At 38.7% G+C, this 230,686-nt stretch carries 201 protein-coding genes, 2 tRNA genes, 1 other RNA gene and 1 pseudogene (2 of these 205 only partly in view); 108 read left to right on the forward strand and 97 right to left on the reverse strand.

Annotated features, from left to right (window positions below; all coding sequences use genetic code 11):
* The 3 genes in view from AY601_RS06395 to AY601_RS06405 are tightly spaced (at most 47 nt apart) and all read right to left on the reverse strand, a layout consistent with a single transcriptional unit that may run on beyond the window.
* Positions 1-76, reverse strand: partial view of a bifunctional nuclease family protein gene (locus tag AY601_RS06395; RefSeq protein WP_068398106.1) — the start only. The gene continues 542 nt to the left of window position 1, outside the view; only the first 76 of its 618 coding nucleotides appear in the window; its start codon is at positions 74-76; its stop codon lies beyond the left edge, outside the window.
* Positions 77-123: 47 nt separating this feature from the next.
* Complete coding sequence (locus AY601_RS06400; protein ID WP_068398109.1) at positions 124-1,095, reverse strand: electron transfer flavoprotein subunit alpha/FixB family protein; 972 nt, start codon at positions 1,093-1,095, stop codon at positions 124-126.
* Positions 1,096-1,139: 44 nt separating this feature from the next.
* Complete coding sequence (locus AY601_RS06405; RefSeq protein WP_068398112.1) at positions 1,140-1,877, reverse strand: electron transfer flavoprotein subunit beta/FixA family protein; 738 nt, start codon at positions 1,875-1,877, stop codon at positions 1,140-1,142.
* A 164-nt stretch (positions 1,878-2,041) separates the two neighbouring features.
* Here AY601_RS06405 and AY601_RS06410 point away from each other — a divergent pair, with 164 nt between their 5' ends.
* Positions 2,042-2,341, forward strand: coding sequence for a tetratricopeptide repeat protein (locus AY601_RS06410; RefSeq protein WP_335340590.1), 300 nt, complete (start codon positions 2,042-2,044; stop codon positions 2,339-2,341).
* A gap of 8 nt (positions 2,342-2,349) precedes the next feature.
* Complete coding sequence (gene chrA, locus AY601_RS06415) at positions 2,350-3,549, forward strand: chromate efflux transporter (protein ID WP_157287753.1); 1,200 nt, start codon at positions 2,350-2,352, stop codon at positions 3,547-3,549.
* A gap of 41 nt (positions 3,550-3,590) precedes the next feature.
* Here chrA and dnaB read toward each other — a convergent pair whose 3' ends face one another.
* The gene (gene dnaB, locus AY601_RS06420; protein ID WP_068398123.1) at positions 3,591-5,168 is read right to left on the reverse strand and encodes a replicative DNA helicase; all 1,578 of its coding nucleotides are present in this window, start codon (positions 5,166-5,168) and stop codon (positions 3,591-3,593) included.
* 263 nt (positions 5,169-5,431) lie between these two features.
* On the opposite strand from dnaB, the gene rlmB reads away from it, so the two are divergent.
* Positions 5,432-6,202 (forward strand): 23S rRNA (guanosine(2251)-2'-O)-methyltransferase RlmB, encoded by a 771-nt coding sequence (rlmB, locus tag AY601_RS06425; protein ID WP_068398125.1) that lies wholly within the window; start codon positions 5,432-5,434, stop codon positions 6,200-6,202.
* 20 nt (positions 6,203-6,222) lie between these two features.
* Here the strand turns inward: rlmB and AY601_RS06430 are convergent, their stop codons facing one another.
* Positions 6,223-7,314 (reverse strand): mannose-1-phosphate guanylyltransferase, encoded by a 1,092-nt coding sequence (locus AY601_RS06430; protein ID WP_068398128.1) that lies wholly within the window; start codon positions 7,312-7,314, stop codon positions 6,223-6,225.
* Between the two features lie 12 nt (positions 7,315-7,326).
* Entirely contained in the window at positions 7,327-8,292 is a 966-nt protein-coding gene (locus tag AY601_RS06435; RefSeq protein WP_068398132.1) for a KpsF/GutQ family sugar-phosphate isomerase, read from the reverse strand.
* 88 nt (positions 8,293-8,380) lie between these two features.
* Here AY601_RS06435 and recQ point away from each other — a divergent pair, with 88 nt between their 5' ends.
* Together recQ and kdsA are read left to right on the forward strand one after the other, a co-directional pair.
* Complete coding sequence (gene recQ, locus AY601_RS06440) at positions 8,381-10,570, forward strand: DNA helicase RecQ (RefSeq protein WP_068398135.1); 2,190 nt, start codon at positions 8,381-8,383, stop codon at positions 10,568-10,570.
* 9 nt (positions 10,571-10,579) lie between these two features.
* Complete coding sequence (kdsA, locus tag AY601_RS06445; RefSeq protein WP_068398138.1) at positions 10,580-11,395, forward strand: 3-deoxy-8-phosphooctulonate synthase; 816 nt, start codon at positions 10,580-10,582, stop codon at positions 11,393-11,395.
* 102 nt (positions 11,396-11,497) lie between these two features.
* On the opposite strand, the gene AY601_RS06450 is transcribed toward kdsA, so the two are convergent.
* Both AY601_RS06450 and AY601_RS06455 read right to left on the reverse strand, forming a co-directional pair.
* The gene (locus AY601_RS06450; RefSeq protein WP_068398141.1) at positions 11,498-13,399 is read right to left on the reverse strand and encodes an OmpA family protein; all 1,902 of its coding nucleotides are present in this window, start codon (positions 13,397-13,399) and stop codon (positions 11,498-11,500) included.
* A gap of 108 nt (positions 13,400-13,507) precedes the next feature.
* A complete protein-coding gene (locus AY601_RS06455; protein ID WP_068398144.1) occupies positions 13,508-14,131 on the reverse strand; it encodes a 7-carboxy-7-deazaguanine synthase QueE in 624 nt (207 codons plus the stop codon).
* A 98-nt stretch (positions 14,132-14,229) separates the two neighbouring features.
* Here AY601_RS06455 and AY601_RS06460 point away from each other — a divergent pair, with 98 nt between their 5' ends.
* A complete protein-coding gene (locus AY601_RS06460; protein ID WP_068398147.1) occupies positions 14,230-14,574 on the forward strand; it encodes a Rieske (2Fe-2S) protein in 345 nt (114 codons plus the stop codon).
* A gap of 67 nt (positions 14,575-14,641) precedes the next feature.
* Here AY601_RS06460 and AY601_RS06465 read toward each other — a convergent pair whose 3' ends face one another.
* From AY601_RS06465 to AY601_RS06490, 6 genes are all read right to left on the reverse strand, one after another.
* Positions 14,642-15,523, reverse strand: coding sequence for a bifunctional 5,10-methylenetetrahydrofolate dehydrogenase/5,10-methenyltetrahydrofolate cyclohydrolase (locus tag AY601_RS06465; RefSeq protein WP_068398150.1), 882 nt, complete (start codon positions 15,521-15,523; stop codon positions 14,642-14,644).
* A gap of 30 nt (positions 15,524-15,553) precedes the next feature.
* Entirely contained in the window at positions 15,554-17,341 is a 1,788-nt protein-coding gene (gene lepA, locus AY601_RS06470) for a translation elongation factor 4 (RefSeq protein ID WP_068398153.1), read from the reverse strand.
* Positions 17,342-17,371: 30 nt separating this feature from the next.
* Entirely contained in the window at positions 17,372-18,112 is a 741-nt protein-coding gene (locus tag AY601_RS06475) for a copper homeostasis protein CutC (RefSeq protein ID WP_068398156.1), read from the reverse strand.
* 11 nt (positions 18,113-18,123) lie between these two features.
* Entirely contained in the window at positions 18,124-19,158 is a 1,035-nt protein-coding gene (locus tag AY601_RS06480; RefSeq protein ID WP_068398159.1) for a N(4)-(beta-N-acetylglucosaminyl)-L-asparaginase, read from the reverse strand.
* A gap of 113 nt (positions 19,159-19,271) precedes the next feature.
* Positions 19,272-20,078, reverse strand: coding sequence for a nitrilase family protein (locus AY601_RS06485; protein WP_068398162.1), 807 nt, complete (start codon positions 20,076-20,078; stop codon positions 19,272-19,274).
* Between the two features lie 29 nt (positions 20,079-20,107).
* Entirely contained in the window at positions 20,108-21,253 is a 1,146-nt protein-coding gene (locus AY601_RS06490) for a methionine aminotransferase (protein ID WP_068398164.1), read from the reverse strand.
* A gap of 70 nt (positions 21,254-21,323) precedes the next feature.
* Here AY601_RS06490 and AY601_RS06495 point away from each other — a divergent pair, with 70 nt between their 5' ends.
* The 4 genes from AY601_RS06495 to AY601_RS06510 all read left to right on the forward strand — a co-directional run bounded on the left by AY601_RS06495 (position 21,324) and on the right by AY601_RS06510 (position 23,673).
* The gene (locus AY601_RS06495; RefSeq protein WP_068398166.1) at positions 21,324-22,091 is read left to right on the forward strand and encodes a queuosine precursor transporter; all 768 of its coding nucleotides are present in this window, start codon (positions 21,324-21,326) and stop codon (positions 22,089-22,091) included.
* Positions 22,092-22,191: 100 nt separating this feature from the next.
* Positions 22,192-22,431, forward strand: coding sequence for a hypothetical protein (locus AY601_RS06500; RefSeq protein WP_068398169.1), 240 nt, complete (start codon positions 22,192-22,194; stop codon positions 22,429-22,431).
* Between the two features lie 111 nt (positions 22,432-22,542).
* Entirely contained in the window at positions 22,543-22,857 is a 315-nt protein-coding gene (locus AY601_RS06505; protein ID WP_068398171.1) for an RNA recognition motif domain-containing protein, read from the forward strand.
* A 111-nt stretch (positions 22,858-22,968) separates the two neighbouring features.
* Positions 22,969-23,673, forward strand: a complete 705-nt coding sequence (locus AY601_RS06510) for a lysoplasmalogenase (protein ID WP_232324708.1) — start codon at positions 22,969-22,971, stop codon at positions 23,671-23,673.
* Here AY601_RS06510 and pbpC read toward each other — a convergent pair.
* The 4 genes from pbpC to topA are packed head-to-tail and all read right to left on the reverse strand — an operon-like array spanning position 23,670 to position 34,706.
* Positions 23,670-26,060: a penicillin-binding protein 1C gene (gene pbpC / locus AY601_RS06515; protein ID WP_068398174.1), complete on the reverse strand. Its 2,391-nt coding sequence runs from the start codon at positions 26,058-26,060 to the stop codon at positions 23,670-23,672. The two genes, AY601_RS06510 and pbpC, sit on opposite strands and share 4 nt — an antisense overlap.
* Before the next feature lie 2 nt (positions 26,061-26,062).
* Positions 26,063-31,642: an alpha-2-macroglobulin family protein gene (locus AY601_RS06520; protein ID WP_068398177.1), complete on the reverse strand. Its 5,580-nt coding sequence runs from the start codon at positions 31,640-31,642 to the stop codon at positions 26,063-26,065.
* Positions 31,643-31,699: 57 nt separating this feature from the next.
* Positions 31,700-32,104, reverse strand: coding sequence for a hypothetical protein (locus AY601_RS06525; protein WP_068398180.1), 405 nt, complete (start codon positions 32,102-32,104; stop codon positions 31,700-31,702).
* 4 nt (positions 32,105-32,108) lie between these two features.
* A complete protein-coding gene (topA, locus tag AY601_RS06530) occupies positions 32,109-34,706 on the reverse strand; it encodes a type I DNA topoisomerase (protein ID WP_068398184.1) in 2,598 nt (865 codons plus the stop codon).
* Between the two features lie 226 nt (positions 34,707-34,932).
* Between topA and AY601_RS06535 the strand changes: the two genes are divergently transcribed.
* The 3 genes from AY601_RS06535 (at position 34,933) to AY601_RS06545 (ending at position 37,252) form a co-directional block, all read left to right on the forward strand.
* Complete coding sequence (locus tag AY601_RS06535; RefSeq protein ID WP_068398187.1) at positions 34,933-35,442, forward strand: glutathione peroxidase; 510 nt, start codon at positions 34,933-34,935, stop codon at positions 35,440-35,442.
* A 126-nt stretch (positions 35,443-35,568) separates the two neighbouring features.
* Entirely contained in the window at positions 35,569-36,327 is a 759-nt protein-coding gene (locus AY601_RS06540; protein ID WP_068398190.1) for a 5'-nucleotidase C-terminal domain-containing protein, read from the forward strand.
* Positions 36,320-37,252: a bifunctional metallophosphatase/5'-nucleotidase gene (locus tag AY601_RS06545; RefSeq protein WP_084359135.1), complete on the forward strand. Its 933-nt coding sequence runs from the start codon at positions 36,320-36,322 to the stop codon at positions 37,250-37,252. Before AY601_RS06540 ends, AY601_RS06545 begins: the two co-directional genes overlap by 8 nt.
* A gap of 6 nt (positions 37,253-37,258) precedes the next feature.
* Here the strand turns inward: AY601_RS06545 and mnmA are convergent, their stop codons facing one another.
* Positions 37,259-38,350, reverse strand: a complete 1,092-nt coding sequence (gene mnmA, locus AY601_RS06550) for a tRNA 2-thiouridine(34) synthase MnmA (protein WP_068398193.1) — start codon at positions 38,348-38,350, stop codon at positions 37,259-37,261.
* Between the two features lie 185 nt (positions 38,351-38,535).
* On the opposite strand from mnmA, the gene AY601_RS06555 reads away from it, so the two are divergent.
* The 9 genes from AY601_RS06555 (at position 38,536) to AY601_RS06595 (ending at position 51,101) form a co-directional block, all read left to right on the forward strand.
* Positions 38,536-40,818: a GH92 family glycosyl hydrolase gene (locus AY601_RS06555; protein WP_068398195.1), complete on the forward strand. Its 2,283-nt coding sequence runs from the start codon at positions 38,536-38,538 to the stop codon at positions 40,816-40,818.
* 187 nt (positions 40,819-41,005) lie between these two features.
* Positions 41,006-41,078 (forward strand) — tRNA-Lys (locus tag AY601_RS06560).
* A gap of 248 nt (positions 41,079-41,326) precedes the next feature.
* Positions 41,327-42,346 (forward strand): site-specific integrase, encoded by a 1,020-nt coding sequence (locus tag AY601_RS06565; protein WP_084359516.1) that lies wholly within the window; start codon positions 41,327-41,329, stop codon positions 42,344-42,346.
* A 548-nt stretch (positions 42,347-42,894) separates the two neighbouring features.
* A complete protein-coding gene (locus AY601_RS06570; RefSeq protein ID WP_068395848.1) occupies positions 42,895-44,715 on the forward strand; it encodes a reverse transcriptase/maturase family protein in 1,821 nt (606 codons plus the stop codon).
* Between the two features lie 37 nt (positions 44,716-44,752).
* On the forward strand, positions 44,753-45,154 hold the full coding sequence (locus tag AY601_RS26310; RefSeq protein WP_420480557.1) for a hypothetical protein: 402 nt from the start codon (positions 44,753-44,755) through the stop codon (positions 45,152-45,154).
* A gap of 161 nt (positions 45,155-45,315) precedes the next feature.
* Positions 45,316-45,741, forward strand: a complete 426-nt coding sequence (locus AY601_RS06580; RefSeq protein WP_068398201.1) for a MarR family winged helix-turn-helix transcriptional regulator — start codon at positions 45,316-45,318, stop codon at positions 45,739-45,741.
* A gap of 9 nt (positions 45,742-45,750) precedes the next feature.
* A complete protein-coding gene (locus AY601_RS06585) occupies positions 45,751-46,098 on the forward strand; it encodes a GIY-YIG nuclease family protein (protein ID WP_068398203.1) in 348 nt (115 codons plus the stop codon).
* Positions 46,099-46,109: 11 nt separating this feature from the next.
* On the forward strand, positions 46,110-46,994 hold the full coding sequence (locus AY601_RS06590; RefSeq protein ID WP_068398206.1) for an alpha/beta fold hydrolase: 885 nt from the start codon (positions 46,110-46,112) through the stop codon (positions 46,992-46,994).
* Positions 46,995-47,939: 945 nt separating this feature from the next.
* Positions 47,940-51,101 (forward strand): SIR2 family protein, encoded by a 3,162-nt coding sequence (locus AY601_RS06595; protein WP_068398209.1) that lies wholly within the window; start codon positions 47,940-47,942, stop codon positions 51,099-51,101.
* Positions 51,102-51,258: 157 nt separating this feature from the next.
* Here AY601_RS06595 and AY601_RS26315 read toward each other — a convergent pair whose 3' ends face one another.
* The gene (locus AY601_RS26315) at positions 51,259-51,450 is read right to left on the reverse strand and encodes a GIY-YIG nuclease family protein (protein WP_068398212.1); all 192 of its coding nucleotides are present in this window, start codon (positions 51,448-51,450) and stop codon (positions 51,259-51,261) included.
* Between the two features lie 167 nt (positions 51,451-51,617).
* Between AY601_RS26315 and AY601_RS06605 the strand changes: the two genes are divergently transcribed.
* A complete protein-coding gene (locus AY601_RS06605; protein ID WP_068398215.1) occupies positions 51,618-52,199 on the forward strand; it encodes a hypothetical protein in 582 nt (193 codons plus the stop codon).
* Between the two features lie 7 nt (positions 52,200-52,206).
* Positions 52,207-53,250 carry a GmrSD restriction endonuclease domain-containing protein gene (locus AY601_RS06610; RefSeq protein ID WP_068398217.1) on the forward strand — a complete coding sequence of 348 codons (1,044 nt, stop codon included), beginning with the start codon at positions 52,207-52,209 and terminating at the stop codon, positions 53,248-53,250.
* A gap of 587 nt (positions 53,251-53,837) precedes the next feature.
* Here AY601_RS06610 and tnpC read toward each other — a convergent pair.
* From tnpC to AY601_RS06630, 5 genes are all read right to left on the reverse strand, one after another.
* Positions 53,838-55,382, reverse strand: a complete 1,545-nt coding sequence (gene tnpC, locus AY601_RS06615; protein ID WP_068398220.1) for an IS66 family transposase — start codon at positions 55,380-55,382, stop codon at positions 53,838-53,840.
* Between the two features lie 75 nt (positions 55,383-55,457).
* Complete coding sequence (tnpB, locus tag AY601_RS06620; protein WP_068398223.1) at positions 55,458-55,820, reverse strand: IS66 family insertion sequence element accessory protein TnpB; 363 nt, start codon at positions 55,818-55,820, stop codon at positions 55,458-55,460.
* Complete coding sequence (locus AY601_RS06625) at positions 55,817-56,176, reverse strand: hypothetical protein (protein WP_068398226.1); 360 nt, start codon at positions 56,174-56,176, stop codon at positions 55,817-55,819. Before AY601_RS06625 ends, tnpB begins: the two co-directional genes overlap by 4 nt.
* Positions 56,177-56,533: 357 nt before the next feature.
* A complete protein-coding gene (locus AY601_RS25590) occupies positions 56,534-56,710 on the reverse strand; it encodes a hypothetical protein (RefSeq protein WP_157287757.1) in 177 nt (58 codons plus the stop codon).
* Positions 56,711-57,663: 953 nt separating this feature from the next.
* Entirely contained in the window at positions 57,664-58,515 is an 852-nt protein-coding gene (locus tag AY601_RS06630) for an AraC family transcriptional regulator (RefSeq protein ID WP_198163634.1), read from the reverse strand.
* A gap of 107 nt (positions 58,516-58,622) precedes the next feature.
* Between AY601_RS06630 and AY601_RS06635 the strand changes: the two genes are divergently transcribed.
* From AY601_RS06635 to AY601_RS06650, 4 genes are all read left to right on the forward strand, one after another.
* Complete coding sequence (locus tag AY601_RS06635) at positions 58,623-59,588, forward strand: alpha/beta hydrolase (RefSeq protein WP_068398229.1); 966 nt, start codon at positions 58,623-58,625, stop codon at positions 59,586-59,588.
* Complete coding sequence (locus AY601_RS06640; RefSeq protein WP_068398232.1) at positions 59,585-60,166, forward strand: NAD(P)H-dependent oxidoreductase; 582 nt, start codon at positions 59,585-59,587, stop codon at positions 60,164-60,166. Before AY601_RS06635 ends, AY601_RS06640 begins: the two co-directional genes overlap by 4 nt.
* 105 nt (positions 60,167-60,271) lie before the next feature.
* Positions 60,272-61,408: a sialidase family protein gene (locus AY601_RS06645; RefSeq protein WP_068398235.1), complete on the forward strand. Its 1,137-nt coding sequence runs from the start codon at positions 60,272-60,274 to the stop codon at positions 61,406-61,408.
* Between the two features lie 72 nt (positions 61,409-61,480).
* Complete coding sequence (locus AY601_RS06650; protein WP_068398239.1) at positions 61,481-62,176, forward strand: flavin reductase family protein; 696 nt, start codon at positions 61,481-61,483, stop codon at positions 62,174-62,176.
* A 255-nt stretch (positions 62,177-62,431) separates the two neighbouring features.
* Here AY601_RS06650 and AY601_RS06655 read toward each other — a convergent pair whose 3' ends face one another.
* Positions 62,432-62,845: a DUF2007 domain-containing protein gene (locus AY601_RS06655; RefSeq protein ID WP_068398242.1), complete on the reverse strand. Its 414-nt coding sequence runs from the start codon at positions 62,843-62,845 to the stop codon at positions 62,432-62,434.
* A gap of 178 nt (positions 62,846-63,023) precedes the next feature.
* Here AY601_RS06655 and AY601_RS06660 point away from each other — a divergent pair, with 178 nt between their 5' ends.
* The 5 genes from AY601_RS06660 (at position 63,024) to AY601_RS06675 (ending at position 65,981) form a co-directional block, all read left to right on the forward strand.
* Positions 63,024-63,695: a hypothetical protein gene (locus AY601_RS06660; RefSeq protein ID WP_068398245.1), complete on the forward strand. Its 672-nt coding sequence runs from the start codon at positions 63,024-63,026 to the stop codon at positions 63,693-63,695.
* A 37-nt stretch (positions 63,696-63,732) separates the two neighbouring features.
* On the forward strand, positions 63,733-64,266 hold the full coding sequence (locus AY601_RS06665; protein ID WP_068398248.1) for an RBBP9/YdeN family alpha/beta hydrolase: 534 nt from the start codon (positions 63,733-63,735) through the stop codon (positions 64,264-64,266).
* A gap of 209 nt (positions 64,267-64,475) precedes the next feature.
* On the forward strand, positions 64,476-64,700 hold the full coding sequence (locus tag AY601_RS25595; RefSeq protein WP_157287759.1) for a hypothetical protein: 225 nt from the start codon (positions 64,476-64,478) through the stop codon (positions 64,698-64,700).
* Positions 64,640-65,014, forward strand: coding sequence for an outer membrane beta-barrel protein (locus AY601_RS06670; RefSeq protein WP_068398251.1), 375 nt, complete (start codon positions 64,640-64,642; stop codon positions 65,012-65,014). Before AY601_RS25595 ends, AY601_RS06670 begins: the two co-directional genes overlap by 61 nt.
* A gap of 58 nt (positions 65,015-65,072) precedes the next feature.
* Complete coding sequence (locus AY601_RS06675) at positions 65,073-65,981, forward strand: helix-turn-helix domain-containing protein (protein WP_068398254.1); 909 nt, start codon at positions 65,073-65,075, stop codon at positions 65,979-65,981.
* A gap of 464 nt (positions 65,982-66,445) precedes the next feature.
* On the opposite strand, the gene AY601_RS06680 is transcribed toward AY601_RS06675, so the two are convergent.
* The 3 genes from AY601_RS06680 to AY601_RS06690 all read right to left on the reverse strand — a co-directional run bounded on the left by AY601_RS06680 (position 66,446) and on the right by AY601_RS06690 (position 68,030).
* Positions 66,446-66,646 (reverse strand): hypothetical protein, encoded by a 201-nt coding sequence (locus AY601_RS06680; RefSeq protein WP_068398257.1) that lies wholly within the window; start codon positions 66,644-66,646, stop codon positions 66,446-66,448.
* A gap of 78 nt (positions 66,647-66,724) precedes the next feature.
* A complete protein-coding gene (aqpZ, locus tag AY601_RS06685) occupies positions 66,725-67,432 on the reverse strand; it encodes an aquaporin Z (protein WP_068398259.1) in 708 nt (235 codons plus the stop codon).
* Between the two features lie 139 nt (positions 67,433-67,571).
* Positions 67,572-68,030, reverse strand: a complete 459-nt coding sequence (locus AY601_RS06690; RefSeq protein ID WP_232324709.1) for a GNAT family N-acetyltransferase — start codon at positions 68,028-68,030, stop codon at positions 67,572-67,574.
* A gap of 351 nt (positions 68,031-68,381) precedes the next feature.
* Between AY601_RS06690 and map the strand changes: the two genes are divergently transcribed.
* The 7 genes from map (at position 68,382) to AY601_RS06725 (ending at position 78,792) form a co-directional block, all read left to right on the forward strand.
* Complete coding sequence (gene map, locus AY601_RS06695) at positions 68,382-69,182, forward strand: type I methionyl aminopeptidase (RefSeq protein ID WP_068398262.1); 801 nt, start codon at positions 68,382-68,384, stop codon at positions 69,180-69,182.
* Between the two features lie 16 nt (positions 69,183-69,198).
* Positions 69,199-70,428, forward strand: coding sequence for an MFS transporter (locus AY601_RS06700; protein WP_068398265.1), 1,230 nt, complete (start codon positions 69,199-69,201; stop codon positions 70,426-70,428).
* 91 nt (positions 70,429-70,519) lie between these two features.
* The gene (locus AY601_RS06705; RefSeq protein WP_068398268.1) at positions 70,520-73,114 is read left to right on the forward strand and encodes a phosphatidylglycerol lysyltransferase domain-containing protein; all 2,595 of its coding nucleotides are present in this window, start codon (positions 70,520-70,522) and stop codon (positions 73,112-73,114) included.
* A gap of 9 nt (positions 73,115-73,123) precedes the next feature.
* Complete coding sequence (locus AY601_RS06710; RefSeq protein WP_068398270.1) at positions 73,124-74,557, forward strand: AcvB/VirJ family lysyl-phosphatidylglycerol hydrolase; 1,434 nt, start codon at positions 73,124-73,126, stop codon at positions 74,555-74,557.
* 216 nt (positions 74,558-74,773) lie between these two features.
* Complete coding sequence (locus AY601_RS06715; RefSeq protein ID WP_068398273.1) at positions 74,774-75,967, forward strand: anhydro-N-acetylmuramic acid kinase; 1,194 nt, start codon at positions 74,774-74,776, stop codon at positions 75,965-75,967.
* Between the two features lie 107 nt (positions 75,968-76,074).
* A complete protein-coding gene (locus AY601_RS06720; protein ID WP_068398276.1) occupies positions 76,075-77,355 on the forward strand; it encodes an NAD(P)/FAD-dependent oxidoreductase in 1,281 nt (426 codons plus the stop codon).
* A 252-nt stretch (positions 77,356-77,607) separates the two neighbouring features.
* Complete coding sequence (locus AY601_RS06725; RefSeq protein WP_198163635.1) at positions 77,608-78,792, forward strand: aspartate aminotransferase family protein; 1,185 nt, start codon at positions 77,608-77,610, stop codon at positions 78,790-78,792.
* 1 nt (position 78,793) lies between these two features.
* Here the strand turns inward: AY601_RS06725 and AY601_RS06730 are convergent, their stop codons facing one another.
* Complete coding sequence (locus tag AY601_RS06730) at positions 78,794-79,159, reverse strand: response regulator (protein ID WP_068398279.1); 366 nt, start codon at positions 79,157-79,159, stop codon at positions 78,794-78,796.
* 327 nt (positions 79,160-79,486) lie between these two features.
* On the opposite strand from AY601_RS06730, the gene cls reads away from it, so the two are divergent.
* On the forward strand, positions 79,487-80,947 hold the full coding sequence (cls, locus tag AY601_RS06735) for a cardiolipin synthase (protein ID WP_068398282.1): 1,461 nt from the start codon (positions 79,487-79,489) through the stop codon (positions 80,945-80,947).
* 40 nt (positions 80,948-80,987) lie between these two features.
* Here cls and AY601_RS06740 read toward each other — a convergent pair whose 3' ends face one another.
* Complete coding sequence (locus AY601_RS06740) at positions 80,988-81,188, reverse strand: DUF3606 domain-containing protein (protein WP_068398285.1); 201 nt, start codon at positions 81,186-81,188, stop codon at positions 80,988-80,990.
* Between the two features lie 221 nt (positions 81,189-81,409).
* Here AY601_RS06740 and AY601_RS06745 point away from each other — a divergent pair, with 221 nt between their 5' ends.
* The 8 genes from AY601_RS06745 to AY601_RS06780 all read left to right on the forward strand — a co-directional run bounded on the left by AY601_RS06745 (position 81,410) and on the right by AY601_RS06780 (position 93,917).
* Entirely contained in the window at positions 81,410-83,005 is a 1,596-nt protein-coding gene (locus AY601_RS06745; protein ID WP_068398288.1) for a tetratricopeptide repeat protein, read from the forward strand.
* A gap of 283 nt (positions 83,006-83,288) precedes the next feature.
* Positions 83,289-86,051 (forward strand): TonB-dependent receptor, encoded by a 2,763-nt coding sequence (locus AY601_RS06750; protein WP_068398290.1) that lies wholly within the window; start codon positions 83,289-83,291, stop codon positions 86,049-86,051.
* Positions 86,052-86,171: 120 nt separating this feature from the next.
* Positions 86,172-87,434, forward strand: coding sequence for a right-handed parallel beta-helix repeat-containing protein (locus AY601_RS06755; RefSeq protein WP_068398293.1), 1,263 nt, complete (start codon positions 86,172-86,174; stop codon positions 87,432-87,434).
* A gap of 23 nt (positions 87,435-87,457) precedes the next feature.
* On the forward strand, positions 87,458-88,546 hold the full coding sequence (locus tag AY601_RS06760) for a phytase (protein ID WP_084359137.1): 1,089 nt from the start codon (positions 87,458-87,460) through the stop codon (positions 88,544-88,546).
* 1 nt (position 88,547) lies between these two features.
* A complete protein-coding gene (locus AY601_RS06765; protein WP_068398297.1) occupies positions 88,548-89,939 on the forward strand; it encodes a purple acid phosphatase family protein in 1,392 nt (463 codons plus the stop codon).
* On the forward strand, positions 89,926-91,749 hold the full coding sequence (locus AY601_RS06770; protein ID WP_198163636.1) for a cytochrome c peroxidase: 1,824 nt from the start codon (positions 89,926-89,928) through the stop codon (positions 91,747-91,749). Before AY601_RS06765 ends, AY601_RS06770 begins: the two co-directional genes overlap by 14 nt.
* Before the next feature lie 66 nt (positions 91,750-91,815).
* A complete protein-coding gene (locus tag AY601_RS06775; protein ID WP_068398300.1) occupies positions 91,816-92,607 on the forward strand; it encodes a M12 family metallopeptidase in 792 nt (263 codons plus the stop codon).
* A gap of 137 nt (positions 92,608-92,744) precedes the next feature.
* The gene (locus AY601_RS06780; protein WP_068398303.1) at positions 92,745-93,917 is read left to right on the forward strand and encodes an esterase-like activity of phytase family protein; all 1,173 of its coding nucleotides are present in this window, start codon (positions 92,745-92,747) and stop codon (positions 93,915-93,917) included.
* A 7-nt stretch (positions 93,918-93,924) separates the two neighbouring features.
* Here AY601_RS06780 and AY601_RS06785 read toward each other — a convergent pair whose 3' ends face one another.
* Positions 93,925-94,500: a pentapeptide repeat-containing protein gene (locus tag AY601_RS06785; protein WP_068398306.1), complete on the reverse strand. Its 576-nt coding sequence runs from the start codon at positions 94,498-94,500 to the stop codon at positions 93,925-93,927.
* 58 nt (positions 94,501-94,558) lie between these two features.
* Positions 94,559-95,692: a DNA polymerase IV gene (gene dinB, locus AY601_RS06790; RefSeq protein ID WP_232324710.1), complete on the reverse strand. Its 1,134-nt coding sequence runs from the start codon at positions 95,690-95,692 to the stop codon at positions 94,559-94,561.
* Between the two features lie 142 nt (positions 95,693-95,834).
* On the opposite strand from dinB, the gene AY601_RS06795 reads away from it, so the two are divergent.
* Both AY601_RS06795 and AY601_RS06800 read left to right on the forward strand, forming a co-directional pair.
* Entirely contained in the window at positions 95,835-99,236 is a 3,402-nt protein-coding gene (locus AY601_RS06795; RefSeq protein ID WP_068398309.1) for a glycosyltransferase, read from the forward strand.
* A 69-nt stretch (positions 99,237-99,305) separates the two neighbouring features.
* On the forward strand, positions 99,306-99,650 hold the full coding sequence (locus AY601_RS06800; RefSeq protein ID WP_068398313.1) for a hypothetical protein: 345 nt from the start codon (positions 99,306-99,308) through the stop codon (positions 99,648-99,650).
* A 69-nt stretch (positions 99,651-99,719) separates the two neighbouring features.
* On the opposite strand, the gene AY601_RS06805 is transcribed toward AY601_RS06800, so the two are convergent.
* The 7 genes and pseudogenes from AY601_RS06805 to AY601_RS06830 all read right to left on the reverse strand — a co-directional run bounded on the left by AY601_RS06805 (position 99,720) and on the right by AY601_RS06830 (position 105,568).
* Positions 99,720-100,907 carry a metallophosphoesterase gene (locus AY601_RS06805; RefSeq protein WP_068398316.1) on the reverse strand — a complete coding sequence of 396 codons (1,188 nt, stop codon included), beginning with the start codon at positions 100,905-100,907 and terminating at the stop codon, positions 99,720-99,722.
* Positions 100,908-101,177: 270 nt separating this feature from the next.
* Positions 101,178-102,536 carry a hypothetical protein gene (locus tag AY601_RS06810; RefSeq protein ID WP_068398319.1) on the reverse strand — a complete coding sequence of 453 codons (1,359 nt, stop codon included), beginning with the start codon at positions 102,534-102,536 and terminating at the stop codon, positions 101,178-101,180.
* 20 nt (positions 102,537-102,556) lie between these two features.
* The gene (locus tag AY601_RS06815) at positions 102,557-103,222 is read right to left on the reverse strand and encodes an SMI1/KNR4 family protein (protein ID WP_068398323.1); all 666 of its coding nucleotides are present in this window, start codon (positions 103,220-103,222) and stop codon (positions 102,557-102,559) included.
* Between the two features lie 40 nt (positions 103,223-103,262).
* Positions 103,263-103,391: pseudogene (locus tag AY601_RS26320) on the reverse strand (CatA-like O-acetyltransferase); the annotation flags it as partial.
* 113 nt (positions 103,392-103,504) lie between these two features.
* Positions 103,505-104,368, reverse strand: a complete 864-nt coding sequence (locus AY601_RS06820; RefSeq protein WP_068398326.1) for a WGR domain-containing protein — start codon at positions 104,366-104,368, stop codon at positions 103,505-103,507.
* Positions 104,369-104,410: 42 nt separating this feature from the next.
* Positions 104,411-104,887, reverse strand: coding sequence for a hypothetical protein (locus AY601_RS06825; protein WP_068398329.1), 477 nt, complete (start codon positions 104,885-104,887; stop codon positions 104,411-104,413).
* Positions 104,888-105,187: 300 nt separating this feature from the next.
* Entirely contained in the window at positions 105,188-105,568 is a 381-nt protein-coding gene (locus tag AY601_RS06830; RefSeq protein ID WP_068398332.1) for a hypothetical protein, read from the reverse strand.
* 457 nt (positions 105,569-106,025) lie between these two features.
* Here AY601_RS06830 and AY601_RS06835 point away from each other — a divergent pair, with 457 nt between their 5' ends.
* Complete coding sequence (locus tag AY601_RS06835) at positions 106,026-106,259, forward strand: hypothetical protein (RefSeq protein ID WP_068398335.1); 234 nt, start codon at positions 106,026-106,028, stop codon at positions 106,257-106,259.
* A 60-nt stretch (positions 106,260-106,319) separates the two neighbouring features.
* The gene (locus AY601_RS06840; protein ID WP_068398338.1) at positions 106,320-106,817 is read left to right on the forward strand and encodes a D-glycero-alpha-D-manno-heptose-1,7-bisphosphate 7-phosphatase; all 498 of its coding nucleotides are present in this window, start codon (positions 106,320-106,322) and stop codon (positions 106,815-106,817) included.
* Positions 106,818-106,967: 150 nt separating this feature from the next.
* Here the strand turns inward: AY601_RS06840 and fsa are convergent, their stop codons facing one another.
* Positions 106,968-107,633, reverse strand: coding sequence for a fructose-6-phosphate aldolase (gene fsa / locus AY601_RS06845; protein WP_068398341.1), 666 nt, complete (start codon positions 107,631-107,633; stop codon positions 106,968-106,970).
* A 103-nt stretch (positions 107,634-107,736) separates the two neighbouring features.
* Positions 107,737-107,836: signal recognition particle sRNA small type (gene ffs / locus AY601_RS06850), an RNA gene on the reverse strand.
* A gap of 438 nt (positions 107,837-108,274) precedes the next feature.
* On the opposite strand from ffs, the gene gltB reads away from it, so the two are divergent.
* From gltB to AY601_RS06865, 3 genes are all read left to right on the forward strand, one after another.
* Positions 108,275-112,786, forward strand: a complete 4,512-nt coding sequence (gene gltB, locus AY601_RS06855) for a glutamate synthase large subunit (protein WP_068398344.1) — start codon at positions 108,275-108,277, stop codon at positions 112,784-112,786.
* Between the two features lie 2 nt (positions 112,787-112,788).
* Positions 112,789-114,255, forward strand: coding sequence for a glutamate synthase subunit beta (locus tag AY601_RS06860; protein ID WP_068398347.1), 1,467 nt, complete (start codon positions 112,789-112,791; stop codon positions 114,253-114,255).
* Positions 114,256-114,455: 200 nt separating this feature from the next.
* Positions 114,456-114,983, forward strand: a complete 528-nt coding sequence (locus AY601_RS06865; RefSeq protein WP_068398350.1) for a hypothetical protein — start codon at positions 114,456-114,458, stop codon at positions 114,981-114,983.
* A 58-nt stretch (positions 114,984-115,041) separates the two neighbouring features.
* Here the strand turns inward: AY601_RS06865 and AY601_RS06870 are convergent, their stop codons facing one another.
* Positions 115,042-115,572: an RNA methyltransferase gene (locus AY601_RS06870; RefSeq protein WP_068398353.1), complete on the reverse strand. Its 531-nt coding sequence runs from the start codon at positions 115,570-115,572 to the stop codon at positions 115,042-115,044.
* A 15-nt stretch (positions 115,573-115,587) separates the two neighbouring features.
* The gene (locus AY601_RS06875) at positions 115,588-116,739 is read right to left on the reverse strand and encodes a galactokinase (RefSeq protein ID WP_068398356.1); all 1,152 of its coding nucleotides are present in this window, start codon (positions 116,737-116,739) and stop codon (positions 115,588-115,590) included.
* 145 nt (positions 116,740-116,884) lie between these two features.
* On the opposite strand from AY601_RS06875, the gene AY601_RS06880 reads away from it, so the two are divergent.
* From AY601_RS06880 to AY601_RS06910, 7 genes are all read left to right on the forward strand, one after another.
* Entirely contained in the window at positions 116,885-117,910 is a 1,026-nt protein-coding gene (locus tag AY601_RS06880) for an aldose epimerase family protein (RefSeq protein WP_068398359.1), read from the forward strand.
* 10 nt (positions 117,911-117,920) lie between these two features.
* Positions 117,921-118,490, forward strand: coding sequence for an NADPH-dependent FMN reductase (locus tag AY601_RS06885; RefSeq protein WP_068398362.1), 570 nt, complete (start codon positions 117,921-117,923; stop codon positions 118,488-118,490).
* A gap of 27 nt (positions 118,491-118,517) precedes the next feature.
* Entirely contained in the window at positions 118,518-119,174 is a 657-nt protein-coding gene (locus AY601_RS06890) for a DsbA family oxidoreductase (protein ID WP_068398365.1), read from the forward strand.
* A 3-nt stretch (positions 119,175-119,177) separates the two neighbouring features.
* Complete coding sequence (locus AY601_RS06895) at positions 119,178-119,804, forward strand: phosphatase PAP2 family protein (protein WP_068398368.1); 627 nt, start codon at positions 119,178-119,180, stop codon at positions 119,802-119,804.
* Between the two features lie 145 nt (positions 119,805-119,949).
* On the forward strand, positions 119,950-121,818 hold the full coding sequence (locus AY601_RS06900; protein WP_068398371.1) for a TonB-dependent receptor plug domain-containing protein: 1,869 nt from the start codon (positions 119,950-119,952) through the stop codon (positions 121,816-121,818).
* An 85-nt stretch (positions 121,819-121,903) separates the two neighbouring features.
* Positions 121,904-122,620, forward strand: a complete 717-nt coding sequence (locus AY601_RS06905; protein ID WP_068398374.1) for a pirin family protein — start codon at positions 121,904-121,906, stop codon at positions 122,618-122,620.
* Positions 122,621-122,622: 2 nt separating this feature from the next.
* Positions 122,623-122,934, forward strand: coding sequence for a hypothetical protein (locus tag AY601_RS06910; RefSeq protein ID WP_068398377.1), 312 nt, complete (start codon positions 122,623-122,625; stop codon positions 122,932-122,934).
* A 74-nt stretch (positions 122,935-123,008) separates the two neighbouring features.
* Here the strand turns inward: AY601_RS06910 and AY601_RS06915 are convergent, their stop codons facing one another.
* Positions 123,009-123,443 (reverse strand): YtxH domain-containing protein, encoded by a 435-nt coding sequence (locus tag AY601_RS06915; protein ID WP_068398380.1) that lies wholly within the window; start codon positions 123,441-123,443, stop codon positions 123,009-123,011.
* A gap of 221 nt (positions 123,444-123,664) precedes the next feature.
* Positions 123,665-124,117 (reverse strand): DoxX family protein, encoded by a 453-nt coding sequence (locus AY601_RS06920; protein WP_232324711.1) that lies wholly within the window; start codon positions 124,115-124,117, stop codon positions 123,665-123,667.
* A gap of 147 nt (positions 124,118-124,264) precedes the next feature.
* On the opposite strand from AY601_RS06920, the gene AY601_RS06925 reads away from it, so the two are divergent.
* From AY601_RS06925 to AY601_RS06945, 5 genes are all read left to right on the forward strand, one after another.
* Positions 124,265-124,612: a hypothetical protein gene (locus AY601_RS06925; RefSeq protein ID WP_068398386.1), complete on the forward strand. Its 348-nt coding sequence runs from the start codon at positions 124,265-124,267 to the stop codon at positions 124,610-124,612.
* 52 nt (positions 124,613-124,664) lie between these two features.
* Entirely contained in the window at positions 124,665-127,289 is a 2,625-nt protein-coding gene (locus tag AY601_RS06930) for an MGH1-like glycoside hydrolase domain-containing protein (RefSeq protein ID WP_068398389.1), read from the forward strand.
* Positions 127,290-127,322: 33 nt separating this feature from the next.
* Positions 127,323-128,399, forward strand: coding sequence for a glutamate 5-kinase (proB, locus tag AY601_RS06935; RefSeq protein ID WP_068398392.1), 1,077 nt, complete (start codon positions 127,323-127,325; stop codon positions 128,397-128,399).
* A 48-nt stretch (positions 128,400-128,447) separates the two neighbouring features.
* On the forward strand, positions 128,448-129,692 hold the full coding sequence (locus tag AY601_RS06940) for a glutamate-5-semialdehyde dehydrogenase (protein ID WP_068398395.1): 1,245 nt from the start codon (positions 128,448-128,450) through the stop codon (positions 129,690-129,692).
* 197 nt (positions 129,693-129,889) lie between these two features.
* Entirely contained in the window at positions 129,890-131,395 is a 1,506-nt protein-coding gene (locus tag AY601_RS06945; protein WP_068398398.1) for a malate:quinone oxidoreductase, read from the forward strand.
* Here AY601_RS06945 and AY601_RS06950 read toward each other — a convergent pair.
* Both AY601_RS06950 and AY601_RS06955 read right to left on the reverse strand, forming a co-directional pair.
* On the reverse strand, positions 131,385-132,260 hold the full coding sequence (locus tag AY601_RS06950) for a lysophospholipid acyltransferase family protein (protein ID WP_068398402.1): 876 nt from the start codon (positions 132,258-132,260) through the stop codon (positions 131,385-131,387). The genes AY601_RS06945 and AY601_RS06950 overlap by 11 nt on opposite strands.
* A 152-nt stretch (positions 132,261-132,412) precedes the next feature.
* Complete coding sequence (locus tag AY601_RS06955; RefSeq protein WP_068398405.1) at positions 132,413-132,874, reverse strand: Lrp/AsnC family transcriptional regulator; 462 nt, start codon at positions 132,872-132,874, stop codon at positions 132,413-132,415.
* A gap of 222 nt (positions 132,875-133,096) precedes the next feature.
* Between AY601_RS06955 and AY601_RS06960 the strand changes: the two genes are divergently transcribed.
* Positions 133,097-133,963, forward strand: a complete 867-nt coding sequence (locus tag AY601_RS06960) for a sigma-70 family RNA polymerase sigma factor (protein WP_068398408.1) — start codon at positions 133,097-133,099, stop codon at positions 133,961-133,963.
* Positions 133,964-133,982: 19 nt separating this feature from the next.
* Positions 133,983-134,366 carry a hypothetical protein gene (locus tag AY601_RS06965; protein ID WP_068398411.1) on the forward strand — a complete coding sequence of 128 codons (384 nt, stop codon included), beginning with the start codon at positions 133,983-133,985 and terminating at the stop codon, positions 134,364-134,366.
* Between the two features lie 93 nt (positions 134,367-134,459).
* On the opposite strand, the gene AY601_RS06970 is transcribed toward AY601_RS06965, so the two are convergent.
* The gene (locus tag AY601_RS06970) at positions 134,460-134,780 is read right to left on the reverse strand and encodes a hypothetical protein (RefSeq protein ID WP_068398414.1); all 321 of its coding nucleotides are present in this window, start codon (positions 134,778-134,780) and stop codon (positions 134,460-134,462) included.
* Positions 134,781-134,911: 131 nt separating this feature from the next.
* Here AY601_RS06970 and AY601_RS06975 point away from each other — a divergent pair, with 131 nt between their 5' ends.
* A complete protein-coding gene (locus AY601_RS06975; RefSeq protein ID WP_068398417.1) occupies positions 134,912-135,724 on the forward strand; it encodes a mechanosensitive ion channel family protein in 813 nt (270 codons plus the stop codon).
* A gap of 13 nt (positions 135,725-135,737) precedes the next feature.
* Here AY601_RS06975 and AY601_RS06980 read toward each other — a convergent pair whose 3' ends face one another.
* From AY601_RS06980 to ribD, 5 genes are all read right to left on the reverse strand, one after another.
* Positions 135,738-136,967: a multidrug effflux MFS transporter gene (locus tag AY601_RS06980; protein WP_068398420.1), complete on the reverse strand. Its 1,230-nt coding sequence runs from the start codon at positions 136,965-136,967 to the stop codon at positions 135,738-135,740.
* Between the two features lie 76 nt (positions 136,968-137,043).
* Positions 137,044-137,916, reverse strand: coding sequence for a nucleoside phosphorylase (locus tag AY601_RS06985; protein ID WP_068398423.1), 873 nt, complete (start codon positions 137,914-137,916; stop codon positions 137,044-137,046).
* Positions 137,917-137,950: 34 nt separating this feature from the next.
* Entirely contained in the window at positions 137,951-138,565 is a 615-nt protein-coding gene (locus AY601_RS06990; RefSeq protein WP_068398426.1) for an IMPACT family protein, read from the reverse strand.
* The gene (locus AY601_RS06995) at positions 138,555-139,418 is read right to left on the reverse strand and encodes a DMT family transporter (protein ID WP_068398429.1); all 864 of its coding nucleotides are present in this window, start codon (positions 139,416-139,418) and stop codon (positions 138,555-138,557) included. The genes AY601_RS06990 and AY601_RS06995 overlap by 11 nt, the downstream gene beginning before the upstream one ends.
* Positions 139,415-140,470 carry a bifunctional diaminohydroxyphosphoribosylaminopyrimidine deaminase/5-amino-6-(5-phosphoribosylamino)uracil reductase RibD gene (ribD, locus tag AY601_RS07000; RefSeq protein ID WP_068398432.1) on the reverse strand — a complete coding sequence of 352 codons (1,056 nt, stop codon included), beginning with the start codon at positions 140,468-140,470 and terminating at the stop codon, positions 139,415-139,417. The genes AY601_RS06995 and ribD overlap by 4 nt, the downstream gene beginning before the upstream one ends.
* A gap of 83 nt (positions 140,471-140,553) precedes the next feature.
* Here ribD and prmC point away from each other — a divergent pair, with 83 nt between their 5' ends.
* Positions 140,554-141,396, forward strand: a complete 843-nt coding sequence (gene prmC / locus AY601_RS07005; protein WP_084359139.1) for a peptide chain release factor N(5)-glutamine methyltransferase — start codon at positions 140,554-140,556, stop codon at positions 141,394-141,396.
* On the opposite strand, the gene xerD is transcribed toward prmC, so the two are convergent.
* Entirely contained in the window at positions 141,397-142,296 is a 900-nt protein-coding gene (gene xerD, locus AY601_RS07010) for a site-specific tyrosine recombinase XerD (protein ID WP_068398439.1), read from the reverse strand.
* Positions 142,297-142,338: 42 nt separating this feature from the next.
* Here xerD and aroQ point away from each other — a divergent pair, with 42 nt between their 5' ends.
* Positions 142,339-142,758, forward strand: a complete 420-nt coding sequence (aroQ, locus tag AY601_RS07015; protein ID WP_068407275.1) for a type II 3-dehydroquinate dehydratase — start codon at positions 142,339-142,341, stop codon at positions 142,756-142,758.
* Here aroQ and AY601_RS07020 read toward each other — a convergent pair.
* A complete protein-coding gene (locus AY601_RS07020) occupies positions 142,733-143,758 on the reverse strand; it encodes a glycosyltransferase family 2 protein (RefSeq protein ID WP_068398442.1) in 1,026 nt (341 codons plus the stop codon). The genes aroQ and AY601_RS07020 overlap by 26 nt on opposite strands.
* A gap of 106 nt (positions 143,759-143,864) precedes the next feature.
* Between AY601_RS07020 and AY601_RS07025 the strand changes: the two genes are divergently transcribed.
* Genes AY601_RS07025 through mgtE form a run of 3 tightly spaced genes read left to right on the forward strand, consistent with a single transcriptional unit; the run spans position 143,865 to position 146,998 of the window.
* Positions 143,865-144,476, forward strand: a complete 612-nt coding sequence (locus AY601_RS07025; RefSeq protein WP_068398445.1) for a WbqC family protein — start codon at positions 143,865-143,867, stop codon at positions 144,474-144,476.
* Positions 144,477-144,478: 2 nt separating this feature from the next.
* Positions 144,479-145,603: a magnesium/cobalt transporter CorA gene (corA, locus tag AY601_RS07030; RefSeq protein ID WP_068398448.1), complete on the forward strand. Its 1,125-nt coding sequence runs from the start codon at positions 144,479-144,481 to the stop codon at positions 145,601-145,603.
* Positions 145,604-145,648: 45 nt separating this feature from the next.
* Entirely contained in the window at positions 145,649-146,998 is a 1,350-nt protein-coding gene (gene mgtE / locus AY601_RS07035) for a magnesium transporter (protein WP_068398451.1), read from the forward strand.
* A 42-nt stretch (positions 146,999-147,040) separates the two neighbouring features.
* Here mgtE and AY601_RS07040 read toward each other — a convergent pair whose 3' ends face one another.
* The 11 genes from AY601_RS07040 to eat form a co-directional block, all read right to left on the reverse strand.
* The gene (locus AY601_RS07040) at positions 147,041-148,057 is read right to left on the reverse strand and encodes a hypothetical protein (RefSeq protein ID WP_068398454.1); all 1,017 of its coding nucleotides are present in this window, start codon (positions 148,055-148,057) and stop codon (positions 147,041-147,043) included.
* Between the two features lie 17 nt (positions 148,058-148,074).
* Positions 148,075-148,497 (reverse strand): hypothetical protein, encoded by a 423-nt coding sequence (locus tag AY601_RS07045; protein WP_068398457.1) that lies wholly within the window; start codon positions 148,495-148,497, stop codon positions 148,075-148,077.
* Positions 148,498-148,569: 72 nt separating this feature from the next.
* Positions 148,570-148,980: an organic hydroperoxide resistance protein gene (locus AY601_RS07050; protein WP_068398459.1), complete on the reverse strand. Its 411-nt coding sequence runs from the start codon at positions 148,978-148,980 to the stop codon at positions 148,570-148,572.
* A gap of 45 nt (positions 148,981-149,025) precedes the next feature.
* Positions 149,026-151,188, reverse strand: coding sequence for an FUSC family protein (locus AY601_RS07055; RefSeq protein WP_068398462.1), 2,163 nt, complete (start codon positions 151,186-151,188; stop codon positions 149,026-149,028).
* A 66-nt stretch (positions 151,189-151,254) separates the two neighbouring features.
* A complete protein-coding gene (locus AY601_RS07060; protein ID WP_068398465.1) occupies positions 151,255-152,469 on the reverse strand; it encodes a TCR/Tet family MFS transporter in 1,215 nt (404 codons plus the stop codon).
* A gap of 35 nt (positions 152,470-152,504) precedes the next feature.
* Positions 152,505-153,233 carry a ThuA domain-containing protein gene (locus AY601_RS07065; RefSeq protein ID WP_068398468.1) on the reverse strand — a complete coding sequence of 243 codons (729 nt, stop codon included), beginning with the start codon at positions 153,231-153,233 and terminating at the stop codon, positions 152,505-152,507.
* A gap of 115 nt (positions 153,234-153,348) precedes the next feature.
* Positions 153,349-154,716 carry an aldehyde dehydrogenase family protein gene (locus tag AY601_RS07070; RefSeq protein ID WP_068398470.1) on the reverse strand — a complete coding sequence of 456 codons (1,368 nt, stop codon included), beginning with the start codon at positions 154,714-154,716 and terminating at the stop codon, positions 153,349-153,351.
* On the reverse strand, positions 154,713-155,426 hold the full coding sequence (locus AY601_RS07075) for a gamma-glutamyl-gamma-aminobutyrate hydrolase family protein (protein ID WP_068398472.1): 714 nt from the start codon (positions 155,424-155,426) through the stop codon (positions 154,713-154,715). The genes AY601_RS07070 and AY601_RS07075 overlap by 4 nt, the downstream gene beginning before the upstream one ends.
* Positions 155,426-156,574, reverse strand: a complete 1,149-nt coding sequence (locus tag AY601_RS07080; RefSeq protein ID WP_068398475.1) for an iron-containing alcohol dehydrogenase — start codon at positions 156,572-156,574, stop codon at positions 155,426-155,428. Before AY601_RS07080 ends, AY601_RS07075 begins: the two co-directional genes overlap by 1 nt.
* Before the next feature lie 12 nt (positions 156,575-156,586).
* Positions 156,587-157,945 carry a glutamine synthetase family protein gene (locus tag AY601_RS07085; protein ID WP_068398478.1) on the reverse strand — a complete coding sequence of 453 codons (1,359 nt, stop codon included), beginning with the start codon at positions 157,943-157,945 and terminating at the stop codon, positions 156,587-156,589.
* Entirely contained in the window at positions 157,942-159,258 is a 1,317-nt protein-coding gene (gene eat, locus AY601_RS07090; protein WP_068398481.1) for an ethanolamine permease, read from the reverse strand. The genes AY601_RS07085 and eat overlap by 4 nt, the downstream gene beginning before the upstream one ends.
* A gap of 603 nt (positions 159,259-159,861) precedes the next feature.
* Here eat and AY601_RS07095 point away from each other — a divergent pair.
* From AY601_RS07095 to AY601_RS07120, 6 genes are all read left to right on the forward strand, one after another.
* Positions 159,862-161,091 carry an aspartate aminotransferase family protein gene (locus AY601_RS07095; RefSeq protein WP_068398484.1) on the forward strand — a complete coding sequence of 410 codons (1,230 nt, stop codon included), beginning with the start codon at positions 159,862-159,864 and terminating at the stop codon, positions 161,089-161,091.
* A gap of 1 nt (position 161,092) precedes the next feature.
* Positions 161,093-162,115: a zinc-dependent alcohol dehydrogenase gene (locus AY601_RS07100; RefSeq protein ID WP_068398487.1), complete on the forward strand. Its 1,023-nt coding sequence runs from the start codon at positions 161,093-161,095 to the stop codon at positions 162,113-162,115.
* A gap of 14 nt (positions 162,116-162,129) precedes the next feature.
* A complete protein-coding gene (locus AY601_RS07105; RefSeq protein ID WP_068398490.1) occupies positions 162,130-162,795 on the forward strand; it encodes an HAD family hydrolase in 666 nt (221 codons plus the stop codon).
* Between the two features lie 71 nt (positions 162,796-162,866).
* Positions 162,867-164,012, forward strand: a complete 1,146-nt coding sequence (locus AY601_RS07110; RefSeq protein ID WP_068398493.1) for an MFS transporter — start codon at positions 162,867-162,869, stop codon at positions 164,010-164,012.
* A 259-nt stretch (positions 164,013-164,271) separates the two neighbouring features.
* Positions 164,272-167,160 carry a TonB-dependent receptor gene (locus tag AY601_RS07115; protein WP_068398496.1) on the forward strand — a complete coding sequence of 963 codons (2,889 nt, stop codon included), beginning with the start codon at positions 164,272-164,274 and terminating at the stop codon, positions 167,158-167,160.
* A gap of 216 nt (positions 167,161-167,376) precedes the next feature.
* Positions 167,377-169,881, forward strand: coding sequence for a S9 family peptidase (locus AY601_RS07120; protein WP_068398499.1), 2,505 nt, complete (start codon positions 167,377-167,379; stop codon positions 169,879-169,881).
* Positions 169,882-170,136: 255 nt separating this feature from the next.
* Here AY601_RS07120 and AY601_RS07125 read toward each other — a convergent pair whose 3' ends face one another.
* A complete protein-coding gene (locus AY601_RS07125) occupies positions 170,137-171,054 on the reverse strand; it encodes a hypothetical protein (protein ID WP_068398502.1) in 918 nt (305 codons plus the stop codon).
* Between the two features lie 158 nt (positions 171,055-171,212).
* Between AY601_RS07125 and AY601_RS07130 the strand changes: the two genes are divergently transcribed.
* Both AY601_RS07130 and AY601_RS07135 read left to right on the forward strand, forming a co-directional pair.
* Complete coding sequence (locus tag AY601_RS07130; protein ID WP_068398505.1) at positions 171,213-171,503, forward strand: hypothetical protein; 291 nt, start codon at positions 171,213-171,215, stop codon at positions 171,501-171,503.
* 69 nt (positions 171,504-171,572) lie between these two features.
* Positions 171,573-174,296: a hypothetical protein gene (locus AY601_RS07135; RefSeq protein WP_157287763.1), complete on the forward strand. Its 2,724-nt coding sequence runs from the start codon at positions 171,573-171,575 to the stop codon at positions 174,294-174,296.
* A 2-nt stretch (positions 174,297-174,298) separates the two neighbouring features.
* On the opposite strand, the gene AY601_RS07140 is transcribed toward AY601_RS07135, so the two are convergent.
* From AY601_RS07140 to hemF, 4 genes are all read right to left on the reverse strand, one after another.
* Complete coding sequence (locus AY601_RS07140) at positions 174,299-175,444, reverse strand: tetratricopeptide repeat protein (protein ID WP_068407278.1); 1,146 nt, start codon at positions 175,442-175,444, stop codon at positions 174,299-174,301.
* A gap of 89 nt (positions 175,445-175,533) precedes the next feature.
* Positions 175,534-176,634 carry a tetratricopeptide repeat protein gene (locus tag AY601_RS07145; protein ID WP_068398512.1) on the reverse strand — a complete coding sequence of 367 codons (1,101 nt, stop codon included), beginning with the start codon at positions 176,632-176,634 and terminating at the stop codon, positions 175,534-175,536.
* A gap of 105 nt (positions 176,635-176,739) precedes the next feature.
* Positions 176,740-179,370, reverse strand: a complete 2,631-nt coding sequence (gyrA, locus tag AY601_RS07150) for a DNA gyrase subunit A (RefSeq protein ID WP_068398518.1) — start codon at positions 179,368-179,370, stop codon at positions 176,740-176,742.
* A 98-nt stretch (positions 179,371-179,468) separates the two neighbouring features.
* Positions 179,469-180,362: an oxygen-dependent coproporphyrinogen oxidase gene (gene hemF / locus AY601_RS07155; RefSeq protein WP_068398519.1), complete on the reverse strand. Its 894-nt coding sequence runs from the start codon at positions 180,360-180,362 to the stop codon at positions 179,469-179,471.
* Positions 180,363-180,624: 262 nt separating this feature from the next.
* Between hemF and AY601_RS07160 the strand changes: the two genes are divergently transcribed.
* A complete protein-coding gene (locus AY601_RS07160; protein ID WP_068398521.1) occupies positions 180,625-180,804 on the forward strand; it encodes a hypothetical protein in 180 nt (59 codons plus the stop codon).
* On the opposite strand, the gene AY601_RS07165 is transcribed toward AY601_RS07160, so the two are convergent.
* The 3 genes from AY601_RS07165 to AY601_RS07175 all read right to left on the reverse strand — a co-directional run bounded on the left by AY601_RS07165 (position 180,805) and on the right by AY601_RS07175 (position 185,792).
* Entirely contained in the window at positions 180,805-183,858 is a 3,054-nt protein-coding gene (locus AY601_RS07165; RefSeq protein WP_068398523.1) for a lantibiotic dehydratase, read from the reverse strand.
* A gap of 4 nt (positions 183,859-183,862) precedes the next feature.
* A complete protein-coding gene (locus AY601_RS07170; protein WP_068398526.1) occupies positions 183,863-185,011 on the reverse strand; it encodes a lanthionine synthetase LanC family protein in 1,149 nt (382 codons plus the stop codon).
* 163 nt (positions 185,012-185,174) lie between these two features.
* Complete coding sequence (locus tag AY601_RS07175; protein ID WP_068398529.1) at positions 185,175-185,792, reverse strand: fasciclin domain-containing protein; 618 nt, start codon at positions 185,790-185,792, stop codon at positions 185,175-185,177.
* A 160-nt stretch (positions 185,793-185,952) separates the two neighbouring features.
* On the opposite strand from AY601_RS07175, the gene AY601_RS07180 reads away from it, so the two are divergent.
* The 4 genes from AY601_RS07180 (at position 185,953) to AY601_RS07195 (ending at position 189,510) form a co-directional block, all read left to right on the forward strand.
* Positions 185,953-186,438 (forward strand): DUF4442 domain-containing protein, encoded by a 486-nt coding sequence (locus AY601_RS07180; protein WP_068398533.1) that lies wholly within the window; start codon positions 185,953-185,955, stop codon positions 186,436-186,438.
* Positions 186,439-186,466: 28 nt separating this feature from the next.
* Positions 186,467-187,099 (forward strand): helix-turn-helix domain-containing protein, encoded by a 633-nt coding sequence (locus AY601_RS07185; protein WP_068398536.1) that lies wholly within the window; start codon positions 186,467-186,469, stop codon positions 187,097-187,099.
* A gap of 30 nt (positions 187,100-187,129) precedes the next feature.
* Positions 187,130-188,494, forward strand: coding sequence for an MATE family efflux transporter (locus tag AY601_RS07190; RefSeq protein WP_068398539.1), 1,365 nt, complete (start codon positions 187,130-187,132; stop codon positions 188,492-188,494).
* 98 nt (positions 188,495-188,592) lie between these two features.
* Complete coding sequence (locus tag AY601_RS07195) at positions 188,593-189,510, forward strand: cation diffusion facilitator family transporter (protein WP_068398542.1); 918 nt, start codon at positions 188,593-188,595, stop codon at positions 189,508-189,510.
* Positions 189,511-189,671: 161 nt separating this feature from the next.
* Here the strand turns inward: AY601_RS07195 and AY601_RS07200 are convergent, their stop codons facing one another.
* Together AY601_RS07200 and AY601_RS07205 are read right to left on the reverse strand one after the other, a co-directional pair.
* The gene (locus AY601_RS07200; protein WP_068398544.1) at positions 189,672-191,936 is read right to left on the reverse strand and encodes a tetratricopeptide repeat protein; all 2,265 of its coding nucleotides are present in this window, start codon (positions 191,934-191,936) and stop codon (positions 189,672-189,674) included.
* Positions 191,937-192,131: 195 nt separating this feature from the next.
* Positions 192,132-192,656: a GNAT family N-acetyltransferase gene (locus AY601_RS07205; protein WP_198163637.1), complete on the reverse strand. Its 525-nt coding sequence runs from the start codon at positions 192,654-192,656 to the stop codon at positions 192,132-192,134.
* Positions 192,657-192,787: 131 nt separating this feature from the next.
* Between AY601_RS07205 and AY601_RS07210 the strand changes: the two genes are divergently transcribed.
* From AY601_RS07210 to AY601_RS07235, 7 genes are all read left to right on the forward strand, one after another.
* Positions 192,788-193,159: a hypothetical protein gene (locus AY601_RS07210; protein ID WP_068398551.1), complete on the forward strand. Its 372-nt coding sequence runs from the start codon at positions 192,788-192,790 to the stop codon at positions 193,157-193,159.
* Between the two features lie 158 nt (positions 193,160-193,317).
* Complete coding sequence (locus AY601_RS07215; protein ID WP_084359141.1) at positions 193,318-194,523, forward strand: DUF2252 domain-containing protein; 1,206 nt, start codon at positions 193,318-193,320, stop codon at positions 194,521-194,523.
* Positions 194,524-194,582: 59 nt separating this feature from the next.
* The gene (locus tag AY601_RS26020) at positions 194,583-194,750 is read left to right on the forward strand and encodes a hypothetical protein (protein ID WP_232324712.1); all 168 of its coding nucleotides are present in this window, start codon (positions 194,583-194,585) and stop codon (positions 194,748-194,750) included.
* Positions 194,725-194,934 carry a sensor histidine kinase gene (locus AY601_RS07220; protein ID WP_068398557.1) on the forward strand — a complete coding sequence of 70 codons (210 nt, stop codon included), beginning with the start codon at positions 194,725-194,727 and terminating at the stop codon, positions 194,932-194,934. The genes AY601_RS26020 and AY601_RS07220 overlap by 26 nt, the downstream gene beginning before the upstream one ends.
* Positions 194,935-195,404: 470 nt before the next feature.
* Positions 195,405-196,250 carry an AraC family transcriptional regulator gene (locus AY601_RS07225; RefSeq protein WP_232324713.1) on the forward strand — a complete coding sequence of 282 codons (846 nt, stop codon included), beginning with the start codon at positions 195,405-195,407 and terminating at the stop codon, positions 196,248-196,250.
* An 81-nt stretch (positions 196,251-196,331) separates the two neighbouring features.
* The gene (locus AY601_RS07230; RefSeq protein ID WP_068398562.1) at positions 196,332-197,456 is read left to right on the forward strand and encodes an FAD-dependent monooxygenase; all 1,125 of its coding nucleotides are present in this window, start codon (positions 196,332-196,334) and stop codon (positions 197,454-197,456) included.
* 303 nt (positions 197,457-197,759) lie between these two features.
* Complete coding sequence (locus AY601_RS07235) at positions 197,760-198,950, forward strand: hypothetical protein (RefSeq protein ID WP_068398565.1); 1,191 nt, start codon at positions 197,760-197,762, stop codon at positions 198,948-198,950.
* A 245-nt stretch (positions 198,951-199,195) separates the two neighbouring features.
* Here the strand turns inward: AY601_RS07235 and AY601_RS07240 are convergent, their stop codons facing one another.
* The 3 genes from AY601_RS07240 to AY601_RS07250 form a co-directional block, all read right to left on the reverse strand.
* Entirely contained in the window at positions 199,196-200,737 is a 1,542-nt protein-coding gene (locus AY601_RS07240; RefSeq protein ID WP_068398567.1) for a glycosyl hydrolase family 28-related protein, read from the reverse strand.
* Positions 200,738-200,805: 68 nt separating this feature from the next.
* The gene (locus AY601_RS07245) at positions 200,806-201,027 is read right to left on the reverse strand and encodes a hypothetical protein (RefSeq protein ID WP_157287765.1); all 222 of its coding nucleotides are present in this window, start codon (positions 201,025-201,027) and stop codon (positions 200,806-200,808) included.
* 857 nt (positions 201,028-201,884) lie between these two features.
* Positions 201,885-202,199, reverse strand: coding sequence for a winged helix-turn-helix transcriptional regulator (locus AY601_RS07250; RefSeq protein ID WP_068398573.1), 315 nt, complete (start codon positions 202,197-202,199; stop codon positions 201,885-201,887).
* Between the two features lie 120 nt (positions 202,200-202,319).
* On the opposite strand from AY601_RS07250, the gene AY601_RS07255 reads away from it, so the two are divergent.
* Positions 202,320-203,189: an SDR family oxidoreductase gene (locus AY601_RS07255; protein ID WP_068398576.1), complete on the forward strand. Its 870-nt coding sequence runs from the start codon at positions 202,320-202,322 to the stop codon at positions 203,187-203,189.
* 298 nt (positions 203,190-203,487) lie between these two features.
* Here AY601_RS07255 and AY601_RS07260 read toward each other — a convergent pair.
* Positions 203,488-203,564: transfer RNA gene (locus AY601_RS07260), tRNA-Arg, on the reverse strand.
* A gap of 182 nt (positions 203,565-203,746) precedes the next feature.
* A complete protein-coding gene (locus tag AY601_RS07265) occupies positions 203,747-204,115 on the reverse strand; it encodes a YccF domain-containing protein (protein WP_068398579.1) in 369 nt (122 codons plus the stop codon).
* Between the two features lie 135 nt (positions 204,116-204,250).
* On the opposite strand from AY601_RS07265, the gene AY601_RS07270 reads away from it, so the two are divergent.
* On the forward strand, positions 204,251-204,844 hold the full coding sequence (locus tag AY601_RS07270) for a phospholipid scramblase-related protein (protein WP_068398582.1): 594 nt from the start codon (positions 204,251-204,253) through the stop codon (positions 204,842-204,844).
* Positions 204,845-204,888: 44 nt separating this feature from the next.
* Here the strand turns inward: AY601_RS07270 and AY601_RS07275 are convergent, their stop codons facing one another.
* The 6 genes from AY601_RS07275 to AY601_RS07300 form a co-directional block, all read right to left on the reverse strand.
* Positions 204,889-206,769, reverse strand: coding sequence for a sensor histidine kinase (locus AY601_RS07275; protein ID WP_198163638.1), 1,881 nt, complete (start codon positions 206,767-206,769; stop codon positions 204,889-204,891).
* 98 nt (positions 206,770-206,867) lie between these two features.
* A complete protein-coding gene (locus AY601_RS07280) occupies positions 206,868-207,074 on the reverse strand; it encodes a YdeI/OmpD-associated family protein (protein ID WP_068398589.1) in 207 nt (68 codons plus the stop codon).
* Between the two features lie 38 nt (positions 207,075-207,112).
* Positions 207,113-207,337: a hypothetical protein gene (locus AY601_RS07285; protein WP_068398592.1), complete on the reverse strand. Its 225-nt coding sequence runs from the start codon at positions 207,335-207,337 to the stop codon at positions 207,113-207,115.
* A gap of 24 nt (positions 207,338-207,361) precedes the next feature.
* Positions 207,362-207,625 carry a hypothetical protein gene (locus AY601_RS07290; protein ID WP_157287767.1) on the reverse strand — a complete coding sequence of 88 codons (264 nt, stop codon included), beginning with the start codon at positions 207,623-207,625 and terminating at the stop codon, positions 207,362-207,364.
* Positions 207,601-210,168, reverse strand: coding sequence for an excinuclease ABC subunit UvrA (gene uvrA / locus AY601_RS07295; RefSeq protein ID WP_068407281.1), 2,568 nt, complete (start codon positions 210,166-210,168; stop codon positions 207,601-207,603). The genes AY601_RS07290 and uvrA overlap by 25 nt, the downstream gene beginning before the upstream one ends.
* A 55-nt stretch (positions 210,169-210,223) precedes the next feature.
* Positions 210,224-212,656, reverse strand: a complete 2,433-nt coding sequence (locus AY601_RS07300; RefSeq protein ID WP_068398597.1) for an outer membrane beta-barrel protein — start codon at positions 212,654-212,656, stop codon at positions 210,224-210,226.
* Positions 212,657-213,110: 454 nt separating this feature from the next.
* Between AY601_RS07300 and AY601_RS07305 the strand changes: the two genes are divergently transcribed.
* From AY601_RS07305 to AY601_RS07320, 4 genes are read left to right on the forward strand one after another with little or no spacing between them, the layout of a single operon-like run.
* Positions 213,111-214,958 carry a glycoside hydrolase family 30 beta sandwich domain-containing protein gene (locus tag AY601_RS07305; RefSeq protein WP_068398599.1) on the forward strand — a complete coding sequence of 616 codons (1,848 nt, stop codon included), beginning with the start codon at positions 213,111-213,113 and terminating at the stop codon, positions 214,956-214,958.
* A gap of 35 nt (positions 214,959-214,993) precedes the next feature.
* Positions 214,994-215,809: a glycoside hydrolase family 16 protein gene (locus AY601_RS07310; protein WP_068398602.1), complete on the forward strand. Its 816-nt coding sequence runs from the start codon at positions 214,994-214,996 to the stop codon at positions 215,807-215,809.
* 49 nt (positions 215,810-215,858) lie between these two features.
* On the forward strand, positions 215,859-216,770 hold the full coding sequence (locus AY601_RS07315; RefSeq protein ID WP_068398605.1) for an autotransporter domain-containing protein: 912 nt from the start codon (positions 215,859-215,861) through the stop codon (positions 216,768-216,770).
* A 31-nt stretch (positions 216,771-216,801) separates the two neighbouring features.
* Entirely contained in the window at positions 216,802-217,416 is a 615-nt protein-coding gene (locus AY601_RS07320) for a class I SAM-dependent methyltransferase (RefSeq protein WP_068398607.1), read from the forward strand.
* A gap of 51 nt (positions 217,417-217,467) precedes the next feature.
* Here AY601_RS07320 and AY601_RS07325 read toward each other — a convergent pair whose 3' ends face one another.
* The gene (locus AY601_RS07325; protein ID WP_068398610.1) at positions 217,468-218,049 is read right to left on the reverse strand and encodes a hypothetical protein; all 582 of its coding nucleotides are present in this window, start codon (positions 218,047-218,049) and stop codon (positions 217,468-217,470) included.
* A 525-nt stretch (positions 218,050-218,574) separates the two neighbouring features.
* Here AY601_RS07325 and AY601_RS07330 point away from each other — a divergent pair.
* Genes AY601_RS07330 through AY601_RS07345 form a run of 4 tightly spaced genes read left to right on the forward strand, consistent with a single transcriptional unit; the run spans position 218,575 to position 221,973 of the window.
* Complete coding sequence (locus AY601_RS07330) at positions 218,575-218,940, forward strand: hypothetical protein (RefSeq protein WP_068398614.1); 366 nt, start codon at positions 218,575-218,577, stop codon at positions 218,938-218,940.
* A 4-nt stretch (positions 218,941-218,944) separates the two neighbouring features.
* Complete coding sequence (locus AY601_RS07335) at positions 218,945-220,021, forward strand: hypothetical protein (protein ID WP_068398616.1); 1,077 nt, start codon at positions 218,945-218,947, stop codon at positions 220,019-220,021.
* Positions 220,022-220,052: 31 nt separating this feature from the next.
* Positions 220,053-220,424, forward strand: a complete 372-nt coding sequence (locus AY601_RS07340; protein WP_068398619.1) for a hypothetical protein — start codon at positions 220,053-220,055, stop codon at positions 220,422-220,424.
* Between the two features lie 37 nt (positions 220,425-220,461).
* Positions 220,462-221,973: a S8 family serine peptidase gene (locus AY601_RS07345; protein ID WP_068398621.1), complete on the forward strand. Its 1,512-nt coding sequence runs from the start codon at positions 220,462-220,464 to the stop codon at positions 221,971-221,973.
* A gap of 34 nt (positions 221,974-222,007) precedes the next feature.
* Here AY601_RS07345 and AY601_RS07350 read toward each other — a convergent pair whose 3' ends face one another.
* Positions 222,008-222,265: a hypothetical protein gene (locus AY601_RS07350; protein ID WP_068398624.1), complete on the reverse strand. Its 258-nt coding sequence runs from the start codon at positions 222,263-222,265 to the stop codon at positions 222,008-222,010.
* Positions 222,266-222,441: 176 nt separating this feature from the next.
* On the opposite strand from AY601_RS07350, the gene AY601_RS07355 reads away from it, so the two are divergent.
* Positions 222,442-222,681: a hypothetical protein gene (locus AY601_RS07355; protein WP_068398627.1), complete on the forward strand. Its 240-nt coding sequence runs from the start codon at positions 222,442-222,444 to the stop codon at positions 222,679-222,681.
* Between the two features lie 66 nt (positions 222,682-222,747).
* Positions 222,748-223,050, forward strand: coding sequence for a hypothetical protein (locus AY601_RS07360; RefSeq protein ID WP_068398630.1), 303 nt, complete (start codon positions 222,748-222,750; stop codon positions 223,048-223,050).
* On the opposite strand, the gene AY601_RS07365 is transcribed toward AY601_RS07360, so the two are convergent.
* The 7 genes from AY601_RS07365 to AY601_RS07395 all read right to left on the reverse strand — a co-directional run.
* On the reverse strand, positions 223,009-223,851 hold the full coding sequence (locus AY601_RS07365) for a TerC family protein (protein ID WP_084359145.1): 843 nt from the start codon (positions 223,849-223,851) through the stop codon (positions 223,009-223,011). The genes AY601_RS07360 and AY601_RS07365 overlap by 42 nt on opposite strands.
* A gap of 32 nt (positions 223,852-223,883) precedes the next feature.
* A complete protein-coding gene (locus AY601_RS07370; protein ID WP_068398633.1) occupies positions 223,884-224,810 on the reverse strand; it encodes a hydroxypyruvate isomerase family protein in 927 nt (308 codons plus the stop codon).
* A gap of 77 nt (positions 224,811-224,887) precedes the next feature.
* Entirely contained in the window at positions 224,888-225,874 is a 987-nt protein-coding gene (locus tag AY601_RS07375) for an FAD:protein FMN transferase (RefSeq protein WP_068398636.1), read from the reverse strand.
* Between the two features lie 33 nt (positions 225,875-225,907).
* Positions 225,908-227,227, reverse strand: a complete 1,320-nt coding sequence (locus tag AY601_RS07380) for a Gfo/Idh/MocA family protein (RefSeq protein ID WP_068398638.1) — start codon at positions 227,225-227,227, stop codon at positions 225,908-225,910.
* A gap of 40 nt (positions 227,228-227,267) precedes the next feature.
* Entirely contained in the window at positions 227,268-228,227 is a 960-nt protein-coding gene (locus AY601_RS07385) for a formylglycine-generating enzyme family protein (protein WP_068407284.1), read from the reverse strand.
* Positions 228,228-228,230: 3 nt separating this feature from the next.
* Positions 228,231-230,114, reverse strand: coding sequence for a RagB/SusD family nutrient uptake outer membrane protein (locus AY601_RS07390; protein WP_068398641.1), 1,884 nt, complete (start codon positions 230,112-230,114; stop codon positions 228,231-228,233).
* Positions 230,115-230,139: 25 nt separating this feature from the next.
* Positions 230,140-230,686, reverse strand: partial view of a TonB-dependent receptor gene (locus AY601_RS07395; RefSeq protein WP_232324714.1) — the end only. 2,900 nt of this gene lie beyond the right edge of the window; only the last 547 of its 3,447 coding nucleotides appear in the window; its start codon lies beyond the right edge, outside the window — the gene reads right to left on this strand; the stop codon is at positions 230,140-230,142.

The raw sequence follows: 230,686 nt of genomic DNA on the forward strand, positions 1-230,686 counted from the left end.
CAAGTACCAGTGCGTAGGCTCCGGATTGGGTTTGGCTATAGGATAAGCCAACAATATCTAGTTTTACTTTTTTCATATTTATGAATATCCGGCGGAAACTTTCATCTCCGCCTGATATTAATATTAAGCTTGATGTGCTTTTAGAGCCTCAATTAATTTAGGAACAACCTCAAAGGCATCTCCAACGATTCCATAATCAGCAACTTTAAAGAAAGGAGCTTCCGGATCTTTATTGATGACTACAATTACTTTAGAAGAACTTACTCCGGCTAAATGCTGGATAGCTCCTGATATACCTATAGCAATATACAAATTTGGACTGATTGCAATACCTGTCTGACCAACGTGTTCTGAGTGTGGTCTCCAGTCTGCATCCGAAACTGGTTTGGAGCAAGCCGTAGCCGCACCTAATAATCCAGCCAATTCTTCGATCATACCCCAGTTTTCAGGTCCTTTAAGGCCTCTTCCTGCAGAAACAACCAATTCAGCATCAGGTAAAGAAACTTTATCAGTAGCTCTCACGATTTCTTTAACTATTGCAGTAAGATCGGTAGGCTGAACAGCAGGAGAGAAGGCTTCGATTGATGCCGTAACTGCTGATTCCTTCACGCCAAAAGCGTTCGGGTTCAACGCGATTACTTTATTTGCTGAAACCAGCTCAGTAACAGCAAATGCTTTTCCGGAGAAAGCGCCTTTTTTAACCAGGAACTTACCGCCATCTAATTGTGGAAGCTCAATCGCACCATCAACTAAACCTGCTTTTAATTTAACAGCTACACGTGGAGCAAGGCCTTTTCCTGAAAAGGAGTTAGAAAGCACGACAATTTCAGCACCTTCTTTCTGAGCAGCTTCTGCGATTACTGCAGCATAAGCCTGGTTCACGAAATTCTTTAATTCTGCGCTGGCTACATTTAATACTTTGGCAGCACCATATTTACCTAATTCTTGTAATTCGTTATCTGCAACGTTACCGATAGATACAGCGGTAAGGCTAGTCCCTGTTTTATCTGCGATGGCTTTTGCATAAGAAACCGCTTCAAATACGGATTTCTTAAACTTACCTTCGACTTGTTCTACATATACTAAAACTGACATATTTTTTCGCTTAGATTTTTATAATTAATTTTTTAAAACAGACCTTAGATTACTTTAGCTTCGGTATGCAGCAGGCTGATCAGGTTAGCTGCTTCTTCTGCCGGGATTAATTTAACGGTTCCGCGTGCAGGAGGAGTTTCAAACTGTACTACTTTAATTACTTCTTCGATTGGCTGTGCCGCAACTACAACTAATGGTTTTGACCTTGCTGACATAATACCTCTCATGGTTGGGATCGTTGGGGCCGCTACGCCTTCAGCACAGCTGGCTACAAATTTACCCGTTACGGTTACGACCTCTTTACCACCTTCAATTTCTCTTTCAAGAGTTGCAGTAGTTCCATCGTAGTCTAATTTTTTGATAATAGAAACAGATGGGATATCTAAAAATCCACCAACCATCGCAGCTACCTGCGCGCCGTTATAATCAATTGATTCACGACCGGTAAGGATCATGTCAAAATTACCTTCTTTAGCATATTCAGCGATTTGAAAAGCGGTGAAATAAGCATCACGCGGAGCTGCATCAATTCTGACAGCGTCATCAGCACCAATGGCCAATGCTTTTCTGATAGTTGGTTCAGTAGCACTTTCGCCAACGTTAATTACGGTTACTGTTCCTTTTCCGCCAGCACAAAGTTCAATCGCTCTTGACAATGCAATTTCATCATACGGATTCACGATAAACGTAACTCCCGCAGTATTGAATTGGGTATTATCATTAGTAAAAGTTATTTTTGTCGTTGTGTCGGGCACGTTACTGATACAAACTAATATTTTCATATGAATAAGTTGTTTTTTAAATTGATGAAGCCATTATTTAACTGTTATTGGTTTTTATCAGTGTCTAAATATAACGATTTCAAAAAAATGTCTTTTTGCAAATCTAATTAAAAAAGCAGGGATTTAAAATGCAAAGTACCCGATTAAACAAGTTATTATCTTTTTTGGCAACAGAACCGAATGATCCATTTATTCTGTATGCACTGGCAACAGAGTATAACTCCTTAAATGATACTGAACAAGCCTTTTATTATTATCATAAATTAGTAGAAGAACATCCGTCTTATGTTGGAACTTATTATCATTTAGGTAAATTATATCAAAAACAAGAGCAGACCGATAAGGCAGTTGAGATCTATCAGCTTGGCATGAAAAGGGCCAGAGAAAAGGGCGATGGACATGCTTTTTCAGAATTACAAGGGGCTTATAATATGGCAGCAGGCCTGGATTATGAAGACGATTAATGAAAGGGATGGAAAAACGACAACTCCTGTTTGTTAAAGATGTCTTTCTTTTTACTTTTACAGCATTCGGTGGTGCTCAGGCACATATCTCGTTGCTGTTAAAGTATTTTGTTAAGCAAACTCATTATATCTCGGAAGAAGACTTACTGGAATTGAATGCGCTGGCCCAGATATTACCAGGACCTGCTTCTACACAAACGCTGGTTGGAATAGGGCATAAGGTTGGTGGGTTAAAACTAGCCCTCATCACCTTTCTGATCTGGATTATTCCCTCGGCAGCGGTAATGACTTTTGCAGCGATCAGTTTTGCGCAACTTGACCATAAAGTACAGTTTGTATTGATCTTAAAGTACATTCAGCCTATTGCGCTTGGGATAGTGGCCTTTGGCGCATACACACTCTCCAGGAAAGTCCTGATTACACAGACGGCTGTTTTTTTAGCTATTTCTGCTGTTATTGTGACATTGGTATTAAGAAATGCGTATGTTTTTCCGCTGGCTATCCTGGTTGGAGGAATGATTTCTTCTGCTTTGGAAACCCCAAAAGAAGAAAGTGAGATCAGGGTAAAGCTATTTGCAAACATTAACCCGAAAAAGTTAGCTTATTTTTTCGGTGTATTGCTTTTCCTTGCGGCTTTAGGCGCAATAATTAACCGGACCTCTCCGTTTAGTTTGCCAATCAGGCTGTTTGAAAATTTTTACCGTAACGGGATCTTTATTTTTGGTGGCGGACAAGTATTAGTTCCGCTGATGTTTACGGAATTTGTACAAATGAAGCATTATCTGGGCTCTTCTGAATTCCTGTCGGGTTTTGCTTTACAGCAAGCTTTGCCGGGCCCGACCTTCTCTTTTACGAGTTATCTGGGCGCAATCAGCATGAAGAATTTTGGTTACGGTATCTATGGACAAATGATGGGCGGAATAGTAGGGGTTCTGGGCATTAACCTTCCCGGATTGATTCTGGTGCTTTTTATCGTTCCATTTTGGGAAGATTTGAAAAAAATAACCAGGATCAAACATTCTTTGTCTGGCATCAATGCAGTAAGTGTAGGCTTTATTATTGCAGCATTTGTGTTACTCGTGAAGCCAGTTGGCTTTGATGTACTATCGATTGTCATTATTGCGGTTACTTTCCTGATCCTTAATTTTACCAGGATCAGTCCTCCGCTGATTGTATTGGCAGGAATATTACTGGGCTACTTTATGTAGCCCGGTAATCAATTATATTTTAGAGGTAATCAATTCTATGTTTAGAAAGGTGCGTCGTCATCATTGAAATCATCCATACGGGATGGCTTGATAATTACATTCCCCGCCGGGCGGTCGAAATCGGCTGAAGGCAGCATACCTGCAGCAGGACTATCCATAGAGAATGAGTTTGGTGGCATGAAGTCTTCTTCAAGATCAGTGAATTTCACGTACTTACCAATAAATCTCAACGGTACAATACCGGTTTCACCATTCCTGTGTTTCGCGATAATAACCTCACCAACACCAGCCTGCGATCTTCCGCTCTCATCTTCAGTGATTCCATAATACTCCGGACGATAAAGGAAAAGTACCATATCCGCATCCTGCTCAATAGAGCCCGATTCCCTCAAATCGGATAAGAGCGGACGTTTACCATTTACTCCCGGTCTGGTCTCCACCGCACGGCTTAACTGCGAAAGGGCAAGTACCGGAACGTTTAATTCTTTAGCAACCGATTTCAGGGCTCTGGATATACTACCAATTTCCTGCTCACGGTTACCACCACCACTTTGTCCTTCTCCTTTACCATGCATCAACTGTAAATAATCGATGATGATCATCTGGATATCGTATTGTGATTTTAGCCTTCTGCATTTTGCTCTGAATTCAAAAATATTCAGGGCAGGGGTATCATCAATTAAAAGCGGGGCTTCTGTCAGCGTACCAATTTTACTGTGGAGCTGCTGCCATTCCCATTCCGCTAAATTCCCCTTACGGATTTTTTCCTGTTCAATCTCTGTTTCTCCGGATATTAAACGATTCACTAACTGTACAGAGGACATCTCCAGGGAGAATACCACAACAGGACGTTTAAAGTCAACAGCTGCATTTCTCGCACAGGTAAGTACGAAAGCGGTTTTACCCATCGCCGGACGTGCCGCGATAATCACTAAATCTGAAGGCTGCCATCCGCCGGTAATTCTGTCCAGCGCAGTAAATCCCGAAGGAACACCAGTTAAACCGTCAGATTTTGTTCTTAATTCTTCCAGCGTAGCCAGAGATTGTTTAATAATCTCGTCCATTTTCTGGGTATCCCTGCGCAGGTTGTTCTGAGCGATATCAAACAGCCCTTTCTCTGCGTTATCCAGCAGGTCAAATATATCAGTGGTATCTTCGTAAGCGTTTTGGATAATCTCTGATGAAATCCTGATCAGTTCACGCTGAATGTATTTTTGTGAAATAATACGGGCGTGATATTCAATGTTTGCTGCTGAAGCAACACGGTTAGTCAGATTGGTAATATAATAAGCACCACCAACCATTTCCAGCGTACCCAATGTTCTGAGTTCGGAGGTTACAGTTAAAATATCTACTGGTTTGGATTTCTGAAATAAGATAGCGATCGCCTCAAAGATCTTTTTGTGCGCTTCTGCATAAAAAACATCAGGCTTAAGGATATCAATAACGGTAGAAAGGGCATCTTTTTCAAGCATCAGTGCACCAAGCACTGCTTCTTCTAAATCTATAGCTTGAGGGGGTATTTTACCCATATTACTCATTGGGGCACCGACTCTGTTTTTTCTGGAAGAGGTAAAGTTCTGCCTGTCCTGACCTTGTGTTCCGTTATCCGTATTCATAGCCCCAAAAATAGCGAAAAATTTAGTCCTGTAAAGATTTCTTTATGAACATTCTGACACCTGAATATCATAGAATTTTGCGCAAGGAATAAAAATTCTGCTATTTACTAACAGAATATTGTTGATAAGGAGCTGTGTATCAGGTGTAAAACCGATATGATGTTTCATACAAGTTTCCTGACTGCCGAAGCCGCTGTAACCGATGAACATTCGATTCCTCAATTCTCATTATTTCAGCTATTTTTGCAGGTAAAATATAATCAATGGAAAACTTTAGAAGGTCACCCAGGCCTAAAGAAAATAACGAGTTTGTTTTCGGTATACGTGCTGTAATTGAAGCAATTAAAGCTGGTAAAGATATAGAAAGCATTTACATGCAACGCGGTCTTACAGGAGAAATCATTCCTGAGCTTAAGGGCTTGCTGAGAGATACTGATATCCCTGTACACAATGTTCCTGTAGAAAAGTTAAACAGGATGACACAAAAAAACCACCAGGGAGTGGTTGCTGTAATTTCTGCCATTACTTTTCAGAAAATAGAAGATATCATTCCTTTAATCTATGAAAAAGGAGAAGTTCCTTTAATCCTGATCCTGGATGGGATTACTGACGTAAGAAACATGGGGGCTATTGCAAGGACAGCAGCCTGTACAGGTGTACATGCCATTGTTGTTCCGGCAAAAAACTCTGCACAAATTAATGCAGATGCAATTAAAACCTCTGCGGGTGCATTATTTACGATCCCGGTATGCCGTCAGCAAAATTTACACAAAACTGCCTTATTCCTGCAAGAATGTGGTTTACAGATTGTGGCTTGTACCGAAAAAACAAATGATTTGATTTATGCACCAGATTATACTGCCCCAACAGCAATTGTAATGGGAGCGGAGGACGAGGGGATATCAAATGATATTATGCGTATGGCAAACCATTTAGCGAAGATCCCTATGTTTGGAGAGATCGGTTCACTAAATGTTTCGGTTTCTACCGGCGTTATTCTGTACGAAGCGATCAGACAGCGCGGTACGAATTAAGAACCTGTTATTTACAGGTTCTAGATAAATTTCTGTCCAAAATTAGACTTTACATCTGCTACGATTTGTTTCACGCTCTGTTCTTCAGATCTGGGACAAATCAACAGTGTATTGTTCGATTCCACTACAATATAGTCATGTAAGCCCTGCAGGATAACCAGTTTGTCCTCAGGTACATTGACCATACAGTTTGACGAGTTGAACATCATCACCTGCTCAGAAGGGATCACTGCATTACCCACATAATCTTTCTCTGCCATCTCATAAATAGAAGCCCATGTCCCAAGGTCTGACCACCCGAAATCGGTAGGCAGCACATAAACATTATCAGCTTTTTCCATAATGGCGAAGTCAATCGAAATATTGGTGCATTGCAAATATGCATTGCCAATAAAGGCTTTCTCTTCTGGTGTATTGTATAAAGAGGCACCCAGGTGGAAAATATCATACATATCTGGCAGATGTTTACTGAAAGCGTCATTGATTGCTTTGGCCGACCAGATAAAAATACCTGCGTTCCATAAGAAATCACCACTTTGTAAAAATGACTTTGCCAGTTCCAGATTAGGTTTCTCTGTGAATATTTTTACTTTATTGATTTGCGGATCTGTAGGTAAGGTGGTTTCTACATATTGTATGTAACCATAACCTGTATCAGGGCGGCTCGGCTTGATCCCTAAAGTGATCAGGCAGTCGTTTTCCTTAGCAGCTTTTAAAGACTGCTCTATAGCTGCTATAAAGGCGTCAAGATTGGATATGGTGTGATCTGATGGAGCAACAACAATAGTCGCATCCGGATTAATCTCAGCAATCTTCATAGAGCCATAAGCAATACAAGGCGCTGTATTTCTCATAATAGGTTCTGCAAGGATTTGATTATCCGGAAGGTCAGGAAGCTGCGATTTTACCTTATCTATATAAATTTCATTGGTTACAATGAAAATGTTTTCGGGCGGACATATTTTTAAAAAGCGATCATATGTACTTTGAATAAGCGTTTTCCCTATACCAAAAAAATCGATAAACTGTTTCGGATGTTCGATTCTGCTTACAGGCCAAAAACGGCTGCCAACGCCACCGGCCATAATTAGGGCGTAATTATCTTTGTTCATATTAGGATTAAACTATAATAAACCTTCATGCAGAAGGTCGTGCAAATGTACAATACCAAAATAACCATTGGCATCGGTAATTAATAATTGTGTAATATTAGATTGTCTGATCAATTCGAACGCGGTTACTGCTAAAGTGTCTTTATCTATCATTTTAGGTTTGCTATTCATAATGTCTTTTGCTGTCAGGCCGGTAAGGTCTGCATATTTTTCCAGCATTCTTCTGATATCACCGTCTGTAATGATACCAATTATTTGGCTACCATCAACAACAACAACAGCACCTAAACGGTTTTTACTAATTGCAATTATGACATCTTTTACAGCTGCGTCAGCTAAAATACTCGGTTTAGCATTGCGTTCTGCCAGATCAGAGACTTTAAGGTACAGTTTTTTTCCTAAAGACCCTCCCGGATGGAAGCGGGCAAAATCCTGTGCACTGAATTCTCTGGCCAAAAGCAAGCTTACTGCAAGCGCATCTCCCATAGCCAGTTGTGCAGTTGTACTTGTAGTAGGCGCCAGATTATTAGGACAAGCTTCTTTTTCAACAGTGGTATTGAGAATCAGATCTGCTTGTCTGGCCAGCTCAGATTCGAGTTGTCCGACCATCCCGATCAGTAAAGCTCCGCACTGCTTTAGCAAGGGCGCGAGGACCTTGATTTCGGGGGTATTTCCGCTCTTGGAAATGCAGATTACAATGTCTGTTTTCTGTATCATCCCGAGGTCTCCATGCACCGCATCTGAAGCATGCATATAACTCGATGGCGTGCCTGTAGAATTTAAAGTAGCGACAATTTTCTGCGCAATAATGGCGCTTTTACCGATTCCTGTAACAATTACACGCCCGTTTCCGGCTATAATCCGCTCCACAATCGCTGCAAAATCGTCATTTATATGTTTTACGAGCCCAAGTATAGCCTGCGCTTCCGCTTGTAAAGTGTTGATCCCCGCTGTGATAATAGATTTTTTACTTTTCAAAGAGAAATATTTAGTATATTGATGCTTTAATTGGTGCAAAATTATGTTATTTTGAATCAAAAATAGCACTGAATATTTTATACACAAAATGGATGTGAAAAAGTCGTTGTTTGACAACTTACAAACCTTTTTTGGTTTCGACAATTTTAAGGGGGATCAGGAATCAATTATTACCAATGTTCTTGAGCGGAAAAATACCTTTGTAATTATGCCAACGGGTGGGGGGAAATCTATCTGTTACCAATTACCAGCTTTAATGTCAGAAGGTACTGCCATCGTGATATCGCCGCTTATTGCGCTGATGAAAAATCAGGTGGATCAGTTGAGGGCTTTTGGTGGAAGTGACAGTATTGCACACTTTCTGAATTCTTCTTTAAATAAATCGGAAATAGCCCAGGTAAAAAGCGATTTGTTAAGTGGTCAGACTAAATTATTATACGTAGCCCCGGAATCATTATCCAAGCCGGATAATATCGAATTTCTGAAGCTTATTACGATCTCTTTTGTTGCGGTTGATGAAGCCCATTGTATTTCAGAATGGGGACATGATTTTCGTCCGGAGTACCGGAGGATCCGCCAGGTGATCAGCGGCCTGGGACCAGACATCCCGATTATTGCATTAACTGCAACGGCAACACCGAAGGTGCAGCAGGATATTATTAAGAACTTGCAGATGGCCGACGCTACCTTGTTTAAGTCCTCGTTTAACAGACCCAACTTATTTTATGAAATACGCCCTAAAAGGGATGTAATCAAAGAAATCATCAGGTACATTAAATACAATACAGGTAAATCCGGTATTATTTACTGCCTGAGCAGAAAAAAGGTGGAAGAAGTTGCTGAAGCATTAAACCTGAATGGCATCAAGGCATTGCCTTACCATGCCGGATTAGAACCTAAAGTCAGAGCCGATACGCAAGACAAATTCCTGATGGAAGATGTGGAGGTTATTGTGGCTACCATCGCTTTCGGGATGGGAATTGACAAACCTGATGTTCGTTTCGTAATTCACCATGATATTCCTAAAAGTATGGAAGGTTATTACCAGGAAACTGGAAGAGCCGGACGTGATGGCGGAGAAGGTGTTTGTATTGCATTTTACGCACAGAAAGATGTAGACAAGCTGGCTAAATTCATGAAAGATAAGCCGGTGGCTGAGCGTGAAATTGGTACACAAATCTTAAAAGAGGTTATTGACTACGCGGAATCAGGTGTGTGCCGCAGAAAGCAGATCCTGCATTATTTCGGAGAAAACTTCAACGAGACAGGCTGTAACTGTATGTGTGATAACTGTAAAAAACCTAAAACGTATTTTGAAGCCGAAGAGCACTTAAAGGTTGCACTGACGCTGATTAAAAATATCGGGGAGAAGTTTGACGATGCACATATCCTTTGTGTTTTATTAGGAATGGAGACCGCGCAGACTATCGCTTATGAGCATAGTAAACTGCAGGAGTTTGGACTGGGTAAAGTAGAAGGTGAAAATCTTTGGAAATCTTTAATCAGACAGGCCGTATTGAATAACTTTTTATCAAAAGATATTGATAACTATGGTTTATTAAGACTGACCAATTCGGGAAATGACTTCATCAAAAACCCATACAGTCTTAAATTCATTCTGAATGTACCTATCGAAAGTTCGGCAGATGACGATGAAGATGATGTAAAACATGGTAGTGGAACGCTGGATACGCAATTGCTTCAATTGCTGAAAGATCTGAGAAAAAAGATCGCGAAACAGAAAAATGTTCCTCCTTTCGTCGTTTTCCAGGACCCTTCACTCGAAGAAATGTGTACGCATTATCCGATTGCTATGGATGAACTGAAACAGATTTCGGGTGTCGGAAATGGCAAGGCTATGAAGTTTGGTACGCCTTTCCTTGAACTGATCAAAAAATATGTGACAGACAATGACATTGAGCGTCCTATAGATTTAATTATTAAAACACAGGCAAATAAATCACAATTAAAGGTTTCCATTATACAAAATGTAGACAGACAGATTGGACTGGAAGATATTGCCAAATCTAAAGGGATCACTTATAGTGAAATCCTGAAAGAAATAGAAGCGATTGTGAACTCCGGAACTAAGCTGAACCTGAACTACTTTGTAGATGAAATGCTGGATGACGATCGCCAGGACGAAGTATTTGATTACTTCCGTGCGGCTGAGAATGATTCAATTGATGAAGCTTTGAAAGATTTGGGTGAAACGGATTATACGCGTGAAGAGATACAATTAATGAGAATCAAGTTCATGTCAGAACTTGGAAATTAAAGCTACAGCATGGTCAATTTTGAATTAGATAAATTAAAACATACGACTTCCGGTAATTTCTTTTTGATGGCCGGCCCTTGTGCAATTGAAGGGGAAGAAATCGCAATGAGAATTGCAGAAAGAATTGTAACCCTTACTGATCAGTTAGAAATCCCTTTTATTTTTAAAGGTTCTTACAGAAAAGCAAACCGTTCTAAAGGTGACTCTTTTACTGGTATTGGTGACGAAAAAGCATTAAAGATTTTAGAAAAGGTTGGAAAAACTTTTGGTGTACCAACAGTAACTGATATTCATGAGAGTGCTGAGGCTGCAATGGCCGCTGCATACGTGGATGTGTTACAGATCCCTGCATTTTTATGCAGACAAACGGATTTGCTGATTGCTGCTGCCAAAACTGGAAAAGTTGTTAACGTGAAGAAAGGGCAGTTCCTTTCTGCGGGTTCGATGAGATTTGCAGTTGATAAGGTTTACGAAGCTGGAAATAAACGTGTGATATTGACGGATAGGGGGAATACCTTCGGTTATCAGGACTTAATTGTAGATTACCGTGGTTTACCTGAAATGCAGTCTTTTGGAGTACCTGTAGTGATGGATGTAACGCACTCTTTACAGCAGCCAAATCAAAGTTCTGGTGTAACGGGTGGTAAACCTCAGTTAATTGAGACTATTGCGAAGGCAGCTATAGCTGTTGGAGCTGATGGATTATTCATTGAGACACATCCTGATCCTGCGCATGCAAAATCTGATGGTGCAAATATGCTTCATCTTGATTTATTAGAGCAGTTATTAGTGAAGTTAATTAAGATTAGAAAAGCGGTAGTTTAGTATTGGTGGTGGGTTTTACCCCTATTGGTGCGCTATTAAATAAGCTATGTGCTTCTATTACTGGTATATAAGAATAGGCCGTGTCATTGACACGGCCTATTCTTATATACCAGTAATGATGAATGAAGTTCTGCGGTTTTGCTGACGGCCAGCAGGGGTATCATTTGATGAAATTGGTTTAGTAGCACCGAATCCTTTGAATGTCAACCTTTCAGGCTTTACTTTATTTGCAGTCAAATAGTCATAAACTGCTTTGGAGCGCTGTAAAGATAATTTCTGATTCGCTTCTGCATTACCTTCATTGTCAGTGTGCCCCTGAATTTCAATGCTTACAGATGTGTTAGCCTGCAGCAATTGCAAAAGATTCGTTAACTCTGTAATTGATGGCGGAAGAAGTTCTGCTTTATTGGTATCAAAAAATATATTCTTTAAAACCACATTTGCACCAGGTTTAAGTTTTTCAAGATAAATTTCCAATAGATAAGGCTGACCCGATTTTGCCTGGTTCAATTCGAAATTCTCAGAATAAAACAGGTAACCATCAGCCACCGCATTAAAAGCATAAGTACTGCCCAGCGGCATCACTGCCAGAAATTCGCCATTATCTTTTGAGGTAAAGTCATTGAATTTAGTCTCTTTCGTTTTCAGGTTTACCACTTGTACTTTGGCTTCCAGATATCCACGGGTTTCTTTGTCTCTGACAATGCCTTTAACATAAGTAATGGGTAGCGGTCTTGCGGCGGCTGGTAATTTAAATCTGTAAATATCCATGTCACCTAAACCATCTTTAAGTATAGAAGAGAAGTACCCCTCGGTGCCATCCGGACTTACCATTAATCCACTTTCTTCATTGAAGGTATTAATAGGATAACCGAGGTTCACAGGTTTGCCCCATTTTCCATCTGCTTGTGCACGGCTGTAGAAGATATCCATACTGCCCATGCCCGGCCATCCATTAGAAGAGAAGTATAAAGTTTTTCCATCGGGGTGTATAAATGGGGTATTCTCATCATAAACCGTATTGATATCCGGTCCAAGGTTTTCTGGTTTACTCCATTCGCCTTCACCATTTAAAGTGGTTTTCCAAATGTCATATCCACCTATTCCTCCGGGGCGGTTACTCACAAAATAAAGTGTATTTCCATCCGGAGTTACTGCTGGCTGAGAATCCCAGGAAGAGGAGTTGACTACAGACCCAAGGTTAAAAGGGGCATCCCACTGGTTTCCGTTTTTATGACTTACATACAGATCACAACTTCCAAGTCCATCTGGTCGGTTACAGCCCGTAAAAAACAAGTACATTCCATCTGGTGAAATCGATTGCGCACCTTCATTAAATCTGGTATTAATTTTATCACTGAGCGGGATTGCTGTTTTCCATTCTTTATTTACTTTACGGGAGATATAAAAATCCTCATTCCCCTCAACTGTACGGCTAAAGATAAGTGTTGAGCCATCTGCGGTGAGTGTGGGTAAATATTCTCTGTCTTTGGTATTAATGAAAGGCCCTAAATTTATAGGGACATATTTTTCGGGTGCTTTGATTGCAACGGTTGCAAAATCACAATCCCGGATATATTTTTCCGCTTTTAAAACCATTTCGCGGTCTTTTCCCTGATAAGCCATCTTAAATAAGGAGAAGTGTTTCCCCGCATCAGCATATTGCCCGCTGTTCAATTCTGCTTCACCTAAAGAATAATAAACTCTCGCTGCCAATGGAACGGTTTGAATGTCAATCGCTTTTAAATAATTGACTTTGGCTTTTTCAAAAGATCTTTTCAGTTTGTAAATATCTGCCAATTGAACAAAAGCAAACTGAAAAGAAGGATCTGCTGCTACTGCATCTTCTAAAGATTTAGCAGCGCCGTCATAATCTTTGGTCAATAGTGACTTTTGTGCGTACTCGAAATTCTGTTGTGCTTTTTTTACAGCAGACTCCTGTGCCCGGACAAAACTACTAGTGATAAATAACAGATAAAAAAATGCTATTGTAATCTTCTTCATGTTTTTTCTATTAAATCGGGCATGGAGAGCCGTATAAATTAAAATTACAAATTTATAGGACTCTTTAGCAAGAGAGATGAACTTAATAAAAAAACAGGAATTAACCGCTTAAGGAATATTTAAGTATTTATGTGTTTGCAAGGAAATTTCCCACTTAGGATTGGCCATCACATAATCTATAATCATTGGCGTAATTTCTTTTGATTTAGACCATTCCGGCTGAAGATAAAGTTTGCAGGCAGGAGATACCGTTTCTGCATATTTCTCAGCCCATTCAAAATCACTCTTATTAAAGACAATAACTTTTAATTCATTGGCGAAAGGAGTAATGTCCGGACGCGGTGCTTTGAACTTTTTTGGAGATAAACAGATCCAGTCCCAACTGCCTGACAATGGATAAGCTCCCGAAGTTTCAATAAAAGTAAGGATGTTTTTTTCCTGCAGTTTTTTGGTCAGGTAATCCATGTTATAGATCAATGGCTCGCCACCGGTAATGACAACCGCTTTACCAGGAAATGTATCTGCTTTTTCAGCAATATCATCCGCTGAAGTTAAGGGGTGAAGTTCAGCGTCCCAGCTCTCCTTCACATCACACCAGTGACAACCCACATCGCAACCTCCAAGACGAATAAAATAGGCAGCTTTGCCTGTGTTAAAACCTTCACCCTGAATTGTGTAAAATTCTTCCATTAATGGAAGCAATGTGCCGTCTGCTGGAATATTATGTGCCATATATCAATTGGCAAAGTTAAATAAATATGCATGGAAAATAGGAATATATGTATATTGACCGCATTTAAATGACTAATCTATGAATAAGTACAGCAGTCATGGCTGATTTGCGCTGGTATAAAATTGAGGAAGAAATTCCAGCAGGGGATTTCATTCGTCAAATTAATCTGGCGGGTAAGAAATTGTGTCTGCTCAGGCATCAAAACGAAATTCACCTGGTGCAAAACTCTTGTCCGCATGCGGGTGGGATTCTTAGTGGTGGATGGTGCGAGCATGGGAAATTAATCTGTCCCATCCATCGGTACACTTATGATTTGTCAACCGGAAGAGGGGCAGAGGGGCAAGGGGACTACATAGATTTATATCCTGTAAAAGAAGAACCGGACGGTTTATATGCTGGATTTAAACAAAGCTTATTCAGCCGGTTTTTTGGCAAAAAATAAGTTTAAAAGAAAACGGCCTGTATTTCTACAAGCCGTTTTTATCAATAATAATGCTATTATCCCTCGCTTAAGAATAGATTTCTTTTTTAGCTGAGGCCAATGTGTTTTTCAATAACCCAACAATAGTCATCAAACCAACTCCACCCGGAACAGGTGTAATCCATGAAGCTAAAGGAGCTACGTTCTCAAAATCAACATCGCCATATAATTTATAGCCAGATTTGGTAGTCTCAGAAGTCTCTCTGTTAATACCAACATCAATAATGATTGCACCAGTTTTAACCATATCAGCAGTTACAAAGTTCTTTTTACCGATAGCAGCAATAATAATATCTGCCTGTAAAGCAATTTCTTTCAGATTGGTAGTCTTACTGTGTGTAAGCGTAACCGTACAATTTCCAGGATTTGCATTTCGCGCCATTAAAATACTCATTGGGCTACCTACAATATTGCTTCGTCCTACAACAACACAATGTTTTCCTGCGGTATCAATTCCATAAGCTTTCAGCAGCAATAAAATTCCATAAGGAGTAGCCGGAATAAAACAAGGCAGATTACGCATCATACGCCCTAAGTTTACCGGGTGAAATCCGTCTACATCTTTACGATGGTCTATAGCTTCAGTAACTTTCTCCGGATCAATGTGTTTTGGGAGAGGAAGCTGAACAATCAGTCCATCTACACCTGCATCACTATTGATCTCATGGATTTTTTGAAGTAATTCTTCTTCAGTTACGTCTGTATCATATCTGATCAGCGAAGATTGAAAGCCTACTTTTTCGCAATTTTTCATCTTGCTGGCCACGTAAGTCTCACTTCCACCGTCATTACCAACCAATATGGCTAATAAATGAGGTTTACGCCCACTTTGTGCTAAAAATTCTGCCGCTTCTGCTGCTATTTCTAATTTAATCTTTTCTGATGCGAATTTTCCGTCCAGTAACTGCATGTCAAGCGTTATGTTTTGTGTGTTAAACGATTAATCTAATTTAAGTACCGCCATAAATGCAGTTTGTGGAATTTCCACGTTACCTACCTGACGCATACGTTTTTTACCTTTTTTCTGTTTCTCCAACAGTTTACGCTTACGTGAAATATCACCACCGTAACATTTAGCGGTTACATCCTTACGTAAAGCTTTTACAGTTTCTCTGGCGATAATTTTAGCCCCAATAGAAGCCTGGATAATAATCTCGAACTGCTGACGCGGAATTAATTCTCTCAGTTTCTCACAGATCCTTTTTCCGAAATCGTAAGAATTACTGCGGTGGATTAACGAGGATAAAGCATCAACTGGTTCTGCATTTAACAGGATATCCAATCTAACCAGATCAGACTTGCGGTAACCAATCTGATGATAATCAAAAGAAGCATATCCCTTAGAGATAGTTTTCAAACGATCATAAAAATCAAATACAATTTCTCCCATAGGAATCTCAAAAACAAGTTCCACACGGTCAGAAGTCAGATAAGATTGATTCACGATAATTCCTCTTTTCTGAATACAAAGAGACATTACCGGGCCAACAAACTCAGATTTGGTAATGATGTTTGCTTTGATATAAGGTTCTTCTACATACTCCATTTTACTTGGATCAGGAAGATCTGATGGATTATTTACAATAATCAGCTCACCTTTGGTCGTCATCGCCTGATAAGATACATTGGGAACAGTAGTAATTACTGTCATGTCAAATTCACGCTCTAAACGCTCCTGGATAATCTCCATGTGTAACATGCCAAGGAATCCGCAACGGAAACCAAAGCCTAATGCTGCTGAAGATTCAGGCTCAAAGACAATTGAAGCATCATTCAGCTGCAATTTGTGCATGGCTTCTCTTAAGTCTTCAAACTCATCCGTGTCTACCGGATAAATACCGGCAAATACCATGGGCTTAACCTCTTCAAAACCTTTGATCGGCTCAGAACTTGGTCTGTCTTTATGTGTAATCGTATCGCCTACTTTTACCTCTCTGGCTTCTTTAATACCAGAAATAATATAACCTACATCACCAGTTTTGATGACATCTTTAGGAGATTGTTTTAATTTTAAAGTACCTACTTCCTCTGCAATATATTCCTTGCCGGTAGCTACAAATTTCACTTTGTCTTTTTTACGGATTTCTCCGTTTAATACTTTGAAATAAGCAACAATACCACGGAACGAATCAAAAACAGAGTCGAAGATCAGTGCCTGTAATTCACCTTCAGGATTTCCTTTAGGTGCAGGTACACGCTCAACGATAGCACGAAGTATATCGTGAACACCCTGACCAGTTTTACCTGAAGCCGGGATGATTTCTTCTCTCTTACAGCCAATCAGTTCAATAATCTGATCTTTGACCTCTTCTGGCATAGCACCAGGCAAGTCCATTTTATTTAAAATAGGGATGATTTCTAAATCATGCTCCAGTGCTAAATAAAGGTTGGAAATAGTTTGGGCCTGTATACCTTGTGAAGCATCTACGATCAATAAAGCACCTTCGCAGGCTGCAATTGAACGGGAAACTTCATAAGAAAAATCTACGTGTCCGGGAGTGTCAATTAAATTTAATATATAAGGTTGTCCATCCTGAACATAGTCCATTTGGATAGCATGGCTTTTAATGGTAATACCGCGTTCGCGCTCCAAATCCATATCATCCAATAACTGAGCCTGAGACTCTCTCTGGGTAATGGTATTTGTGTATTCAAGTAAACGGTCGGCCAAGGTACTCTTACCGTGGTCAATGTGTGCAATTATGCAAAAATTACGTATGTGCTTCATCAGTGCCGCAAATATAGAATATTAGCTTGATTATTCCGCACTGTTTGCCAGTTCCAGTAATTTTTTGACCAGTTCTGCGTCTGTAAACGAAGTACTATATTCATCTGCTTCATTTCCCATGCTTAATTCCCTGTTCCTGAACAGCATTTTACTCACGTGGTTTTTTCGGGCTGAAGCATGAAAAACTTTTGCGCTGGTTTTAAAAATCAATTCTTTGATATTTGAACTGCTGACACCAGCGCCGGGCATGATCGTAATCCGGTCAGCAGCCTGTTTAATGAGCGCAGTTAATTGCGCAGCACCCGCTATTGCAGTCGCTTTACCTCCTGAAGTCAGCACACGGACCACGCCAAGGGAAATCAAATCTTCCAGCGCTTCTTGCATATCAGTAACCATATCAAATGCCCGGTGGAAAGCAACCTGCATCGGCTTTGCCAGTTCGATCAGCTCAGCACAACGTTCTTTATCTATTTTGCCTGCTGCAGTCAGGATACCCGTTACGATGCCTTCACATTGCAACTCCTTACAGATTTTGATATCCTCTTTCATGAGTTCAAATTCCAGTGCCGAATACAGAAAGTCCCCGCCACGTGGCCTGATGATTGGAAAAACTTCTATTGCAAGCAATTGTTTGGCCAGCTTAATTTCCGCATAACTTGGCGTAGTACCACCCTCAGTCAGGCTGGCACATAACTCTACCCGTTTTGCCCCTCCAATTTGCGCCTCCAGTGCAGAACTTACCGAGTTGGCGCAAACTTCCATTTCAATCATAGCTGTCAATTTTAATAATAACTTTTTCCAGGAATTAACAGGTCTTTGTTTTCAGCATTACAAACCGCAAAACTGAATCCTTTTTGAATCGCATAGGCGCCGTATTGTCCTTTTTTATTCAAGGCTAAAAAGCCGACCTGGATTTCTTTAGCTTTTGCTGGTTTCTTTTTAATAATCCGCATCACCGCTTCTTTACAAGCTTCTTCTGGCGGATAGCCCTGACGCATCAATTCAACGACAAGGAAACTGCCCACGTTACGGATCACTTCTTCTCCGACACCAGTCGAAGTAGCTCCGCCAACTTCATTATCGACATATAAGCCCGCACCAATAATAGGGCTATCACCTACACGGCCATGTAATTTAAAGGCCATTCCACTAGTGGTACATGCGCCTGATAAATTGCCATTGGCATCAAGGGCAAGCATTCCTATGGTATCATGGTTATATTGGTTTCCTGGTAACCTGGTTGGTGATGCTTTATCGTATAGTTTGTTTTCAATGTTCATGATCGGCTCATACTTTGCAGTTTTAAGCCATTCTTTCCACGCTTTTTCACTTTCTGGTGTCAATAGGTTTATTTTTTTGAAACCATTTTCTAATGCAAATTGCAAAGCACCATCGCCAGCAAGCATCACATGCGGTGTTTTTTCCATCACCTGCCTGGCTACAGAGATAGGATGCATGATATGTTCCAGGGCAGCTACAGAACCGCAGTTACCCAACTCGTCCATAATACAGGCATCTAAAGTTACTTTTCCATCTCTGTCTGGTAAGCCACCATATCCTACACTTTGGTTTTTAGGGTCTGCTTCGGGAACTTGCACGCCTTTTTCTACAGCATCAAGTGCGCGGCCGCCAGTTGACAATACATCCCATGCTGCATGGTTAGCGGCAATCCCAAAATCCCAGGTGGAAATCACAATTGGTTTTCCTGCTGCAGCCACAGCGGAGGGGGGAAGAATGTTAGCCATCCCACTTTTATCAATAGCCAGGAGAGAGGCTGATAATGCGGAACATTTGATAAATTTTCTACGGTCAAACATAAAAACGGTTTAGGTGATTGAGTTACAAGATTACATTAAAAATATTATTTGTAAAAGGTCTGTAAACAGAAAAATCCGGCCCAGGCCGGATTTAAATAAGAAATTATAAGTTATTAATTGATCAGTTTAAATTGATCCGCATCCTTCAGGAAAGGGAAGTCTCTGCGTATTTTAATCAGATCGTCATAATTGATACTAAAAGTATAAAGATCTTCATCTTCCGGTTTATAATAGATCGTATTTCCAAAAGCATCAATGCACATGGAATGACCGCTATGGTAAACTTCTTTACCATCATGGCCTACCCGGTTAACAGCTACCACATAACTCTGGTTTTCTATTGCTCTTGCCGGGATCAGTGTTTTCCAGTGCGGAATACGTTTATCCGGCCAGCTTGCCACAATCAGCAAGACATCATACGAAGGGTCATTATTTCTTAACCAGACAGGGAATCTAAGGTCGTAACATACTGCAAGCCTAATCTTCCAGCCTTTTAATTCCACAACAATTTTATCTTTCCCTGAAGTATATGTTTTGTCTTCTTCACCCATACCAAACAGGTGTCTTTTATCGTAATGCTGATATTCGCCGGTTGGCAACATCCAGATCATCCTGTTGTAATAGTTGTTGTTTTCTTTGATAATGAGACTTCCTGTCACTACGCAATCGTATTTGGTTGCAGCAGCCGCCATCCAGGTCATTGTTTTGCCATCCATTTCTTCGGCAAGCGCTTTAGCATTCATGCTAAAGCCTGTATTGAACATTTCTGGTAATACAATAAGATCTGTTTTTTCCTTTACGCCTGAAGACAAACGCAGGGATATATTCTGCAGGTTTTTATCTATATTTTCCCAAAATAAATAAGCTTGAAAAATGGTGATTTTTAGATTATTTATTTTAAGATAGTTTGGGTTCTCCATATCTTGATCAAGTAATAGGCAGGTGAAAATTATAGTTTCATTAATCTTTCAACGGATTTTTCAAGTGTATCTTGCCTTTTAGCGAAACAAAAGCGCAGTACCTGGTGATCCGTGTTCCTGATATAAAATGCGGAAACGGGGATGGATGCCACACCAAAATCTGTAATTAACCTTTTTGCTAAAACAGTATCTTCCTCGTCACTAAAATGACCATAGCTCACGCATTGAAAGTAGGAACCTTTACAAGGTAGTAATTTAAACTTGGTTTGCTCCAGCAATGAACGGAAAAAATCACGCTTTTCCTGGAAAAAATCAGCTAATCCAAGGTAAACAGCCGGATCTTTTAAATAATTGGCAATTCCAACTTGCATCGGTGTGTTCACACTGAATACATTGAACTGATGTATTTTCCTGAATTCTTTCATTAATTGTTCAGGCGCAATACAATAGCCAGCTTTCCAGCCTGTTGTATGTAATAACTTGCCAAATGAGGCTGCAATAAAAGTCCGGTCACGCAACTCTGGGTAAGAAGCCAGAGAGTTGTGTTTTACGCCGTCATAAACCAGGTGCTCATAGACTTCATCGCTCATTATCAATACATCAGTACCTTTTGTCAGCTTAATCAGCGCGTTAATATCTTTAGCTGAGAGCACCGTTCCAGTTGGATTATGCGGGCTATTCAGAATAATCATTTTTGTGCTGGCAGTAAATAGTTTTTTAACCATTTCCCAATCAATTGTATAATCGGGAGGTGCCATTTCATAAGATTTGACCAGGCCACCCAACATCTTTATAGTAGGAGCATAGCAGTCATAAGCAGGTTCAAAAATAATAACCTCATCACCGGCCTGAATACAAGCAGTTAGTGCGGTGAAGATTGCTTGTGTGCCTCCAGCGGTAATCGTTACTTCAGAATCAGGGTGGTAGTTTGAGCCATACTGAAGGTTTACTTTGTCTGCAACCAGTTCTCTTAAAGATTGAATACCAGCCATTGGTGCATATTGATTGTGCCCGTTTTTCATGGCATCAGCAACAAATTCAATTAATTTAGGGTCGCAATCGTAATCAGGGAATCCCTGAGAAAGGTTAATGGCGTTGTGTTCAGCCGCTAACTGGGACATTACTGAAAAAATACTGTTGGATGTTCCCGGAAGTTTCGAGTATGTAGCTATCATGTGTTGGCAAAATTATAAAATAAATTAAGAGGCCGTTTAAAATTCATCTATATTTATAATTTTAGCAGGTATGACTTTTAAAACAAAAGAGAGCAGATTATTACTCGTATTAGGTAGTTTTTTTGTAGCTAACACTATTCTGTCAGAGTTTATTGGCGTTAAAATATTTAGTGTGGAAGCCACGCTTGGGATCAAACATTTTAATATCAATTTATTAGGTGTCCCGAATTTATCATTTCATATGTCCGCTGGTGTGCTCACCTGGCCATTGATATTTATCATGACCGATATTATCAATGAATATTTCGGAATGAAGCAGGTGCGGTTTCTTTCAATATTGACTGCGGTGCTTATCGGTTATGCTTTTTTTATTGTCTGGGGCGCGATGAACCTGAGCTCTTCAGATTTCTGGGTAAATCAGCAAATTAATGGGCAGCAGGTAAATATGGATAATGCCTTTGCAGGTATATTTGGCCAGGGGATGTGGATTATTGTCGGGTCTATTGTTGCTTTTCTGGTCGGTCAGTTTGCAGATGTGCTCATCTTTCATAAGATTAAGAAAATAACAGGAGAGCGTGCTTTATGGCTCAGGTCTACTGGTTCTACACTGGTTTCTCAATTGATAGATAGTTTTGTAGTTATATTTATTGCTTTTTATCTGAATCCTCAATATCACTGGAGCTGGCAAATGGTAGCGGCAATAGGATTAGTAAATTATACTTATAAGTTTTTGGTAGCCATACTGATGACACCCATACTTTACCTGGTTCATCATGTGATTGATAATTACCTGGGGAAAGACCTGGCACATAAACTAATCAAAATGGCCGGACGATAGGATTGGGGGAGCTGTTGTTTAAGTTTTTAAAACATTGCAGCTAAATTTGTTGTTGTTTAGGTGATATCAGGTATTGTGAATGATAGCTTAATGATAACAGATGAGAACGGTAACTTTTTCTTTCGATCATCCTGTGGCCGTAAAAGTGTTTTTCAATTGCATTTCGGACCCTCAGCTTAAACAAGACATTAAATTTTTGCGCAGTGATGAGTGGGGATTGCTGCATATCCCTATTGATGATATTCCGGAAGGCACTTGGAAGCTGATGCTGGAATGGAATTATGAAGGCAGGGATTTTTGCATGGAAAGAACAATTGAATCGACCGGCGCTGTTTTATAGCCGATGTTTACGGACTTTAAACAATTAAATAATTATTTTATCGATTACTTACAATCTGATTGCAAATAAAAGGTATGGTTTTTGTACCTTTGAGGAAATTTTTAGACATTAATGAAGATATTTATTACAGGCCTTCCGTTAGAAGTAGGGGAAGATGAATTAACAGCCGTATTTGGTGATTTCGGTCAGGTAAAATCACTTAGAATTATCAAAGATCGTGAAACTGGTCAGAGTCGTGGTTTTGGTTTCGTAGAGATGCCAGTAGACGAAGAGGCTAAAGAAGCGATCAAGAGAATGAACGGTGGCGATTACAATGGTAACCGTATCAAAGTTGCTGAAGCACAAGAAAAACCTAATACTGGCGGTGCTGGTGGTGGTGGCGGTGGTTTCAAACGCAACAACAACAACAGAGAAAGAAGCTATTAATTAGCTTTTTTCTATTGGATCGATTTTTTCTATCATCACATAGAGAACCAGGGTTGAGTACAATCATTCCTGGTTCTTATTTCGGGTGGTTCTTACAATTATCCTGAACAGATGTGGTTGATAAAAAAACACCTGCTATTTAACCTGGCTTATGCACTGCTATTTATATTAGTGCTGGCTTCCGGATACAAGCAATATACGCTTTTGAACTACGGTCTGATACCCTGTGTAACGCTGGTATTAATCGTGTTTTTCTGCTTGACTACCAAGCTGAGCGGCCGTTTCCATCAAAGGTTATTTACAGGTTTGGTTTTCGCCCTTACCGGCAGTACTTTGTTTCTGCTGAGGGGCTATGATCCTTCCTGGTTTTCTTATGGGCTCATCGCCTTTCTGACTTGCCATCTGTTTTATATTGGTGCTTTTTACCTTGACTTCCGCTCTGCACAAGAGCTGGATAAAAAAGGGGCAAGGATTGCCATATTTAGCAGTGCAATCACTTTTACTGCTTTCTATTTCTATCTCAGACCTCATCTGGGTACCTTAAGGTTGCCTGTATTAGCCTGTATTTTTATTGTTGCTTTACTCATTATGATGGCAGCTTTTAGAAATCAGCGTGTCAATCCCCTTAGCTTTAAGCTAATTCTTACAGGCGTCCTGTTTTTTATAGGGTCCGATGCACTTTTAGCCCATACTTACTTTATCAGTCCTTTTGAGTTTTCTGATTTGCTGATCAGCATTATTTATATGATTGCCCAATACCTGATCGTAATAGGTGGAGCAGAGCGGAAATTGATCAGGCCTTTAACAGCTGATTAGTGTTTTTCCCGGTCCAGAATCGTAAACTGCTGGACAAACCTTTCTCCTTGATTGTCAACTAGTGTTAAGGTATGTTTCCCCGGTGCCGGACTCAGACTGAGCTGATGTGTGTGTGCGGTTGTCGCTACATATTCGTCATCTATATGCCAGTAGATCTGTGCGTCAGCATTTTTATGAGTCGCTGTGAAAACAACTTTCCCTCTTTTTCCATCAAATTCCAGTGGAATATAAATAGCTGCATTGTTCTTCGGATAAATCATATCCATCACATAATTATTGCCAGTATCCCCGCATCCATTCCTAAATGGTGGGAGAGGTTTATAATCACTATGCTTAATCTTATAATAATATTCCATTGCCGGAGGTAAAATAAACCAGGGTTGGTGGACCATATTTGCAGGACTTATACATTGATCTGTTACCCTGAAAGTTTTGCTCTGGTCCAAATGTATAACCTTGTGGTAAGGACAAACTACAGTTTTCTCTCCTGCAAAAGGAACCAGTTCAGTGACACGATCAGGACAGTATTCGCTAGCTTTAAAACCACTTTGCCGGCATATACTCAGCTGTTTTAACTTGTTTTTCGGAGTTTCAAACCATTTACCTTTAGGGAGTTGCCTGAAAATATCAAATAACACTGGTGCTGCGACATCAATTCCTGTTAATCCGGGCCTGCCTTCACCATCCGCATTTCCTACCCACACACAAACTACATAGTCTGGCGTAAGGCCAATTGCCCAGGCATCTCTGAAACCAAAACTTGTCCCGGTCTTCCAGGCTAAACGTTGTGCAGAGGAAAATTGCTCCCATAATCCTTCATCACCGGGACGCATCAGTTCCTCCATCGCATTAAATGTATTCCAGATAGATCCATTGTCCAGCAAGGAATTACGCTGAAGTTCATTCTCTTCTAATTTTTCTATGTTTTTTTGCTGTACATAACCCGGAGCATCATAATCATGCGGATTATAATATCCTTTATATTCGTTATAATGGTTAAGTGACCTGGCCATTCCCATATAAGTTTTGGCGAGATCCCACATGGTCACTTCACTGCCCCCAAGGATGAGCGATAAGCCATAATGATCTGCTGGCTGATTGAGTGTTGAAAAACCTAATTTCTTTAATTGATCATAAAAGCGTGGATATTTATAAGTCTGTAATAAACGGACTGCTGGAATGTTTAAGGAACGGCTCAATGCACGGTCTGCAGCGATCGCTCCATCATAACCCAGATCATAATTTTGTGGTGAGTAATTGCCAATCTGAGTAGGAATATCAGGGATCAGGGTTTTTGGAAGTATCAACCCATCATTTAACATGCTGGCATATAACAGTGGTTTTAAGGTACTGCCTGGACTGCGCGGTGCTTTGATCATGTCTACATGACTTTCCAATGCTGCATTTTCTGGCTGATAAATGTTCCCTGCATAAGCCATCACTGTACCGTTTTTCACATTCAATACCAGCGCAGCAATGTTATCAATATCATTTGCACGGTACCGGTTGTTATATCTTTTTAATAAGGAATTGATCTTTAATTGCAGTGCTTCGTCTAAAGTCGACCTGATCCTTGTAGTGGGAATTTTTAAACTGGCTCTTTCTGTTTTAAATCTGTTCAGTAAATGTGGCGCATTTTGGGGTAATGGCCTCGGTTTTCCGGGTACGGGCTCGAGCTTTGACAGGTTGGCAGTAGCCTGGTCAATGATTTTTAATTTAGCAAGCTGGTCAAGCAGGTTATTTCTTTTGGTAATTAAACGGGTAATATTCCGGCCCGGATGTACCAGCCCCGGACTATTCGGTAAAACTGCCAGGGTTGCCATTTCTCCCCAGGAAAGTGATTGCGGACTTCTGCCAAAGTACCGCCATGCAGCTGCTTCCAATCCAACTACATTACTTCCAAATGGAGCATTAGCGGCATATAAACGTAGTATTTCTTGTTTTGAACTCCTGACTTCCAGACGGATCGCCAAAAGGATTTCTAAAAGTTTTTGAGCTACAGTACGGTCTTGCCTGCGGCTGAGCCGGATCGTTTGCATAGTCAAAGTACTGCCACCACTGACAATTCCTTTGGCGCGATAGTTTTGTCTCATCGCCCTGGCCATCGCTAAAATATCTACCCCGGGGTGTTTGTAAAACCGTTTGTCCTCAAAAGCGATAATACATTTTGCAAATTTGCCGGGAATAGAGTCAGCAGCAGGAAAGCGCCATTGCCCGTCTGAGGCAATAGCGGCATTCAATAGCGCTCCATTTGAAGCTTCTACTACATACGAAGTAGGAGAGACAAATAGTCTGGAAGGCAGACAGAGTAAAAACCAGCACCATAACAGGAATACGATACCATCACCAATCAGCAGTTTTGACACTTGCTTTATTTTTACGCTCATCTCTATTTAATCACCTGCACCCATTTTCCATCTTGCGTTGCACTAATTGTATTGTTGTACATCGCTTCACATTGTACTGCTGAAAGATAATATTTACCAATATAAGAGGCGTTCAGCAATACCTTATAAGTTACTGTTTCATTCTCTCTTAAATTGAAATAAGTAAATACGCGGTCATCTCTGATATCTCTGTAGGTATAAGGAGAAGAAGAAATGATACTTTCATTATCATTTACTCTTGTATTGATAATCTCCCAGCCAGAAGGGAATATCTGGGTCAATGCCATCTGTTCATACAGCCCCATTTTACCCGGATTTTTTACCACTACTTCCGCGTAAAAATCCAAACCTTGTTTTAATACTGAAGGATCAATTGGTTTTCCATTCAGTAATTTATAGCTGATCGACATATCCAGAATGTCAGCATTGTTAGGTTTGAAATTATTCTGACCTGCGGCTGGTTGTCCATCTAATATTAACCTTGCAAAAAGTACAGTTTGGCCATGATTGGTTACCGCTGCTGTTTTTCCTTTAAAGTTGATTGGCAGACTGCTTAAATACTGATTTCCATTAAATGTCCCTTTTTTACCATCCAGCTGATAGGTATAGTTCAATTTCGCAGAAGCTGAATTTTGTCCGCAGAATTTGGCTACTGCTAATAAACTGTAAGCTGTAGTTTGTGTGCTATACCAGTCATTTGTTCCTAATTTAGCGGCCAGAGTTTGTAATACCTGTGCTGCTTTCCCTCTTTGCCCCATCAGGGTTAGGGTCTCCAGGATCATAGCTTCATCACGACTGTCAGAACCATAAGTTCCACCTAGTTGTGCATAAGGCTTAACGGTTACCTCAAGTCCTTTAATCAATGCATTAGCTGCAGAAGCCTGTCCTGCAAGCTGATAAGCTGCTGCCAGTCTCCATTTAGCGCTGACCGACAAATATTCAAATGCACGTAACCTGTTCATGGCTGCCATCTCTGGTTTACGTGCCAGGGCCAGCACATATAAGCGATAGGCTTGTGAGAGATCGCCTCCGTAGAAATTGTTGCTATTGGGTACCCAGCTTCCTGCTTTTCCTTTCAGGTAACGTAAAACTTCATCCAGCATACCCACAGGGATATTATAGCCACCGTTTTGTGCTTCTACTAGGAAGTGTCCGGCATAATTTGTTCCCCATTCATCAGCCGCAGGTTCACCCGGCCAATAAGCCAGGCCTCCTTCTGTCGTTTGGAAGGAACGCAACCTGTTAATCCCAGCCTTGATATTCTTATCGGTTTGCGCTTTTTGCTGTTCGCTCAGTGGGCTTAATTTATTCAAAAATAATTGTGGGAATACGGCTGAAGTTGTCTGTTCCACACAACCATGAGGATACTGCATCAAATAACTTAGCCGCTTTTTAAGATTAACAGGAGGGATAGCTGATAATTCTACACTGCCAGAATTACTTCCTGCAATACCTAAAGGCAGATAATTTGTTGTCCAGCTTTGTCCGGGCTGTATAATGGCAGAAACTACATTCGTCACGTATGGATTTGGATTTCTGATATCCAGTTCGAGCTCATAAACCGCTTTTTCGGCGCCACTTTGTGCAACGATTTTTACTTTGGCAATTCCGGTCATCTGTGGTACAGTGACTTCAAAATAAGCCATTTGTTCACCCGGTTGTGCGTAAGTTAATTGCTTGGTTTTAAGACCCGCTACTTGTAAATTTTGAGTTTGCAGCTGTACATTAACATTTTTAAGATTCTTCTCGGTGGCGAATACAGTTACTGGCAAAGTAAAACTTTCACCCGGGCCGATAACCCTTGGTAAAGTAGCCAAGACCATGAGTGGTTTTTTTACCTGCACAGATTTCTCTGCAAATCCATAAGCACCATCTTGTCCGGCAACGACCATCGCCCGGACTGCGCCAATATATTGCGGCAACTTGAATTTATGCGTCTGACTGCCTCCTTTGCCTAAAGCAAAAGGCCCCAGGTATTTAACTACAGCGGTAAAGCGGTTTGCCTTTGCAGGGTTGAGGTTCCGGTTTGCACTACCATCACCTCCAATACTTAGAATACGTTCCAGATTACCGCCCCATGCGCCTAATACATAGTCAAAAAGGTCCCATGTTTTAACACCCAAACCTTCACGTGCATAAAATACAGCATGTGGATCGGGAGTTTTAAATCTTGTTAAATCCAATAAGCCTTCGTCTACAAGCGCAATGGTATAAGTCATGGCTTTTCCGTTCTGCTCAGATACGGTAATGGTGTTTTCTGTTTCAGGTTTAATTTTGTCAGCCATTTTAATGACTGGTTTTAATATCGTTTCCGGATCTTCAATGATTAATGGAATAGCTCCATACATCCGGATTGGAAGATCATTGACTGTTTGTGCGTGCGGTTGTAACAGCGTGATATTCGCAAAAACGTTTGGCGTCATGTTCTTTTCTGCCTTGAATTTAAACTGGGTCTGACCTTTTTTGGTATCGGTCCAATAAGTTTTTAAAACCCGGCTTCCATTTTCGATAGAGATTAAAGCTCTTCCGTTTTCGCCAGTAGGGATAGTCAAAACGACCTCTTCACCAACTTTAAATTTAGTTTTATTTGCAGTAAAAGAAAGCATAGAAGCCTCGGTAGGATTTGCTGACTGTTCACGTTGTGCCCATCCCGGCCAGTCCACATAAACAGCTTTGCCGGTTACATGACCGCCATTCAAATCACGAACTAAGACCAGATAACGTCCCCATTCAGGTTCATTAATGTGTAAAGTCCAGTTTCCTTTTCCATTTTGTAAGGTTACATTTTCTTTTTGAATCAGTTTATTGTATTCATTCTGCGTGAAATTAGCGAAGGAGTTTTGAGTATCCTGTTCCCACCACCAGCGCCATTGTACTTTGTATAATTCTACCTGCACATTTTTAGGGCCGGCAATTAGTTTACCATCCCGGTTTACATTCACGATACTAAAGTTATGATCTTTACCGGTCACCAGCATTCCACTTAGTTTTTCTCCCTCTGGTGCTTTGATCCCATAATAATTGGTAAAAACATGGTAGGGGATAGAGAAATTATCAATACTGAAATTTCCACCTGCTTCAAATACTTTGGTCGTAAAATTAGCCTTTAATACGCCTGGAGCGGTTGCGTTATCGTTCAGATTTGTATTGACAGCAGCCATTCCGTTTTCATTCAGTCTGCCTTCAAATATGGTTTTGACCTGCGAGACAAAGTTTACGGTCGGATTGTCAAAGTTATAACCACCAAAGCCAGGGAACGTAGTTTCCATGGTATTCAGATTCACATCTACTTTAGCTTTCAGGTTTTTCCCAACTGCTCCAAATAACCAGTTGGCAGAAAGGGCAGCAGTTGCAGTTGTTCCGGTACCTAAATATTTACGGTTACCAATGTCAAAACCGATCTTTAATCGGTTAGGCATAACGGTCTCTATTTTTAATGTTTTCTGAAAAGAAGCTCCACCGGCTTTTACTTTGGCTACCCAGTTTCCAGTAGGTGCGGTACTTTCAGTAGCTGTGCGGAAAGCATAAAATCCATTTAATGATGCACCGCTAATCGCCTTTTTGACCAGCTGACCTTGTGGGTTATACAATTCAAAAGTAACCGGATAAGCCGCAGGAAGTTTCTTTAGTTTATCTTCCAGAATGAAAGACAAGAAGAGTGAATCTCCTGGTCTCCAGACGCCACGTTCTCCATAGATCAATCCTTTTAAGCCATTCTGCACTACATCACCACCAACATCAAAACGGCTCAGCGGAAGTGAATTTCCATCATCGAGCTTTAAGTATCCACGTTCATCTCCATTTTTGGCAACCAAAAGGAAAGGCTTTCTTTTTAAATCAAAAGAAGCCATTCCATCGCCATCAGTTTTCACAGTATGAATAACCTGACGCTGATAATCCAGTAATTCAAGCGTAACCCCACTCAAGCCTTTTGTGGTCAGCAGGTCGGTCGCAACAATCAGCATGCTGTTGTCATTTCCTCTTTTAGCCACTAATCCGATATTGGATACTAATAAATTCCGGCTTGCAAATTTATCACTGGTATAATAAGATGGCGTACAAGGATTGTCTTTATCACTCCAGTTATAGCCCGGACTGTAATAATTATTATAGGTGCGCCAAAAATCATCGTCCTCATCTATCTTTTCACCGTAATATTCATTGTCATCATCTTGTGAAACCTCTTTTGCACCAGTACCTTCCGCACAGTCCAGAATATTATAGATTTGGCGGAAACTGAAAGTTACCCGGTACATTGCGCCAGGTTCTGCTTTAATAATTTTATCGAGATCCAGCACAAACCGGTTCTTTTTATGAAGATTCAAGGTTTTATCTTCATCCAGGCGGATCTTCTTTTGTAACAGCGGTTTACCAACCCGTCTTAATTCGTTCGCTTCTTTATAGTTGTTGTTCTGGAAAAACTGCGGGATATTATTCTCATATACTTTGATAATGGTTACATCGACAGCTTTCAGGTTAACGGCTTCAAAAGGAAGTACTAATTTGCCTGAGTTGGGAAGAATCGTTCCGCTGCCGGCAATGGTTACCGAAGGAAGTTTATTTTCAAATACAATATTGGCTGTGGTACTTGCATTGAGTACGCGCTCATTACTGTTGACAACTCCCTTGTTGACGGTTAGCGTATAATTCCCCAGGAGTGGTTCTGGCGTATAAATTTTTACCTGGCTACCGTCAATGGTATATCTTAAATCTGAGCCTGTTCCCAGTGTAATCAAACCTGTTAAATCCTGTCCGATACCTACTGGTTCTGAAAATTGTACCAATGCATAATCTTCAAGATTCTGTACTGCTTTTGTTGCAAGTACTTTGAATACACCATTTGCGGGTACTGCTAAATTTTCTTCGCCTTTATTTTTTGCATCTATAGCATCGCCAGACCATTTAAGGACTAGTTTTTCTTCTTTTGATGTTTTTTTGATACTATCAATCAGAAAAGTTGAAGAGTTTTTCTGCGGATTATGCTGCCATTTTATCTTTAACTGCTGATCGGATTCAAGCTCCAGACATTTTTCCAATAGTTTAGGATCTTCTTCATCAGCGGTGCTGATTTCTCCGGTCAGCTTCATGTAAGCTAAGGAAGTATTATTCTGGGATATCAAACCATTCTGGCTGAGGACTAACCCAGGTTTGATGACACTGAATTCGAAATCGAACTCTTCCAGATCTTTCTCTGTTTCGGTTACTTTACCAAGATCAAAAGTGGCCGTATATGTTTTTCCCGATTCTAACTTTTCATCCGGTCTGAATTCTACGGTTTGCGCATCTATCCAGTAAGTTTTACCTTTTACAGCAGGGGAGAAGCTGAACAAATTACGCGTATCCGGTTTACCCAGTTCACCCATTGTTTTCACCTGGCTGGCCAGCTGGATTCTGATAAAACTCTTTTTAGAGACTGTACCAGAAGTATAGCCTTCAATGTATTTTGCATAAGCCTGCTGCATTTCTGCCGGCTTGTGTTTTCTGAAAATGAAAATAGCAGCTATTCCTATCAGAATAACTGCTATTGAACCAATTAAGATTGGTTTTTTATTTTTGAAGAAGGCGTTGTTCTCAGTAGTCATATTTTTCCTTGCACTAGATATCTCAGGGAAAATACGAAAAATTATCGAACTGAAAATTTATTTAATCATCACTCCTGGTTTATTCATCAGGGGGATTTTGATCAGGTTATCATCCACTATACTTTCTGGTAAAAAGATAAATTTCTTATCATAAATAGTACCGTCAATATAGTAACTCAACCAATATTCATTCGTCAGTCCGAAAACTTCTGTATCTATCGCTTCAACTCCTTTAAAGGAATTAGCTGGTACATCACCTAAAAAGTGACGCAATATAGAAGTCTTTACGAGTCTGCCATCCTTTTCGCCATATCCTTTGGAGCTGATCAGTACATTATCAATTTGTACATTTTTCAGATTGACCAGGTAAACGGTCCAGTTTTTTACTTCTGGCGTTTCACTGATCAATACGACTGCCATGGCAAGGTCTTGCACAATATTTTCCGGCAGATCTTTCTTCATATTTTTATTTCTTTTTAACTGGGGCTTTTTTCTTTGCAGGTGCTTTTGCTGCTGCACTTTTTGTAGCAGCAACTTTAGTACCAGCTGCTTTCTTTTTCGTTGCTTTTGGTTCAAAAGCATTCGGAACTTGCTCCACAATCAGTTTTTTAACCTCTTCCAGAGAAAGTACAGCCAGTTCTTCAGGTGTATACTTTTCGTTAGTGGCTGGGTTCTTACCCAGTTTGAGCATGTCTTTTCCAAAACGGATGAAAGGTCCCCATCTGCCGTTTTCGATCGCAATTTTATCAGCAGTCCATTGTTGAATAAATCTGTTGGCTTCTTTCTCTACTTTTTTACCAATCAGTTCCTTGATATCACTATCAGATAATTCATCAAAGTTATAAGCTTTAGGTACGTTGATAAATAAATCATTCCATTTGATAAACGGCCCGAAACGTCCGGTACCTTTAGTCACAGGCAATCCTTCATAATGTGCAACAGGTGCATCAGCAGTAATTTTCTCTTCAATAATTGCAATTGCGCGGCTCTGATCAACAGTTAACGGATCTTCATTCTTAGGAATAGAGATATATGTTTCGCCCCATTTCACATAAGGTCCAAAACGGCCAACGCCTACAGCAACCTCTTTATCTTTATAGTTTTCCAATTGGAAAGGTAACCTGAACTGCTCTAAAGCGTCTTCAAGAGTCACCGTACCCACTGACTGCGATTTCATCAGACTTGCATACTTTGGTTTCTCTTCGTCATCATTCTGACCGATTTGTACCAGAGGGCCGAATTTACCAACCTTTGCGTAAACATTTTTACCACTCACAGGATCAACACCCAATAAGCGCTCACCATTTGCTCTGTCGGCAGTTTCAGTAGTCACTTCAACTTCCTTATGAAAAGGCGTATAAAAAGCATGGAGCATTTTTGTCCAGTTCTGTAAGCCCTGGGCAATCTCATCAAATTCCTTTTCTACTTTAGCCGTAAAGTTAAAATCAACTATACCTTTAAAATGTTCTACTAAAAAGTCATTGACAACTTCACCTATATCAGTTGGGAATAATTTAGATTTTTCCGCACCGGTAATTTCAGTTTTAATGGCTTTGGTGACTTCGCCATTTTCAAGAATAATCGAACCAAATGAACGGCTGCGACCATCACGATCTTCTTTCACTACATAACCACGATTCTGGATCGTAGAAATGGTTGGTGCATAAGTAGAAGGACGGCCAATACCAAGCTCTTCCAGTTTCTTAACCAGGCTTGCCTCTGTATATCTTGCAGGCGGACGGGAGAAACGTTCGGTTGCATTCATCACATTCAGTGACAGCTCCTGACCTTTAGCTAAAGGAGGAAGGATATTTTCGTTGTCTTTGTCTTCTGCGTCTTCATCATCACTGGATTCCAGGTAAACTTTCAGGAAACCATCAAATTTCATGACTTCACCTTCAGCAACCAGGCTTTCACTGCGTGTACTCACTGCAATTTGTGCAGTTGTTTTTTCAAACAAGGCTTCACTCATTTGAGAAGCAATGGCACGTTTCCAAATCAGCTCATACAGGCGTTGTTCAGAACTATCACCAGTTACGGTATGCTGATCAAAGTAAGTAGGGCGGATGGCCTCATGCGCTTCCTGAGCCCCCGCGGATTTAGTTTTATAAGTTCTCAACTGATGATACTTCTGTCCATAGGCAGAATTGATTTCATTTGCTGCAGCTGTTAAAGCTGTTTCAGATAAGTTTACCGAATCCGTTCTCATGTAAGTGATCTTTCCACTTTCATATAAACGTTGTGCAACCTGCATGGTACGTGATACCGGGAAGCCCAGTTTCCGGGAAGCTTCTTGTTGCAGTGTAGAGGTCGTAAAAGGTGCTGCAGGATTACGTTTAGCTGGTTTAGTTTCCAGGCTGCTGATTTTAAAACCGGCATTGACACAGTCGCGGACAAATTTCTCTGCTTCGGCTTCCTGTTCAAATCGCTGAGGTAATTCTGCTTTCACAAATTCCCTTGCTTTTCCTGTGCTGAACCGCGCTGTAATTTTATAGGCAGCGGCCGCGTTAAACTTATTTACTTCACGTTCTCTGTCTACAATAAGACGTACTGCTACTGATTGTACACGGCCGGCCGATAAAGAAGGTTTCACTTTTTTCCATAAAACGGGAGAAAGTTCGAAACCTACCAGGCGGTCTAACACGCGTCTTGCTTGTTGTGCATTAACCAGGTTATAATCAATTGTTCTTGGAGATTCAATCGCTTTTAAAATTGCAGGCTTGGTGATTTCGTGGAAAACAATACGTTTGGTCTTGTTTTCTTTCAATCCCAGCGTCTCAAACAGGTGCCAGGAAATCGCTTCCCCTTCGCGGTCCTCATCGGATGCGAGCCATACCATCTCGGCTTCCTTTGCTAATTTCTTAAGTTCAGCTACCACTTGCTTTTTATCGGCGGGTACTTCATAGGTTTGGGCGAAATCATTGTTCGTATCAATTCCCATATCTCCTTTAATTAAATCGCGGATGTGTCCGTAGCTCGATTTAACAATAAAATCTTTACCCAAATACCCTTCTATTGTTTTCGCTTTTGCAGGTGATTCAACTATTAATAAATTTTTGGCCATCTAGAAGGTTTTTCTGCAAATAAAACTATAAATAAGCCTAAAATCAAAATTCTACCAAGAATAAATCTCAAAAAGTATGATTTGGACGTTGAAATTATTGCTCATTTCTTAAATCCGGGGCCTTAATTTGTACGTTTAATGGATAGGAACCAATTAAGTTTACCTTCCTATTATATACGTGTAAATAATTTGTCCATATATTCGTCATAACATAAAATTTAAAACTATGAACACCCTACTTATTTTATTCAGTTTGTTATTTACCCCGCCGCAAAGCATTTACGATTTTACCATGAAAACAATTGATGGTAAAGAGATTAAGCTTTCAAAGTTCAAGGGTAAAAAAATCCTTATTGTAAATACAGCTTCAAAATGCGGTTATACGCCACAGTACGAAGACCTGGAGAAACTACATCAGAAATATGGTAAAGATGTAGTGCTGATTGGTTTCCCGGCGGGTAATTTCGGTGGACAGGAACTTGCTACAAATACAGAGATACAAGATTTCTGTAAAAAGAATTTTGGCGTTACTTTTTTATTAAGTGAAAAAGTGAGCGTGAAGGGAAATGACATTAATCCGATTTTCAAATACCTGACTTCTGCCAGTAATTCTGATTTTACCGGAGAGATCAACTGGAATTTCGAAAAATTCCTGATTAATGAAAAAGGACAGCTCGTTCACCGTTTCCGTTCTAAGGTTACACCAATGAGCCCTGAACTGACTAAGAACTTGTAACAATTGCTATACAAAGCCTTTAAGAGGCCTTAAAGCATTAATCAGAGAAATCCCTTAACAAGGATTTCTCTTTTTTTTAACCTGGAAACTGAGGGATTGATTTATATTTGCAACTCAGTTTCAACTATGCAGAATTCAACAAAGCTCAGTACATTCATTTTTCTTCTGGTTTCCTTCTTTTTAGGCTCCTGCAGCAGCACTTACCAGGTCGTTAAATCCAATCGTTCGGAATATAAAATTACACAGCATGTAACAGCCGATAGCTCAATTATCCGGACTTATCAACCCTATAAACTGAAACTCGATTCGCAAATGAATGAAGTTTTAGGTTATTCGGAGCATGAACTTACTAAAAACCTGGTCGGTGGAGAGTCTTCTTTAGGGAATTTCTTTGCTGACGCCACTTTATCAGAAGCGCGTAAAACGAATCCGCAAATAGATTTCACCATGCCCAGCGGAAATGGAGGATTACGTAATGATTTACCTTCAGGGCCGATCACCTTGTCTAATGTTTTTCAGCTGATGCCATTTGAAAATGAATTGGTTGTTTTTGAACTGAAAGGCTCAGACGTCCAGTCCTTACTGGATTATATCGCACGCACTGGCGGACAACCTATCGCTGGTTTAACAATGAAAATTAAAGCAAACAAGCCTGTTGACGTGCTAATTGGGGGTAAACCTTTCAATCCTTCAAAAAATTACAGCGTATTGACTTCCAATTATATAGCCGGTGGTGCTGATGGTATCAGCAGTTTCAAAAATCCGGTTTCCAGCAAAGTAATGGGACTGAAGATCCGCGATGCGTTAATCCAATATATTAAGGAGGCTAAAAATAAAGGAGTAAAAATCAGTTCAAAATTAGATGGGAGAATGACGAATGATTAACCGTAGAAAATTTATAAAGACTGGTGGTATTGCGGCAGCTGCAACCGCGCTGAGTATACATTCTTTAGATGCACTGGCAAATGGAGAACTGAAACAGCTGACTATTTTACACACAAACGATGTGCATAGCCAGATCGAGCCTTTTGCGATGGATGGGGGGCGGAACCAGGGTTTAGGTGGAGTAGCGAGAAGAGCAGCATTGATTAAAAAGATAAGAGCAGAACAGCAGCACGTGCTTTTACTTGATGCAGGCGATATTTTTCAAGGGACTCCATATTTTAATTTATATGGTGGAGAGCTTGAAATAAAGCTCATGAGTGAGATGGGATATGACGCGGCAACCATGGGAAATCATGATTTTGACAATGGAGTGGAAGGTTTTTATAAACAACTTCCCCATGCTAATTTTCCAATCCTGGTCAGTAATTATGATTTTTCTGATACGATTATGCATCAATCTACCCAGCCTTTTAAAATCTTTAATAAAGGTGGCCTGAAGATTGGTGTTTTTGGAATCGGTATTGAGTTGAAAGGATTGGTGGGAGAGAAGAGTTACGGGAACACAATTTATCAGGATCCTGTTTTAAAAGCTAATGAAACTGCCGGAATTCTTAAAAACGACCATAAATGTGATTTAATTATTTGTCTGTCTCACCTGGGGTATGAATATCCGGACAAGAAAGTATCAGATCAGACTTTAGCGGAAAACAATGACCATATTGATTTAATCATTGGAGGACATACGCATACTTTTCTGGATAAACCTCAGGATGTGAAGAACCGGGCAGGAAGGATAACAACGATTAATCAAGTCGGTTTTGCCGGTATAAATTTAGGACGTATTGATTATTATTTTGAAGCATACAGAGGGAAGAAATTATTAACTTCTTCTCCCTATATGATTTCAGATCAGCTGGATAGTTAATCCTGTTTAAACAAGGAAACCGCCCCCTAAAAGGTCGTTTCCTTCATAGAAAACAGCCGATTGTCCAGGTGCAATCGCAGATACATTATGGTCAAATACCACACGCATTCTGTCTTTTTCCTGAACGATGGTACTTAACATACCTGCATCTTTATAGCGTATTTTAGTAATCACATTATCCATGGGTTCAAAAATATTCTCATATTTAATCAGGTTAATGTTACGTACCATGGCTTCACTTCTTTCTAATTCTTCGGCTCTGCCCAGCATAACCGTATTACTTTCCGGAAGGATCTGAGTCACAAACATAGGCTCACCAAAAGCGATGCCCAGTCCTTTACGCTGTCCGATTGTATAAAAAGGATATCCCTTATGCTGTCCAACGATCATTCCATCGCTGGTAATGAAATTTCCACCTGCAACACGGTCTTCCAAATCTTCTACTTTATGTTTTAAGAAAGAACGGTAATCATTTTCAGGTACGAAACAGATTTCGTAACTCTCACTCTTTTTTGCCAGTTCTTCCTGTCCCATATCCAGCGCCATTTGTCTGATATCAGCTTTGGCGAAAGATCCTAAAGGAAACTGTGTACGTGCAAGGTTTTCCTGAGAAACGCCCCATAACACATAAGACTGATCTTTATTTTCATCCAGTCCTTTGGAAATTACATGTCTGCCATTGTCATGTTGTCTGACATTTGCGTAATGACCGGTTGCTATAAATTCACAGTCTAGTTTATTTGCACGTTTTAGTAATGCTTCCCATTTGATATGGGTATTACATAACACACATGGATTTGGTGTGCGGCCTGCAAGATATTCGTCAACAAAATTATCAATTACATAATCACCAAACTCTTCTCTGATGTCTAATATATAATGTGGAAAGCCATAATTAACTGCTAAGGTACGGGCATCATTGATACTGTCCAGACTGCAGCAACCGGTTTCTTTACTACTGCTTCCGGATGTTGCATAGTCCCAGGTCTTCATCGTTAAACCAATAACTTCATACCCTTGTTCGTGTAACATTACTGCTGCTACTGAACTATCTACACCGCCACTCATGGCTACCAGAATTCTACCCCTTTTACTCATTGTATTTTAATATGAGACAAAAATAACTGATTTTAGTTAAAGATTCATTTTTTAAGGAGTCAGATCCTTGTAAAAAGGTAAATGAAAAGTATGATTAAACGTTATAGCACATATGATACAGCGTTTTACAATCTTATGTGATATATTAGGCGTTTAATAAAAAACAAACCAAAACAGACTAATTGATGAAGAAATTTCTATTTTACAGTATTTTATTTATTCCTTTTATCGGTCATGCGCAGCAAGATCTTGCTAAATATGTAAAGCCAATCATCGGAACGCAGAAAATGGGACATACTTATCCAGGGGCAGTAGTTCCATTCGGTGCTGTTCAGTTGAGTCCGGAAACAGATACCTTATCCTATGAGCTGAACGGAAAATATAATGGCGATGTTTACAAGTATTGTGCGGGCTACCGTTATGAAGATAAAACGATAGTTGGATTTAGTCATACACATTTCAGCGGATCTGGTCACTCAGACCTTGGAGATTTTCTGATTATGCCCACACAAGGCAAATTACAATTAAATCCGGGTGTGGCTTCTGATCCTAAAGGTGGGTTCCGTTCTGCTTTTTCGCATCAGAATGAAGTTGCAGAAGCAGGATATTACAAAGTTAAATTAGACGATGATCACATTCTTGCAGAACTGACTGCTACAAAAAGAGTGGGCATGCATCAGTATACATTTCCTAAATCTGACCAGTCGCATATTATTCTGGACCTGATTGCCGGTATATATAATTATGAAGACAAGAATGTCTGGACTTATGTGCGTGTAGTCAATGATTCTCTGGTAACAGGTTACCGTCAGACTAATGGCTGGGCAAGAACAAGAACGGTTTATTTTGCGATGTCATTTTCAAAACCATTTGTGAAATATGGTCAGAAAAATTATGACCGCAAACAGGCATATAAAGGATTCTGGGGTAAGTTTGACCAGACAAAAAATTTCCCTGAAATTGCTGGTAAACAGATAAGAATGTATTTTGACTTTAAAACTGAAGATCAGGAAAAAGTGAAGATCAAGTTTGCAATTTCGCCGGTAAGCCAGGAAAATGCCTTAGAAAATATGCGTGCTGAAATACCAGGCTGGGATTTTGAGCAGGTTAAAAAACAGGCAAAAGAGGAGTGGAACAAAGAATTAAATAAGATTACGGTCAATACATCTGAAGATGATAAGGTGAACTTTTATACCGCAATGTATCATGCTTTTATCAATCCAACAGTTTATACAGATGTAAATGGTCAGTATAAAGGACTGGATCAGGGGATTCATGAGACGAAAGGTTTTACCAATTACACAACTTTCTCTTTATGGGATACTTACAGAGCTTTACACCCGTTTTTTAACCTGATTCAGCCATCACGCAACAATGATATGGTGAAGTCTATGATGGCGCATTACGATCAGAATTCATTGAAGATGTTGCCTATCTGGTCGCATTATGCAAATGATAATTGGTGCATGAGTGGTTACCATAGCGTTTCAGTAGTTACTGACGCGATTATTAAGGGTGTTTATAATGGTGATCCTGAAGCGGCCCTTGCAGCTTGTATCGTAACTTCTAACCGCAGGGATTATGAAGGAATAGGTGATTATATTGATAAAGGCTTTATTCCTGCTGAGAAAAGTGGCGTTTCCATTTCCAATACATTGGAATATGCCTACGATGATTGGTGTATTGCCCAATTGGCTAAAAAACTGAATAAGCAGGATATTTATCAGGAATACATGAAACGTTCTGGAAACTGGGAGAATAATTTTGATTCTTCAACAGGATTTATGCGTGCTAAAATGGCTGATGGTACTTTCCAGAAGAAATTTGATGTGATGAGTACACATGGTCAGGGCTTTATCGAAGGTAATTCATGGAACTATAGCTTTTTTGTTCCGCAGAATCCAAAATTACTGATTGAGCGTATGGGAGGGAAGCAGAAGTTTGCAAGCAGATTAGATACCTTGTTTACCATGCATTTACCTGATGAGTTTTTTGCGGATACCGAGGATATTACCAGAGAAGGGATTGTTGGAGGTTATGTGCATGGTAATGAGCCGGCACATCATGTTGCTTATTTATATAACTGGACTGATCAGCCTTGGAAAACTCAATCCAGGATAAGAATGATCTTGAAAATGCAGTATAAAAATGCGCCTGATGGTTTAGGTGGAAATGATGATTGCGGACAGATGAGTGCCTGGTATATATTCTCTTCACTAGGTTTCTATCCTGTAGCACCTGGTTCGGATGAATATTCTTTGGGTAGCCCTGCTGTAAAATCTGCGGTGTTGAAACTGGAGAATGGAAAAACGTTTACTGTGGATGCGATTAACCAGAGTGATAAAAATGTGTATGTACAAAAGGTTTTACTGAATGGTAAGGCGATTACTACGCACACGATTAAGCATGGTGAGATCACTGACGGTGGTAAACTAACATTTTATATGGGTAGTAAACCGGCAAAATAGGTTTATTATAGTAATTAAACAGGGCAGGTGTATGATTATCCTTGCCCTGTTTTGGTTTTAAATCGGATGGGTTAAAATTAATTCTATTGGAAAACAGCTTGTTGACTAGTTAAAGGCATTTTATTTTCATGAGGATTTGCATGTTAATATTAAATTTCTACCTTTGCAGTCCTTCAAAAAGGGAATTGATTCCGTAGCTCAGCTGGTAGAGCATTACACTTTTAATGTAGTGGTCCTGGGTTCGAATCCCAGCGGGATCACAAGAAACAATATCAAAGAGAACTAAAACCCTGCAAATCAAATGATTGCAGGGTTTTTTCTTTTACGGGTTATGCCAAAATATGCGCGAAATCGCATATAAAATGTGCGTCATTCGGTGCGTCGTTCTTTATAATATCAAACTCCCCTAATTCGTATTAAGACATTGATATTCAACTAGTTTAATAGATGAACATCTTGTATGAATGAAACTGCAAAGCTATTTTTGTTTAACCTTAATGTTATCGTTATGAAAACTAATTTTAGCGTGCTTTTCTTTTTGAAAAAGCCAAAAAACTCTACAAAAGGGGCTGTTTACTTTATCTTTTTAAGAATTACGGTGGACGGGGTTCGTGCGGAAATGTCAACAAGCAGAAATTGCGAACCGGAGCGGTGGAATGCAAAAGCCGGAAAAGTCATAGGCACAAAGGAAGATGTTAAAACTTTGAATGCCTATCTGGAAAATATGAAAGCGGAAGTTTATGCAGCCCATAGCCAGCTAAGCGTGGACGGAGCCGAAATAACTGCTGATAGTGTTAAATGCAAATTCTTAGGCAAAGAAGAAAAAGCGCACACTATACTAGAAGCCATTAAAACCCACAATGAAAAAATGAAAGCATTGGTGGAGAAAGAAGAATATGCGCCTGGAACGCTTAGAAGATTTGAAGTATTGGAAAGGCATGTAGAAGAGTTCATTGCAGCCAAATACAACAGAACCGATTTTAATGTAAAACGTATTGACCATGAGTTTATCGACGGTTTTGACTTCTACCTGCATACGGTAAAGGAAAACGATACCAATACTGCAAACAAGCATATTAAAAATCTCAAAAAGATCGTAAGCATCTGCCGGAAATATAAATGGATCAGTACTGATCCCTTCTTTGGCCATACGCTAAAATCCAAGCCTGTCCACAGGGAGTTTTTAACGGCTGATGAATTGCAGAAGATTACCCAAAAACGGTTTACAACTGATAGGTTATCGCAGGTAAGGGACTTTTTTCTTTTCAGTTGCTATACCGGACTTTCCTATGCGGATGTTCAAAAACTTAAACTAGCCGACGTAAGTATTGGGGTTGATGGGGAAAGGTGGATATTTACCTACCGAAAAAAAACAGATACAAGGGTGGCAATCCCCTTGCTTCCAATAGCGGCAAGTATCCTTGATAAATATAAAGATCACCCTTATTGCCTCCCTAACAACAGGGCGTTACCAATCTCCAGCAATCAGAAAATGAACGAATATCGTGCGCCCGTAAAGGTTGCGTAATGAATGTCTCTTTAGCAAGAGACTAGACTAGGTTCCAAGTCTACTCCCGACCGACTTATCTGGAGGGGAAACCTGATAGGGAGTGTAGCATGTCGGTTTACAGCATGGCCGCTTTAATTGCCAAAGGCGAGTGCATTGCTGGGGAGAAAGACAGACACGAGGATGAAGCCTATACTGGTTGAATGATAGTTCAGTGGGGCATGTTGAACCTGTGACGAAAGGCAGTTGTATTGTCACACCGTAGCTATCTCAATTGACAGGTAGCCTTTGAGAGCATAGAACACCGCTACGGCACAACCGCAATAAGCGGAGAAAAGAACGAAAGTCGCATCCGACAGTCTGTCGCGCTAACAGTCATTACGAAGCTAAACGGGGATTTCCTAAGTCGGGATGCCCATATATAAAAAAAAAAGGGCTATGTATAAAGATACTGAATACCCGATATGGAAACGGAGCTTCCGTAGTAGTCCGAGCAGGGTAATACCCTGTACATGGCGAAGGGAAGCAGTTGTCAACTTAATACAAACTAAGGAAAACGTGTGAGACGTATGAGAGATCCAGTGCAAGTATTAAACGCTTTATGCGAACATAGCAAAGATTCGGGCTACCGTTACCAAAGGCTCTACCGAATTCTGTTTAATGAGGAAATGTTTTTCATCGCCTATCAGCGTAAATATGCCAATCAAGGTAATATGACGCCGGGCACCGACGGCAGAACCGTCGACAGAATGAGCATTCACCGCATTCAGAAACTTGTGGCAAGTCTGAGAGACGAATCGTATCAGCCTCATCCTGCCCGCCGGGTGTATATACCCAAGAAGAATGGAACGAAACGCCCGTTGGGTATTCCCTCTTTTGAGGATAAACTCGTGCAGGAAGTGGTACATATGATTCTGAAAGCCATCTATGAGGGGCAATTTGAAGACACCTCACATGGCTTCCGTCCCAACAGAAGCTGCCACACGGCATTAAGGGACATTAAGGTTACATTCAAGGGAACACGATGGTTTATTGAGGGCGATATCAAAGGTTTCTTTGATAATATCAACCATAATGTAATGATCGATATCCTCAGAGAACGTATCTCTGATGATCGTTTCCTGCGTTTAATCCGTAAGTTCCTGAATGCTGGCTATATGGAGAACTGGACATACAACAATACCTACTCAGGAACACCGCAAGGCGGAATCATTAGTCCTATCCTGGCTAACATCTACCTTGACAAGTTCGATAAGTATGTAAAACAGTATGCAGAAAGTTTCAATAAAGGCAAATCACGTAGACTAACCACTGAGTATCAGCGTAACCGGAATCAGAGAAATGCATTACGATGGAAACTGGAAGCGGAAACGGATGAAAACCGCAAAGCTGAACTGAAATTGAAAATGGCCGAAATGCGTACGGAAATGCTGGATATTCCAGCAACAAGGGACATGGATGACACGTTCAAAAGATTGAAGTACATAAGGTATGCTGATGACTTCCTCATCGGAGTAATCGGCAGCAAGGGAGAATGTGAAAAAATCAAAGCTGATATTACCACTTTCATGAGTGAAAAACTCAAATTGGAAATGTCTGAAGAGAAGACTTTGATTACCAGCGCACAAGAACCCGCAAAATTCCTTGGATACGAAATCACTGCACGCCGGTCCATGGACCACACGCGTACACGATGTGGACTACAGCGCCGTCCGTGGTCAGGAACAATTGTCTTAAATTTATCTTACGAAACCGTACTTAAGCGACTTCAGTCCTATAACGCTGTGCTTATCACACAAGTAGACAGGAAACAAACGCTTAAGCCATCGTCTCGCAAGTATATGGTGAATAGGCAAGATGCAGATATCATGGCGCAATACAATCTTGAATTGCGGGGATTCTACAACTACTATTCCATCGCAGACAACATCGGCTATCGGGGATGGAAGTTCAATTACTTCATGAAATATAGCATGCTCAAAACGCTCGGCCGTAAGCACAAAAGAACTGTCGGACAAATACTTGAGAAGTATAGAGACGGGACGGATGTGGTCATCCCCTATAGGGATAATAAAGGCAACGCGAAACAAAGAGTGTGGTATAATGGGGGATTCAGATGTAAACGCTTCAAAGACATCTACGAGGATAATTATTACGACAAGGCTCCCAATACCATGTATCTTCCTGCCCCCACACTTGTGGAAAGGCTCAGAGAGAGAAAGTGTGAACTTTGCGGTGTAATGGGAGACCTCGTGATGCATCACGTACGTAACATTAATCAGCTTAAAGCTGATACCAAATGGAATGCAGTGATGATCAAACGCCATCGTAAAACACTCGCAGTCTGTCAAGGCTGTGATGCATTAATCCATAAAAGCTATGATAAGTAAAGTTATGTTGACAATGGAGAGCCGTATACATGGAGACATGTACGTACGGTTCGGGGGCGGGTTAGCAGAGACTTACCACCGCAAGGTGGCAAAGCGCTGTTGGCCTAGCCCACTGGTTGAAATTGCGGCACTTTCAGGGGTTAATAAAACATTGGGCAACCGGATAGCGAAGCGGACTTTTGGCACTACGGTAACTTTATTGAATGGCGTACCTATAGAAAGTGTGTCTAAAATGCTTGGACACACTAATATACGTACCACACAATTATACGCCAAGGTACTGGATACCAAAGTAAGTGAAGATATGGCGCCTCTTATGAGGAAATTTGTTGCTCAACATACCAAAGCTAATGAAGTTACAGAATCAAAAATAAGCGCTGACATTGCATTAATACGGGAAAAACACACTGTCATCCCTGTCATGGAAGAGACTTGGTAACACAGGCTTATCACCTTCTAAATACTGACCACGTATTGCTATTGCGATGCGTGGTTTTTAAATTACCGGTAACGATACATCTATTAAAAACCATAAAATATATTTGGTGTCAAAATAAAAACGCTATGTTTGTAACTACTTAACAACTCAAATACTTTTCAATGATCAGTGAAAATTTAAATTCGGCTTTGGCTATTATAAAAACTCAATCGATTCTTTCAAAAAAATTCGATAAACTGAATATGCACGGTCTGGGTATGAGTGATTTCATCATACTTTATCTATTGAAAAATAGCCCCGGTAATCAATCTAGAAGAATTGATTTGGCAAGTAAAATGGGCATTACTGCATCTGGAATTACAAGATTACTTGCTCCGATGGAGAAAATAGGTTTAGTCGATCGGCAGTCGAATGCTCGTGATGCACGAGTGAGCTATGTTGTATTGACCAAAGCAGGTGAACAGATATTTGAAGAGGCTAAATTAACTGCAGAAGAAGTTGCCGAAGAAATTTTCTCCTCTTTGAAAAAGAAAAATCACAGCATAATGATGGATGTCTTAAATGATTTGATTGCAAAGTTTAATTAAAATAATACAATGGATAAAAACGTAAAAAAGAGATACAGGGAAGAATTTGAAAACAAGAATGTGGAGATGGGGATTCTCGTTATAAAAAATAAAGAAAATAGAAAAGTATTTTTAAAACCTACCCTTAATGCAGAGGCCTGGATAAATAAAACCAAATTTATGTTGAAAAACGGACAATTTGAAAACGCCGAGCTACAAAATGATTGGACTACCCTAGGGGAAAATATTTTCAGCTTTGAGATGATTGCGGTGTTAAAAGAAAATGAGAATCAATTTTTTGATTATCGAAAAGAACTGACCAAAATGAAACAGGCTGTGAATGAAAGCTTGTTAAAGAATGAGGTTGAACATTATTAATTTTACTGAAAATGCCATTTGCAAAGCTAAATAAAATTGCCCTTTTCTACGATGTCATGGGGCCTGAAAATACCAAAACAGTATTGTTGATTTCAGGATTAGGAAGTCAATTGACAAGTTGGAGCTCTTCATTTTGTCAAGAATTTGTAGATAACGGATTTAGAGTTATTCGTTTTGACAATAGAGATTCAGGTTTATCGACCTTTATAGAATTTGATATAAAGAATGTGAGTGAAATGATGGGCCTTCTGCAACAGGGAAAACAGCCAGAAAATGCTTATAAATTGGCGGACATGGCCAATGATGTTATTTCTCTGTTGGATGAATTGAAGATCGAAAAAGTTCATGTAATGGGTCGCTCTTTAGGTGGAATAGTGGCACAAATCATCGCATCAGATTATCCAGAACGGATAGAGAGTTTAACCATTATTATGTCGACTTCTTTAAATCCTACTTTGCCCCAGCCAAAAGCAGAAGTAATGGGTTTAATGCTTCGCCCAATGCCCAATTTCAAAGAGGAGTTAGATTTATATCTGGAAAAGAGACTAGAATTTGTCAAGGCCATAACGGGAAGTGGTTTTCCAATTAAGCTAGAAGACGAAAAAGAAAATATTTTAAAAGACCTGCAAAGGTCGCCATCAGCTAATATCCTTGGACAAATCTGTGCAATGGCATTAACATCTTATGACTTGGATCGATTAAAAAAAATCAACATACCTACATTAGTAGTTCATGGATCAGAAGACCCTTTATTTCCCCTAGCGTGTGGCAAAGATATCGCCAACTCAATTCCGAATGCATGTTTTATGAAAATCGAAGGGATGGGGCATTCCCTCCCTAAAGACCTGAATATAATAGTCATTGATGCATTTATGAAGAATAATGTTACTCAATAATATAAAACTAGAGTAAAATTGATCGGCCACAACAACTGATATATAAAGTGTCCACGGTACCAATTGTATACTGCAAAGCCAATGTACAATGGCAGGAAACCAAGGCACACCACTCCGTAAATGCCCAGAGCGAGAACGGTGGGCTGGCTTATGTGCGATGGGGTTTCGCAGGCCACAATGAGCGTTGGGATACTGATCAATAAGCAAATATATGCTGAAGATTACCAGCTCTGTAAATTGAGGTTGTCTATTTCCTTAAAATGCTTGTTGTAAAATCACTACCTGAGTATATTCAACAGTACACTCCTTAAACTGGTAAAAATGGGTGGTGACAATGCTATACCCGAAGAAGCAGGAAGAAAAGTCATGAGGCAATGGTTAAAAGCAGTCTTAGCAGACAGAACTAAGTATATTACTGATAACCTATAGGTCATCTGGTTTGAAATTATGCTATTAATAGTTAAGCTCAATCCGTTGTTTTTAGCACTGGCCGATGTTGAAGGCAATGCCTTTTCCGTAAATGCCAGAGCAAAACCCTTCAGTTTTGCAGGCCGAAAATGAGCGCGGGCAAATATGAAACTATGACCTTGACCGGTGTGACCAACGGGAGCGGTAAAAGAGTTTTTGTATAGCAAAAACATTAACTTGCTCCCTCAATGTCTTATATTATAGGGCCTAGTAGGGCAACTGCCCAACTTCCGTTTGCTCATTTAACTCGTCCTGAAATACGTTTATCAATAGTTATTCAAGGAAGCTTCACAATATGATCATAGATTCATATTGAAAAAGATATAAAAGACACAATAAGTAAATTGTTATATTTAAATTTTTAGAATATTGTTTGGTGAAAAAAAATATAAATTTCAATATTATGCTTGTTTACAAAATAATCCATCTTATATTGTAAAAAAGATATTAACATTCTCAAATAATTAATGCTCATAAATGAATCATATACTCAATGATGATGATATACTTGAGAATTACCTCACTCAAGAATTATTTCCTTCAATCCAACGTGGTGACGTCACCTTATTCTTGGGAGCAGGATCTTCTGTTACAGACAAAAAATTCCTTGGCAGCCAAATTATTGATTATTACGAATCTAAATTAGCAATCCAATTAGGTATTTCAGATTTAGTTGAATTCATGGATATGATCAGCGCCATGCCAAACTTTGTTCGTGATGACTTTGATAATTACATTTCCACGTTACTTTCTAAGTTAATTCCGACAGACACACATAAAATAATTGCTAGCGCTAATTGGAATCAAATCATCACCACTAACGTGGATTTGATATTAGAAAGAGCTTTCGATTCCATTCAAAACACATATAACGAAAATAAATCTCTTAGACCAATTAGAAATATATCAGAAACAAGAGGACAGCCCAGTAATAGTATTCTTAAATATATTAAATTAAATGGGTGTATAAGCGATAAAAACAAGTATCCACTGATATTCTCGACAAAGGATTTTATTAGTCAAAAAAAATATCATAATTCAGTTTTACAGTCATTGAGTGATCTTCCACCAAACAGTAAATTTGTTACAATCGGATATTCATTTACTGACCCGATTTCAAAAAATTTAATAAAGTATTTTGATTCATTTAATTTTAGACACAGAAAGCCTATTATTTGTTTTGATCCTTATATACAAGATGGTAGATTAGATTATTTGAAAGAAAAGGGGATTTTTGTTATAAAATTAGATGTCGAAAGTCTTTTTAAAAGATTTATTGCTTGGGAAGAAACGAAAGCTGCTTCAGTAGTTATTCGGAAATCTATAACTTTTAAAAACATCAATGATGAATCTATTTCTATTCCATCAAAATTAAAGTTGGCGCTTGGTAATAATATTATTCAATTATCTGATTCTTCGAAAATTCCATCAACCAACCCGATTTTATTTTACCAAGGAGAAAAACCTTCTTATGATACTGTCAGGAAGAATAATGATGTTATAAAAACATCTAAACTAGATGATATAAGAGGTGAAATTATAAAGATTATAAAAAAAAATGCAGAAAAGTCTATACCTGTTATTTTCCTAACTGGCAGCTTTGGAACAGGAAAATCTACTTTTGCGTATAGATTAATAAATTCATTAATTCATGATGTTTCACTAAATGCTTTAGCATTTGAATTTTATGACTTATCAATTTTACGCACCCAGGATTTAGGAGAGTTATTTTCACTAACCGATGCTGAGAACATTATAATAACTTGTCAAGAAGTAGAAATTGATAGTTCTTTCAAAGAATTTATGGATTTAAGGAACAAATTAAGCTCTGAACAATTCTCCAAATTTAATATATATTTCATCGTCTCCATTAGAGAGAATATTCTAATTAAGTTCACTAATGCTTACAAGTACAAGAACGTTCACCAACTAAATATAGATAGTAAAATAAATGAATTGGAAGCATCCGAATTAGTTGATAAACTTAGTGGTGTTGACTTGGTCAAATTTAGAGATCCCGGTGAGAAACGTCAATTAATTAATACCATAATTAAAGATTTCCAAGGAGATACGTTTATCTCATTGATTTCAATGATAACAAATAATAATTTTGATGACATCATTTATAGTGCCTATTTTCAATTATCAAAAACGGCTAAAGATGCATTTTTATTTACTTCCCTGTTGTATCAATATAAAATTTTAATGCCATCTGGTCTACTTATGAGATTAGTCTCAAAAGATTGGGCTGAATTTGAACAAGATGTTTTAAAATATGACTCCAAAGGGATTTTAATACAAGATTATATAACTGGTTCTTCCAGTCCTGATATTTATTTTAGAACCCGGCACTCAATTATTTCTGAACATCTAGTTTCAAGAATCTTAAAAAATCAAGATCAAAAATTCGATAAAGTCAAGAAAATAGTTAGCCACTTGATAGAATCTGATTACAGTGCTAAGCTTTTTGTAGATCTCATAAAATCATTGCGATACAATAATGCATTTCCTGAAGATCGAATGAACATACTATTTGACATAGCAGACCCTATTTTTGAAACAAATCCACATTTTGTTCAACATTATGCACTCAATCTACAATTGAGAAGAACAGAAACTTCAATAAAAAAAGGTATTGATAAAATTAGATATGCCGAATCCTTTTTAGATCATAGAAATCATCGCTTAATTCATCGCAGAGCCGTATTACATTTTGAGTTAGCAAAGATATACCAGCGAAATGGAAATTATGCTAATACATGGATAAATCTAGAGGAGGCTAGAGATTTATTCGAAGTAAAAAGACTTGAAGATCCGTTTAGTTCATTTAGTTATGTAGACAATTTAAATTTAGAACTTTGGGTTTTGGATAAACTAAATTTGGAAGAGACCGACTTACTATTATTACATATAAAAATTCAAGGTCTATTTGATTTTGCTATAAACTCAATTTTCGAGGATCTTGATAAGATTCTAAAATTAAAATATCAATATTATAGAAGTCTGGAATCATCACTTAGCCCTTCAGATACATCATTGATTGACTACTTAGAAGAACTATATGAAAACGAAGATACTAGACCATATTCTTTGGTTCTTAAATACAATTATTTGTCCCAAAAGAAGTTGGAAGATAAGGCCTTTGCACTCATTCCAGAATTAGAGAATTTGATCTATAATAACGAAGTAGCAAAGTTATTATTTACTTATTATGGCAGAAACCTGAATATTTTTGATAATAGACAAAAATATTTTAATTTAATAAAAATGGGATATAACTTTCCCGCTAAGGATAGGCTCAGATACCATTTCTATTCATATGTTGCTGAATCTTACAACTTAAATTTCACATATGTTAGTGATCATATTCATAGTATTATGAATCTAGACTCAAACATAAATCCTGATCTACATGAATTATGGCTTGATGAGAATTATGAAATTAAATCATTTACGGGTATTATATACAATACACAGAAAGGATTCACAAATTTAAAAATATCTGAAATGCAGCTTAAATGTCGTCTACTTAAAGATTCCTTTAATACTTTTAGTCCAAAACCAGGAGATAAATATATAGTACACCTACATTTTTTCCTGAAAGGAATCAGAGCGGAGATTATAAATAAGATTAGTTAAAGATGAGGCTCTTATTAATAATCTTTAAATACTATATTTGAGTAGCATTTGCAGCTAAAGCGTATTAAAAAAAAGGTGAGCGATTCGGGTATTACCATTTCAAAACCCTCTAAATATTGAATAACCCCTGATTTTTGCAGTTGAGCTCTTATTATAGTTAATGACCTTCATTAATTTCATCTACAACTAATTGGACGGTTTTACAAATCGAACTCATATCTAAGGTGAAAAATTCCCTCCCAGGATCTACTCGGTAATTCTTAAGTATATCATGAATCATTTTTTGGGCCAATTTACAGTCAAAAACATTCCATTCCCTCATGACATAATGTTTATCTGGGTATCCCATATAACTTTAAAAGTATGAAATTTTATATAATTAAATATAAAATGATCACTTCAACGCTAATCTGAAAATATTCACAGTTGTGGTTCATTTTTAAATCCTATCATGCGAGAAATAGTTTTATTTATTTTACCTACATTGTGACATTTACTAACGTTAGTCTGGTTTAAATGAAAGAAGCACTTTTTAATGATATCTTAACAAAACCAATTAATTATACTACTTCTAAATGGGTTTTAGAAAGAATACCATTTATATTTAATGATGATTTAGACCTTTACATAAATTGGAAGGAACGACTATCAAAGCTAATTGGTGTTGATAGTAGAGCGATAGTAATTACTGGAAGTTCTTCAGTAGGATATAGCTTAAATCCTGTTAAAAATTTCAAGCAATTCTCTGCTACTTCAGATATTGACGTTGCAATAATCTCAGATCATTATTTTGATATTGCATGGCATTTTTTAAGAAATATTGGCACAAAATATCATCGTTTAAAGCAAAAAGAAAAAAATGCTATTGATGACCATCGCACAAGATTGATTTATTATGGAACAATAGCAACCGATAAAATAGTACATCTATTACCTTTTGGAACTATTTGGTTAGAAGCAATGGTCGAAATGATGACAGTTGAGCCGACATTAGATAAATCAATTAATTTTAGAATATATAAAGATTTTGAATCGTTGAAATCATACCAAAACATATCAGTTGGTCTAGCAAAAGACCAATTGCTTATGCAACAATAATTATAATATGTCAAATATCATACAAACCACACACAGAGATATCGCTTGGTTTAAACAGGCAAATGAATTCCACCAGCTTCAAATGAAGCCCCAATTCCAAAGAAATCTTGTTTGGACAGACAAACAGAAAAGCTTCTTAATAGACTCCATATTAAATAGCTATCCTGTTCCTGAATTATATATGCAAGATATAATAAGTGGTGATGGTTCTAAACTATATATAGTTGTAGACGGGCAGCAAAGAATAACTGCTTGCTTAGATTTTATAGATAACCAATTTCAAATTGACGGAAAGGATAGCCCTAGTTATGCAGAAATGAGCTTTGATGACTTGAGTACCGATCAAAAAAAGAAAATTTATAGTTATTCCTTTGTAGTAAGATTATTGCCAGAAATGTCAGATCCTGAAATTAGAGAGATTTTTTCGCGATTAAACAGAAATAATGTCGTCTTAAATGCTCAAGAACTTAGGCAAGCGACTTATTGGGGTCAATTTATTCAGACTATGAACGAAATTGCTGACAACGATGTATGGAGAATTTTAGGAGTTTTTACACCAAAAGATGTCAAAAGGATGTTAGATGTAGAATTTATTAGCGAATTGGCAGTAGCCTCTATTCATGGAGTCCAAAATAAGAAGTTGACTTTGGATAAATATTACGAGATATATGAGGACGAATTTCCTCAACGGGATGAAACCATATATACATTTGACTTAGTTACCAGAGAAATCTCCCATTTACTGCCTAACATCAATAAAACTAGATGGTCAAAGAAAACTGACTTTTATACACTTTTTGTTCTGTTATCTAATAGAAAAGATCTTCTTCCTTTAGGTCAAGTAAAGAAAGCACTTGGAGAAACATTATTAAATGGCATTGGTAATTTAATAGATAAATACGTTTCAACTGATAAAGAACAGATACCAACTATAGGATTTGATGAAAATATAAAAGAATACAGCATTAATTTGCGTGCTTCATCTGATTTAGGCGCCAGAAAGAAGAGAGAAGATGCACTTCAAAAATTGTTAGAACCATTATTCTCTTAAATCAAAAATTATACTCACAATTTTCATTACTCTAAAATATTATCTATCTTTAGGTATAGCATTTGCAGCTAAAACGTATTGTAAAAAAGGTGAGCAATTCGGGTAGTGCCATTTTCAAAACCCTCCAAATATTGAACAAACGCTGATATTTGAACTAGGTTCGAATCCCAGCGGGATCACAGAGAATAGTGTCAAAACTACGTAAAAGCTTGCAAATCATATGATTGCAAGCTTTTTTCGTTTAAGGGTTTTATCATGTCCAACGCTGACATCACAATTGTATTCATTAGCGATATTATTCTTATTTCAATTTCCTGACTAGTCGGGCAGATGAACATTTTCTTTGTAAAAGCCCCTCACAACTAGAAAGAATTGAAATAAATCCAATAACTCCTAATAGTGTTTGTTTCATTATATTGGTATTTTAAAATATAGTTTAATCCCATTAAATAAAGAGAAACGGCTTTGGTGTGGAGTTCTACCAATCTGTTTTCAATAGATCCTACCATTCTTTGTATAATGGCCAATGTATTAAATGAAGATATATAGATTTATTTATGTTTTTATTAATAGAAAGTAAGCTAACACTACAGCACAGGCTCGATTTCCTTCAGCTCTTTCCATCGGTGCGGTAAAAGATTTTGGATTTGGTCAGCGGGTTGTATATTGATTTTTTTCAATACATCTACCATCCAGACTATGGGATTAATGCCTTGTAATTTGCATGTTCCCATGAAAGAATATAACATGGCACTTCTTTGCGCTCCATCATGGGAACCGCAGAACAGAAAGTTCTTTCTTCCGAGCGCAATCCCTCTTATACTACCCTCAATTGGGTTGTTATCGATGTTTAAGGTGCCGTTTTCCATATATACCGATAGCCGTTTATATCGTTTCATGGTATAGGCAAAGGCTTTGTGAATAGCACTTTTCTCGTTCAGCATTCCTGCATTTTCTTCAAGCCATTGCCCAAAGAGAATCCATAAAGGTTTGGAAAGTTCCTGTCTGGCTTCCTTGCGCTCACTGGTAGTTTTATCCTTGATTTCACGTTCAATATCATAAAGCTGCCCAAAGACATTCAGTGCATATGCAGCCCTTTTTGGGTCATTTTTCTCTGATTCCAGGAAATAGCGCCTGGCATGCGCCATGCAACATAACAATTTGATATCCTTGTTTACTGCAAGAGTCTCATAACAGCTGTACCCGTCACTTTGGAGGTAGCCTTTGTAATCGGATAGCAGTGCCTGTGGCACTTCCTGATTGCGCCCAGGCTGATATTCAAAGAATACCAGTTGAGCTGGCGGAGCCTGTGCTGCCCAGAAATACCCCCGGTGGGTAGTTCCTTTTTTACTTTTATCCATCACCCTCATCGTGGTTTCATCCATCATCAGGTAGTTACTTTGCAGGACTTCCTGTTTAAGTTTTTCATACAATGGATTTAACAGTGTGCAGGTCTTTGCAATCCAGTCCAGCAGTGTAGAATGTGCAAGTTTGATTCCTGTACGATCAAAACGGGTCATCTGGCGGTACACCGGTAGGTGGTCGCAATACTTTTCAATGATCAGCGTCGCCAGCAGCGAGGCATCAGCCATACAGTTTCTGATCACTTCATCAGGAAGAGGTGCAATAATAATCTTGCTGGTCAGGCCCGGATCACCGGCAGGTGTAGGTAACAGGTATTTATAACGGATGATCTTTTTGGCTGTCAAACGGGCAGGACTGCATTTTAGGCGATAAGAGATTTCACTTCCGGTGCATTTGCTGCCTTCAGGAATCACATCAGGATGGATCTCCTGGATCTCGTCCACGATACTTTCAGGAATCACGAAGTGCTTCTTCTTTTCCTGTGCTGGCTGCACCTGTTTTGCTTTTTCAGTTGCAACAGATGCAGGTACGCTTACTTCAACGGTAACTTCTTCGGTCAGCCCCAAACGAAGCTGACCAGGACTTTGTTCCTTGCCCACATAGCGTTCACTTTTGCTGCCAAAGCTCAGTTTGAGCAATTGTTCCAAACGGTGAAGTAGTTGCTCATTTACCAAACGCAATTGCTTGAATTCTTCCCGTAGAAGGATGTTTTCCTTCCGGGAATATTCATACAATTCTTTATAATCAATCGTGTCTGATGACTGCATTAAGGGCTATTTGATAGTCATAAAAATAAGCAATCATACTTTTTTCTGCAAATTTTTGATGAATATTCCTTGCAATTATTGCTCCAAAGCTAGTGTAGTTTTCCGCACGTTGCCTCGCTGCTTTTCTTTCTGAAATTCAATACCCCGGATTACCTGCAGCAACTGGATTTCGCTGATATGCCGGCCTTGGCCATCAGCACGAAGTGGCGGAACTTCAAAACTCCCATTGTCCATCTTCTTATAGTAAATCACAAAGCCGCCATGTTCCCAGAATAATAATTTGATGCTTTGCCGCGAGCGGCTCACAAAAATATACACATCGCCACCTGCAGGATCGCGTTGCAGTTCGCTACGGATAATCCCTGTAAGCCCGTTAAAACTTTTGCGGCCATCAATACAATCGGGGTATACAAAATAATTTTTATTGGTCGGTATCATAACCCTCTGCGTTTGTCCAGTAGCGATTGAATATATTCTGGCGCAACATATTGATGCAGCTGGACAGTTAACTCTCCTGAATTTATACTGGCAAATACAGGAAGTGACATCGCTGGTTCCGGTAATGATACGGGTTCAGGAGATAGGGCGATAAATCTACCATTGACTTTATATTTACCCTCACGCTGATACCTGAGCCAGGTATAGAATGTACCTGTCGGTACATCATGATCTTTACAAAATTGAACCAGACTGATCTGTGCTTTTGAGGATTCGTATTTTTCCAGCAATTGAATAATCAGCTGCTTACCGCGAATGCATATCGCTCTGCGGGTTTTGATTTTTTGTTGCTCCATAATAATATTTTTATGAAGCCAAATTTATAATCCGCGGAAGCTCATGTCAATATGCACCGTAGTGTTAGCTTACAATAGAAAAGTGAATATGTTTATATTAATTATATAATTATATAATTCCAGAATTGGATAGCCCCAATAATTAAATAAATTATTTTCATTTTTTTAGACATATGACTTCGTTCTCAGTATAGCATTTGCAGCTAAAATATATATATAAAATGGGTAAATCGTGGAGCCAATTCCAAAGCCAGCTACGCCATGTAGGTTATTATGAAACCTTTGATTTAAATTATGGGAAGAGAAAGAACCTCATTCCAAATTATAGGAGAAGGGTATCTTAGCTATACCTGATAGCTATAATTTACCTGTGAAACTGGATTTAGGTTGATGATAGTCCCAAATCAATGCGCTGTACTTGAAGCCCAGGTGACTTTGATCAGCACCGAGTGAACCTGTATCGTCCGGGTACTGCCTGAGTACTGGTCGGGTACTCGTTAGGGTAAGACCAAGGTAAGAGCAAGTTGAGTCCATGGCAAGTCCAAGTCAAAACAACTAGTTGAAACAACATGGACTTGCCATGCTTACAGCCCGTTTACAGCCTGGTGTCACCCCGACCACCACTCAGGCACAACCAAACCATAACTAGTTGAAGATTCATGAAATTATAATTTCCCCTTTGACTAATCCATGGACAACTGCGGACAATTGCAGACAGCCAAGGACAATTACGGACATTTTCTACGCACGAGGATAATCCTTAACGCTAATAGTCTACATTAGTGGAAAAGAAACTATTTATGGAAATCCGGGAAAGCCTATCATAAATTTGAAGACACCTTTGGGTACCACTAAACTTAGTTATCATACCTAACTGAGATTGTGTAATCCAGATAGTATGTTTAAATCACAATATAATTTAGGAGAGATATGAAAAAAGAAACCAAAGACAATCTTAAAGAACTTCCAAAAATATGCGTTACCGAATTATCTGATAATGAGCGTCTAAGTAAAGATATATTTCGTTCTGATTTGATAAACTTAAACTCTTTACCAAAATGTTACGCACAAATAATCTTTTCAATAAGGCCGTGATTATTCATAAGTAGTTTATATGGATGTTTTAGATGAAGTATTACTGCGATTTTGGGGGTCTTTAAATAATCATGATGTAAAATATATTATGGTTGGTGGATTTGCTACTAGATTTCATGGTTTTAACCGGAGTACAGATGACCTGGATATTTGGTTGTACGATGGACAAGCATCTATATAGATAATGCAATCGAACTGGATATTATGACGTCTATGAAAGGATTAGAATCCCTTTCCTTTTTGGAATGTCTTGACCTCGCCTCTATTGCAGTCTTTGAAGACATAAAAGTTCATTTTTTGCATATCAACCAACTAATAGCTAATAAAAAAGCTGTAAATAGACTAAAAGATGTCATCGTAAGCTATCAACCAGCAATATCATAAGTTGAAAATCAGGAAGCCTGAACATTTTCTCTTTTACAGTTATCCCTGTAAACACGTAAACTTAACCCCCTATGTCTTTTGAAAAACTTATTGATATGGCTTTCGTCGGCAAACCCAAATTCATCGGCTATTTCATGAACTCTTTTGTCGCTGAAACGTAATCGATGTTCCATCAGTCTAATCCGGTATGAAGAAATATACTGTTGTATTGATTCATTGCATTGCTTTCGGAAATAACTACCCAGATAGGTTTCAGATAATCCGAATTTTTGAGCAATTATACTTATTTTAAGCAGTTCAGGCTGACGTATATTATCCTGAATGTAGTCAATTATTTGTAGTATCCGGGTATCTGTATTTGGTGAAATAGATTCAGGTTTGATAACCGATATGTTTCTTGCAGCAATCACAATAATAGCATTGACTAAGTGACGCATTAAATCTTCGCCATATATAGACTTCTGTTCCACGGTGTGCAGCAAGTTATGCATCAAATTGCTAACAATGAGTTTATCCGTCTCATTAATTAAAATAGAACCTGAAAAATGAGAGGCATAATATAATAGACATTCAATATGATCTATACTTTGCCAACTGTAACTTTTTACATAAGATGGCGCAAAGCGCACGACTATAAACTCACACATCTGATGCAGATCAAATGAGTGGTAATCATTAGGTGTGATTAAAAAAAGATCTCCGGTTTTAAAAGGAAGTTGATTACCGTTGATTCCATGCCTTCCTTTTCCAGATAATACATAGACAAATTCAAAAAAATTGAATTGCTGGTCCCGTAAGGGACAGCAGTCTATATTTTCATAATATACCTCTAATGAATTATGGATATTTTCTCTTGCCATAACGCAAAAATACCCAAATACACTTGGAATGTACCTGTATCTTCTTTGTATTTCAGTCTATTTTTGCTAAATAAATATATGAAAGCAATCGTATTGACAATTTAGTTATGGAAAGTACAATTAAAAATATAGACTCGGCTCTTTGGAAAGCTATTGCTAAAAGCCCCTATAATCAAATAGATTACGAAAACCTGTTAGCGAATAGCCCTGCGGAAATAAGGAAAGAGGAAATGAATTTATCAAGGCAAGAAGAGCCTCTTGCTATTCCAAAACAATTGGATGTGGAGAATATATTCATTCCAGCTTCTGATAAATCCAGAACGATCCGGTTGAGAATATACAGGCCGAAAGGAAAACAACATTTACCTATATTGTTATATTTTCATGGTGGTGCGTTTATATATGGTACTCCCGAGCAATATGATTTTATATTCTTTCGCTTAGCATTAGCTATTGATTTGATGATTATTTCGGTGGATTACCGATTAGCTCCAGAACATCCATTCCCAGCAGCCATGGAAGACGGTTATGAAGCATTACTATGGTTGTCTGAATATGCTGATCAAATAGGTGGAAACAAAGAGAATATCCTGATTGGCGGAAGCAGTGCCGGGGCAACAATTGCAGCATCTATTACACAGCTGGCAAGAGACCGGAAGGAAATGAAAATCCGGCATCAGTACTTGCTATACCCTCCAATGAGCCAACTTTTGCAAACATCATCTATGAATAAATTGACAAATGCACCCATGCAAACCAAAAAGGCGGCAGAGTGGATGTGGAAACATTATTTACAACATAAAATAACCCAGCCGCCAAAATATGCAGTTCCATTATTAGCACAGGATTTCAATAACCTCCCCAATGCAACCATCATTGTTTGCGAGTTAGATCCGCTAAAAGATGAAGGAAAAAAATATGCCCAAGAATTACAGAAAGCAGATGTTCTGGTTGATCTGTTGGAAATAAAAGGAGCTGTACATGCTTTCGATTTTTTTTCCTGTTCCTTATCCGATAATTTTTATGTACAACAAATTGAATTATTCAAGCAAATTTTAAATCAAGAGGAATGAAAAAAATAGTAGTGATCAATGGACATCCGAATAAAGAAAGTTTTAACGCTGCCCTTGCACAGTCCTATATAAAATCCGCATTAGAAGCTGGTTCAGAAGTGCGGTATATTGCAATTGGAGAGCTGGATTTCAATCCCAATCTACAGTTCGGTTATCGTCAAAGAATGGAGTTGGAACCGGATTTGGTAAAAGCATTGGAAGATATCAAATGGAGTGAGCACCAAGTATGGATACATCCTTTATGGTGGCTTGGTATGCCAGCAATTATGAAAGGGTTTTTCGACAGGGCGTTTCTTCCAGGCATCACTTTCACTAGTAATAAAGAAGGGACTGCTGATGGATTGTTGCATGGCAGGACGGGAAGAATTATTACAACGGCAGGAGATTTATCCCTTGAGATTTATGAGGAAGTCTATGCGTCAAGCGGACTTGTCCAATTAAAAAATGGAATCTTGGAATATTGCGGAATATCTTCTATTCAGGATAGTTTTATTGGCCCTCTTTATGAATTAAATGAGAATGACAGAAGAAAATGGATAGTCCAGATAGAAAACTTTGCCGCATCTGACTCTGTATAAAAACTTGGGTAAGATTTGATTTTATGGATATCCTTGTTTAAATTTATTACATATAGATTAAATATAGCTTTCTGCAGACTTAATCCGCACCATTAAATTATACCTATGAAACTGACCTTTTCTTTATTATTGTTGATTTTATGTTGTAGTGAAAGGTTGTCTGCACAGGATAATCAGGCCTTTAAGAAGGCACCCAAGGTGATCAATGATCCGGGTAATTTTTATAAATATGCTGAGCAGAGCCGGAAATTCTCAGGCATTCCAAGTATTACTGTTACCTCGAATGGCACTTTGTGGGCTACGTGGTACGCTGGCATGACATCAGGTGAAGATGCAAATAACTATGTAGTACTGGCCTCGAGTAAGGATCAGGGAGTTACCTGGAAGGAGATACTGGTGGTGGATCCTGATGAAAAGGGGCCTGTCAGGGCATACGACCCAGAGATCTGGATCGATCCAACAGGTAAGCTCTGGCTGTTTTGGGCACAGACAATAGGCTTGGAAGGCTCTGTAGCCGGCGTCTGGGCTATGACAGCTAATGACCCGGATGCTGAGAATCCAGTCTGGACTTCGGCAAAAAGACTTTCCGACGGAATAATGATGTGTAAACCAACAGTCTTGTCTACAGGCGAATGGCTTTTGCCAGTTTCTACCTGGAGGTTAACAGATGAGAGTGCAAAAGTGGTTGTATCTACTGACAAAGGAGCAACCTGGACTGTAAAAGGAGCCTGTAATGTGCCTGAAGCTGACAGAGAATTTGATGAACACATGCTAGTAGAACGCAAAGACGGATCGCTTTGGATGTTGCTCAGAACCAGGTATGGAATAGCTGAAAGCTTTTCTAAAGACAAGGGTAGGAGCTGGTCGGCCGCAAAGCCTTCATCCTTAGTTCATACCAGTTCAAGATTTTTCATCGGCAGACTAAATTCAGGAAATTTATTGCTGTTGAAACATGGCCCGATAGCAGTAAAAACAGGCCGGTCACATTTAATGGCCTTCCTCTCTAAAGATGACGGTAAAACCTGGACAAAAGGATTGCTGATTGATGAAAGGTCAGGTGTTTCCTATCCCGATGCACAACAGGCTTTGGATGGCAGGATTTATCTGGCCTATGATTACAACCGGACTGTAGATCAGCAGATTATTATGACTGTGTTTACAGAAGGGGATGTGCTGTCGGAAGATTACGATGCTAGTCTGGTGAAAGTATTTAATGAGAGAAAAATGATAAGTAAGAAATAAAATTTATACCGCAAGAATCGGGTTTTGTACGGTGTAGCATTAGGGTAGGTTTGGTTATAAATCAATAACTATATGCATCAATTAAGCGAACCTTCAATTCTTTATTTCGGCACCCCTGTAGTGCTGATAACAACTACTAATCCTGATGGCACAAATAACTTAGCACCTATTTCATCTATTTTCTGGCTGGGCTGGCGTGCTATAATAGGTATTTCGGCTTTCTCGAAAACTACTGAAAATATACAACGCACTGGCGAATGTGTCTTGAACCTTCCTTCTGTTCATCAGGCTGCTGCCGTCAATCGTTTAGCGCTCACCACAGGTACTTTTCCTGTTCCTGCCGGCAAAGCACAGAAAGGCTACACTTATGAAACTGACAAATTTGGCCTTGCTCAGCTTACAGCTGTACAATCTGAAACAGTTAACCCACCAAGAGTGGCAGAATGTCCGGTGCAAATGGAGGCTGTGATGGAGAGTTTTCATGGACTTGCAGAAGATGATGAGCAACAGCGTGGGCGTCTGCTTACTATTGAGCTACGCATCCAACGTGTTTATCTTGATGAATTAATTCTAATGGAGAAAAATCCAAATCGGGTCGATCCGAATAAATGGAAACCGCTTATCATGAGCTTTCAACAATTTTATGGTCTTGGTGAACAGGTACATGTCTCTAAGCTATCCACTATACCAGAGGATTTATATCGTAGTCCTGATGTTGAACGCGCAAAAAAAAACACAAAAGTAGTTAAGCCTTTGTCCAAAGTATAGCTAAAAAATATTTGAATCCCCGGTTGGTTCTTTTTTATACAATTTTCAATAATCTGTTTAATAACTCTCATTATTTAACAATGGCTTCTTATCTGAAGAATAAAATAGAGAATTTCAAGCCCCCTTGATACCCGGGTATACCAAGCTTATGTCAAAATAGAAAATTAAAATATTGATAATCAGTATGCTAAGTGATGTGGTTAACTTGAAATGTTCATTATCGGACTAATGCTGTGCGAGATCGGACGGTTTGGTTTATTTATATTCATGTAGACAGTTAAAACAATGATGAACTTTCTTAACACTGAAGGGATAAACTAACAGCAATATTGAAACCAGCATAGTTAAAATACCGAACCGCTTTTTAGTCGCCTGAACGTAACCAACATCGTGAGAGCCACATTTGGGACAAACAAATTCTCCTTTTTCTTCTTCTTCTGGTGTTTCCAATGGTGGAATTGTTTCTTGTAGTATACTTCTGGCTAAATCCACATCTTTTTCAAAAAGGTGGAGCTTAACACCTCCCAGCGCCTGAGTATATAAAGGATTCAGCGTAATGGTATTTTCGTCAGATAGAAAACACTGAATATCCGCATCCATTAATCTTGATTTTACAATATTTGCTTCTATAGGGTTATAGTACGTTTCAAATACAACGATTTTATCCATTCGGTCAATTTACTTCAATAGATTCGGTTCTAATGAATGATTTCTGTAAAAGTGTTATTTATAATCAGGATTTCCCTGTTGGCATTGATTACACTTTGTAATTTTATCTAAAAAATATATCCCCATCAAACCAATTGCTAAAAAGGTGTTTTATCTTTAACGATTAAACCATTCTATTATGCACATCAAATCACTTATCGTATTTCCCTTATTGATATTGGGGATTTCAGCGCGCGCAGATTCACCTGTTAAAAACAAAAGTTATCTTGTAACCAAAACCAATGATACCATATATGGTAGAATTAAAGTTAATTACCTGGTCGGTGGGTCAAAACTGATTACAGCAGATACTAGTTATAGATTAGATCCGAACACATACACTACTTATTATAATGCGAATAATAAAATGCTTTATCGTAGTAAGGTGCTGCCAGGTTTTATGCCGAAGGATTTAGCGAAAAAGATGTCAATACCTGAGAAAGCTTCCTGGTTAAAATGTATAGAAGATGGTAAAATAAAACTGTATGAATATAAGTCTTATACTTTCGGTAAGCAGATGGATAATGCACTTGATGTAACTAGTGCAATTGCCTCTATTGTTGTTACAGAAGGAATTCCAAATACAGAATATACGAGTTGGTTTATCGAGAAAGACAGTTCTCAGCTAGCATCAATTAAATATAATAACGTAGTAAGTGCGGGCAGTAAAACCAGAAAAGAACGTAAAGCGCTATTAAAAGATATGCTGGCGGACAATGATCAGGTATCCCAAAATTACCATCAAACCAAATCCTTTACATTTAAAGTGATAAAGACACTTGTTCATGACTATAACAATTCAAAAAGCTAATCTGTAATTTGGACTTGAATAATCCTGTAGCTGGATAATGGAAACAAGAATATTAATTATGCCGGGACTTGGGGGGTCCGGAGAAAACCATTGGCAAAGCTTTTGGGTAAAAAGCTTGAGTAACGCAACCTGGCTTGAGCAAGAAAACTGGGAGGAACCAGATCTTGACAAATGGTTAGCGCAGCTAAATACAACCCTTTTAAAATTAAATGGCCCGGTCATTTTGGTTGCCCATAGTCTTGCTGTGTCTTTAGTCGCACATTGGGCGGTCAGATACAGTAACCCAAACATCAAGGGAGCTTTATTTGTCGCCCCGGCAGATGTTGATTCTCCGGCACATACTCCAGATGTGTTAAGAGGTTTTGCGCCATTACCAATCACCAAACTACCTTTTCCATCAATCGTTATTGCAAGTGAAAATGATCCTTATGTTGATTTGCAAAGAGCCATTTATTTTGCAGAACAATGGGGAAGTGATTTTGTCAGTATCGGGTCGAAGGGACATATCAATTCAGATTCTGAGCTGAAATTTTGGGAAGAGGGGCAATTGATTTTAAAGCGACTATTTTAAGGAATAGTGGTCAGAATTATTTTCTGTACTGTGATCTTTCTTTAGTAATAAGGAAGGATTATTCAGCAAGTATCAGTGTTCGGTGTTGAGAAGGGGTTGGTAAGGCCAATGGCCTTACCAACCCCTTCTCAACACCGAACACAATATGACCCGGGATAGATGTCGCTGTTTTGTACTATAATTAACCGCTACGGTATCAAAATAAAAGTATGCTCACTGTGGCGGTTTATTATACGCATGTTTCAGATCTGCAATATGAAGTTGTTAAACAGCAAGGCGCTGTTTCTATTGATGGAATAGGCAATATCGGTACAGCAAAGTATGTGTTTTTAAAGGACAGTTGTTCTCAACTTTTCTGGATGAATCCAGGACTATGGGCGAAATTAACAGCTCAAATATATTTACGCTATCTTCCGGATGGAGTGCTGAACTAAGTGGGTTTTATGTTTCTAACCGTGCTAACAGTCAATTTATTAATAATGGGACCGGACAATTGAATGCGGGTATCCAAAGGAAAGTATTCAATAATAAGGGATCATTTAAGTTTAGTGTACGGGATATTTTAAAGACTTACAAGAACAATGGTTTGACCAATAATATTCCGAATGCTACAGAAGCTTTCAGGAATAAATTTAATTCACAGGTATTTACTTTAGGCTTCAATTATAATTTTGGAAGGTCATTGTCTGAAAAAAGTAAGCGGGATACTGGGAGTGCTGATGTGGAAAAAGGAAGGGTGAAAAATTAACCCCTCCAATCTGATTCTTTTTTTAATTATCTTTGTTCTTTGAAATATTCAATTCGATATGAAGGCAGCAATAGAAACTCTTGGAGATTATTACCATAGAACAAACCAGGTAATTCCTTCCGATTTGTTAAACCCCAAAGGGAATTTAAGTCATTTTAATGTTCAGCCCAGATCTTATTGTAATAAGGTAACTCCCTATAATAGAAGAGACCATTATAAGATGTGCCTTACTATAGGAGCCGGCCGGCTTCACTTCGCAGATAAGGTGATTGAGGTGAACCAGGCGGCACTTGTTTTCTCTAATCCTTCCGTACCTTATTCCTGGGAATCTACTGTAGAGACACAAGAAGGCTACTTATGCTTATTTAATGACTCTTTCATCTCTGCTGAATTAAAAAAGGGTCTGGAGCTTACTTGTCCATTATTTAATCCTGTACTTAACCCTGTTTTTTTTCTCAATAAAGAACAAACAGATTTAGTTAGCGGATATTTTAAACAAATGATCGATGAATTGAAAAGCGATTATGAATATAAATTCGAAGTAATCAGGAGCTTACTTAAGCTGATCATACATCAGGGGATTAAAATACAATCTGCGGATAGTTTAACCGCACACAAAGATGTTCCCGATAGGATAACACCAATGTTTATTGAATTGCTGGAACGCCAGTTTCCTGTAGACTCACCTGAAAATCCACTCAAAATCAAAAGTGCCTCTGAATTTGCGGGTCAATTGAATATTCATGTTAACCATTTAAACTATGTGATCAAATCACATACTGGCAAAACTACTACGCAAATGATCAGTAACAGGATTGTAGATGAAGCTAAAACCCTGCTGAAGAATACAGATTGGGATGTGGCCGAAATCGGATACTGTCTTGGATTTGACTATCCTGCGCACTTCAATAATTATTTCAAAAAACATACTGGGGTAACCCCATCTATCTTTAAATATAATTTATAGCTATTATTTGATTTATGTAATCATTTCTTTGTTTTTTGAAAGGAACTTCTTAGCCTTTTCCTTTCTTAAGCCTTAAATTGTTTCCCAAAAACGCTGGTATTGCGAGCGGAGCAACAGGAGAGCTATTATATGTCATTCCCTCTATTTTGAGCTATACATCATTTCACTGATTTCAGCAAAATCTCAAGCAAGTCCTGGTTTAAGTTATAGGGTTCTGGTCGTACTCTCCATACTTAATTTATGGTCATCAGGAAAAACGCAGATTTCTGCTTTTTAAAGAAATACGATGTTTTAAGATCAAAGTAGAAAGCTCATTATTGAAAAAGCCCCGTTAATGAGGCTTTTTCTGTTTAAGATAAAATAGGGTGTCGATTGATGAGATGTTAACCTTAGATCAAATTTGCAAAAGATTATTCTTAAATGGAGTAGTTAAACTACGCATATTCACAAGTAGAAATACGCAATTAGTTCATCGCTTTAATATTTTCTAATAGCTGATCTAAATGCTGAGGGTCCAATAATAAGATACGTTCACGAATCTGATCACCTCCAGGTAAAAAGCCTGTTGCGCAATACATACCAATAGGAGTATGGTAAACAATCTTAGAATCTTTGTGTGTACGAGGCATGTTGAAAATCTTTTCTGTGCCAGTTGGTACAATCATCAAAGGTTAGTCATCAAAAAGACCCTGTTTTATTTCGCAATAAATGAAAAAACAGGGTCTTTTTTTATGATTTACAGCTTAGTTTCTTTCCAGCAGGAAACGCCATACTACAGCGCTCAATATACTGCCTAAAACAGGTGCGGCAATGAATAACCAAACCTGGCTGATTGCCTGGCCACCTACTACTAATGCCGGACCAATACTTCTGGCAGGATTTACAGATACGCCAGTTACTTTGATACCTACAATGTGGATCAAGACCAGGCTTAAGCCAATTGCCAGGCCAGCAAAACCACCATTGATGTTTTTTGTAGAAGTTGATCCGAAGATCACCATCAGGAAAATAAAAGTAAATACTGTTTCTGCAACAAAGCCAGAAAGCAAGCTATAACCAGCAGGAGAACCAGCCTCGTAACCATTCTGGCCCAAACCTCCATCAGCAAGCGCATAACCATCTTTGCCAGATGCAATCAGGTATAAAATAGCTGCACCTGCAATTGCCCCTAATACCTGCGCAATAATATAGATAACTGCCTCAATGAATTTCATTCGTCCAACTACCACCATACCAATGGAAATTGCCGGATTAATATGGCAACCTGAAATATGGCCAATTGCATAAGCCATAGCCACTACAGACAGGCCAAAAGCGAAGGATATGCCAAGCAAACCGACTCCACTCGTACCATCAGCACCGGCAATTACAGCACTGCCACAGCCCATCAGGACCAAGACCAGTGTACCGAAAAATTCGGCTGAGAATTTTGAAAAAGTAGTTGTTTCCATGTGAGATTTGATTAATTTATTGTGGATAGATAATTGATTTTTAAGTGTAAAAAATTCACACCCTATATAATATTAAGCATATTTTATCAATAATCTATAATTAAATTGTGCCAATAATAATCTAAATCTATCTTAGTTATCAAGCAGTTACAGGCCTGATCATCTCTATATGTAAAATGTCATCTTCCAAATATTCTTCTCCCTGCATTACAAAGCCAAAAGACTCATAAAAAGACTTCAAATAAAGCTGTGCACCAATTTTGATTGGCTTATTTCCATATAAGCGCAGGCAATTCGAAATAGCCAGTGAAACCAGTTCTTTGCCAAACCCTTTTCCTCTTGCCGCATGGCTGCTCACTATTCTTCCTATAGAAGGTTCAGTAAATGATAATGCAGCAGGTACTATTCTCGCATATGCCATCAACTCTTTATTTTGATACAACATTAAATGCTGACAAGACAAATCTTTGCCATCTGTATCCAGGAAAACGCAATTCTGTTCCACCACGAATATTTCGCTTCTCAGTTTTAATATTGCATAAAGCTCTTTCACAGTCAGGGAATCAAAAGGCTTACATATCTCGGTATATTCCATCATAATTTGTTAAAAAATAAAGGTAAAAAAATCTGCTAAAACAACCTGTGAATATTAAAAAACCAAGTATTAAATAAGCTCATTTATTTCTGTTTGTTTCCTGATTTAAACATCCTATTTTTGATTATTCATCTTAACTAATAAATAGTTAATGCAGTCTTAAATAAATAAAATATTGAAATACAGTTTATTAACCGCCTCTGGTCAAAATCACATAAACCGTAAATCATCTTATCTTATCCACCAAATCGTTTTACCGATTAAGAATTATACTAAAAATAAGAGATTTTATGAGTATCTTTTATCTGCTGACCGCAGCTTAAAAATTAAACAGGAAAATTAACCCGCAATCTAATGATTATACTTAAAACAGAAGAAGAAGTAGAATTGATCCGGATCAGTGCTACCTTAATTAGTTCAACCCTTGCTGAAGTCGCTAAAGTTTTGAAACCAGGAATCACCACCATGGCTCTTGACAAACTCGCGGCTGAATATATTGCGGATCACGGTGCTATTCCATCATTTCTTAACTACGAAGGTTATCCACACCATATCTGTACCTCGGTCAATGAGGTAGTGGTCCATGGCATGCCAGACGATAAACCGTTACGGGAAGGTGACGTAGTTTCTGTGGATATAGGTGTCATTAAAAACGAGTTTCATGGAGATCATGCCTATACTTTTATTGTAGGAGAAGCTGATCAGGAAGTTATAGATTTAGTAAGAATAACTAAAGAATGTCTTTATGAAGGAATCAATCATGCTGTGGCAGGGAGCTATTTAACTAATATTTCAAGTGCTATACAAAGGCATGCAGAAAGTAATGGTTATGGCGTAGTCAGAGAGTTTGTAGGTCATGGTCTGGGACGTGCAATGCATGAACACCCGCAAGTGCCAAACTATGGAAGAAGAAACGAGGGGATCCTCATGAAAGAGAACCTGGTACTGGCTATTGAACCTATGGTGAATTTGGGTACTAAAGATATCAAGATGTCAAAAGATGGCTGGACAGTGAAAACGGCCGACGGTAAGCCATCTGTACATTTTGAACACGATGTTTGTACCAAACCAGGTCATGCGATGATCCTGTCCAACTATACTCTAATAGAAATTGCAGAGAAAGCAAACAAGAACCTGAATTCATCCTATTATTAGTTATTTTTGCGGTCGGATGAATCGTGAAAATAATAAAATACACCAGGAAGGTGATCAGTTAAAATCGGGTACAATTTTGTTAATGGCAGTTGCTGCGGGTATTACTGTCGCCAATATTTATTACAATCAGCCAATATTGAAGGAAATGGCAATTTCTTTGAACGCTACTGATGTAGAAATAGGGAGGGTATCCATGTTCGCGCAGCTGGGCTATGGCCTCGGTATGTTTTTCCTGATCCCCTTGGGTGATAAAGTTGACCGTAAAAAGTTAATCCTTATTTTGATGCTGAGTCTGGCCGCTATGCTGATCTTGATGGTGCTTGCAAAAGGCGTTGTTTTCGTCTGGGTACTGAGCCTGCTCATTGGCATCTGTTCTGCACCTGCACAAATCATTCTGCCCATGGCTGCCAGTTTAGATAAAGTAAACCGGGGTAAAACCGTCGGGATTGTTTTTAGCGGCATCCTGGTTGGTATATTAGGTTCAAGAGTGATTAGTGGATTCATCACTGACTGGCTTGGCTGGCGATACGTTTACGCAATTTCTGCCATCATGGTTTTGACGATAACTGTACTGTTAAAGCTTTATCTTCCAAATGTAAAACATAAATTTACAGGTACTTATATTGCTTTACTTAAATCAACGCTGGCCTTAGTCAAAGAACATGAACTCTTGCGCAGGTCGGCAATTCTTGGTGCATTTACATTTGGTATTTTCTGCTCTTTCTGGACAACTGTTACTTTTTACCTGAGTGGGCCGGCCTTTGGCTTTCATGCAGATACCATCGGGCTTTTCGGTATTGTCGCAATTGGCGGTGCACTTGTAGCCCCATATTTTGGGAAACTAGCAGACAAAGGGAATACAAAGAAATCTTTGATCATTAGTGTAACCATGATTATTTTCAGCCTGGTGTTGCTTAAACTCTTCCCGGTTTCAGTGATGGTGATGATTATTGCCATATTTATACTCGACATTGGCGTACAAGCTACACAGATTACTAATTTTACCAGGATTTATTCCTTAGATGAAAACTCTCACAGCCGTTTAAACACAATTTATATGACTACCTATTTTATTGGGGGAGGAATAGGGACTTTTTTTGGCTTGCTTTGCTGGAAACATGGAGGCTGGGCACTCTCTACCTGGCAAATGCTACTGTGGTCATTCATCGCAATCGGCATCGTTATCTTTTCAAAATCAAGGACAAATAAAAACCAAAACGTGGCAGAAAACGTTTTAAGGAATTAGTTTAGGCTAATTTGGTGTATGAAATTCTTTAATCAGCAGAATTGTCATACTTTTGCTATCCTGATTACTATTTGAAAAGCGTTACTTATACATGAAATTACCTGCACAATATAACCCGGTTCCTTTTATAAAGGATAATTACAAAATCATCGCGAGTTATATTTTCACGCTGTTTTTTATTGGTTTGGGCATCTGGTTTATTCAACACGAAAAAGCAGAACTCCAACAAGTAAAACACCTTGTCCTGACTTCTAAGTGGGATTGGATCACATTGGGTATTGTACTCAGTGTTGTTTATATTTTTGTACATGGTTTAATGTATAAGCACTCCTTTAAAGCAGTAGGAAGTGAAGTTAGCCTGCCTGACTCCACGATGTTATATTTAAAAAGGAATTTTGTCAGTGTATTTCTGCCAGCAGGTGGCGTTTCTTCTCTTGCTTTCTTTAGCGGAGATATTGAGAAAAAAGGAGTGAGTAAATCACAAATTAATTTTGCTTCCTCAATCTACGGCTTCGTAGGCATTCTTTCGGTAGTCGTTATTGCTATCCCGGTATTTATTTATGCGATCTTTAAAGGAAGTATAGGTGCAGGAGAGTGGATCGGTTTAATTTCTATATTTGTTTTAATAGGAGGTATCTATTTGATTTACAGATCTATTTCTAATGGTGGTAAAATCTATCAGCTCCTTGTGAAATACATCCCTTCTGTAGAAATCTTCCTGTCAGAATTCAAGAGTAATAAAATTGAGCGCAACGGGTTTATCTGGACTTTCATTTACAGCATGCTGATTGAAATCATCGGGGTAGTACATATTTATATTGCGATGGTAGCCCTGAATATTGAACCTTCTATCATTGTCGCCACGATTAGTTATGTAGTTGGCGTGGTCTTCCTGATTATCTCTCCATTTTTAAGAGGTTTAGGAGCGGTAGAGGCCTCAATGACCTTTATGCTTATCCGTTTAGGCTATTCAGAAGCAGCAGCTGTATCGGTTACTTTCCTGTACCGTTTCATGGAATTCTGGATTCCAATGTTATTAGGCGCCCTGAGTTTCCTGGTGAAAATCAACAAACTGCTGATGCGTATCGTACCCGCATTGATGATCCTTGCTTTGGGGATTGTAAATATAGTTTCTGTACTCACACCAGCAATTCACGAAAGACTGGTCTTCTTAAAGAACTTTCTGCCTATTTCAGCAATTGCAGCATCGAACTACTTTGTGCTGGTTGTAGGCTTGTTTTTACTCGTTACTGCAGCATTTATGCTCAGAGGACTAAAAATGGCCTGGTATTTTGCTTTGAGTTTATGTGTATTCTCTCTTTTTGGAAACCTGACCAAGGCTTTCGATTATGAAGAAGCTCTTTACTCAGTGATCGTTATTATCGGCCTGATTGCTTCCAGAAAAGAATATTACGTTAAACATAACTCCAGACTGCGCTTTATAGGTATTCAAACCACCTTGCTTAGTGTGGCTGCGGTAGTTTTATACGGAACAATTGGTTTCTATTTCCTGGATGCCAAACACTTTAACGTTGATTTTGGTATCCTTCAATCTATAAAATACACTTTAGAGAATTTTGTACTGATTGACAGTACTGATCTTGTTCCACAAGACGCTTTTGCAAGAGGATTCCTTTATTCTATCAATATCAGTGGATTCTTATCCGTAGCGTTCCTGGTTTATACTTTGATTCGTCCTTATATTATCAAAGATACGACCGATGCAGAAGAGTTTGACTGGGCAAGGACTCAACTGGACCAGTATGGGAATTCTGCAATGGACTATTTCAAAACCTATCCTGATAAGCTGATTTACCGCTCACCTGATCTGGAAGGCTTTATTTCTTACCGGATCGCCGGAAACTTTGCCGTTGTACTTGAATCACCAGTGACCGCCCCTGAAAACTTAAAAGCATTTATCAAATCATTTGATAAGTATTGCTTTGAAAGCGGGATGAAAAGTTTTTATTACCGCGTAGCTGAAGAAAACCTGGAAGCCTTTACCCAAAGTGGTAAAAAGCGTTTATTCTTAGGACAAGAAGGCGTGGTTAACCTGACTACATTTACTCTGGACGGGGGAAATAGGAAGTCAATCCGTAACGCCCTGAAAAAAGTTGGTGAAAAAGGATACCACAGTAAGATCTATGAAGCACCGGTTAAAGACGGTTTATTGCAAAAAATAAAATCAGTTTCAGATGAATGGCTGGCAGAAACAGAACGGGAAGAAATTGTTTTCTCTCAGGGGATGTTTGACTGGGAAGAACTGAAAAATCAAACGATCATCACCGTAGAGAATTCGGAAGAAAAGATTGTTGCCTTTTTGAATATCATTCCTGACTATGCCAAAGGGGAAGGTACTTATGACCTGATCCGGAAAACGGCCGATGCACCAAATGGTGTGATTGACTTTATTCTTGTCGAGTTATTTAAATACCTGAAAGAAAAAGGATATACTTCAGTCAATATTGGTTTTGCACCTTTATCAGGTCTGAATGATCCAAAAAACCTTCCTGAACGCTCGTTGAAATTTGCTTATGAGAAAATCAAATCCTTCTCCCATTACAAAGGACTAAGAGATGCAAAGGATAAATTTTCGCCAGTATGGCATAACAAATACCTCATTTACGCGCAGGATTATGACCTTATCCAGATTCCGGCAGTATTATCCAAAGTCATTAAACCTTAAAATGAGCCTATGAAAAGATGGATTCTCGTGATCGCAATGTTATTTTGTTTCGGCAAACCATCGTTTGCGATAAAAGGAGAAGAATCTCTTCGGTATGGCGCTTTTGGTAAAATCACGATTTATCAGCCTGTTCAAAAACCAACTTCAGTTGTCCTGTTTGTTTCTGGTGACGGCGGGTGGAAAGATGGCGTGATTGATATGTCCAAAAAGCTGACTGAACAAGGCGCCCTGGTTCTGGGTATTGATGCACGGAACTACCAGAAAGCCTTAGCTAAACGTAAAACTGACTGTTATTATCCCGCTGCAGACTTTGAGCAGCTGAGTTTAATGATCCAGAAAAAATACAAATTCAGTACTTATACCAAACCCGTACTGGTGGGCTATTCCTACGGAGCAACCTTAATTTACGGGATTTTAGCACAAGCACCCGCCAATACCTTTAAAGGAGCTATCGCCTTAGGATTTTGTCCAGATATTGTCGCAAAGAAACCTTTTTGTAAAGGGAGTGGATTAACGCAACACGTACTTAAGCCAGGCGTTTCTTTCTGGCTGGAAAGAAATGAAAAGCTGACAGCACCGTTTATTGTGCTGAATGGATTCAAAGATGAAGCCTGCCCTTACGCAGCTACTGCCTCTTTTCTAAAAGATATGCCTATGGCAGAACTGATTAATCTGCCAAAAGTAGGACACGGTTTCGCGGTGACGGGTGAATGGGAGCCGCAATTCAAAGCTGCTTTTCAAAAAATAATAAACGCACCGTCCTTCGCTGAGCGCAAACAAGGAGAAAATAAAGAATTAAAAACACAAGCGATCAAGCTCTACGGAGAAGATCTGCCTTTAACTATTATTCCTGCCGCTAAAAAGGATAAGCTTCCTTTGGTGCTGATGATTTCAGGAGATGGCGGATGGACAAGTTTTGATCAGTCGCTTGCTGAAGCTCTTGCAGAAAGAGGACTTTCTGTAGTTGGTCTGGATGCACAAAAATATTTCTGGGATGCCCGCACACCTGAAAAGACTACTTCAGACCTGAGCAAAGCCATCTTGCATTATACTGCTCAGTTTAACAAAGATAAATTTGTATTAGCGGGTTATTCTTTTGGCGCATCTGTTGTCCCTTTTGTTGCTAACCGGTTGGAACCTGCCTTGAAATCACGTCTCTCAGCGGTACTTTCACTATCTCCGGATGTGACTGCCGATTTCGAAATACATGTTTTGGATATGCTTAGTTTTGGCAATACCACAGAAACTTATAATGTGCAAAGCGAGATGAAAAAGATCAAAAATGTACCTGTAATCAGTTTTTTTGGAAAAGAAGAAGGTGGTGATATCGCTTCCAAATTTATCAAAGCAGGTTTAAAAACAGAAATCGTTCCGGGTGACCACCATTTTGGTGATAATTTCCAGGGACTATCTCTTGATCTTTTAAAAAGTATCCCTCAGTAAAAGGTCTCCCCGATAAAATTGCACTAATAAAATCATTGTAATCAAATCATATCAGTATAATTATCGCAATAAATTGTATCAATAAAGTATCCTAATAACGCATACCAATAAAGTATCCCAATAACGCAACCAAATAAAGTATCCAATAGCATATCCCGATAAAGTATTCAATAACGCATCCCTAAAATTATTCTTTAAAAGCGCTCCATAACAAATATGAATGTTCACATCGCCGATTTAGCCAGAATAGCTGCCGCCCCGTCCAGAATCATTGCTGGATTAATGTCCGGAACCTCTTTAGACGGTTTAGATATTGCCTTATGTGAATTCACGGGATCGGGTTTACAAACTGAAGTGAAAGTGCTGCATTTCATCACGATGCCTTACAGCCAGGAATTCAAAGAAGAATTAAAAGCAATCTCTTTCAAAACAGAGGTTGAACTGCAGAAAGTTACTTTGTTAAATGCAGTGATCGGGAGTTATTCTGCGAAGCTGATCCTGGATGCCTTAAAGGAGTGGGGATATCCTTCCGTTGCTGTTGATCTGGTTGCCAGTCACGGACAAACGATTTTTCATGCGCCAATTTCCCTGCACCACATGGAATCTTTTCCAAATGCGACGTTGCAAATAGGAGATGGCGATCATATTGCTGTACATACTGGAATAATTACCCTCAGTGACTTTAGACAGAAACATGTTGCTGCTGGTGGAGAAGGAGCACCATTAGCCGTATATGGAGATTATTTGTTATTATCCAGTCCGGTTGAAAACCGGATATTATTGAATATTGGCGGGATATCAAATTTCACTTACCTACCCGGAGGTAGAAATCCAGCTCTTGTATTTTCGACAGATGTTGGTCCGGGTAATACCTTAATGGATCAATTTGTTCAACTCAATTACCCGGGTAAATATTATGACCAGGATGCAGCAATCGCGAAAAGCGGAACTCCGAATACTGAACTTGTTGAAGCGCTGCTGGCTCATCCATTTTTTGACAGGCCGTTTCCGCGCACTACCGGGCCAGAATTATTTAATCTGAATTATCTTCAAAATGCAAAGGAAGCAATCGGACAGCTTTCTATTTCTAAAGAAGATACCTTAGCCTCATTATGCGAGTTTACAGCGATCAGTATTGTCACTGCAATTAAACAAGCTATTGGCGAACAGCCATTTAAAGTTTATTTAAGCGGGGGTGGAATGCATAATCCTCTTTTGGTTCAAAAAATTAGTGAAGGGTTAGGCTTTGCACTGAATGATACTGCTGATTTAGGAATAGATCCGGACGCTAAAGAAGCAGTACTATTTGCCTTACTGGCCAATGAATGCGTAGCCGGTGGACAGACTGATTTTGGTCATCGCCGTGGGATACCAAGCGTGACCATGGGTAAAATCAGTCTGCCAGCTTAACGATAATAATTTTTACATTCAGGTTTCAAAACATTATTTACTTTTAACTGTCATTAGTCAGAGACTATCAAAAGGTACTCCCGGTGCTGATAGTTAAAATATAAATTATGCAGAAACGAATAGTTATCATAGGCGGAGGGTTTGCAGGCATTAACTTAGCCCTGGAACTCGGAAAAAAGAAACACTATCAAGTTACATTGGTAGATAAAAATAATTATAATTTCTTTCCGCCGCTGATTTACCAGGTGGCTACCGCATTCCTGGAACCATCCAGTATCAGTTATCCAATCCGTAAACTATTCAGAAATAAAAGCAACCTGCATTTCAGATTAGGTGAACTGCTTAAAGTTATTCCTGAATCCCGGCAGCTCGTTTTAAGTAATGGGACTATTGAGTACGATGAACTCGTATTTGCAACCGGTGCAGAGACGAACTATTTTGGGATGGAAAATGTGAAGAAAAATGCCATACCCATGAAAACCCTGAGTGATGCAATACAAATGCGTAATAAATTATTGACACACTTTGAAGAAGCTACCATCACTAAAGACAGGGCTGAAATTGCAAAAAACCTGACTATTGTCATTGCTGGCGGTGGGCCGACAGGGGTGGAGATCTCCGGGATGTTTGCCGAGATGCGCCAGAATATCATGCATAAAGATTATCCTGAACTGAAAAATACAGGTGCTCAGATCTACCTGGTTGACGGTGGTGCGGCTTTATTAAAGCCCATGAGTACTAAATCACAAGTAAACACATATGAGTCTCTGACCAAATTAGGTGTAAAAATCTTATTGAACAGTCACGTAAACGATTTTATAGATGATAAAGTGATTCTTTCTGACGGAACAGAAATTGTCACCAAGAATCTGATTTGGGCAGCAGGTGTCAGCGCGATAAGTTTTGATGGGATTCCTGCCACCAGTTACGGACGTGGAAAAAGATTGATTGCAGACGGATTTCATAAAGTACAAGGGCTGGAAAATATCTATGCCATTGGAGATACAGTTTCACAATCCGGTGACCCGGGTTATCCGGAAGGGCACCCGCAAGTTGCACAGGTTGCAATTCAGCAGGGCAGAAACCTCGCTGCTAATTTTACGCGTATTGCCGAACAAAAAGTACCCCACAGTTTTATTTACAAAGACAGAGGAAGTATGGCTATTATAGGCAGTAATAAAGCTGTGGTAGATTTACCTAAACCAAGGATTCACCTGAATGGATTTATAGCCTGGCTGGCATGGTTATTTATTCACCTGATGTCGTTAATTTCTTATCGGAACAGATTCAGGACTTTCTACAACTGGACAGTAGCTTACTTCTCTAAAGATCAATCCTTAAGAATGATTATCAGGCCTGTTGATACGCACGACGAACCTGCTCCATGAGCATACGCTTCGTAAAAGGTTCAGTAATGCTGAGAAATAGCATTATTGCTTATTTCACTGAGGAAGGGAGCATTTGTAAAACAGCCGGGAACTATGCGCCGGTATTAACTCTACCCTATATTTAGCCTGAAATTCTGATCCTGTTCTGCTGAAATTCTAGTTGTAGCACTCATTTTGACACGGAAAAGATCTTATTTTTCTTAGAGCCTGTTTAAATTATAAGTAGTTTTACCGCAAAATTCAGGAAATCCAATGATCAGTCATAAAGAACTTTTTTTACGTAATAACGCCCAGACATCTACCAGTCCGAATATGCTTGAAGTTGACCATGCAGAAGGAATGTATCTATATGATCTAAGCGGAAAAAGTTATATGGACCTGGTTTCTGGATTTGCAGTCAGTAACATCGGACACCGGAATCCAAAAGTATTGGATGCCATCAGAGCGCAATTGGATAAATACCTTCACCTTACAGTTTACGGTGAATTTGTACAGTCTCCAATGGTCAGGTTTGCCGAAAAGCTGATTAGTGTACTGCCTTCGAAACTGAATAACGTTTATTTTGTCAATTCGGGGACTGAAGCTACTGAAGGTGCCCTTAAATTAGCGAAGCGCTATACCGGAAGATCAGAAATTATTTCCTGTCACCATGCCTACCATGGCAGTACACATGGTGCATTAAGTGTAATGGGCAATGAACACTTTAAACAGAAATACCGCCCTTTGCTGCCAGATGTTCGTTTCATAACCTATGGTAAAGAAGAAGATCTGGAACTGATCACTAAAAATACCGCCTGTGTAATTATGGAGACGGTACAGGGAGAAGCCGGCATCCGGGTAGCTTCAAAAACTTATATGCAGAAACTAAGGAATAAGTGTACTGCGACTGGTACTTTGCTTATTCTCGATGAAATACAAGCGGCATTTGGCCGTACAGGAAAGCTTTTTGCTTTTGAACATTATGATATTGTACCTGATATTTTGCTGCTGGCCAAGGCGTTGGGCGGTGGAATGCCAATAGGTGCATTTATCGCGAACAGAGAGGTAATGGGGGTACTCAAAGAAAACCCTATCCTTGGTCATATCACTACTTTTGGCGGGCACCCGGTATCGAGTGTAGCCGGACTGGCAAGTCTGGAAGTTATTCTGGACGAAAATCTGGTAGCTGGTGTTGCTGCAAAAGGAGAACTATTCAAAACATTGCTCGTTCACCCACTGATCCGTGAGGTTAGGGGGAAAGGACTAATGATGAGTATCCAGCTAGACAGTTTTCAGCAGGTAGAAAAAGTAAGTCAGCTTTGTGCCGCCGATGGTATCATCATAGACTGGTTTTTACATTGTGAAACAGCCTTAAGGGTTGCTCCTCCATTAATTATCACTGAAGAAGAGATCAGGAAAGCCTGCTCCACAATCTTAAAAGCACTAGACTCACTTTAGGTCAAGAAGCCAGCTGAAAGTATACTTTATCAATCAGATCACCAATATTGAATGGTTTTGGTAAAAAGTCGTCCGGGCCAAACTCCGTGTCTATAATCATTTCCGGACGGAACTTGCCTGAAATCAGAATAATAGGAATATGTTGCAATGCTGAATTTTCTTTAATTGACCTGCAAATTTCCCTGCCATCAAATCCATCTAATTCCACATCCATCAGAATCAGATCAGGGCTTTCTTTTTCAATTTTAATCAGGGCATCCTTGCCGGTTGCAAAGGTAAGTAAATCCCAATCTACAAAGTCAAGCAATGATTCCATAGCGGTCAGTACTTCCTGATCATCATCAAATATTAAAATTTTCTTATTCATTGGTTTTGAGTTTCGTTAATTGAAAATTATACCGCCAATTTTATGCCAATGTTTACTTTTTTAAGAGGAAATAGTCAAATAGTCAATCTATTGATACTGAGGGAGTCCTATTTGTTTTTATTCACTTTGAAAAAGTAAATTCAGGGGACGGCAGAATTAAATCTTTGGTTACATTTGGGGAATATGCTTTACGATCTAAATTGATTAATATTGCAACAATCTGGCAGCTTTCTGTATTGAAGGGAAATAAATTTATCAGGGTGTTTTTCCTGATGGTGGTGGTATATGCCATTTTACGCTTTGCTTACGATATCTTTTTAAAATAATATGCAAGAAATTAGCTGGATACTTTTACTGGAAATTGTCTATACCCTGATTGTTATAGCTACTAGCCTGCGTATTATTTATGACACGCATTCAACGAGTAAGACCCTCGCTTACCTGATGCTAACCGTTTTCTTTCCCATATTGGGAATTATTATCTATTTCTGCGTCGGCACTAATTACCGTAAGCGGAAGTTATACAGCAAAAAGATTGTTAAAAATGTAATCATGCAACGTCACATTGAAAGGCAGATTCTAAAAGAATCTGAAAAAACATGGAACAATGTGCCCAATGAACTTTTGAAGTATCAGAAACTCGTTAAACTTTTGCTGAAAGATGGAATGAGTAACCTCACCGCAAATAATAAAATCGAAATCTTAAAAAACGGTGAAGAGAAATTTCCAGCTGTATTGGAAGCTTTAAAACAAGCTAAACATCATATTCATATGGAGTATTATATCTATGAAGATGATGAAATAGGCAATGCGATTAAAGAAGTCTTAATGGAGAAATCCAGGGCAGGGGTCCAGGTACGCTTGATTTATGACGATTTTGGCAGCAGTAGTATCCGTAAAAAAGTTGTTCCTGAACTCATCGATGCAGGTGTACAAGCCTATCCGTTTTATAAGATACTCTTCATTGCTTTAGCCAACCGGATTAATTACAGAAATCACCGCAAGATCATAGTCATAGATGGGAATATCGCGTTTACTGGTGGAATTAATGTCAGTGACCGTTATATCAATAGTCCGAAACGACCTGATCAGCTCTATTGGAGGGATACGCATCTTAAAATAACTGGCCCGGGAATCTATTACCTGCAATATCTGTTCATCTGTGATTGGAATTTTTGTGCAGACGAAGAACTTTTGCCCCAAAAAGATTTCTTTTCGGCCACTAAAGATAACGGTGAAAATGCCGTGATGCAAATTGCTGCGAGTGGGCCTGACTCCGATAATCCTACAATTTTATTTTCATTAATTCAGGTGATAGGGATGGCAGAAAAAGAAATCCTGATTACGACCCCTTACTTCATTCCTGGAGAAAGCTTACTGGATGCGCTGGTTGTAGCGGCATTAAGCGGTGTGAAGGTTATTTTATTAGTACCCGGAGTATCAGATTCAAGAATGGTTTCCGCTGCTGGAAAATCTTATTATGGTGATTTAATGAAAGCGGGAGTAGAAATCTATGAATATCAGAAAGGCTTTATCCATGCAAAAACCATGGTTTCCGATCAGCAATTGTCTGTAATTGGAACGGCTAATATGGACAATAGAAGTTTTGAACTGAACTTTGAGGTGAACAGTGTTATTTATGATAGTCATACCGCTCAGGAAATGACAAAAATATTCTATCAGGATCTGGAAGATGCCATACAGCTTAATCCTGAAGAATGGGAAAAAAGACCTTTATATAAACAGTTTCCTGAAAAATTAAGTCGTCTGTTTTCTCCTTTAATGTAATCAGGCGCTTTTTATTAACGTAATTGAGTGTCTTCTTTGATTAAGCGTACTTAGTTCTGATATATTTTTCTACTTCATCAGCGACAGCACTGTCTGATTCTTTAACTGCACGCTTTAATAATTCTGGTGTAACACCAAATTTTTTAGACCAATATTCAACCTCGTAATATTCTTGTAAGTCGATCAATTTGTTTTCCGGCATATTCGTTTCGTTCGGATCGTAATAAGTGTGTCTGAGCATATATTATATGGTTAAATAGTTTTAGTAAGGAATGTATATCAATAGCTATGCCTAAATTTAAATCTTTTATTTCTTATTTTGTACAATTAATGTTATCATGTTATTAAACAAAACCTAACATTTCAGTATTCATTACCATTGGCTTAACATTGTATTAATACTAGAAGGCGTTCTTTGCAGGGGCCGCAACTCCAATCAGGCGGCTGTATAATTGTTCTCAAATGATAGCTGTCAACTGCAAATTTTATCTTAAAACCTCGATTTTATTATTTATCTGTTTATTTCAACTGAACAAAATTGAGGCAAAATCAGTACCTGAAGAAGAACTTAAACACACCTTAGCGCTCAGTAACCGTTTCCCGGATTCTGCATTCATCCAGCTAAAAAAATGCTATCACCAAGCCCTCGCAGACAATAACAAAAAGATTATTGGCATATGCCTGCAGCAAATGGGGAAAATATGCTACGCTCAAGGACATTATGCGCAATCTCTGGAATACCATCAACAAGCGGATAAGATTTTCAAACAGCTGAATGAACAGGACTTACTTGCTGATAATCTGAATGATATGGGTGTGGTCTATTATCAGAATTTCAATAAAAAGTCTTCCAGGAAACAATATGACCAGGCACTGAGGCTCTATAAAATCACAAATAATAACATAGGATTGGGAGAAACTTATGGACATCTTGGTCACTTATATGAAAAAGAACGGCGGTATGACAGCGCTTTTTATTACCAGCGGCACGCTTTAAAAGAATATCAAAAGGCAGGGTATAAACAAGGCGAAGCAAAAATCTATGAAAACCTGGGGAGTATTCACGAAGACCTGGTTCGCTACGATTCTGCAAAATATTACTTTGATGAATCTCTGAAATTGTACAAAGCGGTAAACAATGAAGTTTCCAGTATTGAAGTGATTAACAATCTGGGTGATATTTTTCGAAAAACGGGTGATTATAAACAAGCATTGAAGTACACCAGAACTGCTTTAAGTTTATCCATCGCTACTAAAAATGAATATCAACAAGCTTCGGCCTACCGGGATATTGCTAAATCCTATAACCTGACCGGGCAAAATGATAGTGCTTATTACTATATGGAACTGAGCCGCAAACACGTCCTTCACTTATATTCTGACGAAAGTAATAAGCAAATGTCCTTTTTACAGATCATTTATAGCATAGATAAAAAGAACGATGAAATTGCTGCTTTGGAAAATAGCAAAAAGGTAAACCTGGTTATCAGTATAGCTGTAGTGGTCGTTATTCTGTTGCTGATCATTATGGGGGCATTGACTATTTCGCGTCAAAGGCTCAAGCTGAGAGAAAACAGGGCAATTGCAGAAAAGAATCAACAGCTTAATCTGGCTCAGCAACAGCAACTGGAGCTTAAAAGCAGGGAACTCACCACGCATACTTTGCAAGTGATACAGCACAATAATTTCCTCGATAGTCTGCGTACCAAGCTTGATGAGATGATCAAAGAAGATAAGCGGGATCAGAAAAAGCAATTGCAGCAATTAGTCAGACAACTCAATCAGAACATCAACCATGACCAGCAGTGGAAAGATTTTACCCAGATATTTGAACAATTGCATCAGTCATTTTTTGATAGTCTTAAAGCACATTGTGAAGAACTGACTGTAAATGATATCCGGTTAATCGCGCTGCTGAAAATGAACATGAGTTCTAAAGATATGGCGGTAATTTTCGGGATTTCTCAGGACAGCCTCAGGGTTGCCAGGTACAGACTAAGAAAAAAACTAAATATTGGACAGGGAGATAACTTGAGCACCTTTATTCAGACCATCTGATTTGCTTGCTGAACGGTCTGGTCTGATAGGAGAAACCCGTCATTTCTGCCCTTAACAATTCCTTAATGTTACGCTAACTGAATGATAACGGCGACTTTGTTATTTTTAAATCAATGAATGTCAATATGTTGACTCGTGAGTGTATACGCTGTATGCGCTTTGTATACAGTCCGGTTCACGGTGTTTACATTTTGTACACGGTGATTTTTAGCCTGCTGAGAAAGGATAACACACATTTGTGACAGCGAAAAAAACACACGCTCACAAACAAACTATTTGAACAATGAAATTAATTTTACAAACGATTCTTTGCTTATTCTTAAGCATAGCGGTGGCAAAAGCCAGTAACATTAAAGGACACGTGTACGACCAGCGGACCGGAGAAGCCCTGGTTGGCGCTTCCGTAAGATTGGAAAACACAACACAAACAACCCTGACTGGTTTGGACGGTTCTTTCGAGTTCAAACATGTTAAATCAGGAAGCTTTACGCTCAAAGTTTCTTACCTCAGTTATCGAACCTTCACTAAACAGATTGAAGTAGAAAAGGAGGATAACCCTTCACTTAACGTGTATTTGAGTGAAGACAATACCCACGACCTAAGCGAAATTGTGATTGCCGCAAAACAGGAAGGCGCTACAGAACGCACAGCCAGGAAGATAGAACAGAAATCTATGCAGGTGATGAATGTGGTTTCTGGCAGGGCGATGGAAATCTCCCCGGATTTAACGGTGGCCAATGCGATACAAAGGGTATCAGGTGTAACCATTGAAAGAAGTAATAACGGAGACGGACAATATGCTATCCTGCGGGGAATGGATAAAAGGTATAACTATACTTTGGTAAATGGGATTAAAATACCAAGTCCTGATAACAAATTCAGATATGTACCCCTGGATATTTTTCCTTCAGAATTACTGGAACGTTTGGAAGTCTATAAATCGTTGACACCAAATATGGAGGGAGATGCTGTTGGTGGTGTAATTAATATGGTGATGAAAGATGCACCTTCAAAATTACAGGTGAATGCAAATTTGGCAACAGGATATAGTCAGATGCTTTTTGACCGCAAATTCCTTGCTTTCGATGCAGGTGCAATCAATTCAAAGTCCCCTTATGAAAACAACGGAAGAGCTTATGATGCTAAAGCTGCTGATTTTTCTAAAGGAACAGTGGATTATAAAGCAAAACAGGCAGATCCTAATCTGGTGGGTGGTATTGCTATCGGACAACGCTTTCTAAACAATAAACTAGGTGTATTAATTGCGGGAAGTTATCAGAATACTTACCGCGGTACGAACAGTACTTTCTTTAATTCAACCGTTGCTGAAACAGATAAGTTTTCAAGAATTACATCGATGGCCGAAAGACAGTTTAGCGAACAGCAGAAACGTTACGGATTACACGGGAAAATAGATTACAATTTTAATGATAGAAATAAACTATCGCTGGTTAACTCTTATGTGAACCTGACCAGTATACAAACCCGTGATCAGATCACCACAAATTTCTCTACTTCAGAATATAATGCGGCTACAGGAAGCGCAGAAATTTCTTATGCGACGCGTTCAAGATATACCGAGCAGCAGATTTATAACAGTACTTTGCATGGAGAACACACGCTGATTCCGAAGAAGTTAAAAGTACAATGGTCTGCAGTTTATTCTACTGCTAAAAACGATATTCCGGATGAAACAACGATCTCGTTAAACGGGACCCGCAGTAATTTCCTGGATAACCGGACTACCGCGAAAGAAATTGATCACAGATGGTCGAGAAACACAGATGAAGACAAAGCAGGCTATCTGGACATCACTTACACAGCAGCTATTGCAGGTATTAAAGTCGACTTTACAGCTGGCGGGCTTTACAGAGACAAGCAAAGAAGCAGTTTCTATAACAACTACGTACTTTATCCATTAAACAGAGCCGGTTTATACGGAACTGATTTTATGAACTATACAGACATTAACTGGGAGGTTCAGAATCCAAAAGGAGCAGTAGCCAATCCATTGACTTATGATGCTTCTGAAAAAACTACAGCCGGATACGGAATGTTCAATTTCAAAATTGCTAAACTGGAAGTAATCGGTGGAGCGAGAATAGAACATACCAATCAGGGATATAACCTGCTATTTCCTGCAGGTGAGTCAAATCCGGCCGGAAGCCAGGTTTATACAGATCTGCTTCCAAGTCTGAACCTGAAATATGGACTGAGTAAAAATGAAAACTTAAGAGCAACTTATTTCCGCTCACTAAACCGTCCTGGATTTTATGAGATCGTACCTTCAAAAACCATTACTGAAGAATATCAGGAACGTGGTAATCCGGATTTGAAACGTGCTATTGCTGATAACTTTGATTTACGTTATGAATTGTTCCCGAACAGTACCGACCAATTGTTAGTGGGTGCGTTTTTTAAGAATATCAAAGATCCGATTGAATATACTATCCAGGCAGATGCAACCAGAGGGCAAGATCAATATTATACGCCAGGTAACTTTGGAACGGCTAAAAACTACGGTTTAGAAGTAGACTATATCAAGTTCTTCCATAAGATAGGGATTAAGGCCAATTACACCTATACGCATTCAAGGATCACTACAGACAAAAGCAGCAGGATCAGAACTGAAAGTGGTGACCTGAAATTAATTAATGTAGAACAAAGCAGGCCTTTATTTGGTCAGTCTGCACATACCGGAAATTTATCGCTGATTTACAAAGACAGCAAACATGGATGGGATGCGCAATTGGCAGGTTCTTATACCGGAGAAAGAATCAATACCATCTCTCAGTTTGTGGACAATGATTTATGGCAAAAAGGATTCATCCAGATGGATGCTTCTGTAGAGAAGAAATTTAAAAGTAACATCAGTTTTTTTATTAAAGCTGGAAACTTGCTGAATACACCTAATGAGTTGTTTATCAAAGGTAAGAATAGCTTAAATGCAGACTTGCCGAAACAAAAAGAAGACAGCAATGAAACCTTGATCCGCAAAGATTTTTACGAACAAACTTACTTGATTGGCTTACGCTATAAGTTATAAACGAAATAAATAAACCAAGATCAACCCGACATGATTAAAATAATTGTTAAGCTCTCAGAGCAATAATTATTTTAATCATCAAAGGCTCCATCTTACAAAAACAAAAATAGATAAACCAAGATGAACTTAAATAGATTATTCATAGTAGCAGTCTTAATGACTGCGCTATTTACCAGCTGTAAAAAAGCAAATATAGATGTAGATACCACACCAATTGCCCAGAATGGTAATGGTGTTTCGGGTGAGGTATTTGGAATATGGACGAAAGGAAGTGTAGTCCGGGTAACGGGGGATATTATTGTTCCTGTATCAAAATCATTGACCATTGAAGAAGGTGTAACGGTTATTATGGATACGATTGCCAAACCAGAATTCATTGTTTTAGGTAATTTATATTCTATGGGAAGCGCGGCAAATCCGGTTAAAATCACCGTAGAAGAAAATTACAGGACTGCGGCGAATAAGTATGGTAAACTTTGGGGTGGTATACTGGCTGCAACAAGCTGTACGGAATTATTACTCGACAATACGATTATCGAATATGGAGGTGGGGCAACTACTGAAGCTTCAACCTCTGTGAAAATGGGCTTATACAAAGCTAAAAGCGGAGAGAATACACCTGCACTGTGGTTTTCAAATGTAAAAGGTAAATTGGTGGTGACCAACAGCACTTTCAGGTATTTCAGAGATGATTGTACCTATATAGAAGGTGGAAAGATCATCTTTTCAAATAACAGGTTCTATAGTACAGGTTTAGTAGGTGGGGAAGGTATCAATATTAAATCGGGATGTCTGGCTGATATCAGCTATAACCTGTTTTATGCAACCAATACCAATGCACTTAAGCTTTCGAATGTTGGTGACAGAACGCCACAGGCGCATGTAGTGGCTTATAACAATACGATGCTGAATACAGGCTGGAGAAGGCCAACGGCAAAAGGTGGCTCTGTCTGGTTAGAAGCTACGGTATATGCAGAATTATACAATAATTTGTTTGCCAATACCCGTTTTGGAATTAAAAGAGATCTGAAACTTCCGGAAGATAAACGTTCAACTTTCAAAAATTCTTTGTACTATGGATACAGCCAGGCTACGGTTAACCAGTTTCAGCCAAAGACGGATATTATTGGTGGAACTAATGATGTAATTGGCAAACTGGCAGGGGATAATGACCCTAAATTTGCGAACTATCCACTCGATACCGCTACAGATAACCCTACATTAAATGAAAGCTGGGATTTCCATTTATTACCAGGATCAGCGGCATTGAATAAAGGAACTACAGCTTTTGTACGTAATTTTCCAGACGGATTAACCGTGAATGGAATTGTTTACCCTTCACCAGCGCCATCTGTCAATATCGGTGCATTTGGATTAAAATAATCAGCTTTCATCAAATCAACAATATGTTAAGATACCCTATAAAATTTCTTTTGCTTGCCTTGCCGGTTTTAGCAGCAGGCTGCAATCATAAAATTACCAATACCGGGGCAGTTGCTATGGACTCCGCAATTGTTCAACCTATAATTGTCTCAGAAAAAGTACAATTTGATTCTGATGATCCTGCCATCTGGGTTAATCCTCAGGATGCCTCAAAAAGCCTTGTTATCGGGACTGATAAAGCCACTGAAGGCGGATTATATGTTTTTGATCTGCAAGGTAAGATCCAGCACAATCTGGTGGTGAAGGGGCTTAAACGCCCAAACAATGTTGATGTTGCTTATGGATTGATGCTGAATGGCAAAGCAACTGATATTGCTATAACTACAGAACGTTTTACCCATAAACTCCGGATCTTTTCTTTACCTGATTTAAAGCCTGTTGACAATGGCGGCCTTGCGATGTTTGAAGGAGAGACAGCACCAGAATTCAGAGACTTGATGGGAATTTCTATCTATACCAGCAAAGCCGGAAAAATGTATGCTATTGTTGGCCGTAAAACCGGCCCTAAAGACGGGACTTATCTATGGCAATACCTGTTAACTGATGATGGAACAGGTCATGTTAAAGCAAAGCTAGTCAGAAAGTTTGGTCAGTACAGTGGTAAAAAGGAAATTGAAGCTATTGCGGTAGATAACGAACTGGGCTATATCTATTATTCAGATGAACAATTCGGTGTACGTCAATATTATGCCGATCCTGAAAAAGGAAATGAAGAGCTGGCTTTATTTGCAACAACAGGTTTTAAGGAAGATCATGAAGGTATTTCTATTTATAAAACCTCAGCTACCGAAGGTTATATTTTAGTATCTGATCAGGGAGCAAATCAATTTCATATCTTTAACAGAGCGGGTACAACTAAAAATCCTTATGCACACGAACTTTTGAAAGTAGTTAAAGTAAGTGCAAATCATAGCGATGGGTCTGATGTAGTCAATGTTCCGCTAAATGATACGTTCAAACACGGCTTATTTGTGGTGATGAGCGATGATCGGACTTTTCATTATTACCGGTGGGAAGACATAGCAGGTAAAAAACTTAAAATTAACCAATAGAATGCTTAAGAAATCAGTATTGTTATTTTTCTCCTGTGCGCTGAGTGTAATGCTCTGCGCACAAGTAAAACAGAAGGGTGCGGCAACCGAACCTGTCAGGTTAATCCGAGGGCCTTATTTACAAGTGGCCAGCAGTACGGGCATACTGATCCGCTGGAGAACTGATGTATCTGCCAGAAGTAAAGTGCGGTATGGAACAAGCCAGTCCAGACTTGACCAGGCTGCTGAAGATCTTACGCTATTGACTGAGCATCGTATACAGTTGAAAGGATTGAAACCGGCGACACGTTATTATTATTCGATTGGCGGCCTGAAGGATACTTTACAAGGCAATCAGGATAACTATTTTACTACTTTGCCTGAACCAGGTAAAATTGGACCTTACCGGATTGCTGCTTTAGGGGATTGCGGGGATAATTCTATTAATCAGCGCAGGGTAAAAGAACAAGTACTTAAGTATATAGGCGATAAAGATTTGACCGCCTGGATTTTATTAGGTGATAATGCTTATTCTGACGGAACAGATTCAGAATTTCAGAGTAAGTTTTTCAATATTTATAAAGATGATTTGCTAAAAAAGTATCCTTTGTTCCCAACGCCTGGAAATCATGATTACCATGATACTGATCTTACGGAAAAACATGCACAGGAAACTCATGAGACTGCTTATTATCAGAATTTCTCTATGCCGGTCCATGGTGAATCGGGTGGGACGCCTTCTAATACCCAGGCTTTTTATTCCTTTGACATTGGGAATATACACTTCCTATCGCTGGACTCTTATGGAAAAGAAGACCGGACTTACCGGTTGTATGACACTTTAGGCCCGCAGGTGCAATGGATTAAAAAAGATCTGGCAGCCAATAAAAATAAAGGATGGATTATTGCTTTCTGGCATCACCCGCCTTATACGATGGGCTCGCATAATTCTGATCAGGAAGATGAGCTGGTTAAAATCAGAGAAAACTTTATCGGCATTATGGAACGTGAGGGGGTAGACCTCGTTTTAAATGGCCATAGCCATGATTATGAACGCAGCAGAATGATGAAAGGACATTATGGCCCGTCTTCTACCTTTGATGCTAAAAAACATAACCTGAGTACTTCTTCTGGAAAAAATGACGGAAGCCCGGATTCTGCTCCTTATCAGAAAGATCCTGCCCATAAACAGGGAACGGTCTATGTGGTGAGTGGTTCTGCTGGTAAATTGGGTGGAAAACAATCAACCTATCCGCACAACGCGATGTATTTTTCTGATGCAGAACATGGTGGCGCAAGTGTTTTGGAGGTAGAGGGCAACCGTTTAGAGCTCAAATGGGTTTGTGCAGATGGAGAAATCCGGGATCAGTTTACTATTGTTAAAAAAGCTGGCGGAGCCCATGTACCGAAATAAACTGAAGTTAATTATCCAGTTTTTATTATTTATTACCTGTCTGTCTGTTGTTTTAGGTTTGAAAAAATCAACAGACAGTACAGGATTAATTCCTTTAGTAGAAGAAGTTAAAGTCAATTTTAAGCTGTTTGCAAAAAGTACAAATGATTTGCAAAGGGCAATTGCAGCATTGAATACCAATCCTCAAAGCATCCATGACGCTAAAAATGCTTTAAAAAACAGTCGCCTGGCTTATAAGAGAGTTGCATTTTTTCTGGATTACTTTTTCCAGAGTTCTTCGCTGATTTACAATAAACCTGCAAAGGTAGAGGTAGAAGAGCCCTATATGGAATACCAGGAACCTTCGGGGTTCCAGGTGATAGAAGCATTGCTATTTGATCCCCAGCCCTGGGTTCATCAAAAAGAATTGGCTGCACAGGCAGAACTCCTGGCAAGTTCATCCTCAGATCTTCCTGCTTTACTTTATAGCTTTACAGCAACGGATCAACAGATACTGGAAAGTGTACGTTTAGAGCTTCTTAGAGTTATAACCTTAAGCATTACTGGATATGATGCGCCAGAATTAAAAAGTGGAGTAGTGGAAGCCGGGGAGAGTATCCGGGCTATTCAAAAAGCACTGTTACCTTTAGTGCAGCAGCCTGATCAGGCGGCGGTCTTGCTTCGTCAAAATCTGGATGCAACAGTAATTTATCTGGATCAGCATCCTGATTTTGATAGTTTTGACCGGATGAAATTCCTGACAACTTATGGCTTGCCTTTACAAGAGCAATTATCCAATTTCATCCGGTTTTCAAAAGCTGAATTGAATACGCAAAGCGCCCTTAATTATGAGGCTAAAAATATTTTTAGTCCAGATGCTATTCCCTTGAATGTATTTCCGGGTGCAATAAAAACTGATGCGAAAATTGTGGCATTGGGAAAAAAGCTCTTTCTGGAAAAGGCTCTGTCAGGAAATTTGAAGAGGAATTGTGCAAGCTGTCATCATCCCGAAAAATATTTTAGTGAACCATTGAAAACCAGCCTGGCGTTTGATGGGAAAAGTAATGTTCCGCGTAATGCGCCAACCTTATTATATGCTGGTTTCCAATATAGCCAGTTTTGGGATGGTCGTGTCAAAAGCCTGCAGGAACAGATCAAAGCGGTGATTACTAATCCTCAGGAAATGAATGGAGAACATCAGGTGATCTTGGAAAGAGTCAGCAAATCAGTAGTTTATCAACGTGATTTTAAGGATTCATTTCCATTATTTAAAGGAAATCCAATCCATATAGATGCAATTGCTACTGCACTGGCTGCCTATATACAAAGCCTTGCGCCTCGCAATTCTGCTTTTGACAAGTATATCAATGGCGATCGCCAGGCTATGAATGCACAGCAACTTAAAGGTTTCAATCTTTTTATGGGAAAGGGCCAGTGCGGAAGCTGTCACTTTGCGCCACTTTTTAACGGGTTGATCCCTCCGTATTATAAACTAACTGAATATGAGGTTTTGGGTACTCCTGAAAATGCAGACTTCAAGCATCCGAAAAAAGATCAGGATCAGGGCAGGTATAACTTTTTCCCAATTAGTTATTACCAGGCTGCGTTTAAAACACCAACTATCCGCAATATTGAAAAGACAGCCCCTTATATGCACAATGGTGCATTTCAGGATTTATACCAGGTAGTGGATTTCTACAACAAAGGGGGTGGAGCAGGCTTGGGCCTTGACTTGCCGGGACAGACACTTTCTGCCAAACCTTTAAACCTGACAGAAATAGAGATGCAAAATATAGTGAGTTTTATGAAATCATTAACAGATAATCTATAATAGTATATAGTTTTAGAATTATTTTTTCCTAAATTGCTTTACATCTATTCAACTAAATCTATTTTTATGAAAAACAAATTTCTATTGCTCAGTACTGCCGTACTGTTCTGCCTGACCAGCTGTAAGAAAAATGCAGAGGATTCAACACCTGTTGTGAACGATCAAAAAGTGCAGGAAACCGGATTACACCAGGACTTTACCTGTGAAATGAAGCAACCAGCACCTGGCGGCCCGGCTACCGAGGCCAATGGCCCGGCAAACAAATTATGGACGAATGGAAGCACCATTAAAGTGAAATTTATTGGTGGATCTAATATTGTCCGGAACAAGGTTATCCAATATGCTAAAAGCTGGGAAGCTTCTGCGAATGTTACCTTTTCATTTGTTGCAGATAATGCAGCAGCTGATATTAAAGTTGGATTTGCAAGCGGAGGCTCCTGGTCTTACATTGGTACAACTTCTAAACAGTATTCACCATCAATGAATTATGGCTGGTTTACCGATACAACCAGTGATACCGAATTCAGAAGGACAATTACACATGAATTTGGTCATGCTTTAGGGCTTAACCATGAGCAGTCTCACCCTGATGCTAATATTCCATGGAATAAGCAGGCAGTTTATAACTATTATATGGGCCCGCCAAACAACTGGACTAAAGCACAGATTGACTTTAATGTATTAAGTGTAGAATCAAGAACGGGATTAAATTATACTGCTTATGATCCGGCATCCATTATGCATTATGCTGTACAGGCACAGTTTACGACCAACAATACGACTATTGCGGCCAATAATACAACCATTTCTGCGAAAGATGTTTTATACATGAAAACTTACTATCCGGGAAGAAGTTAATGGGGCAGGAGTTAATCAATTAATTGTTATTTTTAAAAAGGGTGCTTATTTGATAAGCATCCTTTTTTATTTTAGTTCTCACCGTATATTAGCTGCGTTTTACTGGAAACAATAAAATTTCCAGCTCTTCCATTCCTATGTTAAAACGTGAGCATTACTCCAAAATAGCATTTGCTTTACTAATCTCCTTGGCCATAGGAGGTTGTTCAGTGCGTAAAAATGTAACCCCTAAACAACCGGTATTGGCTTCGGTCACTAGCCTGAAATATATCAATACTTATGTTTTTCCCTATAACCAGCAATACAAAGGAACTACTGTTGGTGGTTTGTCTGCTATAGATTTTGATCCGGTTAAACAAGTTTATTACCTGATTAGTGATGACAGATCGGCGATCAACCCGGCCAGATTTTATACCGCGAAAATCTCGTTGTCTGCTGCCGGAATCAATAAAGTAAGTATGATCGCTGTAAATACGCTTTATCAGAAAGATGGTTCTGCGTATCCTAAACTCAGTAAAAATGCCACGCGCACTACAGATCCAGAAGCAATGCGTTACAATGGTCTGACCGGGCATTTGTATTGGACCAGTGAAGGAGACCGTGTCATGAAGCATGGAGATACCATACTCATCGATCCAACTATCAATATCGTTTCTACCCATGGAAAATATGCAGATAGCATTCCATTGCCAGACAACCTGAGGATGCAGCGTATAGAGAGTGGCCCGAGAAGAAATGGGGTTTTAGAAGGGCTTACTTTCGCAGATGACTTTAGTACTTTATATGTAAATCTGGAAGAACCTTTATATCAGGATGGGCCGCGTGCGGAAGTAGGGGTTAGAAATAATGCATTTGTCAGAATTTACCAGTTTGAACTGAAGACTAAGAAGAATGTTGGACAATATGCTTATGAGCTGGATCCCGTGGCTTTACCGCCATTAAAAGCTGGTGGGGAATATGTGAATGGTATTCCTGATATCCTTTGGCTGGGCAATCAGCGCATGCTGGTTACCGAACGTTCTTATTCCGAAGGGCAGCCGGGGACAACTATTAAAGTATTCCTGGCGGATTTGAATGGGGCAACAAATATTATAGCTACAAAATCTTTAAAAGAAAATCCGGCAAGTCAGCCTATTCAAAAGAAAATGCTTTTAAACATGGATGACCTGGGGATTTACATAGATAATATTGAAGGTGCAACTATAGGGCCTGTCTTGCCAAACGGGCATCAGACAGTGATTTTTGTAGCAGATAATAACTTTAATGAGAAGGAACAGGCCCAGTTTATGTTGTTTGAGGTGATTCCTTAATCAATTGTTATCCTTTGATATCAATATCATATTTGGCTAAAAGACCGGCTATCCCTGCGATAGAGAATTTGGCTTTTTTGATCCTGTTCAGTTCAGGGTCAAATGTATAATTATAAGCACTGGTAAAATCGGCTTTTTCCAGTATAGTATTTTCGAATGTTGTGCTGTACAAGTCGCAATTGTCAAAAACAGCGCCTCCCAGATCGGCTTCCGTAAAATCTGCCTGATGAATCCTGGAGTCTTTAAATGTTGTCTTTTTAAGTTTTACCTGGTAAAAAGAACAATGATCTAAAGTGCAGCTGTTAAAAGTAAGTTCCAGCCCAAATTCATTACAACTGTCAAAAATTAAACCTAAGAGTTTACTGTCTTTAAATCTGATTCCCCTCAAAGCTGTTTTCGATAGTTTGGCCAGGCTCAGGTTGCAGCCTGAAAATTCACATTCCAGAAAGACGAAACCAGAAAGGTCGGCATTGGAGAAGTCACAGTTTTTGAAAGTACAGTATTCATATTCACCTTTTTCCAATGGATTTTTGGTGAAGTCTACTTTGTCAAATGTTTTTTCTTCTATGAATAATGTGGCCATATGGTTGGTTTTCTCTTTGTTTGAATGCTTTCGCAAATTAAGACATTAGCTGCGAAAGCTAAAATAATTCCAGTTGATCTGGGTCTGTAAACTTGCCCGGGTTAATGGATGTTCCGAAATTACTTAGGGTAATACCCAGCAAGCGGATTTTCCGGTCATCAGTTTCTACTTTCAGCAGCAGCTCTTTGGCTGCAGTAAGAATTGTTGCATAATCGGCTACCCCTGCAGAAAATGAGGTGTTTCTGGTGAGCTGTTTAAAATCATCAAATTTGATTTTAAGGGTTAGTGTTTTCCCCTTTAGCCTGTTCTTTTCCAATCTTTCTGCCACTTTTTCGGCAATCAATTCTAATTCGGCCACCAGTTCTTCTGTAGAAATCAGGTCTTTCCCAAAGGTATCTTCGACACTCAGCGATTTAGTTAAGCGATGTGGTTGTACCGGACGGTCATCAATACCCCGCACTATCTTATAATAGAATTTGCCAGTTTTGCCGAATTTCCGGATGAGTTCCTGTTCAGACAGCTTTTTAAGATCAGCTCCAGTATACAGGCCCATTTTCTTCATCTTATCCGCTGTTACTTTACCCACACCGAAGAACTTTTCTACGGGCAGTTTTTCCATAAAAGTGTTGATCTTGGAAGGGCCAATAAAGGTGAGCCCATCCGGCTTATTCATGTCTGAAGCAATTTTGGCTATAAATTTATTGCTGGAAACCCCCGCTGAAGCAGAAAGGTTAAGCTCATTTTTAATCGCATCCTTTATTTGTTTTGCAATTTCCAGTGCAGAGCCGATATTTAACTTGTCAGTAGTGACATCCAGAAAAGCTTCATCCAGCGAAAGCGGCTCAATCAAATCTGTATAACGCCTGAATATTTCCCTGATACGCACTGATACGCTTTTATAAGCATCAAATCTGGGGTATACGAATATGGCATGCGGACATAGCTGTATCGCTTTTCGGGATGACATGGCCGAATGGATGCCAAATTCGCGCGCTTCATAACTTGCTGTTGCAACGACACCACGTCCATCAGGAGAACCGCCTACCACAATTGGTTTGCCTCTGTATTCAGGGAAATCACGCTGCTCTACGGTCGCATAAAATGCGTCCATATCTATATGAATAATTTTTCGCTGAAGTGTTTTTTCTACTGGATCTGACATCGTTAATTCTGGTTCGGTAAATCTCCCCATTATCTCCGGTTTTTTTGTCAAATTCTCCTTATATTTGACCAATATTAGGATTTTTTTAATTATAGCACACTCAATATTTCTCTCTGCCTCAAGCAGGAGACGGCTATGGTTTGATCTTGAATAATAATTATTTATTTCTCAAATGCCCGGAAAACAAATTTTTCAAACCACAAAGAAAAGCAGATGGATAACTTTTCAATGGGTAACCAGGATGTTCCTTATTGTATTTATTATTGCATCCGCTTGCGTAGCTTATACATTGTTATCTAATCATTATCCCAATTTGCCTATTATCACTAGTACCGCCACTTTAAGCAAGAAACAGATTGAGCAGATTAAAAAATCACAAAGGTATTCGGATTTCAAAATTTCTAAAAAGAAGCTGCTGCAGATACAGGAGCACCAAAAACTAAACAGGCTTAAACACCCGAATAACAAGGCAAGGATCAATGCTGGTTTTTATGTGAACTGGGATCCGCAGTCACTGACTGATTTAAAAGATCACATCAAACAGCTGGATATGGTAGTCACAGAATCTTTCTTTATCAAGAACGGTGCTGATACTTTAATTGATCAGGTGAACGTGGAGGCGATGCAAGTCATCAACAAACATAAAAAGGTGGCCATTGCGATGGTTTCTAATTTTAGTAAAGATCGTTTTGATGGAAATGCAATTCACAAGTTGTTGCAAAATAAGCCATTGCAGAACCGGTTTATTGCTAACCTGATTAAATCCTTAAAGAAATACGGTTTTCATGGTGTAAATATTGACTTTGAAGAAATCAAGGAAAAGTCTGACGCACCGCTGGCTGCATTCCAAAAGAACCTGTATAATCAGCTGCATGCACAGAACCTGATCGTTACACAGGATATTACTCCGGACAATGATAATTATAATCTGCAGACCTTATCAGCATACAATGATTATATTTTTGTGATGGCTTATGATCAGCATAGCGAAAGCAGTAATGCTGGTGATGTTTCGCATCAGCAGTGGGTAGAAGAGCAGCTGGATAAAATATGCGAGAAGATTTCTTCTGAAAAAGTTATTCTTGCGCTTGCTTGTTATGGCTATGATTGGCCGGATCAGGATGTTGGAAAAAATGTTACTTATCAGCAGGCCATTGCCAATGCAAGCAGATATGGTGGGAAAATTAAGTATAATCCAATTTCAGCGAATCTGAACTATAGTTACACAGATGAATCGGGTTTACATCACCAGGTGTTTTTTACAGATGCTGCAACGAATTTTAACCTGATCAGAAAAGCTGATGACTGGGATGTTGCGGGTATCGCAATCTGGCGTTTGGGTGCTGAAGATCCAAGGTTGTGGTCTTTCATTTCTAAAGATCTGAGTATTGATTCGGTAAGAAAAAGTGGAATAGATATCAAAAGATTGACCCACATTGGATTAAATGATAGAATCGATTATTCTGGTGAAGGTGAAGTGCTGGATTTAGTCTCTGTACCTAAACAGGGTAAGATTGATGTGAAATTGGATACCCAGAATTTTGTGATTGCAGATCAGGCTTATGTGGACCTGCCTACAAAATATACCATTCGCAGATATGGGCATGCAGAGAAGAAAATTGTATTGACTTTTGATGATGGGCCTGATCCGGTTTATACGCCTCAGATCATTGATATCTTGCAAAAAGAAAAGGTACCAGGCAGTTTCTTTGTGGTTGGGATTATGGCCGAGCAGAATATGGGCCTTTTACTGAAAGAATTTAACCTGGGTTATGAAATTGGTAACCATACTTTCTTCCATCCCGATATGTCTAAAGTAGGGCCGGAAAGAGTAAATTTTGAGTTGAATGCAACAAGAAAGCTAATTGAGTCTGTAACCGGGCATAGTACAATTCTGTTCAGGCCTCCGTTTAATGCGGATGCAGAGCCTTCAACTTCGGCAGAGATTCTTCCGGTGGCACAGAGCAGGGATCAGAATTATATCAACATCGGAGAGTCTATTGACCCTCAGGATTGGCGTCCGGGAATTACTGCGGATGAAATTTTTAATGCTGTTGTGAAATACCAGGATAACGGGAATGTGTTGCTGTTGCATGATGCTGGTGGTAACCGTTCAGCAACTGTAGCAGCTTTACCAAGAATTATTAAACATTTCAAAGATAAAGGTTATGAATTCGTAACGATCGGAAACCTGATTGGTAAGAAAAAAGATGAGCTGATGCCGCCGGTTGTTAATTCAGGTGGAATTGGTTTTGTCACTTCTGGAAATACATTGTTCCTGAATGTGTTTTCTTACGGAACACTGATTTTGAACTACATCTTTATCATGGCCATTATCCTGGCCATGCTGAGAAGTGTTTTTATTGCTATTCTAGCTGTTAAACAGAAAATAGCAAGCAAAAAGGACAGCCTGCTTTTATTGAAAGACCCTGCGATGAAAGTGAGTATTATCATCCCTGCCTATAATGAAGAGATAACTGTAGTACAAACTTTAAACAGTCTGCTGAAAACAACCTATCCTGATGCGGAGTTTATCTTTGTAGATGATGGGTCTTCAGATCGTACTGTGGAACTGGTTAAAGAACATTTCAGCCACCTGTCAAACATTAAAATATATACTAAGCCAAATGGGGGTAAAGCTTCTGCTTTGAACTTTGGTATTGCGCTTGCTGAAGGTGATTTTGTAATCTGTATTGATGCGGATACACAGCTGAAAACTGATGCAATTACTGAATTGATGCGTTATTTTTATGACGAGGATATTGCTGCAGTAGCAGGTACGGTAAAGGTTGGTAATAAGATTAACCTGATTACAAACTGGCAGTCTATTGAGTACATCACTGCGCAGAACATGGACAGAAGGGCATTTGATATTTTAAATACCATTACTGTAGTACCAGGGGCGATTGGGGCTTTCAGAAAACAAGTGATCCAGGAAGTTGGTGGTTTTACAACTGATACGCTTGCAGAAGACTGTGATTTAACAATGCGTATTTTAAGAGCTGGTTATATCGTGAAAAATTGCGATACGGCAATTGCTTATACTGAAGCGCCTGAAACGGTGGATATGCTGTTGAAACAAAGGTTGCGATGGAGTTTTGGGGTAATGCAAAGTTTCTGGAAAAACAGGAAAACACTCCTGAATAAGAAATATGGCTATTTTGGAATGGTTGGGATGCCTAATATCCTGATCTATCAAATTATACTTCCATTATTTTCTCCACTGGCAGATTTCTTTATGGTGCTTTCTATTATCACAGGGCTGTTTTCTTTATCTTCCGTAAATTCACTTACTTTAGAAGGTATGGGCAGCTTACTAAGCCTTGATAATGGTTTTGGACAGGTATTTTTCTTCTATTGCGTGTTTATCCTGGTAGATTTGTTCTTTGCAGGAATCGCATTCAGAATGGAGAAAGAGTCTTATAAGAAACTGATTTATATCATCCCGCAACGTTTTTACTGGAGACAACTGATGTACCTGGTCTTGTTCAGATCGGTCCGTAAAGCGTTGAAAGGAGAGCTGGAAGGCTGGGGAGTTCTAAAACGTACCGGTAATGTAAAAGAGCAGTCTTAGCGGCTTATTTACACTACTTAAAACAATTAATAATATACATTAACATACACAATACGAAAGAATAATAATATGACTAACGATAACGCAAAACAAATATTTGCAGATTTTAATGAATTCTATGTAAAAGCTGTTGAACCTTTAAAAAAAGAGAATCCAATCTTTGTGAGATTAGATGGAAAAACTAAAGGAGATACCCGCGTAATTTTTGCATACTTTATGTATCAGGATAGAAAATGGAAAGTGAATGCTGATACGCATATCGACAGGCTTAAGATTGCTTTTGATCTTGGAGCTAAGGGCGATGATCCATTCGTCATTAAAATGCTGAGAGATAATAAAGGCGAATACCTGGCTATTAAAGGTCAGCCAGTAAGAAACAGTAAAATTTACATCTACGCGCAGGACGCAAAATAAATAACGCAAAAAGGCTGCTGATCTTTTGGGTTCACACCAATATGATAAGCAGCCTTTTTTAATACGGTATTATACTGTTTTCTTCAATTCAATTACCGTAATTTCCGGCCAGATACCTATTCTTCCTGAAAAGCCAAGGAAACCAAAACCGCGGTTAATATTTAATACCCTGCCATTTTCTGATTTAATACCTGCCCAATGTGCATAGCGATATTTAACAGGGCTCCATTTAATCCCAAATGCTTCCAGGCCAAACTGCATTCCATGGGTATGACCAGCAAGCGTTAAATGGATTTTATTGCTAAAGACTTTAACTTGCTCTTCCCAGTGACTCGGATCATGGGATAATAAGATTTTAAATTCGCTGTTGCCGGTTCCAGCCAGTGCTTTTGGTAAATCACCTCTTTCACCAAAACCAAGTCCCCAGTTTTCTACCCCCGCGAGTATGATGTGCTGTTCTTCTTTTTTAATTTCGACATGGTTGTCCAGCAATAAGTTAAAACCCAACTCCTGATGATAAGCTTTTAATTGCTGCAGGTTTTTCGCTTTTTCAAGGTCATTTTCCCATTTGATATAATCGCCATAATCATGGTTCCCTAAAATGGAGAATTGACCATATGGCGCTTTGATTTGCGAAAAATAGCTGATCCATGGTTTAATTTCTTCTGCTTTATTGTTTACCAGATCACCTGTGAAAACAAATAAATCAGCTTTTTGTGCATTGATTAAATTGATCCCCCGCTGTACGGCAGCTGGATTGTTGAAGCTCCCGGCATGCACGTCAGAGATTTGCGCAAGTTTAAACCCGTCAAATTTATCTGGCAGTTCGTCGAAATAAAGGACATGATTGATGACCTGATAATTGTATTTCCCGAAGATCATTCCGTAAATGAACAGGACAATTGTCAACAGGAACATCAGGAAAGATAAATCTACCCAATAAATATTTCTTCCTGTGCCGGTAAAAATACGAGGTACATCACCAGCGAACAGGAAAAGTGATACCACAACTTCGGCAGCAAAAAGTGTGAGTAACAAGTGACTGGAGACTTTGAAGAACAGATCCATGCCATGGGCACTCATTCTTCTGATCGCCAGAAAGAGCGCACCAATAGCTGCTATAATAAACAAGCAGAATAATGGGGTAGTGAGGCTGGATGTGCTTATAATTAATAAACCCGAAAGTACATACCAGTTTAGCAGGAAGATAAAAATGGCAAAAAGTACAAAAGGGAGGAGACTGATTTTTCTTTTCATAATATGCGATAAATATAAATAAATTCCTGGTCTCAGGCACCGAATGCTAAAATTGTCAAGCACATCTGGTAAAGTAGGTGAGCTTATTTTTTAGTAATCAAAAACTGTAAGTTTTTTCAGGAATGGACACCCAATACATAGCTTTACTCAAACTTAGAGGTGTTCAAGTTGTGCAACCTGGTAGTTTTTACCTAAATAATCAATCTTCAGATTATATCTGACTTGGTTATGGTTCTTTGAATAAGGAAAAATTAATTGAAGGATTAAAGGTCATGAGCTGTACTTTGTGAGCCTGTCAATTTTCTTCTGGAATTTAGCTGCGTAATTATTCCAGGCTGATTCATATTGCTTGTGATCATATAGTTTTTTGGCATAATCATAGACTTCCTGACGGAAATGAAAGCCCCAGATTTGTTCTATGTATTCAATTCCTGAGTCCAACGCTTTTAAAAGTACTGTAATTTTAGAAACGTTTGCTATCTCACAATATTTATCTAACCATAATCCACGTCCCAGTTTCACGTAGTCTATTAATAATTCTTCTGTGATGAATTGTTCAGGTACGTTATCCATTTCTGAGTCGTTGTAATGGATAATTTCTTTGATTAGTGTTTTATCCAGGTATACGGATGGGATAGAGGATATATTTGTTTCATGTTTTGCAGCTTTATAACAAAGATCTTTAGTAATCAGATGTGCTGGAATATATTTAAGATTAGTACCTTTCTTTTCTATTTCCTGCTCACAAATGCTTTGGGTTAAAAAGGTATCCGAAAAATAAGGGAAGCAAAAGGCTCCGTATTTTTCGCATACTTTTTTAAAGAAGTATGCTGTTTTAATGGCTTCTGGAATACGTTTTAAATTGCCCCAGTAGCTAACCGCTTTTTGTAACCAGTAAGCTTCATCTTTAGTTGGTAATTGAGTTGATGTACTGAGGACGTACTCGCCTTCATTCAGATCGAATATCAATTCTTCAAAGGTAGGGGTAGGATTGTCTAAGAGCTTTGTTAAGTTGGGAGAACATAACCAGTCTTCACCGGTTTCTTCATCTTCGTAACAGGCGTTTTCTAATGGGTATTCTCCGGTTTTATCATTGTAATAGAATAAATTGGCTTTGTAATTGTTCAAGTGGGTATAATGATCATTAATAATCAGTACTGGAGAGGTTATGGTTGCATCACATTTGAAATACCCATGGTTGTAATGACTGATGAAAACTTCTGCAATGGTAATGTCTTCTTTAATATATATCGTAGATCCACCAGCAACAAAACTTTGACAGGTTACCTGACCAGATACGTATAAAAATGCGCCATAATCACCTTCTTCATTAAGGATCGATCCTTTTACGGATAGGCTTCCAAAAATGATTATGCCTTCTACAATTTCATCAGATTGCTGAATTTGTAGACCAGGGAACTGTTTAATCCAGTTTTTATTATTGCTTTTCCAGCCCAGGTCAATATCCAGCCTTAAATGTTCTGGAAAATCAACATCACCATTGCTGACAATAAAAATAGCTTCCTCGTCAAATTCTTCTCCCTGAGAAGGAAAAATGCTCTCCCATGATTTAGCAAAGTGATCAATAGTCAGGAGTTCTTTGAATGTTGTAAAATGGAAGTTATTCATTTTCGAAAAGCACTTGTGGTTTATATTGCTGATTCTTTAATTGTATGGTCCAGCCATAGTTCATACCAGTTCAAAAAGGAAATTTTCCCGGTATTTTCAAGTTCTGCATATGAATAAATACCGCCATCATTGACACGGTCGTCTGTCCAGATGTTGCCTTTTTCTTCACCAGTGATAATCAGGCTGATCGTAATTCCACATCCATAATCTGAAATATTTAACCTGCCATAATCATTCTGTGGAAGATCAATCAGTGCTGATTTTTCTGCCAGCAGTTGTTCTTCCAATGCTTCATCTCCATTTTCATAAGCCTGCTCTATTTTTTCATCTATCTCAGCAAGTTCTTTTTCAACGTTCCAGCTTTCGGTATAGGGAAATGGCTTTGAAAGTTCAAAATAACTATGCTGAGCTAGCTCTGAATCATCGAAATACATGATCCTGCTGTCTATTAAAGTATTTAGGCCATGAAATGGGCCTGCTCCACCGTTTCCAAGTGTGGTTAAGAAAGTAACGTATTCTTGTGGTAAGCTTACCTGATACTCAGTCTCAAATTGATTGACCTGACTAAGTGTAAGCGGTGGATTTAATATATACTTATGATTTTTGGCACCAAACTGTTTAAATTCGGAATCAAGTTCTTTTAACTGACTCAGTTTGCTTTTAATCCTTTCTATTTGTTCATCCATTTCGTCTGTTTTACCTATCTATTCCGGCTTAAAGCTTTGTTTATATCCAGTCTTTAATATTATTTGCTATATCCTGAATATCATTCACAAGTTTACAAGTATGATATCCATCGGCGACTGCATGATTTACAAAAACTGAAAGGGGAATCAGCGTCTTTCCATTTCCAGTGTAGTACTTGCCAAACCTTTATTGTTTGATAGTAATAATCTAAGTAAGGCTTTCTGATCCAGGTTTCCAGATCTACAGGATTAAAAACGGCTTGCATATTTATCCAAACGTATCTATGATGGTTTTCTGATAGCGACTATTTCTTCAACTAGTTTAGGATAGCGTTTATGATATCCCGCACCGCTTTCGGTTTCTCTATTCATTTCTTCGGAATCATCATAATGTACTACATCAGGATATAATTCGGAAACCGCGTCTCTGATTTCTGATTCATCCTCATTATCGTGATTAATACCATAAGCTTCATCGGCTACATACAGTAACCCCTCTGCCCAGTCATTGCCAATACAAAAGTCAAAATCAGGTGATAAAAATGTATTGATATCTTTTTTTAATCCTTCGAAGAATTCTTTCCCTTTTAAAAGCAACCAGCATCTGAAGTAAATAAATCCATCGCCAGAAAAAGAATCTTCAAAGGTAATTACGCCATTTTTTGTTTCAAAATCATTATCCAGAATCACATAAAGCTCAGCAATTTCTGCGGTATAGAGTTCATGAAGTTTTTCCTGCATACATTTCTCAAATAAGATAAGCCGCTGTTTTCCGCTTTTGGAGAGTAATTCTACCAGATTCTCTATATGTTCGTCAGGATCATAATCTTGCCAGTTCGCGTTTCTATATTTATTTGATTTCCGGATAGATTCCCAAAAGAACAGCTCTGCTACTTCATCTTCTGAAAGTTCTTCTTTAACTGGAATATCGGCGTTATCATTCAGCTCCACATAACCTGATTTGGTTTTCTGTGCAATTAATTTAGCTGTTTCTGCCTCACATTCTGCCGCTGAGCTAAATTCTTTGAGCAGTTCACGACCTTTGGTTCCTACTTTACCATAGGTTATGGTTTGAGTGTTATTTTCTGAGGTTATATTCCAAAATTTATTAGAGTTATTGTCCTGGTTTATAAATCTTCTGGTCATAGCTTGTCAATTGGGGCTGTTGTAAATACTGGTCTAAAAAGACTATTTCTTTTTTTTAAATTCTTTCCATTGCTCGAATCGCTCATCAATCCTCGTTTTGAGTAAATCATAATTGTTCCATGAATTTTCAATTCTATATAAAGTATCCTGGTCAAGCAGGTTATTCACGACCCTGATATTGAGGAGCCGTGCATAATCGCCTAAATAATCCTTGTAGGCTTTAGCAAATTTTGTTCCGTCTTCATAGTATGCTTTAGCGAATTCATTACCCGTTTTATTCAGGTCATTGCTGGTTAATTTACCATCACAATTGCGCATTAGATATTCACTTCCTGTCAGTGTCCTGTTTTTTACATTTTGGATATCATCCTCAAAGTCTTCAAGTTGCTCTCCTGATAATAAGTTATTTTCGATGAACCAGGTCAGGAATATTCCAATATGCGTTGCGCCATTGATTTGCGGAAGGCCAGGAGGAAAATCACCACCATAATGCCAGGAAGCATCGTCGTATTTCTTCATAAATCTAATTACATTGCTTTATATGATATTGCTAATATATCAAATATAATATATTTCGATAAAGAGAATTGCGATGTGGATTGGAAAATGCAGTGTTGAATCAATATTGAGCAGTGATGACTTTTATAATTTCACTGGCATTTGCGTAGACTATGAAATGCCCGTCACCGTTAAATTAACAAACTATGGGTGTAGCAGCTATTTGCTTTTACAGTTATTCAATCTGATGAATTTATAGATATTCTTAATTTCAATAAAAGTTATGAATAAGATTTTTGATCTTATTCATAACTTAAAAAATTACATCCATTTTGAGGCAAAGCGATAAAACTCATGCCTCAGTTCATTGAAAAGTCTTTCTTCTGTCAGATAGTCTTCATGTAAATTGTGATTGTCTGAAATCGTGATTTTCTCTACTGAACCATCAAACTCGCTGATCTGATCTTTGATGTTGTTATTATTCTCGTGAATACTGCTTTTCAGCTCATCAATTGCATTATTATGGATGATAAATTCATTCTGAAAATGTTCAACTTGCACTGCTACCTCTTTATTGGTATTGTCGGCAAGGATCTCTTCCAGTCTTTCTTGCAAGATTCCAAGTTCCTGTGCATAAAAGTCCAGGCCCCTTAAGGAGTCGCTATGTAAATTCGTGATATGTTTAATACTTAGCTGTTTCATAGTACTAATATATCTATAATTACACCGCGGGTTTGTTAACTCAAAATAATCTTTCGTAAGCTGATTTGTAGCTGACACTCAACAGTTAAAGCAATAGCGAAAATAGGGAAAGGGTAAAAATGAAAAATCCGGCGATATACTGCCGGACTTTTACTATTTGGGTGTGTTGTTGCATTCTATGTGGTGTGTTGTTAGATCGCAGGCCTATTATTGTTTGTGTTATTTTATATTACACTTATGACTGTAGAACAGTGAGTTGGTTTAATTTGATATTAAAATTAATTATTGAAAGATTAAATCATTTGTTCCTTGAAAAAGACAATATGTCGTGGAAAAGGGTATTTTAATGAACAACAGTTGTTTAAACCTAATCATGTTTACATTATTTAACTACAAGATGAACAAAAGTAACATAAATTTAATTTGTTTTCTCATTAAAGGTTAATTACATTTGAGTATGGATATATTTAACAGAGAAAAATACGACCTTGTATTTAGTAGCGGTTTAGAAGCCAACAATGCCGTAAAAGACGGTGAGTCGCGAACAGTAATGAATAAGTACATCGCATTTTGTGAAAAATTAATAACTGAGAATCCTGATACAAAAGTGGATGATCTTTGTGATTCTGCAGTTACCGGATTTCGTTATTTAAAGAAATATGGAGAAATCCCTGCGGTAAATACACTATAATTCACAAATCATCATTGGTTTTTCATTTATATTTTGATCTTTGGCAGCAAATCAAAAATAATGAATAAAGCAATTTTTTTAGACCGTGATGGGGTCCTTAATCATGAGCGGAATGATTACATCTGCCGGGTAGAAGATTTTGAAGTACTGGAATATCAGATTCCTCCTTTAAAAAGATTATTTGACGAAGGTTATCTTTTAGTAATCATTACCAACCAGGGAGGAATTGCCCTGCAGCGTTATACGGAAGATACATTGGCAGAAATGCACGAAATATTGTTCAACAAGTTTGAAGAGTTGGGCGCTGAGATTATTCATGCTTATTATTGCCCGCATCACCCAACCGTAAATGGGGAGTGTGAATGCCGCAAGCCTAAGTCTGGAATGTTACTTGAAGCTATTGCAGAATATAATATTGATCCCGCATTGTCAGTCATGATTGGTGATAAACCAAGAGATGTGGAAGCTGCAAACGGAGCAGGGGTGAAGGGTATATTGATTGAACCTGATGAACAGATTGATTATGAAAAAGTAAAGGCTGTTTTGGAGGGGGAATAGGGGTTTAGGGGCTTCTACCTTTACTAGTTACTGCTTACTGCTTGCTGCTAGGGGTTCTATAATTATAAAAGAAAAAGGCAAAAATGCCGCCTCTTAAATGAAGCGGCATTTTTGCCTTTCTTTATTTCTTTTTATATATTAAACGACAACTTATGCCTTAGCTTCAGCTGCTTTTTTGTGATCAGCAAGGAATGTAGCTAATCCGCTGTCAGTTAATGGGTGTTTTAATAAACCTAAAATAGCTGACAATGGGCCAGTCATTACATCTGCACCTAATTTAGCACAGTTGATAATGTGTAATGGTCCACGGATAGAAGCAGCAAGAATTTCAGTTGCATAACCGTAGTTATCAAAAATTAAACGGATATCTTCGATTAATTGTAAACCGTCAGTACCTATATCATCTAAACGGCCAAGGAAGGGAGATACGTAAGTAGCACCTGCTTTAGCAGCTAATAAAGCTTGTCCTGAGGAGAAAATCAATGTACAGTTTGTTCTGATCCCTTTTGAAGAGAAATATTTGATGGCTTTAACACCGTCTTTAATCATCGGAACTTTAACTACGATTTTTGGATCAAGTTTAGCTAAAGCTTCGCCTTCTTTAATAATATTTTCAAAATCTGTAGAGATAACTTCAGCACTCACGTCTCCGTCAACGATCGCACAAATTGCTTTGTAATGATCGATAACGTTCTGATCGCCTGAAATACCTTCTTTAGCCATAAGGCTCGGATTGGTCGTTACACCATCTAATACACCAAGATCTTGTGCTTCTTTGATTTGCTCAAGATTAGCTGTGTCAATGAAAAATTTCATGATTTATATGATTTAAGGAAAAATAAACTATGGATAAATTTAGCGTATGCTTTGGACGGAAGATTGTGCAATGAAAGCATAGTCAATCTGCTAAAAAATAAAAAATGGGCAAGCAACCTTTATCGCACCGCTACAACCTTCTACCCTTGCTTCGTTCCCGCCCTGGGGGAGTTCAAAGGGAGCTGATCGTAAAGGACTTGCCCACTGCAAATGTAGCAAAAGAGTTCAGTCTACAAAAACGAAATCAAGAAATAATTGATGTTTTTTATTGAAAAACTGATAATAGATTGAATTTTAAGGGATTGTATTTGAATAAAAATTTCATTTATATCCATATTTAGTGAAATAACCTTGAAAATTGGGCTGAGAACCTAAATTTCCGCTCTTTTTCCCGCTAACAAACGGAATAAACAGGAAGGTTTTGTCTGAAAACTGATGATTACTAATCAGATTAAGCGCACTAATGCAAAATAATTCTAAATAACACGTTTATTAACTTGGTAATAATTATATCTTTTTATTGCCAAGTTCGTAAACTAACCAGCTTCAAATTATGCTGTTATTTATTTTTCGCAAAAAAAATGTCAAAATGGCAATTATTCCGTTAAATTATTATCTTAGTGTTTCGAATACATTAAGATATGGAACAAATAGAAGAAAATCAGGGCTTATACAATTCAAGCTTTGAGCATGATGCTTGCGGTATTGGTTTTGTTGCCCACGTAAAGGGAAGGAAGTCACAACAAATAATTTCAGATGCTATTACAATCTTAGAAAATCTCGACCATCGGGGTGCATGCGGTGCTGAAATTAATACTGGTGATGGTGCCGGGATTATGATACAGGTTCCACATGAGTTTTTATATGACGAGTGCCTTAAAATTGGATTTAGCTTAAATCAATCTGGCGACTATGGCGTTGGGATGTTATTTCTCCCAAAGGATGTGAGAGCGCGCGAGGAATGCCGGGAAGTGATTTACCGTGCTGCCGAAAAATTAGACCTGGAAGTATTAGGGTTTAGAAAAGTAAATACCAATACAGAAGGTATTGGAGATATGGCTTTATCTGTAGAGCCTGAAATGGAGCAAGTATTTGTAGCGAGACCTGACCAGATCGCTGCCGGTGCTGACTTTGAACGTAAACTATATGTATTCAAAAATTACCTGACTAAAACTATTCTGAATACAGTTAAAGGAATTAAAGCTGATTTTTATATCGCTTCTTTTTCTTCTCGTACTATAGTTTACAAAGGTCAGCTGACTTCCATGCAGGTTCGCACTTATTTTACAGAGTTAAGCGACAAAAGAGTTGTTTCTGCGTTTGGCTTAGTCCATTCAAGATTTGCAACGAACACTTTTCCTTCGTGGAGATTGGCACAACCTTTCCGTTACATTGCCCACAATGGTGAAATCAATACTTTACAAGGCAATTTAAACTGGTTCCGTGCCAGTGTAAAATCTTTCGCCTCTAGTTATTTTACTGCCGAAGAATTAAACATTCTGTTACCAGTAATTGATGAGACACAATCTGACTCTGGTTGTTTGGATAATATTATCGAGTTATTACTGCATGCGGGCCGTTCTCTGCCACATGTATTAATGATGCTGATCCCTGAGGCTTGGGATGGAAATGACGACATGGATGAGCTTAAACAGGCTTTTTATAAATTCCATGCAACTCTGATGGAGCCTTGGGATGGGCCTGCAGCCATTGCATTTACAGATGGTAATTTAATTGGGGCAACTTTAGATAGAAATGGATTAAGACCGTCAAGATATGCGATCACTAAAGATGACCGCGTAATTATGGCTTCTGAGTCGGGTGTATTGGCTTTAGATCAAAGCCAGATCATTGAAAAAGGAAGGTTGACACCAGGAAAAATGTTCGTGGTAGATATGGAGCAGGGCAGGATTATCAGTGATGATGAAATCAAAACTGAGGTTTGCAGCCGCCGTCCTTATGCGGATTGGTTAAATCAATACCAGATCCGTTTAGAGGAATTATCTGATCCAAGAGTGGTATTTACAGGTTTATCTCAAGAGTCTATATTTAAATATCACCAGGTATTTGGTTATAGCAGAGAAGATATTGATCTGATCTTAAAGCCAATGGCTATTGAGGCGAAAGAACCGATAGGATCGATGGGTACTGATATTCCTTTAGCTGTTTTATCACAGAAACCACAGCACTTGTCTTCTTACTTTAAACAATTGTTTGCACAGGTAACGAATCCACCGATTGACCCGATCAGGGAAAAAGTGGTCATGAGCCTTGCCGGGTTTATGGGTAATAATGGTAATTTATTAGAGGAACATGCCATGCAATGCCATTGTGTGGGTATTAAACATCCGATATTAACGAATCTGGAGTTAGAGAAAGTAAGAAGTATTGATACTGGGGTATTCCAGTCTAAGACACTACAAACTTATTTCAGGGCGGATGGTAAACCAGGTTCTCTGGCTAAGGGCTTAGAGCGTTTATGCCGTTATGCGGTTGATGCGGTTGAAGATGGTTTCCAGGTGATTGTTTTATCTGATCGTGCATTGGATTCAGAACATGCTGCAATTCCTTCACTGATGGCTGTATCTGCGGTGCATCACCATTTGATCCGTAAGGGGCATCGTGGCGCTGTAGGTATTGTGGTTGAGGCTGGGGATGTTTGGGAAGTTCACCATTTTGCTTGTTTAATTGGCTTTGGTGCAACTGCTGTCAATCCTTATCTGGCTTTGGAAACGATTTCAGGCTTTGACCAGGAAAGTGATCTTAAACCAGAAAAACTAATTCAGAATTATATATATGCTGTGAATAGTGGTTTGTTGAAGATTTTCTCAAAAATGGGGATTTCAACATTACAATCTTACCATGGTGCACAGATATTTGAGATATTAGGTATCCACAAAAGTGTAGTTGATAGCTATTTCAGCGGCGCTGTATCAAGAATCGGTGGATTAGGATTGGATGATATTGCCAGAGAGGCTTTGATTAAACATAGCCGTGTATTTGGTAAATCTACGCGTCCTGATATGTTGCTGCCTACTGGTGGAAATTATAAATGGAGAAGAAAAGGGGAGCAGCATTTGTTTAATCCGCAGACGATCCATTTATTACAGAATGCAACCCGTAAAAATGATTATAATGTTTATAAGCAGTATAGTAAACTGGTTAATGAGCAAACTAAGCAGGCCTATACGATCCGCGGTTTATTTGAATTCAACTATAACCGTGCGCCTGTTTCATTGACTGAGGTTGAACCTGTTGAAGCTATATTAAAACGTTTTGCTACCGGAGCGATGTCTTTTGGATCTATTTCTCATGAAGCACACTCCACTTTAGCGATTGCGATGAACCGCATTGGCGGAAAGAGTAATACTGGTGAAGGTGGCGAGGATGAATTAAGGTATGAAGTCTTGCCAAATGGTGATTCTATGCGTTCTGCGATCAAGCAGATTGCTTCGGCAAGGTTTGGGGTAACCAGTAATTACCTGACTAATGCAGATGAATTACAAATTAAAATGGCCCAGGGAGCGAAACCTGGTGAAGGTGGTCAATTACCTGGTCATAAGGTGGATGACTGGATTGCAAAAGTCCGTCATGCGACACCTGGTGTAGGTTTGATTTCTCCGCCTCCGCACCATGATATTTATTCTATTGAAGATTTAGCGCAATTGATTTTTGACCTTAAGAATGCCAACAGAGCGGCAAGGATCAATGTTAAATTGGTTTCTAAAGCTGGCGTAGGTACTATTGCAGCTGGGGTGGCGAAAGCACATGCTGATGTGATCCTGGTTTCTGGTTTTGATGGTGGTACAGGGGCTTCACCGCTTACTTCTATACAGCATGCTGGTTTACCTTGGGAATTGGGTTTGGCTGAAGCGCATCAGACTTTAGTTAAAAACCGCTTGCGCAGCAGGGTTGTTTTACAGACTGATGGTCAGTTAAAAACGGGTAAAGATATTGCTATAGCGACTTTATTAGGTGCAGAAGAATGGGGGGTAGCTACGGCTGCTTTAGTAACTTCGGGTTGTATTATGATGAGAAAGTGTCATTTAAATACTTGTCCGGTTGGGGTTGCTACACAGGATCCTGATTTGAGAAAACTGTTTACGGGTGATGCTGATCATGTGGTTAATCTTTTCCACTTCCTGGCTGAAGAGCTTCGGGAAACTATGGCTGAATTAGGTTTCAGAACTGTGGAAGAAATGGTTGGTCAGGCTGATGCTTTGAGTTTACGTGCGATTGATGATGCTGACTGGAAATTAAAGAATCTTGATCTTTCTGCAATTTTATATAAGGCACCTGACAATGGTTTGAGTTTATTCCAAACTGAATCACAAGATCATGGAATCAGCAATGTACTGGATCATGAACTGATTGCAGCTTCTCAACCTGCTTTATTAAATAAAGAACCTGTTTTCAAAGAGTTTGAGGTTAAAAATACGGACCGCGCATTGGGTACCATGTTATCAAATGAAGTGTCTAAAATTTATAAAGGAGTAGGATTGCCTCCTGATACGATCAATTTTAAATTCCATGGTTCTGCGGGGCAGAGTTTTGGTGCTTTTGCGGCAAGAGGAATCTCGCTTGAATTAGAAGGGGAAGGAAATGATTATGTAGGTAAGGGGCTATCGGGAGCACGTTTATCGATCTATCCGTTCCGTGAAGTAACCTATGTGCCAGAACAGAATATCATTATTGGTAATGTGGCTTTATATGGTGCGACTTCTGGCGAACTGTTTGTCAGAGGTCTGGCCGGTGAACGTTTTGCCGTTAGAAATTCTGGAGCTACAGCTGTAGTGGAAGGTTTAGGAGATCATGGTTGTGAGTATATGACTGGTGGTGAGGTACTTGTTCTTGGAAATACGGGCAGCAATTTTGCAGCTGGTATGAGCGGAGGGGTAGCCTGGATTTACGATGTGAATGGAGATTTTCCTAACAAATGCAATAAGGAAATGGTAGATCTTGATCCTTTAAATGAGGAAGATGAATTGCGGATTAACAGTTTGTTAAGAAAACATATCCAATTGACAAAAAGCAGATTAGCTGAATTCATATTAAGTGATTGGGCAACACAATCTGCGCATTTTGTTAAAGTATTCCCTAAAGAGTACAAAGCGGTTTTATTGAAAAGAAGTAATAAAGTTAAGACATCATAATTATGGGAAAAGTAACCGGATTTTTAGAGTATGAGAGAACTGCTCCTGTAAAGCAAGATGCAAAAGAGCGTTTAAAACATTATAATGAATTTGTTGTCGCGTTTGAGCAGGATCAGGTCAAACAAGAGGCTGCACGTTGTATGGATTGCGGCGTACCATTTTGTCAGTCGGGTTGTCCGCTGGGAAATGTAATCCCTGAGTTTAACGAAGCAGTATATAAAGCGGAGTGGGAGATAGCAGCCAATATTTTATTGAGTACCAATAATTTCCCTGAGTTTACGGGAAGGATTTGTCCTGCGCCTTGCGAGTCTGCTTGTGTATTGGGAATTAACAAATCTCCTGTTTCTATTGAAGATATAGAAAAACATATTATTGAAATTGCTTTCAATAAGGGATATATTAAAGCAGAACCGCCATTGATCCGCAGCGGTAAAAAAGTAGCGGTAATTGGTTCTGGCCCTGCTGGTTTAGCAGCTGCTGCACAATTGAATAAAGCCGGACATGAAGTGGTCGTTTATGAACGTGACGACACTCCTGGTGGTTTATTAAATTATGGTATTCCTGATTTTAAATTACAGAAGGACGTTGTGACCAGAAGGATCAGCCTGATGGAGAAGGAGGGAATTGAGTTCAAGTGTAATGCCAATGTTGGTGTGAATGTTGAGCTGAATACTTTGCTGAGAGAGTATCAGTCAATTGTTTTGGCTGGTGGTTCTACTATCCCGCGTGATTTGAACGTGACTGGCAGATCGGCTAAAGGAGTTCATTATGCTATGGATTTCTTAAAGCAACAAAATAAAAGAGTACGTAATTTCAGTATTGATCAGGAGCAGATCCTGGCTACCGGAAAGGATGTGATTGTAATTGGTGGTGGTGATACAGGTTCTGATTGTATCGGAACTTCAAATCGCCAGGGGGCAAAGTCTGTAACTCAGTTTGAGATTATGCCTATGCCTGCTCAGAGCCGTACCGAGAATATGCCATGGCCTTCTTATCCGATGTTATTGAAAGTAACCAGTTCTCATGAGGAAGGTTGCAACAGAGCATGGGGGGTAAATACAAAGGCTTTTATTGCGGATGAAAATGGCGCATTGAAGGCTTTGCAGGTTGTAGATGTGGAATGGGAAATTGATGCAGTCGGACGTCCTGTAAATTTTAAAGAAATTGAGGGTACAGTACGTGAGTTACCTTGTCAGCTGGTTTTATTGGCAATGGGTTTCTTATATCCTCAGAAAGAAGGACTGCTGGAGAAATTAGGCGTTGAGCTGGATAACAGAGGCAATGTAAAAGCTGAAGAAGGTAAGTATCAAACCAATATCGCCAAGATTTTTACGGCTGGTGATATGAGAAGAGGACAATCTCTAGTAGTTTGGGCAATATCAGAGGGTAGAGAAGCGGCAAGAAAAGTCGATGAGTACCTGATGGGATCAAGCAGATTACCTACTAAGGACGGTATTCCTTACGCATAATATTTAACCTGAGAATTTAAGATCAACTTAAACTAAATAATAAACCAAGGACAAAACAATAATAACTATTACTAACCAAAACGAAGAGCCGTTCCATATTCATGGGCGGCTTTTTAATTGTAATTAAATTAATAGGTTAATGATTAATCTTTATTTCTATATTAGTGTACTGGTGATTATTTTATTCTCTATTTAATGTTATGAAAAGAAATTACGCACTCCTCTTATTATTACTGCTTACAGCTATAACCGTCTTCATTTCCTGTAAGAAAAGTATAGATCATAAAAATGATTATGACCGGAGTCATGACTCCTGGATGAGCTTCAAAAAGTCATCCAATAATTCTTATAGCTATAAGGTCAGCTCAGGATCATGGACTGGTACTAGTTCTGAAACTGTGATTACTGTAAAAGATGGTAAAGTCACTAATCGCTCTTATGTATACAAAATACCCGGAGAAAAACCAGTTTCTCAGCCTATTGTAAAGGAAGAATGGCAGGAAGAGCAGGTCAAACTGAATACACATTCTGCTGGCGCAGCTACTTTAACTTTGGATGATGTTTATCAGAAAGCAAAGACTGAATGGTTATTAAAAAGAAAAGATGCTGAAACTTATTTTGAAGCGAACAATAATGGAATGATTTCTACCTGCGGATATGTGAATAACGGCTGTCAGGATGATTGTTTTAACGGAATCAAGATTGTCTCCATCTTAAAATCAAATTAAACAGCTAAGATTATAACTTAATCAGCAGTTCACCAATTTTGGTGAACTGCTGATTAAGTTATAATCTTAGCTTGGCATAAAAATCCCATAACACAATTCCGGCAGAGATCACGATATTAAAAGAATGTTTAGTGCCAAACTGAGGTATTTCAATACATTTATCAATTTGCCCCATTACTTCATCGCTGACCCCGTTCACTTCATTCCCAAAGATCAATGCATATTTTTTAGACTGGTCTGGTTTAAAAGTGTTCAGCATAATACTGTCTACGGCTTGTTCAATGGCTATAATTTCATAACCATCTGCTCTTAGCTCTTTAATTGCATCCAGGGTTTCTTCATAATGTACCCAGGCTACAGATTGTGTTGCGCCAATGGCTGTTTTCTCAATCTCACGGTGCGGAGGCTGTGCAGTAATCCCACAAAGAATAATTTTCTCTATAGCAAAACCATCTGCTGTTCTAAAAGCAGACCCCACATTATTCATGCTGCGCACATTATCCAGTATCACAACTACCGGTAGTTTATCCTGTTCTTTAAATTCCTCTATACCTACACGGTTTAATTCAGCTGTCTTTAATTTCTGCATGGCGCAAAAATAGAATTAAATTGTGGTAGCTCCATTGCCAATTTCACTGATATATATAGTTGGCGCATAACCAATGTGTTCTGTATAGTAAGCGGTCAGTTTTTCTCTGAAATCTGCTTCTGCATCTTTTTTCAGCAGCGCTATTGCGCAACCACCAAAACCAGCTCCGGTCATTCTTGCCCCTGTAACTTCAGGATAAGCCGCACAGAATTCTACTACAGTATCCAGTTCTTTACCGGTAACTTCGTACAGGTCTTTCAATGATTGGTGTGAAGCATACATTAACCGGCCAAATTCATCCAGGTCGCCATTATTTAATGCTTTTGCGGCAAGATTTACGCGGTCATTTTCTTTAATAACGTGAGTGGCACGCTTCAGGATAGTCTCATCTTTAATCAAATGGCTGTGCAGCGCAAATTTATCAGCAGTCAGTTCACATAGATTGTTAAGCGTGATTTCCTGATTCAGGGCTTGAAGTGCAGCCTGACATTCAGCTACTCTTTCATTGTATTTAGATTCTGCGAGTTCTCTTGGTTTATTGGTATTGATGATGGTTAAGACATGGTCTCCAAGATTACAGTCCACAATTTTATATTTCAGGGTGTCACAATTCAGTACAATTGCCTTATCTTTTTCCCCGAAAGCAACGGCAAATTGATCCATAATACCACTGTTTACACCAATAAACTCATTTTCTACTTTCTGAGCGAGCTTTACTAATGCTAAACGATCATAATCCAGGCCAAGATAAGCGGTAATTGCATAAGCAGTTACAACTTCTATGGAAGCTGAAGATGATAATCCGGATCCAACTGGAATATTACCAGCATATAAAAGGTCGAAACCTACCGGGATTTGAAAGTTTTTAAGAATTTCATTGAAAACTCCGAGTGGATAATTATACCATCCTGTGCCTTCTTTTTCATAAGCAGATTTTAAAGGGATGACAGCTTCTTCCGGGAAGTTCATACTTTTAAAACGGATTACCTGGTCATTATTTGGTGCAAGACAAAGCCATGTACCGAGCGTAATAGCGCAGGGTAATACTAAACCTCCATTGTAATCAATGTGTTCACCGATCAGATTTACGCGGCCAGGAGTAAAATAAGTTGCGGCCGGTTGCTGGCCGTAGGTATCAAAGAATTTATTGGATAGTTCAGATTTCATTATTGTTTCGTGGTTTGGTTGAACAATGGAACAACAGCTACTCGTCAAAAAACAAATTTAAACTGATTAAATGTTCATCCGGGTTTAAAATTTGCTGGTATTATTTGTAGTATTGTTATTGTAAATATCGACTAATATACGTTTTATGAAAGAAAATCAAATTAGCACCGGGCGATTTATTGATGGCAAAGAAATCTTCGCGGTAGAGTTGACCAACAGTCTTGGAAGCAAGGTGAAAATATATAACTACGGAGCTATTGTAAGTGAGTTTATTGTACAGAATGCGATAGGAGAGCAACAGGATATTGTATTAGGTTTTGATGATATTGATGGCTATCTGAACGAAGACTATGTGTCTAACGATTACCCTTATCTTGGTGTAGTTGTAGGGCGTTATTCTAACCGGATTAAAGATGGGAAATATAGCATTGACGGAGTAGACTATGAAATGGCACAAAGTCTTCATGGCGGTTTAATTGGTTTCGACAAAAAGGTTTGGGACATTTTACCTACGGTAGATCCGAGTTTAACACTTCAGTATGTAAGCCCGGATGGGGAAGAAGGTTTTCCCGGTAAACTTACCGTCCAGCTTACGTTTAAACTGTCTGACGCTAATGAATTAATCCTTGATTACAAAGCGGTTACTGATGCACCTACGGCCCTTAATTTGACACATCATACATATTTCAATTTAAATAAAAATGGAGAAAATATAGCTGATCATTATTTAAGAATCCCTGCTGGTAATTATTTAGCACAGGATAAGGATTATGTAGTTACCGGTGCACTGGTTCCTGTAACAGGTACGCGCCATGATTTTCTGGGTGGTAAGACTATTGGACAGGATTGGGATGCAGCGGAGGGTTACGATCAGAGTTTTGTGCTGGATAAACCTTACGGTGAGTTAGGATTGGCGTCGGAAACTACGGAAACATCTTCAGGATTAAAGCTTGAAGTTTATACCACAGAACCTGTTGCTCATTTTTACACTGCTAAGTATTTAAATACGGCTACTGGTAAAGGGGGAAGGGCATATGGACCATATAGTGCTTTTTGTATAGAGACACAGCATTATCCGAATAGTGTGAATGTTCCGGAATTTCCAACTACAATTTTACGTCCTGGACAGACTTATGCACAAACGACAATTTTCAAAGTAAGTCATACCTAAATAAGAGATCATGGAGCAGTTGAAAATCATTAGTGCTACGGTAAGACCAGGTAGAAAAGGGCCTTTAGTGGCAGAGTGGATTACTGAAATAGCCAAAAAAACGGGTGCTTTTGAGGTTGAATTGATAGACTTAGGTTTATTAAACTTGCCTTTAATGGATGAAGTCAATCATCCTTCAATGCAGAAATATGAGCATGAGCATACCAAACAATGGAGTGCCAAAATTGAAGAAGCTGATGCTTTCATATTTGTAACTGGTGAATATGATTTTGGATATCCTTCGCCTTTAAGAAATGCATTGGAGTATCTATATAAAGAATGGAATTACAAAGCAGCCGGGATAGTGAGTTATGGTGGTATTTCTGCTGGTACAAGAGCCGCTAATGCATTGAAAAATGACCTTAGCACTTTTAAAATCGTACCTTTGTATGAGGCAGTGAATTTTTCTTTCTTCACGGAACTGATTAATGAGGACAATGTTTTCGTACCTCATGAGCGTTCTGAAAAAGCTGCGCAGGTCATGCTAAAAGAATTAGTACGCTGGACAAAGGGGTTAAAATTAATCAAGGCTGACGTATAAAAGGTTAACCTTATAAATGAATATACAATGAAAGTAGATATCTGGTCGGACGTTAATTGTCCGTTTTGTTATATAGGAAAGAGGAAGTTTGAGTTGGCATTGGAACAGTTTGAGCATAAAGATGAAGTTGAGGTAGAATGGCATAGTTTTGAGCTTGACCCAAATGCAGAAACCAAGCCAGGATTGAATGCTTATGATCATCTGGCAGAAAAAAAAGGACAGACCAGGGAGTGGTCAGTACAAATGCATAAACAGGTAGTGGGTGCAGCTGCTGAGGTGGGTTTAAAGTTTGATTTTGATCAGGTTGTAATTGCGAATTCTTTTAACGCGCACAGGTTAATTCAATTGGCTAAAACCAAAGGGCTTGACAATGAAATTGAAGAACAATTATTTATTGCACACTTCACGGAAGGGAAAAATATCGATGATTCTACCATTTTAATTGAAACAGGTAAAGCTGCGGGATTAGATCAGGCTGATATCGAAGCTTTACTATCGGATACTACTTTTACGGAAGAAGTACGTGCAGACGAACAGATTGCACAGCAAATTGGTATCAGCGGAGTTCCTTTTTTTATTATCAATCAAAAATTAGCAGTTTCTGGTGCTCAGCCTCCTGCAACGTTTTTAGGCGCATTGGAACAAGCCTGGACTACGCGTATCTCAGAGGAGCAGCAATCCTAGAAAATGGCTGGCCTTTTAAAAAAATATATAGTGGTATTGCAGCTCATTTTTTGTGCTGCAATACCACTTAAATCAGCTGCTCAGGGTGGTTTATCTCCTGATAACCCAATACAGAGCATTGATAACCGGATCATGATTGATCTTTCTGAACACAGGACTCCGGCGCAAACAAATGTATTTATGTTCTTATCCAGGTATAATAACCTGGTTAATGTAGCAGTTCCTGTGGGTATATTTACTGCTGGTGTAATTGACAATGATAAAGGAACCCGGCAGAATGCAATGTATATTGCCAGCAGTTCTGCTGTTAATTTATTATTGACACTGGTGATTAAAAAAATTGTAAAACGCCCAAGACCTTTTCTGGGGCAAATTAAAATCAATGCGGTTTATCATCCAGGACAAACATCCTTTCCTTCTGGTCACACTTCTTCTGCTTTTACAACGGCAACTGCCTTAACACAGGTTTATCATAAATGGTATGTAATTGCGCCTGCTTATTTATGGGCATCTTCTGTTGGATATTCCAGAATGTATTTGGGTGTCCATTATCCTTCTGATGTAGCAACAGGTGCATTGGTTGGTACCGGTACTTCGCTTTCTATGGGCTTTTTAAGACCCGGACATTAACTGTTTTCTTCAGATACTAATCAGGCTTACCAGGAGTTAAGCTTGTCTCTTTAATCAATAAATTAAATCTTCTGATTGGTTAAATAGAAGAGTTCTAAACAATGTAATTACGTATTGCCTATATTCGCTGCAATTTTAATCGAATATGAAGAAAATGATACCTATGTTGGTTACATTATGTCTGTCTGCGGGTTATGCAACGGCACAAAGTGACACCACAAAAAATTTAAGTGAAGTGATGGTTAGAGAGAACCGTCTGAAACTTCCATTCTCTAAACAAAATCGTAATATCTGGATAATTGACAACCAGCAAATTAAGAATTTGCCTTCAAGGTCGATTAGTGAATTGTTGAGCTATGTTACAGGGGTTGACGTTCGTCAGCGCGGACCTGGTGGGGTACAGGCTGATATCAGTATTGATGGTGGAACTTTTGATCAGACTCTTGTTTTAATCAATGGGGTAAAAGTTTCAGATCCTCAGACGGGACACAATATAATGAATTTACCTATTTCCGTTGACGATATCGATCATATCGAAGTTTTAAGGGGATCTGCATCGCGCATATATGGCACCAATGCTTTAACGGGAGCAATCAACATTGTGACTAAAGCGGTGACCAGAACAGGTGTTTCTGCGAATGTATTTACTGGAAGTAGTTTTAAAAAGGATGAAGTTAGTGGAGATACCTATGCAAATTATGGTATCCGCGCGACCGGGACATTGGCGTTAAAAGAATCCAGTCATTTATTTTCTGCCGGACAGGAAGCTGGAAATGGATATCGCTATAACACTGCTTTTAATAATCAGAAATTCTTTTACGAAGGTAAAGTCAGTGTAGGAAAAACAGATCAACTGGAAATTACCGGTGGTTATATCCATAATAAATTTGGTGCAAATGGTTATTATTCAGCTCCTGGTGATAGGGAAGCCGAAGAAACAGTAAAAACAGCGATTGCAGCAGTGGCTTATAAAACACAGCTGACTTCTTTCTGGAGCCTGATGCCAAGATTGAGTTATAGAAACAATGTTGATGATTATCTATACATCAAACAAACCCCTGATAAATTCCACAATCATCATGTTACCCAGGTATTGAGTGCTGAACTGAACAATAGTTTTCAAACTGGAATCGGTGAATTTGGTCTGGGACTTGAAGCAAGAAAAGAGAAAATCAACAGTACAAACCTGGGCAAGAGAAACAGGGATAATGCAGGTATATATGGAGAATACAAGTTTGACCTGGTAAAGGACCTGTTAGTAAACGTAGGGAGTTACGTGAATTACAATTCTGATTATGGTTGGCAGGCTTTTCCTGGAATTGATGCTGGGTATAACTTTTATGGAAATTGGAAAGTTTTTGTGAATGTTGGAACAGGACAACGCTTACCGACTTTTACTGATCTTTACTACAAAGGGCCAACTAATATTGGAAATGACCAGTTACAGCCAGAAAAATCGCGCTACGCTGAAGGAGGAATTAAATATAATTCTACACATTTTGTCTTAAATGCGAGTTTATTTAAACGCAGGATTACTAATTTCATTGATTGGGTAAAGGACAAAACAACAGATCCATGGCAACCTAAGAATTTTAGTGAACTGAATACTATGGGATATACGCTAAGTGCAGATTATAATACCGGAGCACTGGAGAATTCTGCTTTCAATAGCTTAAGATTTGGTTTGGCTTATACGAATCTTAACCCTAAGGTCAAAACAACCTTACTTGAAGCCAATATCTCCCGTTATGCTGTAGAATCTTTGAAAAATCAATTGACCGCTACTGTCAATGCGGAGTTTTTGAAAGTAATGGCTTTAACTGTAACAGCAAGGTATTGTGAACGGATCAGTTATAAAGATTATACGGTAATGGATGCAAGATTGAGTTATAAATTAAAGCGCAGCAGTATTTATGCAGATGCTTCTAACATCTTTGATGTGAACTTTATACAGGCTGGAGCAGTCCCTATGCCCGGTGTATGGGCGACATTGGGTTATAAAATTGCTTTATAGCATTTTTATTTATTTCTTATTCTATGGTAAGATGCAGGGAGATTATTGGAAGTAAATTTGTATAACAAACCAAAAGAATAAGAATATGGCACAAACAGTTTTGCATACTGCAGCCTCAAGAGGCGGAGCAGATCACGGATGGTTAAAAAGTTATCACACTTTTAGCTTTGCGAGTTACTATAATCCTGAAAGAGTTAATTTTGGTGCATTAAGAGTTTTGAATGATGATGCAGTAGATGGGGGAAGAGGTTTTGGAGAACATCCACATGACAATATGGAAATTATTTCTATCCCTTTATCAGGGGCATTAGAACATAAAGATAGCATGGGTAATATCGGAACTATTGAACCGGGTGAGATCCAGGTCATGAGTGCAGGAACCGGAATGTACCATACAGAATATAATAAGAACAAAGATCAGAGAGTTAAATTTTTGCAGATCTGGGTATTCCCGAATAAAAGGAATGTAGAACCAAGGTATGATCAGGTAAAAATTGATACTCCTGAAAAACCAAATACTTTGGTACAGATTTTATCGCCAAATCCAGAGGATGCTGGTGTATGGATTCATCAGGATGCCTGGTTTAATCTAGGAAAACTGGAAAAAGGAAGCCAGATCACTTATTCTTTGCAGAAAAAAGGAAATGGTGCTTATATCTTTGTTTTGGAAGGTGATATTGAGATCAATGGTCAGCCATTGTCTGCAAGAGATGGCTTTGGTATCTGGGATACTGATAGTTTCTCTATAGAAGCATCAGCAGCTGCTGAATTTTTAATTATGGATGTTCCTATGGAATTCTAATTATGGAAAATAGGACAGAGATTTTAGTCGTTGGTACGCATGAAGATATTTTAAAGACTATACTCAGGTTATTGAATGCAGAAAATGCATGGTATGCTGAGGGTGTTTTGGGATGTGAAGAAGCTATTGCGAAATGTAAATCTCATGCTTACGCTATAGTATTGCTTGGTGGTGGATTAGCTGAGCCTGAAGAGGCAAGACTGAAGACGGAAATCAAAAAGATACATCCGGCAATACATATTATTCCGCATTATGGTGGTGGGAGCGGCCTACTTTATGCAGAAATTCATAGTGCATTGGGTACCAGAACTTAAACCAGATGCTATAAATCATAAAAAAACCGGCAATCTGCCGGTTTTTTTATGATTTATATTCTAACCAGAATAAATTAAGCGTTCTCTATATCACTTCTTACAGTGCTCGCTTTATCTTTAATTTCTTCTTTAGCATCGTTGATATCATCTTTTGCATCGTTGAACTTAGATTTTACAGTTTCTACTGCTCTATCTTTCAAATCAACAAGTTCATCAGCTCCGTTTTGCAATTTCTCACCGTAAGTCTGGTATTTATTTTTTGCAGTGTCAGCTATTTGGTCCGCACCGTCTTTTAGCTTTTCTTTATAGGTCTGCAGTTTATCTTTTGCATTGTCTGCAAGATCTTTAGTTTTATCTGCTAACAGGTTCCTGGTTTCTGATCCGCTGCTTGGTGCAAATAATACGCCTAAGGCTGCCCCAACTGCTAATCCAGCTAATAAAGCTACAACAACAGGAGTTTTATCAGTTTGCTTGCCTAAGTGGTCATTAATTAATTTTTTGTAATCCATGGTAATTAGTTTTTTTATGATTAAACTGTATTAATTTCAAGTTGGTAAACAAGTTTGTTGTAATTATGCTTACAGTTTATACTGTTCAAAAACCAGTCCATTTTGGATATTTTCGAAAAATAAATAATATAAAAGCTTTTAACTTGCTGGCAGCATCAAATCACACAAAAAAAACGGCCCTCTGATGAATCAGAAGGCCGCTATCATATAAGGTTGAACTGTTAGCTTTCAGAAGCAACAGATTTTCCAACTGTTTCAATGGACAATACACCATCTCCTTCAATTAAAAAGCAAATCAAACCGGCAAGAACCAGGCAGGAAAGCCAGAATTCTGAATAAGGCCTGAATATTTGTTGCTGTGGGAAGTTAACATAAAAGACGGCCACCATTAATATTGGGATAATTAACAGACAAAACAGCCTTGTATGTGTCCCTAACGCTATTAGCAAACCGCCAATAATATGAAGTGCTATGATTAAATGTGCTATTAAACTGATGGAGACCGCTGTACCCAAACCCGAATCTTCCATCAGGACGGTAAATGCGTGTAAATTGAGTGCGAATGCAACTCCTTTCCAGATCAGTGTTATGCCTAAAACTATTCTAAGATAGTCCAGCCATTTTGGATGGTGGTGATCCCCCCAGTCCTGAATTTTTGATAGTAGGTTCATCATGATGTTATATTTTGGTTATATCAATATACGGAATAATGTCTTGTATATCAAGTTATAGAAGGTTAATTATATTGCTTTTGTAACCTCTGGATTAATATGCCCGATAACAGATTAAATTAAATAAATTTGTATCCTTATAAATTATAAATGATCGAGCCCACATTATATTACGAAACCATCAATAGGAACGCAGTCCTGATCAAAGCGAAAAAACCATTTTATGATTGGATTAACTATGTAGATCCTGAATTTCCTGTAATAGATAATGATGAGGGAACTGTATATCTGATCAAGGAACAGAAAACAAAAGCCAAAATAGAAAGCTGGTTAAAGAAAAACTTTGATCAGCTATTTAAAAATGAACTCAGAGACTATCATACGGATGAGAATGACTGGCCTCAGAAACGTACTTATAAAGTTTTCCAGGAATGGTTTACTGTTGAAATATCCTCAATGATCGTTGATCTTCAAGATACGGAGATTGTAAAAAATTAAGCTATTGTGTGATCCTTTCTTTAATTCGCTTAACAATCGTTATTATTGAAATATGAACTCCAAAGATCAGCTTAATCCGGAACAGCAACGCCTCACCAGTCATTATAATCAAGAAGCTAACTGGCTTAAGTGGGGCCCTTATGTGTCTGACCGTCAATGGGGAACAGTTAGAGAAGATTATAGTTCTAATGGAGAAGTATGGGACTATACAACCCATGATTCAGCAAGGAGTAAAGCCTATCGCTGGGGTGAGGACGGAATAGGTGGTTTTAGTGATGACCAGCAAAATATATGTATTGGACTGGCGCTTTGGAATGGTAAGGATGCTATTCTTAAAGAGCGTCTGTTTGGCCTGACCAATGGCCAGGGAAATCATGGAGAGGATGTAAAAGAGTTATACTATCACCTGGATAGCAGCCCTACACACAGCTACATGAAAATGCTGTATAAATATCCTTTTCAAGCTTTTCCTTATGAATTGCTCTTGAGTGAAAATGCGAAGAGGAGCAAAACAGAATCAGAATATGAATTGATTGACACTGGTTTGTTCGATCATGATGAATACGGGGATGTTTTTATTGAATATGCTAAAAATAAAGAAGAAGACCTGCTGATTAAATATACTGTATTTAACAGAAGTGCTGCTCCGGTAACGCTCGATGTAATTCCTCAGATCTGGTATCGGAATACTTGGTTTGATGGACAACATGGAGCTAAACCTGAAATCCTGAACCAGGGTAATCACACCCTGCTTTTAAGGTCTGATCCTATTGGAGATTACCATTGTTATGCAGATGGTAATCCGAAATTTCTTTTTACAGATAATGAAACCAATAACCAACGTCTGTATCAATCTGATAATGTGAGCCGTTATGTGAAAGACGGAATTAATGAGTATATCGTTAATGGAAATCAAAATGCAGTTAATCCTGATAATTTAGGAACAAAGGCAGGTATATGGTATCATCTAACTATTCCTGCTGGTGAAAGCAGCACAATCAGAATCAGGTTTAGCAAGAATAAAATAGCGCAGCCTTTTAACGATTTTGAGGATATCTTTTCCCTTCGTTTGCAAGAGACCGACACTTTTTATGCAGTTAAACAAGCTGACAGCACTAATGCAGATGAAAAGTCTATGCAGCGTCAGGCTTGGGCTGGAATGTTCTGGAACAAGCAGTTTTACAGTTTTGATGTGAATAGGTGGTTGAATGGTGATGCAGGACAACCCGCTCCACCTAAACAAAGAAGAACTGGCAGAAATTCACACTGGAAACATTTTGTGGCTAATGATATTCTTTCTATGCCGGATAAGTGGGAATATCCATGGTTTGCAGCATGGGATCTTGCTTTTCATTGTATCAGCTTTGCGCCTTTAGATCCTGATTTTGCAAAAGAACAGTTAAGATTAATGGTTAGTGCCAATTACATGCATCCAAGCGGGCAATTGCCTGCTTATGAATGGGATTTTGGCGATGTAAACCCGCCGGTCCATGCGATGGCAACCTGGCATGTATATCTTGCAGATAAGGCAGTTAAGGGTAAAGGAGATATTGATTTCCTGGTAGAGGTTTTCAATAAACTACTGCTCAATTTTACCTGGTGGGTAAATCAGAAAGATAGTGAAGGAAATAATATTTTTGAGGGTGGTTTTCTTGGTCTTGACAATATCGGGGTATTTAACCGGAGTCAGCCAGTACCTGGTGGCGGTTTTCTGGAACAGGCTGACGGAACTAGCTGGATGGCCATGTATGCCTTGAATATGCTGCAAATCAGTATGGAGCTTTCACTTCATTTTGATGTATTTGAAAGTATGGCTATCAAATTTTCTGAACACTTTTTATATATCGCGGGTTCAATTTCTAATATGGGAGAGGATGCGATAGGTTTGTGGGATGAAGAAGATGGTTTTTATTATGATATGCTAAGAAAACCAGATGGATCTGCTGACAGACTGCGCCTGAGAAGCTTGGTGGGGCTGATTCCTATGTTTGCCCAGATTGTATTTGATGAGCGCAAGTGGGGTAAACTGCCAAAATTAAAGGAGCGTCTGGAGTGGTTTATGCTCCAAAGGCCTGATTTGGTTCAACTGGTAAGCCATTGGACAGATACTAAAGGGAGTGACCAGCATTTACTTTCGCTGTTAAGAGGCCATCGGATGAAATTATTACTGAAACGCATGCTGGATCCGAATGAATTTCTTTCAGATTATGGTATCCGATCTGTTTCTAAAGCTTATTGTGCCTATCCTTTTAATTATCAACTGGATGGCATGGATTATACCGTGAAATATATCCCTGCTGAAAGCGATTCTGGCATGTTTGGCGGGAATAGTAATTGGAGAGGCCCCATGTGGATGCCTGTCAATTACCTGATTATTGAATCTCTTAAAAATTTCCAGGAATATTACACTGATGATTTTAAAGTGGAATGTCCAACTGGTTCCGGCGAGTTTCTAAGTCTTAAAGAAATCGCGGCTTTATTAAGTAAAAGGTTAAAGTGCATTTTTCTGAAAAATGAGGCTGGTGAACGACCCGTATCGGGTGGGAACCCTAAGTTTAACCATGACCCGCATTTTAAAGATTATATATTATTCCATGAATATTTCAATGGGGATAATGGCAAAGGGCTTGGCGCTAGTCATCAGACTGGCTGGACAGGCTTGATTGCTCTTCTTTAGTTCTTTATTTTCAACCTTTACGCTCCATAATTTATGGCTGTTGCCTATAAAAGAATCGTTGTTAAAATCGGTTCAAATGTCCTCACACAAGCTGATGGATTACCAGATAATGCACGGATTGAACACCTTGTCGCACAAATTATCAGTCTAAAAAAAGCTGGCATTGCGGTAGTTGTAGTTTCTTCTGGCGCTGTAGCTGCTGGCAGAAGTATGATCGGTATATCTGAAAAACAGGATGCCGTTGCAGCAAGACAGCTTTTAGCTTCTATTGGACAAATTAAGCTGATTAATACTTATTTGTCCCTGTTTGAGAAGCAACAGATGCTTTGTTCACAGGTATTGGTCACTAAGGAAGACTTTCGTGACCGGAAACACTATTTAAATATTAAAAACTGCCTTTCTATCTTATTGAAACACCAGGTTATTCCAATTATCAATGAAAACGATGTTGTATCCGTTACTGAGTTGATGTTTACAGATAATGATGAGCTGGCAGGGCTGGTAGCTTCTATGTTAGAGGCAGATGCATTGATTATCCTTTCTAATGTAGATGGTATTTATAACGGAGATCCAAAATCACCAGGCTCCAGTGTAATCAGAGAAATCAAAAAGGATGATGCTATTGGTTCTTTCATAAATACGACTAAATCTGGGTTAGGAAGAGGTGGAATGGTCACTAAATTAGGGATGGCACAGAAAGTCGCAAAACTGGGTATTCCGGTTTATATTGCCAATGGCACGCGAAACAATATTCTGACTGATTTAATAGCTCAAAAGGTGGATCATACCTATTTTGTACCGGAAAAGAATACTTCGGGAAAGAAAAAGTGGATTGCACATTCTGAGCATTCTGCCACAGGAAGTGTTCAGCTGAATAAAGGAGCTGCAGAAGCACTGATTTCTGGTCAGGCCCGCAGTTTATTGCCAATTGGGATAACAGAAATCCTGTCTTCATTTCAAAAAGGGGATATTATCCGCTTACTGGATGAGCATGGAAAGCTGATCGGTTTGGGAATAGCAGATTACGGTTCTGATAAAGCGAAAGAAAGAATAGGACAAAAGGGACATAAATCTTTAGTTCATTATAATTATTTTTATGCTGTAAGCTAATACAGTAAATTCCGGCGAAACAACATACCGGTTCTAAACGAAAAGGAAATGGAATACCAGTTATATTTTGAAAATGCTTTAAAAGCGAGCCGTACTTTATGCCGTTTAGATCAAATGGCGGTTAATGAAATCCTAAAAGATCTTGCTGCACATGTGAAACTGTTTACGGAAGACATCTTGTTTGCAAATGATCTTGATCTAAAGCGGATGTCTGCAGAGGACCCCAAGTATGACCGGTTAAAGCTAACCAGAGAAAGGTTAACTGATATTGCACAGGAAATATTAAATGTGGCTCAACTGGAAAGCCCGCTTGCAGAAGTTATAGAGGCAAATACGCTTCCAAACGGTTTACATTTGTCTAAGATCAGAGTCCCTTTAGGAGTGATCGGTGTTATTTATGAGGCCAGGCCTAATGTGACTTTAGATGTTTTCTCACTTTGCTTTAAAACAGGGAATGTAGCGGTATTAAAAGGAGGAAGTGATGCTGAGTTTTCTAACCAGGCTTTAATTAAAATCATTCATCAGGTACTGCTCAAACATGACGTGGATATTCACGTTGCGGTACTACTGCCGTCAGAAAGAGAAGCAACTGCTGCACTTTTAAATGCAACAGGCTTTGTGGATGTTTTGATCCCAAGAGGTAGTCAGGCGCTGATCAGCTATGTCCGCGAAAATAGCAATGTTCCTGTCATTGAAACGGGGGCGGGGATAGTCCATACTTATTTTGATTTATCGGGGGACAAAGAAAAAGGAAAGGCAATTATTTTTAATGCTAAAACCAGAAGAGTAAGTGTTTGTAATGCATTGGACTGTCTGCTGGTCCACGCCGCACGCCTGGATGATCTTTATACTTTAGTTGCACCTTTGGCAGCGAAATCTGTTCATATTTATGCGGATACTGAAGCCTTCGAAGCTTTAGAAGAACTATACCCTGAACATTTATTGCACCATTCGAGTCCTGAGGATTTTGGAACAGAGTTTCTGGATTATAAAATGGCCATTAAAACTGTAGAAAACCTGGAAAGCGCTTTATCGCATATCGCGCGTTATAGCTCTAAACATAGTGAAGCTATAATTGCTGAGGATGAAAATCAATTGCTTACATTTCTGAATGTTGTAGATGCAGCTGCGGTTTATGCAAATGCCTCGACTGCTTTTACCGACGGCGGGCAGTTTGGCCTTGGTGCTGAAATTGGGATTAGTACGCAGAAACTTCATGCGAGAGGTCCAATGGGACTTAAAGAATTGACAAGTTATAAATGGGTAGTGAGGGGTGACGGACAGATTCGCTGATTTTCAGCATATTTTTTTAGTAAAAAGACCTGATCCTGACAATTCTAACTCAAAATCGAGGCAGAATCAGGATCAATTTTATGTTTTATCAGATACTGGTAAAAATATTACTTATTAAATTGAAATTTAGGGCTCTTTTCCCGGTCATTATATTAATTTTGTGGCCGATATAAAGAGAATAAATTATCTATCCTTTCATGACCAGTAAAAGTACTAATTCAGATAAAGCAGTTGACGTTGTGTTAATTGGCGCCGGTATTATGAGCGCAACACTTGGTGTACTACTCAAGGAACTCTCACCGGATTTAACCATACAAATTTTTGAACGGCTTGATGTCGCGGCAGCAGAAAGTTCTGATGCCTGGAATAATGCAGGAACGGGCCACTCGGCCTTTTGTGAATTAAATTATACCCCTCAATTAGCAGATGGTACAGTAGAAACTGATAAGGCTGTAGCTATTGCTGAATCTTTTGAAGTATCGAAACAATTCTGGTCATTCCTGGTACAGAATAAATTGGTTAGTTCTCCTGAAACTTTCATTAAAAGTATTCCGCATATGAGTTTTGTATGGGGAGCGGAGAATGTTGCCTTTTTGAATAAACGTTTTAATAATTTGCAAGAATGCGAATTGTTTAAGGAGATGACTTATTCTGAAAATCCTGAACAACTGGCAGAATGGATGCCTTTGGTGATGGAAGGAAGAAACCCTGAAGAAAAAGTAGCTGCTACAAGGATGATGCTGGGTACAGATGTAAATTTTGGTGCTTTGACCAGAATGATGCTGACCACTTTGCAAAGTAAGCCTGATGTAGCAATGGATTTCAACCAGGAAGTACGTAAACTGAAACAGAAAGATGGTTTATGGGAAGTTAAAGTGAAAGATGAAGAAACTGGTAAAAGAAAAACAGTAAAAGCTAAGTTTGTTTTTATTGGTGCTGGTGGTGGTTCTCTACCTTTATTAGAGAAATCTGATATTCCTGAAGGAAAAGGTTTTGGCGGTTTTCCGGTTAGCGGACAATGGTTAAAATGTGTTAATCCGGCTGTAATTGAGCATCATCATGCTAAAGTTTATGGTAAGGCATCAGTAGGGGCTCCTCCAATGTCTGTCCCTCATTTGGATACCAGGATGATCGATGGTAAAAAAGCATTACTTTTTGGCCCTTATGCAGGATTCTCTACGCGCTTTCTGAAAAATGGTTCTTTACTTGATCTGCCACTTTCTATCAAAGCAAATAATATCCGTCCAATGATTGCAGCAGGTCTTGATAATCTGCCATTGACAAAATATCTGATAGATCAGGTCAGACAATCTCCTGAAGATCGTATGGAAGCATTGAGAGAATATCTTCCCGCTGCTGAAATGAAAGACTGGGAATTAGAAACAGCTGGTCAGCGTGTGCAGGTTATTAAAAAGGATGAAAAACATGGTGGTATCCTTGAATTTGGTACCGAAGTAGTTGCTGCGGGCGATGGCTCAATTGCTGCTTTATTGGGCGCTTCGCCAGGTGCTTCAACTGCTGTATCTATCATGATCACCCTGATGAAGCGTTGTTTTAAAGAAGAAATGGAAAGCGAAGAATGGCAAACCAAGCTTAAGCAAATGATTCCTTCGTATGGCAAAACTTTAAGTAACGATTCACAACTTTGCAGAAATATCCGTGCTCAGACTACACATGCACTTAATCTTCAAATTACTGAGTAGGCTGATGTTTCCATCGCTTATGACTCCATAACCAGTAAGCAGGCTCGTCTTCAATTAGTTTTTCTAACAGGCGGGTATGCTTCTGGGTTATTTCATTTATAGGGGTTTCGGCGGGATTAGGGCATATAGGCATGCACTCCACTTCATAATATCCTCTTCTTACTTTTGTAAGCTGAATATAAAACACTGGTCTCTTTGTTTTTATAGCAATTTTCTCCATTCCCTGCTGAACTGAAGTTTGTTGATTCAGAAAGGAAGTCCAGTAATGAGATTCACTTTTTGGCGGTGCCTGATCATTACCAAATAAAAACATAGTCGGTTTTTCTTTAGTTTCTGTCAATACCCTTAGGGTTTGACGCATGGGTACCACTTTATTTCCAAACCTGGTCCTTATTCTTTGAAAGAAAGCATCGAAGACTTTATTGGATAATGGTTTATAAATTGCATAAGTATCGCATTTCAACACAAGCCCGATTGATAAAGCCCCCCATTCCCAATTCCCATAATGACCTGAACAGGCCAGTACACTTTCTCCACGTTCAAAATATGCATTAATAAGGTCAATATTCTTAAACTTAAAGCGTCTGCGCAGTTGGCCGCTGGAAATAGAAGCCATTTTAATAATTTCAAAAATAAGGCCCGACAAGTATTTATAGAATTCTTTTTCTATAGCCAGAAGCTCTTCTTCTCCTTTTTCCGGGAAAGAATTTTTAAGATTTAACCTGACTACAGCTTTGCGGTATCCTAATACGTAGTAAACCAATAAATATACAAAATCGGAAATTACATAGAGTACTGGTAAGGGCAACAAAGAGAGCACGTAAATAAAAAAAATTGCTAGGTAAGAGGCGGCCTTTTTTAACATTAAAATTGATTAAGGTACAAACTTAATTTTTTTTCCTCCTTCTTAGGTTACATTTTTTTAGAAATTCAGCAGTTTATCCGTTAATTTAAGTTTAGCAGAACGTATTTTAAACCGGCTCCTCGATTTTATTCTCCGGAAACCGGTTTATTCACTTAAAAAAAGAATCCGGTGTCAGTAATAATATCATCAAGTACTACATAACTTTCAAGAGCCTGTACATTTTTGATGTTGGCTATGTTTCTTTGTATACTTGAAAAGGATGTATTATCGGTGGTGACAATCTTTAGCTTCATGTTATATTCTCCAGTAATTGCACAGCATTCACAAACCTCTTTAATCCTGGAAATATCTTCTTTGAATGTATTGATGATTTCATCAGAACAATGACTCAGTTTGAGATGAATATAAGCCAGCACTTCTTGTTTTAATTTTCTGCGGCTCAGTACTGCTACTGATGTTAGAATATAACCCTCTGTCTTTAATTTATTGATACGGTCACTAATAGTCGTAGTTGATCTGTTTAAAACCCCGGCAATCTGTTTGTGCGGACGTGAATTATCCCCTTGTAAAAGTTTAAGAATAGAAATATCTATTCTGTCAAGCTTCTTCTCCATAATTATTGTTTTTGTAATTCGTGAATATAGGGCATTAATGTTTAATTAATTAAATATGTTAATCTTAAATAAACATTTTGTTGTACGGTTAATCGTTTATTAAATAGTCCTGAACTGGATTATATCCGGCTCACATTCATATAAACGTTAATTTATCGGATTAATAGCGTCAACTTTCTTTATTCGATTCTTATATACAACTTTACTCAATAACCTAAATATATGCGAGAACTAAAGATTGAGTATGCCATCACTGGCAGAGACATGGAATCCCTTAATATATATCTTCTGGAAGTAGGCCGGATACCATTGCTGACTATTGATGAGGAAGTCCGGCTCGCTATAAGAGTCATGGACGGAGATCAGGCTGCGCTGGATTGTTTAGTAAAAACCAACCTGAGGTTTGTAATTTCAGTAGCAAAACAATATCAGCACCGCGGGCTGAGTCTTGGAGACTTAATCAATGAAGGGAATCTGGGTTTGATTAAAGCCGCTTCGCGCTTTGACAATACCAAAGGATTCAGATTTATTTCATTTGCAGTATGGTGGATCAGACAAGCTATAATGCTCGCCATTTCCCAGCAGACGCGTATTATTCGTTTACCAATAAATATGATCAACTCTATTACTAAAATAAATGGTACTATATCCTGTTTGGAACAGCGTTTGGAACGTCTGCCAACCGCTGATGAAATTGCGGGAGAAATGGACATTAAAACTCAGCAGGTAGCCGGCTATTTAAGTAAGGTACGCAGGTGTATGTCATTGGATGAAATCTTAAAACCCGACTTTAGCAATACATTACTGGAAGTAACACCAGCTCATCAGCCTTATCCTGATCATTTACTTATTCTCGATTCCGATAGAATAGAAGCCAGTCAGCTTTTAAAGATTTTAACCCGGAGAGAAGAAAAGGTGCTGAGTTTATTTTTTGGTTTAGAAGGAGTGCACCCGCTGTCACTCGATGATATTGCATTGATTTTCAAATTAAGCAGGGAGCGTATCAGGCAGTTAAAAGATGGTGGAATAAAAAAACTGAGATTAAAGCTCCACAAAGGAAAAGTCTATCATAAAACCAGAAATTCATAAATCAGAAGAAAGAGAACTTATGCCATATTTATATTTAGCAGAAAGCTATAATGAACTTGATTTGCTAACCAAATTAGTCTATAAAATAGAAAACATTGAGAGGCCTCTAAAGGAACTGAATGAAGAAAATTATCTTTTAACTGAATTACAGCGGATCAGATTTTCAGCTTCCAGAGATATTCTGATTTTTGGGAGCCATGCTGACAAATATTTAAACTTCCATCTTTGTCAGGTTTATGGCTTACATATACGGATAATAGATATACTGAAGTATTTAGATGATAAATTGTATCTATCTGAACGGGAAGCGTACCTATACAAACATTGCAAGATAATTCATTTAGAAATGGGTAGCCTGGCTGTATTTTATGAAAGACTTGGCAAAATGATTGTTGGAACTTAAAACAGGTAAATCAAACTATAATGAAATGATTTACCTGCGCATCAAAGTGGTTTAACTTGCGTATGCAAACTGTTTAACTTCTTGTCCCAGGCGCTAAACAAAGGCTGGGACCGGTGAGTTAGGGTCATTTCCCTGTATTTGATTACTTCTTATTTGCGAAGGGTCAGTTGGTTTTGCAGGATAGGTATCTTTAATGCCCTTTACGGCTTCATACATCAGGAAACCTCCCAAAAAGGTTTCTTGTAAACCTATTACCGGATGCTTATAAAAACACCTGATACCCCTTTGAAAAATATAAGCGCCGGCTATAATTGATACCAGCCTTTTGGCTGTACCCAGATTTTCTGCATTATTAGTTGTCAAAATCTTCTTAGCGGCTAAAATGGTTAAGTTATGAGTGATTTTGTTTAACATGTTTTTCTTTATTGTTTCTATATGAATTCAACATTTGTGCCACCTTTTTGTTTTGTAATCCTGGGAAATCCTAAACTTTTCAGTTGAGATGACGTTATTATTTGAGCAATTAAGGATTTAAAGACTCAATTATGAAATTAGCTGCACAGAACAATAGTGACTTACTTTATGATAAAGCAATTACCTGGCTTGTAGAAAAAGGACCTAATATTCTTATAGGCATAGCAGTCCTTTCAGTTGGATTATGGCTCATCAATATTTTCTCCGGATGGATTAAAAAAAGGTTTTATAACAAGGATGTTGATCCTTCTTTAAAGCCTTTTTTCATCAGCCTTTCAGTTACAGCACTTCGTATATTGCTGGTTTTTACAGTCATGCAATTTATCGGCATACAAATGACAATATTTGCAGCATTAATTGGTGCTTTAGGTGTTGCAGCAGGACTTGCACTGTCTGGGACATTACAGAATTTCGCAAGTGGGGTACTTATTTTAATGCTTAAGCCATTTAGGGTTGGAGACAATATTATTGCACAGGGACAGGAGGGGACTGTAACTAATATTGCAATTTTTTATACAACGGTTACAACCTTTGATAACCGGTCTGTAGTTATACCGAATGGAAAGTTATCAAATGAAGTTATTATCAATATTAGCACTAAAGGAAGCCGCAGGCTCGACATCGAAATTAAGTTTAGTTATGGTATAGATTATGATCAGCTGGCTAAACTGGCCGTACAAACCATTCAGGACTCATCAGATCTGCTCAAAGAACCAACACATCGAATAGGAATTTCAATGCTGGAAGAAACAGGGTATAAAGTAATGATCAGTGTTTGGCTAAAATCTCATGGCTTTAACGATGCCAAACTCCAGTTTCAGGAGAAACTGATGGATGCATTCAAAAAAGGGGGCATCCCGCTTCCAGGTACTGCCCCCAAATAATTAATTTAAGCTATTAATGAAAAGATACCATAGCACTATCCTTGTCCAGTTCTACTTTGTGCTTAATGTTCTTTCTCCCAAAATAGAGAATAGCCAGCGCAAGAATAGACGTTGATGCCATAATCGATACCATTGGTACTGAGGAATGTGCATCAAACAGACTTACAGCAACAGATGCTAATGTACCCAGTCCCATCTGTATGGCTCCCATTAAAGCAGACGCACTACCTGCATTTTTGGTAAAAGGTGCTAAAGTAAGTGCAGAAGCATTTGGGCTGGCAAAGCCTAGGCAACTTAAGAATATAAATAGTAAAATGATGATTTCTGTTAAACCAAACCAGCCGTTAATACTCCCAATAAGGAATACTACGCCAGTAATTGCCTGGCAGGTCAATGCGCCAAATATAAGTTGTTCACTACTGTATTTTCTAAGCATCAATGTATTGACCTGACTGGCGCCAATCAAACCGATGGATAAGAAAGCGAAGATCCAACCATAAGTTTTCTCACTTACTGCAAAAATCTTCATAAATAGCAGTGGGGAGCCTGATATATAAGCAAAGAGTCCTCCGAATGCTACTGCTCCCGTAAAAGCATAAGTATAGAACTGCGGCTCTTTTAAAACAGCAATGAAACCCATTATAATAGGTTTGGGTTTTAAAGAAATAGTCGTATCAGGTTTATAAGTACCAGGAAGTCCAGCAACACTCGCAATCAGATTTAGCAGACCAAGCAACATTAACACTAAAAACACAGCGTGCCAGCCATAAGTAGAAGTCACATAACCGCCAATCGTTGGCGCAATCATTGGCGAAACACCTACAACCAGCCATAATAACGCGAATACTTTAGCATTCTCATGAACAGGGAACAGGTCCCTGACCATAGCGATTGAAGCTACCGCAGCAGCACAACTGCCTAATGCCTGTATACATCGGAGTAGGATCAAGGCATCAATACTTTTGGTGTAAGCACAACCCAAAGATGCAAGGATATAAATAACCAGCCCAATAAACAACGGTTTCTTTCTGCCAAAACGATCTAACAATGGCCCGTAAAGTAACTGTCCAAGTGAAATTCCTATAAAAAAACCAGATAATGATAAAGAAACGCGCGCAATAGAAGTATTTAAATCTTTAGCAATTGCAGGAAAGCCCGGCAAATACATATCGATTGAAAATGGGCCCAATGCAGTGAGTGAGCCTAACAAGAGAATTAGGAAGAAGTGCTTTTTTTTTGTCATTGAAGATTATTGCGAAAATTCGCGATTAATATGATTCAGCACCCATTTGTTGAACAGGTGCTGAGTTTGTAATTAATTAAGAAGCTGTAATTCTTTCTAAGACAACCTTAATCGCCTTATCTACAACTGAATTTGGGTCTTTACTGAACTGATAGTTTACTCTGCTCGCTAATATAGCATTAATTGAAAGGGCTCTATGTCCAAGAACTTTTGCTAAGGCATAAATACCGGCAGTCTCCATTTCAAGGTTAGTAATTCTATAGTTTTCATAGTTGAAGGTATTCAGTTTCTGAATAAAATCTGGTACCGCATTCTGGGCTCTTACCTGGCGTCCCTGAGGGGCATAAAAGCCAGGTGCTGTTACAGTAATTCCTTGTTCCATTCCTTTTCCGATGGTACTCAATAATACCGGATCTGCCGAAGTCAGGTAAGGATTAACCGCATGCAAATCCTTAAAATGAGTTTTTACATGCTCAAAAAGCCCTTTTTCTTCCTCTGGCACCCCATGGACATAATAGTGCATTAAAGCATCCAGACCAAGTCCGAAAGTAGAAGCCAGGATAGTTCCCATTGGCAGGTCAGGTTGTACAGCGCCAGATGTCCCCACTCTGATGATAGCTAATGAAGTTAACTTTTCCTTGACCTCACGAGTTTCGAAATTTACATTTACCAATGCATCCAGCTCATTTATAACAATATCAATGTTGTCAGTACCGATTCCGGTAGAAATTACAGTGATGCGTTTTGTACCTATATATCCTGTATGTGTTAAAAACTCTCTTTTTCCTTTTTTAAGCTCAATGCGGTCAAAATGTTTGGTTATTTCTGAAATCCTGTCAGGGTCGCCTACAGTGATTACTGTATCTGCAACATCTTCAGGGAGTATATTTAAGTGGTAGATGCTTCCATCCGGATTGATGACTAAGTCTGCTTCTGATAATTTTTGCATGGTAATTGTGTTAATGATATTCTAAATTAAGGTTTTAAACAGTGCCAAGGTATTTTATTTCAACACCTGACTGTTTTTCGACTCTTTGTAAAACTTTATTCAATTGAGATTTTCTAACTTCGAATCTGATGGTACATTCATTATCAAACTGTTGATCAAGCACAGTCAGCTGTTCTTCTTTGACCATACGCATCACGTCGTTCATGATCAGGTAATCAAACTTAAGCTGATAAATATCATTAACTGTCTTGTCGACAATCACTGCTACATTAACTGCTTCAACAGCAGCAGATTTATAAGCGTTAATTAAACCAGGAACGCCTAACAAAGTACCCCCAAAATAACGAACTACAACAACCAGTATATTAGTCAGACCAGCTGATAATAAGGCGTTTAAGATGGGTCTGCCCGCTGTGCCAGAAGGCTCGCCGTCATCATTTACACGGTAAACACTTTTATCAGGTGTAAGACGGTAAGCATAACAAAAATGATTGGCCTTTGTATGTTCAGCTTTTAATTTTACCAGGTGTGCTTTAACCTCATTTTCTGAAATCAGCGGGTAGGCAAAAGCGATAAATTTACTTCCTTTATCTTTAAAGACTCCTTCTGCAGGATGATCTATCGTCTTATAGGTATCATCAAACAGCATATTTTTGTGATAATGTAATTAATAAAATGGCCACAAGAGCCATGGCTATACCGATATAATTCAACTTACTTACTTTTTCTTTAAACAAGATTATACCAATTATACTTCCTAAAATGATGACGCCCATATTCATAGCGGCAAATACTGTAGAAGGATTTGATGCCATTGCCCGGTGTGCTTTCATATAAAACAGAATATTTCCGAAATTGAAGGAGCCCAGTACCATGCCACAAAAGAAATTGATTAACTCGACTTTCTTCTTTCTGACGATCACAACATATCCCAAAGTCAGTGCTGCAATTATAAATGAGATACAAAAGATGACCATTAATGTACTCGTATAAGGAATAGATTTATCTAAAGCTAGTTTTTTAAACATAACATCAATCAATCCAAATCCTATAAAAACTAAAATAGGATAGACAAGGGAACTTGTTTCCGCTTTAACAGATGACTTGCGGGATAATGTGAATACAATAGCTACAAAGCCAACTACGAGTCCTGCCACCTTGAGCCCACCAAAGTTTTCTCCAAAAAGGTATAAAGAAGCCAGGATAGGAATGAATAAGGATAAACGCTGTGCGATATCTGATTTCACAATTCCTATGTTTCTGACCGAAGCCCCCAGTATAAGAAATAAGACAGGTAACAGTACGCCGATTGCAATTGCAAGGGTTGTAGGGACGCTCACCAACTGAGCTAACTCTGGTCTGAAGAAAATATAACTAAGGATTATGGCCGCCAGATAATTCCACATTACCGCTTGCAGCACATGAATATTGTAGCGCTTTGCCAGTTTTAGCAAGACTGCTACGGTCACGCTGCAGCTGATGCTGAGTAATATATATATCATTTATTGGTATAGTTTTTATATATAGTTAACTGATCCTTATCTACTTGTGTAACTGATATGATGTTCCCATTGATCTGTGGGGAATGTATGCCAGTATCCCAGCTTGTAGTAGAATTAAAGACTCTTGCTTCATCCCACAACCCAGAAGAGATAAACTGGTTCAGAATATTTGCGCCACCTTCAATGATAATAGATTGTATATCCATCAAATATAGTTGATAGGCAATCTTCTGAGGTAGATAATACTGCATGTCTTCCATTTCAATAAAATGGATATTACCTTCTACAGCAGTCTTTTGCTCATTAAATATAATGGTTTTAGCATCCTGATTATATAATTTACTGTCTGCTGGTATTTCGAGTTTACGGTCAATAGCGATCCTGATCGGGTTTTTCCCTGGCCATTCTCTTGCACTAAGCGCAGGATTATCTGCTATAGCGGTCTGTTTACCGACCAGAATAGCATCTTCTTCAGTTCTCCATTTATGAACTAGTTTTTTTGAAAGCGGACCACTGATCCACTGTTGTACTGAATTCTTAGGTGCAAAATACCCATTCGCTGTTCTGGCCCATTTTAAAATGATGTAAGGACGTTGTTGGGCAATTCTTGTAAAAAAACGACGGTTAACTTCAAAACACGCTTCTTCAAGTACTCCTGAAACTACTTCTATACCTGCATTTTTCAACTTTTCTATTCCTTTACCGTCTACATCAGGGAAAGGATCACGGTTGCCAATCACTACTTTTTTAAGTTGATGGCGAATCAGTAAATCAGCGCATGGAGGTGTTTTTCCAAAATGCGCACAGGGTTCAAGACTTACATAAGCAACTGCATTTTTTAATAATTCAGCCGCCTGTTCACCGTACTGGTCTGTGACAGAACGGATAGCATTAACTTCGGCATGAGCCTGACCATATTTCTGGTGATAACCTTCTCCTATAATCTTTCCTCCGCTGACAATTACACAACCTACTAATGGATTTGGGCTTACCTGACCATTACCCATTTCTGCTAACTCCAGACAGCGTTTCATGTACAATTCATCGCTCATAAGGACAAAAATAGCTTCAATTTATGAGCTATTGAAATATTTCGACCACAGAGATGCAACATTTATTAATACTTTTGCATTTAATGAATGTTAAGCAATTAGAACAATCCTTTATCAAAGAGCTATCCGCATTGTATGGTGAGGAAGAAGCAAAGCAATTGTTTTGTCTGGCCGCCGGGCAGGTATCAGAATGGAATCGTGCTCAATTGTTGATCCATGCTAAGGAATTATTAAACCCTGAACAGTCTTTTGCTTACAACACTATTTTGGTGGAATTGAAAAAAGGAAGGCCTGTGCAGCATATCCTTGCAGAAGCCTGGTTTTATGGCCTTAAATTTAAAGTCACTGAAGCTGTTCTGATTCCAAGGCCAGAAACTGAAGAGCTCATCGCATGGATCATGGATACGGTAAAGAGCCAACCTGTTTCCAGTATCCTGGATATTGGTACCGGTAGCGGATGTATCGCAATCACTTTGAAAAAGAATCTTGAACAAACAGAAGTTAGTGCACTCGATGTTTCAGCTGATGCATTAAAGGTAGCCAGAGAAAATGCAACACTAAATACTGCTGCTATCAATTTCATTCATTCAGATATTCTGACCTATAACAGTCCGTCCAAATACGACTTGATTGTAAGTAATCCACCTTACATCACTGAAAACGAAAAGCAAGAAATGCATCAGAACGTTTTAGCCTATGAACCACATCTGGCTTTATTTGTGACCAATGAAAACCCTTTACTATTCTATAAAAGTATCGCCGACTTCGCGCTGATCAACCTGCAACCAAAAGGAAAACTGTTCTTTGAGATTAATGAATATCTAGGTAAGGAAACAGTAGAGATGCTTTCGTCTAAAGGGTTCACTGCTATAATTTTAAGAAAAGATATGCAAGGCAAAGACAGGATGATTTCTTGTAATTTATAATTACGTTCTGGGGTGAAATTGTGTAATTACACCTCTTAAATAATCCTTATCCAGATGGGTATATACTTCTGTAGTCGTAATACTTGAATGCCCTAACATTTCTTGTACAGCCCTCAAATCTGCACCGCCTTCAATTAAATGAGTTGCAAAAGAATGTCTGAATGTATGCGGGCTGATACTCTTTTTTAAGCCTATTGCTGTTGCCAGTGCTTTAATCATCGTAAATACAGAAATCCGTGATAACCTGGAACCCATTCTATTGAGGAAAATATAATCTTCATTTCCTTTTTTAATAGCTAAATGCACTCTAACCTGGCTCAGATAAATAGCAATGAATTTTAATGCGGTCCCTCCGATAGGAACAATCCTTTCTTTATTTCCTTTACCCGTTACCTTAATGTATTCTTGTATAGGATGCAGGTCTGAAATACGAAGAGTGATTAATTCAGTTACCCTTAATCCGCAGCCATACAGTACTTCTAAAATTGCTTTGTTTCTCATCCCTTCGGGTTTGGAAGCATCTACAGCTTCAATCAAAGCATTAATTTCTATCACATTTAATAAATCAGGAAGCTTTCTGCTTAGTTTAGGAGAATCAAGCTGCTGAGAAGGATCAATCTCAATGAGCCCTTCCAACATCAGGTAATGGAAAAAAGACTTCAGCCCTGAGATGACCCTGGCCTGTGTGTTTGCCAGCATTCCCAACTCACTCAACCATTTAATGAAATTATGTAATACACTGTCAGATATGTTTTTAACGGAGAACTCTTCACCAATAACTTCATAATACTGAAATAGTTTGGCAACATCATTCAAGTATGCATCAACAGAGTTTTCAGCAAGTCCGCGTTCCAGCTTTAAGTAGGCCTTAAATGCATTATGGTAAGGATAATTAATCACCCGGATTTTTATTTATTAGTTTTTAAGTCTAAGTTTGAAAGGATGAAGATACAGATTATTAACGGACCTAACTTAAATCTGCTGGGCATACGCGAACCAGGAGTGTACGGAAACAAAAGTTTCGAGGGATACTTTACAGAATTAAAAGATAAATACAAAAATATAGAACTTGACTATTTCCAAAGTAACGTAGAAGGGGAGCTGATTAATAAACTGCATGAGGTTGGCTTTTCATATGACGGTATCATTTTGAATGGCGGAGGATATACCCATACTTCAGTAGCCATTGCAGATGCAATTTCAGGTATTAATACACCCGTTGTTGAAGTACATGTTTCTAATATCTATGCCAGGGAAGAATTCCGTCATGTTTCCCTGACCGGAAAAAACTGCAAAGGGGTATTAACCGGTTTCGGATTAGACGGCTATCGTCTGGCTATCGAAAGTCTTTTAGCTGGCTAAATTTTCTGGTTCCTTTTATAAAATAACTCCAGACCACACTGGAATGATATACACCGGTGTGTTTGGAGTAACTTAATTGCGTCTTATTCCTTTTAGCGCCTGTCTTTCTGAGATTAGTTAAGAACTGAAAATGTGCTTTATTCACAGCAAATGCAAATTTAGTTTCACCCTTAATCAGAAATTGCATCCAGGCAACAAGGTCAATAGTCATCCTGAGTGTTATACTCCATATTGCTTCCATAGCAGGCAGATTTTTCTGCATAATCATCAGGTTATTTCTAAAGTTCAGGAATACCTTATATGGACTGTTTGCGGCTAAAGTACCACCACCAACATGGTAAACTTCTGCATCAGGACAATAGACAATCTGATAGCCGAGGTTCTTTAAACGCCAGCAAAGATCAATCTCTTCCATATGCGCAAAAAGATCAGGGTCTAAGCCTCCTGTTTCTTCCCATTGTGCCCTTTTGATAAAGAAAGCCGCGCCACTTGCCCAAAAAATTTCCTTAGCATCATCGTATTGCCCCAGATCATCCTCAACCTGGTCAAAAATTCTTCCTCTGCAAAAAGGAAAAGCGTTAATATCAAGGAAACCACCTGCAGCGCCAGCATATTCAAATTTAGTTTTATTTTTCTGCCACTTAATTTTAGGCTGAGCAGCCGCAATCCGGGAATCTGCTTCCATAGTTTTGATTACCGGTGCAATCCAGTTTTCAGGAACTTCTACATCAGAATTCAGTAAAACATAATAATCAGCGCTTACCTGCTCAAGAATCCGGTTATAACCCTCCGCAAATCCATAATTACGGTCATTGACAATTACTTGTATATCAGGGAAGTTAGCGCTTACAAAATCAACAGATCCATCTGTCGATGCATTATCACCTACAACTAACTGAAGATTCGGATACCTGGTTTTAATTACTCCGGGTAAAAAATCAGCTAATAATTGTTTACCATTCCAATTGAGGATCACAACAGCTACACTCGGCTCTGACATTCGCTTAATTTCTCGTTTACGTTCATAAAAAAATGGAGATCAAATAGGAAAAAAGCCTTTTTTATCATTATTTTGCCTGATTGAAAATGCAAACATAAATTAACCAATGCACAATCCAGCTATATTTCCTCTTTTTTATCTTCCTCCTGTAAGTTATTTCTCTGCCTTAAACGCTCATAATTACGAATTCCTTTTAGAAAAGGAAGAACATTTTCCTAAACAAACTTACCGCAACAGAACCAGAATTTATTCCCCAAATGGAGCTTTAGATCTTTTTTTGCCAGTAATTAAGGGTTCAAAATACCATACAAAGGTCAAGGATGTAAAAATAAGTTATGATTTCAAATGGCAGCGCTTGCACTGGCTAAGCTTGGAAAGCTGTTACCGGAATTCTGCCTATTTCGAGTATTATGAAGATGAACTTGCTGTTTTTTATCATAAGAAATTCGAATTCTTGTTTGACTATAATCTGGAAATATTGCAATGGATCTTCAAACAACTAAAAAAAACTGCTGAATTTAATTTCACCACCGAGTACGTTAAAGAAATAGCTCCCGAAAATGACTACAGGCTGAAACTTCATTTCAAAGAACCAGAATTGATTGTTCCTGCAAAACCTTATTTTCAGGTATTCGAAGATAGAATGGGATTTATGCCAAACATGAGCATCGTTGATTTGTTATTCAATCAAGGTCCTCAGACCAAAAACTATCTTTAAGCATGGGCATTGATAAAAAAGGCAAATCACGTAAAAAGAAAAAACGTTTAAAAATACCGCTGGCGGGCTCCAGTCCAGGGCTAGTTTATATAGATGAAAATTCGTTAAAACCAGTAATTACAATTCATAAGATTAATGCAACAACTTATGAAACGAAAGAACTTCCCAATATCAACCAGATTGCTCAGTTACTGGCAGATAAGAATTTTACTTTTTGGATTGAAATCAAAGGATTTGGATCTCCGGAGTTATTTGAGACTTTGTACAGTGAACTTCATGTAAACCGGTTGATTCTTGAAGATATTACCAGATCTTATCAAAGACCAAAGATTGAAGAATACGATGATTATGTGTTCGCAGTCAGCAGGATGCTTTTGCTTGATGAAGATAAAACCCTGGAAAACGAACAATTATCGTTTATACTGACAGATAATGCCTTGATTACCCTGCAAGAAAACTATGCTGATTGTTTTAACCCGGTTATTCAGAGATTAAAAGCAGGGAAGGGAAATATCAGGATTTCAGGGAGCAGCTATATCATGTATGCACTCATGGATATTGTTGTAGATAAGTATTTTGAGATCCTTAGTTTTTGGAGTGAAGAGCTTGATACGATAGAAGATCGCCTGTTTGATAAACCGGATAAGAGCTTTATGTTCGACGTCCAGCTGATTAAAAGAAACCTGATTAATATACGCAGGGTTGCATGGCCGGAAAGAGATAAACTAAATGATATGCTCCGCAGTGATAGTCATTTGATCACTGAGCAAACCAAACCTTATATTCGTGACGCTTACGATCATTGTATACAAGTTATTGATATAGTCGAGTCCCTGAAAGAGATTTCGGCCAGTAATATTGATATGTATTTATCAATTATCAGTAACCGCATGAACGAAATTATGAAGGTGCTCACTATCATTTCGTCCATATTTATACCCCTTACTTTTATTGCCGGGGTTTATGGAATGAACTTCGCCAAAGAAGATCCTGTAACCCATAAATTTATGCCTTACAATATGCCAGAGCTCTACGCTACGCACGGATATTTGTATACCATGTTGATTATGGTCGTTATTGCGGTCCTTCAAGTGATCTATTTTTGGCGAAAAGGGTGGTTTAAGTAAATGTCTGCGGTCATAAAATAGAAAATATAATTACCTTAGCCTGGCATGCAATCCTATGAACTAGACAAATCTGATGTTATCAGAATAAAATCTGCCCTGAATGGCAGCGATAATCAATTGGCTGTAATTCTGGATGAATATCATGCTTCCGAAATTGCCATCTTATTTGAAAGCCTGACACAAGAGGACAGACAGCGTATCATCAACCTTCTTCCTGTTGAAACTGCATCTGAGATTTTTGCAGAAATGCACGAGGAAGCACACCCTGAAGAGTTACTTTTCCAGCTCCATCCAGATAAACGGACGGAGATTGTAGAAGAACTCGATTATGATGATGCGACAGATATTATCTCGCAACTCGAAGAACACGAGCAAAAAGAGATTCTGGAAGACCTGAGCGAGGATGATGCCTCTCATATCAGGAACCTGCTGAGTTACGACGAAGATACAGCAGGAGGGCTGATGAATACGGAGTTTATCCGGATTCAGCTTCACCTGAAGAAAAAGGATGCCATTGACGAAATCATCAGACAGAGCGAAGAAATTGAAGAATTCTATACCATTTTTGTGGTAGATGAACAAAATGTATTTCAGGGAATTGTCTCTTTAAAAGATATTATCAAAGCCAAAGGAAATGTAGAAATCACTTCGTTGGTTAAATCTGATGTGGCCTGGGTAAGCCCGGACACCGATCAGGAAGAAGTAGCAAGGCTGATCTCCCAATACAATATTACCAGTATCCCTGTTCTGGACAACCAGATGAAACTATTGGGTAGAGTTACTTTCGATGACGTTATTGACGTTTTGGAAGATGAGAATACGGAAGACATTCTGAAAATATCCGGCGTATCAGAAGATGAGGAATTAAGTGGTAACTGGGTAGAGGCTGTAAAATCAAGATTACCCTGGTTAATTATTAATTTAGGGACTGCTTTCCTTGCCTCAGCAGTAGTACGACATTTTGAACCAACCATTGCTAAAATCGCTGTACTATCTGCCTATATGACTATAATTGCAGGAATGGGGGGGAACGCAGCTACTCAGGCACTGGCGGTAACCGTCAGAAGGATTTCCCTATACGATCTGACCGACAACCAAGCCTACCGTACCGTTTTAAAAGAATTTACTGTTGGCCTGATCAATGGCGCTGTAACAGGCTTAATCGTTTTCATCTTTGCGCTTGTATTTGATGCAAACCCACTACTGGGACTTGTTATTTTTCTGGCGATGACCGGTAATCTGGTTATAGCGGGCGTAACAGGAGCAGGGATACCTCTGATACTAAAAAGAGTAGGTATCGACCCTGCAATTGCTTCATCCATCATCATTACCACTTTTACTGACGTATTTGGATTTTTACTTTTACTGGGAATGGCTAGTAAATTATTACTTTAAAGCAAACTAGTAAATGAGTAAGCAGCTTTATATTAAAGCTGCTTACTCATCGTCCATATTAATTTGTGAAGGAGAATATTCAAAAAGGCCCAAAATAGTATTTGCTTCGTCTATAAAGCGTTCAATATTTTTAGTATTCCTGAAATTAATCAGAATTAATTGCCTGGTCTTTCCCTGTGCTGGAAGATCAAGAACCGCCTTTACTTCTGTTCCTGTATAGATAAAGTTCGTAGACTTACGAACAATTAAGAACTGGATAAAATCATCAAATGAATAGATCTTCCGGATAGCACCGCCAAGTGTCGAATAAATGATCTGGCGGTTAGGCTTATCAAAACTTACAGAAGTGAAAAATGCATTGACAAAAATCACACCCAATACTACAGGAAGATAAGTAACCATCCATCTTTTATAACTTTCCCTGTCATTCATAAAATCCGGATGGGCCAGGATAAAGAAAGTTAATGCAATCAATAAAATCCCCAGAATAAGACCACCTGTTTTATTGAAAAGTATCTTGTAAATACCATTTTCTTCCTTAAAAAACTGGAAATCAAAAACGGGCGATTTAACATGCAGCGGACGATTTGAAAATACGAGCTCATTGATCCGGGGTAAAACTTCTTCCTCATAAGCGATCAGATTTTTGTTCGTTAATTTAGAATAACCACAAGAAATAAGAATTCCTTTTCCATGCCTGTTTTCTTTGGAGAAGACTTTATAACTTATGGCACCCATGGTATCATAAGGAGTAATGGTTGCAATCTGGTCAAAAGGAATAGTATGGGTTGTTATTCCAAAGAACTTCGTGTATAGCTGCCTGCTATTTCCATCAAAAACAGCTTTACGCTCCCCAGAGCCATATAAGAATATAGCCAGCAATAAAATCAGCCCCTCAAATATAAGGAGCGTAGAAATGCTGGTTAATGTTTGAGTGAGGTAAAGTGCAATATTCAGCGTTGTAAATGCGATCAGGTAAATTATACTGATCCTGCGCGCCATCCTGGCCGGGTAAATAGTTAAAGTATCAGCTTCGTCAATCCAGTGTGTTTTCGCCATTTTGTTTATATTATAATTTAGATGCAGGATTCACAAATGTAAGTAACCTGGTAATACTTTTTACCGTCCTCATAACGGGTAGTTCCACTGGAGATTATTTTTTCTCCGTGTAGAAAGGCCTTTTGATCAAAGTTGGTCAGCTTTTGATACTTTGATTTTGTTGGCACTAAATAACTGATAGTCTGAGTAGTCATTGCTGGAGTATAATGGATAAATAAATACTCTTGTGCAGTTTTATTGTGGTACAAAAAAAGAAAACCACCCGCTTTTTTCGGCTCACCATATACCTTTTTGAAACCATTTTTCTTTAAAATCTGCGGATGCGAAACAGCAGCATCTTTCCAAAATGAGAATACGTCAGTATCCTGGAATGTTTGTGCCACACTACGCGTGCTCAGCAGTAAAAACGGGAGTGCAATAAGCAGTAAGTACCTTTTCATTTCATGATTTAATTTAACTCATAAAAAAGCCGCTGCCTTTAATAAAGCAGCGGCTCTATATTTATTTAAGCGCTATATAGCGGTAACTCTTGTTTCAATGTTACCCCTTGTGGCTTTTGAGTAAGGACAAGCTTTATGTGCCTTATCAGCCAATTTCTGAGTTTCCTCATGGCTTAGTCCAGGAATATGGACATCCAGCTCTGCAGACAATACATAAGCATTTCCATCCTGATTAAACGAAACCTGTACATTGACAGTAGCTTCACCCACCTCTACACCTTCGTTTTTAGCTACCGCATGTAATGCACCCAGATAACATGGGCCCCATGCTGCAGCAAATAATTGTTCAGGATTTGTTGCTCCTCCCTGACCCCCCATTTCTTTAGGTGTCCTTACTTCAAATTCTATTGTTCCATCACTTGATTTTATATGGCCATCACGACCTCCTTTAGCTAGTACTGCAGCTGTATATAACTTTTCCATGTTTTCTTGTTTATGGTATTACAACAAAAATCTATCCCTTAAGTTTTATATTTTAATCCTTTCAGTTAATTTAAAAATATCATAAGCTACCTTCTGGATCATCTCATACTGCTCAATAACCATCATTTCATTAGGATCAGTCGCCTTACTATCATCCTGTATGCTTTTGATTAAGGGCACGTTACTCGGCTCTCCATCATTTTTGATCAGGTACGCTGCAGAAAGATTCAAAAGGTAAAGCGTATTGTTCACCGTTGGCTTTAATTCCTCAGGATGAGATAATGTAAAAGCATGTTCTTTAAAATAAAGCGAAAGTGTAGCTGTATAAGAAGACAGTAAATGATTCAGCGCTGTAAACTGATGCATCTCGGGCATTAACCGTTGTTTACTCTTAGGCTCGGAAAACATTTTTTGAAAAATAGAAGATAGATTCGCAGACGTTACATAAACCTCTTTGCGTGATAGCTTGTAGTTGGTCAGGTTGTGTTCTGTTTCTGTATATAAAAGCGTGACCTCATGGAAATACGCCATATTTGCTCTTAAAGTACTTAGCATGGCCTCCTTTAAATTCTTATTCTCCCAGTTAGGGAATAAAGTATAACTACCTAATAAAGCGATTGCTGAGCCAATTAAAGTGTCAAAAATTCTTTCCCTGGCTACAGATAAACTACCCATCCCTAAAAAGTCAAACAAGACCAGGATATAAGGTGTCATAAACAACACACTGACAATATAATTCTTCCTTTGAAAGCTGTAAGTCCCGATCATGCAAAATAGCAGGATAAAAAACAGCGTATGCTTATCATGAATATAAACCAGGATTCCCATCCCGATAAGCGCCCCCACAACAGTTCCGATTAAACGTTCATAATTACGCTGCTTGGTTAAACTGAAAGCGGGTTTAGAGATAACCAGTACAGTCAGCAAAATCCAGTAACTATGAGAGGAATCGAGCATTTTGGCAACCAGGTAACCAATCAGCATTGCTATGGATACACGCATTGCATGTCTGAAAGTAGAGGAACTAAAGGTAAGGTTATCAAAAAATAGTTTGGCATCAAACTTCTGCCGCGTAATAAAACGCTCTGTATCTATCGCACTATTATTCTTTAAATTCTTCTTTTCTTTCTTATTAAAGTATCCATTGATAGCTTTAACCCTTGCAGCTATATTTTCAATATTTACTTCTATATTTTTAAGCGCAATCAGTCCCAGTGTATTATACTTACCATCAGTATTATCTTTTTCAAGCACATTGATTTTATCCTTCAGTCGCTTCACATCTTCAGTCAATACCGCAGGCGGGCGGGGAGTGCCTCCGGTTTTAAGTGCAAATGCAATTTCATCCAGTTCCCAGGCAATCCTGTTGATAATTCGCTCATAATGGGAAAGTATCCCAGCCTTATCAAATTGATCATGAAGCTGTTTATAGTTGTAATAAGTTGACATGACCTGTTCATACAGATCTACCATATCTACAAAAACCAATAGTAAAAATCGGCCTTCCGGTGTCGATTCTCTCACAATTTCACGCGTCTTGAACAGCACCTCTCTAACTGCATCCTGCTTTTCATGAACAGCTACCTGAAGTTGGATCAGCTCCGCATAATTATCATCATAATTTGTGTTTTCATGATAAAACTTCGCTTTCGCCCTTAAAAACTCACTCACCTCATGAATAGAATCACTCAGCGTTTGCTGCACCAGCCGATAAGGTCTGAGCCTATAAAAGAAATAACTTAAAACCGTATACCACAAACTGCCGGAGAAAACCAGTGCAGAATAGATCAATACGTCTTTCCATGGTCTTACATCATCGATACTCAACACCATAATCAGCAAAGATGCTGTGCCCACTAAAGCCGCCCTTGTTCCATAAAGGAAAAACATGGAGAACAGAAAGCTACAACCTACCAATAAAACTGCAATAAAATACTGGTTTTTGTTAGTCAAGCCTACAATCACTGACAGTACTGTGATCAGCACTGTTGTAACCAGCATTGCATTTCTGCGGTGTACAATTGGTCCGGGTGTATCCACTACGCTAACGCAAAGTGCGCCTAATGATAAAGTCATTCCATACTTCAGCAGACCAAACTGAGCTAAAATCAAAGAGGGCAGAAGCACCCCAAAGGTGATCCGCAACCCGTCTGCGAAATAGGTGCTCAGTAAAAAATCATGTATGCTTCTGATTGGACGGTTAAACATTTCTGGAGGTTAATATTTGAATTGAGCAATAATCTGACCGAAACAACCTGATTTAGTATATGTAAATCAGGAATGGTGCTTTTTGAGTGCCGCAGCGCAAATAAACAGACCGATAAGTGTTAGAAACGCAGCCATTAAAAACGGTGCTCCCGGAAAGTAAATTGCATTTTTTGGATCGGTGAAATAGTGAAAAAGATTGTTCATAATTAACGGACCAAAGATCGCTGCCATACTCATCAGACTAGCCGTAAACCCTTGTATTTCACCTTGTGCATTTGCCTCGACATGATTAGAAATAATCCCCTGCATAGCCGGCCCATAGATACCTGCCAGTCCGTAAGGCAGCATGAAAGCGAACATCATCCAGCCTTTTGTCGCGAAGGCAAAAAGGACAAATCCGATCATATATAAAAACAACCCATAAAAAACGGCTTTTTCCTGTCCGATCTTAGGAATAATTATCCGGATCAGCCCTCCCTGTACTACGCCAACTACAATTCCGACAAAGCCTAAAGAATATCCCACCCAAGCCTCATTCCAATGAAATTTTTCCATTGTATAATAAGTCCAGGTTGACTGAACAGCATGTGCTGCAAGGTATAAAAGGAATAAAGCAGCCAAAAGACCTATCAATTTAGGAAATTGTACGACCCGTAATAAAGACCCAACAGGGTTCGCTCTTTTCCAGTCAAAACTTCTTCTGTTTTCTTTGGCTAATGATTCTGGTAAGATGAAATAACCATATAGCCAGTTCACCAATGCCAGCACAGCTGAAATAATAAAAGGGATCCTAAGTCCAAACTGGCTAAATACACCACCAATAACTGGCCCTACAATGAAACCAATACCAAAGGCAGCCCCGATCATTCCGAAGTTTTGTGCTCTTTTTTCCGGTGTACTTACATCAGCAATATAGGCCATGGCTGTGGTAAAGCTCGCTCCGGTTACTCCGGCCAATGCTCTGCCTACAAATAACCAACCGATAGTGGGCGCAAAAGCCAGAAAAATATAATCAATTCCCAGGCCGAATAAAGAAGCCAGAAGTATAGGTCTGCGACCGAATTTATCACTCAATCCACCTAATACAGGGGCGCTGATAAACTGCATAATAGAGTAGGAAATAGTTAGATAACCGCCGTAAAGTGCAGCAACACTTAGTCCTCCACCAGTAAGTTCTTCTATTAATTTTGGTAAAACAGGGATAATAATTCCAAATCCCGTAAAGTCAATCAGTAAAGTGATAAAAATAAACCCAATTGCAGATTTTTTTGGAGAGGCCATATGATAAATTAAACCGTAAAATTAGATTAATTTCTTTAATTGCTGCCAATTGCATATTGAATACCGCCTAACAGATGTTTCAGGTAATTCTGATCCGCATAAGACTCCTCTGTATGACCTAATTCCGTATACCATGATCTTCCTCCATCATAATCATGGTACCAGGCCATTGGATGTACATCACCGTTAATGCCACCTGTATAAGACTTCTCATCAATCGTAATTAATACCTTAATGTCTTTGTTTACCTCTTTGAAATTGTACCATTCATCTTTCCTGGTCCAGACTGCCGGCAAATGTTTGGTAGAAATGTGCGACCGGTCTGTAACATTTAATACAGCTTGTTGCTGGGCAGGATGACTCACAAAGTAAGCCCCTACTAATTTACCATACCAAGGCCATCCATATTCCGTATCTGTAGCCGCATGCACGCCCGCAAATCCGCTGCCAGCTTGTATATATTTTTCAAAACTTGTTTGCTGCACATCGTTCAATACATCACCTGTGGTTTGCAAGAAAACTACTGCAGCATATTTTTTAAGAGAATCCGGATTGAAATAGCTGGCATTTTCTGTCGTATCTACATCAAAACCATGTTCCTTACCCAATTTCATAATCGCGGTTTTTCCAGTGGCAATAGCGCTATGTCTGAAACCTGCAGTTTTAGAAAACACAAGAATCCGGGGTTTAGCAGATTGTCCGTATGCAGTAACTACTAAAAATGGCAGTAAAATAAAGCTCAATAAAAGGGTTAGATTTTTCATAATTGAAAGATACTTATAAATCATAATAACTCAAGAAATGTTTTTTTCTTACTAGCTCAGAAATATTATAAATAATTGTATTACTGGACATAGTGATGAATACATAAATTCATTATTAACCTTTACGAAGATGCCACGACTTGGTTTTAGTGAATGCCCTGAGCCCCTGATGAGACAAAGTAGCCCCAATTCCTGAATGTTTTCTTCCACTCCAGGGAAGGCCTGCACTTACCCGGTCACAACAATTCCAGTAACCAGTTCCAGTGTCAATCTGAGAAAGGATTTCCTTAGCCCGGTCTATGCTGTCTGTATAAACGGATGCGGTTAATCCATATACGGAGTCTTTCATCAGCCGGAGGGCCTCAGCATCATCTTTTACCTTCATGATGCCTATAATCGGCCCAAAACTCTCTTCCTGCATAACTTTCATGTCATTAGACACGCCAGTTAAAACAGTAGGTTCAAAATTATACCCTTTGCCAATAATTCTTTTTCCACCATTTAACAGCACCGCGCCTTTAGCTAACGCATCTTTAATCTGTCCTTCCAATACCTCAAGCTGTTCCTTGCGTGTTAGTGCTCCGATATAAATACCTTCTTCAGTTGGTGTTCCTATCTTCCATGATTTGACCTCTTTAACAAAAGAGTAAATATAGCTATCATACACTTTTTCATGTACATATATTCTTTCCACTGCACAGCAACTCTGTCCGTTGTTGTAAAATGCGCCATCCGCTGTTCCGGTTGCCACCGCTTCAATATCCTTTACATCATCAGCGACGTATAAAGGATCTTTACCGCCTAATTCAAGCTGACAAGGAACCATCTTAGCGGCTACCCGCTGGTAAATACGCTGACCTGTGCGGTAAGAGCCTGTAAAATAATAACCATCAAAATCCATATCAAGCAAAAGTTCACCGGTTTCCCTGGCGCCTAAAGCCACTTGAAAAACGCCATCGGGTATACCTGCCTTTTTAAGCAGCTTTTCAATTTCCAATCCAGTCAAAGATGCATATTCAGAGGGTTTATAAAGCACAGCATTTCCAGCCAGCAGTGCAGGTATAAAAACATTCACACCAACCAGATAGGGGTAGTTCCAGGCAGAGATATTACAGATCACTCCAAGCGGATCATAAGAGATGACTTCCTTGAGGTCAACAGAATTAATGATCTGTTCATCAGAAAGATATTTAACAGCATGAGTACACATCCACTGCATCCTGGACCTGGCGCCATTAAGCTCATTGCGGGCTTGCTGCAAAGGCTTCCCAACTTCTGAAGTCAGCACTCCGGCAAGCCTTTCTTTCTCAACTTCCAGCAAATCATCGAATTGCTGAATCACCTTGATCCTTTCAGCCAAGCCAGTTTTAGCCCATTGCAGCTGTGCATTTTTCAATATTTCCAGTTTTGCATGCAACGAAGACTCAGTATCTTCCTGGAGTGTTGCAATTATCTCTTCTGTAGCAGGATTTATTACGTTCATTTTTCCAATTTTTTTACCTCCTCAATAAAGCGCTCTTTAAGTTTTTGAGAAAGTGGATTTACTTCCTTTTCTTTCATTCTTTCCGGATGCCACTGCACCGCAAGCATAAAAGATTTGCCAGTTTTGTCTTTAAATTCCAGACCTTCAATTAGCTGGTCCGGGCTGTCGGCATAAGAATTTGCTATTAAATTATTACTTAATGTATAATCACTAATGCCTTGATGATGTGCACTGTTAACAATTCCTTTTTTTGCACCAATTATAGCGTATAACATAGAGTTATGACCTATATTGACTTGATGGGCCTTATCTTCGGCCACTTTTTTATGAATCAGATTTGCTGATCCGATGTCTTCCAGAACTTTCCCGCCCTCCAGAATATTGATATACTGCATTCCTCTGCAAATTCCTAAAACAGGTATTTTGAAAGCCTGCGAATAGTGATAAATCAACTTTTCAAATTCATCTCTTTGCGGCAGAAAAAAATCAGGTTGTCCGGGATAATCCGGAGCTCCACCATAAAAAGAAGGTGCTACATCAATCCCTCCGGTTAACAGAAAGCCAGCACACAATTCAATATCCTTTGTATTGTTTTTTTCGAACGATAGTTCAATCAGCTCTAAATCATCGCCCAGATCCGCAACCGTAAACCAATTCCAGTAATTTTGAAAATTAGTCTCTGTATAACTTATTCCAATCTTCTTTTTCATCAAAGCGCCTTTAAATACAATTGCTTAAAATCCTCCCGGCTTACCGGCTTTGGATTATTAGGGTGTGCAAAATCTGCCAGTGCCAGATCAGCGAGTGTTTCAATATGCTCAGGCTTTACCCCAATTTCATTTAACCGCTGAGGAATATGCACCCTTGAATTCAGTTCCGCTAAATAGCGCACTACCGCTGCGCCCGTTTCCTCCTTCAACTCCAGGGTCCTCGCAATACGTCTGAAACGGTCTTCAAAACCAACAATATTAAATTCCATCCCATAAGGCAGATTAACCGCATTGGCTAATCCATGATGCGTGTCCAGCAAAGAAGAAAGCGGATGCGCCAGAGAATGGACTACACCTAACCCTTTTTGAAAAGCAATCGCACCCATCATAGAAGCCATGAGCATTTTACTTCTGCTTTCTAAATCCGGGTAGTTGGTAGCCCTTTCAATCGAATCTTTGATCAGATATATGCCTTCCAGTGCAATCCCGTCACATAAAGGATGCGGATTCTTGGCCAAAAAGGCCTCCAGATTATGTGTAAGCGCATCCATACCCGTTGCCGCTGTAATAAATGGAGGCAAATCCATCGTTAATACTGGATCAGCAAATACGATCTTCGCCATCAGCTTGGGAGAGAACAGGATCTTTTTCTGATGGGTCACATCATCCGCGATAATTGCACTCCGCCCAACCTCACTTCCGGTACCCGCAGTAGTTGGAACAGCAATAAAATGAGGTACCTCATTCGTGACATAAACATCACCACCAATCAAATCATCGTATTTGAAAAGATCTTCCCGGTGATTCACCCTTAAAACAATAGCGCGGGACACATCTAAAGCTGCACCTCCGCCAATTCCAATAATACTATCCCTTGAGGTATTGTCCCAAACCTCAGTTCCTTTATAAACATCACTCTTTACAGGATTCTTATGAATTTCACTAAAGACCTCAACAGAGAGCTGATTAGCCTGTAAATCATTCACAATAGCCTTAAAAAAAGGCAGACTGGCAATTATCGGATCTGTCACAATCATTGGGCGCTTTAACCCATTTTGCTGTAAATAGGCAGGCAATTCTTTAATTGCACCTGCACCAAAGCGAATGATCGTAGGAAAGTTATACTGATAAACTTTATCAAATGTCATAGCTATAGTCGTTTAAATAATTTCAAAGTATCTCTTGAGCTCCCAGTCGGTCACTGCTTTTGCATATTGTTTCCATTCCCACTCCCTGGTCAAAGTAAAATGGTCTACAAAATCAGTCCCGAATAACTCCTTAGCAACTGCCGAATGCTTCATTAACTGCGTAGCTTCATGAAGATTATGCGGTAAAACTCCATAGGAAAGTTCCTGATAGCCATTGTCCTGAGTAGCTGGTTGTGTTAATTTCAGCTGATGCTTAATGCCATATAATCCGGCAGCAAGACAAGCCGATAGCGCCAGGTAAGGATTGGTATCCGATCCGACAACCCTTGTTTCCAGTCTTGTCGCTTTTTTATTTCCCGGCAAAGCCCTTAAAGCAACTGTTCTGTTATCAATCCCCCAGGTTAAAGTAGTTGGGGCCCAAGCGCCCTCCACAAGTCTTTTATAGCTATTCACCGTAGGCGCGATCATTGGGAGCAGATGCGGCAGACAATAAAGCTGTCCAGCGATATAACTCTTCATTAACTCACTCATTTTATCGGGATCCGTTTCCTCATAAAATAAGTTATCCTTGGAATCCTTATCCCATAAGCTTTGATGTATATGACCACTACACCCGGGCAGATTTTCACTGAATTTAGCCATAAAAGTGGCCATAATCCCATGTTGGTAAGCAATCTCTTTTACCGCTGTTTTAAACAGAACAGCTTGATCTGCCGCTTGCAAAACCGGAGCGTATTTGATTGCTGCCTCGTAAACCCCGGGGCCGGTCTCCGTATGTAAACCTTCAATCGGAATCCCAAACTTGCAGAGCAAATCAAACAAGTCAGTCATGTAATCGTTTTTCAGGGAACTCCGCAAAATAGAATACCCAAACATGCCGGGAGTCAAAGGCGTAAGCTGGTGAAAACCCTTTTGATGCGCACTTCCAGGTGTTTCTGCAAAATTGAACCACTCAAATTCTTGCGAGAAATAAGGAAGAAAACCCTGTTGTTCAGTTTCAGCCAGTACTTTACGCAACAACTGCCGCGGACAGGTATAAGCAGGTACTTCATTTTCATTGACAAAATCGCCCAGGAAGAATGGCACCTCATTTTCCCATGGAATTTTACGAAAAGTGCTTAGATCAAGCTTGACCAGTGCATCTGGATAACCGGTATGCCAGCCCGTAAACTTTACATTGTCATAAGCCACATCGCCCATATCCCAGCCAAAGGTGACATCACAGAATCCAATCCGGCCTTCCACAATGGAGGCAAATTTCTCAGCAGCAATATACTTGCCTCTTAAAACGCCGTCTATATCGGCAACAGCTACTTTTACTTTTCCCGAAGGATGTTGTTTGACATACGCTAATATTTCTTGAACTGTCATGAAGCAGAGGATTTAAACGTTCGGTATAACAAAAAGGTGATAGTCAATATGGAAAAATAAATCAGCCCTAACTTGAAATTAAAGATCAGCATCGATACGATGGAGATCACTGCAATAATCAGGGAGATTATTGGAAACAAAGGGTAAAATGGCATGCGAAAAGGCCGATCCAGCTCAGGCTCATTCTTCCTTAGAAGCAGAATGGAAACCATAGCTATACTATATAAAGTCAAAGCACCGAAAACAGAAATTACGATGATTTCTGAGGTCTTACCAGATAACAGCGCGAAGATCCCGATTATCATATTTCCAAATAAAGCATTGGCAGGGGTCTGAAAACTAGGAGAGATCTTGCCTAAAAAGGAAGGGATATGATGTGCACGGCCCATTTCATAAGTAGAGCGGCCGGCAGCGAGGATCAGTCCGTGAAATGAAGCGACTAGACCAAATAAACCTACTGTAATCAGCAAATGATACATCAGGTGATTGCTACCTGTTATTTTAGCTAGTGCCAGTGGAAGAGGGGAATCTGAAGTTTCACCACTTACCCCGTTTTTATAGACGATTGCTTCCCATCCCGCAATTCCTGTAGCTGCAATAAACACCAGCACACATAGTACGACTAAAGTAAATATTGCCCACCCAAATCCCTTACTAAGATCTCTTTGAGGATTTTTGGTTTCTTCCGCTACATTGGCCAGCCCCTCAATCCCTAAAAAGAACCAGATTGCAAAAGGAATAGCTGCAAAAACGCCACCCCAACCATTGGGAAAAGAATTGTGTGTCAAATTCGCTACTTCCAGTTTCGGTAGTGCTAAACCTGAAAACAACAACAATTCTCCAACTGCCAATACGGTCACGATTACTTCGAACGAAGCAGCAGCTTTGATCCCATATATATTTAATCCGGTAAATATAAAGTAGATCACAATTGCACTTGTTAAGATAGGAACCTGAGGGAAAAAGGCATTAAAATAAGCGCCGATAGCGAAAGCAATTGCAGGAGGGGCAAGTATAAACTCAACAATTTGTGCTATTCCGGCAATAAAGCCGATATTCTTGCCCATTGCTCTGTTGGCGTAATCAAACACACCACCAGCTTTGGGTATTGCACAAGCAAGCTCTGTATAACTGAATGTAAAAGTAACATACATAATTGCTACGCCAATAGTGGCAATAGCCATTCCACCTGTACCACCTTTTTCAAGGCCTAAATTCCAGCCAAAATACATGCCGGAAATTACATAACCAACACCAAGCCCCCAAAGCATAAATGGAGTTAGTGTTTTTCTTAAACCCTTATTGTCTGTCATTTACGCTTCAATTACTCTAATACTAAATATAGGATAATTATTTAAAAATGTGGCTGCTGATCAAAATCGGTATGATTTCTTTAAAAGAAAGTTAGATAGTTGAATATTTTATAAAAGCCCGGCTGTAAGCCTGTTGAGCGAGCTGGTAAACCTCAAAAGAAGAGCACTGATTTTGAACTCAAAAGAGGGAGTCAACTGAATTTTCTCAATTGTAATATTTCAAAAAACATAAAGTGTTAAAAATACACAATCTTGCTTGTCAAAAAACTGCTTCTCTTATCTGTAAACGCACATAATACGACTTTTAAGCATTATTTTATCGTATTAGCAAGATTTTCGTTCACCACGTGAATAGGTACGTTTCGTCAAATAAATTATGATCTTAAATTATAATTACGAAAGTTTATACACTAATTATTTAAAACAGTTAAACCAATATAAAACCTAAATACAGTTATGTAATATTATTTTCATAGCCAAGATTCTTCATTGTTTTGTTTTTTCTTATAAGGATTAAAGTTATCCTAATGTTAAATTAATAATTTAATAAACCCTATATAAACACCCGAATAGCAACTTAAAAAAACCAAATACATTTAAACAATGGCAAACAACATTAAATTCATTAAGGGTGAAGGTATTCGCCTTTACACTCCAGAAAACGAAGAGTACATCGATGCTGTTTCCGGGACTTTTAATCTCTCTCTGGGATATAGTCATCCGGAATTAGTAGATGCCTTAAAAAAACAAGTAGAAGACCTGATCCACGTATCTTCCTCTTTTACTGGCGAACTGGCACAAGAAGTACTTGATAGTATTCTTGATGAAGCTCCTGAGCATATTACTGATGGCTGGATGCGTGACATCATCGGCTCTACAGCAAATGAAGGAGCAGTAAAAATTGCGAATAAATTCAATGGTAAGAGTGAGGTATTGAGCGTATCGCTTTCACACCATGGGCAAACACTTTTTACCACTAATATCTCCGGAAATGCTTTCAGGAGAAAATCTTTTGCCAATACCATAACAACCAATAATGCTGTGATCCCGGCTCCATACTGTTACCGCTGTCCTTTTTCAGCTAAAGGGCCGGATTGCGGGTACCTATGTGCAGAAGCGATTCACGATTATGCGCAGTACGGAAGCTCTGGAGGTGTATCCTGTATGATTATAGAACCAATTTTAGGAAATGGGGGAAATATTATCCCGCCAGATGGTTATTTCAAAAAAGTGAGAGAAATATGCGATGAACTGGATATCAGCCTGATTGCCGATGAAGTACAAACAGGGATTGGAAGGACTGGCCATATGTTCGCCAGCGAACATTATGATATTAAACCTGATATTATTACCCTCGCTAAAGGTTTAGGCGGTATCGGTATCCCGGCAGCAGCCATTCTTTATAAAAAAGAATACGCTGTACTGGAAAAATTTGAACACTCTTATACTTCGGGAGGGAATTTACTTTCACTGACTGCTTCACAAAAAACAATGGAAGTAGTGTCCAGACCAGGCTTCCTGGAAAATGTCCAGGTATCAGGAAAAATATTAGGTGATTTCTTATACAAATTAAAAGAAAACTACCCGGTAATTGGCGACGTACGCGGTATCGGCTACATGTGGGGACTTGAGATCGTGGATAAAGATGGCGCACCAGATGTTGACCTAACCAACAAAATCGTTGATGTAGCACTTTCAGACCACAAAATGATCCTTAGAGGATCACGTTACGGATTTGGGAATGTGGTTAAAGTCCGTCCTGCATTAACAGCAACACAAGACGATATCGAAGAGATTTATTTCCGCTTAAACAAAATATTCAGTCAACTATAAAATGAAAGCAATCGTATATAACGGAGCCTGGGATATCCAGCTCAAAGAAAGAGAAGAACCTGTAATCACAGCTGCAGATGAAGTCATTGTCGAAATTAAAGCCACTGGTATTTGCGGGACAGACCTGAGCATAATTTCTGGTGAATACAATGCAAGTCCAAAGGTAATTATCGGTCATGAATCTGCAGGGATTATTGTAGCCAAAGGCGCTGGAGTTGAAACCTGCAGTGTAGGTCAGCGTGTCATTATTGATCCGACCTTTTATTGTGGCTACTGTGAAAATTGCCGTAAAGGACTTCGCAATCACTGCTTACTGAAATCAAGCACAGAGGCGGGCGTCTCTATAGATGGTACTTTTACCAAATACTTTAAAACCACTAAACAGTTTATTTATCCACTGAACGATAACATTCCTTTTGAGCAGGGTGCGATGTCTGAGCCGCTTAGTTGTGTGCTCACTGCGGTGAAAAAACTGGCAGTAACCCCCTATATGCGCACTGCAATTCTGGGTGGCGGCCCAATTGGTCTGCTCTTTTATATGGCATTGACCCAGCACGGTATACAAGAAGGTGTAGTTTACGAAGCATCCCGTGACCGGATTAAACTCATTGAAGAAAACAACGTCTTGTCCCGGAACTGGAAAATAGAACCTTCATTTGTTCCACAGAAGAACCAATATGACCTGATTATTGATACTACAGGTTCACTATTGGAAAAATCAATGCAAGCAATTGCAGACGGCGGTAAAATATGTATGATGGGCTTACGCAATAACCAGCAGACCATTAATGCGAGAGAGATTGCTGACCGTAGTATTTCAATTATCGGATCTATTGATTCCATGGACACTTTCAGACATGCTGTAGACCTGATTAATAAAGGCAATCTGGGCTTAGAAAAAATCATTACGAATGAGTATGGTCTGGATGATTTTGAATCCGCGATCAAAGATCTGGGTTGTGATATCAGCACAAAAATAAGAAGTAATAATATTTCAAGTCTTAAATCTGTAATCAGAATTTAAAAAAAAAACTAACCATGAGATACATCATATTTGATATAGACGGAACGTTGACAGATACTACTCAGGTAGATGATCATTGTTTTACACAAGCCTTAGAAGAAACTTTCGGTTTCCGTGGGTTTGAAACAGATTACGGGCACTATGAGAATACAACGGATTCTGGTATTATCCATCAGCTTTTTATAGAAAACCATCAGCGTACCTATACAGAAGCAGAAAGAGAATTATTCATCAAGAATTTCTTAGTTTTACTGAAAGACGCGCATACAGAAAGTAATGACTGCATGAAAGAAATACCTAAAGCAGGTAAAATACTTCAGGCATTATGCGCACAGGAAGGGGTAAGTGTTGGCCTGGCAACTGGTGGCTGGAAAGAATCAGCTTTATTTAAATTGAGTTGTGCAGGCATTTCTGCTACCGCTTGTGCAGCCGCTTCATTTGCACAAGATGCAAGAGCCAGACGTGATATTATAGGCAGTACCATCCAGAAAATGAATAGTCTGCATAGGATAGATATGCCACTGTCAGAAATCATCTATGTAGGCGATGGCAAATGGGATTACCAGGCCACACAACAATTAGGTATCCAATTTATTGGAATTGATAACAAAAAGTTAGAAGATCTTGCAGATATTGTAAAGATTGCAGATTACGACGAATTACAACTGCACCTGGTATAAAAATAAAAACTTAACATCAAACAGTGTATTGGATTTTAATCCAATGCACTGTCTTTAAACATAAATGATCTATGCCCTTATCTATTGATAAAAAACGTTCTCATCGTATTGCAACCAGTATCTTCTTTTTTATAGCCGGACTTACTTATTCCAGCTGGGCATGCCGTATTCATGATATTAAATCTTTCTATACTTTGAGTGATGGAGAACTGGGAAGCGTGTTATTTGCTTTGCCTGTTGGCTTGATGATCAGCTTACCGATATCAGGGTGGATGGTCACCAAATTTACAAGCCGTAAAGTATTGATTGCGGCAGGTTTGCTGTTTCCTTTCGTGTTATGTATCATTGGATTGACTTCTCATATCTGGCAATTGGTTATTGTACTGTTTTTCTTTGGATTTTTAAACAATGTGTTTGAAATCGCTATGAACACACAGGCTGTGGGCATAGAAGAATTATATAAAAGGTCAATTATGGCTTCTTTCCATGGATTGTGGAGTTTAGCCGGCTTTACAGGCGTTGCTATTGGCACCTTGGCTATTGCACTAAAATGGCCATTCTGGATGCACTTTGTATTGGTTGGCGCACTTTGCTGGATATTGGTATTTTATTCCTGGCGTTATCTCTTACCAGAAGACGAAGCTTCAGAATCACAGCCCTTATTTGCGAAACCTGACAGCAATATTTTGAAATTGGGCCTGATTGCTTTTGCGAGTCTGATTACAGAAGGTACGATGTTCGATTGGAGCGGTGTATATTTTAAAACTGTAGTTACCGTTCCCGAAGCGCTAACCACCATGGGATCTATCGCATTTATGGCGACAATGGCAGGCGGACGTTTTGCAGCAGATAAGTTTGTAACCCGGTTTGGAATCAGTAAAATCCTTCAATTCAGCGGCATCATTAGTACAACCGGGCTTTTACTGGCTGTGATGTTTCCAAATATTTATACTGCTACTTTAGGTTTTTTAATGGTAGGAATCGGTGTGTCATCCGTAGTGCCCCTTGTATTGGCGCTGGCCGGGAAATCAAAGACTATGGCGCCGGGAATGGCAATTGCGGCAGTCTCTACAGTTGGCTTCTTAGGTTTCCTGATTGGCCCGCCAATGATTGGCTTTATTGCACAGGCAACCAATTTACGCTGGTCGTTCTTATTAATTGCAATCCTTGGATTCGGAACGACATTGCTGGCTTCCCAGATTAAAAAAATGGTTTAGATAACATCAATCAATGCGCTGTAAATCAGTAAATAAAGTCATTTATAATACTATTTAAAGGCATTAAACACAATCTTCAATGAATTCATACTGAATATGGAATAAAAGGGCTGCGGCCCTTATTTCAGTTCCTGAATTTAACACTTGCGGTATTAAATTACTTGTTTTACTTACTCCAATAATCGCGGCTTAAACGTTATATATTTTCATTTAATTACGTTAAATTTAAGTAAGTGTAAACCAAATAATAAATTAACGTATGATGAGAAGATTTACAAAACCAGTATTCTTGCTTTTAATGCTCTGTATCACAGCTCTCTGTGTTCAGGCGCAAAGCGTCGTTATTAGCGGAGCAGTTATTGATAAGCTGAGCAAAGCACCTGTCCCTGGAGCAGGAATTACCATTAAAGGAAAAACAGTTGGTACGACTACAAATCAGAGCGGAAAGTATGCATTCAGTACGGCCGAAAAAGCACCCTTTACCATTGTTATTTCTTTTTTGGGTTATACATCCATTGAAAAATTGATCAGCGGAAATACCGCCAATCTGAATGTAGAATTGGAACAGGAAGGTATTCTTGGGCAGGAAGTTGTTATTTCAGCTTCCAGAACGCCCGAAAAGATATTGGAATCTCCAGTATCTATAGAAAGGATGGGACATAGCGCCATCAAAGAACAAGCTGCTCCATCTTTTTATGATGCTTTGAATAATATGAAAGGTGTTGAAGTGAGTACACAGAGTTTAACTTTCAAATCTATCAACACCAGAGGCTTTAATTCAAACGGAAATACCAGGTTTAACCAATTTGTCGATGGGATGGATAACCAGGCCCCCGGACTTAATTTTGCGGTAGGTAATATCGTGGGTATTAATGATCTGGATGTAGACAATGTGGAATTATTGCCGGGTGCATCATCAGCACTTTATGGTGCAGGTGGAATTAATGGCACCATGCTGATGACTTCCAAAAGCCCTTTTGATTATCAAGGACCTAGTTTTCAGTTTAAAACCGGAATTAACCATGTCAACGACAACAATACAGGTGTACAGCCTTACAATCAACTGGATGTCCGCCTTGCGAAGGCCTGGAACAATAAATTCGCTGTTAAGGGAACTTTCTCTTTTCTTCAGGCACAAGACTGGCAAGCAGATAATTTCTCCAATTTTGACCGTGCTGCAAGGAAGGGAAAAGATGGCAACAGAAATTCAGATCCGAATTATGACGGGATTAATGTATATGGTGACGAAGTAAGCCAAAACATGCGGAATGTGGCACAGTCAGTATTAAATGCCGGGACTTCTGGTTTTGTTCAGGGGGCGCTTGGATTGATAGCACCTCCAACTGCCGCACAGATTGATGCGTTCAAGTCAAATCCTGCAGGATTAAATGCATTAAATGGTTTTTTAAGGACCAACGCGACCATGAGGCCTTTTTATGCAGGGCTGAATACGCCAGGTTTATTGCCTGATCAGAATGTATCCCGCACGGGTTATGAGGAAAGTTCATTAGTAGATTATAAAACACAATCACTTAAGGCTTCAGGTTCAGCAAATTACCGTTTCAGTAAGACTGTAGAAGCTATTGCGCAAGTTTACTGGGGCAGTGGCACTTCTGTTTATACGGGGTCGGACCGTTATTCTTTGCGAAATTTCAGTATCGGACAGTATAAACTGGAGTTAAAAGGCCAGGACTTTTTTTTAAGAGGTTATACCACACAAGAACGTTCAGGTGATTCTTATATCGCTTCCATTCTGGGCAGTTATATCAATGAAACTTCTAAAAAATCTACAGATTGGTTTCCTCAGTATGTAGGGAATTATATTGGTGCAAAGTCTCAGGGAGCTACAGATGCTGCTGCTTATGCGGCAGCAAGAGCAGCGGCTGACCAGGGCAGGTTTGTTCCGGGTTCCAAAGCGTTTGGACTGGCTAAGGAACAAATCCTGAATACAACCATTGCAGGTACAGATTTTAAAAAAGGAATTTACGGAGCGAAATTTAATGATAAGACTAATTTATATCATTACGAAGGAATGTATAATTTCAGCAACTTATTTAATAACGTTGTTGAATTTCAATTGGGTGCCTCTTATCGTTTGTACCAGTTAAGATCAAATGGAACTATCTTTAATGACTTGGTTGATGAGATTAATATTAAAGAATATGGAAGCTTTGCCCAATTAGGCAAAAAGTTCTTTGAAGATAAACTTAAGTTGACAGTTTCTGGCCGTTATGATAAAAGTACCAATTTTGATGGCCGGTTTACCCCGAGGGTTACGGGTGTTTATACCGTAGCTAAGAACAATAACATCCGGGTCTCTTACCAGACCGGATATCGTAACCCGACTACACAGAACCAGTATATTGATTTGTCAGTGGGTGGTGGTTCACAAAGATTAATCGGTGGAATCCCTGAAATTTTAAATAAATATAGCTTATTTGCAAATCAGGCTTATACAGACGTCAGTTATAGAGCTTTTTTAGCAGCGGCAGCAGCTGGAAACCCTGATCCGACCTTGTTAAAAAGCTATAGTTTTGATGCAAAAGGGGTGAGGCCCGAAAGTGTTCAGGCTTTTGAAGTAGGTTATAAAGGTCTGCTTGGTCCTAAATTCCTGATCGATGCTTATGCCTATTACAATATTTACAAGAATTTTATTACTGCAGTAGATGTTTATCAAAGAAATACTGACGGATCAGGTTTTACTAAATTCGGTGTTCCCGTAAATGCTGCAGGAAAAGTGACTTCTTATGGTGCAGCATTGGGAATTGATTATTTACTCGCTAATTATAATTTGAGTGGTAATATATCATACAATAACATCGGTGATATTCCTGATAATTACATTAATGATTTTAACACACCAAAAATCAGGTATAATCTGGGTATAGCAAAAAGAGAATTGATTAAAAACGTTGGGTTCAATGTAAATTATCGCTGGCAAGGAAAATTCTACTGGAATTCTTCTTTTGCCTCTGGCGATGTGCCTGCATTTGCCTCACTTGATGCACAGGTTAACCTGAAAATCCCTTCGGTAAACTCTATGATCAAAATAGGGGGCTCAAATGTGCTGAATAAGTATAATTTCACTTCTTACGGAAATCCCGCAGTTGGCGCAATTTATTACGTGGCTTATGCATTTAATCCATAATGAGCTTATTATGTCACCTGAAATATTAATTTCAGGTGACATAAACTATTGCTACCCAAATCCTGAGAGAATTGATGAATGCTCAAATTTAATCCTTCCTGTTTTACGATTGTCCGGAGGTATATATAATACGTCCAAACAATCGTATTTATTACAAAAGAGCTTCTGCTAATTCGTTTTTAATAAATAATTTAGACCGTTTATTAAAAACCATAAATGAAGAAACTTTACCTACCAATTTTACTGTCACTCTTTACAGGGTACAGCGCAATGGCGCAAACACAAACATTTACTATTACAGAATCATCAATCGCTGCCCCAAAAGCAAATTATCAGCTGGCCTCAAGGTTTTCGCCAGCCAAAGTTAAGAAGATGGTCTACTCAATCGAAGCAGATCCGCATTGGATGAAATTAAGCAACCGGTTTTGGTATGCTTATGAATCGCCAGCAGGTAAAGAATGGTACCTGGTAGATCCATCAGCAAAAACTAAAAAGAAAATCTTTGACAAGGCAAAACTCGCTGCTGAAATTACGACCATTATTCGTGATCCTTTTGATGCACAACATCTGCCTTTAGAAAACCTGAAATTCTCAAGCGATGAGAAATCAATTACTTTTGAAGTGAAAAGTTCGATTGATGAACCTAAAAAAGATAGAAAAGATAAGAAAGCAGCAGACTCTACGCAGAAAAAAATCTTCTCTTTTCACTATGTGCTTGCCAGTGCAAAGCTGACAGAGATCCCTAATTATTCTAAACCTAAAGAAAAGCCGAAATGGGCCTCAGTAGCACCAGATTCTTCTGCTATTATTTTTAGCAGAAACTATAATCTGTACTGGATGGATAGAGAAAATTATAAAAAAGCAGTCAAGAATGAAGATGACAGCACAATTGTAGAACATCAATTGACTAAGGATGGGGTTAAATTCTATTCTTATGGTGCTAATGGAGATGGAGAAAACAATGTAGAAAATGAAAAGAATAATAAAAAAAGGAGAGGGGCATACGTGTTATGGTCACCAGATGCTAAAAATTTCGTATTAAACAGAGAAGATGAACGCAAGGTAAAGGATCTTTGGGTAATCAATAGTATAGCTGAAGGCAGACCAACATTAGAGACTTATAAATACCAGATGCCCGGTGAAGCTGAAGCACCAGTGAATGAATTGCTGTTATTTAATTTTGGAACTAAAACGTATAAAAAACTAAATACGTCAGCTTTCAAAGATCAGGATTTCTCTTTGTGGGATGCGCCGGCACTCAACAAAAACAGAGACAACGAATTCAGACCATCTATTTGGCTGGGTACAAATAGCAAGATCTATTTCTCTCGTAAAAGCAGGGACTTAAAAAGAGTGGATTTGTGTGCAATTGATATTCACAATGAAACGGTTACTCCTTTAATTGAGGAGCGTTTTAACACCTATCTGCAAACTAGCCGTCCAGGACTGGTAAATGACGGAAAAGAAATCATTCATTGGTCTGAACGTGACGGATGGGGACATTTTTATCTGTTCGATGCTGCTGGGAAATTGAAAAATCAAATTACTAAAGGTGCTTTTCATTGCGAAGACATTGTCAATGTGGATCAAAAAAACAGGGTACTTTATTTTACGGCTAATGGCAGGGAAACTAAAGAAAACCCTTATTATCTGCATTTGTACCGGATCAATTTTGATGGTTCAGGAATCAAGTTGCTTAATGCCGGAGATTTTGATCATGCAATAAGCATGAATGATGAAGCCAGGTTTTTTGTAGACAATTCATCAAGAGTGAATACTGCTCCAAAAGCAATAGTAAAAGACAACAATGGCCAGGTAGTCATGGAACTGGAAACTACTGATCTTTCTCTATTGATGGCTACCGGATATAAATTTCCAGAGCCATTCACTGTAAAAGCTGACGATGGTATCACTGATCTTTATGGAGTGATGTACAAGCCTTTTGATTTCGATCCGAATAAAAAGTACCCAATCATTGAGTATGTATATCCTGGTCCGCAAACAGAAGCGGTAAATAAGGCGTTTAGCAAAAGCATGGATAGAACAGACCGGTTGGCACAGTTTGGCTATATTGTTATTACTGTGGGAAATCGTGGTGGAAACCCAGCAAGATCTAAATGGTACCATACTTATGGTTATGGAAATCTGCGTGATTACGGACTGGCAGATAAAAAAGCTGCAATAGAGCAATTGGCAGACAGAAATAAATTTATTGATATCAGCAAAGTAGGGATTACCGGACATTCTGGTGGGGGCTTTATGTCTACAGCTGCAATGCTGGTTTATCCTGACTTTTTTAAAGCTGCAGTATCCAACGCAGGTAACCATGATAACAATATTTACAACCGCTGGTGGAGCGAAACACACCATGGTGTAAAAGAAGTTATTACAGCAAAAGGTGATACAACTTTTAAATATAGCATTGACAAGAATCCTGACCTCGCAAAAAATCTTAAGGGGCATTTAATGCTGATGACAGGTGATATTGACAACAATGTACACCCGGCAAATACGATCAGGGTCGCAAATGCTTTAATGAAAGCCGGCAAACGTTTTGAGTTTGTAATTGTACCCGGACAGCGTCATGGATTCGGAGATTTAACAGAATATACATTCTGGAAATTAGCAGATCACTTCAATAAATATTTGATTGGCGATTCTTCAGCTGCTGACCAGGTTGATATCGTGGAGATGGAAAAAGAAATAGAGCAGAAAAAATAATTGTGCTTATTGATGAAACTGGCCTGAATGCCTTAAATGGTTAAAGGTCAGTTTCATTTTACAATATTCTTTGCCATTATTAGTTGTTGGTAAGCTTTAAAACTGTATATTATTCCCTTTTACATTATTGTTATATAATTAACATTATGTTAAGTACGTTTTTGGGATACGTCCCCCGGCTCATAAAAACATCAATCCTGGATGTGTATCTTGAATCTCTCCGGCCTTCTCCATCAGGCTGATCCTTCTGGTCGCTTATTGGAAACTATTCGTGAATTTTGTTGTCGAAAAACTTTTTCGCTCTGAAGATCCACCATTTAAAAATAAGCCAGAGATCGTTTCTAATTTAAATACTCCATTCAGAATAAACATTGTTTTGGCATTTACATAGAACACGCCATCATAAGTCTTCTGTTTTTTACTCAGACCTAATGAAATCCCGGCCGGTGCTCCTTCTGCATTTACGCTCTTGCTTGCATTATCTTTATAAATCTCCTTGCTTTTCAATGATACTGTCAGGTTATCTCTATCAATTTTCAGGATAGTGAATGTATTTTCTATTTTCCTGTCGTTTAATTCAATTGAAGTGTTCCAGCTGTTGTTTACTGCTACGTTTGCAGGTAAACCGGCATTAAAAATTAAGCCATTCCAGTACATATCCGACTCGTAAACCGGGAGTTCACTGTTCCATAATTTATTGACTTTGCTCAAATTCGGAGTTGTATCAGTAGTTTTATGTTTCTCAATAACCATTACAGATGACTTATTAAGTACATCTGTAAATTTCTTCACCAGCCTTTCAGATCCATCTGTAGATTCAAATGAATTATCAGAATCATATTTTAAAACTCCAAATGGCCTGTCTAAGATGAGGATTGCTCTTTTAAGTTTCTTTTCAGCCCCTGCTTGATCTGAAGTTTTTTTATCAAATTTGGTTTCCCACGTTAATATTTCAGTTTTACTGGATGAATTGCCAATGGCTTGATTATGATCAGGTTTTTGACTGCCATCAACCGATATCTGGCTCCCATTATCAGTCTTATTCTCGATGACCGAAATTAGCCTATGCCCTTTATAACCCTCAAAATCAGGTTTTTTGACCTGCGACTTTGCAGAGGAGACAAAAAATAAAAAAACTATTAAATTAGTAGCGTATATTAATTTTCTTTTCATTCTGGTGATATTTAATTATGAATGCAATTATAGTAAACTTTATATTTAATTAACGCTTGTAATGAGAATTAAAATTTCTTATATTAACCTTCAGTTGATGATATTAGAATAAGGCTTATATCAAAAAGAATTAATTTAACCATTTAAAGCTTAAAATCATGAAAAAAGTTCTCTTAATCGTTATGTTAGCATTTGCAGGAACCACCTTTGCTAACGCGTTTACAAAATCAGATTTTGTAAATATGATTACCCCTATTGCAAATAATAGCTATTCACTTAATGAATTGATATCAACAAATGCTGCTATCGAATATACATCTTTAGAAAATATTCAGTCTAATGCTAACCGAAAACTGCCACATGGTGATGTAACCGATGAAGATGGAAACGTAGTTGGCTGGTGGGTTTATGACGGAAACTCCGGCGTACTGCTTATCTATCTTTATTAAAAAATAAATATCATTAACTGGATCTAAGCCTTATTTTAGTTAAAAATATCAACTCAAACCGGATAACCTTTGAAATTTCTATTGTTCGTTATATTATTCCTGTTTTTTACTCCTGCGAAACTATTCCCACAGGCAAATAAGATAATATCTATTAAAATTACGAATAACGGCGCTGCTGAAAAAGAACCATTTGATCTCTATATTTACGCCGACTCTACGCTTAAGTTCAAATTTCTGAATTCAAATACAGATACAATCTTTAAAATATCCGGAAAACCCGGAATAGTTTACCATGCTGTAATATCCAGATTAGGAGAAACCGTTCCTATTTATAACTGGAAATTTGACACCTTAAAAGTGAATTTTACTAAACAGCTGCCATTGGATCCCGTTGCTTTACATTTAAAAACAGTTGTGATCAATGGCCAGCGACAAACCTATAAACGCGGTGACACCCTGGTCATACCTGTAGAGGATATCAGAACAAGACCGCATTCCAGTGCCACTGAATTAATCGATAAAATTCCGGGATTTTCTGCCGGCACAAACGGAAATATTACCGCTCTCGGTAAAAAGGTGCAGAAAATCAGGTTAGACGGGGCCGAAATATTTGGTGGAAATCCAAGAGCAACACTCGAAAACATTAAAGCAGACATGCTTAAGGATGTTGAAATCATTAATATGGATGGAGATTCCGGAGGAGGCATCGAGCTGAATCTCCGGTTGAAAAAAGACAGGAAAGAAGGATGGTACGGAGAAGTTTACGGCCAGCAAGGAACCAGTGAAAGAAATAATGCCGGAGTTAAGTTGAATAAAATTAAACCCGGAACGAATTTCAGTTCTTTTTTCAACTATAACAATCAGAATCAGCAAGTGCTGTCCCCAAATGATTATCTCAAAATGATTAGTTCTGGTAATGAAATACGGAATACCCTTGGTACACAGAAACTATACTACGATTTCAAATTAGAAGACCCTTTTGACAATATAAACAGAGTATTAGAAAAACTATCTTTTTTAGAGAAAGGCGAGCATAAAACATTATCAGCAGGACTCAATTTTAGTAAAACATATAAAAAAATAAGCTGGAATTCTTATTTGCTTGGTAATTACGATAAAGCCAATATCGATGACATTTCAAACACAACCAGGAGCTTAGGAGAATTTCGCGCAGAAGACTTTAAGAGGTATACCAATAGAAATAAGGCTTTTGATGCTACTCAGGAAACCAGTTTGAAATGGACTCCAAACGACAAAAATACAATTAGTGCCAAGTTAATCCTCGAAAGAAAATATTTGAAGTCCGCGCAGTCCGGCCAGCTCAATAGTTCTTTATATAACCAATCAGACAGCCTGATCAATAAAGCGCTGATTTTCACCAATCAGTTGCCAGTAAATAGCAATAATTTATTACTGCTCACCGGGAATTGGGAACACAGGTACCAGAAACCAGCTCAGAAGACCACAGCTTCAGCTGGTATGCTGCTCAATAAAACAATCGCTGATAATAATTATCAGAATCAGCTGACAACCAATGCAGACCTTTTAAATAATGCTGATAACCAGGTTCACCAGTCCAACAGCAATTATAACTATTTTGGTACTGTTCAACATAGTACATCACTCAGTAGAAAACTCTTATTTGATATCAGAACGAATGCAATGCTTTCCCGGAGTTTGACAGATAGAGTTGGCGTGAACATTTTAGAAGATAAAAAAGTGCAACCAAGTCTATCCTTGAGTACAAAGAATTTTATAGTTCAAAATAACCGGATTACACTTCAAAGTTTCCTGTTCTATAAATCAGGTCCTTTAAGTATCGTTGCCGGGGCCGGGGCATTATCATCCCATTGGAAAGTAGCAGCAAATGACTCGCTATTTAACCAAATCAACAAAACTACATTCTTGCCTGGTTTTTACGCTAATTATGTTTTTAACAAATCCAAGGTCTCTTTCAGGTATACAAAAGAACAATTTACGCCAGCTTTAAATAACCTTTTACCAGCAGTTGATAGTAGTATGATACAACAGGTTTCAATTGGGAATTCAATGTTGAGCCCCTATCTCTCCAACAAATATGAAATCAATTCAGATGTTTTTATTCAAGGGCTCGGCTCAGTAAATCTTCAGGTAAATTATGCTTTAACAAATCTGCCAATAACTGATAACTTCAATATAATTAACGGGGGCTCTTTTCCTGAACGAAGTTTTACCCAATTTGGAAAAGCAAAAGAAATCACCGGAACCCTATCCTACTTTAGATTCAATACATCAAAATCAATCAATCCTTATGTATTCCTATTTTATTTATGGAGAAAACAATATCAATTGAATCAGCAAGTTGTAACACCATTAGAGTTTAGTGCAATCAGTCCGCAAGCAGGATTAAAAATCAATTTTTCTAAAGAACATAACTTAAATTTAAGCATACAAGCAATTATTAATAACGCTCATGGAACTACCGGAAGTTCAACTGTAAGGTATAATATGGAACTTAAGGATGATAATAAATTGATGGAAGGGCTTTATTATAAAGTTTCAACTAAATGGATTTTGATTAATACCGATCATACGCTAAGTTCAATTAATCCAATTATTAATTTTAATATTTACAAATACTTCAGTAAACTAAAAAGCTGGCAGGTAAATATCGGGGCAAGTAACCTGCTTAATGTAAATATGATCAAACTTTTGAATGCAGGGATTACTGAAAGAACCACTGCATCCTATAATTATTTATCGAGATACGTCAACATTGGAGTTACCTTTTATCCTGAAAGATGGAAAAAGTAATATTAAAACTCCTCTAACTGAGCTTTCAATTCCTGGGCCCTGTCAAATCTGTTTTTGCGCGTATAAATGTCAATTAATAAAGTGATCGTAGGTTTATCTTTTCTATTGACTTTATGTGCCTGTGATAAAATGATCTCAGCCCGGTTAAGATTAGAAGTAAATGCCAGGAGATCCTTTTTAGGAGTAGCCAATGCATCATTGCTCAGGTTAAGATAAACTAAACCTAACTGATACAGCGCATCGAAATAATTACGGTCTATATCCAAAGCCTTATTATAAGCTAACTCGGCGGTTCCCATATTTGTATTTTTCTGATGCAAATACCCATACAGATAATACAACAACTTACTTCTGGTCTCTACCTTTAATGTACTTTCAATAACCTGTCTCGCTTCAGTATACTTCTCTGTATCCAGCAACAAGTTGATATAATCATTGTTCAATAAATCATTATAAGGATTGTAAATCAGTCCCTCCTGCAGCGTTTTTAAAGCAAGCTCATTATCCAGCTTACGTTTATAAATGTCAGCCATACGCTGGAATACCACTGCATTCATAATCCCGTTCTCCTTAGCACGTTTGAAATACGCTAACGCTTCATCCTCATTTTTAACACCTTCAGCACTTAGCGCAGCATTAACAGCCAGAATAGTGTCTTTAGGAAAGAAATCACTCACTTCTTTCAAATATTTAAACGCAGCGCTGAAATCTTTAGCCTGGTAAGCAGATTTTCCTTTCTGCTGTTTTTTAATGTTTATATTATAGCTTGATGCTTTGATCAGACCGGAGTTATCTTCAAACTTATCAAACCTTTTAGCTGAATCTATCGCATTAATAGCCAGATCAAAATATTTATCAGAATTATCCTGACTCGGGTCAACAATAGCAATATAAGAACTCAGGTAAGATTTGATAGCCCAGGTTTCAGGCCACTTCTTTGTTTCTCTATCCTTTTCAGCAGCTTCTGCCGCTTTAATCCCTTCTGACAGTATTGACAATTGTGCTTTTTGATCCTGTTTGTTTGCAATTGCTGCCTGAAGCTTTCCTACACTATTTCTCGCAATATAGAGCTGTGTCTTTTGGGAAAACGCTGAAGTGGAACTCACCATCAAAATAGTAACTGCAAATAAATATCGTTTCTTCATCATATGCTTCATTAGGCTTAGCTACAAATTTATACAAAAAAAAAGAGGGATAAAATTTATCCCTCTTTTAATATCACATTTGTGATTAATAATTATTTTTTTGGTGCAGCAGCTGGTGTACCATTTTGCGCATCTAATAATTTTTTAGTAGCCTCATAATTTACTTTGTCATCTTTAAAAGCATAAATAACTTTTAAGTTTTCTAAAGCAGAAACCATTTTAGGATCTAATTCGTAAGCTTTTTTGTAGTAAGGTAATGCCTGATCGATAAAACCTTTCATTTTAAGCGTTACCTCATCAAATTCCTTTTTCTTTTTAGGATCGATTTTATTTCTTTTTCCTTGTAAATCTAAAGCTTGTTTGTAGTAAGTATCACCCATAGCATATTGGTATGAAGCGTTTTTACCATCTTTAGCAATTAGTTTAGCCAATGATTCCTGAGCTTTAGCAACATTACCCTGTTTGATATAAAGGTCAGTCTGCATACCAGAGAAATAAGAATTCTCAGGATATTTAGCTAAAGCAGCTTCTAATAAAGCAGTACCAGCAACCGTATCTTTCACCTGGCTGAATTCAGTAGAAATGATTTCACTGTACAAAGATTCAGAATCTTTAGATCCTAAATCAATTGCTTTTTTGAAGTTTTTAACCATTTCAGGATAATCATTGATTTGCTTGGCAGTAACACCTGCATTTACAAAAGTTGAAGTATCCTGAGGATTTTTAACCGTTAACTCATTGAAAAACTGAAGTGCAGATTTAAAATCTTTTTTATTGTAAGCAAAAATAGCTCTGTTTCTTAAAGCATTAGATAAAGTTTGTTCAGCTTCTTTGATGTTATCCTTTTCGCTCCCTTTTGTATCTAACTCTTTAGCTTTTGCAATTGCTTCTTCAGCAATTTTATCCTTAGCAACTGCATTTGCAATATTTAAAGAATCTACAAATGAAATTCTTGACGCAAATAATGCTCTGTAAGACCATGCCTCAGGCATAATTTTAGACTTCTCGTTTGCAATAGCATTATCAGTAGTCTTTAAACCATCTTCAAGAGATTTTAAGGTTTCATCTAAAGTTTTTGCACCAGGTAAACTCGCTAATGCCCAGGTATTTTTAGCTTTGGAAACTTCACTCTTCTGAGCGTTCGCATAGGTGGCAGCACCTATTAAAAGCATACTTAAAACTACTTTTTTCATATTGTAAATTGGTTTTAATGAATATAAACCCTGGAGCTTAAAAGGATAAATAATATCCGTTACTACTACAGGGTTTATTGGGTCTGTTTTTAATTTAATTTATTCTTAGTCTTCTTCTGTTTCGTCCGTATCCTCTGCTTCACCTTCCTCATCAGAACCTTCTTCTTCCGGCTCCTCTGCCCCTTCTTCAGTTTCAGCTTCTTCAGCACCACCTTCTTCCGGTAATACATCTGCAGGATCTACCAACAACAGCTCTCCGTTAACTTCTTCTTCAGGATCATCCTCATGTTCGATTTTCGCAACAGATGCAATTGAATCATTTCCTTTTAAGTTAATCAAACGAACACCTTGTGTTGCTCTTCCGATAACCCTGAGCTGACTCAAAACAATTCTGATAACGATACCCGATTTATTGATAATCATTAAATCATCAGCATCAGTAACCGCTTTAATAGCGATCAAATCACCAGTTTTATCCGTAATGGTAATTGTTTTTACACCTTTACCACCACGATTAGTAACGCGGTAATCCTCTACATTAGTACGTTTACCGTAACCTTTTTCAGAAACTACCATTACTGTTGCTGATGGATCATCAACAGCAATCATGCCAACAACTTCATCAGCAGCATGACCCAGAGTAACACCTCTTACCCCGGTAGCTGTTCTGCCCATAGGCCTTACGGTCGCTTCATTGAACCTGATTGCACGTCCGGAACGCAATGCCATGATGATTTCGCTTGATCCGCTCGTTAAACTAGCTTCCAGTAACTGGTCACCTTCATTGATATTAATTGCATTGATACCATTTACCCTTGGTCTTGAATAAGCTTCCAGAGAAGTTTTCTTAATCGTTCCTTTTTTGGTACACATGATAATATAGTTGTTCTCCAGATACTCCTGATCTTTCAGATTCTTAACCTTAATATAGGCCTTGATTTTCTCTTCTTTAGGAATATTGATAATGTTCTGGATCGCTCTTCCTTTACTTAACCTTGAACCTTCAGGGATTTCGTATACCCTTAACCAGAAACAACGTCCCGTTTCCGTAAAGAACAACATATAGTTGTGGTTAGAAGCAATCAGTAAATGCTCAATGAAATCTTCATTTCTTGAATCACTTCCTTTTGAACCTTTACCACCTCTTGCCTGTGTACGGTATTCAGTTGCAGGTGTACGTTTGATATAACCTTCATGAGAGATAGTGATCACGACTTCTTCATCTTCGATAAAGTCTTCCATGCTCATATCTTCAGCAGAGTGAACGATAGTAGTTCTACGCTCATCGCCGTATTTATCCATCATTTCAGCCAGCTCATCCTTGATAATCTGCATTCTAAGGCCTTCATCAGCTAAGATAGATTGCAAGTACTCAATCGTTTTCATCAACTCATTAAACTCTTCTTTGATCTTGTCTCTTTCCAGTCCTGTTAAACGGCGTAAAGTCATATCCAGAATTGCTCTCGCCTGAATATCACTTAAACCAAACTGCTCCATTAAGCCTGTTCTTGCTTCTTCAGGAGTATTTGACGCTCTGATTAACTTAATTACTTCATCTAAGTGATCTAAAGCAATTAATAAACCTTCCAGAATGTGTGCACGTTTCTGTGCCTCGTCCAGTTCAAACTTAGTACGGCGTACAATTACATCATGTCTGTGGTCCACAAAGTGTCTGATCAGATCTTTCAGATTTAACATCTGAGGTCTGCCATTCACCAAAGCAATATTATTTACACTGAATGAAGTTTGTAAAGCAGTTTGTTTGAAAAGGTTATTCAATACAATTGAAGCATTCGCATCACGTTTAATTTCATAAACGATACGGATACCATCCTTGTTTGATTCATCTTTAATATTAGAAATACCTTCCAGTTTTTTCTCTCCGACTAATTCAGCAGTACGCTCAATCATCATTGCTTTGTTAACCTGGTAAGGAATTTCAGTAACGATAATAGTTTCGCGGTCCTTTACCGTTTCGATCTCAGCTTTAGCGCGCATTACAATACGGCCTCTACCAGTTTCAAAAGCGTCTGAAACGCCATTATATCCGTAAATTATTGCTCCGGTAGGAAAATCCGGGCCTTTTACGAATTTCATTAACTCAGGAATAGTAATTTCTGTATTTTCAATGTAAGCAATAGTCGCATTGATTACTTCTGTAATATTGTGAGGCGGCATATTTGTTGCCATACCTACTGCAATACCCGAAGAACCATTAATTAAAAGGTTTGGTACTTTTGCCGGAAGCACTGTTGGCTCTTTTAAAGAGTCATCAAAGTTCAACTGAAAATCTACAGTATCTTTATTGATATCCGCAAGCATATCTTCAGCGATTTTCTGGAACCTTGCTTCCGTATAACGCATTGCTGCCGGAGAGTCACCATCAATCGAACCATAGTTACCCTGACCTTCTACCAGTAAATAACGTAAGCTCCAGGGCTGTGCCATACGAACCATGGTCATATATACTGAAGAGTCACCATGCGGGTGATACTTACCCAGTACTTCTCCTACAATACGGGCTGATTTCTTGTAAGGCCTGTTATTGGCCAAACCAAGATCAAGCATCCCGTAAAGTACACGACGGTGTACAGGTTTTAACCCATCGCGTACATCAGGTAACGCCCTTGATACAATAACAGACATCGAATAATCGATGTAGGCAGACTTCATCTGCTCGTCAATATCAATTTTTATTATTTTGTCGTTTTCCTGATTTTCTAAATCTTCTGCCATAAAATAGTGATGTTCGTTAAAAACGATTTAAATAAGGTAATGTTATAACCTTGCGAATTTAAGAAAATATTGCCGTTTAAGCGCATTGTGGAAAAAAATTAAGCCCAGTCTATACCTTTTATTAACTTGGTCAGAGTTGCAGCCTCTGCGCTGTTTTCTGTAGTCTGGTGATTATATATCCACTTTGCCATTGGTGGTAAGCTCATTAAGATAGATTCGATCCTTCCGTTTGTCTCCAAACCGAACTTTGTGCCCGAATCATAAACTAAATTAAATTCTGCATAACGGCTTCTTCTTACATATTGCCATTCCTGCTGCGCTGCTGTAAATTCAGTATTTCTGTTCCGTTCAATCAGTTCAGTATAAGCCGGAATGAACGAATTACCAACCCCCAGGGAGAAATTAAACAATTGATCCCAATCCAGCCCGGTATTTTCAGGTTTCAGCCTGTCATAAAAAATCCCACCTACACCACGCATCTCATTGCGGTGTTTGATGAAGAAATAATCATCTGCCTGTTTTTTGAATTTCGGATAAAACGAAGCATCAAACTCATCGCAGGTTTGTTTCAGCAGCTGATGAAAAAAGCGCACATCCTCATCAATTACATAATGTGGCGTTAAATCAATGCCGCCACCAAACCATCTTGTTTGCTCATCCATTTCGAAATAACGGATATTCATATGTATAATAGGTACAAATGGATTTGAAGGATGAATCACAATGGAAACTCCGGTAGCGAAAAATTCATCATTTTCTACCTTGAAAGCTTTTTTGACCGCTTCTGGCAATTTACCATATACAGCAGAGAAATTAACCCCACCTTTTTCAATTACATTTCCATTCTGAAAAATACGCGTGCGGCCACCGCCTCCACCCTCTCTGGTCCAGATTTCTTCTTCGAACTGCCCTCCGCCATCGGCTGAAGCCAAAGCCTGGCAAATTTCATCCTGGATCTTTTGGTACGCTTCTACAACTTTATCTTTTAACATCGTTCCGTGAATATATAAGGTGGTAAAGTTATATTTTAATATATACTAGTACAAACGTACTATGTAATACAATTGTATTATACAAAAAAAGGCTTTGCTCAGAAAAAAACACCCCCGGTCAGGCCGAATGGATAATCTCAAGAATTTTTCCTGGCAACATACCTTTCTCTAACTAACTATATATACTGTTATATTCAATAAATAATTTTATAGATATTATAAATATTAATTTATATTTTTAAGAAACTAAAACCAAAATCTGATGAAAGAAGAAAAAAAGCAATTTAAATTCTCCTTAAACAAAAAGGTAATTTCAAGCATGGCCAACAGTCAGCCAACAAATTTAGGTCAAGGTGCAAATCAACTTGTTGATAGCTCAACTTGCCAGGTACAGTCCTGTCATCAATGCATTACTGTACCTATACCTACAATCTCATTTTAATTAAGGAGATATTACAGCCTGATTTTTTGAATAAAGAACCAGGCTGTAATATTTAGACAATAATTGATAAGTGATCAATTCATTTATCTTCTGGTGCTCTTTAAACAGCCTGTTCACCTGCATATGGGCAAGGCTGAAAATATATGATTCCAAATCAGGTCCCGTTGCTTTCGCCGTTTTATACAATTCCGCTAATTCAACCTTCCAATTCGACAACAACTTATTTATTTCGGATCCATTGGCTGGTTGCAAAACCATCAGTTCTGCAATCCCCGATTTATTTGCTTTAAATTGGACATCTATTTTTTTCCAAAAATCTGTATCTATCTTATATCCGCTTTCCATGGATTTTTTAAACTGGCCCACTAACCGAAGTTTTTCTTTAGTCTCAAAATTGAAAGCCGACAGGATGTGATCTACTGACACCATAGATAAAAATAGTACCTGTTGCTCACTGCCAATCGATCTATTCAAATAAGCTAACAGTTTTAGCGTATACCGGCTGCTGAGAAAAAATGCAGTCTCTGATATATCCATTCCATAAGTATGATAACGCTCAATCTCCGGTTTGTAAGTGTCAAACTGTATTTTCCATGCTTTCTTCCTGCTAATGAGTATTTCCAGACACCTGTTGAGCTGCGCTGTTATCCTGGGTATATCATTTTTGTTCTTTACAGCTAACCTGACTCTTATATGGTACCCTGGATCAGTATAACGGATAAAAAACCACTTATCTATCAGTTTATCTTTTAATAATCTATTGGTTAGCTTGTCTATGGTCCCTACCAGGATTTCATCAGAAATAGTTCCGCCACAATAGATTTTAAAATAGATCCATTCACTTAAAGGATAAAATTCCCTGACTTTCGGGATATTGGCAATAGTTTTTTCTCCGGTATATATTGAGTTACCTTTGCCTTTCAAAAAGGCCGTAAATTGATTCGTATTTCCATTCTCACCAGAAACAACAGTATCCCGCACAGGAAGAAAAAGTTCCTTAATTAGTACAGCACTCTTTTTGGATAACAACTGAAGTATAACTTTTCTGCTTGACTCTTCATTAAGGTCTGCAAAAAGTTCATTATCTCCATCTGACACTATAAACTTTCGAGGTACACCCCATTTTTTCATGAACGGGGTATGTTGGAATTCTTTAATATCCTGAATGAACAAAGCAAGGTCCTGGTCTTTGAAATTCCAGCTTGCGAGGCTTAAAACGCTGGATCTGCAGACAACCCTTGGAAAAAAGACAAGTCCCTTTAAGGCTGCAGGCCACTGAAACAAAAGCGAATTTTTATCCTGCTGCAACTGAAGATCACATAAAAACTTATAAACAGGAAGGTTTCTGCTATGATGAAAATTATGTGCACTTGAAAGAATGGGAATAATCTCCCGTTTCAACCGCTTTGAATGCAGAACCAGTACCTCTCCCCTCAGAGATATTAACAAATCATTTACCGGAATCTGGTCTTCTGCCGGAATAGCCGAGTTGTAAACAATTGAAATCTGATATCTTGTTAACCGGGGTCTGATTAGAACATTACCCATTATCGGGTCTGGATAATGGCTGATTTCTGCGTATATGGGTTGATCCTGTTCATCAAACGGTGGTGAAAACGCCATGGCCACCTCTTTAATATTATCGTCTATTGTAGCAAACCTTGTAATCGTATTGATTGCTCCATGTAAACCAGCACTTTCCAGAAATATACGTTCATCAGCTACACGGAATAATACAAATAGATTCTCCTGGATAAATCCATCACCCTCTACATTGACCAGCTTCAACAGCTCAGATTTTTCCAGCCTGATTTCTTCTTCCCGATTGCGTTGACTTTCTATAACCTTGTTTAACAGGTAACTACTCATTGCATCCCAGGCCTGCTCTGTTTTATCCTTAGCTAATGGTTTAATGCTCTTCATCAGCCCATTCATAATTTCTCCTGAAATGGAAATATCCGAGTATCCAATTCCATTTTCCTGGTCCAGAATTTCGAGCAATGGTTTCTGCTGTGTTTCATAACGATCAGCAAATTTTGCAATAAACTCCTGAAGCATGGGATTTTTATTTGGCCTGTGATTTAAAATCTTCAAAACTTCCAGACCTTCTATCAGGGGATGCTGAAAACTTTTATCAAGTCCTCCGGTATATGCAGGAAACATAGAAACATTAACGAGTTTATGGAGAGGGACCTTAATCCCGAATACACTCTCTATATGTTGTTTTAGTTTCAGATAGTTTGAACGGTTCTGTACTCTTTGTATATCAATTTCACTAAGCAGACCTGTAATAGCTTTGAGGTCATTGACATAGCTATTGATTTCCTCACTATGGTGTAAAGTTCCCGTCTGCTCAAGAGCAACAATGATTTGCTCCAGCGGGTCAGTACCTATGAGCTGAGGAATGAGTGCATATACTAATATTCCAGCGGATATCATTTCCTGCAAAAAGTCCTTTATTGCATTTTCCTCACCGGGGTAAGATGCTGTTAAATAATCCACTATTTGCGGAAATGTCTTTCCGTCTCTGCAAAAGTTTAGTATCGTCTTACTAATTGAAGAATAGTCAAAAGAACTCAACTGGAACTGAGATAAGCTATGAGGTTCAATATAACGATAAGAATTATTGACTTTATATATCGAAGAATTGGGATAAAGTTTCACTACACTTTTCATCATCTCATTCCCCATTATACTTCTGCAGATAGCATCCAGGCAAGAAATATCAAGTTTTGTCACCCGTTTAAACCCATGTAATCCGATGGTCTTTTTTTCTCCGGCAGACCAGTCAATCACGTTCATCCCTGCATATAAACCAAAGGGAGTAGTTCTGAAAGAAGCACGGAGAAAATATTTTGAAATGGTCAGCTTTATTTGCTCATTCTCTGGGTCTGCCAGGTACAACTCAAATAGCTCCGGTGCACTTATAAAAAGCGCTTCCAGGAAAATATTATTTTCAAGATAACTACTGTTCAATAAAGCTGCCTGGATATCAGTATAAGGTAAAAGAGAAGTACGCAGTACCAGCTTGTTATAAAAATTATATTTGGGCATAGCTTTATAAATATAAAAAACAGGTAAAAGGCAGATACTTCTCGTCCATATGAGCGAGAAAAGCCAGACCTATTCCACTCAGGCCCGTCATAAAACCCAGATTGATCTCCGTACTGTCCTTGTAAAAAAATGCCTGATAACCCGCAAATCCATTCACTGATTTTGCATGTTTTAGCGTTTTATCAATAAAGTCATGATAAGCAGTTTGCAAAACAGGTGAATCACAAAGTAACAGTGCTTTTTTAAGTACTATGGCGATACCAGCACTACCATAGGATAAACTAGCATCATCTATGTAATTTTGAGGATCAGTTCTTTTAACTGTATTTTCCAATATTTCAATTCCTGTTTTTTCAAGCAGTTCATTTTTCAAATGAAGCCCTGCATTCAGTAGTGTATATCCAATAGAAAGGTCACCATAACACCATTCTACGGGAGTTTTTACGACTTCCTCACCAATTTTTGTAGGAAAGTAAAAGTTGTATTCTTCAAAATTAAGTTTATGCTTCAGTAAAAAATCAATGCTATTCACGATTAACTTTTTAATGGTATCATCGAACTTAAATTTGAGATCTGCTTTTAATAGAAACTGTATAATAGCACAGCTTCCATGTGTAATTCCAGTATAAATACCACCATTACTAAATTTTGGTGATTTCCAAAATAAATGACCGTCTTTATCCTGAATTGAAATAAAGGATATTGCCTTAACTATCTTTAAGATCGCATCTCGTGAAACCTGCGTATCCCTATTGAGCAGATAATATCCCTGTGCCAGAAAACCGGTAAAAGGGTCAAAATCCTGGGCTTCAATATTTTTGTCAACAAAATCATCAGCTATTACATCCAGATCATTCAGTAGCTCATCTGAGCTGATGTCCAATAGATCCTGATCTTTCATATAACTTAAAAAGATACCCAAATCAGCCATTTCCTTCCCTAATGTATCAGAAACATATCCGCTATTGATGTCTTCCAGTATCTCTGAAACAATTTCTTCAGTTAAGTCATTGTATTGCCCCTCTCCAGAAAAGTCGCTATAAGAACTTAGGAACAAGGCTGCTCCCAGTCTCCCGTCTTTCACAGAAATCCGAGGTAGCGAGCTGTAGTTTTCAGATAAAATCTTAGCAATTTCATTAATCTTATTCTTCATAACTTAATTTGCATGAATAGTATTATGATGGTAAGATATAAATTTTTAAAAACATAAACTATAATGTTGACTAAGATAAAATCATGCTAATTAAAAATTAATAAAAAAGGCTTTGCCGATCAACCAGCAAAGCCCCTAAAAAAATCAACTACCTATTATTAAACTATTTTTTCGGCATTAATACCGCATCGATTACATGCGTTACCCCATTGCTTGAAACTGCATCTGTGATGGTAATTTTTGCATCATTCACATACCACTGACCATCTTTTTTAGAGAATTTAATTTTCTGTCCCTGAACAGTAGTCAGTTCCAGGCCATCTTTTAAATCAGCAGCTTTATAATTTCCTGCGACAACATGATAAGTTAAAACACCAGCAAGATCTTTTTTCATTTCTGGTTTAAGCAATTTAGCTACAGTACCAGCAGGCAATTTATCAAAAGCCTCGTTTGTAGGTGCAAATACTGTAAAAGGGCCTTTTCCACTTAAAGTTTCTGCTAAACCAGCAGCTTTAACAGCAGCAACCAATGTAGTATGATCTTTAGATTCAACCGCATTTTCTACAATATTTTTTGAAGGAACCATTAAAGCACCACCTACCATAACACCTTCCTGAGTACTCATTTTTGAAGTATCAGCCATGCTTGACATTTTACTGCTGGTATCTGTCATTGTAGTCGTTGAAGTATCAGTAGTACTACCAGGTTTTGATGAGTTACAAGCTGAAGCCAAAGAAAGAAATGCAAGAGCCATTGCAACCGTAAAAATTTGCTTTTTCATAAAGTTTAATTTTGTTTTGTCCGTTTTGTAGACTGATATACGGGATCAATAGCCTCCCGGTTTTTTATAAGCAGATTATTCTCTGAGAACTGTAAAATTTAGCATATTAATTTCTACAGGTTCTACAAGATCCCAATAATCTTTCTGATATTTAAAGCTCATGATAGTATCAGAAAGAACACTAAAATGGGGACTGTGCTTTTATCCCCCGCTTCTCTTCCAGCGTATTTGGGTTAAGAAATTCCATCCAGGGTTCAGGGGAGCTGATATTAAAATCTATAAAAGCCTTTTCAATAAAAACTATAACGGTTCCATATTTGGCGGAACTATTTATGCCGCTACAGACCCATTTTATGCATTATTATTTGATCAGCTTTTACAGCGCCAGGGATTTAAAGTCAGAGTATGGCTCAAAAGTGCAAGCATACAATACCTGAAACCTGGTAGATCAGCCCTTTTTTTTACTATTATTATTACTGATGAGATGCTGAATGATGCTATTGAAGCGTTAAATACCAGTGGCAAATTTGTTAAAGCTTACCCCATGGAAATTAAAAACAGCGCTGGTGAAGTTTGTGCCACAGTGATGAACGAGGTATATGTCAGAAACCTGCACAGTGGCGAAAATGGCCCGGTAGCTTATTAAATAGAAATGTCCGTTAAAACCTCTAAAAATGAATATCAGGAAACTTATTTTGCAAGGAGAAGGAACTACACTGGATTTTAAAAAGACAATTAATAACTATGAAAAGATTGCAAAAAGCCTGGTAGCCTTTGCCAATAACAAAGGAGGACAATTATTGATCGGTGTAGCCGATGACGGCACGATCAAAGGCGTTAAATCTGAAGAAGAAGAGAAATACATGATTACCAGATCTGCGCATCAATTCTGCAAGCCAGCGATTGAACCGGAATTTGAAGAAATATACATTGATAGTAAACTCGTACTGGTCGCGAAAATTCCGCAAAGTGACACCAAACCGCACTATGCACTGGACGAAAACAAAAAATGGTGGGTTTATTTCCGGGTCAATGACAAGAGTATTCTGGCCAGTAAGATCATCGTTGATGTACTGAAAAAAGAAAATACCCACAGCGGACAATTGATCACCTACACCGAACAGGAACAAAAGTTATTAAAGTATCTTGACCAGGAAGGGCGTATTACCTTAAAACAATTTAGTAAACTTACTAAAATCTCTAATCAGAAAGCGCAGAGGATATTGGTCAGCTTCATTCTTGCTGACCTGATTCAGCCCCATTCTTCCGAAAAAGAGGAATATTTTACCATGACAACGCCGAAATAGCCGTACCTTTGACGGTTCAATTCAATCGTTATGTTCAGTTCCTTTTACGCAAAATACAAGCCTTATTATTCAGATAACCTCAGACTGGCCATGCCTATTGTGGTATCCCAGCTGGGCCACACCGTTGTGCACCTTGCCGACAGTGTGATTGTAGGACATTTTGCAGGAACAATTCAATTGGCTGCGGTTTCTCTGGTGAATAGTTTATTCATGCTGATCCTGGTTTTAGGAATGGGTATCTCCTATGGACTAACTCCGCTTATTGCGCAGGAGAACGGACGTAAAAACTATAAAGAATGCGGAAGGTTATTATCAAATAGCCTGTTGATTAATATCATGATAGGGATTTTCCTGTATCTCTTGGTACACTTTGGAACCTTATTGGTTATTGATAATCTCGGACAATCTCCAGAAGTTGTTGCCTATGCAAAACCTTACCTTGGATACCTGAGTTTTTCTATCATTCCACTAATGATTTTTCAAACTTTCAAGCAATTTGCCGAAGGATTGGGTTTTACCAAACAAGCGATGTTTATTTCTATCTGGGGAAATATTATCAATGTTATCCTGGGAATAATCCTGGTTAAAGGGATGTTTGGCATCGCTCCTATGGGCGTTAAAGGTGTTGGTATCAGTACGCTGGTAGACAGGATATTAATGGCTACGGTGATGTGCATTTACGTTTTTAACTCCAAAAACTTCAAAATATATCTGCAAAACTTTAAACTCACCCTGATCGACAAAATAAGAAGTCTCAAAATCTTAAAAATAGGTGCTCCGGTTGCTTTACAATATTCTTTTGAGATCAGTGCATTCAGTGGAGCTGCAATCCTGATTGGTACCATTGGTGCTGTGGAACAAGCAGCACACCAGGTAGCTATTAACCTGGCTTCTGTAACTTATATGCTGGCAAGTGGAATTGCATCAGCAGCGACCATTAAAACTGGTAATAACCTGGGTAAAAACAACTTCCTTGATTTGAGAAGGTCGGCCATAGCAAGTTACCATACTGTGGCTGTTTTTATGAGTATTACCGCTGTTGCATTTGTTTGTGCGAATCATCTGTTACCTTATATCTATACAGAGGACACTGCAGTAATTAATATTGCAGCCCAATTGTTGATTATTGCTGGTTTCTTCCAGTTATTTGATGGTACACAAGTCGTAGGATTAGGTGTTTTAAGAGGTTTGGGTGATGTAAATATCCCTACAGTGATCACTTTTGTAGCTTACTGGGTGATTGGTATCCCACTAGGTTATCTTTTAGGTATCACATTAGAGATGGGGGTCAACGGAATCTGGTACGGTCTTACTTTTGGATTACTTACCGCCTCTGTGATGCTGTTTTTCAGATTTCAGAAAAGGACAAGAATGCTGGTTGCTGTTCCTGCATAAAAAATACAAAAGCCCGTTTTAAAACATTTTGGCCTTTACTTTTGTACAGTAAGGGAAAGTCTTTTTAAGATTCTTATTTTCTTGCGTATTTCACACTTATGGCTAATCAAAAAGCATCCATTTACAGCGCGCTGGCAGCGAACCTGCTTATTGCCATTACCAAATTTATAGCAGGTGCATTCAGCAACAGTGCTTCTATGATTTCCGAAGGGATACATTCTGTAGTCGATACTGTTAACCAGCTTTTACTGCTTTTCGGATTACAAAGAAGCAAGAAACCTGCGGATGCACTCCGTCCCTTCGGTTATGGAAAAGAGCTTTACTTCTATTCCTTTATCGTTTCCATCCTGATTTTTGGTCTGGGTGGAGGAATTTCTATTTACCAGGGGATCATTCATATCTCAAACCCAGAGCCTCTTGGAGATCCAACCTGGAATTATGTGGTACTTGCGTTATCTGTTGTCTTTGAAGGCACTTCCCTGATTATAGCTGCTAAAGCTTTCAATAAAGTCAGAGGTCATGAAACCTGGTGGAACGCGATTGTAAAAAGTAAGGATCCTTCCAGCTTCTTAGTGCTTTTTGAAGATGGTGCAGCTGTTTTAGGATTATCAATTGTAATGATCTGTATGGTCATCGGTCACCAGTTTCATATTCCACAACTGGACGGTGTAGCCTCCTTATTAGTCGGGCTGTTGTTAGTCGGGGTTTCTTTGATCCTGGCCAGAGAAAGCCGGAGCTTATTGATGGGCGAAGGAATCTCTGCAATATCAAGACAAAAAATCGTGGAGAAAACTGAAGCAGTTCCGGGAGTTGTCAAAGTTTTAACCGTTGTATCCACTTACCAGTCACCAGAGGAAGTGTTGTTAATGCTGATCGCAACTTTCAAAGAAGACCTGAATACCCACCAAATCAATGAAGCTATTGACGCTATTCAGGCTGGGATCAGAAGAGAATTCCCATTAATCCGTTACATTATTGTACAGCCAGAAGAGTTTACAAAGCAGTTTAAGTTTTAAAAACTGGTTGCTTATTCCTGAAACATGCCTATAAACTGATAGTGTTCTGTAGGTATTATCCATGTTATCAGTTAGTGATAACATTTAATTTATAGTCGATTATTGTTTTAATGAAGCATTATTATGCATTATTAAAACAATAATTGATTTAAACTGGCTACTTAGGATTTAAAAAAAGAAAACAATCCTTTTTTCCACTCCTTCCTCCTTTTCAGTGCTTCTTCGTTAGCCGGATAAGCTTCCAGGATATTCTTTATATTTTCCAAAGCTTCACCTTTAGAACCCGTTTTATATAAAGCATCTGCATATTGTAATTTTACCTTTAAAAGTTCGTCATCCCAGGCCCATTCATTCCTGATATAACATAATATGCCCTGATAAGCACTCTCCTTACAATTATCCCACTTATTCAAGATGAAATAACAATCAGCAAGATGCAGATAAGCTCTGCTCAATTCGTACTCATTATCTGGGTAAACTATTTTTAAAGGTGCAATTAAAGCTTTCAGATCTTCAATTGCTTTTTCGTAATTGCCAAGGTTCATATAAGATAATCCGCGCATATAATGAATTTTGCAACGTGAAGTATCTTGTATTGCCTCTTTCTTGACAGATTGATAGTTATCTGCACAAGCAATACACTGGCTATAATCTTTGATGATATAATATTCCTGCATCAGCATAAACCAGGCAGAATTATCATCGGGGTTTTTAACCAGCTCATTTTGCCACGCTTTAATCGCATCTTCAGGGCTTCCTTTACTCAGCAAATCATGGCGGACATTTTGAATGATAATATATTGTTCGCTTAGCTCAAACAATTGAGCTTCTGTGAGCTCTTTCTTATTAATTTCCAAAAAAGAGTCATATTCCTCGGTTATGGAGTCCAGGATCTCATAAGTTTGCTCATTACGGCCCAGTTTATAAGTCATATCCAGAATCTCAGCTTTGATTCTCAGATAAGCTGAAAAAGACAGGTAATCACTACTATAAGTTGCGGCCACCTCGTATATCTCTATCGCCTGCTCATATTTTTCCAACCCCTTAAGCGCTGTTCCCCAGCTATTCAACTGCTCCCAAAAAGGAGAAAGAGAATAACCAATAGCGTGAACTTCAGCAGCTTTTTCGAAAGCGCCGATTTCAGAAAGAGCTATTCCGTAATTATTACAGCACATTGCAAAAGTATGAACCTCGTTTGCTAAACTTTCGCCAGTGTTATTATAGAAATATTCATAAAAGCCTTGATAAGAAATCTCATAAAACTTGACTTTGATTTCCTGTAATTCCTCTGAAAGTCCTTCAGTCCAGATATTTGGGATAGACTCATAATAAAAATCGCAGCCTGCAGCATAATAAGCTTCAGGAGAATCTGCTGGCAAAGATTCGATGTCTGGTAGTTGCCCCATAATGCGGCAATTGGCATCAATATAACGACGAAGGCCTCGCGCCAGGCCTCCAATCTCTAAACTCTTTTTCAAATAAGGAAGCGCTTCTTCATACTTCTTTTCATCAAATAAAAATGTACCTGCAAAATGATATGGAATATCCCAATCAGGATAAACTTTCATATAACTAAGAGAAAGACTTAATATTTCAATCGGGTCTGCCTTTAAATGTTCAGAAAATCTTCTTAAAGCCAATATTAAACTATATACCAATAGCTTATTCAGTTTGCTTTTTGCGCTCAAGTCGTTAATCCTGTGGTAAAGGTCAATCAGCTCTTGGTTAGGCTGCTCATCGCTATAAGTAAAGGCCATAAAAGCTGCTTCTCCAGCCAGTTCTAATCGCTGGTAATCTAAGGCAAGTAAAGCAACTGCATTATGTGTCAGATAATTTTGATGAGGATACGCCTTACCTTCTCTGAAGGTCTGAAACACTTGTAGCGCATCTTCTTTATGCCACAGATAAATATTCGTCTTTTCCAGATAAAGCAGGCCTAATTCCTGATCAAGGATACTTCTATTGTTAGGATACAGTGCTTTATAATGTGCAATCATTAAATCTATATCTTCCAATACAAGCTCCATATTTCCCAGGATAAAATTAACCTGACGGCGATAACCGATCGCTTTTAACCTGGTATCTTCGTTCTCTGAAAAAACAAGGATATCACAATAAACCTGTGCTTCTGGTAAGTTATCCTGTGTTACAAAGATATTGATATAAGCAGCATATAACATTGCTTCCTCATGCGTAGGCTGAAGTTTTAAAACGTATTCAAAACTATGATATGCAGTTATATATAAGGATATATCGTTTGTATCTGGATCAAAAGTCTGACTAGCTGATTGATATTCGCATCTGGCTTTGAGCAGCAGCCCTTCAATGCTATCAGGATTCACCAGGAGAAAAGGATTCAAAGATTCAAGGCATTTTGAAAATTCACCTTGATTATAAAGGGATTGTAAGTCTTGTATGGTTGTCATATGTAATTTATCCTATGCACTGCGCTATGTTGAATGGCTAACATAATAGCTCAATTTAGCGGCAAATATAAGATTACACGAAATAAAGAGACTTGTTTAGCTTAATTTTTTTTAAAAACACAAAAGCACGGGCACCACTTTACGCTGAAAAAATATATCAGACAAGACTTTAGCGTATCCGGATAAGACCAAAAACTAAAAATTGATTTTCTTTTCCATTTCAATCAGGATGATTTCTTTTAATGGTTTGCCGTATTTATGATATTCTACAGGAAATGGGAATTTTCTGCCAGTAGTGACATATCCCCTCCTTTGATACCACGCAATAAGTTCTGTTCTGTCTTCAATCACGGTTATATTGATTTTATTGCAATTGAGTTGTCTGGCATGTTCTTCAGCACCATGTAAAAGCAATCTTCCTATACCCCCATCCTGAAATTCGGGATTAACTGCAAGCATGCCTAAATAGAGATGCTCTTCTTTTTGCTCCAGGTAAACGCAACCAATTAGCTGATTGGCAGGGTTGGTAAACTTTAAAACAGAAATGGATGGATTTGTAAGGTAGTCCGTTAGTATTTCTTCATCTATACGGATCTCCCCTGCTAATAAAAGAATTTCGGATGTCCATCCTTTAGTAGAGGTTTCACCACGATAAGTAGTATTGACTAAGTTTAATAACGCTGATAAATCAGAAATTGAAGCTTTTGAAATTGACATCATGTAAAAAAACGAAGATAGCAGAAATATGATAAGTTTTTATTGAACAAATAAATGTGTCAATCTTCTTAATGGGGTTGTTAATTTATAGTTATATTGATTATATCATTTTATTAACCTAAACTAATTTACCAATGAAAAAATTAATCATCTTATTGAGCATGATCATGCTATTTCTACAGTTTACTCCCTTTTCGCAAGCTGTAGCTAAAGAAAAACCCGCTGTTAAAAAAGACTTCCGGATTCTGAAAGCCATTCTTTGTAATTATCGTCTTACTCCGGGTGGCCCGGGAATCGCTGCTCCATTTGCTACCTTAATCAATGTAACTACTGGAGAAACGACGACTACTGATGCCACGGGACATGGAGGTTTAAGGCTAAAACTCATGGATACCATTGTTGCAAAAGTCAATATTCCTGGCCAGGGGTGGTTTTCTACAACCAGATTATACCGGCTTGAACAATTAGGATTGACTTTGCTCCCTGATCCAAATATCACTGATTAAAAATATATTATTTAATAAAGCCGTCTTCAGGCGGCTTTATTGACTTTAATAATAAAATACAATAAATCGGCTTGAAATTAAAACCATTTGTTTGGTTATGGGTTATAGCGCCAATCTAGTTGGCTCCATATGAAATTTAACAACACTACTTACCAGATATGAGTTTATCAGAACGAATCATCGCCTCTAATAAGGGCATGCTTGCTGAGATGGTACAGCTCAAATACCAGGCAATGACTGAAAGTGCTTTTCGTTTTTTCAGAGGAACCTGCGAGATTTTTTATCAGGACCTGTCACTTTGGAAAGCAATGCCGAAATCTCCTTTAAGCTGGATATGTGGTGACTTGCATGTAGAAAACTTTGGGAGCTATAAGGCTGACGATGGTCAGGTATATTTTGACCTGAATGACTTTGATGAAGCGTTGCTGGCTCCTGTAGCATTTGAATTGGTCAGAATGCTGACGAGTATTTTCCTTTGTTTTGATTTCTTAGAACTGGAAGACCTGAAAGCGATGAATATGGCAAATGTCTTTCTGAAAAATTACAGTGCAGTTTTAGCCCGGGGGAAAGCGCTTGCTATTGAACCCAGAATTGCAAAAGGTATCATTTGTACATTTTTGATGGCCGTCTCTAAACGGAAGCAAAGCCGCTTACTGGACAAACGTACTGAAGTCAGAAAACGGAAACTGGTACTTTCCCTGGAAGATGAAAGACATTTTGAGCTGGATAAAGACCTGAGAAAAGATTTAGTGGAACATTTGACAGACTGGATCAATAACCATAGCAGAAGTCCCTATAATTATAAAGTACGTGATGTCGTTTTTCGTCTGGCCGGCACCGGTAGTGTGGGTACAAAACGCTACATGTTCTTACTGGAAAACTTGCTAAAGAAAGGGAAATATTTGATTGTGGATATGAAGCAATCGCAGCCGAGTGCACTTACCCCCTATGTTAAAGTTTCACAGCCTCAATGGGAAACTGAAGCTGAACGTGTAGTTTTTGCACAGGAACTCTCCCAGCATATGCCTTGCTCACTGCTGAGCCATACTGTTTTTAAGGGGGACGCTTTTGTTGTTAAAGAAATGCAACCTGCTGAAGATAAGATCAAGTTCAGATTAATTCAGGATCAATACAGAGATATCTTTCAGGTTATTGATGATATGGCAGCGTTGACAGCTTCGGCACATATCAGAAGTTCAGGCAGAAAGGGTTCAGCCATTGCTGATGAACTTATTGAATTTGGTAGAAGTACAGCATGGCAGGAAAAACTCATCGACTATGCGTTTAAATATGCACAAAAGGTGAAGAAGGATTTCAAGGTATTTAAAACCGGAGTTGATTCGGGTATCTATGCCAATAGTTAATTATTATTCTGCAAATAACTTATATTTGCAAACTTTCTTAACGTCTTTATCAGTATCAAATGATTGAAGATACCTTCGGAATGAATATCATTCCGGATAATGATTCCGAAAGACTTCAGGCACTTAAACGATACAGGATTATGGATAGCCCTTCTGAGGCTTCTTTCGATAATATTGCCCGTTTATGCACACAGATATTTAATGTTCCTAATTCAGGGCCAGGATAAGGATAAACTGTTTGATCGTTTTTATAGGGTTCTGAACGATGATATTGTTTCAGGCTTTGGTATCGGCCTTTATTTATGTGCTGAAATTATAGACCGGCACCAGGGAAAAATCGGGGTGGAAAGCGAATTCGGAGAAGGCAGTACTTTTTGGTTTAGCTTACCGGTCGCTGTAGTTTCAGTTTAGTATAAAATCCGTTTTTACTAATCTTTCTTTTGAACAGCTGGAAATTATAATCGCTGTTACACAAAGAATTGTTGCAGTAGTAAGGTAGTTTTGTGATTTTCTTTTCATGAAATATTAATTGTTTGATTTTTTAAAAAAATAACTTTATTATCTATTTGTTTGTTTTTGATATTTAAATTAACAATAATATTAATTATCTTGATTTAAAAGGGTTTTTAATACGCTGATTATCTTTTAAGTGAAATGTAGTCTTCAATCTGAATAGAATGATTTTTGAAATAGAAAAACGTTTTAAAAAAGAAAGCGGAAATGATCAATGACCATTTCCGCTTATCTAAATTAACGCTCTCATCTATTAAAGCGTCAAACCGCTGGAAATATTGTATGGCAATGAAAAAATATTTTAAGATCTTTCCATTTGAATTGAAAAGAAGATGCGTAAGAAAAATAAATCCGTTCCGGTAAATACAATGTTTGATGATTTTGATGCAGGTATCGCCATTGAAACGATGTCTTTTGAAAATTTATCTATTTGGGACGACGCAACGCTAAAAGAGTTTGAAGTTGCAAAACAATCGCATCGGGAAGACCGCCACTCATTCTTCCTGCTTGAAAAAGGAACAGTTCACATTGAAATTGATTTTCAGGAATATCAAATTAACCAGTCCTCTATCATCTATGTTCATCCCGATCAAATACATCGTATTCTTGCCATGGAAAATGTCGTAGTGAGCAGTTGGGCAATGAATAATGAGAGCCTGAATCCACAGTACCTGAAATTATTGGAAGATATCACTCCGGCAAAACCGTTAGTATTAAAAGAAGAAGAATTTTCAATTATTTCTGAAGCGGTATCAATTGCTATCAAATTTTCTAAACGGAAAACGGACAAATTATATCATTCGTTATTGAAAGACAGTTGTAATGCATTGGCCGCATTCGTTATTTCACAATATTCAGAACTAGCTAAATCAACAGACAAAGCTTCAAGATTTGAAATTGTTACCAAAGCTTTCAGGGAAATACTGGAGCTTAATTATATCAATCTCAAACGCCCGGCAGATTATGCTAAAAAATTGCATCTTTCCATACCCTACCTGAACGAATGTGTTAAACACGCAACTGGTTATTCCGTTTCAAATCACATACAGCAGCGTATTATTTTAGAGGCAAAACGGTTGCTGTATTATTCTGATCAATCAGTAAAAGAAATTGCGACAGCATTAGGCTATGATGATTACCCCTATTTTTCAAGGTTGTTTACCAAAGTTACGGGAATGACCGCTTTAGCGTTCCGCAATAAAAAACGCGGTTAGTCCAATACTTACTTTGTATTGCTATTATTTATCCTTCTGTTGCGATGTTCCTTTGCAGAGTCAAATAAACTCATATAAAAAATGGAACCATCACAAGAAAAAAAAGTACTCATTTCGGGTGCAGGTTTTGCCGGACTTTCAACCGCTTATTGGATGAATAAATTGGGCTACAAAGTAACTGTTGTTGAGATTGCAAATGAACTTCGAAAAGGCGGAACACCTGTGGATATTCGCGGGGACACAGTAGATATCGTTAAGAATATGGAGATTTTCCAGCAAATCGAATCCAACAGATTGAATATGGAAGTAATGGAATTTAAAAACTCCGATGATGTTACTGAAGGTTCAATACCGATGAAAAAAGAAGGTGAAGGGGCCGCGGACGATGAATGTGAAATTGAACGGGATATATTGCTGAATATTTTATTCAATACCATCAAATATGAAGTTGAATTTGTTTTCAACAATAGCATTACTACTATCAGCGAAACGAAAGATGCCATACAGGTTGCCTTTAAAAATGGCCCGGAATGCTCATTTGACTTGTTATTTGGTTGTGATGGTTTACATTCGACAGTAAGAAAAATTTGGTTTGGTGAGGAAGATGAATATTCACATTTTCTTAATCAGTATTTTTCTATCAGCATCGTAAACAAATTGCTAATTAAACAAAACACCTCACAAATGTATAATGAGCCGGATAAAGCGATTATGCTTAATGCCTATAATAATAAAACCGATATTGTTTTTTGTTTCTATTCAGAAAAAGAGATTTCTTATGATTATCGGAATGAACAGCAGCAAAGAGAGATCATTCTGGATCAATTTTCCGGACAAAGCTGGAGAACTCCGGAATTACTGGAAGAAGTAAAGAATACGAAAACTTTTTACTTTGATAAACTCAGTCAAATAAAGATGCCATCCTGGACAAAAGGCAGGGTCGCTTTGGTGGGCGATGCCGGTTATTGTGCTTCGCCTGCTGCTGGAATGGGTGGATCGCTGGCAATTCATGGAGCAGCAGCATTAGCTGCTGCTATGCACAAACACAAAGGGAATTTTGAACTGGCGTTTCAGGATTATAATACAAATTTACGTCCGTTTATTGAGGAAGTTCAAGGCAATGCCGTAAGATTTGGATTAGAAGTAATGGTTCCAAGAACCGAAGAAGCTATTCGTAAAAGGAATGCACTAGAGGTACCCTTTTAATATTTTAATGTTGTTTACGATAAGCTAAAGGATTTAAACCGGTTTCCTGTCTGAGTAAGTCACTAAGATAACCGGGAGAAATTTTGAGCTGTGCTGCAACAGTACCAGCTACGAGATTTTTTAATATTTGTTATTTTATGCTACAAAATTACCGGGCGATGGCTGTTGGCGGATTATACATATCGCTGAATATCGGATATATATTTTTAATACAGGACTGATGATGTGATTGCAGATATCCTGTATATATGAATTGCAAATTTGTTCTATCTTGTAAAAAATTAATGACAACAAACTATTTGAATGAACCGACAAAACTTAATACTCTCAGCATTTTTATTTTTCGCTGCAACTTCGACTACTTTCGCACAGGATAGTTTACTCACCAGTCTGGCCAGGAACAATATGACTACTTTTGTCAAACAAGCGGACACATTTTTAGGTGCCGGATGGGAAAAAATTATCAAAAAAGCGACCGCTTCGAATGACATCCTGATCGGCGAAGACCATTTTACCAATGAGATCCCCTATTTTACCTCTGCTATTGTTTCCAAGATCAAGTTCGAAAATTTTTTCTGTGAAATCGACCCGTTTACCTCAGAGATTCTACAGGGGAAGATCAAAAACCTATCACCACTGGCGTTGCGAAATTATGTAAACACTTATGGAAATGCTTTTTCTTTCTATGCTTTTGCTCCTGAATTCGAACTCTTAAAACAGCTCAGTATATCAAATACCATCATACGGGGAACTGACCAGATACTCCTGATTGGCGACAGGATAATCTGCAATGAATTAGAACAGACTACCAGGAATAAAGAGGCAAAGTATCTTTACAAACTGATTGCAGATAGTTCGAAATTATACTTTGACAATTTTCTAAAAGACCAGAATAAGCCCTTCTATCTATTGACTGATGATTTTGCGAAAAATATAGACAAGCTGTCCCTGCTCAAATTAAGCACACAGGAAACAAAGATTATCGAGGCAATTAAACTGAGTGCAAAGATCTACAAATCCCAAAACCATAATCTGAGGATTCAGCTCATGAAAAACCAACTCATGCAAACCTTTGGAAGTTGGTCTGGCAAAAGAAATCTTTTCAAATATGGAGCAAACCATCTTGCCGGCGGGGAGAGTTTCCTGGAGATCTATGATTTGGGAAACCTTGTCAGTAACATCAATGATGCTAATTTCAAAAGCTCCCTGCATATCATGATTCTGGGTGTATCCGGGACTCAGGCTTCCCCGTTTGAAGGTTTTCCTGCTGAAAACATCAACCCCAATAGTAGTATGCTCAAATGCCTGAAACCTATTACTAGAGTAATCGATGGTGAACAATGGTCTTGTTTCGATCTGCTACCATTAAGAAAAGAACTGAATGAAGGACGATTGAAAATTTCAGATATCAAAATGCAAAGAGTTATTAAGGGATATGATCTGCTTGTTATCATTCCTAAGGTTACTGCGAGCAGGTTTGTTAAAGAAAAGTAGCTATATCGCTTTCTGAACAACAACCGGATATTCATTATATTAAAAAGGCAGAGTTATAACTCTGCCTTTGGACTCAACAAGGCTTACATCGAGCTTTAGTTAACCTTATACTGTCTGTACCCCATTTTGTATAGCTCCTGTCATGATTCGTGCTGTTTCTGATTAAATACCAACGCGTCATTTCAAAGAAATATATTATGTAGCCCCACCACCGGGAATAATGGTAGTGATGTTTTTAAATTTGATTAATTAGTAGTATAGGAAACCCCATCTATTTGTAATAAGGTACTTCCATTAATAGCTAAAATATTTACTTCTCCAGTTGGCCTGATTAACAAAGTTGCTGATGAAAATGTTCCGGTATTGAAATTAGTGACTTGAAATCTTTTTTCCCTGACAGGTCGGAATAATTGAGGTAATATAAAAATTGTTGTGCCTAATGTCTGTATTCCATCTTTAATTGCCCCTCTTAAAACAACCAAACCAGAATCGATTTTTTTTGCCGAGACTTCACTAGTAGAATCATAAGGAATCCAGTTAGCTAATAAAGTTAAAGAAACCTCAACACCGTAGTTGTCAATACCTAAATTATCTACTCCCAATGTTTCAACCTCTGAATTAAGAGTACCATAGTATGCGTTATCGGTTTTCAAGATATTACGCTTTGATGAAATCCCAAAGCCAATATATTTACCTTCTGCACCAACTGACATGTCATTTTGGGTAATTATATTTCCGATACTTGTTCCGGATAAATAGATTGCATAATCTGAAGTTATAGAACCTACGGAACGAGCAGGGCTAATTGTGTTACCCTGAATTACACAATATATGCAATCTGCTAAATATAGTTGAGATTGGTAAATTCCTAAATAATCTGAGCCCGCACCGTGTTCCAATTGATTAAAGCAAACTTGTGTTTGTTCCATAGCTAGCAATGCAATAGCTCCATGTTGAGTAGTGATGTTATTTTCACGTATAATAATCTGCCTGGCACCACCTATGCCACTAAATAAAATACCAGGTGAAAGTATCCTGTTACCTGTGATTGTATTTTCACTTATAGTTATAGAATCACCTACGCTATCGCCATTTAAGCCATTTTGTATCCAACATCTACGGATCGTGAATGCGAAAAAACCATCCACATTTCTGGATGAATTGTCTAATCTAATACCAAAATTGCCAAAATCTCCAACAAAAATCCTATTAAATTCCCAATTTGAAAAATAAGCATTAATGCCCAGATAAACTTCAATACCATATTTTCCACCTCCTCCAATTTGGGGCTTTACCATAAAGTCGTGAAAATATGTGCCTGTGTTGCTCGTCCTATCAGTAGGTGGTATAATTCTTATAGCAGAGTCGTTACCAGAATATATTATCTGAGATTGCCACATTCCCTCCCCATATATATGAATCCTTAGTGTTATTCGTAAGGTTCCAGAAGTTTTGAAAATACCCTGTGGTATAAATAAGGATATTCCTTGCTTTTGTGCATAATTAATAGCTCCTTGTATTGCTTCATAATCGTCATGAATACCATTGCCCCTTGCACCGAACCACTTAATGTTAATGCTTCCGGTAAAATTTCTTTTAAAATAATCATCTCCAAACTTTACATAAATAACACCATCCAATTCCAAATCATTTGTAATCTCTGTAGTCTCATTAAATGTTACTAGTTCTCCAGTATATTGATCTAAAATATTTGATATAGTCTTAAGAGAGTTTAATTTATCTAGTATAACTTTTTCTACGTTAAGTTCATTTGTATAAGTAGGCATGCTGTGAGGAATTTAAAATGTGACTGATTTTTGTTTTTTAATATACATTATTTTCGCTTTACAATTGATCAATGTAATTGGTTACGATTCTTTAATAAGCTAATTACTTCCTGATTTTTCCAGGCTGGCCACTTTGACGAAAGTTCTCTGATGCCTTTTTCGGTTTCCATTGCTTGTTTCATTATGCCCAGTACAGAACTTTTGAAACAAGTTGTACGCCAAACTGCTGCTTTAAAAATGAAACCGCCCAGGATTCCCTTTGAAAATTTACCCGTTAAACTTCTCATCATAAATAAATGCCTTTCCACCAATGTAAGCTATTCGCGTTAAAGATTATCCTGATGCGTAAAAAATGGCCGTAATTGTCCGCAGCTGTCTGCAATTGTCCATGGGTTAGCCCAAGGGAAAATTATAATTTCATTAATCTTCAACCAGTTATGGTTTGGTTGTGCCTGAGTGGTGGTCGGGATGACATCAGGTTGAGAACGGGCTTTAACTATGGCAGGTCCAGGTCATTTCAACTAGTTGTTTTGACTTAGACTTGCCATGCTCTCGCGTTACTTTAGCACTGCTCTTACCCTAACGAGTACCCGACCAGTACCCGGCCGATATAGCTTTATTATTTAGCTATTTTGAATTTATTGACGAACAGCCCGGCCTTGTTCCCCCTGAGTCATTCCCATGCAAATTGAAAGCTTTCAGCGCAACTTCCAGCGGCATAAGAGCATCCGTGACAGCTAAGACTTTCTGTTGAGCGTATCAAAATTTATGCTTAAAAAGAGCCTGCTCCACAAGTTGATGACTTGATCCGAAAATGTTCAATTAGAACATGAAAAATGTATGCGCTGAACCACTATTTAGAATAACTGGATCACCAAGACGAGTGAGTTATTATTAATGGATAATATTGACGCATAAGAGTACGAAAAAGAATCTGAAGGAATGAATTGCAAACTTAAAACATAATATGGAGTAACATTTAAAATTAAGCTCCTTACAGATCAATATTAAACATGATATAGTGTGAATAAGCTTCGCTACGCACCATTACGTTGAGCCTATCTATCATGGCTCGGTCTATTGCGCCAAGACTATAAAAACAAAGTGCTTTTAATTAAAGATTATCACTTTATTTGATATAATAATCTTAAGCATTTTCTTTTTTCCATGCTGCTATATAAGCTAACAATGGGCAAAGGCTTTCCCCATATTTTGTGAGCGCATACTCTACTCGAAGGGGAAACTCCCCGAACTGTTTCCTGCTAATTAAGCCATCAGCTTCAAGTTCTCTCAGTTGTTCAGTTAGTACTTTTCTTGATATAGAAGGCACCCGAACATTAATTTCTCCAAAACGCCTGGCATTCTTGGAAAGCACATGCAAAATGATCACTTTCCACCGTCCTCCAAGCAGAGCTATCGTTGCTATAGCAGGACATTCAGCATGAGCTAAGTTATTTTCCATTTGTTACTTCAAGGTTACCAGTTTATATTTTGTTAACAACTGGATAAGGTATTTTATAGTACCGATTTCAGTTTCTTTGCCTAACAAAAGTAATTGATTATTTATCTTAAAACAAAAACTATGATTTTAGTAACTGGTGCAACTGGTAACTTAGGCAAGGCCACTATTAATTCTTTATTGAATAAAGGCATATCCGCACACAATATTGCAGCATTGGTAAGAGATGAATCCAAATCGGCAGAATTGAAATCAAAAGGCATTCAGGTGCGGATTGGCGACTATCAGAATTTTGAGTCTTTAAAAAGTGCCTTCCAAGATGTGGAGAAGCTACTGCTGATATCTTCTTCAGCTGAAATAGCTCAAAGGTTTGAGCAACATAAAAACGTAATTAATGCTGCCAAGGAAACTGGTGTTAGTCATCTCATTTATACCAGTTTTGATATGAAAGACCTGCGCCAAAGTATAATGTATGGAGATGTTCAATATCATGCAGACACAAGTGATTATCTAAAAAAGATAGCTGTACCGTATACTTTGATGGATAATACACTATATGCTGACTTGATTCCCATTATTTCCGGAAATAATATATTGGATGAAGGTATTTCCATCCCCGCCGGAAACGGTAAAACACCTTTTTTACCAATAACAGAAATGGCTGAAGCTATAGCTGTTGTTCTGACTACTCCTGAGCATGAAAACAAAGAATATTTCATCGCTGCAGAGACCGCTTTCTCCTTCGCTGAGATTGCTGTCCTAATATCAGAAATCACAGGAAAAACGGTAGCTTATAACCAAACTAACGTAACGTCATATGTTGACCAGCTTGTACAGCAGGGGCTTTCTCATGATGATGCAGAGTATCTATCAAGGTACGCTGGTGCAATAGCCAGAGGAGAGTTCGACTCCAATAAAAGTCATGTCAAACAATTATTAGGAAGAAGTCCGATATCTTTAAAAGATTTTTTAAGAAGTATATATGTTAAATAATTCAAACAGGCTTACAGCATAGAATTAACATCCGGGCCCGGGACTCACCGGGCCGGATATTATTATAATCTCTCAGAAAGACTAAATAGTGTAGAAAATCTGATAGATTGGGGGAAGCAACATCGACAAGTTATCAGAATGATATAAAAAGCAGTGAAAATAAACTTCAATTTACAAAAGCAGCAATTATAAATTCATATTATCGAATCAAAAAGATAAGTAGAAAATTAGTACTTTTTAATGGTTTTAGTGATGTTTTTAATTAAAAAAGCCCCTAACAATCAAGTTAAGAGCTTCCTGGTACACCCAATAGGATTCGAACCTATGACCTACGGTTTAGAAAACCGTTGCTCTATCCAGCTGAGCTATGGATGCATTTCTTGTTAAGGGTCGCAAGGATAGGAGAAAAAATCAGAAGTCGCAAATCTGAATTGCATTTTTCTACTGTAAAAAACCTAACTACTTTGCAATCAGGCAGAATAATTTTGCTGTTTTCTATTCCTCCCCTTCTTATTTTGATATGATCTTTAATCAGGATTAATATCAATTAATTCATACTAACTGATCGATTTCCCAAATGGTGAAAATGCAAGGTTCATGAGTTTGAAATGTTGTCTTCCAAATGGGATGCCCACAATAGTGATACATAAAAGTATTCCAAAGAATAAATGTGTAAGTGCAATCCAAACACCACCACAAAAGAACCATATAATATTCATAACGGTTGACAGGCAACCTGTATTGGATGAGGTATCTGTGATTTTAACTCCAAATGGCGCTAGCCCGACAATGGCAAATTTAAAACACTGGAGTCCGAAGGGGATTCCAATAATCGTCAGGCAAAGAATCAGCCCTCCTATGATGTATTCAAAGAAGATAAATATCCCACCGAAAATAATCCATATTATATTGCCTGAAAAGTTCATATTGTATGCTTTTGTCTTTTGTAATTAAGATAAGAAATTACTGAATTAGTTACAATCTAAGTGATAATTATTATCATTAATTATAAACTTCCGATTATTTAATACAAATTTGCGGATCATTACTAACGCAGGTTTATGAGTAAAACTAATTTCTTTAACGGTCACGATTACTTTATTGATGAAAAAATACATTTTTTCAAGTTTGCGAACGTCTATAATATATTCAATGAAACTGGTGAAAACATTGGTGCAGTCAGACAAACCTTATCTTTTGGGCAAAAACTTCTGACACTTTTGATCGGTAAACCAGCTTTACCTTTTAAATTGGAAATTGTAAATTCTGAAGAAGAAGTGCAGGCTACAATATCCAGAGGCTGGACTTTTTTTATGTCAAAAATCATAGTAAGTGATCCTGATGGAAATGAGCTGGCTTCTATTCAGCAGAAGTTTAAATTATTTAAACCAACTTTCAGGATTTTAGATAATTCAGGTCAGTTGATCGCTGAGATCAAAGGAGATTGGAAAGCCTGGGCATTCCAGATCAAAGATGGTAATGAAAATGAAATCGGTACAATCAGTAAAAAATGGGCTGGTGCAATGCGGGAAATCTTTACAAAAGCTGATAAATACAACGTACATATTGATCCACATTATACAGAAAGCAAACATAAAGTTGCTATTTTATCAGCGGCAATTACTATTGATATGGTATTAAAAAATCAAAAGTAGGCTGTTTTTGAGTAGTTTCTGCCCATCTATTTGAAGTCAGGAGTTCAGGCTAAATCTTTTGGTATCCCTGAGATATAAAAAGTAGTCCCGTCTCCTATTTTACTTGTTGCCCATATTTTTACGCCCATCAACAGTGCCATGTCATAAGAAATACTTAAGGCAAGGCCCGCGCCCTGATCATTTGTATTTTCCCAGTCGCTTGCATTGGCTTTGAAAAGCTGATCAACTTTATCCTGGCTCATTCCTTCGCCCTGATCTTTGATCGCAATCACTATACGCTCATCTTTTGAATAACAAGAGATATGAATAGTTCCTGCTGCTGGTGAATATTTAGTCGCATTGTTAAGCATGTTCCGGATAATAAAAAGTAGCATATACCGATGCGCGAGCACTGCAGTTTGTACAGGTATATCCAGAACCAGTTTAATATTCTTTTTGGCCTGGGCTATTTTAAAGAAGGAATTTGCCTCGGGGATCAGTTCGTTTAGGAGAAGTTTTGATGGCTGATATTTGAAGCCGCTTTTCTGAGATTTAATCCATTCCAGCAATCCGTCCATGAAAGAAAGGCTTTTTTGTGAAGTTTCACTCAGTTCTGCCATGATCTCCAATTTTTCTTCTTCGGTTAACAAATCAACATCCGTATTGAACACGCTGGAAAGCATTACGATGGTACTGAAAGGTTGTCTGATATCGTGCGCAATCACAGAGATTAGCATGGTATTGAAATGATTCGTTTGCTGTAGTTCCTTATTTTGTTTTACTGCGACCTCATGTAATTCGTGCTGAACATCTCCGTATTGTCTTTTGATTCTTAAGGAGCGATAAATAACAAATAGCATAGCCATGCTTACAGCAAACAAACAACCAAGCAAAGTTATTACTTTAAGATTTGAATTCTCCTTCAGTTTGAGTTCTTTATTTTCATTCTCATTCAAAGCAAAATTCATATAATTATAGCCAGACTTATTGGTCGCTTTGCTGATAACATCGCGCTTAGCAAGTAATAGTGACATATAAAAGTAAGCGCTGTCCATCTGGTTATGTGATTTGTAAAAATTATACAACCGCTCTGATAGAAGTAAATAAAATTCAGGGTAGCCGTACTTTCTGGAAGTATCTAATCCCTTTTTATAATAATCAAGACCTGCTTGTGTATTTTCGGAGTCAAGAAAAATATCACCTAAGCCAATATAACACTCTACTTTTGTATATTGAAGACCTAAACTATCTGCTTTATGCAGTATTCTGGTTTGTATTGCAATTCCTTTTTGTTTTTCTCCAGCATTGTAAATTTGTAATGCGCGTACTTCTTCGTAAAACAAAAGTAATCTTTCATCCTTATATTTTTGGGCAATTGCCAGACCCTCTTTAAACAACATCATTGATTTTTTCTGACTAAGATTCTGATCTATAGAGATGACATTACTGATAATCAGTGCGCGGATAGAATCATGCTTCAGGGATTTACTCTTTTCATAAGCCAGGTAAATATAGCGTAAAGCCTCCTTGTCATCCTTGTCTACAGACATCAGCACACCAATATTCATGAGTACATGGCAGACATTTCCCTGATCATTGATTGATTTATAAATCCGGAGTGCATCATTAAAATATTTTGCAGAGAGATAATTATTCACAGAAACGTTGGAGATAGCCTCGCAATTTAAAGCATCAGCAATCCCCTTATTGTAATTGAGCCTTATCGCTATTGCTTTAGCTTTTTGTGCGTAAAATTTACAGGAATCACGGTAGTTCATATGAGATAATATCGCGATCCTGTTCAGCACATCTACATATTTTATGCTGTCTTTAATTAAATGGATGCTTGATTCGAGCCTGTTAATTTCGTGAGTCTGGGAAAATACACGGGTATAATTGACTAAAGAAATAATGAGGATAAATGAGAGAACAGGAAATTTAAACATAGGATAGAAAATGAGTAGCTCGGTTAAAAAACCCATTCGTCGATGGAGGGATCAAATATCCGGCCATGTTTAAAATCAGGGGTTTATCAGTTCAGTTGTTAATGGTTAGCTTTTATATTTCTTTCAGCAAGTTCAACAGTATGAACTATTCTTTTTTCCCTTGTTTCAGTTTTTTTTGCTTTAAGGATCCATTCCAGGATAATTCTTTTAGAAGAAGCGGAAAATGACTGAAAGTTTTTATAAGCCGTTTCTTTCTGATCAAATAGTTTTTGCAAATCTTCGGGTATGCTGGTGTTCGTTTCCATTTGAATTGATTTCTTGGAGATTTGATTTATTCTTAAAATTACAGCACCACTCCTTCTTGTATAGGTATTTTATTCCGCTGGACAAAAGCATGAAAAACAGGATTAAATTCCATCAGCTGACTTTCATTTTTCTTGTCTACAGACATGTTTATACTCTGGAAACTGTACTTATTCTTCACAGTGAAAGTATAAGACAGGTACTGTATTTTCACAAAAGCAATTGCACTTGCAGGATAGTTTTTAATTATCTTTTTGCTTTCCATACTGGTAACCGTTAAATAATCATTTTATAAACATAAAAGTCCGTAATGTGCAAATTTTCTGATGAATATCCAGGCAATTATTACCCATGGAATAATTAATACTATCATTATAGTCACAATTGATATCTGAGCAAGGTTTATCCCGATTAATTCTTCCAGCTGATTCTGATATTCAAAAGATAAGATCAATGTAGCCACAAATCCGATAAATAAAAATACACCAGCAAACAGCGTTTTACCCATAGGAAGTGGCAATCGCATTCTTATAGTGGCATCGGGCTTTTCCATGTGTGTTCAGCATTAAAAAATTTATTTAAATAAGGTGCAGTACGGCTGTTTTTTGACTTCGCTACCAATGCCGGAGGACCGGAAGCCACAACCATCCCTCCTTTTTCACCAGCTTCAGGGCCAATATCAATCACCCAGTCGCTTGCAGCAATCACATGCATATCATGTTCTACCACAACAACTGTGTTTCCTTGTGCTACAAGCTTATCCAGCTGGGCCATTAATTTTTCTACGTCAGCTGGATGCAGTCCTGTAGTCGGCTCGTCCAGGATATAGAGTGTATTTCCATGTTGAATACGCTGGAGTTCGGTAGCGAGCTTAATTCGCTGTGCCTCCCCGCCAGAAAGTTCTGTTGCCGGCTGTCCCAATCTTAAATAACCTAAACCAACCTGTCTCACCACATCCAGTGCGCGGAACACTTGCGGCTCTGCATTAAAGAACTCACAGGCGGCATCGACAGTCATCCCTAATACATCCGCAATATTCTTTTCTTTATATTTGATTTCCAGTGTTTTGTGGTTGTATCTTGTGCCTTTGCAAGTTGGGCATGGCGCATATACGCTGGGTAAAAATAACAATTCAACCATTACAAAGCCTTCTCCTTCACAATGCGGACAGCGGCCTTTAACGACATTGAAAGAAAAACGCCCTGCATCATAACGCCGGCTTTTAGCCATTTCAGTCGCTGCAAAAAGCTTCCTGACCTGATCAAATAATCCAGTATAGGTAGCCAGGTTTGATCTTGGTGTCCTGCCTATCGGTTTCTGATCTACACGTACCAGGCGTTTAATCGCGTCCATTCCTTCCGTAATTTTTCCGTCTTTAGTCAACACTTTGTCCAGTTCCAGTGTTTCAGCTTCTTCTGCTGAAGCAGTCAGTAGTTCTGCCTCCTGACCCAGCTGGCCTGCAACCAGTTCAACCAATGCCTGGCTCACTAAACTGCTCTTTCCGGAGCCCGAAATTCCAGTTACACTGGTAAATACACCCAACGGAAAAGAAACAGCTAAGTTATTCAGATTGTTACGGGTAACGTTTTCCAGACGAAGCCATGCTTTAGGTATTCTGGTTTTTTTAGGGGTAACAGGTTGCATTCCAAAAATATAATTTCTGGTCACTGAATTTTCAATTTTACTGAGTCCTTCGGGTGGGCCGCTATACAATACATGGCCTCCTTTTTCTCCTGCATCTGGCCCCACGTCTACAATCCAGTCGGCATGATGGATCACATCAACCTCATGTTCTACTACAAAAAGTGAATTCCCTGAATCCTTTAATCTGTCTAAAGCCCGTAGCAATGCTTCAGTATCTGCAGGATGCAGACCTGCAGAAGGTTCATCTAGTACATAAACGACCCCAAAAAGATTAGAACGCACTTGTGTTGCCAACCTTAAACGTTGTAATTCTCCTGGTGAAAGTGTGGGGGTACTTCTTTCCAGGTTCAGATATCCAAGCCCCAGATCAAGCATCACGCCAATACGGGCAACCAAATCCTGAGCAATCCGCTGCGTAACCATCGCTTTTTCGGGATGCGCTTTTTCTGCCTTGGTTAATGGCGTGGCTTTCTCTTCCGTATAAGGACGAAAGATCTCATTTAAGCGGGACAGTGTAACTCTTGACAACGCTGCAATATCCAGTCCTGCAAATTTTACCGCGAGTGACTCCTGGCGTAAACGTTTACCATGACACAATGGACACTCCCCGCTTAGCATATACTTTGAGACTCTCTTTTTCATCAGCTGACTCTGCGTATTGGCAAAAGTATGGAGCACATATTTTTTAGCGCCGGTGAAGGTCCCCATGTAGCTGGGCTCGAGTTTATTTTGGAGTGCTTCTTTGACTTGTGCCGGATTAAATCCGGCATATACTGGAACTACTGGTTTTTCTTCCGTAAAAAGAATCCAATCCCGTTGTTTTTGCGGAAGGTCACGCCATGGAATATCGACATCATAACCTAATGTAGTGAGGATATCCCTGAAATTCTGGCCTAACCAGGCAGTTGGCCATGCAGCAATAGCCCGCTCCCGGATCGTAAGCGAATCATCAGGGACCATAGATTGCTCGGTAACTTCGTAAACTCTCCCTAAACCATGACATTCCGGACAAGCACCTTCAGGTGTATTGGAAGAAAATGCTTCTGCATAAATAATTGATTGGCCATCAGGATAGTCTCCGGCGCGCGAATACAGCATTCTCATTAAATTCGATAAGGTGGTCACACTACCTACAGAAGAACGTGTAGTACCAGATCCACGCTGCTGCTGTAAAGCAATTGCTGGCGGTAAACCTTCTATTTCATCTACTTCTGGAATAGCCATCTGGTTAAATAGCCGTCTGGCATAAGGAGATACTGATTCGAGATAACGGCGCTGTGCTTCAGCATATAATGTTCCGAAAGCTAAAGACGACTTTCCAGAACCAGAAACACCCGTGAATACAACTAATGCATCACGGGGAATTTCCAGGTCTATATTTTTGAGATTATTTTCGCGGGCCCCACGTACTTTGACGAAGCCTGTAAATGTTTGTTTTTTCTGATTTGCCATTGGAGTATTCCATATCATAACAGCCAAGCCAGAAAATTGATTTAAATTATAGCAATTAACTGCCTGAGGTGCTGCTTTTCTTCACATCGCTGTTATCAATACCACGCTGATTCTTTTTTATTGAATCCTTTAATTTTCCAAAACGCCAGTTTAAACTTACATTAAAAGAGCGGTTATAATTCTGTGAACGATAGTTTTGCGTGAAGTTAGTGCCTTGTGTAGAGGTCGTATAGTATCTGAATTTCGAAAAGACATTATTTACGCCAGCAGAAAGTGTGAGTTTATCTTTGATGATTTCTTTACTCCCGCTAAATGACGAGAAGAAAAAGGCACTGGTCTGCCCTTGTAATTGTATCTCTGGTGCTTCAAAAGTAGCGCTTGCATTCGCTTTCCATCCGTGTTCAAATTTATAGCCAGTATTGATATATGCACGTCCCGTTAACCCTTCATTTTTAGTCATTTGCCCATCAATAGCACCTTGAATCCAGATGTAACCAATATTTCCATTCATTGCAACATTCCATTTTGAGGTAATCGGGTAATTGATATTCAGGTTAGTACTGAGTGCTTTATCTTTACCTATATTGAAAAATGTAGCTCTTGTAATCTTATCCTCTTCATTATAGACTGAAACATTCTGTATCGTGTTATTTGCAAACCTGTAACTTAACCCCACATTTATTGATCCCTTTTTAAACTTGCTATAAGTCAATTCAAAATTATTACTCAATACAGCTTTCAGCTCAGGATTACCTGTAGTCCAGAAATTAGGGTTAGAACGGTCCACAAAGGGATTTAAATTATCAATACCTGGTCTTTCTATTCTTTGTGTATAACCAAAATTCAAACTGCTCATGTCTTTAAACTTGCGGTTAACTGATAAAGTAGGAATCAGATTGAAATAGTTCGTGTTTACATTAGACCCTGCGCTGATAAAATCTGCTTTTACAAAGGTACCTTCTGCACGTATTCCAGCTTTAAAGCCCCATTCCTTCAGGTTATAAGCATAGGAGTTATAAGCGCCAATCACATCCTGGTCATTGTTGAATTTATTAGTCCGTGCAGGATCAGTTTGAAATTGTCCGGTAGCATCATTCAGGCTTTCATATTCGAAATTGCTTTTGTTTGTTCTCAATATCCCTTTAATACCGCCTTCAATAGTAATACTTTTCAAAGGATGTATGTAATCAAGTTGCAGGGTTTGTTCTTTTGTGCGGCTATTGTTTTTCTGGTTGAAATCCGGATCAGTAAAATTGGCCCTGTCCAGGAAAGTCAGGTGGTTTTCTAATGGATTTCCTGAATTACCGTTTTTATAAGAGAAAGTCAGCAAGCGGTCTTTATGTCCTTTAAAACCTAACTGGTAATTCAGGGTTGCATCAAAACCATTCCAGCCGAATCTGTTTCTGCCGAGCTGGTTATAGCCAATATTTTTGTTACCATCGGTCAAACTGAACAATTGGCTGGTATAGGATTTATTATAGCCTCCATAAGGATTCAATTCCATAGTGACTAAGTTTAAAGTATCAATTTCATAACTTAATTCTACACCGCCGTACCGGTAATTGTTATCAAATCTGCGTGTACCCTTACTGATTAAGGTAGTGGGCAGATCTCCGGTGGTCGTTCTGGTTGTAGAGGATTCCGTTTGTGGTGAACTGTAAAAACCAGTTCCCCCGTAAGCTGTCATTCCAAACTTACCTTGCTTAACAGTAACAAAACCACCCATTCCAGGTCCGCCAACTGGTCCCTGGTAACGCAGGTTTAAGCTTCCATTATATCCATTGTCAATTTTCTTTGAAGTAATGATATTAATAATACCTGATAAGCCTTCACTATCATATTTGGCTGGCGGTGTGGTAATCACCTCTATTTTAAGTATAGAAGAAGCTGGCATACTCCGCAATACATCCTTAGGACTTCTGGCTACCATAGTAGAGGGCTTACCATTGATCAGTATTTTATAATTACCGCTTCCCTTTAACTTTATATTATCATCGGCATCTAAAGATAACAATGGTACTTTGCGCATCATATCCAGTACGGTAAGCCCTTTACTCTCAGGGTCTGCCTGGATATCATAACTAATCCTGTCAATTTCCTGTTTAATCAAAGGCCGGTCTGCAGTCACAGAAACTTCCTTCAAATTATTAGATTGGGAAACCATAAGTATGCTTCCTAAGTCGGCTGTTCCACTTGTGAGGCTTACTGAAACGTTTTTAGCAGGATAGCCAATAGCAATTGCAGTTACGGTATATTGACCAGGTGCTATCTTCTCAAAGCTAAAATTTCCAGCAGCATTAACAACCATGGTTTTGACCACAGCATGATCCCTTTTAAGGGCAATAGTCATCAAGTCGATCGGCTTGTTCGTGGCGGAATCAATTACCGAACCTTTAATCGTACCTGTTGTAGATTGCGCGGCAACAGGGAAAGTAAAAAAAACGGAGAGGCAGAATAAAAATAATAAGGTTGCGTAGTTCTTGGTCATTTAGTTTTTAGGTTGGTAATCTGATCATAAGACGCAGGCACATTTCATTTGTTGCAGAGGTTATGTAATAAACTTGTTTCCAGGCAAATTTTATTCTACAAGAGAATTTTAAGTTAAATATTAAAATACAATAAGCTTTTTAAGCTAAATAAATAATGATTTAACGGATAATATTTGTTTACTAAAAGGTTTAATCATTTTTCATAGTGTAAAATAAACGCAATTATACCTAATGTTTAAAACCTCGTTTCCATAAAAGGAAAGAAATTATATTTAACAATAAATATAGTAATAAGCTTATTTTCTATTAAATATTAAATTAATTAGCAAAATATTGTAAAATAATGTATTATATTGTAACTATATTTTATCCGGATTACCTTTTTTCTCTCTCATTCGAGTCACATCTACGGGCATTTTCTAAACCTATAACCAAATATTATCAATCTACCCTATGAACAAAAAATTGTCTTTATTAGGCTGTGCGCTTTGCTGTGCCATCTTATTTTCCTGTAAAAAGGATCTCTCTTCCGCTGGGGCAGCGGCTGCACCAACCATTGTACGTGCCAATGAATCTGTAAGTGTCTGGGTAACAACCACTGACAAGAGCAAGTTATTGCAAACTCAGGCTAATGTGTCGTTTGCGGCAGATGCAGGGACCAATCCAGTAACTATTAACATTGATGAAGCTACCTCCTACCAGGGAATTGATGGTTTTGGCTATACCTTAACCGGAGCAAGTGCCTCTTTAATCAACGGACTTGGCGCAGGACAAAAAAACACCTTACTACAGGAGTTATTTGCTACTACAGGATCAAACATCGGTATCAGTTATTTAAGGATTTCGATTGGTGCTTCTGATTTAAGTGCACAACCTTTTACCTATAATGATCTTCCAGCAGGTCAAACAGACAATAACCTGAATAATTTTAGTATCAGCCGGGAAATGACCGACCTGATTCCTGTATTGAAAAGTATTCTGGTCATCAATCCGAATATTAAAATCCTTGGTTCTCCATGGACTGCCCCTATCTGGATGAAAACGAACGGAGCTTATGTGAATGGCAGTTTAAAACCAGAATATTATGATGCTTATGCCAGATATCTGGTTAAATATATTAAAGCGATGCGTGATCAGGGGATTATCATTGATGCAATCACCCCACAAAATGAGCCTTTAAATCCTTATAATAATCCAAGTATGGTTATGCAAGCTACTGATCAGGCCAATTTTATCAAGAACAATCTTGGGCCACAATTCAGTGCGAATCAGATCAAGACTAAAATTATTGCTTATGATCACAATACAGACCGTACTGATTATCCGCTGGCTGTGTTGCAAGATGCTGCGGCAAATGCTTACGTGGATGGTTCTGCCTTTCATTTGTATAGTGGAAATATCAATGCCCTGAATGATGTACATACCGCTTTTCCTGCTAAAAACATTTATTTTACAGAGCAATGGGTTGGTGGTCCGAGTAACTTCGCCGGAGACCTGCAATGGCATGTCAATACCTTGATTATTGGCGCAACAAGAAACTGGAGCCGTAATGTACTCGAATGGAACCTTGCTGCCGATCAAAATTATGGTCCACATACGCAAGGCGGATGCAGTACTTGTGAAGGTGCTTTAACAGTTAATGGAAGTAATGTAACCAGAAATGTATCTTATTATATTATCGCACATGCTTCTAAATTTGTAAGGCCAGGGGCGGTAAGGATCGCTTCAAATATTGCAGGTACTATCCAGAATGTCGCTTTTAAAAATACAGATGGCACTAAAGTAGTCATCGCTTCTAACAGTGGTTCATCAAGCAGTACCTTCAAAGTGAAATGGGGAACGCAATCTTTCACTTATACGCTGCCTGCCGGTGCAGTAGCTACCTTTAAATGGTCTGGCACAGCTACCGGAAACCCGGGGACAGCTCCTATTGGCCAGGTCGTAAGTTTAAGAGGCTTCAATAATCAATTTGTAAGTGGCGAAAATGGTGTTAAAGCCATGTGGTGTAACAGAGCTGCTCCTGGTGACTGGGAAAAATTTACAGTTGTAGATGCAGGTGGCGGTAAAATTGCCCTGATGTCGATGAATAAATATGTTTCTTCAGAAAATGGCGCCGCTTCAGTGACTTGCAGCAGAGCTACGATCAGCGATTGGGAGAAATTCGACTGGGTAGTCAATGCGGATGGGAAGATCTCTTTCCGAGGCAATAACGGCTTATATCTTTCTTCAGAAAATGGTGTAAATGAAATGACCTGCACCAGGCCAACTATCTCAGGATGGGAAGCTTTTAGTTTGAATTAATCAAATCCTAATAACCAAATCTAATCCTATCACCTATGAAAACAATTAATTTAATGCTGTGCCTGCTTGCGGGCGCACAACTTTTGAGTTCTTGTAAAAAGGACGTGAATGCATCCTCAGAGAATTCTTCTGCCAATACTGACCCGCGTGCAGTAAGTTATCAGCTCTTATGGTCTGATGATTTTAATGGAAATTCGGTAAACCAGGCAAACTGGTCTTTTGAAACCGGTGCTGGCGGCTGGGGAAACAATGAAAAACAATACTATCAACCGGACAATGCAACTGTAGCTGATGGAAACCTGATTATCACGGCAAAGAAACAGAGTGTAGGTGGAGCACCTTATACTTCTGCAAGAATGATTACCAGGGGTAAAAAGGAATACACTTATGGCAGATTTGAAGCTAGAATCAAATTGCCTCAGGGACAAGGGCAATGGCCTGCATTCTGGATGCTTGGCGCAAATATCGGTAGCGTAGGATGGCCAAAATGCGGTGAAATCGACATCATGGAAAATGTAAATACGAATTCACAAGTATTAGGTACTATCCACTGGTTCGATCAGGCTTATGCTTATTATGGTGGTAATACCAATACCAGTCCTCAGAATTACCATGTTTACCGCGTAGACTGGACGCCAACTGCAATTAAATGGTATGTAGATGATGTACAATTTCATGAAGCCAATATTGCCAACAGTATTAATGGTACTGATGAATTTCACCGTCCGTTCTTCTTACTGTTAAATATGGCCGTTGGTGGTAATCTTCCGGGACAAACTATTGATGAGAGCAGATTACCTGCAAAAATGTATGTAGATTACGTGAAGGTTTACAAAATTGTAGGTTCATAATTTTGTGAAAAGGGCCTTTAACTTAGCTGTAAATCTGATGAAATTGTGCATGTTCCTTTTCCTGCTGACTATTGCGATTTCTGCCAGGTCGCAATCGGGCACAAATTATTCAAAAGGTACAACTGAAAAAAACACAATAGAACTCCAGGTTTATGGTGCTTATAGTACCGCAGATTTTGACTGGTCGATCGCTGGCAATAGCTTGGGCCAAAATCCCAATGTGTTATCGGAGGTCAAATGGAAAAATATAAAAGGCCCGGGTATGGGACTGGATATTCGTTTGAATATCTGGTCTCCTATCTTTTTAAAAGTAAATTATCAGCGTAATTCTATTAAAAGTGGTAAAGTATCTGATACAGATTATGCTGCTGACGACAGGATGAACCCGGGTTATCAGGCAAATTTAAATAGCAACGAAGGTTTTTCTTACCATTATGCAGTGGCTGGCGGTTATGAATTTAAGCTAAACCCTTTGCTTAAACTCAGTCCATTTGCAGGTTATCTGAAAAGTGCCCAGCATTTGCATCTGAAAGATTTTAAGGAGGAAACTGATCCTGCTATCAAAACATTAAACAGTACTTACCAGGCAAACTGGACTGGTCCGATGATCGGTATAGAAGCTAATCTCCGGCTTGGTAACCAGCTTTCAATCCACGCAATGCTGAACTATAAACAACTTAAATATAACGCAACTGCCGATTGGAACCTGATTGATGCATTTGTACATCCGGTAAGCTTCAGGCATACTGCTAACGGTAATGGAACTGATGGCTTTTTGCAAATAAACTTTCGCTTTAACCCTGTTTTATCTGTCTTTATACGTGGTAATTACAGTTACGCTAATACAGGTAAAGGTACTGATGAACTGTTTTTGGCAGATGGTCAAGAAGTTCAGTCTCAATTTAACGGGGCTACCAGGCATGGAACTGGTTTAGCTGCGGGTCTTGGTTTAAGTCTTTAAATTGACGTATATTTCAAAAAAATATATTGCAATGACTTCATCTTCTCTGCAACTCCTTTACGGTAACATAGATATTTATCTATTTGACCAGTTATTGAAAGGCCATTACAACAATTGCCAAAAAGTGATAGACGTTGGTTGTGGTGGCGGACGTAACCTGGTTTACTTTCTCAATAACGGTTTTGAAGTCTATGGAATAGATCCTGACCCAGTAGCGATCAATGCAGTTAAAGCCTTGGCTGAGCGTCTTTCGCCCACCCACCCACTGCTTAATTTCAGGGTTTCCAGTGCTGAGGACATGCCTTTTGGCGAAGAATATTTCGACTTGCTGATTTGCAGTGCTGTACTGCATTTCGCTGACAATGAAATGCATTTTAAAGAGATGCTGCTGGCGATGTGGAAAGTAATTAAGCCAGGTGGGTTCTTTTTTGCCAGGCTGGCTTCAGTTATTGGGATAGAGGAGCTGATCAGTCCTTTAGGCAACGGCCGGTATTTGTTACCAGATGGAACAGCACGCTTTTTAGTGAATGAACAAACTTTACTGGACTATACCAATGAGCTCAATGGCTATCTGTATGAGCCCATCAAAACTACAAATGTTCAGAACTTGCGCTGCATGACGACCTGGTGCCTGCAAAAATTATAAACAAAAAGCCCCGTTGCTTTCACAACAGGGCTTTCTATGCTAGGTTTTAATCTATTTTACATCGCCTTTAACTTTGTTAATTGAACGCTGACCTGGCAGATAAATCTGGAAGCCAAAAGACAAGCCCAGGTTATTTTGGTAACCAGTGTTTCCAAATCCTGCTGTTGCATTGTATTTTAACAAGGTTTCTAAACCAATGTTAGGTGTAATGAAATAAGCAAAACCAGGACCGAAACTGAATGCTAAACCATTCGTGTTAGCGCCACCTTTACTTGTATTTGTACCACCAAAACCAACGGTAGCCTCTCCAAAGAAACGGCCATGTTTAAGTACTTCAGTGTCTGCACCAGTATAGTAACGGCCTAAACCACCAAAACCATAGTTTGTTGTAGTTGGGCCATCCTTAACGGTCCTTAATCCTAAATTCACGTAACCACCTAAGGCAACATTATCTTGAATAAACCAGGCCGCTTTTGGTGTAATGTCCAGGCTGAAGTTTTTAGAACCGTTCAGATCTAAGCCCAGATTAGCCAGGTTACCACCAACCATTACATTACCTTTTTGGATTTGTGCATTTGCAGACAAGCCAACTCCTAAGATTGCAGTTAGCAGGCATAAAGTAAATTTTTTCATAAGATATTTGTTTTAAACTGTTAAAATTAATCAAGCTATTCTTGCCTGAATACCCTAAAAACCCAATGATTGGAGAAATGTTTTAATTTTTTTCTGTTTTTTTAAAGTTTGTTTACAAACCTGCTGCAGAGCCTGATGTGAATATTTTGAGCGGATAACTGCAAGTTTAATTGCTGTGCTTTTTCAGGATAGGATTAACCTGAAATAACCTTTTAATTTAAAAATCAACAGCTTAGGATTTAATTCGTGATAGCTTGACTCACAATATTTACACTAATGTTTGCAAAGACTGGCTGTTTAAGGGATATATTTTCTTTTACTTCTTATAAATAGCCGCAAATTCTCTTGTGATAGTCGTTTCAAAGAAAAGTATTAGCCATGCTAATATGATTTTCCAACAAATCTTCTTTTCAGCGATAAAAACATGTGAATAAACTTTCAGATTGGTGGAGAAAATTATTTCTAATAAGTGTAATTTGTATTTATAAATTCCTACCTTAATGCTGACTACTAACAACTTACTCTATGAAATTTTTCAAGCTTTCTCCTGCTGCCAAGGGCAAATCAGGAAAAATTGTTACTGTAACTTACAGTCTGAAAAAGTCTTCGAACGTAACTCTTCTTCAAAATGGTTTCAGCATTGGCTATACCCATATTGATCTGGCTCACGACCAGGACAGTAACCCTGATAATTTCTCTACCAAAGGTTCTCAAAATTATTTATGTCTCCTTGAAGAGGATGGTTTGCAAGTTACTTTATATGCGGGTGGTTTGTCAGGTGATTTCTGGACTTTAGAAATTCAGGCAGATGGTAAACCACTCGCTGCAAACACAATCAAGGTATATACAGATACCAATGGGAACCTGGATTATAATAAACTTACAAAATAACGCTATGAAAACGCTTTACCTGCTGTTACTATTAAGTATAGTCCTGTCTGGCAGGGCTGTTGCACAAATTATTGCGGAAGATGCAAGAGGGGAATCTTCTGTGATTACTAAAAATTCGGATTTTTCATTTAACCTGAGCGAAGCAGCGCTGTCTGCTTCATGGAATAACTTCAGGAAGCTGGCTATAGAAAAACCTTCACAAATAGTTTGGGGTTTGTCTGCCAGTGGAAACAACAGAGAGGGCATTGCAGATCTATTTAACGGAGGTAAGCTGACACCACAGTCTAAAGCTGGTATTTTTATTGGATTAAGAAAAAGCTATCAGACTACTGTGCTTGAGCTGCTAAAAAGGATTAAAGAAATTGAAGATGCAAATCCTGATAAAAATGAGGCCGCTGTAAATGCTATTAAGCTATTAAATCAGCAAATAGAAGCTAACCGGAGAACCAGGCATACGCAATCTTTAACAACTTATATCAATGCCGGGCTCAATGCAGATAATTTCAGGCTCTATAAACCTGAAGATGCGCCTTCCCTGTCCAAAAGGTTTGAAAAGGTCAGTTTCAGAGGCGGCTTTGTGGATATAGGTTTGAATTATGAATATGCACCACGCTGGGTATTTGGTATTGCCTTAGGTTATGAGCGCTATAATAATCTTGATTCTTTAGCCCTGACCAGTTACACGCTGAAAAACACCACAACAGCGAATAATGCTGAACTGTCAACAGAAACTAAGCTCAGCGCTTACCAAGGCGGATATATGGCTTATAACAGGGCTAATATAAAAACTGATGCACTATATTATGGCCGGGTTAACGGTGATTACCGGTTGGTTTGGAATACTTTGTATACACGGATCATTCTGCCTTTACAGGAAAAAGAGATTAATAAGGTCTTTCAGGCAGGTACAGCAATCAATTTTTATAAAAGTGAAGGTAAATTTGCCGGTGGTCTTTATTTGCAATCAAATGATGTATTTAACAGCCTTCACAGTACAGAACAGTTCCACGAACGGCTTTCCTTTGGTATCGTAGCTAAATATTCTTTCAGTTCAATTATGTCCAGAGATTTCGCGAAATAGAAACCCAATGTCTTATCTAAATCCTTAAGCTATGCAAGAATTACATTCCACAGGTATTCCCGGAGATTTTTTCACTACAGCCAGCCTGAGTACTTTAGCGGGGGCTACTGGTGCAGTTTATATTATTTGCAGTACAATCCAGAAAGTCTTTGATTTTAATCCAAAATGGCTTGCACTGTTGGTTTCTATCCTCATCTCGTTTGCAGCTGCCTTGTTGACACAGGCTGCAGGAAATGAAGTTTCCAGGTATTTTATTGCTTTGCTAAATGGTTTTCTGATCTATGCTACTGCAACAGGTACAAACCAGGTATTGGGTTCAAAAACTGACCCTACTGCCGCTGCTAAGGCTGGTTTCAGGCCATTTATCAAAACGAAAAGACGCTTCAATACCACCTGGTGGTAAATATTACTTCCTCAACTAATTTTAAATCCTCTTGCTTATGAAAAAGAACAATTTTGCTTCGAAAAACTACATTCTGCTCCCCGTCTTCCGCACCAATATTACCAAACAAGACAGCCCAAATGTAGCCAGGTTTCTGACCATGCTTAGTAATTCTGCTGAACATTCTTCCACAGTTAGTCTGGCCAGCAGAAATATGCACCAAAAATCAAGTGATGACATCCCTGTTATCGTATTGGATTCTATTGAAAAACAAGGCGCAAAGTTGATCAGGATCAATGACGATGAGCTGGCTAATTTCCGTTTCTCCTACCCCGGATTAAGGATCATTGAAGAGAAATTCTACGATCCTGCAGTTTGTTCACCGAAAAAAATACTGATCCAGATTGAGCAGGTTGAAGTAAAAACCGCAGTTACTGTAACGGTTAAGGATCCCGATGGCAAAGGGATCCCAAATGCCACAGTCGTACTTTTTACAGATTTTACAGCGAGTAAAGGAGCTTCCGGAGTCACTAATGCACAAGGGACTATCTCTTTAAATCTGAATAAAAGTATTGCAGAACGTATTTATATTTACGCAGACCATAGCTATTGGGGTTATTTTAAAAAAGATGTGCAATTGGGTGCCACCCTTGACATTGAACTCGTACCTATCAAGCTTGACTTCAAAGATAGCCTGAGATACTTTTATGATACCGCTAAATTGCCTAAACTCCAGCAAAAAGTCCGTGTTGGAATTATTGACACTGGTGTTGGCCCTCACCATGACCTGAAAGTTACAGGAGGTAAAAACCTGGTCAGGGGTGAAAAAGAAACTGATTATCAGGATAATGGCGAAGGTCATGGTACACATGTAGGTGGGATAATTGGAGCTTACGGTGACCTGAATGGTGTTGCCGCTGGTGTAGAAATTATGAGTTACCGTGTTTTCCCAAAAGGAAGTGGCGCTTCAAATTTTGACATTATGAAAGCGATCAATGAAGCTATAACAGACCAATGTGACCTGATTAATATGAGTCTTGGACAATCACAGGTTGATGAAGGGATTACAAGCTACATTAAAGAAGCTTATAATGCCGGAATTGTGTGTTTCGCTGCAAATGGAAATGACAACAGAAGTCCGGTAAGCTTCCCGGCTAATGATAGTCTTTCTATTGCGGTTTCTGCGATGGGCAGACTCCATACCTTTCCGCCAGATAGTGTAGAAAGTGGGGCAGTACAAGAGCCATACGGCACAGATACCGCTAATTTTATAGCTGATTTTTCTAATATTGGCCCTGAAACTGATTTAACCGCGCCTGGGGTCGGAATCATCTCTACCTACCCAAATGACTTGTATGCGGTGATGGACGGGACCAGTATGGCTTGCCCTGCAGCGGCAGGTATGGCAGCGAGAATACTCGCTGGTAACCCTGAACTGCTTAATTTGCCAAGAAATCAAACCAGAGCAGACGAGATGGTGAAATATCTTTCTGTCAATATCAAAGCTATAGGCTTTGGAAACCTGTATGAAGGTAAAGGTATGTTACAGCCACAAGCAGCGGCAAAATAACTACAAACTACACTCGCTAAACAGGGATCACTAATTAATTCTGCAGTGATCCCTGTTTAAAAGTTAATTCGTCACTTCTCCTGATGAAATCTCCGACCTCTAAGGCAAGCCTTTGGGTTAGCAGTGTGGTTCCGCTCCAGACTAAATTTTCTTCCAGCGTTTCTTTTAATAAGCACCCCACTAATTTACCGTCGGTAAACACCTGGTAAAGTGGTACAACTGCCGTTGCATGGTTAATCGTTAATATCAGTTTCATTTCGTTAACGTCCGCGATGTAAGTGTATTTTTGCATGATACTAAAGTATCTGTTAGCCAACATCCCATCAATAGGTGTTAATTACGGTTTTATCATACGTATAAATACCTAAACATGGTGAAAATACGTAAGTGGCCAATTACCACATAAAAATTTTAGCATAAATTTAATCAATATTTTGATTAAATTTATGAAAACGTTATGCTTCAAAAATGAATTTCATTATAAAATATCAAGGGATTGAAGAGCCTGACCTGGAAAGGGTATGCTCCATTCTGGAGGCTTATCATGTCCAGATACTGGATAATAGCCTGTGGCCTGAAACTGCCCTGGTCAATATGGAAGAGTCCAAACTGGGAACCTTGCAAAAAGCACTGAACGAGTGGAACATTTACCCGGAACGGGAATATGAGGTCCCTTCTCCCAGAAAAAAAATCAGGAAATCACATTAAAATTACATCATTGATTTTCAGGATAGTTATTTAAATTATATATTTAAGAATCTATCTCGCTCTAATATGAAAACACTGAAAATTTTAAGGCTTTTACTGACTTCTTATCTAGGCCTGATGGCCACCACTTTAATCCTCTTTTTAATTGGAATTATAGCTTATCAATTTATGGGCGTAGAATTTCAGCCTGTAATTATCTGGTTCAAAGTTATTACACTCGGGGTAGTTGGGTATTATCTGAGCAATTATAAGAAGAAAGAATTTTATTACTACCGCAACCTGGGCTTATCCAGACGGTTTATCTGGGTATGTACTTTTACTTTTGATTTAAGCTTGTTTGTTGCCTTGCTGATCCTGATCAAAAGCTGAGTTTCCTTCTTCTTTTTCAATTTCATCATGGGTTTTACTCTTCTTAGGGAAGTTAAACAACATTGAGGAGACAATGGGCAGGACAAAAATGGCTACCGTAAAGATCGACACAAAAAGATCTGTTTTTTCACTCTCTATTAAGTGCGTGATTGCTGATTCAGGGAAGAAATGCGTCAAAAGTGATGAGGTCAGTTTAATACCCAGCACACCAATCACGGTAAAGGCAGCAGTTTCCAGGAAAGTGAATTTCTCCATCAATCTGACAAATGCCTGTGCCACAAAACGCATGGCTAAAATTCCAATGAATACCCCGATATAAATCAGGTAAATATGATCTGTAAAAGCAACAGCCGCAAATACATTATCAATTGAAAAGGCCAGATCCATGACCTCAACCAGGGCAACAGTTGCCCAGAATGTTCCTACTAAACCAACTGTGTTTTTGTAAAACCAGCTTTTTGATTTATCAATCTGCTCTTCCTGATGCACGTTGTTTTTCTTACTTCTTTTTCTGAAAAAATCAAAAGCAAGATACAATAAGTATAGTCCTCCCAATGGTTTTAACCACCATATTTTGACTAACCAGGCAGCAAGGAATAAACAAATCCCACGAAATACATAAGCACCGATAATCCCATATTTCAAAGCTCTTTTACGTTGATCTTTGGGTAAATCCATGACCATGGTGGCTAATACCGCAGCATTATCCACCGAGAGCAAGCTTTCTATGACAATCAAGTTTAAAATAATCAGTAATCCTGCTTTAATATCTGGTCCCAGAATCGTGTGTAAAAAATCCATAAGCCAAAATTACTTTAAAACCTGAACATTTCCTACAGGAAGCTATCTGCTTCTCTATAGGCCTGAATAACGCGCAACTCCCCTTCTTTGCTCTTTATTGAATTGCCATGCTCCATGCCCATCACTCCTTTGTATCCTTTTTGGTGCAGATGTTTAAATAGGTTTTTATAGTTAATTTCACCAGTGCCTGGTTCATTTCTTCCCGGGTTATCACCAATTTGCACGTAGGCAATCTCCTCCCAGCAGCGATCAATATTGATGATCAGATTTCCTTCTGTCCGTTGCATATGGTAGATGTCGAAAAGTATTTTGCAAGATGGACTATTGACTGCCTTACAAACATTATAAGTCTCATGTGTCTGTTGCAGAAATAGTTCTGGTGTGTCACTTAAAGTTTCCAATACCATGATCAGGCCATGGGGCTCAAAAATCTCTGCACCTGCGCGCATGGCATCTACGACATTGGCCATTTGGATCCCATAAGGAAGTTTACGTTCATAGAATCCAGGGACTACGGTGGCCCATTTCGCATTGCAGCGTTTTGCAGCTTCAACAGAACGATGGCAAGTCTCTATAAATTTATCCTTGAATTCTTTTTTACCAGTGGTCAGGGATGTTTTCCAGTTATCACCCCCATCTACCACGAATACACCCATTCTCATGCCAAGCTTAGCAAGTAAATCGCCAATTTTCGTCTGTTCCGCTACAGGTCTGCCTATAAAGCCATTGTCCTCAATTGACCTGAATCCCTGGTCATACATGTATTGGATCTGATCCAGAAAGCTTTTTCCTGCATGCTGGGCGAACATGCCTTGATGAGGTGCATAATCCAGATTAAATGTTTTGCCAGCCAGCATTTGTATTTTTTCCGGAGAGCCAGCCACCGCATTTACGGAAGAACCTGCAATCAGTGCACCCGTTGCAATTGCACTATTTCTTAAAAATTCTATTCTGTTCATATTAAAATGGTTAAGCTATTTTATGTTTTGTTGCTATATAAACTGGTGTTTTTAAAGCAATCATATAGCTATTGTTGTTAATTTACGATCATTTTCTTAAACCCGGCAGTCAGCGTGTCTGTAACCGTTCCATCTTTGCGGTGATAGATCAAGTAAGCCTCCATGTTTTTCTTTGCACTGACAAAGGCCAGCGCCTGTTCAACGGACATTGCCATAACCGCATTGTCATATCCATCGGCAGTTAAAGCATCTTTAGCATATAGTGTTACACTAATCAATTGATTGTCCAGCGGATAACCTGTTTTTGGATTAATCAAATGAGAGATTTTCTTTCCACCTGCCTGTAAATACTTCCTGTAATTTCCCGAAGTCGTAACTGCACCCTCATTGAAACTAATCACATGCCTGAGTTGTGGTTCTGACTGCTCATTTAATGCTGGTCCTTCGATACCAACCCGGAGTGCAGTCCCATCAGGCTTTGGCCCCTTCATCCTGATCTCTCCACCTATTTCCACTACAAAGCAGTGGATTCCCTTTTGTAACAGATAATCTGCTACCACATCCACACTATAGCCTTGTGCTATCCCATTGAGATCAATTTGTACACCTGGTTGCTTTTTAAAAAGCTCATTTCCCTGAACTCCGAGCAGATTCATGCCCACATTTTTCAACAATTCCTTAATTCTGGCGCTATCCGGAAACACAGCAATTGGTTTTGGCCCAAAACCCCAGGCCTGAACTAAAGGAGCTACAGTGATATCAAACTTGCCCTGCGTAGCCTCATAAATTTCAAATGATTTATTGATCACTTGCATAAAATGACTGTCTATACTTAAAGCTTTAGTGGCGCTGTTAAACTTACTGATCAAAGAATAAGACTTATATAAAGACATTGAGGAGTCAATTTTTAATAAAATACTATCTACCTCAGCCCCGCTGACTAATGGAGATTCAGCAAAATACTTAATGGAATAATCCGTTCCCTGGGCATAACCACGTAAAGTATATTGCTGCTGTTCCTTCTTTTTAACAAAGAAAGAAAACAACAGCAATATACTAATCATCAGAGTTTGATGGATGAAACCCACGGCTTATAATTAAATTACTTTAGTTTTTCCAGGCGTTGGAATTGGATATAATCCATGCTCATCAGGCATCAATTTTGGGTTGGCGGTCCAGCTCAGTTCAGCCGGAAACAAGCTATTGTCTGCATTCAAAGCCTCGTCCCATTTGATCGTCTGACCAGAATAAGTAGCATACCTGCCTATTATTGAAGTAAAGCAACTTTTAGCCCCGCGTTCTGCATCGCTGAATTTAAACTCTCCTTTAGCAATAGCAGCAAACAACTCATCATGTTCTGTTTGGTAAGGATTTTTATTTCCTTTAGTCGGGTGACTGAATATTTCTTTGCCTTTATGGTCCGATAATATGCCATGATTACCTGCCGATAGATAAGCTTTGCCCTTTGTTCCCTGGAAACTTTCGTCCACTCTGTTTTCTGTACCTTCAAAATGGCGGCACTGGCTATAAATCACAGCTCCATCTGCGTAAGTTAACTCTACAGCATGGTTATCATAGATTTCCCCATAATCTTTTCCTGTTCTCCAGGCGCGGCTGCCAGTTCCCTGTACAGAAACCGGGTAAGCCCCTTTTATCCAGTTTGCAATGTCAATATTATGTACATGCTGTTCTACGATATGATCCCCGCAAAGCCAGTTGAAATAATACCAGTTGCGCATCTGATATTCCATTTCTGTTTGCTGGGCCTGGCGTTTTTTAACCCAAACCCCACCACTGTTCCAATACACCTGGCCACTATAAATTTCACCTATAGCCCCATCTTCTATTCTCTTCATTGTTTCCGTGTAATTGGTCTGGTACCTGCGCTGCAAACCAACTACTACATTCAGCTTTTTCTGCTTAGCAATTTCTGCTGCCGCCAGTACTCTCCGGATTCCCGGTGAATCAACTGCTACAGGTTTTTCCATAAAAACATGTTTCCCCTGTTTAACAGCTTCTTCAAAATGACCAGGCCTGAATCCCGGAGGGGTTACCAATAAGACTACATCAGCCAATGCAATAGCTTGCTTATAAGCCTCAAAACCTATAAAACGACGTTCTTTAGGGACATCGACTTTATCTTTAAATTTATCAAAAAGGACTTTATAGCTATTGTCCATTCTATCCTGGAAAGCATCGGCCATAGCCACCAGCTTAACATTCTGAGTGGTGCTTAAAGCTTGAAAAGCAGCACCAGTGCCACGGTCTCCACAACCGATCAAGGCAATCTTAATTGTATCATCAGTGGAAGTGTGCCCGCCTGCAAAAGCGAATTGATTTAACAATACACCTCCGGCAATCAGTGCCGAAGACTTTAAAAATTCGCGGCGTTTCTCACGCAATTCTTCATTGTTCATAGTAAAATCTTTTTAGGTTCTATTTGGTTGTTCAATGTGTTTAATAATCGGCAATCACAGGTTGATCATAATAAGCTGTGATTTCAGCTTTAGAAGGTGTATTTACAGGCCTTACCAGGCGCATCCCGATAAAAGGGGCTTCAGGAAACCACCAGTTGCTCTTTGGAATCTGAGGATCAAGCTGTTTCCATACCGGATCAGAAGCGAGCCTGGCTGCTGAACGTAAATCTAACGGCGTATCCTCATAAGAACCTCCCCGAATTACATGGGCATATAATTTTGAAGGAGCAGCTACCGGATTAATGGCAACTCCTTTTTGGTTTGCAGCATAAAAATCTGCCGCATACTGGTCATACGTCCATTCTCCAACATTTCCATATAAGTCAAACAAGCCCCAGGGATTCGGTTTTTTCTGTCCTACAGCATGAGTTTTACCCCCGCTGTTCTCCTTAAACCAGCCATAATCGGCTAATCCGGCTGCTGCATCTCCAAAAGTATATTCACTAGTACTTCCCGCTCTGCAAGCATACTCCCATTCTGCCTCTGTCGGTAAGCGGTAAAACACTCCTGTTCTGGCATATAACCATTTACAATACTGTATGGCATTGTAATGTGTCATAGCCAGTGCAGGATGGTTTTCCTTTCCCATTCCAAAAGTCATATCAAGATAAGGTTTGGTTGGTCTGGTTACTGCATCTACATTTGCAGGTACAGGTACTATACTGTGAGACGTCTCGTAATCCTTGTATAAAAAAGGCTCGTATAAATCCCACGTCAACTCAAAAGTTGCCATCCAGAAAGCATCCAGTTTTACCCGGTGTACAGGCAATTCATCCGCTTTTCCCTTTTTACTCCCCATCAGAAATTCTCCTGCGGGAATAGCCTGCATCGTGAAACTTAATTTGGTGCCCTCAATTTGCTGCGTATACGATTTCTCTTGTGCAAACGAAAAAAAGGCACTCAGCAATAGTGGTACTGTAATTAATAATTTAACACTCATCATTTAATACCCGGGGTTCTGTTTTAATTCTTTGTTCTTAAAAACTTCATCACGCTCAAATGGTCTGAAATATACCTTTTCTGCCCATTTACGACTTTCCTGAGCAGTTTCAACAGTTGTCGTATAAGTATAATCGTAAACTGAAGGATCGTAATGATAAGGCGCTGACATCGTTTGTCCGGATTTAAACTTACCCGTAACTTTGATATAAGTAGGTTGTCTGCCTAAAGTTTCTTCAGCAATCATCCAGCGGCGTGTATCATGATAACGCTGCTCTTCATAAGCCATTTCAATTCTGCGCTCGTGGCGGTAAGTATCCTTTAACTCTGTTGATGAACTTGAGCTCACAGCCGGCATACCAGCTCTGAACCTGATCCTGTTCAACCAGACAATAGCCTGATCGGTCTGACCTAATTCAATACTGGCCTCAATATAATTCAGCACAGCCTCTGTATACCTGAAAAAAGGCCATGGCACAAACTGCGGCATTGAAGCATCTACAATAGCAGGGTCCGGATCAGTAAATTTCTGCAGATAATAGCCAGTCCAGCTTCCGTTCCAGTTTTCAATAGAACTTCCGCGGGTATCAAGCCCTTTGAAATTGATTACATTACCGCCCTCTTTCAAATCATATTCTCCAGTCTGGATCTGATTGGCAGGATCGACATTTCCAGAAACCTTGTCTCTTGGTTTCCATCCCGCACCATCATACAGTATTGTAGCATAAAAGCGCGGATCACGATTTTGATACGGTGCATTCTTCTGTGCAGTATTTGCCCAGCTGAACTTAGTCCCGTCTGTCATCTCGTAATCATCAACCATCAAGCCAATGGGTGTATTACCAGCCCAATTGTGATATCCATTCGGGCCATTCGCACGCGCATAACGGTTATCACTCCGGTCAATAAAATAGCGTGCAAATATCAATTCTGAACTTGCCGAAGCATCTATACCCGGCGCTTTACTTTCTCCGCCCATGGCAATGCTTTTATAATTATTCATACCGTCTTTCATTGATACTTTCTCGCTGAGAGACAGTTTATAACCACTACCTGCATCTATTACTGCTTTAGCTGCATCTTGTGCCGCTTTCCAGCGTTGCATCCGGTCTCCAGTTATATAACCAAGAAATTCGGGATTGGCATAACCAGAAATAACCCCTTTAGATTTTGATCTGGCAGTTGGTGAATCATGTAAATCACTTGCTGCATACAACAGAACTCTTGATTTTAAAGCCATTGCAGCTAAAGAAGAAGTCCTTCCTTTTTGCGTAGATTTTCCTGTCAGTTCCTTGATTGCATCATCGCAATCTTTAACTATAAAATTCACACACTCTTCATAAGTTGCTCTTTTCGCAGCATAGTCCTCATTCAGCGCATAAACTTTTGTAATCAATGGCACACTGCCGTAAAAACGGGTCAGCTGATGATAAAAATAAGCTCTTAAAAAGTGTGCTTCACCCAACAACTGATCTTTCACGTTTTTATCAGTAATCCCATTGTCGGCCCCTGATAATTTTTCGATGGTGATGTTACAAGATCTGATCCGGTTATACATTCTGTTATAAGCCCAGGTATCATCCACCCAACCTAAAGTTGTCGGATTTATAATTCCGGCATTCACCAAATCAATTCCTCTGTTAGGGTGCGTAAATAAAGATTCATCAGTCACAGAAGACAACATTTGTTCTGGAAAACCGCCATTACCCAGTCCATTGTAAATTTCGGTCACAAAAGCCTGTGCCAGCGCCGGATCTTTCCAGATCAGTTCCGAAGGAATTTGGGTAGGCGGAGTTACAGTCAGGAAATCTTTTTTACATCCGCAGATAAATGAGGCCAGCAGTGCGGTGGTCAGTAGTATATAAGTATTTTTGAATATCGGGTTCATATGTTTAGATCTATAGATAGTGAGTTTAAAAAGTGACTTTGATCCCTGTATTGATCACCCTTGCCTGTGGATAATACTGTGCACTGGAGTTGGTTGATTCCGGATCCCAGATTCCAATTTTATCCACTGTAATCAGGTTTAAGCCGTTAACATATACTCTTAGCGCACTAATGCCGGCTTTTTTACACCATGTTGATGGTAAAGTATAGCCTATCTCTACATTTTTCAGTCTGACATAATTATTACTGCGCAGCCAATAAGTATTTCTGCCTGCGTTGTTAAAATCTGTATAATACGTTTTACCACGGTTCGACAAACGAGGGAACTCACTGCTTGGATTATCAATGGTCCAGCGGTTTTTATAAGACCAGTCCAGGAAGTTTCCAATATCTCCCGACTCTGTAAGGCCTACTATTTGAACACCTCCGCTAGCGCCCTGTACCAAGGCAGAGAAGTCAAAATTCTTATACTGTAAAGTCAGGTTAAAACCACCTGTAAAAGTTGGTGTGCTGGTTTTATCAGACCTGATGCGGTCGTCCCCATCTATTTTACCATCTCCATTTACATCTCTG

The sequence above is a fragment of the Pedobacter cryoconitis genome (genome assembly GCF_001590605.1).
Taxonomy (GTDB): Bacteria; Bacteroidota; Bacteroidia; order Sphingobacteriales; family Sphingobacteriaceae; genus Pedobacter; species Pedobacter cryoconitis_A.

What these genes read in the sequence shown, in the direction of transcription:
- AY601_RS06930 (WP_068398389.1), top strand. Translation starts at nt 124,665, where the DNA reads ATGAACTCCAAAGATCAGCTTAATCCGGAACAGCAACGCCTCACCAGT.
- AY601_RS06490 (WP_068398164.1), bottom strand. Translation starts at nt 21,253, where the DNA reads ATGATAGCTACATACTCGAAACTTCCGGGAACATCCAACAGTATTTTT.
- AY601_RS06545 (WP_084359135.1), top strand. Translation starts at nt 36,320, where the DNA reads ATGATTAACCGTAGAAAATTTATAAAGACTGGTGGTATTGCGGCAGCT.
- rlmB (WP_068398125.1), top strand. Translation starts at nt 5,432, where the DNA reads ATGGAAAACTTTAGAAGGTCACCCAGGCCTAAAGAAAATAACGAGTTT.
- AY601_RS07185 (WP_068398536.1), top strand. Translation starts at nt 186,467, where the DNA reads ATGAATATCAGGAAACTTATTTTGCAAGGAGAAGGAACTACACTGGAT.
- AY601_RS06800 (WP_068398313.1), top strand. Translation starts at nt 99,306, where the DNA reads ATGACTAACGATAACGCAAAACAAATATTTGCAGATTTTAATGAATTC.
- AY601_RS07175 (WP_068398529.1), bottom strand. Translation starts at nt 185,792, where the DNA reads ATGAAAAAGCAAATTTTTACGGTTGCAATGGCTCTTGCATTTCTTTCT.
- AY601_RS07360 (WP_068398630.1), top strand. Translation starts at nt 222,748, where the DNA reads ATGAAAACACTGAAAATTTTAAGGCTTTTACTGACTTCTTATCTAGGC.
- AY601_RS06565 (WP_084359516.1), top strand. Translation starts at nt 41,327, where the DNA reads ATGAAAACTAATTTTAGCGTGCTTTTCTTTTTGAAAAAGCCAAAAAAC.
- AY601_RS07245 (WP_157287765.1), bottom strand. Translation starts at nt 201,027, where the DNA reads ATGATGAGAAGTTTAACGGGTAAATTTTCAAAGGGAATCCTGGGCGGT.
- AY601_RS07125 (WP_068398502.1), bottom strand. Translation starts at nt 171,054, where the DNA reads ATGAAAAGAAAATTAATATACGCTACTAATTTAATAGTTTTTTTATTT.
- AY601_RS07025 (WP_068398445.1), top strand. Translation starts at nt 143,865, where the DNA reads ATGCACAATCCAGCTATATTTCCTCTTTTTTATCTTCCTCCTGTAAGT.
- AY601_RS07370 (WP_068398633.1), bottom strand. Translation starts at nt 224,810, where the DNA reads ATGAACAGAATAGAATTTTTAAGAAATAGTGCAATTGCAACGGGTGCA.
- AY601_RS06645 (WP_068398235.1), top strand. Translation starts at nt 60,272, where the DNA reads ATGAAACTGACCTTTTCTTTATTATTGTTGATTTTATGTTGTAGTGAA.
- AY601_RS06885 (WP_068398362.1), top strand. Translation starts at nt 117,921, where the DNA reads ATGGAGCAGTTGAAAATCATTAGTGCTACGGTAAGACCAGGTAGAAAA.
- AY601_RS26315 (WP_068398212.1), bottom strand. Translation starts at nt 51,450, where the DNA reads ATGGGATACCCAGATAAACATTATGTCATGAGGGAATGGAATGTTTTT.
- AY601_RS06495 (WP_068398166.1), top strand. Translation starts at nt 21,324, where the DNA reads ATGACTTTTAAAACAAAAGAGAGCAGATTATTACTCGTATTAGGTAGT.
- tnpB (WP_068398223.1), bottom strand. Translation starts at nt 55,820, where the DNA reads ATGATACCGACCAATAAAAATTATTTTGTATACCCCGATTGTATTGAT.
- AY601_RS06915 (WP_068398380.1), bottom strand. Translation starts at nt 123,443, where the DNA reads ATGGATTACAAAAAATTAATTAATGACCACTTAGGCAAGCAAACTGAT.
- corA (WP_068398448.1), top strand. Translation starts at nt 144,479, where the DNA reads ATGGGCATTGATAAAAAAGGCAAATCACGTAAAAAGAAAAAACGTTTA.
- AY601_RS07055 (WP_068398462.1), bottom strand. Translation starts at nt 151,188, where the DNA reads ATGTTTAACCGTCCAATCAGAAGCATACATGATTTTTTACTGAGCACC.
- AY601_RS06910 (WP_068398377.1), top strand. Translation starts at nt 122,623, where the DNA reads ATGGAAAATAGGACAGAGATTTTAGTCGTTGGTACGCATGAAGATATT.
- AY601_RS06650 (WP_068398239.1), top strand. Translation starts at nt 61,481, where the DNA reads ATGCATCAATTAAGCGAACCTTCAATTCTTTATTTCGGCACCCCTGTA.
- AY601_RS06625 (WP_068398226.1), bottom strand. Translation starts at nt 56,176, where the DNA reads ATGGAGCAACAAAAAATCAAAACCCGCAGAGCGATATGCATTCGCGGT.
- cls (WP_068398282.1), top strand. Translation starts at nt 79,487, where the DNA reads ATGCAAGAAATTAGCTGGATACTTTTACTGGAAATTGTCTATACCCTG.
- AY601_RS07130 (WP_068398505.1), top strand. Translation starts at nt 171,213, where the DNA reads ATGAAAAAAGTTCTCTTAATCGTTATGTTAGCATTTGCAGGAACCACC.
- AY601_RS06630 (WP_198163634.1), bottom strand. Translation starts at nt 58,515, where the DNA reads ATGGCAAGAGAAAATATCCATAATTCATTAGAGGTATATTATGAAAAT.
- AY601_RS06770 (WP_198163636.1), top strand. Translation starts at nt 89,926, where the DNA reads ATGTACCGAAATAAACTGAAGTTAATTATCCAGTTTTTATTATTTATT.
- AY601_RS07380 (WP_068398638.1), bottom strand. Translation starts at nt 227,227, where the DNA reads ATGAACAATGAAGAATTGCGTGAGAAACGCCGCGAATTTTTAAAGTCT.
- AY601_RS06905 (WP_068398374.1), top strand. Translation starts at nt 121,904, where the DNA reads ATGGCACAAACAGTTTTGCATACTGCAGCCTCAAGAGGCGGAGCAGAT.
- AY601_RS06710 (WP_068398270.1), top strand. Translation starts at nt 73,124, where the DNA reads ATGAAAAGATGGATTCTCGTGATCGCAATGTTATTTTGTTTCGGCAAA.
- gltB (WP_068398344.1), top strand. Translation starts at nt 108,275, where the DNA reads ATGGAACAAATAGAAGAAAATCAGGGCTTATACAATTCAAGCTTTGAG.
- AY601_RS07335 (WP_068398616.1), top strand. Translation starts at nt 218,945, where the DNA reads ATGAAAACGCTTTACCTGCTGTTACTATTAAGTATAGTCCTGTCTGGC.
- AY601_RS07345 (WP_068398621.1), top strand. Translation starts at nt 220,462, where the DNA reads ATGAAAAAGAACAATTTTGCTTCGAAAAACTACATTCTGCTCCCCGTC.
- AY601_RS26310 (WP_420480557.1), top strand. Translation starts at nt 44,753, where the DNA reads ATGTACGTACGGTTCGGGGGCGGGTTAGCAGAGACTTACCACCGCAAG.
- AY601_RS06750 (WP_068398290.1), top strand. Translation starts at nt 83,289, where the DNA reads ATGAAATTAATTTTACAAACGATTCTTTGCTTATTCTTAAGCATAGCG.
- AY601_RS07235 (WP_068398565.1), top strand. Translation starts at nt 197,760, where the DNA reads ATGAACCGACAAAACTTAATACTCTCAGCATTTTTATTTTTCGCTGCA.
- AY601_RS07315 (WP_068398605.1), top strand. Translation starts at nt 215,859, where the DNA reads ATGTTCCTTTTCCTGCTGACTATTGCGATTTCTGCCAGGTCGCAATCG.
- AY601_RS06820 (WP_068398326.1), bottom strand. Translation starts at nt 104,368, where the DNA reads ATGACCAGAAGATTTATAAACCAGGACAATAACTCTAATAAATTTTGG.
- kdsA (WP_068398138.1), top strand. Translation starts at nt 10,580, where the DNA reads ATGGTCAATTTTGAATTAGATAAATTAAAACATACGACTTCCGGTAAT.
- AY601_RS07375 (WP_068398636.1), bottom strand. Translation starts at nt 225,874, where the DNA reads ATGATTAGTATATTGCTGTTGTTTTCTTTCTTTGTTAAAAAGAAGGAA.
- AY601_RS06900 (WP_068398371.1), top strand. Translation starts at nt 119,950, where the DNA reads ATGAAGAAAATGATACCTATGTTGGTTACATTATGTCTGTCTGCGGGT.
- AY601_RS07355 (WP_068398627.1), top strand. Translation starts at nt 222,442, where the DNA reads ATGAATTTCATTATAAAATATCAAGGGATTGAAGAGCCTGACCTGGAA.
- AY601_RS07390 (WP_068398641.1), bottom strand. Translation starts at nt 230,114, where the DNA reads ATGAACCCGATATTCAAAAATACTTATATACTACTGACCACCGCACTG.
- AY601_RS07040 (WP_068398454.1), bottom strand. Translation starts at nt 148,057, where the DNA reads ATGGCGAAAACACACTGGATTGACGAAGCTGATACTTTAACTATTTAC.
- AY601_RS07095 (WP_068398484.1), top strand. Translation starts at nt 159,862, where the DNA reads ATGGCAAACAACATTAAATTCATTAAGGGTGAAGGTATTCGCCTTTAC.
- AY601_RS06450 (WP_068398141.1), bottom strand. Translation starts at nt 13,399, where the DNA reads ATGAAGAAGATTACAATAGCATTTTTTTATCTGTTATTTATCACTAGT.
- AY601_RS07195 (WP_068398542.1), top strand. Translation starts at nt 188,593, where the DNA reads ATGGCTAATCAAAAAGCATCCATTTACAGCGCGCTGGCAGCGAACCTG.
- AY601_RS07200 (WP_068398544.1), bottom strand. Translation starts at nt 191,936, where the DNA reads ATGACAACCATACAAGACTTACAATCCCTTTATAATCAAGGTGAATTT.
- AY601_RS06485 (WP_068398162.1), bottom strand. Translation starts at nt 20,078, where the DNA reads ATGGAGAACCCAAACTATCTTAAAATAAATAATCTAAAAATCACCATT.
- AY601_RS06815 (WP_068398323.1), bottom strand. Translation starts at nt 103,222, where the DNA reads ATGGATGAACAAATAGAAAGGATTAAAAGCAAACTGAGTCAGTTAAAA.
- AY601_RS07020 (WP_068398442.1), bottom strand. Translation starts at nt 143,758, where the DNA reads ATGTCAGAGCCGAGTGTAGCTGTTGTGATCCTCAATTGGAATGGTAAA.
- AY601_RS06865 (WP_068398350.1), top strand. Translation starts at nt 114,456, where the DNA reads ATGAAAAGAAATTACGCACTCCTCTTATTATTACTGCTTACAGCTATA.
- AY601_RS06980 (WP_068398420.1), bottom strand. Translation starts at nt 136,967, where the DNA reads ATGACAAAAAAAAAGCACTTCTTCCTAATTCTCTTGTTAGGCTCACTC.
- AY601_RS07050 (WP_068398459.1), bottom strand. Translation starts at nt 148,980, where the DNA reads ATGGAAAAGTTATATACAGCTGCAGTACTAGCTAAAGGAGGTCGTGAT.
- AY601_RS07100 (WP_068398487.1), top strand. Translation starts at nt 161,093, where the DNA reads ATGAAAGCAATCGTATATAACGGAGCCTGGGATATCCAGCTCAAAGAA.
- AY601_RS06950 (WP_068398402.1), bottom strand. Translation starts at nt 132,260, where the DNA reads ATGTTAAAAAAGGCCGCCTCTTACCTAGCAATTTTTTTTATTTACGTG.
- AY601_RS25595 (WP_157287759.1), top strand. Translation starts at nt 64,476, where the DNA reads ATGCTCACTGTGGCGGTTTATTATACGCATGTTTCAGATCTGCAATAT.
- AY601_RS06670 (WP_068398251.1), top strand. Translation starts at nt 64,640, where the DNA reads ATGGGCGAAATTAACAGCTCAAATATATTTACGCTATCTTCCGGATGG.
- AY601_RS06605 (WP_068398215.1), top strand. Translation starts at nt 51,618, where the DNA reads ATGAAAGAAGCACTTTTTAATGATATCTTAACAAAACCAATTAATTAT.
- AY601_RS06880 (WP_068398359.1), top strand. Translation starts at nt 116,885, where the DNA reads ATGAAAGAAAATCAAATTAGCACCGGGCGATTTATTGATGGCAAAGAA.
- map (WP_068398262.1), top strand. Translation starts at nt 68,382, where the DNA reads ATGATTATACTTAAAACAGAAGAAGAAGTAGAATTGATCCGGATCAGT.
- AY601_RS07045 (WP_068398457.1), bottom strand. Translation starts at nt 148,497, where the DNA reads ATGAAAAGGTACTTACTGCTTATTGCACTCCCGTTTTTACTGCTGAGC.
- AY601_RS06760 (WP_084359137.1), top strand. Translation starts at nt 87,458, where the DNA reads ATGTTAAGATACCCTATAAAATTTCTTTTGCTTGCCTTGCCGGTTTTA.
- AY601_RS07160 (WP_068398521.1), top strand. Translation starts at nt 180,625, where the DNA reads ATGAAAGAAGAAAAAAAGCAATTTAAATTCTCCTTAAACAAAAAGGTA.
- AY601_RS06810 (WP_068398319.1), bottom strand. Translation starts at nt 102,536, where the DNA reads ATGAATAACTTCCATTTTACAACATTCAAAGAACTCCTGACTATTGAT.
- AY601_RS06745 (WP_068398288.1), top strand. Translation starts at nt 81,410, where the DNA reads ATGATAGCTGTCAACTGCAAATTTTATCTTAAAACCTCGATTTTATTA.
- AY601_RS06805 (WP_068398316.1), bottom strand. Translation starts at nt 100,907, where the DNA reads ATGAAAAGAAAAATCAGTCTCCTCCCTTTTGTACTTTTTGCCATTTTT.
- AY601_RS06730 (WP_068398279.1), bottom strand. Translation starts at nt 79,159, where the DNA reads ATGAATAAGAAAATTTTAATATTTGATGATGATCAGGAAGTACTGACC.
- AY601_RS06920 (WP_232324711.1), bottom strand. Translation starts at nt 124,117, where the DNA reads ATGATGAACCTACTATCAAAAATTCAGGACTGGGGGGATCACCACCAT.
- AY601_RS07085 (WP_068398478.1), bottom strand. Translation starts at nt 157,945, where the DNA reads ATGACAGTTCAAGAAATATTAGCGTATGTCAAACAACATCCTTCGGGA.
- AY601_RS07330 (WP_068398614.1), top strand. Translation starts at nt 218,575, where the DNA reads ATGAAATTTTTCAAGCTTTCTCCTGCTGCCAAGGGCAAATCAGGAAAA.
- AY601_RS07165 (WP_068398523.1), bottom strand. Translation starts at nt 183,858, where the DNA reads ATGCCCAAATATAATTTTTATAACAAGCTGGTACTGCGTACTTCTCTT.
- AY601_RS07115 (WP_068398496.1), top strand. Translation starts at nt 164,272, where the DNA reads ATGATGAGAAGATTTACAAAACCAGTATTCTTGCTTTTAATGCTCTGT.
- AY601_RS06835 (WP_068398335.1), top strand. Translation starts at nt 106,026, where the DNA reads ATGGATATATTTAACAGAGAAAAATACGACCTTGTATTTAGTAGCGGT.
- AY601_RS06570 (WP_068395848.1), top strand. Translation starts at nt 42,895, where the DNA reads ATGAGAGATCCAGTGCAAGTATTAAACGCTTTATGCGAACATAGCAAA.
- AY601_RS07230 (WP_068398562.1), top strand. Translation starts at nt 196,332, where the DNA reads ATGGAACCATCACAAGAAAAAAAAGTACTCATTTCGGGTGCAGGTTTT.
- AY601_RS25590 (WP_157287757.1), bottom strand. Translation starts at nt 56,710, where the DNA reads ATGGACTCAACTTGCTCTTACCTTGGTCTTACCCTAACGAGTACCCGA.
- AY601_RS07120 (WP_068398499.1), top strand. Translation starts at nt 167,377, where the DNA reads ATGAAGAAACTTTACCTACCAATTTTACTGTCACTCTTTACAGGGTAC.
- AY601_RS06875 (WP_068398356.1), bottom strand. Translation starts at nt 116,739, where the DNA reads ATGAAATCTGAACTATCCAATAAATTCTTTGATACCTACGGCCAGCAA.
- AY601_RS06780 (WP_068398303.1), top strand. Translation starts at nt 92,745, where the DNA reads ATGTTAAAACGTGAGCATTACTCCAAAATAGCATTTGCTTTACTAATC.
- AY601_RS07240 (WP_068398567.1), bottom strand. Translation starts at nt 200,737, where the DNA reads ATGCCTACTTATACAAATGAACTTAACGTAGAAAAAGTTATACTAGAT.
- uvrA (WP_068407281.1), bottom strand. Translation starts at nt 210,168, where the DNA reads ATGGCAAATCAGAAAAAACAAACATTTACAGGCTTCGTCAAAGTACGT.
- gyrA (WP_068398518.1), bottom strand. Translation starts at nt 179,370, where the DNA reads ATGGCAGAAGATTTAGAAAATCAGGAAAACGACAAAATAATAAAAATT.
- AY601_RS07365 (WP_084359145.1), bottom strand. Translation starts at nt 223,851, where the DNA reads ATGGATTTTTTACACACGATTCTGGGACCAGATATTAAAGCAGGATTA.
- AY601_RS06635 (WP_068398229.1), top strand. Translation starts at nt 58,623, where the DNA reads ATGGAAAGTACAATTAAAAATATAGACTCGGCTCTTTGGAAAGCTATT.
- AY601_RS07340 (WP_068398619.1), top strand. Translation starts at nt 220,053, where the DNA reads ATGCAAGAATTACATTCCACAGGTATTCCCGGAGATTTTTTCACTACA.
- mgtE (WP_068398451.1), top strand. Translation starts at nt 145,649, where the DNA reads ATGCAATCCTATGAACTAGACAAATCTGATGTTATCAGAATAAAATCT.
- AY601_RS06965 (WP_068398411.1), top strand. Translation starts at nt 133,983, where the DNA reads ATGCCATATTTATATTTAGCAGAAAGCTATAATGAACTTGATTTGCTA.
- AY601_RS06755 (WP_068398293.1), top strand. Translation starts at nt 86,172, where the DNA reads ATGAACTTAAATAGATTATTCATAGTAGCAGTCTTAATGACTGCGCTA.
- AY601_RS06405 (WP_068398112.1), bottom strand. Translation starts at nt 1,877, where the DNA reads ATGAAAATATTAGTTTGTATCAGTAACGTGCCCGACACAACGACAAAA.
- AY601_RS06680 (WP_068398257.1), bottom strand. Translation starts at nt 66,646, where the DNA reads ATGATTGTACCAACTGGCACAGAAAAGATTTTCAACATGCCTCGTACA.
- AY601_RS06465 (WP_068398150.1), bottom strand. Translation starts at nt 15,523, where the DNA reads ATGCAGTTACTGGACGGAAAATTCGCATCAGAAAAGATTAAATTAGAA.
- AY601_RS06785 (WP_068398306.1), bottom strand. Translation starts at nt 94,500, where the DNA reads ATGGCCACATTATTCATAGAAGAAAAAACATTTGACAAAGTAGACTTC.
- AY601_RS07255 (WP_068398576.1), top strand. Translation starts at nt 202,320, where the DNA reads ATGATTTTAGTAACTGGTGCAACTGGTAACTTAGGCAAGGCCACTATT.
- AY601_RS07285 (WP_068398592.1), bottom strand. Translation starts at nt 207,337, where the DNA reads ATGGAAAGCAAAAAGATAATTAAAAACTATCCTGCAAGTGCAATTGCT.
- AY601_RS06840 (WP_068398338.1), top strand. Translation starts at nt 106,320, where the DNA reads ATGAATAAAGCAATTTTTTTAGACCGTGATGGGGTCCTTAATCATGAG.
- AY601_RS07320 (WP_068398607.1), top strand. Translation starts at nt 216,802, where the DNA reads ATGACTTCATCTTCTCTGCAACTCCTTTACGGTAACATAGATATTTAT.
- AY601_RS06700 (WP_068398265.1), top strand. Translation starts at nt 69,199, where the DNA reads ATGAATCGTGAAAATAATAAAATACACCAGGAAGGTGATCAGTTAAAA.
- AY601_RS07110 (WP_068398493.1), top strand. Translation starts at nt 162,867, where the DNA reads ATGCCCTTATCTATTGATAAAAAACGTTCTCATCGTATTGCAACCAGT.
- eat (WP_068398481.1), bottom strand. Translation starts at nt 159,258, where the DNA reads ATGACAGACAATAAGGGTTTAAGAAAAACACTAACTCCATTTATGCTT.
- AY601_RS06995 (WP_068398429.1), bottom strand. Translation starts at nt 139,418, where the DNA reads ATGATATATATATTACTCAGCATCAGCTGCAGCGTGACCGTAGCAGTC.
- AY601_RS07350 (WP_068398624.1), bottom strand. Translation starts at nt 222,265, where the DNA reads ATGCAAAAATACACTTACATCGCGGACGTTAACGAAATGAAACTGATA.
- AY601_RS06725 (WP_198163635.1), top strand. Translation starts at nt 77,608, where the DNA reads ATGATCAGTCATAAAGAACTTTTTTTACGTAATAACGCCCAGACATCT.
- pbpC (WP_068398174.1), bottom strand. Translation starts at nt 26,060, where the DNA reads ATGAGCGTAAAAATAAAGCAAGTGTCAAAACTGCTGATTGGTGATGGT.
- AY601_RS06990 (WP_068398426.1), bottom strand. Translation starts at nt 138,565, where the DNA reads ATGCTGTTTGATGATACCTATAAGACGATAGATCATCCTGCAGAAGGA.
- prmC (WP_084359139.1), top strand. Translation starts at nt 140,554, where the DNA reads ATGAATGTTAAGCAATTAGAACAATCCTTTATCAAAGAGCTATCCGCA.
- AY601_RS06585 (WP_068398203.1), top strand. Translation starts at nt 45,751, where the DNA reads ATGGATAAAAACGTAAAAAAGAGATACAGGGAAGAATTTGAAAACAAG.
- AY601_RS07305 (WP_068398599.1), top strand. Translation starts at nt 213,111, where the DNA reads ATGAACAAAAAATTGTCTTTATTAGGCTGTGCGCTTTGCTGTGCCATC.
- topA (WP_068398184.1), bottom strand. Translation starts at nt 34,706, where the DNA reads ATGGCCAAAAATTTATTAATAGTTGAATCACCTGCAAAAGCGAAAACA.
- AY601_RS06705 (WP_068398268.1), top strand. Translation starts at nt 70,520, where the DNA reads ATGAAATTACCTGCACAATATAACCCGGTTCCTTTTATAAAGGATAAT.
- AY601_RS06480 (WP_068398159.1), bottom strand. Translation starts at nt 19,158, where the DNA reads ATGTTTGACCGTAGAAAATTTATCAAATGTTCCGCATTATCAGCCTCT.
- AY601_RS07060 (WP_068398465.1), bottom strand. Translation starts at nt 152,469, where the DNA reads ATGGCCTCTCCAAAAAAATCTGCAATTGGGTTTATTTTTATCACTTTA.
- AY601_RS06595 (WP_068398209.1), top strand. Translation starts at nt 47,940, where the DNA reads ATGAATCATATACTCAATGATGATGATATACTTGAGAATTACCTCACT.
- AY601_RS06520 (WP_068398177.1), bottom strand. Translation starts at nt 31,642, where the DNA reads ATGACTACTGAGAACAACGCCTTCTTCAAAAATAAAAAACCAATCTTA.
- AY601_RS06860 (WP_068398347.1), top strand. Translation starts at nt 112,789, where the DNA reads ATGGGAAAAGTAACCGGATTTTTAGAGTATGAGAGAACTGCTCCTGTA.
- AY601_RS07270 (WP_068398582.1), top strand. Translation starts at nt 204,251, where the DNA reads ATGAGTAAAACTAATTTCTTTAACGGTCACGATTACTTTATTGATGAA.
- AY601_RS06665 (WP_068398248.1), top strand. Translation starts at nt 63,733, where the DNA reads ATGGAAACAAGAATATTAATTATGCCGGGACTTGGGGGGTCCGGAGAA.
- AY601_RS06540 (WP_068398190.1), top strand. Translation starts at nt 35,569, where the DNA reads ATGCAGAATTCAACAAAGCTCAGTACATTCATTTTTCTTCTGGTTTCC.
- AY601_RS06640 (WP_068398232.1), top strand. Translation starts at nt 59,585, where the DNA reads ATGAAAAAAATAGTAGTGATCAATGGACATCCGAATAAAGAAAGTTTT.
- mnmA (WP_068398193.1), bottom strand. Translation starts at nt 38,350, where the DNA reads ATGAGTAAAAGGGGTAGAATTCTGGTAGCCATGAGTGGCGGTGTAGAT.
- AY601_RS06655 (WP_068398242.1), bottom strand. Translation starts at nt 62,845, where the DNA reads ATGGATAAAATCGTTGTATTTGAAACGTACTATAACCCTATAGAAGCA.
- lepA (WP_068398153.1), bottom strand. Translation starts at nt 17,341, where the DNA reads ATGAAGCACATACGTAATTTTTGCATAATTGCACACATTGACCACGGT.
- AY601_RS07385 (WP_068407284.1), bottom strand. Translation starts at nt 228,227, where the DNA reads ATGAGTGTTAAATTATTAATTACAGTACCACTATTGCTGAGTGCCTTT.
- AY601_RS07250 (WP_068398573.1), bottom strand. Translation starts at nt 202,199, where the DNA reads ATGGAAAATAACTTAGCTCATGCTGAATGTCCTGCTATAGCAACGATA.
- AY601_RS06580 (WP_068398201.1), top strand. Translation starts at nt 45,316, where the DNA reads ATGATCAGTGAAAATTTAAATTCGGCTTTGGCTATTATAAAAACTCAA.
- AY601_RS06975 (WP_068398417.1), top strand. Translation starts at nt 134,912, where the DNA reads ATGAAATTAGCTGCACAGAACAATAGTGACTTACTTTATGATAAAGCA.
- ribD (WP_068398432.1), bottom strand. Translation starts at nt 140,470, where the DNA reads ATGAGCGATGAATTGTACATGAAACGCTGTCTGGAGTTAGCAGAAATG.
- AY601_RS06510 (WP_232324708.1), top strand. Translation starts at nt 22,969, where the DNA reads ATGTGGTTGATAAAAAAACACCTGCTATTTAACCTGGCTTATGCACTG.
- AY601_RS07205 (WP_198163637.1), bottom strand. Translation starts at nt 192,656, where the DNA reads ATGATGTCAATTTCAAAAGCTTCAATTTCTGATTTATCAGCGTTATTA.
- AY601_RS06690 (WP_232324709.1), bottom strand. Translation starts at nt 68,030, where the DNA reads ATGATGGAATATACCGAGATATGTAAGCCTTTTGATTCCCTGACTGTG.
- AY601_RS06890 (WP_068398365.1), top strand. Translation starts at nt 118,518, where the DNA reads ATGAAAGTAGATATCTGGTCGGACGTTAATTGTCCGTTTTGTTATATA.
- AY601_RS07080 (WP_068398475.1), bottom strand. Translation starts at nt 156,574, where the DNA reads ATGACATTTGATAAAGTTTATCAGTATAACTTTCCTACGATCATTCGC.
- AY601_RS06660 (WP_068398245.1), top strand. Translation starts at nt 63,024, where the DNA reads ATGCACATCAAATCACTTATCGTATTTCCCTTATTGATATTGGGGATT.
- AY601_RS07170 (WP_068398526.1), bottom strand. Translation starts at nt 185,011, where the DNA reads ATGAAGAATAAGATTAATGAAATTGCTAAGATTTTATCTGAAAACTAC.
- AY601_RS06795 (WP_068398309.1), top strand. Translation starts at nt 95,835, where the DNA reads ATGCCCGGAAAACAAATTTTTCAAACCACAAAGAAAAGCAGATGGATA.
- AY601_RS07065 (WP_068398468.1), bottom strand. Translation starts at nt 153,233, where the DNA reads ATGAAAAATCTAACCCTTTTATTGAGCTTTATTTTACTGCCATTTTTA.
- AY601_RS07215 (WP_084359141.1), top strand. Translation starts at nt 193,318, where the DNA reads ATGAGTTTATCAGAACGAATCATCGCCTCTAATAAGGGCATGCTTGCT.
- AY601_RS06960 (WP_068398408.1), top strand. Translation starts at nt 133,097, where the DNA reads ATGCGAGAACTAAAGATTGAGTATGCCATCACTGGCAGAGACATGGAA.
- AY601_RS06500 (WP_068398169.1), top strand. Translation starts at nt 22,192, where the DNA reads ATGAGAACGGTAACTTTTTCTTTCGATCATCCTGTGGCCGTAAAAGTG.
- AY601_RS26020 (WP_232324712.1), top strand. Translation starts at nt 194,583, where the DNA reads ATGATTGAAGATACCTTCGGAATGAATATCATTCCGGATAATGATTCC.
- recQ (WP_068398135.1), top strand. Translation starts at nt 8,381, where the DNA reads ATGGATGTGAAAAAGTCGTTGTTTGACAACTTACAAACCTTTTTTGGT.
- AY601_RS07265 (WP_068398579.1), bottom strand. Translation starts at nt 204,115, where the DNA reads ATGAACTTTTCAGGCAATATAATATGGATTATTTTCGGTGGGATATTT.
- AY601_RS06430 (WP_068398128.1), bottom strand. Translation starts at nt 7,314, where the DNA reads ATGAACAAAGATAATTACGCCCTAATTATGGCCGGTGGCGTTGGCAGC.
- AY601_RS06555 (WP_068398195.1), top strand. Translation starts at nt 38,536, where the DNA reads ATGAAGAAATTTCTATTTTACAGTATTTTATTTATTCCTTTTATCGGT.
- AY601_RS07325 (WP_068398610.1), bottom strand. Translation starts at nt 218,049, where the DNA reads ATGAAAAAATTTACTTTATGCCTGCTAACTGCAATCTTAGGAGTTGGC.
- AY601_RS06590 (WP_068398206.1), top strand. Translation starts at nt 46,110, where the DNA reads ATGCCATTTGCAAAGCTAAATAAAATTGCCCTTTTCTACGATGTCATG.
- AY601_RS06895 (WP_068398368.1), top strand. Translation starts at nt 119,178, where the DNA reads ATGGCTGGCCTTTTAAAAAAATATATAGTGGTATTGCAGCTCATTTTT.
- tnpC (WP_068398220.1), bottom strand. Translation starts at nt 55,382, where the DNA reads ATGCAGTCATCAGACACGATTGATTATAAAGAATTGTATGAATATTCC.
- AY601_RS07290 (WP_157287767.1), bottom strand. Translation starts at nt 207,625, where the DNA reads ATGGAAAAGCCCGATGCCACTATAAGAATGCGATTGCCACTTCCTATG.
- AY601_RS06740 (WP_068398285.1), bottom strand. Translation starts at nt 81,188, where the DNA reads ATGCTCAGACACACTTATTACGATCCGAACGAAACGAATATGCCGGAA.
- AY601_RS07190 (WP_068398539.1), top strand. Translation starts at nt 187,130, where the DNA reads ATGTTCAGTTCCTTTTACGCAAAATACAAGCCTTATTATTCAGATAAC.
- AY601_RS06535 (WP_068398187.1), top strand. Translation starts at nt 34,933, where the DNA reads ATGAACACCCTACTTATTTTATTCAGTTTGTTATTTACCCCGCCGCAA.
- AY601_RS06610 (WP_068398217.1), top strand. Translation starts at nt 52,207, where the DNA reads ATGTCAAATATCATACAAACCACACACAGAGATATCGCTTGGTTTAAA.
- AY601_RS06475 (WP_068398156.1), bottom strand. Translation starts at nt 18,112, where the DNA reads ATGATTGAAATGGAAGTTTGCGCCAACTCGGTAAGTTCTGCACTGGAG.
- AY601_RS06940 (WP_068398395.1), top strand. Translation starts at nt 128,448, where the DNA reads ATGGAATACCAGTTATATTTTGAAAATGCTTTAAAAGCGAGCCGTACT.
- AY601_RS06985 (WP_068398423.1), bottom strand. Translation starts at nt 137,916, where the DNA reads ATGCAAAAATTATCAGAAGCAGACTTAGTCATCAATCCGGATGGAAGC.
- AY601_RS06955 (WP_068398405.1), bottom strand. Translation starts at nt 132,874, where the DNA reads ATGGAGAAGAAGCTTGACAGAATAGATATTTCTATTCTTAAACTTTTA.
- AY601_RS06525 (WP_068398180.1), bottom strand. Translation starts at nt 32,104, where the DNA reads ATGAAGAAAGATCTGCCGGAAAATATTGTGCAAGACCTTGCCATGGCA.
- AY601_RS07210 (WP_068398551.1), top strand. Translation starts at nt 192,788, where the DNA reads ATGAAAAAATTAATCATCTTATTGAGCATGATCATGCTATTTCTACAG.
- AY601_RS06720 (WP_068398276.1), top strand. Translation starts at nt 76,075, where the DNA reads ATGCAGAAACGAATAGTTATCATAGGCGGAGGGTTTGCAGGCATTAAC.
- AY601_RS06970 (WP_068398414.1), bottom strand. Translation starts at nt 134,780, where the DNA reads ATGTTAAACAAAATCACTCATAACTTAACCATTTTAGCCGCTAAGAAG.
- AY601_RS06945 (WP_068398398.1), top strand. Translation starts at nt 129,890, where the DNA reads ATGACCAGTAAAAGTACTAATTCAGATAAAGCAGTTGACGTTGTGTTA.
- dinB (WP_232324710.1), bottom strand. Translation starts at nt 95,692, where the DNA reads ATGGGGAGATTTACCGAACCAGAATTAACGATGTCAGATCCAGTAGAA.
- AY601_RS06830 (WP_068398332.1), bottom strand. Translation starts at nt 105,568, where the DNA reads ATGAAACAGCTAAGTATTAAACATATCACGAATTTACATAGCGACTCC.
- AY601_RS06870 (WP_068398353.1), bottom strand. Translation starts at nt 115,572, where the DNA reads ATGCAGAAATTAAAGACAGCTGAATTAAACCGTGTAGGTATAGAGGAA.
- AY601_RS07075 (WP_068398472.1), bottom strand. Translation starts at nt 155,426, where the DNA reads ATGAAAAAGAAGATTGGAATAAGTTATACAGAGACTAATTTTCAAAAT.
- AY601_RS07225 (WP_232324713.1), top strand. Translation starts at nt 195,405, where the DNA reads ATGTTTGATGATTTTGATGCAGGTATCGCCATTGAAACGATGTCTTTT.
- fsa (WP_068398341.1), bottom strand. Translation starts at nt 107,633, where the DNA reads ATGAAATTTTTCATTGACACAGCTAATCTTGAGCAAATCAAAGAAGCA.
- AY601_RS07275 (WP_198163638.1), bottom strand. Translation starts at nt 206,769, where the DNA reads ATGTTTAAATTTCCTGTTCTCTCATTTATCCTCATTATTTCTTTAGTC.
- AY601_RS07280 (WP_068398589.1), bottom strand. Translation starts at nt 207,074, where the DNA reads ATGGAAACGAACACCAGCATACCCGAAGATTTGCAAAAACTATTTGAT.
- AY601_RS06455 (WP_068398144.1), bottom strand. Translation starts at nt 14,131, where the DNA reads ATGGCACATAATATTCCAGCAGACGGCACATTGCTTCCATTAATGGAA.
- AY601_RS07140 (WP_068407278.1), bottom strand. Translation starts at nt 175,444, where the DNA reads ATGATGAAGAAACGATATTTATTTGCAGTTACTATTTTGATGGTGAGT.
- hemF (WP_068398519.1), bottom strand. Translation starts at nt 180,362, where the DNA reads ATGTTAAAAGATAAAGTTGTAGAAGCGTACCAAAAGATCCAGGATGAA.
- aqpZ (WP_068398259.1), bottom strand. Translation starts at nt 67,432, where the DNA reads ATGGAAACAACTACTTTTTCAAAATTCTCAGCCGAATTTTTCGGTACA.
- AY601_RS06925 (WP_068398386.1), top strand. Translation starts at nt 124,265, where the DNA reads ATGATCGAGCCCACATTATATTACGAAACCATCAATAGGAACGCAGTC.
- AY601_RS06825 (WP_068398329.1), bottom strand. Translation starts at nt 104,887, where the DNA reads ATGAAGAAATACGACGATGCTTCCTGGCATTATGGTGGTGATTTTCCT.
- AY601_RS07070 (WP_068398470.1), bottom strand. Translation starts at nt 154,716, where the DNA reads ATGAACGTAATAAATCCTGCTACAGAAGAGATAATTGCAACACTCCAG.
- AY601_RS06505 (WP_068398171.1), top strand. Translation starts at nt 22,543, where the DNA reads ATGAAGATATTTATTACAGGCCTTCCGTTAGAAGTAGGGGAAGATGAA.
- dnaB (WP_068398123.1), bottom strand. Translation starts at nt 5,168, where the DNA reads ATGAATACGGATAACGGAACACAAGGTCAGGACAGGCAGAACTTTACC.
- AY601_RS07105 (WP_068398490.1), top strand. Translation starts at nt 162,130, where the DNA reads ATGAGATACATCATATTTGATATAGACGGAACGTTGACAGATACTACT.
- AY601_RS06775 (WP_068398300.1), top strand. Translation starts at nt 91,816, where the DNA reads ATGAAAAACAAATTTCTATTGCTCAGTACTGCCGTACTGTTCTGCCTG.
- AY601_RS06765 (WP_068398297.1), top strand. Translation starts at nt 88,548, where the DNA reads ATGCTTAAGAAATCAGTATTGTTATTTTTCTCCTGTGCGCTGAGTGTA.
- aroQ (WP_068407275.1), top strand. Translation starts at nt 142,339, where the DNA reads ATGAAGATACAGATTATTAACGGACCTAACTTAAATCTGCTGGGCATA.
- chrA (WP_157287753.1), top strand. Translation starts at nt 2,350, where the DNA reads ATGGAAAAACGACAACTCCTGTTTGTTAAAGATGTCTTTCTTTTTACT.
- AY601_RS06460 (WP_068398147.1), top strand. Translation starts at nt 14,230, where the DNA reads ATGGCTGATTTGCGCTGGTATAAAATTGAGGAAGAAATTCCAGCAGGG.
- proB (WP_068398392.1), top strand. Translation starts at nt 127,323, where the DNA reads ATGGCTGTTGCCTATAAAAGAATCGTTGTTAAAATCGGTTCAAATGTC.
- AY601_RS06675 (WP_068398254.1), top strand. Translation starts at nt 65,073, where the DNA reads ATGAAGGCAGCAATAGAAACTCTTGGAGATTATTACCATAGAACAAAC.
- AY601_RS07220 (WP_068398557.1), top strand. Translation starts at nt 194,725, where the DNA reads ATGTTCCTAATTCAGGGCCAGGATAAGGATAAACTGTTTGATCGTTTT.
- AY601_RS07310 (WP_068398602.1), top strand. Translation starts at nt 214,994, where the DNA reads ATGAAAACAATTAATTTAATGCTGTGCCTGCTTGCGGGCGCACAACTT.
- AY601_RS07180 (WP_068398533.1), top strand. Translation starts at nt 185,953, where the DNA reads ATGATAGTATCAGAAAGAACACTAAAATGGGGACTGTGCTTTTATCCC.
- AY601_RS06715 (WP_068398273.1), top strand. Translation starts at nt 74,774, where the DNA reads ATGAATGTTCACATCGCCGATTTAGCCAGAATAGCTGCCGCCCCGTCC.
- AY601_RS07300 (WP_068398597.1), bottom strand. Translation starts at nt 212,656, where the DNA reads ATGACCAAGAACTACGCAACCTTATTATTTTTATTCTGCCTCTCCGTT.
- AY601_RS07145 (WP_068398512.1), bottom strand. Translation starts at nt 176,634, where the DNA reads ATGAAAAAAGTAGTTTTAAGTATGCTTTTAATAGGTGCTGCCACCTAT.
- AY601_RS06400 (WP_068398109.1), bottom strand. Translation starts at nt 1,095, where the DNA reads ATGTCAGTTTTAGTATATGTAGAACAAGTCGAAGGTAAGTTTAAGAAA.